Below are 228,709 nucleotides of genomic sequence, written 5' to 3'. Positions count from 1 at the left end.
AGGACACCCGTGCCGCTCCAGGCACCCGTGGCGAGGAGTTCGAGGGCGACGACCGGGTTCACGGCCGTCTGCCACACCACGGCCTGGCAGCCGTACTCCGCCATGGACCACTGGTTGTCGACCACGTGGTAGAGGTACACCTCGCGCGGCGCCCCGTCCCTGACGCCCTTCACCCAGGTGCCCGCACAGGTCTTGCCGTGCATCCGGTCGCCGAGCGTCGCCGGGTCGGGCAGACACGCCGCCACGACGTCCCGCGGCGAGACCGCGACCGGGCCCGCGGGACTGGGCACGGTCACCGGCTCGGTGCGGTCCAGGCCCAGCAGGTGCAGTGTCCTCAGCGTCTCGACGAACTCGCGGCCCAGGCCGTACTTGAAGGTGACCCGGCGGGCACCGACCCAGCGCGGGACGAGCAGCACCTCCTCGTGCTCCACGTTCACGCACTCCACCGGTCCGATGCCCTCGGGGAAGTCGAAGACCTCCGGCTCGCTGAAGGGCTCCGTCGTGAACCAGCCGCGGTCGGCCTCGTAGACGACCGGCGGGTTGAGGCACTCCTCGATGGTGGTCCAGATGCTGAAGGAGGGGGCGAAGTCGTAGCCGTCGACGGTGAGGTTCGCACCGTCGCGGACGCCGATCTCCTCGATCTCGTCGAAGAGCTCGTCGGCCGCGTACCGGGCGAACACGTCCGACAGACCAGGCTCGACGCCCATGCCGACCAGGGCCAGCGCGCCCGCCTTCTCCCACTCCTCGGCCTGCGCGAACTGCTCGTCGCCCAGCTTGACCCCGCACTCCTCGTAGGGCCTCTCGGGGTGCGGACGGGACAGGGACATCGCCATGTCGACATAGGCGGCCCCGGCGGAGCGCGCCGCCCGGAACAGGGGCATCACGAAGCGCGGGTCGGTGGCGTTGAGCAGGACGTCGCACGCGTGCCGCTCCAGCAGGGCGGTCACGGCCGACTCGTCGCTCGCGTCCACCCGCTCGGCGCGGAACCGGTCGCCCCGGTCGCCGAGCGCGGCCACCGCGGCCTCGGCGCGGGCCGGGTCGTAGTCGGCGACGACCATGGCGTCGAAGAACGGCCGCCGGGCGGCGATCCGGGTGATGGCGGTGCCGACGCCTCCGGCGCCCACGAGCAGGACACGCATGACAAACACTCCCCTTACGGGTCGAAGGTCGCAGATGTGTGGGGCCCTGGCGGAGATACAACGCCCTGCGCTCGTTTAAGGTCAATGGCGTTGGCATAAGGAGGGAGGGCCGCATGCCCAAGCCCGTGGTCCCCGAGGAGAAACGCCGTCGGCGCAGGCCCACCAGGAGCGGGACCGTGCTGTCCGAGGAGCTGATCGTCGAGACGGCTCTGCGCATGCTCCGGGAACACGGCAGCACCGGGCTCACCGCGCGCCGCCTGGGCCTGGCTCTGGACGCCGACCCGAGCACGCTCTACCGCTACTTCCGCGGCATGGACGACCTGACACTGGCCATCGGCGACGCCCTGATCGGGCAGGCGCTGCAGGGCTGGAAGCCGTCCGGGCAGTGGCGGCGGGACCTGCGCGAGACGGGCCGCCGCATCCACGCGGCGTACGTCGCCCATCCCCAGGCCGCCCTGCTGACGACCAGCAGGGTCACCGGCCGGGCGAACGAACTGGCGGCGGACGAGGCGGTCCTCGACGTCCTGCGCACCGCGGGTTTCCCGCTCCCCGAGACGGTCAGGATCTACCACGCCTTCATCGACCAGACGCTGGCCTTCGCGGCGCTGGACGCGGCGTCCCTGGCGCTGCCGAGAGCGGCCCTGCACGCGGACGAGGACCAGTGGCGCTCGACGTACGCCCACCTGCCCGACGACAGCTATCCCCGTATCGCGGAGGCGGCCCCCCTGCTGGCGGCGCGCATGGTCACCAGCGCCTACCCGACGGCCCTGGAGATGCTGTTGGACAGCGCGGAGCGACAGCTCGCCGGCACCGGCGGGTCGGCGCGGGGCTGCACCGGCGGCTCAGCGCAGGGTCGCTGACGCCGCCGCGGCCACCGCCTCCGCGACCGCGGCCAGCGCGGGCGAGTCCAGCTTCCACTGCTGCCAGTACAGCGGTACGTCGACCGGCCGGCCCGGCGCCAGCGCGATCAGCCGCCCCTCACGCAGCAGTTCGCCGGCCTGCACTTCCGGGACCATGCCCCACCCCAGCCCCAGCGCGACCGACTCCACGAACCCCTCCGAGGTCGGCACCGCGTGCCGCACCCGGCTCGCCCCACCGCATCCCAGGAGGCGCAGAAACCCGTCCTGGATGTCGTCGCTGCGGTCGAACGTCACCACCGGCGCCTCGGCGAGCGCGTTCCGCAACGATCCCTCGAGATACCGCGCGGTGAACTCCGGACTCGCTGCCGCGAGATACCGCATCCGCCCCAACTGCCGTACGGAGCAGCCCGTCACGGCCTCCGCCGAGGACGTCACCGCCGCCATCACCACCCCCTCGCGCAACAGCTCCGCGGTCCGCGTCTCGTCCTCGCGCCGCAGCTCGAAGCAGAGGCGGTCCCGCTCGGGCACCCGTGTCAGCGCCCCGAGGAACCAGGTCGCCAGAGAGTCCGCGTTCACCGCGATCGAGACCCGGGTCACCTCCCCCTCGCCCGGCATCCCCAGCTCGGCGAGCGCGTCCCGTTCCAGCCGGGCCAGCTGGCGGGCGAACCGCACCACCACCTCGCCCGACTCGGTCGGGCGCACCGGCTTGGTGCGCACCAGCAGGACCCGTCCCGTGCGCTGCTCCAGGGCCTTCACCCGCTGGCTCACCGCCGACGGCGTCACGTGCAGCGCCGCCGCGGCGGCGTCGAACGTGCCCTCGTCCACCACCGCGAGCAGAGTCCGCACCTGATCCAGCGGAAGTTCGGTCATCATCACGACAACTAATGATACGTAAGAATCTTTAGCTGTACGGGCAGTGATCGTCTCCGTACCGTCGAAGCCATGTCCGCTTCTCTGTCCGCCGCCGCCGCGGGTTTCGGCACCGGCCTCTCGCTCATCGTCGCCATCGGCGCCCAGAACGCCTTCGTCCTGCGTCAGGGGATCCGCCGTGACGCGGTCCTGGCCGTCGTCGGCATCTGCGCCCTGTCCGACGCCCTGCTCATCGCCCTCGGCGTCGGTGGTGTGGGCGCCGTCGTGGTCGCCTGGCCGGGCGCGCTGACCCTGGTCGGCTGGATCGGCGGCGGATTCCTGCTCTGCTACGGCGTCCTCGCCGCCCGCCGGGTCCTGCGGCCGGGGGAGTCGGGTCTGCGGGCGGAGGGAGAGGCGGCGGGCTCCCGCAGGCGCGCGGTGCTGACCTGTCTGGCGATGACCTGGCTCAACCCGCACGTCTACCTCGACACCGTGTTCCTGCTCGGCTCCGTCGCGGCCGACCGGGGCCCGCTGCGCTGGACCTTCGGGCTCGGCGCCGTGTGCGCCAGCCTGTGCTGGTTCGCCGCGCTCGGCTTCGGTGCCCGGCTGCTCAGCCGCTTCCTCGCCAGGCCGAGCGCCTGGCGGGTGCTCGACGCACTGGTCGCCGCGACGATGATCGCCCTCGGCGGTGTGCTCGTGGCCGGAGCGTGAAGTCTGCGCCCCTGCGTTCCACAAGCCGAGACACCTCGTCCCGAACTCCTGGACGGTGCTGCCATAGTGATCCCTGGCCCCGTTAGATGTAACGAGCAACCAGGAATGGCGTGGACACCGGCGAGAGCAGCACCGAACCCCAGACACCCGCCGCCGAGAAGGCACCGCCGCCCCGACGCGGCTGGCGCCGCTGGGCGATGGACACCCGCCCGCTGCGCATACCGGCCTACCGCCGGCTGTGGAGCTCGACCATCGTCACGGCCGTCGGCAGCCAGCTCACCGCCGTCGCGGTGCCCAAGCAGATCTACGACATCACCGGCTCCTCCGCCTGGGTCGGCGCCGCCAGCATGGCCGGCCTGCTGCCGCTGATCGTGTTCGCGCTGTGGGGCGGCGCGATCGCCGACACCATGGACCGCCGCAAGCTGCTCCTGATCACCAACACAGGCATCGCCGTCACCTCGGTGCTGTTCTGGCTCCAGGCGGTCAGCGGGCTCGACTCGGTGGCGTTGCTGATGGTCCTGCTCGCGGTGCAGCAGGCGTTCTGGGGTCTCAACTCCCCGGCCCGCAACGCGTCCATCGCCCGCCTGGTGCCAGGGGACCAGCTGCCCGCGGCCAACGCCCTCGGCTCGACCGTCATGCAGACGGGCCAGGTGATGGGCCCGCTGCTCGCGGGTGTCCTGATCCCGGTGATCGGCCTGCCGGAGCTGTATCTCATCGACGCCCTGGCGCTGTGCGTCACGGTGTGGGCCGTCCACCGGCTGCCCTCCCTGCCGCCGCTCGCCGGCTCGGCGGCGCGCCGGGCGGGCGTGCGCGAGATCGCCGAGGGCTTCCGGTACATCTCCGCGCACAAGGTGCTGCTGCTGTCCTTCCTCGCGGACATCATCGCCATGGTCCTCGGCATGCCCCGGGCCCTGTTCCCGCAGCTCGCCTCCGAGACCTACGCCCCGTACGGCGAAGGATTCGCGCTCGGCCTGCTGTTCGCCGCGATCCCGATCGGGGCGGTGGTCGGCGGGTTGTTCTCCGGCACGTTCTCGCGGGTCCGCCGGCACGGCTGGATGGTCATCGGGGCGGTCGTCGCCTGGGGCGCGGCCATCACCGGGTTCGGGCTGAGCGGGAGTCTGTGGCTCGCCGTGGTGTTCCTGGCCGCGGCCGGGGTCGCCGACATGGTCTCCATGGTCTTCCGCGGCGCGATCCTGCTCTCCGCAGCCACCGACGAGATGCGCGGCCGGATGCAGGGCGTCTTCACGGTCGTCGTCGCGGGCGGCCCCCGCCTCGCGGACGTCCTGCACGGCACCGCCGGCTCCGCGTTCGGGGCCCGCACCGCGGTCGCCGGCGGCGGTCTCCTGGTCGTCGCCGTGATGCTGGCCCTGGCCCTCGCCGTGCCTGCACTGCGCCGCTACCGCGTCTGAGGCCCGCGGACCCTAGACGACACCGCCCCGGCGCGAGCCGTACTGCTCCATGAGCTTGCCCCGGGTCGTCTCCAGACGGTGGGCGAGGATCTCGGCGACGGTGCGGACCAGGATCATGCCCAGTTGCCGGTCCTCCTCGCACAGCCGCAGCACCGCCGCCGCGTCGAACTCGTAGGCCCGCACCGGGCTGAAGGCCTCCGCTCCGAAGTCCCACCGGTACGGCGGGAACAGCCAGGACCAGCCGAGCAGATCGCCCGAGCCGAGTCCGGCGACGGTGACCCGGTGATGAGTGGTGACCTGCTGGGTCAGCGAGACCGCTCCGGAGCGGATGACCCAGAAGCGGTCGGCCGTGCCGCCCGCCTCGAAGATGTGGAAGTCCTCGGGGAAGGAGACCTCCTTGGCGAGCGTCATCAGGCTCTGGCGCTGCGGCTGAGGCAGAGCGGTCAGCAGTTTGGTCGCTTTGGTCATGACGCGGGGCTCCTCGCCGGCGATGGATTCCGGTGTTGTGCCTACGCCCATTTCAGCGGCTGCCGCTCTCGGGGGCACCTCGGCGGAGGCGAGGATCTGCTCGGGACATGAAAAAGCCCTGGCTGGACGGGGGAGGCCAGCCAGGGCAGTCAGAGGTGGTGTCGGAGGACGGTGTGTCGACCCCGTCACCACGTATGGATGAACCGTAAACCATCCATGGCGATTTCGCGCAACCCGCGACGAGGTCCGTGACCGGTTTCACTTGCCGGACGCGTTTGCGACCCTGATCGTCTCCCACTCCGCGTCGATGGGATCTCCCACGGCGTCGGTCAATCGGTCCGGTCCGCGGGGCCCGAGGAGCGGCTGCCGGGCCTGACCACCTCGTCCAGCACCCGGGTCACCGCCTCGTAGGCCAGGGTGCGTACGGCGGCCTCCCGGGCGGCCTGGGGATCGGAGGACTGCAACTCGTCGCTCCGCGCCCGCCAGGACTGTTCCTCCTCCGCCGCACAGGCCCGGGCGCGCTGGATCCGGCGCAGCAGTTCATCTGAGTCCACGACATCCGTCATGTCGATCGCGTACCCCGTGAATGCGATCGAAAGACAGGGCACCCGCCCGAGACAGGGAGGTTTGACCGGGCACGGAGAGGTGAGCCGATGAAGAGAGGCCCACGGAGAGCGCGCGCCGCACAGCGGTCACCGTGTCCGTGGGCCGGGCCGGGCCCGGCTTCCGCAGCACCGACATGAGAGCCATTCGATCAATCGATCAGGAGCTACGTCATGTGCGACGAGCACAAGACCGAGGCCACCCCCCAATTCTCCGTCGCGCGCCGCCGCGTAGGACCCCGGCCGTGCAGGCCGGCCGAGGCACGCCGGGCGGTCGAACGGGCCGTGTCCGAACGGGCCGGCGCCACCCACACCCCCTGCGACCCGCAGGCCCTCTCGGACGCGCTGCTCGTCGCCTCGGAACTCACCACCAACGCCATCCTGCACGGTGGCGGCATCACCGACTTCCGCGTCACCGTCGAGGGCCGGGGCGTGTGCGTCTCGGTCAGCGACCGCAGTGCCGCGCCGCCGGTCGCCAAGGAGCCCGTCGACCCGCAAGGCAGGTGGCGGCCCGGCGGTCACGGCTGGCCGATCGTCTGCCGGCTGGCCCGCGACGTCCGTGTGACCGACCTGCCCACGGGCGGGAAGTGCATCACCGCCGTGGTGCCGCTGAGCTGAACCGGCACTCCTGGGGAAGCCGCCGGAAACGGAGTTTCGACAGCGGGGTTTGTGCCCCATGCAGCAGGGCAGACGCAGTTTCGTGCTTCGGACCGGAGGCGCGCCAGCGGGAGCGTTATGGCTGCTGCGGGCCCCCTTCGGCGGTCCGGGCGACCTTTCCTCCCGCGGTCTGTCCCTGAACCCGTTCTTCAGGAGCGAATCCGCATGCTCACCGACACGTCGACCAACCGTCCCACCGCGCAGGACCGTCCCACGACCTCCGGCAGGCGGCGGCACGACGACGCCCCCGACACCATGGCTGTCTTCGCCCGGCTGGCCGGGCTGGAGGAAGGCCCCGAGCGCGACGCCCTGCGCGACGAACTCGTCAACGCCTGGCTCCCCATGGCCCACCGCATCGCGGGCCGGTTCCGCGACCGCGGCGAGTCGCTGGAGGATCTGCGCCAGGTCGCCGCCCTCGGGCTCGTGAAGGCCATCGACCGGTTCGAACCGGAACGCGGAGCCTTCGAGAGCTATGCCGTGCCCACCATCACCGGCGAGGTCAAGCGCCACTTCCGCGACCGCATGTGGGCCCTGCGGGTGCCCCGCCGCGTGCAGGAACTGCGCAACAAGGTGCGGGTGGCCCGCCGCGAGCTCACCCAGAACCCTGGTGCCGCCGAACCGACACCCGCCGAACTCGCCGCCCACACCGGCCTGACCGAGGAAGAGGTCACCACCGGCCTGGAGGCCCTCGAAAGCTTCAGCACACTGTCCCTGGACGCCGAACTCTCGAGCGGCGACGACGGCTACAGCCTCGCCGACACCCTGGGCGGCCCGGACACGGCGTACGACGTCGTGGTCGACCGCGAGTCCGCCAAGGAGGGACTGCGCAGGCTGCCCGAACGCGAGCGCGCCATTCTCTACATGCGCTTCTTCGAGGACATGACACAAAGCCGCATCGCCGACCAGCTCGGCATCTCGCAGATGCACGTCTCGCGCCTCATCAGCCGCAGCTGCGCACGCGTGCGTGACGAGGCGCTGGCCGACCGCGCGAGGCGGCAGGCCGACGGACCGGACGAGGCCTGAGAGCACGAGGAGGGGGAACCAGATGCTGATACCGAACCGCACCTTCCTGAGGCGGCTCGTCGAGGAGTACGAGGCGCTGCGGGCCGAGGAGACCGCGAACGCGGCCGAACCGGGCCCACGGGCCCGCGACCTCGCCTACACGCTCTGTGTATCCACCGGCACGCGGGACGTGCGGCTGGCCCTGGAGACGGCTCACCGCCTGCTCGCGGCCATGCCCGAACGCGCGCGACTGGCCGACTAACCGTATTCCGCGTGACCGCCCGTCAGGACGGTCCCGATCTCCCAGGGGGACCGACATGACCACGAGCTCCACGGCAGGAAAAGCCCGGATCGGAGCCGGACGAGCGGCACGCGGCTCCATGACGGAGTACGCGGCCCGCGCGGGCTTCACCGCCCGCGGAGTGATCTACCTGCTGGTCGGTGTACTGGCGCTCCAGATCGCCTTCGGCGACGGCGGGCGCCAGGCCGACCGCGGCGGCGCCCTCGCCGCCCTCGCCGACAAACCGTTCGGCTCCGTCGTCCTGTGGGCGCTGGGCATCGGGCTCGTCGGCATGGCCCTGTGGCGGCTGTCCGAGGTGGTGTTCGGCGCGGTCGGTCCCGACGGCCGCAAGGCGACGAAACGGCTGCTGTCCGCGGTCCGCTGCGTCTTCTACGCGTTCGTCGCCTATTCCGTGCTGTCCTTCGCCGCCGGGTCCGGCAGCGGCGGATCCAGCGACAAGCAGTCCAAGGACGTCACCGCCCGGGTCCTGGACTGGCCCGGCGGGCAGTGGCTCGTGGGCGCGGCGGGCATCGGTGTCGCGGTGGCCGGCGTGTGGATCGCCGTTCAGGCGCTGCGCAGGTCCTTCCACGACAAGCTCAAGCTGGCCGAGATGAGTGCGCGGATCAGGAAGCTGGTCGACGTGACCGGGGTCGGCGGCGGTCTCGCTCGTGGAGTGGTGTTCACCGCGGCGGGCGCCTTCGCCGTCCGCGCCGCGGTCGACTACGAGCCCAAGAAGGCCAAGGGCCTGGACGACACGCTCCGCTCCTTCGCCGACACCCCGCTCGGGCCCTGGCTGCTCGTCCTGATCGCCGTCGGGCTGGTGCTGTTCGGGGTGTTCTCCTTCGCGATGGCCCGCTGGCGGCGGGTCTGAGCGGCGTGACACGGGGAACCCGGTCCTCATGAACGAACCCGAGCTTCCGCCCGACGGTAGGCCCGTGGACGTCTACCTGGACCTGTTGCGCATCCGCATGGACTCGAACGACTACGAACAACTGCTCGACGTGGTCCGTCCGGTCCTGCGGGCGATCGAGGAACAACAACTGCCCGCGCTGGACTTCGCGCTCGAGGACAGTCAGCAGGACGGTCTGCCCCAGGAGGTCCGCGACGAGGCCGCCCTGGTCATCGCCACCGCGGTGACCGGCCGCCTGGACAACAAGGTGATCGAACTGCATGTCGACGACAGCCCCAGCCCGATCCGGGTGGTCACCGACGCGGAAACGGCCTCCGACCCGGTCCGCCTCGGTGAGATCGCCGACTACATCCGCGAACGCCGGCGGCTCGACGACGAGCTGCGTGGCATCGCCGAGGTGAGCGGTCTGCCCACGGACCTGTGACCACAGCGCCCTACCTTCCGGGCGCCGCGACCGGCACGTCCAGCGGCCGGGCCAGACCCACCAGGGTCTCGTCCAGCCGCTGGACGTGCCGCAGCACGCGGTCGGTGACCCGGCCGAAGCGCGGAGTGCCGGGCGTCTCGGTCTCCAGGAGCGACGCGATGCTCGGCCCGGTCTCGACCCGGGCAGTGGAGCGCTCGTCGGCGACATGCGCCGCGATCGCCGCGATGTTGGCCCCGATGCGCCGGCCGGCCCGGCGCAGTCGCGGATCCGCCGCGATCGAGGGGTGCGTGGGCAGCAGTTCGGCCGTGGCCGCCAGCGAACGCGCGTGGTACGCGCACGTCTCCAGCAGCGCCACCACGTAGCGGGCCGTGTCGCGCCGGGCCCGCAGCGGTGTGATCGGATGCGTGAGCGGCTGCGTGGCCGCCCTGAGGTCGGCCAGCGCCTGGTCCAGGTCGCGCGCCTGATCGAGCAGTTCGACCGGCGAGCCGCCGCTGAGCTGATCGACGGCGGCCTCGGTGACCTCGTCGAGGCGCTCCAGGACGGTGACGAGCAGGTCGTTCGTACGGCGGTCCGTGCGCACCGGGAGGACGAAGGCCGCCGCGATGACCCCGCAGGCCGCCCCGAGGGCCGTCTCCTCCACGCGCAGCACCAGCACCGAGAGGCTGTAGGTGTGCAGCAGCGTGTAGAGCAGGCCCAGCGCGGCGGTGACGAAGAACGACATCAGGGTGTAGGAGAGGGGCGCGGTGTAGAACATCGCGAACACCAGCACCAGCACCAGGGCGAACGCCGTCCAGGTGTGCTGCCCCACCGCCCCCGCCAGCACGATGCCGGCCAGCACGCCGAGGACGGTGCCCAGCAGCCGTCGGTAGCCCTTGACCAGGATCTCGCCGGTGGACGCGGTGTTGATGAAGACGATCCAGCAGGTGAGCACGGCCCAGTACCAGCGCTGGCTGGAGAGGAACTCGCCGCCGACGATGGCGAGCGAGGACCCCACGGCGACCTGCACCGCGGCCCGGGTCGTGGGTCGCCTGAGCCCCGTGAGCTCCTCCTGCTCGCCGTCCTCCTCGCTGGCGTCGAGGACGGCGTCCTCGGCGTCCAGCTCCTCGCGCGAGCGGGCCGTCGCGGGGGAGTCGTCCGACTCGTCCTGCGGGCCATCCAGGGCGATCCTGAGGCCCAGCACCGCACGGGCGGCCTCGCCGATGCCCCGGAAGACGTCCTGGACGGCGGGCGGCGCGGGCGGAAGGTTCTCCTCCTCGCGGTAGCCGAGAAGCCGGTTGCGGATCTGGGACAGGGCGGTGCCGGACCGGGCGGCGGCCGGACGCAGCACCAGTTGTCGCAGCGCCTCCAGATCGCGGCGCACCCTGGCCATCGCCTCGTCGCGGCCGGGCATCCGGCCCGCCCGCGGGGCCGGCGCGCCCGGCAGATGCAGGGTGAGGGTGTCGGCACGCTCGGCGCTGCGGGCCGTCAGCAGCAACAGGCCGAGGCGCTCGGCGGCGATCTCCGCGTCCGCGACACGCCGCTGCACGAGCCGCGCCGCGGCCTCGCTGGAAGTGCCCTCCTCCAGCCGCCCCTGGATCATCAGCGCCGTCTCGTGCAGCCGCGCGGTCCCCTCGCGGACGGACTCCAAGGCGTCGTCGATCTCCTCCGGCCCGGCGTCCAGCAGCTGGAGCTGCGTGGACACCAACTGGGCCAGCCTGGCCCGAAACGCCTCCCGCAGGCGTTCGAGGAGGCCCGCGGGAGTCTCCGGCACCAGCAGGAAGCGGGCCACCGCGCTGGACAGGAAGGCGACGCCGAGGACGCCGTACAGCTCGGGCAGGCCGGAGACGGTGGCGCCGACGAACAGCGACACGAAGTAGACCTGGAAGCCGATCAGACCGAGCGAGGTGCCCCGGTCGCCGAAGCGGCGGCCGTAGACGGCGCAGAAGATCAGCACGACGAAGAAGAGGTCACCGGCCAGCACCCGGGAGCTCAGGAGCGCGCCCAGCGACATCGAGGCAGCGGCCACCGGGAGACCCAGGGCGAGGGTCACGGCCTGCTGGCTACGCTGCTTCTCCCGGATGGCGAAGGTCGCGACCATCGCCGCGATGGCACCGGCCACCAGGTGCGCCACGCTGGACCCCAGCACACCGAGCACGGCCAGCGTGAGCGCGATCGCGCCCACCGTGCGCAGTCCGGCGGCCAGCCGGAGCAGCCCCGGGTCCGACGCCGCGACCCGATCCCGCAGCCTCGCTGTGTCCACTCCGCCGCTCTCACTCCCGTGTCACGTCATGATCCGTTCCAGCATGGCACGACGGGGTGGCTGACCTGCCGCCGGCCTCCGCGGGGGTGTGGGCGACCAGCTCCATGTGCCGGGTCAGGGGTGAGGAGCGGACGAGTTCCTGCCACTCGGCGACGGGGCGGCCGTGCTTCGTCTCACGACCGCCGACCGGCCGGAAACCGATCGGCGGCCCGGAGCGACGCCCGCCGCACCTACTCGCCCAGCTGCGGCGTCCCCTCGACCTGCGCCCTGACCTGTTCCGGCGTCAGATACGCGTCGGTGTACTCGAAGTCCCTCAGCTTGGCGGGCTTGCGGGCCTGGAAGCCGGTGCGGACGAAATCGTCGCCCGCGATCGCGTTGAGCGTCCAGTTCGTGGCCACGCGCACCTTGGCGACGTTGGTGCGCAGCGCCGCCCAGTGGTAGCCGCGGGCGGCGAACTGGGCGGGCAGACCGCGCAGTTCGATGCCGAGCGGCTTGGAGACGGCGTCCGTGCCGCCGAGGTCGACGACCAGTCCCAGGTCCTTGTGGACGTACGGCTTCAGCGCCTGGCCCCGCAGCGTCGCGATGACGTTGTCGGCGACCGTCTTGCCCTGGCGCATGGCGTGCTGCGCGGTGGGCGGGCAGATCGCGCTCTCGTCGTCCTTGGCCTTGTCGGGCACGGCGGCGGAGTCGCCGAGCGCGAAGACGCCGTCCTGACCCGGCAGGGTCATCTCGGCGGTGACCGCGAGCCGTCCGCGAACCGTTTCGGCGCCGAGGGTGGCGATCAGTGGGCTCGCGACGACACCGGCCGTCCAGATCAGGGTCCGGGTGGGGATCACCCGGCCGTCGGTGAAGGTGACCTCCTCGGGACCCGCCTTCTCGATGGAGACACCCAGCGACACGTCGATGCCGCGCCTGCGCAGGATCTCCTGCGCGCTGCGGCCGAGTTTGTCGCCCAGCTCCGGCATCAACTTCGGGGCGATGTCGATGAGATGCCACTTGATCAGCGACGGGTCGATGCGCGGGTAGCGCTTGACCGCCGCGTGGGTGAGCTTCTGCAGACAGGCCGCCGTCTCGGTACCGGCGTATCCGCCGCCGACGACCACGAACTGGAGCCGGGCCGCCCGCTCGGCCGGGTCATGGCTGGCGTCCGCGAGGTCCAGCTGGGAGATGACGTGGTCGCGGATGTAGGCGGCCTCGGCGAGAGTCTTCATGCCGAAGGCGTGCTCGGTGAGGCCGGGGATGTCGAAGGTGCGGGTGATGCTGCCGGGAGCCAGCACGATGTAGTCGTACGGCTCGTTGACGATCTCGTCGGTGATGGTGCGGATCACGCACACCTTGGACTTGAGGTCCACGCCGATCGCGCCGCCCGGGATGATCCGGGTGCGGTACCTCTTGCTGCGGCGCAGGGAGACGGCGATCGACTGGGGCGTCAGGACGCCGGAGGCGACCTGGGGGAGCAGAGGGAGATAGAGCTGGTAGGCGAACGGCGTCACCAGGGTGACGTCCGCTTCGTCCGGGGAGAGTTTGCGCTCCAGCCGGCGCACGCACTCGACACCGGCGAAGCCGGCGCCGACCACCAGGATCCTGGGTCGTGTCACGGTGTTCATCCCTTTCTGCGGCTCCAGGCGGTCTGCCTCGAACGCACTTCGTGTGCCCGAGCGGGCGCGACGAATGCGTCGAGGACCACCTTGCCCGTCCCGGCCTGAAAGTGCACCAAGAGAAAGGTGAAGGAGGTGGGCGGACCGGACGCCGGGAAACCGCTTGTGAGGGTGCCGGTCGCCGAATGTGTGTGCGGCAGAAGGGTATGGGGTGCTGTGGGCCCGCCCGCAGCAGCGAGCCGGGGCCCGTGCAGCGCTCGGGAGGGAAGGAGCAGTGTGACCACCGACAGAATCTGGTCGTACGCGCCGGACAGCGGCTACGTCGAGGGACAGGACCTGACAGGTTTCGGCGTCGTCGCGAGCGACGGCACGATCGGACACGTGGACCGGCAGGCCGACCCCCAGGGCCTGCACCACCTCGTCGTCGACACGGGCGTGTGGATCTTCGGCAGGAGTGTTCTGGTCCCGGTGGGCGTCGTCACCCACGTCGACACCGAAGGCCGGCGGGTCACGCTGGCCTGCACCGGATCGCAGGTGAAGGCGGCCCCCCGTTTCCGCACCGACAGCGAGACCAGGGACCGGGAGTACCTCGCGGCGGTCGGCGCCTACTATCTGCGGCTCACGGCCACCGCCTGAGCGGATCCGGGGAAAGGCGACCGGGGGACGTCACCACGGCAGGAAGACGTGCACGTCCTTGCCGCGTTCGTCCGTCACCACGCTGACCTGGTCGCACAGTGCGTGGACGAGATGCCAGCCGATGCCGCCGCCGCCCGTGCGCGGGTCGAAGGAGCGGGGGGCGGGCGGCGTCGAGTTGGTGTCCCGCAGCGTCACGTGGACCCCGTCGAAGGTGCGGCGCATCCGCAGCACGAAGGGGCCGGGAGCGTACTGGACGGCGTTGGCGGCGAGTTCCGTGACCACCAGCAGGATGTCGTCCCAGTGCTCGGGGGTCGCGGGCGGCACGCTCTCGCCGAGGTCGCTCAGGAATTCCTCAGCGGCCAGCCGCGCACCCGTCACGCATTGGGGTTCGCCCGCGAAACGGGTGGTGCGGCTCGGAATCGCCTCGGAAGTCAGTGTCTCGTCCCAGTGCGGCTCGGTGCCGTGCCGCTCGCGCGGCCCGGCGTCAGCGGGTTGTCGTACTCTCTCATGTCACCACTGAGCCGTGTTCCCGAGGGGACGCGGCCCAATCGTCCTCACCTCCCGGAACGCGGGCCGCGTGCGGTGTTTCACCGGAACATTTTCACCGGAACATGTCGTCCGAGTCGTCCCAGCTCAGCAGGTCCTCCGCCGGGGTGCGCCGGGCTCCTGCCGAGCGGGCCTGGTACATCGCGTCGATCTCCAGCGCGTACCGGCGCACTATCTCGTCCCGGCGCAGCTTCATCGACGGCGTCAGCAGGCCGTTGGCCAGGTCGAACGGCTCCGACAGCACCCGGAACACCCGGATCGACTCCGCACGCGAGACCGTGCTGTTGGCGGCGGCCACGGCTCGCGCGATCTCCTCCCGCAGTGCGTTCTCCTCCCGGGCCTCCCGCGCCGAGGGATCCTGCTGGGCCGCCATGACTCCGCGCCAGTGGGCCAGGAACACCGGGTCCAGGGTGAGCAGGGCGCCCACGCAGGGCCGGTTGTCCCCCACCACCACGGCCTGGTGGATGAGCGGATGCATCCGCAGCCGGTGTTCGAGGGCGGCCGGGGCGACGCTCTTGCCGCTGGTGGTGACGATGATGTCCTTCTTGCGGCCGGTGATCGTCAGATAGCCGTCGGCGTCCAGCCGCCCGAGGTCCCCGGTGGCCAGCCAACCGCCGTACAGCGCGGCCCGGGTCGAGGCCTCGTCGTTGACGTAGCCCTGGAAGACGGACGGCCCGCGCACGAGGATCTCCCCGTCGTCCGCCACCCGCAGGTCCACGCCGGGCAGGGGGCGGCCCACGGTCCCGGACTTCTCCCGGCCCAGCGGCTGCATGGTGATCCCGCCGCTGGTCTCGGTGAGGCCGTATCCGTCGTGCACGTAGATGCCGATACCCTCGTAGAACAGGGAGAGTTCACGGTTGAGGGTGGAGCCGCCCGAGGTGGCACGCCGGGCCCGGCCGCCCAGCGCGGCCCGCAGCCTGCGGTACACCGTCCGCTCGTACAGGGCGTGCTGGAGCCGCAGGTCGAACCCGGGACCGGGGCCCTCGCCCAGCCGCTGCCGCTCGCAGGCCAGGGCGAAGTCCCGTGCCGTGTCGGCGGCCCGCTCGAACAGGACGCCGCGGCCCGACTGCTGGGAGGCCCGCAGGAAGTTCTTGTAGATCTTCTCGAAGACCGAGGGGACGGCGTAGAAGTAGGTGGGGCGGAAGGACTGCAGGGCCGCCGCCAGTGCCTCCTCGCCCAGGTCGGGCTCGTGGGCCATGAGCAGACCGCCGCGGATGCACAAGCCCTGGATCATGAGGCCGTACACGTGCGAGAAGGGCAGGAAGGCGAGGACGGACGGCTGCTGTCCCTGGGGTGCCGTGATGTGGCGCCAGCCCTCCAGCAGGGTGTCGACCGGACTCGCGAGGCCGCGGTGGCTGAGCGCGCAGCCCAGCGGATGGCCGGTGGTGCCGGAGGTGTAGGCGACGACCGCGGTGGAGTCCGGCAGCACGATGCGGCGCAGTGACTCGACCGTGGCGAGCGGGATCATGCCGCCCCGCTCCGCCAGTTCCTCCAGCGCGTCCGCGTCCAGCTGCCAGACGTGGCGCAGTCGGGGCAGCGAGGCGCACACCGAGCCGACCGTCATCACCGCCTGCTCGTCCTCCACCACCACGGCCACACAGCCCGCGTCGCGCAGGATCCAAGCGACCTGTTCGCGCGAGGACGTCGGATAGATCGGCACGACCTCGGCGCCGACCGTCCACAGCGCATAGCTGAGGACCGTCCACTCGTAACGGGTGCGCGCCATGATCGCCACGCGGTGGCCGGGCGAGATCCCGGACGCCACCAGTCCCTTGGCGAGGTCCACGACCTCGTCCCGCAGCTCCACGGCCGTGACCTCCTGCCAGCCGCCCGAGGAGCCCTCGGGACGGCGGGCGAGGACCGGCAGGGTGGGGTCGAGTTCCGCCCTCTCGAAGACGCTGTCGGCCAGGCCACCGCTGGAGCGCGAGATGGTCCGGGGAGCGAGGGCGAAGTCGCGCATGCGCTGCTCCTGACGTGTACGGGCTGTGACTGCGCCGACGGGCTCGGTCATCGGCGGTGCTCGAATCTAGCCCAGGTGTGAGCGGGCGGTCCCTGGAATACGGAAGTAAGCGGTCACCCGTGATCTGGTCGAGATCGGGGCCCTCCGACCGCATGAGTCACACGCCGCGTTCGCCCTGGTGTACGCGCTCGTCCCGGCCCTGTGAGACCTATGTCTGGGTCAGCCGCACGCACTCGGTGACCACGTCGCGCAGGCTCCCCGTGCGTTCCAGCAGCTCGCGCTGGACCCGGGCGCCGTTGCCGTGCCGCAGCAGTTCGGCGCAGGACTCGCGGGCCCGGTCCAGGTCACCGCTGTCGGCCAGCGCGTCCTCGACGTGCTCCAGCAGGGCCCGCACCACCGTCTCGGCGGGCATGCGGTGCATGGTCGCCGGGTGGAGCAGCTCCTCCGACAGGCCGGAGCGCGCAGCCCGCCAGGCCGCCAGCCGCAGCAGGCTCACGCTGTGCGTCTCCGCCTCCGTGCCGGCCCGCCACTCGCGTGCGGCCGTCTCCACCAGCCCGCGGGCGAGGGTGGCCAGGAGCGCGGCGGTGTCCGCGTGCAGACAGACGTCCGCGACCCGGATCTCCACCGTGGGGAAGTTCCGGGACAACCGGGCGTCGAAGTAGATCATCCCCTCGTCCAGGATGACGCCGGTCGCCACCATGCCCGCGACCCGCCGGTGATAGCGCTCCGCGGAGCGGAACGGCTCGGTCGGACCGGCCGAGGGCCAGCGCTGCCACACCCGGCTGCGGTAACTGCTGTAACCGGTGTCCTTGCCCTGCCAGAACGGCGAGTTGGCACTGATCGCGGCCAGCACGGTCAACCAGGGCTGGATCCGGTCGACGACGGCGACGCCCTCCTCGTCGGACTCCACGGACACATGGACATGGCAGCCCATGACGAGCTGCTCCTGGGTGGCGATGCCGTACTGCTCCGCCATCCACTGATAGCGGCGGCCGACACCCACGGACGGGCTGACCGGCAGGGGTGAGGTCGCCAGGGAGACCACGGCGCAACCACTGTCGCCGGCGAGCCGGGCGGCCTCCTTGCGGCAGCGCACGATCTCCGCGCGCAGCTCGTCCATGCCCGACTGAGGGTGGGTGGCGAACTCCACCATCTGGTTGTGCAGTTCCTTCTCGAAGACCTCCTGGCCCGGCTCGTCCTGCGCGGCCCGCGCGAGCACGGCCGCGGACAGCGCCTGCGGCTCGCCGGTCTCGGGGTCGACCAGGAGGAGTTCCTCCTCCACTCCGACGGTGCGCACGTGATGCTGCCCCTTCTGTGGCCCCCTGCGACGACGAGGATGCTCGTTCTCGTACGACCCCGACTGCCCCTTCGAGACGGTCGGACACCTCCGTGTCGCCCCCGGACCTCAGTCGGGCACCGGGACCAGCCACACCGTCGCGAGCGGCGGCAGGGTGAGCCGCAGCGCCCCGTCCTCGGCCTTGACCGGGTCCCGCCGCACGATGTCGCCGCCGCCGTACCGGGCGGCGTCGGTGTTGAGGGACTCCTGCCACAGGGGGAGGCCCTCGGGGACGGTGAGGCGATAGTCCTCGCGCACGACGGGGGAGAGGTTCGAGACCGCGAGCAACGGGCCGCCCGCCGCGTCGAAGCGGAGGAAGGCGAAGACGTTGTCCTCGGCCGCGTCCCCGACCACCCACCGGAAACCGCCGGGGTCGGTGTCGCGCTCCCACAGGGCGGGGGTGGCGCGGTAGACGGTGTTCAGATCGCGCACGAGATCGCGGACGCCCCGGTGGTCGGCCTCGGCCCCGTACTGCGGGTCCAGCAGCCACCAGTCGGGCCCATGGGCCTCGGACCACTCGGCGCCCTGGGCGAACTCCTGCCCCATGAAGAGGAGTTGCTTGCCCGGGTGGGCCCACATGAAGCCGAGGTAGGCGCGATGGTTGGCGCGCTGCTGCCACCAGTCGCCCGGCATCTTCGACACCAGGGCCTGCTTGCCGTGGACGACCTCGTCGTGGGAGATCGGCAGGACGTAGTTCTCGCTGTAGGCGTACACCATCGAGAAGGTCATCTCGTTGTGGTGGTACTTGCGGTGCACCGGCTCATGGCTGATGTAGCCGAGCGAGTCGTGCATCCAGCCCATGTTCCACTTCAGGCCGAAGCCCAGGCCCCCGCTGTCCGTGGGCCGGGTCACGCCGTCCCAGGCCGTGGACTCCTCGGCGATCGTGACGACACCGGGTGCCCGGCGGTACACGGTCGCGTTCATCTCCTGGAGGAAGGCGACCGCCGCGAGATCCTCCCGGCCCCCGAACACATTGGGGCTCCACTGGCCGGAGTCGCGCGAGTAGTCCAGGTACAGCATCGAGGCGACCGCGTCCACGCGCAGGCCGTCGATGTGGAACTCCTCGCACCAGTACACGGCGTTGGCGACCAGGAAGTTGCGCACCTCGACGCGCCCGAGGTCGAACTCGTACGTCCCCCAGTCCGGGTGCTCGGCCCGCCGGGAGTCTCCGGGTTCGTACAGCGGTTCCCCGTCGAAACGGGCCAGCGCCCAGTCGTCCTTGGGGAAGTGGGCAGGCACCCAGTCCATGATCACGCCGATGCCCGCCCGGTGGAGGGCGTCCACGAGATGCCGGAAGTCGTCGGGGGTGCCGAGCCGGGAGGTCGGCGCGTAGAACCCGGTGACCTGGTAGCCCCAGGAGCCGCCGAAGGGGTGCTCGGCGACCGGCATCAGCTCGACATGGGTGAAGCCGAGGTCCTTCACATAGGAAGGAAGCTCCTCGGCCAGCTGACGGTACGTCGATCCCTTGCGCCAGGACGGAAGATGGACCTCGTACACCGAGAACGGCGCCTGGTGCACCGGCACCTCGCCCCGTCGGGCCATCCACTCCTGGTCGTTCCACTCGAAGTGCGAGGAGGTCACCACGGACGCGGTCGCGGGCGGCACCTCGGTGCTGCGCGCCATCGGGTCGGACTTGAGGAACCGGTCGCCGCGACGCGAGGTGATCTCGAACTTGTAGCGGGCGCCCTCGCCGATCCCCGGCAGGAACAGCTCCCACACCCCGGACGAGCCGAGCGAGCGCATCGGGAAGGCCTGCCCGTCCCAGAAGGTGAACTCCCCGGCCACCCGGACCCCCTGGGCGTTCGGAGCCCAGACGGCGAAACGGGTGCCGGTCACCCCCTCGTGGGTCATCGGCTCGGCGCCGAGCGCCTTCCACAGCTGTTCGTGGCGGCCCTCGCGGATGAGATGGAGGTCGGTCTCGCCGAGCGCGGGCAGGAAGCGGTAGGGGTCGTGCACCTCCTGCTCGCCGTCCGCGTACGACACCAGCAGGGTGTAGTCGGGGATCGCGGCGAGGGGCAGCAGACCGGAGAACAGGCCGTCGCCCTCCGAGGCCAGCGGTCTGCGCTCGCCGTCGATCACGACGCTCACCGCGCGGGCGAAGGGGCGCAGGGCGCGGAAGACGATCCCGCCCGCGGCCGGGTGGGCGCCGAGCAGGGCGTGCGGATCGTGGTGGGCACCGGCCAGCAGCCGGCCCCGGTCCGCGGGGTCGAGCGCCGGGGCCGGGGCACAGTGCGCCGGTCCGGACGGCTCGGGCAGTGTGGTGTCGCGCAGGGCCACGGCTCAGTCTCCTCTCACGGCGAGGCGTTCGATCGCCGCCATCGGCACGGGCAGCCAGTCGGGGCGGTGCCGTGCCTCGTACAGGACCTCGTAGACGGCCCGGTCGGTCTCGTAGGCGCGCAGCAGGCCGTGCTTCTTGCGCGGGTCCCACCCGGCGAGGGCGGCATAGCCCCCGCAGAAGGCCTCCCGGCAGCGGCGCGCCCACTCCGGCCGCCAGGGCCGGCGCTGCCGGGCCGCGTAGTCGAAGGAGCGCAGCATGCCCGCGATGTCCCGCACCGGGGACTGCGCGGTGCACCGTTCGGCGAGCGGGCGGGACGGTTCGCCCTCGAAGTCGATGACGAACCACTCACGGCCCGCCCGCAGCACCTGCCCCAGATGCAGATCACCGTGGACGCGCTGCGCGGGGGGCCCGGAGTCGCAGGTGGCGAGCGCGCCGAAGGCACCGCGCAGCCCGGGGACGAACGGCCGCAGCGCCGGCACGCTGTGCGCGGCGGAGTCCAGCCGTTCGGTCATCGCGGCCGCCGTGGCGCCGTTGTCGTCGTGGCCGCTGCCGGGGAAGGCGGCGGCCAGCGCGAGGTGCACCTCGGCCATGGCCCGCCCGAGCTCGTGCGCCTGCACGGTGAAGTCGTCACCCGAGGCCAGCGCCTGCAGGGCCAGTGCCCAGCCGTCGGACGCGTCGCGCAGATAGGGCTGGAGCACGCCGAGGGTCGCCTCCTGCGGCTGCGTGGTCCTGAACCAGGCGACCGGGGTCGGCACCCGACGGCAGCCCTGTGCGGCCAGCGCCGCGGGCACCTCCAGGTCCGGATTGATCCCGGGCTGGATGCGCCGGAAGACCTTCAGGATGAGCTCGTCTCCGTACACCAGCGAGGAGTTCGACTGCTCCGCCTCCAGCAGCCGCGGCGGGAGGCCCGCGGGCACCCGGGCCGACGGGGTGCGCTCGAAGCGCAGGGGGCCGGCGGTGCCCGGATGCCGCAGCCGCTCCAGCAGCAGCTGGGCCGAGCGCGGATCGTGCAGGGCATCGAAGACGGTGAGGCCGGCCAGCGGGCCCTGCTCCACCCGGCCGATGAGGGCGCGGCCGAGACGCGGCGAGAGGTGCTTGCGCACGCCGAGCAGCAACTGGTAGCAGTCTCCCGTCGGGGCGCCGCCGGGTGCGGGCATCCCGCCGTGACCGGTGTGGACCAGCAGATGCAGACAGCCCGGGAACAGCTCGGTCGTCGACAGCAGTTCGAGCTCGCTCACCGGGCGGTCCTTGCCCGCGAACCAGCGCTGCCGCGGCAGCCATTGGCGCAGCAGCCCGTCGAGCGAGGCCATGAGATCGGTCGCGAGCACGGGTCTCGAGCTGATCGATGCGGTCTTCGGCATGGTGACGCGTCCTTTCGTCGGCACGCTCACAGGCGTCGGCCGATGCGGGATGCGACTCGGGAGAGCCGGAACCAGTAGAAGCCGTGCCCGCCGAGGGTCAGCAGGTACGGCAGTTCACCGATGGCCGGAAAGCGCACCCCGCCGAACAACTCGACCGGGTGCCGTCCATTGAACTCACGGAGATCCAGCTCGGTGGGCTGGGCGAACCGCGAGAAGTTGTTCACGCACAGGACCAGGTCGTCCTCGTACTCCCTGAGGAAGGCCAGCACCGCCGGGTTCGAGGACTGGAGCTCGGTGAAGGTGCCGAGGCCGAACGCCGGGTTCTGCTTGCGGATCTCGATCATGCGGCGGGTCCAGTGCAGCAGGGAGGACGGCGAGGCCATCGAGGCCTCGACGTTGGTGACCTGGTGCCCGTAGACCGGATCCATGATGATCGGCAGGTTGAGCCGTCCCGGATCGGCGGTGGAGAAGCCCGCGTTGCGGTCGGGGGTCCACTGCATGGGGGTGCGTACGGCGTCCCGGTCGCCGAGCCAGATGTTGTCGCCCATGCCGATCTCGTCGCCGTAGTAGAGGATCGGCGAGCCGGGGAGCGACAGGAGCAGGGCGGTGAACAGCTCGATGGTGTCCCGGTCGTTGTCGAGCAGGGGGGCGAGCCGCCTGCGGATGCCGATGTTGGCGCGCATCCGTGGGTCCTTCGCGTACTCGGCCCACATGTAGTCGCGTTCCTCGTCGGTGACCATTTCGAGGGTGAGCTCGTCGTGGTTCCTGAGGAAGATGCCCCACTGGCAGCTGGAGGGGATGGCGGGGGTCTTGGCGAGGATCTCCGAGATGGGGTAGCGGGACTCGCGGCGGACGGCCATGAAGATGCGGGGCATGACGGGGAAGTGGAAGGCCATGTGGCACTCGTCGCCGCCGGCCTGGTAGTCGCCGAAGTAGTCGACGACGTCCTCCGGCCACTGGTTCGCCTCCGCCAGCAGCACCGTGTCCGGGTACATCGCGTCGATCTCGCGGCGCACCCGCTTCAGGAACTGGTGAGTGGCGGGCAGGTTCTCGCAGTTGGTGCCCTCCGCCGCGTACAGATAGGGGACGGCGTCGAGGCGGAAGCCGTCGATGCCGAGGTCCAGCCAGAAGCGCAGGGCGGCCAGGATCTCCTCCTGGACCGCCGGGTTCTCGTAGTTGAGGTCCGGCTGGTGGGAGAAGAAGCGGTGGAAGTAGTACTGGCCGCGCACCGGGTCGTGGCTCCAGTTGGAGGCCTCGGTGTCGACGAAGATGATCCGCGCTTCCTCGTACTGCTTGTCGTCGTCGGCCCACATGTAATAGTCGCCGTACGGCCCGTCCGGGTTCTTGCGGGACTCCTGGAACCACGGGTGCTGGTCGCTGGTGTGGTTCATGACGAAGTCGATGATCACGCGCATGCCGCGCTGGTGGGCGGCGTCGACGAACTCCACGAAGTCGGCGAGGTCACCGAACTCCGGAAGGACGGCGGTGTAGTCGGAGACGTCGTACCCGCCGTCCCGGAGCGGCGACTTGAAGAAGGGCGGCAGCCACAGGCAGTCGACACCGAGCCACTGGAGGTAGTCCAGTTTGGCGGTCAGGCCCTTGAGGTCGCCGACACCGTCGCCGTTGCTGTCCTGGAAGGAGCGGACCAGCACCTCGTAGAAGACCGCGCGCTTGAACCAGTCGGGGTCCCGGTCCTTGGCGGGGGTGTCCTCGAAGGTGTCGTGGACGGGCTCGTTGACAGTCACGCTGTGGATCCTCCGATCTGAGGCGCCGACCTACGGACCTGGAACACGTGCGCGGGCGCCCGGCCGGGATCCAGGCGCACATAGTTGTCTCTGCCCCAGTGATAGGTCTCATCCGTCAGTTCGTCGTGGACGGACAGGGACTCGTGCCGTTGCAGGCCGAGTTGCGGCATGTCCAACGAGACCGTGGCCTCCTGGGTGTGGTGCGGATCGAGGTTCACGACCACCAGAACCGTGTCGTCGCCCGCGCGCTTGCTGTAGGCGATGACGGCGTCGTTGTCGGTGTGGTGGAAGCGGATGTTCCGCAGACGTTGGAGGGCGGGATGGCGGCGCCTGATGGTGTTGAGCTGGGTGATCAGGGGGGCGAGGGAGTCGGGGGTGTCCCAGTCGCGGGCCTTGAGCTGGTATTTCTCCGAGTCGAGGTATTCCTCGCTGCCCTCGCGCAGGGGGGTGTTCTCGGCGAGTTCGTAGCCGGAGTAGATGCCCCAGGTCGGTGAGAGGGTCGCCGCCAGGACCGCGCGCAGCGCGAACGCGGGCCGGCCGCCGTGCTGGAGGAAGGCGTGCAGGATGTCGGGGGTGTTGGCGAAGAAGTTCGGCCGCATGTAGGAGGCCGCCTCACCGGAGAGCTCGGTCAGGTACTCGGTGAGCTCCTGCTTGGTGGTGCGCCAGGTGAAGTACGTGTACGACTGCTGGAAGCCGATCTGGGCCAGGGTGTGCATCATCGCCGGGCGGGTGAACGCCTCCGCCAGGAAGATCACGTCCGGGTCGGTGGCGTTGATCCCGGCGATCACCCGTTCCCAGAACACGACCGGCTTGGTGTGCGGGTTGTCCACCCGGAAGATCCGCACCCCGTGGTCCATCCAGTGCCGCAGCACCCGGCTCGTCTCCGCGATCAGACCCTCCAGATCCGCGTCGAAGGCGATCGGGTAGATGTCCTGGTACTTCTTCGGCGGGTTCTCCGCGTACGCGATCGTGCCGTCCGGACGGTGATGGAACCACTCCGGGTGCTTGTGCACCCAGGGATGATCAGGGGAGCACTGCAGCGCGAAGTCCAGCGCGATCTCCAGCCCCTGCGCCGCGGCCTGTCCGACGAACCAGTCGAAGTCCTCGATCGTGCCCAGATCCGGGTGCACGGCGTCATGGCCGCCCTCCGGCGAGCCGATCGCCCACGGCACCCCCACATCGTCCGGCCCGGCCGACAGCGTGTTGTTGCGGCCCTTGCGGAAGGTGCCGCCGATCGGATGGATAGGCGGCAGATACACCACGTCGAAGCCCATCGCCGCGATCGCCGGCAACCGCCGGGCCGCGGTACGGAACGTCCCGTGCGGCTGCTCCGGCGTGCCTTCCGAGCGCGGGAAGAACTCGTACCACGACCCGAACAGCGCCCGCTCCCGCTCCACCAGCAGCGGCAGCGTCTCCGACGCCGTGATCAACTCCCGCAACGGATGGCGGGCCAGCACCGCGTCCACCTCCGGTGTCAGCGCGGCGGCCAGACGGGTGGCGACCGGCAGCGAGTCGTCGGCGAGGGTCTTCGCCGCGGCCAGCAGCACCGCGTGCTGTGCGCCCTCCGGGACGCCCGCCGCCGCCCGGGTGTGGAGCTCGGCGCCCTCCTCCAGGACCAGACCGGTGTCGATACCGGCAGGAACCTTTATGCGGGCGACCCGGCGCCAGGTCTCCACCGGATCGCTCCAGGCCTCGACGCGATACGTCCAGCGGCCCTCGACGTCCGGGGTGACCTCCGCGCCCCAGCGATCGCTGCCGGGGGCCAGCTCCCGCATCGGCGTCCACGGACCGTGCCGGCCCTCCGGGTCGGTCAGGACGACATTCGCGGCGACCGCGTCATGGCCCTCGCGGAACACCGTCGCGGTGACCTCGAAGGTCTCTCCCACGACCGCCTTCGCAGGGCGCCTGCCGGACTCGACGGCAGGGCGGACGTCCCGTACCGGGATGCGGCCGATGACCGGGGTGGAACTCATGCTCTCGCCTCCGCCGTGCTCGAGGCCGGGCGCTGACTGCGCCCGGCCGGGGATCCAAGCTGCGCCGGAAGGGTGTTACCTCCCCGCGGGGGAACGTTCCGCGGATCTCGGCGGACCACGTCTGGCGACGGCACCCGCGCGGGGGAGGTCGCTCTGCTCCTGCAGATAGGCCACCACGCTGGAGCGCAGATAGCGCTCGGCGGCCTCGGCCGCCTCGCGCGCGCAGCGCTTGCCCATCAGCACGCACAGCGTGTAGCCGGAGTCCTCGAAGGTGGCCCGGACGGTGCGGTCGGCGGGGGAGGCCAGCATGACGCGCTCCCAGGCGCGATACCGCCGCAGTTGCCTGGCGACTTCGGCTTTGGCCGGTAGCAGCATGGCGCCGTTCACCTTTCGAGGGCTGGAGCAGATCCGGGACTCGCGAGATCTTCACTCATGGTGCACGTGTAACGACTCAGCGTCTTGTTGGGCCTTCAATCACCTCCTCCATCTCAGTGACCGCTCGTGTTGCACGAATGGCGTATCACTCCCACCCTGGAGTGACTCTGAAGCGATCAGCACTCACGCTCCGTGTTTTCGGGGCCCGGTCCCGCGGGGACCGGGAGGAGCGGGAGCTTCGCCGGTGAGGAGCGAGCGACGATGAAGACCGCAGTGCCCTGCTACTACCACCTCGACGTGGAGGTCAGCCCGGAACGGGTCGGGCAGGTCAGGCGCATCCTGGCCGCCCATCTACGGCTCTGGGACCTGGAGACCCTGGTCGAGCCCGTCTGCCGTGGTGCCGAACTGCTGCTCAAGGCCATCGACGAGCACGCGACGGACAAGAACACCTCCATCGAGCTGTGGTGGAACGGCCAGCACCTCATCACCGCCGTCGCCGAGAACGACTGCGATCTGCGCCCGGACCTGGATCTGCGCGGCTGCCTGGAACGGATCGCCGCGATGAGCGACGGCTGGGGCTGCTGTGCCACCGACACCGGCAGCAAGGTCATCTGGTTCTCGCAGCGGGCCCGCGCCGGCGGGCGCGTCCCGCTCGTGCCGACGGCCCCCGAGCCCAGCCTGCGGGAGGTGCTCCAGGTGCCGCGCGAGACGCCGGTCGCGGTCCTGGCCGCCGCCACTGCCGACGGCGGGTGCTGAGCGTGCCGTCGTCCAGGAAGAAGCCGTACAAGAACGGGAAGCGGGTGCCGGCCTGGAGCGGGCACCCCTACCCGCTGGGGGCCTCGTTCGACGGCGAGGGAACCAACTTCGCGCTGTTCAGCGAGGTCGCCGAGCGGGTCGAACTCGTCCTGGTCGACGAGCGGGGCGCCCACACCGGCGTCCCGCTGACCGAGGTCGACGGCTTCGTCTGGCACGGCTTCGTGCCGGGCGTCGGGCCGGGGCAGCGTTACGGCTACCGGGTGCACGGACCCTGGCAGCCCTCGCTGGGCCACCGGTGCGATCCGGCGAAGCTGCTCCTCGACCCGTACGCCAAGGCGGTGGACGGGCAGATGGACAACCACCCCTCGCTGTACACCCCCGAGGCCGACAGCGCCGGGCACACCATGCTCGGCGTGGTCACCGACCCGGCCTTCGACTGGGGCGACGACCGGCCGCCCAGGCGCTTCTACGCCGACAGCGTGATCTACGAGGCCCATGTCCGCGGACTCACCCGCACCCACCCCGACGTCCCGCCGGAACTGCGCGGCACCTACGCCGGGCTCGCCCACCCCGCGGTGATCGAGCACCTGACCTCGCTCGGCGTGACCGCCGTCGAGCTGATGCCGGTGCACCAGTTCGTGCACGACGGGGTGCTCCAGGACCGCGGCCTCGCCAACTACTGGGGCTACAACACGATCGGATTCTTCGCGCCCCACAACGCCTACGCCGCCCACGGCACGCGCGGCCAGCAGGTCACCGAGTTCAAGGCGATGGTCAAGGCGCTGCACGCGGCCGGCCTCGAAGTGATCCTCGACGTCGTCTACAACCACACCGCCGAGGGCAACGAGAAGGGGCCCACGCTGTCCTTCCGGGGCATCGACAACGCCTCGTACTACCGTCTGGTGGACGGTGACTGGGGGCACTACTACGACACCACCGGCACCGGCAACAGCCTGCTGATGCGGCATCCCTACGTGCTCCAGCTGATCATGGACTCGCTGCGGTACTGGGTGACCGAGATGCATGTCGACGGCTTCCGCTTCGACCTCGCGGCCACCCTGGCCCGGCAGTTCCACGAGGTGGACCGGCTCTCCGCGTTCTTCGACCTCATCCAGCAGGACCCGGTGATCAGCCGCGTCAAGCTGATCGCCGAGCCGTGGGACGTGGGGGAGGGCGGCTACCAGGTCGGCAACTTCCCGCAGCTGTGGTCGGAGTGGAACGGCAAGTACCGGGACGCCGTACGGGACTTCTGGCGCGCCGAGCCGCACACGCTCGGTGAGTTCGCCTCCCGGCTGACCGGCTCCTCCGACCTGTACCAGCACAGCAGGCGGCGGCCGCGCGCCAGCGTCAACTTCGTGACCGCGCACGACGGCTTCACCCTGCGCGACCTCGTCTCGTACAACGACAAGCACAACGAGGCCAACGGGGAGGGCGGTCAGGACGGGGAGAGCACCAACCGGTCCTGGAACTGCGGGGCCGAGGGCGCCAGCGACGACCCCGGCGTCCTGGAGCTGCGGGCCCGGCAGCAGCGCAACTTCCTGGCCACCCTGTTGCTCTCGCAGGGCATCCCGATGCTCTGCCACGGCGACGAGCTCGGCCGCACCCAGCAGGGCAACAACAACGCCTACTGCCAGGACAACGAAGTCTCCTGGATCGACTGGGAGCTGAGCGAGGAGCAGCGCGAACTGGCCGACTTCACGCGGCAGGTGATCGGCCTGCGCGCGGCGCACCCCGTTCTGCGCCGACGCCGGTTCTTCCGGGGCGAGACCGTGACCCACGCGGGGCAGCCGTTGCCGGACCTGGTCTGGCTGCTGCCGGACGCCCGCGAGATGGCCGAGGAGGACTGGCAGCGCTCCGACGCGCACGCGGTCGGGGTCTTCCTCAACGGCGACGCCATCGCCGAACCCGACCCGCGGGGGAACCGGGTGGTCGACGACTCGTTCCTGCTGCTGCTGAACGGCCACTGGGAACCCGTCGACTTCCGGCTGCCGGACCCCGCGTACGGCGAACGCTGGACGACCGTGCTCGACACGGCCGAGCCCCAGGGCGCCGACGAGGCGGAACACAAGGCCGGCACGGAGATGACGGTCGAGGCCCGCAGCCTGGTCCTGCTGTCGAGACCGTCCCGCGCGGGGGAGTGAGGCAAGGCCCGCCCAGCCCCGAGGAGGCGTGCGGCCGGATGTCGGACGAGCTGGTGCGCGGGACCGGGTTCGGCGTGGGCCGTCGGGGCCTCGCGCTCAGTGGGTGCGGCGTGAGGTCACCGTGAACTGGGCGCCGTCGGGGTCGCGCAGGACGGCCTCGGTGGTGTCGTGCGAGAGCACGCTGCCGCCGTGGACCTCCGCCGCCTTGGCGCAGGCGGTCACGTCCGCGACCGCGAAGTGGACCTGCCAGTGCGGCCGGATACCGGGATCGGGGGCGGAGCCCAGCGCCCCCGACTCGATGCGCGCCACCACGGCGCCCCCGCTGCGCAGCACCACCTCGCCGCCCTCGTAGCGCACCTCGCAGCAGCCGGGCCGTTCCGAGGCCCAGTCGAAGACCTCGCCGTAGAAGATCGCGGCGTCGAACGCGTCGCGGGTGTGCAGCCGCACGAAGGCGGGCTGGGCCCGTCGCCAGACCTCCCAGTTGGCGACGAGCTCGCCCTCCCAGATGCCGAAGGTCGCTCCGTCGCGGTCGGAGAGCAGTGCCGCGCGGCCGGGCGGGAAGGACAGCGGACCGACCGCCAGGGTGCCGCCGCGCTCCTGCACACGGGCCACCGCCTCGTCCGCGCTGGGCACCGCGAAGTACGGCGTCCAGGCCACCGCCATCTGCCACATCGAGGCCACCGCGGCGATCCCCGCGACCGGCGTGCCGTTCGCCAGCGCGACCCGGAAGCGCTCGCCGAGCTTCGCGGGCCTCCACTCCCACCCGAGGACGGCACCGTAGAACTCCTCCGTGGTCTGCTCGTCGCGGCTGGTCAGGCTCACCCAGCAGGGGGCACCGAAGACATGGTGGGTGGAGACGACGTCCGCGGTCGCGGCGGGATGTCTCGGATCGTGGTTCATGGCAGTCGCGTCCTGCTCTCGTCGGCCGGCGGCCACCGGGCGGTCTTGTACCAGTCTCTGTCCGGAACCGCCTCGGGCGCCTGCCGAGTACCCCCGGGGAGGCGCCGAAACGATGGCCGGCCCGGCCGCGCCGGCCCCGGAGGCGGGGACCCGTTCGAGTGCCAGGAGGGAGGCCGAGTGCCAGGATGGAGGAGTGCCCGTCGTACCGAACGAACCCGCCGACGAGTCGGACCGGATCTTCGCGCTGCAGGAGGAGGTCGACCAGCTCAAGGAAGCGGTCGCCTCCCACGCCGTCGTGGACCAGGCCATCGGCATGGTCGTCGCGCTCGCCAGGATCGGCCCGGACGAGGGCTGGGAAGTACTGAAGGACGTCTCCCAGCACACGAACATCAAGCTGCGCAACGTCGCGGACCTGATCCTCATCTGGGGACGGTCCGGAGACCTGCCGCCGGAGATCCGCGTGGCGCTCGAAGAGGCTCTCGACCGCTACGGCCCCCGACAGATTCCGGGCGCGCCGCCCGGGTGACGCGGGGTCCGGGGGCTCAGCCGGAGTCGGCCAGGACCTCTTCGCGCAGGTGGGCGAAGCACGTGCTGAGCAGCCGCGAGACATGCATCTGCGAGATGCCGAGTTCCTCAGCGATGCCGCTCTGTGTCATGCCCCGGAAGAAGCGCAGGTACAGGATGGTCCGCTCGCGCTCGGGCAGGGCCCTGAGGCACGGCTCGACGGCCACCCGGTCGACGACCACGTCGTAGCCCGGGTCGGGGCCACCGAGGGCGTCGCTCAGGGCGTAGCCGTCGGTGCCGGGCATCTCCGCCTCCAGCGACAGCGCCGAGAAGCACTCCAGCGCCTCGGCGCCGGCGCGCACCTCGTCCTCGGTCAGGTGCGCCAGTTCGGCGATCTCGGCGACGTTGGGCGCCCGCCCGGGCGTCTGGGAGAGCTCCTTCGAGGCCTGCCGGACCCGGTTGCGCAGGTCCTGCACCCGCCGGGGCACGTGCAGCGTCCACATGTGGTCACGGAAGTGCCGCTTGATCTCGCCGGTCACGGTCGGCACCGCGTACGCCTCGAAGGCGCTGCCGCGTGCCGGGTCGTAATGGTCGACGGCCTTGACGAGCCCGAGTGCGGCCACCTGGTAGAGGTCTTCGAGGGACTCCCCGCGGCCCCGGAAGCGGACGGCGATCCGCTCGGCCATGGGCAGCCAGAGCTCCACGAGCTCGTCCCGCAGGGCCTTGCGCTGCGGACCGTCGGGAAGCTGTGCCAGGCGCTCGAACGCCGCGTTGGTATCGGGGGCGTCGTCGTGCGGATGAGGCTTCGTTCTGGTGGCGACGGACATGTCGCGCACCTCCCTGAGCGGGTGCTGGATGGACAGACACCGTGGGACGCGCGCAGTCGGACCCTGAGAAGCCGTCGAGGGACATCCGGGGCCCGCTCGGCGGGCTCCCACGGACGTGCCTCCTGTCCGAAGCACTGATTGGAATGTTCCCGCTTCCGGGTGAATCAAAACAAAAACGGCAGATCGTCATATATGTGTTTGACCAGGCCTTGGGAGAGATACCTCTGATACAGAGGTAATGTCGATGCCGTGGACGAAGAGACGTTCCCCGAAGAGCTGGCCGATGCCCTCGTCGGCGTCCAGCGGCTGCTCAGGCGCAGGCTGCGCGCCGGACTGACCGTGCCACGGCTGCGTGGCGCCGAGGTCGAACTGCTGCGCCTGGTCGAGTCGCGCCCCGGCATCGGTGTCTCCGACGCCGCCAAGGAGCTCCATCTGGCCGGGAACTCCGTCTCGACCCTGGTCAACCAGCTGGTCAAGGACGGCCACCTGGTCCGCGGGACCGATCCCGCCGACCGGCGCGCCGCCCGGCTGCTGCTCACCGAGAAGGCCGAGGCACGGCTCAGGGACTGGAAGGAGCGGCGCGTCGCGCTCGTGAGCCGCCACGTCACCCGGCTGGACGCGGCCGATCAGGAGGCCCTGCGCGCCGCGCTTCCCGCCCTGCGCGCGCTCGCCGTCACTCTGCACGAGGAGGCCGAGGACACATGACCCCCGACGCTGTTTCCTGCACCGGGCTGACCTACGCCTTCGGCGACACGAAGGCCGTGGACGGACTGGACCTGACCGTGGGGGAGGGCGAGGTCTTCGGGCTGCTCGGCCCCAACGGTGCCGGCAAGACCACCGCCATCCGCTGCATCACCACCCTGCTCCCGGTCCCGGCCGGGATGATCCGCGTCTTCGGCCGCGACACCGCCGCCGACCCGATGGCCGTACGCCGTCTGCTCGGCTACGTCCCGCAGCAGCTGTCCGCCGACGCCAACCTGACCGGCCGGGAGAACGTCACCCTGTTCGCCCGCGTCTTCGACGTCGCCCGCAGGGAACGTGCCGAGCGTGTCGCCCAGGCGCTGGCGGCGGTCGACCTCACCGACGCCGCCGACCGGCTCGCCGGCACCTACTCCGGCGGCATGGTCCGCCGTCTGGAGCTGGCCCAGGCCCTGGTCAGCGCGCCCCGGCTGCTGATCCTCGACGAGCCGACCATCGGCCTCGACCCGATCGCCCGCACCGGCGTGTGGGAGCACATCAACGCCGTACGCGAGGCGACCGGCATGACCGTCCTCGTGACCACCCACTACATGGACGAGGCCGACCAGTACTGCGACCGGGTCGGCCTCATGCACCGCGGGCGCGTCCGTGCCCTCGGCACCCCCGTCGAGCTCCGGCGGGGACTGGCCGAAAAGCGGGGCACCGACACCGTGCCGAGCCTGGAGGACGTCTTCCGTGACGTCGCCGGCAGCGGACTCGAAGACGAGGGAGGGGATTTCCGCGATGTCCGAAGCACCCGCCGCACCGCGAACCGTGTCGGCTGACATAGGCCTGTTGCTGAGGCCGCCGGAGCCCCGCGCGGGCTGGCGCCTGCTGCCCGCCAGGGTCGTGGCGATGTGCGCCGTGGAACTCCAGAAGCTCAGCCACGACCGCACGGAGCTCTACACCCGCGCGGTCCAGCCCGCCCTGTGGCTGCTGATCTTCGGTCAGACCTTCACCCGCATCAAGGCGATCCCCACCGAGGGCATCCCGTACATCGACTACCTGGCGCCCGGCATCATCGCCCAGTCGGCGATGTTCATAGCGATCTTCTACGGCATCCAGATCATCTGGGAGCGGGACGCGGGCATCCTCAACAAGCTCCTGGTCACCCCCACCCCGCGCTCGGCGCTCACCACCGGCAAGGCCTTCGCGGCCGGAGTGAAGTCGCTGATCCAGGCCGTCGTCGTCATCGTCATCGCCGCCCTGCTCGGGGTGTCGCTGACCTGGAACCCGCTCAAGCTCCTCGGCGTCGGCGCGATCGTGATCCTCGGCTCGGCGTTCTTCTCCTGTCTGTCCATGACCATCGCCGGGATCGTGCTCAGCAGGGACCGCCTGATGGGCATCGGACAGGCCATCACGATGCCGCTCTTCTTCGGCTCCAACGCCCTGTACCCGCTGTCCGTCATGCCGGGCTGGCTCCAGGCCGTCAGCAAGGTCAACCCCCTCAGCTACGAGGTCGACGCCCTGCGCGGACTTCTCCTGGGCACCCGCGCCCATCTGGCGCTCGACTTCGGGGTGCTGGCCGTGGCCGCCGTCCTGGGCATCACCGCGGCCTCCTCGCTCCTCGGCCGGCTGGCCCGTTGATCATGCGGGCGGAACGTGATGTGCGGCACGCCGGTGGAAGGGTTTTTCCGGCCACCGGGCGGATTCTTCCTGCGCACGGCTTGATCAGCGATCAAAGGGGGTGAATTCCCTGGCCACAGCGCATTCTGCTCATTTGACAGTGCATTGAGCACACAGATAGGAAGCAGCTCTCTGAGGTCGAAGAGGTGCACTGTGTACGAGCCCAACGTGGTCGGGGACTGGCAGGAGTACGACGAGCATGCCGGTCTGCGTGTCCGCGTCCACCGTCTGGAGGCGGCCGAGCCGCCGCGCGGACGCGACGACGCCGCCGAAGGGCTCACCTATTTCAGTGTCCGTGTGACCGTCGAGAACCGCGGCGATCAGCATCCGACCGTCCACCTCGAGGACGGCCAGATCGATGTCCGGCTCGGCCCCGACGGCGAGAGCGCCTTCATCGACTGGCGCAACTCGCAGTTCATCGAGGGGTTCGACGTCTACCCGCTGCGCCGCGCCACCGCCGTGCTCTTCGCGGCGGGACCGGAGGCGAGCCTCGGCCAGATCGACGTGCAGATCCAGCTGCGGGTCGACGACGAGTGGGCCGACCGCCGGCTGTGGGCGGGCGGCATCGGACTCGACGAGGGGACGGCCTACTCGGGCGCGGGCCGTGAGGGTCTGGCGTGCCAGGTCAGCAACTTCCTGAGGGACCAGGCCGAAGAGGGCACGGCCTGAGCCGCCGCCCTCCTCGGTCCCCGTGCAGTCGAACTAGTGCGGAATGCCGTCGATGATCTCGCGGGCACCCTGACGCAGCAGCGCCACCGCCACCGAGGTGCCCAGCGTGGCCGGATCGAGCCGGCCCGCCCACTCGTGGGCGTTCAGCCGCGTCTTGCCGTCCGGGGTGAACACACAGGCTCGCAGGGACAGTTCCCCGCTGTGGTCCACGCGCGCGTACCCCGCGATCGGGCTGTTGCAGTGGCCCTGCAGGACGTGCAGGAACATCCGCTCGGCGGTCGCCTCCCGGAAGGTGTCCGGATCGCCCAGCGCGCTGACCGCTTCGATCAGCTCGGTGTCGCCCTCCCGGCACTGGAGCGCGAGGATGCCCGCGCCGATCGGCGGCATCATCGTCTCGGGGGAGAGGATCTCGCTGATCACGTCCTCGCGACCGATGCGTTCGAGACCGGCCACCGCGAGCAGCAGCGCGTCCGCCTCGCGGGCCTCCAGCTTGGCCAGCCGCCGGTTGGCGTTGCCGCGGAACGGCACGCACTCCAGGTGCGGGTGAGTGGCGGCCAGCTGGGCCACCCGGCGCACCGAGGAGGTCCCGATCCGGGTCCCCTCCGGAAGCTCGTCCAGAGTGAGGCCGTCCGGGTGGATCAGGGCGTCACGGATGTCGTCCCGCTTCAGGAACGCCGCGAACGTGGTGCCCGCCGGAAGCGGCCGGTCGGCGGGCACGTCCTTCACGCAGTGCACCGCGAGATCGGCCTCGCCGGCCAGCAGCGCCGCGTCGACCTCCTTGGTGAACGCACCCTTGCCCTCGACCTTGGACAGGTCGCCCATCCACTTGTCACCGGTCGTCCTCACCGGCACGACCTCGGTGCGCACACCGGGATACAGGGCGGTCAACTCGCTTCTGACACGCTCCACTTGGGCCAGCGCCATGGGCGAGTCACGGGAGACGATGCGGATCAGTTCCGGGAGGGACATGCGGGACACGATAGACCCTGCGGAGGTTCGGTGTTTGACGCTCAGGGAGCAACGGGTAGGGAGTAGCGCACCTTTTGCACGGCGCGGGCGCCCAGCCGGTCGTAGAAGCGGATCGCCCCGTCGTTCCACGTCGGTGTCTGCCACTGCACCGCCTCGAGCCCCAGTGTGCGAGCCTCGGCGGCCACGGCGTCCATGAGCAGCACGCCGAGCCCGAGACCGCGGTGCCCGGGCAGCAGGAACAGGCAGTCCATGTGCAGGTATTCGCGGCCCTCCCAGGTGGAGAGTTCGGGCGAGCAGGTGGCGTAACCGGCGAGTCGTCCGTCCGGGAGTTCGGCCACCAGGCAGCGCAGACGGGGCGCGGGGGTGTCGAAGAGGAGCGCGGCCAGCCGCGTGGCCAGGTCGGCCGGGGGCGGCGCGGCCTGCTCGTACTCGGCGTGACGGGCGGCGAGTTCGGCGACGACGGGGAGATCGGCGCGCTCGGCGTGCCGGACGAAGGGGGCCTCGCTCATCGCACGTCCCCCGCGAGCGTGTCCGCGCTCCAGGCGGTGAGACGCTCGGCGAGCGAACCGGTGCCGTCCAGGACGTGCCGGGAGTACGCGCCGCGCTCGTGCGCGAGCACGGCGGCCTCCCACACGCAGGGCGAGAGTCCCGTCCGGCCGGGTCGCAACGCGTCGGGCTCGGCCACCGGGCCCGTGAAGATCGCCAGGTCCGCCATGTCGCCCTCGATCCAGGTGTGGACCAGGACGTAGTCGCCGTCGCCGCCCGCGTGCACGATCAGGACGGCGAGCCCCAGGGAGCCCCGCAGCGGGCCCAGTTCGAGATGGCGCGCGGCGATCCGCAGCCCGCCCTCGGTGTCCTGGCCGGACACGGTGCGGCCGGGTGCCTCCAGCGCGTAGACCTTCACCAGGTGGCCGGCGGCCTCCCGGGTGCCCAACGGCCGGACGGGACGGGCGTGGTGGGTGTCGGCGAGCGCGAGCAGAGCCTCGCTGCCGACGGCGGCGGGCAGTTCCTCGTGAAGATCCATCCGGCCATCATCGGACGCCGGGCTCGGGAGCGTCCACCGCCGCCCGCGAGACGACCGACTCCGGCCAGGACAGCACCACCAGAGCCACCGCCGTCAGCAGCCCGCCCGCAAGGAACGTGCCGCGGACCCCGGTCAGGGGCAGCAGCGCGCCACCGAACAGGGCGCCGACGGCCACGCCCACGTTGAAGGCCGCCGAGTTGGCCGCGAGCGCCGTCTCGGTACGCCCCGGGGCGACATGCAGCACCTGGCTCTGCGTCGCCATGAACGCCGGCGCCACCGAGGCCCCCAGCAGCATGAGCAGGACGACGGTCGCGGCCTGGCTGCTCCCGCCCGCGTACAGCCCGAGCAGGGCGATGGCCTGCCCCGCCACCGGCACGGTCAGCGTGGCCCGCGGATACCGGTCGAGCAGCGGTCCCACCACCGTGACCCCGGCCAGCGCCGCCGCACCGAACGCGGTGAGCACCGCGCTCACCGCGTCCCGCCCGAACCCGCTCACCTCGTCCAGGAAGGCCACGAGGTACGTGAACCCGGTGAACGCCCCCGTCACCGACAGCGCGGTGGTGGTCAGCACGACCGCGAACCGGCGCCGGTCGGGGGCGGCCCCGTACGCCGCATGGCCCGCCTGCGGACGCGAGGTCGGCAGCAGCACGGCCACGGCGACCAGCGACACGGCGGCGAGGGCTCCGAGCACCGCGAACGGCACCCGCCAGCCCGCTTGGCCGCCCAGCCAGGTGCCCGCCGGCACCCCGGCCACGGTGGCCAGCGAACCGCCGACCGACAGCAGCCCGATGATCCGGCCCCGCCGCTCCGGCGCGAACAGCCCCACCGCGACCGGCCCCATCACCGCCCAGAACAGCGCCTGAGCCAGCGCGGTCGCCACCCGGGCGGCCAGCAGCAGGCCGTACGACACGGCGGCGAGCGCGCAGATCCAGCTGGCCAGCGCGAGCACCGCGAGCAGACCCGTCATCAGGTACCGGCGCGGCACGGAGCGGGTGACGTGGGCCAGCGGCAGCGAACCAACGGCCACCGCCAGACCGTAGCCGGTGACCAGCGCGCCAACCGCCGTGAGCGAGACCCGCAGATCGTCCGCCATCAGGGACAGCAGACCCACCGGGAGGTTCTCGGTGGTGTTGAAGGTGAACGCCGCCAGCATCAGTGCCGCGACCACGGCGGCCCTGCGCCAGGGGGCCGGATGTACGCCGCCCATCCAACTGCCTTTCGAGGGTGGGGAAGAGGGACGGCCAGCGTGCGGCGCCGACGGGCACGGCTCTACTCTTTCGTTCCAGGACGAATCGCCGACCGCCATCGGGGAGGGGGACCGCCGTGCCGCTGACCCTGCGTCTGGGGAACGACGACCTCCGACGGTGCCGGTTCGCGGTCTCCCCGCTCTGCCAGACCCACGAGGCGCTGCGCATGCTGCGCCGGTCCGCCCGGCACGGCTACCACCGGGCGTGGCTGCGCCGGTCCGCGCCGCGCGTGGCCGGGCTCGACCTGTCCCCGCTGTGGCTGTTCATCCCGCCGGTCGGCGGTTACACCCCTGACTTCCTGGGGCCGCCGCCCGAGGAGCCGTACCCCCGCTTCGAGGACGAACTGGCCCGCGTCCGCACCACCGACCCCGCCCTGGCCCACGCCGAGATGGCCCGCTCCCTCGCCTGCACACCCGGACTCGCCGAGTCGCCGCAGGGCCGGGCCGCCCTCGACGACCCGGCTGCCGCCGTGCGGCGCCTCGCCGACCTCACCGAGCAGGCATGGCGGGCGCTGGTCGCCCCGGACTGGGCACGCCACCGCGCCGTGCTGGAGGCCGACATCGCGCACCGGTCCCGGCTGGCGGCGGACGCCGGGCTCGACGCGTTGTTCACCGGTCTGCACCCGGACGTCGACTGGACCGACGGAAGCCTCACCCTCCCCGTGCGGGGCGACATGACGGACGCCCAGCCGGCCGACGGGCGGGGCGTGCTGCTCATGCCGAGCGTGTTCGTCTGGCCCGACGTGGTCAGCGGTTTCGCCCGGCCCTGGCAGCCGACGGTCATCTACCCCGCGCGCGGCATGGCCGGGCTGCACGGCGAGGAGGTGCCGCGCCCGTCGGAGGCTCTCGCGCGGCTGCTGGGGCGGCAACGAGCCGCGGTCCTGGCCGGGCTGGCGGACCCGGCCTCGACGACCGACCTGGCGCGACGGCACGGCCTCGCCCCCTCCACCGTCTCCGCCCATCTGTCGGTCCTGCGCGAGGCGGGCCTGCTCCGCTCGCGACGGCAGGGCCACCGGGTGCTGTACGCCCGGACCCCGCTGGGCGACGCGATGGTCGCCGGTGCCTGACCTTCGGCCGGTGCAGGCCGGCCGTCGGGGCCTCAGACGAGCGGCTCGCTCAGTTCGACCGAACGCAGGGCTGCCGCGAGGGCCTGCTGGTCGCCGACGTCCAGAGCCGTGTCGGTGAGCTTGATGACGTGCTCGTCGCCGTGGGCGAGGGCCCGTTCCACGACCTCCTCGGGCGCCAGGCGCACGGCGGGGACGTGGGCGACCGGTGCCACGGGCGCGTACATGGCCGTGACCGCAGCGGACGCCGTCCAGGCCGCGTGCAGACTGGGTGCCCACTGGTCGCGGGGAAGGCAGTCCAGGGTGCGCAGCACGGCGTTGGGGGCGGTGGCCGCGTGCACCAGCATGGTCGGCTCGCCGTGGCCGTGGGTGGCGTAGCGGTGGGTCGCGGCCCGGACGAGCTCGGTGAGCCGCTCCTTCGCGGTGTCCGGGTCGGTGACGTCGTGCGCCCACAGGGGCAGTCGGCGTACGGCCGCCAGGCGGTTCCGGAAGCCCATGTGCCCCGGCTCGATGGCGGGTACGGCTTCCAGGGCGTCCGCGGCGGTCGCCGCACCCGGCAGTTCCACCGGACCCGTGACGGGCTGGTGCCGTGCCGCCCAGTAGCCGAGCGCGTGCGCGAGTTCGGTGATCCGCGGCGCGTTCTCCTCCGCCTCCAGGGCACGCACGGCGTGGCCGACCCGGATGACCGTGTGGGTGGCACCGCCGTACAGGCCGGGCAGCAGTCGCGGCCACCATTCGGCGAGGACGTCCTTCCACGGGCGCTCGCCGAGCGTGCGGGAGAAGTGGTCGGTCCAGTCCGCGATCCGGCGCGGATCGCCCAGTGCCGAGAGCCAGTTGTCGTCCGTGACGGGGGCCGCGCGGTCGGGGAAGTCCTCCAGCTTGTCCCGGTAGAGGTCCAGCCACCGGTGCACCGAGCCGGCCTGTCCGTGCGCGGCGAGCGCCTCGACCACCATGGGGGCGTGGTTGGTCAGCCAGCCCTCCCGCTCCGGGCCGGAGGCGTGGACGCGCTCCAGGGCCTCTTCGAGGTGCCCGCTCGTGCTGCTCGTATCGGTCGTGTCCATGAACAGGACGCTATGCCGGGGGAGTTCGGCGGGGATCGGGCGCGGGACGGAACCCGGCGGTGCCGGGAGTCCTAGGTCCCGCGCCCGAAAGGGCCTTCGCATGCTCGGGAGCTGCGAGCGCCCGGGCGCGGTCGCCGGATCAGGCGTTGGGGTCGAAGGAGATGCCCGACGGCTTCGCCGACGTCAGATGGGCGGCGAAGTTGGCGTCCTTGAGGCCGAAGTTGGCGCTGCCGAAGTCGTAGGCGCTCAGCTTGTCGCGCAGCCCCGAGGGGTAGCCGTTCCAGCCGACCAGCGGCGGGTACTGCCAGGTGCCCTTGGCGTTCTCCGGGGGCTCGTCATTGGAGTTGGCCAGCCGGAAGCAGTGCGTGCTGATGCCGTCCTTGTGGTAGACGATCTTCGCGTGCGTGCCGTCGAAGCGGACGCCGGAAGCCGCGGTCACCGTGAACGAGCCGTGGTTGGACGTCGACACGTACTGGACGGTGCCGTTCTGCACCCAGATCACGACGTGCTCCCAGTCGTGCCGGTGCCCGCCGATGCTGCTGTTCGCCAGCGCCTGGTCCTTCTCGAAGTACAGGCCGTACATGTACGCGCACCAGCCGTTGTTGCACTTGTAGCGCGAGTACGTGTTGGTGTTGTCCAGGTCCGAGGCGTCATGGCAGTCGCCGCTGAGCGAACCGGTCGGGTTCAGGCCGCCGTTGATCGTCCCGTCGGGGCCGATGGCGGGTGTCGGGTAGCAGCCGTCGGTGTCGTAGTCGAAGGCCGGCTGGTAGGTGAACTCGGCGCTCTCGGCGTTGGCGGGCAGCGCCTTCGGCGGGGCGGCGAACGCGACGGAGGGAAAGGCGACGACGAGCGCGGCGGCGCCGACGAGACCGGTGAGCCATCTCGTGCGGTGCTTCTTGAACGACGGTGACGACACTGCGTCCTCCTCGTGTCCGGGCGCAGCCCAACGGCTGGGGGGTTACTGGGGAGTTGAGTTTCTCGACTTTTCATGTCCGCGCCAAGAGGTCGAAGGCGTCACTCCGGTTACGACCCGCCCAACTCTCGGATCATGAAGGTGCGTCGGGGAGGTCGGCCGAGGAGTCCTCCGGCGCTAGATCCGGACGCAGCCGGAGCCAGGACGGCTGACGCAGCAACCCCGCCCGGGTGCGGGTGCTGTAGCGGACCTCGCCGACCAGCCGGGGCAGCACCCAGCGCGCACCCGGGACCCGCGGCACGGGGTCGAAGGGGCACACGTCGGTCGCCGCGGCGGCCAACAGCGCGGCGAGCTCGGTCCGTTCCGCTTCGCTCCAGCCGGTACCGACATTGCCGACGTACCGCAGCCGCCCCCCGCCCCGCTGGCCGACCAGTACGGCGCCCGGCAGTCCGGTGAGCCGACCCCTGCCGGGCAGCCATCCGCCCACGACGACGTCCTCGCTGCGCATGTTGCGGATCTTGATCCAGGCGCGGGAGCGCACCCCGGGTTCGTACACCGAGTCGAGGCGCTTGCAGACCAGTCCTTCCAGGCGGTGCTCACGGGTGGCGCGCAGGGCCTGCTCGCCGTGCCCGACGAGGGCGGCGGGGGTCGACCAGTGCGTCCCGGTGAGCTCCAGCTCGTCCAGTCGCGCCCGCCGCTCGGCGTAGGGGAGCGCGAGGAGCGGGTGCCGCCCCAGGTGCATCAGGTCGAACAGCACCAGATGAACGGGCGCTTCGGCCGCCCGGCGCGCGGCTCTGGTGGGGGCGTGGGCCAGCTGCATGCGCGGCTGCAGCAACTGGAAGTCCGCGCGGCCCTGTTCGTCCAGCGCGAGGATCTCCCCGTCGAGCACCGCGGGTGTGGCGCCGAGCGCGCTGCCCAGCGACCGCAGTTCGGGATAGGCGCCGGTGATCTCCTCCCCGGACCGGGCGCGCAGCACCACCTCGCCGCTCCCGGAGAGGTAGACGACCGCCCGCTGGCCGTCCTGCTTGGTCTCGTAGGCCCAGCGGCCGTCCTGTGCGGCGGGCGGCAGGGCGCCGGGGGTGGCGAGCATGGGCGGGATCAGGGGGAGGGTCACGGGTCAGTTGTCGACGCGGGCCCGGGCCGCCACGCGCCCTGTGCCCCGGTTTCCCCTGAACGGGCGGCAGTCGGGGGTCTTCTCGGGCCTCCTGTCGCAGGTTCACGATGCTGCGGTCCGGGTTCCGCGGGCACACCGGCCGCCGGGCCTGCGGCTGGGTGGTCGGCGGCTCGAGGAGAGGGCCAGGCCGACGCCGGGAACCGTCACCCGGGCGAACGGCACCTCGCTCGCCGGCCTCCGGTCATCGCAGGCGGCGGGTCGGACAACGCAGGTGTCGGATCGGACAACACAGGCGGCGGGTCGACGGCGCGGGCGGGCAGGTGGGGTGAGAGTGGGTCAGATGATGCCGCCGTTGGCCCGCAGCACCTGGCCGTTGACCCAGTGACCGGCGGGGCTCACCAGGAACGACACGACGTGGGCGATGTCCTCGGGTGTCCCCAGCCGCTCCAGCGGGGGCTGTGCCGCCAGGCGGGCGACGGTCTCCTCGTCCTTGCCGTCGAGGAAGAGGTCGGTCGCCGTCGGGCCGGGGGCCACGGCGTTGACGGTGACGTCACGGCCGCGGAGCTCACGGGCGAGGATCAGGGTGACGGCCTCGACCGCGCCCTTGCTGGCCGCGTAGGCCCCGTATCCGGGGAAGGCGAGCCCGACGACCGAGCTGGAGAGGTTGACGAGCGCGCCGCCCGGGCGCAGCCGGCGCGCGGCCTGCTGGTCGACGACGAAGGTGCCGCGGATGTTGGTGCGGTACAGGGAGTCGAGTTCGGCGAGGTCGAGGTCCGCGATCGGGGCCAGGGGCATCCGGCCCGCGGAGTGGACGACCGCGTCGACACCGCCGTACGTGGCCTCCGCCAGGTCGAACAGGGCGGCCACCTCGCTCTCGTCGGCGACGTCCGCGCGGGCGGCGAAAGCGGTGCCGCCGGTCTCCTGGATGGTGCGCACGGCCTCGTCCGCGGCGTCCTTGTTGCCCGCGTATCCGACGACGACCGAGAACCCGTCGGCGGCGAGCCGCTGGGCGATCTGCCGTCCGATGCCGCGCGATCCGCCGGTCACGATGGCGACGCGCTGTTCCGTCCGGGGTCGAGTGGTCATGACTGCCTCCGCTGTTAGCGATGCTACGACTTGCTCGTAACGACGATAACACGGATCCGTAGCGTTGTTAACCTCTGACTCGTATCGACGCTACGAATGTCGTACGGTGGGCCCATGGATGCGAGGGAAAAGATTCTGGAAGCGGCCGCCGAGCTGCTGGCCGGTGCGTCGGCCGCCGATGTCTCCACGCGTGCTGTGTGCGAGAAGGCCGGGGTGGGCGCGCCGATGCTCTACCGGCTCTTCGGTGACAAGGCGGGGCTGCTGGCCGCCGTGGTCGACCGGGGATTCGAGCAGTACCTCGCGTCCAAGCGGGCGGCGCGGCCGAGCGCGGATCCGGTCGAGGACCTGAGGAGCGGCTGGGACAACCACATGCGCTTCGCGCTGGAGCACCCCAGCCACTACCGGCTGATGTACTCGCCCGAGCTGACCGTGCCCCCGGCCGCCGCCCAGGAGGCGCACGACCTGCTGCACGGCATCCTCGAACGCTGCGCGGCCGAGGGGCGGCTGACGGTGCCGCCCGCCCTGGCCACGCAGATGATCATGTCTGCGAATGTCGGGGCGGCCCTGTCGATGCTGACCAGGCCGGAGCAGTACACCGACGTGAAGTTCTCGCAGCGGCTGCGCGACGCGGTGCTGGACTCGGTGACCCGGCCCGCCGACACCGACGCGCCCCGCGAGGGCGGCTCGGTTCCCGTGGCGGCCGCCACGCTCGCGGCCCGTCTGCGTGCCGACCTCCCACCGGTGCTCACGACGGCGGAGTCGGCCCTGCTCCAGCAGTGGCTGGAGAAGCTCTCCGAGAGGTGAGGGCTCAGCGCTCCTCGGGCGGCAGCGCCTGCACCAGCCCCGACTGGTAGGCCATCACGACGAGCTGGGCGCGGTCCCGGGCACCCAGCTTGGTCATGGCGCGATGGACGTGGGTGCGCACGGTCAAGGGGCTGACGAACAGCTTCGCCGCGATCTCCTCGTTGGAGTGCCCCTCGGCGACCCACGCCATGACCTCGCGTTCCCGGGTGGTGAGGCCGGTCAGGTCGTCGGCGCCCGCGAGCCGGGTGCCCAGGCCCGGCGCTGAGAGGAAGCGGGTGATCAGGGTGCGGGTGGCGCCGGGGGAGAGCAGGGAGTCGCCGGCCGCGACGGTCCGGATGCCGTCGAGCAGGGCGTCGGCGGTGACGTCCTTGCCGAGGAAACCGCTGGCCCCGGACCGCAGCGCCTGAGCGACGTACTCGTCGATCTCGAACGTGGTCAGGATCAGCACCCGGATCTCCGACAGCTCCGGGTCCGCGCAGATCGCGGACGTGGCGGCCAGGCCGTCGGTACCCGGCATGCGGATGTCCATGAGGATCACGTCGGGGCGGTGCACGCGCGCGAGGTCGACCGCGGCGGCGCCGTCGGTGGCCTCCGCGACCACCTCCATGTCGTCGCACGAGTCGATGAGGATCCGGAAGGTGGCCCGCAGCAGGGCCTGGTCGTCGGCGAGCAGTACGCGGATGGTCATGGGGTCCGTTCCTGGCGTTCCGGGTCGGCGGGGTTCAGCGGGAGCCGGGGGTGCCCCACCGCGTCCGGCCGGTCGGTGCCGGGGCGGTCCTCGGTGCCGTACGGGAGCGCGGGCAACCGCATCGCGGCCGTCAGGGCGACGACCGTACGGACATGATCGTCGGCGTAGTGACGCAAGGGGGTGCTCATCGCTCTCCGGTCGTGTCCTTGAACCATGGTGGCCGAGCCCGCCGGGTGCGGCCGCCGCGACCCGGCAGGGTGGGACATGCGTCCCGACTACCGTGCTGCGGGTCGCCAGTCTTTCGGGTGCCGGGTCCGCCCGTCGTCGTACCACCGCCGACAACGCGCCTACTGAGAACGCAGTACACGCCCGGAGCGGGTCCACCCTGGGCAGGACCTGACGGCCGCCTGCCGGCGGCCGTCAGGCGGTGGGCGGCCGTGTCAGGAGGAGGTCCCGGCCGAGCTCTGCGCCGAGGCCGGTGCGGCAGCCGCCGCCGGGGCCGCGGTGCGCGGGCGCGGGATGAAGGAGGCGATGGCGAAGGCCAGCAGTGCGGCACCCGCGCCGATCGCCGCGACGGTCTTGAAGCCGGTGCCTCGCGGTGACGGAGACCCGCCGCAGATTACTTGAGTTACGCAACAAGAGGGTAACCTGGCGGGCATGCCCTCACAGCCGCTCCCCGACGTCCCCGCGTCCCCGGAAGTCATCGAGATCGAGCGGGCGCTCACCCGCATCACCTACCTGAGCACCCGCGCCCGCCGGCACGACCGGCTGATGGCCCTGGCCGAGGTGCCGCTGGACCGGGCCGCCGTCGCCCTGCTGCGGCAGATCGCCGACACCGAGCCGATGCGCCCGGGGGAGCTGGCCAACCGGCTCGGCGTGGAGGCTTCCCACGTCACCCGTACCGTCCAGCAGCTGCAGAAGTCCGGGTACGTCACCCGCGTACCCGACCCCGTCGACCGGCGTGCCCAGCGCATCCAGCTCACCGGGACCGGCCGGGAGGCCATCGACCGCATCCGCGACGCCGGAGCCCGCGGTATGCAGCTGGCCCTGGCCGAGTGGTCGCCCGAGGAGCTGCGGCAGCTCGCCGGCCTGTTCCACCGCATGGTCGACGACTTCCTATCCCACGCCGTCGACGACGAGACCGAGGAGGCGGCGCGCGCCGGGACCTGCTGACGCTCACCCCGCCCGGACGAGCCCGGCGGGACCGGGTCCGCGCAGCCCGCGCAGCAGCAGACCGCCCGGCGCGGGCAGCACGACCAACGGAATCGGCGGGTCCGCAGTGACGCGGTGTCGGCCGGCGCCCCCGGTGCACGGCGAGCCGGCCCGCCGACGCTCACCGTCAGGCCCGGCGTGACGCCGCTCGCCGTGCCCACGCGTCGGGGCAGGTGGTCCTGGCCGCGTGTGAAGTGCACGGAACGCACGCTCAGCCGTCGTTCCGGCACTCGTTCGGCATGACCTTCCCGCAGTGGCGCACCCAGTCGCGCCTCCACCACGCCCTGCGCATGCCGGCCGACGACGCCCCCGTCGCGACCGTCGCCCACCGCTGCGACTGGTCCTCCGCGAGCGCCTTCATCGACTTCCGCCGTTCCTTCGGCTGTGCCCCGGACACCCACAACCGCCGTGCCCCGTAGGGACGGAGGCCGCCGTACGAGGTGTTTGTACCGTCCAGTAATGTGCGCGGCAGCCCCCCGAAGGAGGAACCGTGCCACGGTCCCCACGTTCGCCCCTGCTGCTCGCCGGCTTGCTGGCCACAGCGGGTGTCGCCCATTTCGCGTCACCGCGTTCGTTCGACGCCACCATCCCGCAGGCCCTTCCCGGCACGCCCCGGACCTGGACCTACGCCAGCGGCGCCGTGGAGCTCGCGCTCGCCGCCGGTCTGGCGCTGCCGAAGACCCGGCGGACCGCCGCGCTCGCCTCGGCCGCCTTCTTCGTCGGGGTGTTCCCCGCCAACGTCAAGATGGCCGTCGACTGGCGCCACCGCCCCGCCCCGCAGAAGGCGGCCGCCATCGGACGGCTGCCGCTCCAGGTGCCGCTCGTGCTGTGGGCACGCGGCATCGCCAGAAACGCCGCGAACGGGGAGGGCCGGGCATGAGCAAGGCGTTGGAGACCGGCGACACCGTCGAGGACTTCGAGCTCCCGGACGAGACCGGCACCAGCCGCAAGCTGTCCGAGCTGCTCGCCGACGGCCCGGTCGTCCTCTTCTTCTACCCCGCCGCCCTGACGGCCGGCTGCACCGCGGAGGCCTGCCACTTCCGCGACCTGGCCGCCGAGTTCGCCGCCGCCGGCGCCCAGCCGGTCGGCATCAGCGGCGACACCGTCGAACGCCAGCAGGAGTTCGCCGGACGCCACACCCTCGGCATGCCCCTCCTGTCCGACGTCGACGGCCGTATACGCGAGCTGTTCGGCGTCAAGCGCGGCTTCTCCCTGGCCCCCACCAAGCGCGTCACCTTCGTGATCGCCGAGGACCGCACCGTCCTGGAAGTCGTCCGCAGCGAACTGCGCATGAACACCCACGCCGACCGCGCCCTCGAAGCCCTGCGCGCACACCGCGCGTGACGGACGGGGCACGGTTGCCCCGTTTCGGTTGATGCGGTCTGACAAAGGGACCATCCTGGACGATATGGAGCATGTCTCCGCTACGGCGGTCACCGATGCCGCAGGTGTCGTCACGGGGTGGAGCGAGGGTGCCCGGCGGCTGACGGGACACACGGCCGAGGAGGTCGTGGGACGGGCCGCCCGGGAACTCCTCGCCGACCAGCCGCCGGGACCGGTCGTGGCGGCGCTGAAGGGAACCGTCGTACTGCGGCACCGCGACGGTTCCCCCCTCACGCTCGTCCTGGACGCGTGCCCCGTGCTGGGCGGCGACGGCACACCGACCGGATACGTGATCACGGGCCGGCCCCCCGGCAGCGCCGAGCAGACCCTGGCCGGGCAGGCCTTCCAGCAAGCCTCGATGTCCATGTCGGTCTTCGACACCCGACAGCGCTACCTGCGCCTCAACGGGGTGGCCTGCAGGGTCATGGGAGTGCCGGAGGAAGCCCTGCTCGGCCGCTTCTTCGCGGACACCGTCGAGGACGCCGAGCACAGCCGCGGTTTCCTGGCCAACCTGCGCCAGGTGGCCGAGACCGGCAGACCGGCCCGCTACGAGAGCTTCGCCGGCGCGCCCGCCCTCAACCACGAACACGCCTGGACCTGCGAGATGTGGCCCCTCCACGACGAGGGCTCGACGGAGCCGACCGGCGTCGCCCTGGCCGCCTTCGACAGCAGCGACCAGTACTGGGCCCGGCAGCGACTGGCTCTGCTCAATGAGGCGGCGGCCACCATCGGCACCACCCTCGACGTGGTGCGCACCACCGAGGAACTCGTCGGACTCCTCGTGCCCCGCTACGCCGACTTCGCCAGCGTCGACCTCCTCGAATGGGTCCTGGGCGCGGACGAACCGCCCACCGTCCTCGAAGGCGACATCGCCCTGCGCCGCGTCGCCCACGGCTCCGCCCACGAGGGCACCCCCGAGGCCGCCGTCCGTCTCGGCGCGACGGACGTCTACCCCGCCCCCTCGCCGCCCGCGCGGGCCCTGCGGGACGGGCGGGCGGTCCTCAGCCAGGCCGGCGAGCCCGACTTCGTGCGCTGGGTCGCCGAGCGCAACGCCCGCGCCCCGGCCGGCCGCTCCTACCGCAAGGGCGTCCACTCCCTGCTCGCCGTGCCTCTCAAGGCCCGCGGCACCACCCTGGGCGTCGTGGTCGCCGTCCGGATCGCCCACCCCGACGATTTCGCCGAGGACGACGCCGTCCTTGGCGAGGAACTCGCCAGCCGGGCCGCCGTCTGCATCGACAACGCCCGCCGCTTCGCCCGTGAGCGCACCACCGCACTGGCCCTGCAGAACAGCCTTCTGCCCCGCGGCCTGCCCGGGCAGGCCGCGGTCGAGGTCGCCCACCGCTACCTGCCCTCCGGCTCCCTGGCCGGCATCGGCGGCGACTGGTTCGACGTCATCCCGCTCTCCGGCAGCCGCGTCGCCCTCGTCGTCGGCGACGTCGTCGGTCACGGCATCGCCTCCTCGGCCACCATGGGGCGCCTGTGCACGGCGGTGCGCACCCTCGCCGACGTCGACCTGCCACCCGACGAGCTCCTCACCCACCTCGACGACCTCGTCACCCACCTCGCCTCGGACGACCGTGAGGACGACGCCGCGGAGCTGGGCGCCACCTGCCTCTACGCCGTCTACGACCCGGTCTCGCGCCGCCTCACCGCGGCCGCCGCCGGCCATCCGCCGCCGGCCCTGGTCCTGCCCGACGGCACCACGCAGCTCGTCCCGCTGAGCGCGGGGCCCCCGCTCGGGGTCGGCGGACTGCCCTTCGAGGCCACGGAGATCGAACTGCCCGAGGGGGCCGTCGTCGCCCTCTACACCGACGGGCTCATCGAGGACCGGGACCGCGACGTCGACCACGCCACCGACGAACTGTGCCGCGCGCTCACCGCGAAAACGGACACCCTCGACGATCTGTGCGACATGGTCCTGAAGGCCGTACTGCCCGAAGAACCCGGCGACGACGTGGCCCTGCTGCTGGCCCGCACCCGGGTGCTCGGCGCGGACCAAGTCGCCACCTGGGACGTCGAGCCCGACCCCGCCCAGGTGGCCGCGACCCGGCAGGCCGCCACCCAGCAACTGGCCGCCTGGGGACTGGAGGAGGCCTCCTTCGTCACCGAACTCGTCGTCAGCGAACTGGTCACCAATGCCATCCGGTACGGCGAACCGCCCATCCAGCTCCGGCTGATCCGGGACCGCACCCTCATCTGCGAGGTCTCCGACGGCAGTTCCACCTCACCGCACCTGCGGCGCGCCCACGCCTTCGACGAGGGCGGCCGCGGGCTGCTGCTGGTCGCCCAGCTCACCCAGCGCTGGGGGAGCAGACAGACCGGCAGCGGCAAGACGATCTGGGCCGAGCAGTCCCTGGAACCGCCCGGCCTGTGATCGCCGCGTTGATCGGGATCACTGGAAGGAGCAGCCGGGGTTCGGCACGTCCTCGGAGTACGGCGAGCCGTGCGGGAGCACGTACAGCACCTCCAGGACGAGCGGGGTGCTTCCCTCGTTGCGGCCGAAGTGGACGTCGCCGGGGCCGCCCGGCTCGCGCACCACGGTGCCCTGCGGGTAGACGCCGTCACTGGCGCAGTCGGCGTGGTAGTGACTGAGGGTGCCCTGCTTGACGTACCCGTAGACGGGACCGTCGTGGTAGTGCCAGCCGGTCGCCTGGCCCGGCGGGACGGTGATCTCTCTGAGGACGTAGTCGGTGTCGCCCACGGTCTTCTGGGCGATCAGTGTGCCGGTCACTCCGGGGCCGGGCGGGGTCGCCTGTGCGGCACCGCCGGTGAAGACGGTGGCGGTGACGACCGCGCCGGATATGGCGGTACGGAGCGCGATGCGCATGCGGAAGGCCTCCTGGCTCATGAGCGTGAGCGACGACGTGTCGCGGTGGACGTCGTTGTGAACATAGAGGCCCGCACGGGTGGCCGGGGCGGTGTTCGGCGGATCTTCCCGCTCAGTTCTCCTCGGCGGCGACCTGCGCCAGGGCCCGGCCGGTCCGGACCGAGCGTGCTCGGCGCGGATCCGGTGTGCCGTGTCCGCGCGCCCGTCCCTCGGCGGTCTTCACCAGCAGCCAGTTGTCCTCACGGAAGCGGGTGAGCGCGTACCGGCCGCGCAGCTTTGTCCCGTGCAGCCGGAACGTGGCGTGCCCGCGCTCCAGCGACTCGGCGAAGTCGACGGGACGCCCCTGGCGGTCGTGGCTCAGGGGTTCGTAGGTGCCGCGGTCCCAGACGATCACCGTGCCGCCGCCGTACTCGCCCTCGGGGATCACGCCCTCGAAGTCCTCGTACTCCAGCGGATGGTCCTCCGTCGGCACGGCGAGGCGTTTGTCCTTGGGCACGTCGGAGGGGCCCTTCGGGATCGACCAGGACTTCAGCACGTCGCCGACCTGGAGCCGGAAGTCGAAGTGCATCGTGCTCGCGTCGTGGATCTGCACGACGAACCGGGGCGCGGCATCCGTGGGGGCCTGCCGCCCTTCCGGCTCACGGGTCCGTCCGAAGTCCCGCTTGCCGTGGTAGTCCCTCAGTCGCTCACTCACCTGAGGCTCCTTTCGGAGCCTCCCGGGTACCCCTGCGGTTGTTCAGAACTCCTCGTGCACCTCCGGGTCACCGCCCAGGCGTCGGTGTTCGCGGTCGCCGATCGCCGCCATCTCGGGCTCGCTCAGCTCGAAGCCGAACACGTCGAGGTTGGTGCGCTGCCGCTCGGGGTCACCGGACTTCGGGATGGGCAGGGCGCCGAGCTGGACGTGCCAGCGCAGGATCACCTGGCCGGGCGTGACACCGTGCGCTTCGGCCACGCCGGTCACGGCCGGGTCGTCCAGGAGGTCCGAACCCCGGCCCAGCGGGCTCCAGCTCTCGGTCACGATGCCCTTGTCGGCGTGGAAGGCGCGCAGCGCGTCCTGCGGGAACAGGGGGTGCAGCTCGATCTGGTTGACGGACGGCAGGACCCCGGTCTCCCTCTCCAGCCGCTCGATGTGCGCCGCCGTGAAGTTGGAGACCCCGATCGACCGTACGAGGCCGTCCTCGCGAAGCTTGATCATGGCCTTCCACGAGTCGATGTACTTGTCGACCCGGGGGAGCGGCCAGTGGATCAGGTACAGGTCCACGTACTCCAGGCCGAGACGGGCGCGGGACTCCTCGAAGGAGGCCAGGGTCTCCTCGTACCCGTGATGCCGGCCGGGCAGCTTCGTCGTCACGAGGACCTCCTCGCGCGGGACGCCCCCGGCGGCCACGCCTCGACCGACACCGGTCTCGTTCCGGTAGTTCGTCGCCGTGTCGAGGAGCCGGTAGCCGCTCTCCAGAGCGGTGGCGACCGCCCGCTCCGCCTCGGCGTCGTCCATCGGCCAGGTGCCCAGACCGAGGGCGGGGATCTTCGTTCCGTCGTTGAGCACGTGCGTCGGGATGCTGATCACGTCCGGACCTTCCCTTGACTGTGTCGTCCTCCCAGCCTCACGGATAGGGTGAGCAATGATCAACCGGACGGGCGGGGACGAGGGCAGCGGACGGCATGGACGGCACCGAGGACAAGCGGTCGGCGGGACCGGGGCGTCCCACGTCACGGGACGTCGCCCGGCTCGCCGGCGTGTCGCACACCGCCGTCTCCTTCGTGTTCAACGGCCGCGCCGAAGGCAACCTCTCGCCCGCCACCCAGGAGCGCATCCGCCGCGCCGCCACCCAGCTCGGCTATCGCCCCGACCCCGTCGCCCGCGGCCTGCGCAGCCGCCGCACGGCCGTGATCGGCCTGGTCACCGACGAGATCGCCTCCTCGCCCTTCGCTGGCCGGCTGCTGCGCGGCGCCATGGAGACGGCCTGGGACAGTGACCACCTCGTCCTCACCGTCGACTCCGGCGGCGACCGCGCCAAGGAGGACGCGGCCGTCGCCGAACTCCTCGACCGACGCGTCGACGGCATCATCTACGCGGCCATGTCCCTGCGCCGCGTCCGCGTCCCCGAGGGCCTGCACCGCACCCACTCGGTCCTGGCCAACTGCCTGCCCGACGACGACTCCCTGCCGTGCGTCGTCCCCGCCGAGCGGGCCGGCGGCCGTACGGCGGCCCGGTTGCTCCTCGACCAGGGCCACCGCAGGATCGCGCTGGTCGGGGGGCAGCAGGACATCGCGTCCGTCGAACGGCTCCGCGGCTTCCGGGACGCCCTGCGCGCGGAGGGCGTCGACCTGCCCAAGGACTGGATCGTGCGCACCGGCGGCGAGATCTCCAGCGGCTACGAGGGCGCGGCCCGCGTTCTCGACGGCGTCCCCGCCGAACTGCGCCCGACGGGGATCTTCTGCTACAACGACCGGGTCGCGGCGGGCACCCTGCACTGTGCGGCACGGCTCGGCATCACCGTGCCCGGCGAACTGTCGGTGGTGGGCTACGACGACCAGGAGCACATGGCCGCCCACCTGTCCCCGCCCCTGACCACCGTCGCGCTGCCGCACCGGGAGATGGGAGAGGCCGCCGCCCGTCTCCTCCTCGACGCCATCGACACCGGCCGCACACCGCCCGCCACGGTCCGGCGCGTCGCCTGCCCGTTGATCGGCCGGGGCTCGGTGGGCCCGGCGCCGACAGCGTGAGCGCGGACGAGGCGCGCTCCTGACGGCAGGACGGGCCGCGACCACGGGGACGTTGTCCGGCGCGGTACCGGTCAGGTCGCACGGACCGTGGCCCAGGCGCCACCCGGCTGGAGTCGCTGCGCGGCGGTCTCCTGGCGCGTCGCGCGTGGCCGCGGGGCATCCGTCCGTGGGCCAGGCGGGCCGGCAGGCGTCTTTGCGCGGCGGTCCTCTGGCGCTCTGGCGCGCCGCGCCGCCCGGCCGCGCGACGGTCCTCTGGCGCTCCGCGCCGCCCGGCCGCGGGGCATCTGTCGACGGTCGTGGACAGGGGGCGGTTCGTCGGCGTGCCCACACCGGGCGGCGACGCGGCCCCGCCAGGAGATCCGCGGCGGGAGCACGCCCGGACCAGCCCGAACCCGAGCTCACCGGTTGCAGTGACGCACTCCCGCCGGGGCGCTCACCGTTTCGCCACGAGAGCCCGGCACTCGACGTCGATCCCGTCCCCCGACACCGTCAGCTCGGCGGTGTCCCCGGGCCGTCGGTAGACCCGCTCCGTGACCATCGCCCGTTCCCCGGCGAAGAGTTCGAGCAGGGAGCCGTCCACCAGGACGCGCACAGTCAGCCGTCCTTCGGGGATCCGCACGACCAACGGAGCGGAGCCGTCGGACCGAGACCGGGGCCATCCCGAGCGGTCCAGCGTCACCGTGCCCGCAGCGGGGTCCAGCCGCACCGTGAGCTCGGCCCCCGAGGCGGCCCGCAGCAGACCCACGATGGCGGGAGAGTCCGCGGTCACCGTCAGGTCGTACGCGTCCGGGAGCGGCCCCGGGCCCAACAGGTCGGTGGAGCGCAGGAGTTCGAGCTCCGGGGCCGGTGCCACCCGCAGTGAGCCATCCTCGTGCACGTCCACGACCCGGGGTGCTGTGAGAACCCCGGCCCAGCCCGCCCCGTCGACCTCCTGCTGCGGACGGGCCTCCCAGGACCAGCCCCACAGCAGCGCCCGGTCGAGCTCGGTGTCCTGCAGGACGCAGGGAGCGTAGAAGTCACGTCCCAGATCGAGGCGTCCGCCGAGGCGGGGCACGAACCTCGGTCCGCCGCCGGGCGGTCGGGTCAGCCGGCCCGTCACATACGCCGTCCCCAGCGGGTCGCCGTCCCACAGCGCCACCGCGAGCACCCACTCGCCCCCGGGTGTGCGCGCCAACTGCGGGCACTCCCACCCGGTCGCCCCCGGGCCGAGGGCCTTGGCCGCCACCGGGTCCCGGCCGTCCAGCAACACCCCGGCGAACCGCCAGTCGTGGAGGTCCTCGCAGTCGTACACCAGCACCGACGGCGTGCCGTCCGCGTGCCCGGCGCCGACCAACGCCCAGCGCCGGCCCTCGAAGCGGAAGACGAACGGGTCGCGGAACATCGTCACGTCCAGGTCCGCCGGCGGACCGGACACCACCGGTACCGGAACGGGCTTCCACGCCTCGAGATCGTCGTCCTCGGCCACCGCGAGGCAGATCGATCCCAGCCCCGTGTGGGTGCGGTCGACACCGGTGTACACGGCCGTCGGCACACCGTCGTCGTCCACCACGCACCCCGACCAGCACCCGGCCTCGTCCGGACCGCCGGGCGTCGGGGTGAGCGCGACCGGATGGTGCTCCCAGTGGGCGAGGTCGGGGCTGGAGGCATGCCCCCAGTGGACGTTCGCGTGGACCGGGGCCTGCGGGTTGTGCTGGTAGAAGAGGTGGTGGCGGCCGCGCCAACGGAAGGGCCCGTTCGGGTCGTTGATCCAGTTGGCGGGCGGACGGACCCGGAAACGCGGGGCGTTGGGGTCAGGGCTCAACGGTTGACTCCTGCGGAGGTGATGCCCTCACGAAGAGGGCGCTGGCCGACGAGGAACACGGCGACGGCGGGGATCATGGAGAGCACGACACCGGCGAGGACCACCGAGATGGAGCCGGTGCCGAGGTTGCCCTGGAGCGAGACCAGGCCCAGCGGCAGCGTGTAGTTCTGGCCGGAGGTCTCCAGGATCAGCGGCCGGAAGAACTCGTTCCAGTGGTAGTTGAAGGCGAGGACGCCGACGATCGCGAGCCCCGGGGTGGCCAGCGGCGCGTACACGGACCGGAAGGTCCGCCACGGTCCGGCGCCGTCGAGCATGGCCGCCTCGCCCAGGTCCTTCGGCATGCCCAGGAAGTACTGGCGCATGAGGAAGGTGCCGAAGGCGGTCGGGAACGCCGGAATGATCAGGCCGAGCAGGGTGTCGGTCAGGCTCATCGACTTGAGCACGAGGAACACCGGCACGATCGTGACCTGCAGCGGGACCATCATGGTCGCGAGCACGAGCCCGAACAGCGGCTTCTTGAAACGGAAGTCGAGACGGGCGAAGGCGTAACCTGCCAGCCCCGCCGTGATCATCTGGCCCACTGCGATCAGAGCGGTCACCAGCGTGGAGTTGAGGGCGAGCAGCCACACGTCGATCTGGTCGAAGACCCCCCGGTACGACTCCACCGTCGGGTGCGTCGGGATGATCTTCGGCGGCAGGTCGAAGGACTCGGCCGGGGTGCGCAGGGACGTGGAGACCGTCCAGATGACCGGCCCGAGGGTCAGCAGCGCGCAGGCCGCGAGGCCCGCGATCCGCGCCCAGGGCGCGAGCGAGTACCGCGCACGGCTCATGGACAGGGGTGCGGGGCTGGTCTTCAGGGTCGCTTGGCTCAAAGGACTCACCCGGCTCACTGGTAGTGGACGAAACGCCGGCTGAGCCGGAACTGGAGGGCGGTGACCACCATGATCAGCACGAACAGCAGCACGCCCACCGCGGACGCCTCACCGAAGCGCAGCTGCTCGAACGCCGACTCGTAGATGACCATCACGACGGTGCGGGTGGAGTCGCCGGGGCCGCCGTCGGTCAGGACGTACGGCTGCTCGAAGACCTGGAGCGCGTTGATGACCCCGACCACGGTCGCCACCAGCAGGGTCGGCGACAGCAGCGGCAGCGTCACGTGCAGGTGCTTGCGCAGCCCGGTCGCCCCGTCGAGGGAGGCGGCCTCGTGGATCTCCTTGGGGATGTTGTTCAGACCGCCCACGAACAGCAGGAACGAGAAGCCGAACTGCTGCCAGACATAGACCAGGATCACCGCCGCCATCGCGGAGTTCTCGGACGTCAGCCATGGCACCGGGGCGATCCCGATCAGCCCGAGCGCCCAGTTCACGACGCCGAAGTCCTGGTTGAACAGGTACTTCATCACCACCGAGATCGAGGCCGCCGACAGCACCAGCGGGAAGAAGAACGCGGAGCGGAAGACCGAGCGCAGCCACACGGGCATCCGGCCGTTCACCGCCAGCGCCAGCGTGAGGGCGATCAGCAGTTGGAGCGCTACCGCGAGCACCATGAAGACGAGCGTGTTGCGGAAGGACACCAGGACGGTCGAGTCGGTGAAGACCTCACGGTAGTTGGCGGCCCCGGCCCAACGCGGGGAGTCGATCACGTTCCAGTGGAAGAAGCTCAGCACGACCGAGCCGACGATCGGCACCACCGTGAAGACGACGATGCCGACGATGGTGGGCGTCAGGAACAGCGCGGCGAGCAATCGGGTGCCGCGATCACGGGCCGAGGGCCGGTCGCCGCCGACGGCGGGCGCGGTCGCGGCCACGGTGCGTGGCGGTCGTACGTCGGGAACTCGGGTGTTCGTCATGCGTCACGCTCCATGGCCTTCTCCAGATCGCTCTGCATCCGGCGCAGCGCGGGGCCCACCGAGCGCCGGGAGGCCAGGGCGGTCCCGGTGTGCTTGAGCAGCACCTGCTCGACCTCGGCGACCTGCGGCGGCGCGGGGATCGGCCCGGTGTCGGGGAACTTGTCGAGGGTGTCGTAGAAGACCTGCCAGTGCCTGGGCCCGATCTCCCGGTAGCGGTCCGCGGTCAGCATCGAGCGGCGGGCCGGGGTCGTCTGGTTGGTCTCGAACAGCCGCATCAGGGTGTCCCTGCGGGCCGCGAACTTGATGAACTCCCACGCCTCGTCCTGCTTCTTCGAGGTGCGCAGCAGCGCGTAGCCCGCGGCCCCGAACTGCATGCGCTGGGTGCGCCAGCGGGGGAAGAACTGCACGTCGAAGCTGCCGGGCCGCATGCCGGCCAGGTGCAGACCGCCCGCCCAGAAGCCGCCGGCGGGGGTGACGCCGACCCGGCCGGTGGAGAACACCCCGATGAGGTTCTGGCCGTTGCCGCCCTCCGGGCGGGTGCACAGGTCCTCCTGGATCAGGGAGGCGAGATAGTCGTACGACTCCTCGACGCGCGCGTCGGTGGCCTGCGGGGTGGTCCACCGGTAGCCGCCCCCGCGGCCCTGGCGCTCGGCGCCCGGGTAGAAGCCGTCCCACAGCCATGCGCCGCCCGGCGCCTTGGACTCGGCGAGCAGGTTGGTGCCGTTGGCGAACAGCCAGGGGACGACTCCGCCCCACAGGCGGTTGGTCCAGAAGTACGGGGTGAACTGCGAGCCGCTGGACTTCTTCATGTCCCGCAGGAGTGCGGTGAAGTCGTCGCGGGTCCAGTCGGGCGCCGGGAAGCCAGCGCCCGCCCGCTCCAGCACCTGGCTGTTCAGGTACATGTCGGCCGCGTTGAACTCGACCGGCAGCTGGTAGAGGCTGCCCTCGTACATCATCGACTCCACCAGCGAGGGGTGGACGTCGGCGAAGTACTCGCGCAGTTCGGCCGCGTCCCGCTTCACCCACTTGTCGAGGGCGACGCCGAGGCGCTGCGCGAAGAGCTGGACGCCCTCGGTCGCGACATAGACGAGGTCGGGGGCGGTGCCCGCCGCGATCTGGGTGAGGATCTTCGCGAAGAAGTCCGACCAGTCGGTGGCCTGCACCGCGTTGATCCGCAGCTTGATGTCGGGGTGGACCTTCTTGAAGCCCTCGGTGAGACTGCGGATCGCCTCGGGACCGTAGGCGGGGCCGAGGGTGGCGACGACGAGGGAGCCGTCGTCGCGGCCGGGGATGTCGGCTCCGGTGAGCCGGTCCCAGCTCGCGGCGGTGCCGGCGAGCGCGGCGGCGCCCGCGCCGTAGGCGCCGTACCGCAACAGGGTGCGACGAGTGACGTGCGAGTCGGTCATCCAACAGGGCCTAACTCGTGTTAGTCGGAGTCTGATGCCCCAGATGATGGGAAGCGGGTCACAGCGGTGTCAAGGCCCGCGAAGACTTGACCTTTAACGAGTTAGGTCCCACAGTCCTGATCCACATGAGCCGCCGTTTCCGACGAGAGGAACGATGTGTGATGGACGGGGTCTCCAGAAGAGCGCTGTTGACGGGCACGGCAGCGGGAGCCGCGGTCGCGGTCCTGCCCGCGGGACCGGCCGCGGCGAAGCCCCAGCAGGCCGCCGGATGCGCGCGCTACCGCGCCGAGTACCACTTCACGGTCCCCGACCAGTGGAAGAACGACCCGCAGCGGCCGGTGTGGATCGACGGCGAGTACCACTACTACTACCTCTACAACGCCGACTACACGACCGGGGTCGTGGGGACGGCCTGGCGTCTCGCCACCAGCTCCGACCTGGTCTCCTTCCGGGACCGGGGGGTGGCCGTCCCGAAGAACACGACGGCGAACGGGGACGTCTGGTCCGGATCCGCCGTGGTCGACACCGACAACACGGCGGGCTTCGGCGCGGGCGCGGTCGTCGTCCTCGCCACCATGTCCCCGCACGACGGGGACGCGGACCAGGCGCAGTACCTGTACTACTCCACCGACGGCGGCCGCACCTTCACCGACCACGGGACCGATCCCGTGCTGCCCAACCCGGGTGTGCGCGACTTCCGGGACCCCAAGGTGATCCGGGACGAGGAGCGCGGCCGGTGGGTGATGACACTCGCCGAGAACGACAAGGTGGGTTTCTACCACTCGGCGGACCTGAAGTCCTGGACGTACGTGGGTGGCTTCGTCAAGGGCGGCATCGGGGTCCTGGAGTGCCCCGACCTGTTCCGGCTGACGGCCGCCGACGGCACGGTGAAGTGGGTGCTGGGCGTGAGCGCCAACGGGAAGGCGGCGGGGCTGCCGAACACGTACGCGTACTGGACGGGTTCCTTCGACGGTACGGCCTTCACGGCCGACGCCGCCGATCCGCAGTGGCTCGACCACGGCTGGGACTGGTACGGGGCCGTCACCTTCGAGAAGCGGGACACCGCCGGCGGGCTCGACGAGCGGGCGCGCTACGCGATCGGATGGCTGAACAACTGGGACTACGCGAACGTCACGCCGACGATCGACTGCGACGGCTTCAACGGCACCGACTCGATCGTGCGCGAGATCGCGCTGAAGCGGGACTCCTCCGGGGTGTACTACCTGGCGTCGCGACCGGTGGCCGCACTGGACGACCACGTCTCCCGCACCGTGGACCTCGGTGATCTGGAGGTCACCGGTACGCAGATCCTCGACTACCGGGGCGTCGCCTACGAACTGAGCTGTGAGATCAGCTGGGACCGGCTGCGCGGTGCGGGCTTGCAACTGCGCCGTTCACCGGACGGGGTCCGGCACGTCGACGCCGGCGTCTACGGCGACTACGCGTTTCTCAATCGGCGCGGCACCGTGAATCCGGACGCGAGCGGCCGGTGGCAGGAGAGCCACAGTCCCTTCTCGGGGAACAGGGTGAAGCTGCGGATCCTCGTGGACCGCACGTCCGTGGAGATGTTCGTCGACGACGGCCGGTACGTGCACTCCTCGGAGGTGTTCCCGTATCTGATCGACACCGGGCTCGCGCTGTTCTCGATCGACGGCACGGCGGTGTTCGAGAACGTGGTGATACGGGAGTTCAGCGTCTGAGTGCGGGGGCGGCGCCGACGAGGCCGTGTTCCTCTGGAGTTGCGGGAGTGGTCTCCTCGGGCAGTCATTCCGGGTGACGTGCCCCCCTGGGGGGGCACGGACCTCGGACAACGACCGGCGATCGACGGAGCACGCATGACGACGGACAAGGGCACGGCGGAGCGGGACCCGGGCATCGGGGTGAACCCGGTGGCGGGGCACATCGGGGCCGAGATCACCGGTGTCGATCTGGCCGGGGACCTCGACGACTCGGCGGTCCGCGCGATCCGGGACGCCGTGCTGCGCTGGAAGGTGGTGTTCTTCCGGAGACAGGAGCTCGACCACGCCGGGCACATCGCCCTCGCCCGCCGCTTCGGTGAGCCCGTCGTCCTGCGCAAGCGCGGCAGCGCCTCGCCCGCGGACCACCCCGAGGTCGAGACGACCGCCGACCGGCTGGAGCTGGGCGGGAAGTTCGGCATGGAGCACGAGGAGTGGCTGCAGCGTCGGCGGCACACCCTGCTGCGGGGCTGGCACTGCGACCACGGTGCCCGTGTCGACCCGCCCGCGGCGACGATCCTGCGCGCCGAGACCGTACCGCCTTACGGCGGCGACACCACCTGGTCCAACCTCGCGGCCGCCTACGCCGGACTGTCCGGCCCGGTGCGGGAGTTCGTCGACGGCCTGCGCGCGGAGCACCGGCTCGGCGTCGGCTACCAGCCCCGTCCCGGGGACGACGCGTATCTCCGGCACCTCCTGGACCACCAGGTCGCCTCGCTGCACCCGCTCGTGCGGGTCCACCCCGAGACGGGGGAGCGGATCCTGTACGTCAACGGCTACTACGTCGAGCAGATCGCCGGCCTCTCCCGTGCCGAGAGCCGGGCGATCCTCGACATGCTCCTCGAACAGGCCGTCCGTCCCGAGTACACGGTCCGCTTCCGCTGGGAGCCGGGCAGCGTGGCGTTCTGGGACAACCGCGCCACCATCCACCTGGCCCCCAGCGACAACGCCCACCTCCGTTCTCCCCGCACCATGCACCGCGTGATGCTGGCGGGGGACGTGCCGGTGGGGGTGGACGGCAAGCCGTCGGAGCCGATCACGGGGACGGAGGTGGGGCGCTGGTGACGTGAGCTCCGGGCCGGGGACGGGCTGCGGGGACTCCGTCGGGTGAGTCGGCTCGGGGGGTGTCGGCGGGGCGTCCTGGACGATCGTCGTCGCCTGCGGTTCAGGCCGGGCATCGGCTTTCCGTGTCGCTGGGGAGGCGCCGTCTCGTGAGGCCGCGTCGCAGGGGGAGGCGCCGTCTCGTGAGGGCGGCGATCCGTCCCGGGTGGTCGTCGGCTGTTCGGCACCGGGCTTGCCCCGATCGGTGGTTTCCGAGAGGGGGGGCGGGGGCGCCGGCTGATCGGCTCGCTCGGGGCATCGGCATTGCGGCCCGCTCGATTGCGATCTGTGCGGTCTGTGCGGCCCCGCGCGGCCCGCGGGCTGTCCGAGGCGTCGGCTGCGAGCCGGGTCGCGAGGCCGACCCGAGACGGTGGTGGCCGCCGCCCCGGTCGACGTCGGCCCCCACCCATCCATGCCGTTGGCCCTCACCCATCCGTGCCGTCGGCCTGCCCCACCCCTGCCGTCGGCCTCGCGTCCCGCCCGCAGGCCTACGCTCCCGGTCGCCACCCCAGCGCGGGGCCCAGCTTGGTCGCCATGTCCGTGAGGATCTGTACGTAGTCCTCGTGCTCGAAGGTGAAGGGCAGCGCGAACGCCACCTCGTCCACCTCGCGGAACGCGGCGTGCGCGTGGAGCCGTTCGGTGATCTCCTGCGACGTGCCGACGATGTCCGGCGCGAACATCAACCGTGCCGGACCCTGCGGTGACGCGGTGCGCGGAGTGCGCCGGGCCGCGTACTGCTCGTACTTCGCGCGCTGCTCGGGGGAGGCCGAGTCGGTCGGGATCACGACGAGACCCTGGGACACCCGGGCGTCCTCGCCGTCGGGATGGGCGGCGCGGAAGGCACGGATCTGCGCGAGCTGGATCTGCGCGAAATCGTAAGGGCCCGACGGATCCTCCGCCTTGACGACACTGCTGGTCAGGAAGTTCATGCCGTGCTCACCGGCCCAGCGCGCCGAGCTCAGGCTGCCGCCGCCGTACCAGAGGCGCCTGCCGAGTCCGGGGGAGTGCGGCTGCACCCGGTCGCTGAACACCTCGAAGCCCTGCACCCCGCTGAAGTCGCTGGCCGGTTTGCCGCGTACGAGGTCCAGCAGTCGCCGCACCCGCTCGTAGGAGAAGTCCTCGGCGTCGGCCGTGTCCGGGTACAGCGCCCCCTTGACCTCGTCGAAGTGCATCGGCGGGCCCACGCTCACGCCCGGGTTGACCCGACCGCCGGACAGGATGTCCACGGTCGCCAGGTCCTCGGCCAGCCGCAGCGGGTTCTCCCAGCCGAGCGGGATGACCGCCGTGCCGAGCTCGATGCGGCGGGTGCGCTGCGAGGCCGCCGCCATGACGGCGACGGGTGACGAGATGCCGTACTGGAGATGCCGGTGGCGCAGCCACGCGCTGTCGAAGCCGAGTTGCTCGCCCAGTTCGATGATCTCCAGCGTGGACTCGTGACCGCGTCGCGGATCCGCCTCGTCGAACAGGCCGATGGTGAGGAAGCCCAGCTTGCGCAGGGGGCGGGGGGTCGGCGGCACGGGCTCCTCCGGGTTGTTTGAGCTATCAAGCAGTACGGCAGTGCCAACCGGGCCCTCTCGCGTGATGTTCCCGAACTCCTCGCTCTCCGCGTCAGGAATGGGTCAAGGGAATGGTCACCTCGTCCTCGACGGGCGGGTCGATCTCCTGGGCGCGGTTGCCGGTGGCGGCGAAGCAGCGCAGCCGCACCGCTTCCGGGGTGACGTCCAGCCGCAGGAAGCACTTGAAGAACGGCGGGCTGTACGTCGCCGAGCTCGGCGAGAACAGCTGTGTGTAGATCTTGCGCACCGGGAGACGGAACCGCGAGGTGCGGTCGGGGCGACCGCCCGCGCCCAGGAGACTGGCGACAAGACGGGTGCGCAGGGTGACGCGCGCCGGCTCGCCCGGCAGACGGGTGGGCGGGATGCCGAGCCGCTCGGCGATCACCGCGGTGGCCTCCGCCTCGGTGAGGGTGAAGAAGCGGCGCAGGCGCAGCCGACGACCGTAGAGCCTGCTGTAGAAGGCGAGGGAGTCGCCGCGCAGGGGATAGCAGCGGAAGTCCTTCTCGGTGACGTTGGCGACCGAGACGTGCGGAATGGTGTGGGTGGCGTGCATGAACGCGCCGCCGCCGCCCGAGACGACGTACTGGATGGTGCGGCCGTCCACGTCGACGGGATAGCGCTGGTAGTTGTGGATGTCGCCGCCTATCGCCGCGACGTAGTGGTGCTCCGGGTCGCGCACGATGTCGTCGACCGTGCCACCGCCCTCGATGGCGCAGGGGTGGTGCTCGCCGTCCACGTACAGGGGCGAGCCCGTGATGAGGATCTTCGGGCGCGGGTCCCGGGACACCTCGCGCAGCCAGGCGCCCTGTTCGGCGTCCAGCGTCCCGAGCAGTCCGGTGTCTATGCCGATGATGCGCAGGGGACCCGCGTCGACGGCCCAGTACGGGCCCGGCTGGACGGCCCGCTGCGCCGGAGCCGCGCGCAACCGGCGTACCTCGTCCAGGCGTTGGCCGTCGTGCGCGCGCGGCCGGTGCCACAGGAGGGAGCGCAGCCATGCGCGGGTCAGGGGGCGGGGCGCGGGGCCGGGCTCCAGGGGCGGGGCGTCGTCGCAGAAGACCCGCATGAAGGCGCCGAGATCCTCGTACCAGTCGTGGTTGCCGGGTATCGCGTAGATCGGCGCCGGATAGTCCTGGTAGGGCCGGAAGAACTTCGGGCCGTAGTCGTCCGCGCTGCCCACCGGGTAGATCACATCACTGGCGACCACGGCGAACCGGGTGTCCTGACTGATCTTCAGAAAGCCCGGCACGACGGCGTACTGGGGGTCGTCGCCCTCGCCCGTGTCACCGATCACCATGAACGAGAACGCCTGGGGGTCCTCGCGGCGGATCACCTTGTCCGGTGGCGCTCCCGCCGCCGCGCGCTGTTCCACCCAGCGGCTTCGGGTACGGCCCGTGGGGTCCCCGAACCAGGAGGCGACCACGCCGTTGCGGGCGGCCCACAGCGTCCTCGGGTTCAGCCACGAGATCTTCTCGACCTTGGGCGGCATCAGCCGCCTGTACTCGCCGAGTTGGGCAGAGCCCCAGCCGGCGCCTTCGGCGGTATCGCGTGAGGAGTCAGACACCGGTGCACCGTAACAACGATCTAGAACCGGCCGACAAGGGGGAGTGCCCTGGCGCACCACCCCTCCCGGAAGTCACCGGGTCCGCGGAGCATGGAGGGGACGGTGCTCACCTCTGCGGGCTGCGGGGCGCGGCCCATTGCGGATCCGGCGCCTGGGGCGCGCGGGCGTGGACCACCCGGTTCTCCTGCTCCTCGAAGAGCGAGTCGGACTGCGGTGCGCTGTGCGCGGTCGAGGCGGAGGCGCGGTTCCAGTCGCCGTCGCCGAGCACCAGGAGCGGGTCGAACATGACGACCACGCCTGCCAGCAGCAGAAAGATCGCCGGTCCCAGCAGCATGGGCAGCAGCAGCGAGGTGGGCGAGTCGCCCGCCCACGAGCCGCCGGTCCTGCCGTGCACATGGACGCTGACCGCGGACATGCCCGTGTAGTGCATGCCCGTCACGGCGATGCCCATGATCAGGCTGGCCCCGAGGCTCGTCAGGAAACCCCGGATCGTGACGGCCGCCCACAGGGCCGCCGTCGCCGCGACGATCGCGATGACCACCGAGAGCCCGACGACGGCGGGGTCGTAGCGGATCGTCCCGTTGAGGTGCAGCGCCGCCATGCCGAGGTAGTGCATGGCCGCCACGCCGAGCCCGGTGACCACGCCCGCGAAGGCCAGGTTCAGGGTGCTGGCGCCTCGATAGCCGACGATGAACACGCCGATGCCCACGACGACGATGGCCACGGCGAGACTGAGGACCGTGAGCCCGGCGTCGTAGCGGATCCGGGTCTCCTCGACCTGGAAGCCGATCATCGCGATGAAGTGCATCGTCCAGATGCCGCAGCCGATGGAGGCGGCGCCGAGTGCGAGCCAGCCCGCCTTCCACGACTGGTCGCTGAGGAGGGTGCGCACAATGCAGCGCAGCCCCAGAGCCCCTCCCAGGCACGCCATGAGATAGGCGGCGACAGGGGTCACCACCCCATAGCGGAACCCGTCCACTGTGCCTTCCATAAGCCAACTCCCCCCAGAGCTTTGGCTGGTTGTTGAGGAAGAGTTACGGCTGTGGTTCGCGTAAAGCAAGGCATTACCGGGGGTAATCAGCAGACTCCCGAGCGGCGCGGTTGAACTTTAGTCACATGGAGGCGATTTTCGGCCAAGCGGGTTCGAAGGCCTCGCGGATGTGCCAGAGTTGAACGATTTTCAGCATCCCAGCGGAATGGATGATCCCATTCCGTTCACGAAATCCGGTGGTCGGTTCGCCGTCGCTCGTGAACGATCATTTCCGTGAGCACGCGCACGGAACACTCCCCCTCCACCACCCGCCCCCTCGCCCTGATCACCGGTGTCGGCCGAACCGTCGGTATCGGCGCCGGCATCGCCCAGCGGCTGGCGGCCTCGGGGTGGGACATCGCCTTCACCTACTGGAACCCGTACGACGCCCGCATGGACTGGGGCACCGAGCCCGGGGCGACCGAGGCGATCGTCAGGAACCTGGCCGAGCGGGGCGCGGCCACCGCCGCCATCGAGGCGGACCTCGGCGACCCCGAGGCGCCTGCCCGGGTCTTCGACGAGACCGAGCGACGGCTCGGCCCTGTGACCGCACTGGTGTTGAGCCACTGCGAGTCGGTCGACTCCGGCCTGTTCGACACCACCGTCGAGAGCTTCGACCGTCACTTCGCCGTCAACACCCGCGCGACGTGGCTGCTCATCCGGGAGTTCGGTCGCCGCTTCACCGCGGAACGGGGCACCGGGCGGATCGTCAGCCTCACCAGCGACCACACCGTCGGCAACCTGCCCTACGGGGCGAGCAAGGGTGCCATGGACCGCATCACCCTGGCCGCCGCCCACGAACTGGCCCACCTCGGGGTGACCGCCAACGCCGTCAACCCCGGTCCCGTCGACACCGGTTGGATGACCGAGGAGGTCCGCGCCCACTGTCTCGGCGCCACCCCGCTCGGCCGCCTCGGCACCCCGCAGGACACGGCCCACCTGGTGGACTTCCTGTGCTCACGGGAGGGTCAGTGGGTCAACGGGCAGCTGCTGAAGAGCAACGGGGGCTTGGGATAGGCGTCTTGCGCCGTCCGCTCACCCCGAGCGGGCTCCCGCCCCGGGGCGCGTCACGTGAAGAACTCGCCCAGCAGCGGCAGCATCAGGGACGTCCGGTGCATGAGGGCCATGTGCGTGGTGTCCGGCAGCACGGCCAACTGCGCGTCGGGGAGCAGTCGTTGCATGTCCGCCGCGTGCTCCACGCGGACGAAGTCGCTGTCGCCGACCAGCAGCAGCGTGCGCGCCCGCACCGCGCGCAGGTCGTCGGCGGTCCAGGGCAGCGGGGCGTTCGCGGCCGCCGAGACCTTGGCGAGGAAGTCCTGGAAGTGCTCGGGGTCGGGCGCGACCGCCGCGTAGGCGTCGGCCATCTCCTGGAAGTCGTCCTGGCTGGGCAGCCGGGGCGAGCTGTAGTCCGGCACACGGACCTCGTCGTGGACCCCGTCCTGCGAGTACACGGTGGCGGCGAGCGCGAGCTGCCCCACGCGCTCCGGGTGCCGGACCGCGATCTCCAGCGCGGTCAGCCCACCGAGGCTGAACCCCAGGAAGTCGGCCTGCTGGATGCCGAGTTCGTCGAGCAGCGACACCACGTCCGACGCCAGGTCCGACACCGTCATCTCACGGTCGCCGTCGGCGGTGTGACCGTGCCCCTGCAGTTCGGGAGCCACGACCCGCCGGTGGGCGGACAGGGCGGGCAGCACGGACGAGAAGGTCAGACCCACGGTGAGGGCGCCGCCGTGCAGCAGCACCAGCGGGCGGCTTCCCCCGGGCCCGGCGCCGTGGATCTCGTAGTACATCTCCAGGCCGTTGACCTTGGCGTATGCGGAGCTGCTGGGCACGGTCGTCACATCCGTTCTGCGTAGGTCGTACGCGGTCGCATGGATGGAAGACCTTGTGCGCGGCCGGAAGTCATCGGCGCGCCGTCACCTTGACGGAACGGGCACCGGCCGCAGCACCAGCAGGGCGCCCTCGCGACCCGCGACCATGGCGAACGCGAAGCGGTCGGCCTCCAGGCACAGGCCGACGTCGTCCGGGTGAACCCCCGGGTAGCCGCGCCGCGCATCCTGCGCGAGCGAGGCCGCCCAGCGTGACTCCCGCGCCCGCCGCAGATACGGGTCCGCGTCCACCTCGTCGGACTCCACCCGGCGCCCGATGTACTCGGCACACGCGCGATCCTCCGCGGCCCGGCCGTCCTCGCCGGTGACGACGAACGTCACCTCCTCCGCGCCCCTCTCCCGCAGGCACCGCGCGGTCGCGCCGGCCACGACGAAGCTCGCGCACAGCACCAGCCCGGCGTCGGCCACCGCCAGGGCACCCACCGTCCCCGCGGTCGTCTTCTGCACGATCGTGCGGCCCGAGAGGTCGTGTGCCGCCAGCATGGCCGGGGAGTTGAACGCGTCGAAGCCGGGCGCGGGCGGGCCGTCCTTGAGGGCCAGCCAACCTCCATGACGGGCCTTGAGCTCCAGGGCCTCGTCCTCCGAGGACGCCAGGACGATCCTCTCGGCGCCGCCGGCGAAGGCCCACGCGGCCACCGTGAACGCGCGCAGGACATCGACGACGACGGCGACGGCGGGAGTCCGCGTCAACTCCGGGATTCCGAGCAGATGAGAACGCATCCGGCCCATCCTGCCCCGGGCTGCCCGTGCTCGGCCGGGAATTTCTCGGCGCGGGAGAGCTGCGCGCCCCGCAGGGCCCGAGCGGTCAACTCCCCGCCGTGCGCCGGAGTTCGGCGAGCGTCAGTACGTTGCCGCCGATCCCCCAGCCGCCGTCGGGCACCTCCTCGACGAGGACGAGGGTGGCGGCGCGGGCGCGTTCGCCGTAGAGGTCGACGTAGAGCTCGGTGGTGCGGGTGATGATCTGCTCCTTCTGCTCCTCGGTGAGGGTGCCTGCGGGGACCTTGAAGTTCGCGAACGGCATGTGAGTGCTGCTCCCTGTGTCTGTCCGTCTGGGTGGTGTCAGGTGTGTTGCCGCACCCCACCGTCGTCCGCAGCCGGGCGCACAGCCAGGGCTGCGTCCACCCTGGGGTCGGCGTCCCCTGGTTGGGCGCCGCGTCGCGCGTGATGATGGCGGGATGAACCTCGCCGAGCTCGCCGCGTTCCTGAGATCCCGGCGCGACCGCGTACGGCCCTCCGACGTCGGCCTGCCCACCGGACCGCGGCGCCGGGTGCCCGGCCTGCGACGCGAGGAGGTCGCCCAGCTGGCCGGTCTGTCCGCGGACTACTACACGGAGCTGGAGCGCGGCGGCGACGTCCAGCCCTCCGCGCAGGTGCTGGCCGCGCTCGCACGGGCGCTGCGCCTCGGCGGCGACGAGCGCGACCATCTGTTCCACCTCGCCGACCGGCCCGTCCCCACGGTGGCCCGCGGCTCGAACGCCCACGCCCAGCCGGCCCTGCTCGGCCTGCTCGACCGGCTCACCACGACACCCGCGCAGATCATCACCGACCTGCACGAGACCCTTGTCCAGAACGAACTCGCCGTCGCGCTCATCGGCCGCGCCGGGACCCACCGCGGAGCGGCCGGCAGCTTCGTCCACCGCTGGTTCACCGACCCCGGCGCCCGCGCCGTCTATCCCGTGGAGGACCACCCCCAGCACTCCAGGGCCTTCGTCGCCGATCTCCGCGCTGTCGCCGCCCGGCGCGGCCGCGACACGGAAGTCGCCGGGATGGTGGCCGACCTGCGGCGCCGCAGCGAGGAGTTCGCCGCGCTGTGGGACACCCACGACGTCGCCCTGCGGCGGACCGACCACAAACGGATCGTCCACCCCACGCTGGGCGTCGTCGAGGTCGACTGCCACACCCTGTTCAGCGAGGACGGACGCCAGCGCCTGCTGTGGTTCAGCGCCCCACCCGGCACCGAGGCCGCCGCCCAGCTGGAACTGCTCTCCGTCATCGGCACCCAGGACATGTCCGCGGAGGGTGGGAGCAGGTCGCGGTAGGCGCTTCGAACGGCCGGACCGAAGGCTGGCGCGGGTGGAGCGTCCGTGCGCACACCCGGCGAGCCCGGCCTGCGTCACGCGCGGCAGCCGGCCGCCCCGAACGCACGCAGGCGTCCGGTGCGCCCGTCTCTCAAGGCTTCCGGGCCAGCCCGCCGTGCTCGGCGACGACCGGAGTGGGCGAGTCGGGGTCCGGACGCCACTGCGTGACCGGGACGACACCGGGTTCGACGAGTTCCAGGCCGTCGAAGAAGCGGGTGATCTCGTCGACCGAGCGCAGGACGTACGGGACGGCACCGCTCTTGTTGTAGGCGTCCTGGGCCTGTTCGAAGACCGCGTCGATGCCGAGGGAGCCGTCGTTGACGCAGAGGTGACTGCCGGAGGGCAGGGCGTCCATCAGCCGGGTGACGATCGAGCGGGCCTGGTCGTGGTCGGCGACGTGGCCGAGGATGTTGCTGAGGATGAGCCCTACCGGTCGACCGAGGTCCAGGGTCTCGGCGGCGGCCGTGAGGATACGGTCCGGGTCCCGCGCGTCGGCCTCGACGTAGGCGGTGGCGCCCTCCCGCGTGGAGGTGAGCAGGGCGCGGGCGTGGGCCAGGACCATCGGGTCGCTGTCCACGTGGACGATCCGGGCCTCGGGCGCGATCCGCTGCGCGACCTCGTGGGTGTTCTGCGCGGTCGGCAGACCGCTCCCGACGTCGAGGAACTGCCGGATGCCGGCCTCCGAGACGAGATGGGTGATGCTGCGGCGCAGGAAGGCGCGGCTGCCGCGGGCGATGGTGACGATGCCGGGGAAGACGGCGGTGTAGGCGTCGCCGGCCGCCCTGTCGACGGGGAAGTTGTCCGTGCCGCCGAGCCAGTAGTTCCAGATGCGCGCGGAATGCGGCACCGAGGTGTCGATCTCCGGATGTTCCGCTGGTTGGGGCGCCGTCACCGGGTCGCTCATGAGTGGGGTCCGTCCTTCAGCCGGGGCGCGTCGATCGTTCGCGCCCCAACCTATGTCCGAACACCCGCCGCCCGTCTGCCCGTTCGGGGATTCCGAGCGGTCAGGAGAGTGCGGGGCGTGCGGCACCCGCAAGCGTTCTCAGCGGCCGCGGCGCACCTGGGCCGCCCGCCGGGCCTCGGCGAGTTTGCGGGCCTCGCCGGCCTTGCGGGACCTGCCGCCGGTGCCGCGGGAGGAGTCCTTGCTGGTGCCCAGCCCGCGGAAGGGCGCGTTGGTGTTCTTGGGCCGGGGCCCGCCGTCCAGCGGGGTGCCGGAGGGAGCCTTGGCGCCGGTGATCCGGCTCAGTGCCGCCTCGCCCGAGCGCACCTTGGTGACGGTCGGCCGGATGCCGGCCTCGTCCAGCACGCGGCTCGTCTCGCGCCGCTGGCCCGACAGCACCAGGGTGACGACCCTTCCGGACTCGCCCGCCCGGGCGGTACGGCCCGCGCGGTGCAGGTAGTCCTTGGCGTCGGTGGGCGGGTCGACGTTGACGACCAGGTCCAGGTCGTCGACGTGCAGGCCGCGGGCCGCGACGTTGGTGGCGACCAGGACGGTGACCTGACCGTCCTTGAACTGCGCGAGGGTGCGGGTGCGCTGCGGCTGGGACTTGCCGCTGTGCAGGGCCGCGGCGGGCACCCCACTGGTCCGCAGATGGCGGGTGAGCTGGTCGACGCCGTGCTTGGTGTCCAGGAACAGCAGCACGCGGCCGTCGCGGGCGGCGATCTCCGTGGTGACGGCGTACCGGTCGGGGCCGTGGACGACCAGGACATGGTGATCCATCGTCGTGACGGCGCCCGCGGAAGGGTCGACGGAGTGGACGACGGGGTCCTTGAGGTAGGTGCTGACCAGTTCGTCGACATCGCGGTCGAGGGTGGCCGAGAACAGCATTCGCTGCCCCTCGGGACGCACCTGGTCGAGCACCGCCGTGACCTGCGGCAGGAAGCCCATGTCGCACATCTGGTCGGCCTCGTCGAGGACGGTGATCCGCACCCGTCCCAGACGGCAGGCCTTGCGCTCGACGAGGTCGTGGAGCCGGCCGGGGGTGGCGACGACCACCTCGGCCCCGTCCCGCAGCGCGGCGATCTGCCGGCCGATCGACATGCCGCCGACGACCGCGGCCATCCGCAGCCGCAGGGCGTCCGCGTACGGCGCCAGAGCCTCGGTCACCTGCTGGGCGAGCTCCCGGGTCGGCACCAGGACCAGCGCGAGGGGCTGCTTCGACTCCGCGCGCTGCCCGGCCGTCCGGACGAGCAGCGGCAGGCCGAACGCGAGCGTCTTGCCCGATCCGGTGCGCCCGCGCCCCAGGACGTCGCGTCCCGCGAGGGCGTCGGGCAGCGTGGCCGCCTGGATCGGGAACGGCTCGCGCACACCGTTCTCGGTGAGGGTGTGCAGCACCTGGGTCGGGAGTGCCAGGTCGGCGAAGGAACCGCCGTGGTCGGGGTGGTCCATGAAGTGCCTTCCGCAGAGGGGACGTACCGAGGAAGGCCCGGCAGGAAGTCATGAGCGCGCAAACGTTAGACGGTAACACAACGTGATGACCGAGCTCGGGCCCCGCCTCCTTTACTCGAACAGGAGTTTCATTTAGCAGGGCGGTGGAAGCACTTCCGCATGGCGCCCACCACCCTCCCCGAACAGCTCGTCCGCACCTGCCGCTTCACCCGAGGCGTCCCCGAGCGGTTCACCGTCTCGCCCGACGGATCGACCGTCCTGTTCCTGCGCGGGCGTACGGGCGACGATCCGGCCACCTGTCTGTGGGCGCTGGACGTCGGCTCGGGCAGGGAAAGACTGCTGGCCGACCCGGTCCGGCTGGTCGCGACGGGGCCTTCACCGCGATCGGCCGCCATCGAGGCGTACGGCACCGACGCGGCGACCCGGGTCGTCGCCTTCGCCCTGGCCGGCGGGCTCTGGAGGCTGGACACGGGCAAGGGGGAACCCCGACGCCTGCCCGCGCTCGGCCCGGTCGCGGATCCCCGCCCCGATCCGACCGGGCGCCGCATCGCCTACGTGTCGCACGGCGCCCTGCGCGTCACGGAGGCGGACGGGTCCGGGGACCGCGCGGTGGCCGAACCGGACGCCCCCGACGTGGAGTTCGGCACCGCCGTGCACACGGGCACCACGTCCCTCGACGGCGCCCGCGGCCACTGGTGGTCCCCTGACGGCGGTCGGCTGCTGGCGGCCCGGACGGACTTCACCGACGTCCGGCCCTGGCCGACGACCGATCAGGCCGGGCCACCGGAGACCCGCACCGCCCTCGCCGGCACCCCCAACCCGGACGTCACCCTGTGGCTCACCGGACTCGACGGCCCGCGGACGCCGGTGGACTGGGACCGAACGGCCTTCGAGTACGTCGTCGGCGCCGGCTGGGACGCACACGGACCCTGGGCTCTCGTGCAGTCCCGCGACCAGCGGACCGTCCGGTTCCTCGGTATCCACCCGGCCGACGGGCGCACGACCGTCCTGGACGAGCAGCGCGACGCCGCCTGGGTGCAGCTCGTACCGGGCCTGCCCGTCCGCACGGGCTCCGGGGCGCTGCTCGCCCACCGCGACCTGCGCGGCACGAGACACCTCACGCTGGACGGAACGCCCGTGACGCCGAAGGGACTTCAGCTGCGGACCGTGCTCGGCACCGACGGCGACGAGGTCCTGTTCACGGCCTGCGACGACCCCACCGAGACCCACCTGTGGAGCCACAGCCCCAAGTCCGGCCTCCGGAAGCTGAGTTCCGGTCCCGGCGTCCACTCCGGCGCCGCCCGCGGCGGCACCCTGGTCCGGGTCACCCGTGACGCCGAGCGGCCCGGTGGCCGTACCGAGGCGCTGCGCGCGGGCGCAAGGACGGTCGCCGTCCTGTCGTACGCCGAACACCCGGTGGTGGACGTCCACGCGCGGCGGCTCGTCCTCGGACCCCGGGCGCTGCACGCCCGGCTTCACTTCCCGTCCTGGCACCGTCCGGGCGACGGCCCGCTGCCGGTGCTCGTGGACTCGTACGGCGGAGCCGGCCTCCAGCGGGTCACCGCCGAACTGGACTCGCGGGTCCTGCTGTCGCAGTGGTTCGCCGAGCAGGGCTTCGCGGTGCTCACGACCGACGGCCGCGGCACCCCGGGCCGGGGACCCGACTGGGAGCGCGAGGTGCACGGCGACCTGTTCGGGCCCGTCCTGGACGACCAGGTCATCGCCCTGCACGAGGCCGCGGGCCGGCACCCCGACCTCGATCTCGGCCGGGTCGCTTTCCGGGGCTGGTCCTTCGGCGGTGCGCTCGCCGCCCTGGCCGTGCTGCGCCGGCCCGACGTGTTCCACGCGGCCGTGGCCGGCGCGGGCGTCGCCGACCAGCGGCTGTACGCGGCGCACTGGCGCGAGCGGTTCCTCGGCCATCCCGACGCGTTCCCCGGCCGGTACGACGCCTGCGACCTGCTCCTCGACGCGCCTCGCCTGGCCCGCCCGCTGCTCCTGATCCACGGCCTGACCGACACCAACGTCCCGCCGGTCAACACCCTTCGCCTGTCCGAGGTGTTGCGGGCCGCCGGGCGCCCGCACGAACTCCTGCTGCTGCCCGGCATCGGCCACCAGCCGATCGGCTCGGCGCTCACGGGCGAGCTGCTGGACCGTCAGGTGCGGTTCCTGCGACGCCACCTGGACGTCGGTCCGACGCCGACCGGCGAGCGCACGGGGTGCTCGTCCTAGAAGGTGCGCTTGAGCAGGTCGAGCAGGGCCGCCCAGTGCCGCTCGTCGCCCTCGCGGTGGTACGAGGCGGTGTCGGCCTGGGTGTATCCGTGCGGAGCGCCGTCGTAGACCTCGCAGTGGTGGCGGACCCCGGCCTCGGTCAGCGCGGCGGCGAGGCGCTCGATCTGCTCGGGAGGCAGCGACGGGTCGTCGTCGGCGTGGCCGAAGTACAGCTCGGCGGTGATGTTCCCGGCCACCAGGTGCGGGCTGTCCGGGGTGTCGGTCGCCAGGCGTCCGCCGTGGAACCCGGCCGCCGCGGCCACCCGGTCCGGATAGGTGCCGGCCGTGAGCAGGGACAGCCGCGCGCCCATGCAGTAGCCGGTGAGGGCGACCGGGCCCTCGGCGACCTCGGGGCGCTCGGCCAGCCAGCGCAGATACGCCCCGGCGTCCCGCATCGCGAGCTCGGGCGTCAGGGACTGCATCACCGGCATGATCTTCTCGAAGATCTCCGGCCGCGCGGACGGGTCGATGAACTCGGGCAGCTCGAAGACGGGGGCGCGCCCGTGCCGGTAGAACACGTTGGGCACGAGGGCCGTGTAGCCGGCCTCGGCGAGCCGGTCGGCCATCGACCGCAGCTGGGGGCGCAGTCCGAAGGCGTCCTGGAAGAGGAGGACGGCCGGCCGGGGCGCACCGTCGCCCGGGTGGGCCAGATAGGCGTCCGCGACGCCGTCCTCGGTGGGGATGTCGACGGCGGTTCCCTGTACGGAGGTCATGGGGGGATTGCCTCTCTGCGCGTGCGACGGCGAGCGGGTCGCCGGCCCGGCGGAACCGGGCCGGGCACATGGTTGCACGCACCACCCAACGGGCCGTCGCAGCCCCCTGCCACTTGAGAGCGGCTTTACCCGAAGCGGCTGGTGCCACCCGCTCTTATCCGAAGCCGCTCATGCCACCCGCTCTACTCGAAGCGGCTGGTGTCACCCGCGCCGTATCGGACGATCTCCGCCTCGCCGCTCGAGAAGTCGATCACCGTGGTCGGTTCGGTGCCGCAGTCCCCGGAGTCGACGACTGCGTCCAGCACATGGTCGAGGCGGTCCTTGATCTCCCAGCCCTGGGTCATCGGCTCCTCCTCGTCGGGCAGGAGCAGGGTGCTCGACAGCAGCGGCTCCCCGAGTTCGGTGAGCAGTGCCTGGGTGACGACGTGGTCGGGGATGCGGACGCCGACCGTCTTCTTCTTCGGATGCTGGAGCATGCGCGGCACCTCCTTCGTCGCCGGGAGGATGAAGGTGTAGCTGCCGGGCGTGGACGCCTTGATCGCTCGGAACACGTCCTTGTCGACCCGTACGAACTGGCCGAGCTGCGCGAAGTCCTGGCAGACCAGGGTGAAGTGATGACGGTCGTCCAGATGCCGGATGGTCCGGATCCGGTCGATGCCGTCACGGCTGCCCAGCCGGCACCCGAGCGCGTAGCAGGAGTCCGTCGGATACGCGATCAGCGCGTCCGACCGGATGCTCTCGGCGATCTGGGAGATGGTGCGGGGTTGCGGGTTGTCGGGGTGCACGTCGAAGTACTTCGCCATCCGTCGAGCTTATGCCCCGGGCTGCGATGACCGTCGCAAGGCCGTGCTCGACGACATCGGCGACATCGGCAACAGCAGCGACATCGGCGCCCGGCGGCGGCGCGGGCCGGGTGCGACACCCGCTCGCCGCGCTCCTGTTCGCCGCTCCACCGCAATGTCCGCCCGACGCACCTCCTCCTGCACACCCTCTCCCCATGCAGACCGCGTCCGTCCGGGTGTCCGTCCGCCGCACGTGAGGTAGCGTACCGAGCGGTATGTCGGGATGCGAGGGGCGAGGAGAAGGGTGACGTGGCAGGTCGGGAGGGCGGCTCCGACGGGGCTCGGGCGGCGGACGCCGGAACCCCCACGTGGGCGCAGGAACTCCTCGACCATCTGCGGCCGACGGGACGTGACGTCCGCCGGGTCGTCGCCTGGCTCGCGGAGACGGTGAACGGCACGGCCTCGCTCCGCGACGACACCGCGATCCTCGCCGGAACACCCCTGCCGCTCGACGAGGGCCTGGTCGCCGACATCCTCGCCGGACGCATCGCCTCCGCGGCCACCGCGGACGAGGCAGGCCATCTGCGCCTGGTCAGGATCGAGCACCCGAATCCGGCATCCGCGGGAGTGCTCGCCGTGGCCCGCCCGGAGCCCTTCGACCGGCGCGCCTCCGACATCCTCACCCACACCGCCCAGGTTCTCGAACTCCTGCTGCGCGCCCGCGAGACGACCGAAGCCGGGCGGCGCCTGAAGCGCGCCACGTCCGATCTGCGCCTGGCCATCCTCCAGTTGCTGATGGTCGAGGACACCGTCTCGGCGCGCCGTGTCGCCGCGGGTCTGTGGCCCGGCCTGCTCGACACCGACACGGCGTGCGTCTACGTCCTCGAAGGGAGCGCCTCCGAACGCGAACGGCTCGCCGAGGAGTGCCTCGGCGTGACCGGCGACCGCGCACTCGTGGTGCGCTGCCCCGCCATGGACAAGCACGTGATCATCGTGACCACGGGGGAGGCAGCGGGCCAGGCCCTGCGCTCGCTCGTGGACCGCAGTCCCGGCACCCTGCTCGGCGGCAGCTCCCGGCAGAGCCTCGCCCGGACCGCCACCGCGTACGGGCAGGCGGTCAGCGCCCTCGCCGTGGCGCGGGTGCGGCCGGACAAGGCCGCGCTGTACGCCGAGCGCAACCATCCGGAACGGCTGATGGACCCGGGGGCGCTGCGGGCCTGGACCGCCCGGCTGCTGCGCCCGCTCGACACCCTGCCCCTCCACACCCGCGCCGAACTGCTCGCCACCACCCGCCTCGGCCTCGAGTTCACCGCCGTCAGCGCCGCCAAGGTCCTCGGCGTCAGCCGCAACACCGTCCGCGCCCGGATGGAACGCGTCGAGTCCCTGCTGCGCACCGACTTCACCGACCTGACCGTCCGTGCGACCGTCCACCTGGCGCTCAGCACCCAGGTCAGCCTTGCCGACGGACAGGGCGAGCACGGCGGTGCCCGGCAGGATTGCGTCCGGCTGGGGGAGCTGCTGGCCGGCCCGGCGCTGGGAGCCTGGGCGCGAGAGCTGCTGGGCCGCCTGGACAACGACGGCCGCGACCTGCGCCGCACCCTGCGCAGCTGGATCGCCGCCGGCGGCAACGCCGAACGGGCCGCACAGGCGCTGGCCGTCCACGCGCAGACCGTGCGCGAACACGTCCGCAGTGCCGAGCCGGTCCTCGAACGCCAACTGATCGCCTCCGGGAGCGACCTCTACGAGGTCGTCCTGGCCCATCTGGCGACCGGCGAACTCGAACACCCCGTCCTGTTGCGGGACGATCCGGGCCATCCGGACGCACCTGTGCACGGGTGAGTCCTGTGCCGCGCACAGCGGGCATCGACGCGATTCACAGGAGTGCGCAGGTCACGTAAGTTCGACGCACCGCAGGGGGAACGACCGGAACGGGGGACCGGTCGCGCCCCCTGCGACGTTTCTCGGCGGAAGGCGCTCCGAGGCGGTCCCGAGGCGCCGATGTCCTGTTCGCATGTCCCGCCCGGTACGACTGAGCCGCGCGCGGCGGGTACTCGTCCGGCTGGGAACAGGAACTCCTGCGCACCCGCCTCGACGGCGGCTGACCGGAGAGCCGCGGAAGGGCCGGACAGACGGGTGTCCGGCCCTTCCGTCGTGCTCGGCGCGCCGCCGGTCCCGATCACGGCCGTCGCGACTGAACGGCCGTAACCGATCTTCCGTACCCCAGGGCGAAGGCGTACGCCGACTGGATACGGAGAGGCTCGTGCCGCGACGAGGACGCAACCATCGAAGCACCGTGTCACGACTGGGCACCCTCGTGGGGAGCCTCGCCCTGGTCACGGCCTGCGGCGGGGGCGAGGACGACACCGCCGAGACCCCGCGGCCGTCGAAGACCTCCGCCGCGCCCGCCGCCGGTGTCGTGGCCCCGGCCAGGATCGAGGTGATCGCCGGGCTGGCCGGCTGCAAGGCCGAGATCCGGATCGAGGCGGACGAACTGCGCGAGGGGGTGTGCCACTCGAAGCAGGCCGACTACCGCATCACCACCTTCCCCGCGGAGAAGTACAAGGAGGCATGGCTCGACGCGGCCGCCGTCTACGGCGGCAAGTACCTCGTGGGCCCGGGCTGGGTGGTCAGCGCCAAGGCGGAACATCTGGAAGAGGCCAGGAACAGACTCGGCGGGACCATACGGCAGCTGCAGGGCACCTCGTAGGTTCCGCCGGGCGCGCCCCCGGCGGAACCCACCCGGTCAGGCCACGAGCGCGGAGACCTCGCTGCGGGCCGTCCTCGGTTCGAGGACCCGCTCGGCCAGGTAGCCGAAGAGCAGCCCGAACGCCGCCCACAGGACGGCCTGGACGCCGAGGGAGGCCAGGCGGAACTCCCACAGGTCCGTGGCCGGGAAGCCCTTCGGGGTGTTGTCCCCGGCGGGCAGGACGACCATCGCCACCGCCACCGCGGCGACGAAGGCGATGCCGGCCGCGGTGGAGGCGTTCCAGTTGCCCCAGGCCGGGGCCAGTCTGCGGCCCAGCAGGACCGCGCCGATCCCGAGGAGCACACTGAGCGCGATCATCAGGACGAACAGTGCGGTGCGCTGGTCGATCGAGTCCGGGTCGCCCACCGCGGGCGGGTTCGCCGGGTACTTGAGGATCGGCACCAGGTAGACGGTGAGGAACCCGCCGAGCGCCGCCAGCGCCGCCGTCGCCCGTGCGCCGAACCGGCCGATCCGGCCCAGCGCGAAGCAGAACGCCAGCGCCATGATGCCGCCGATGGCGACCCCGAAGACGAGGACACCGGTGGCGAGTCCGGCGGTCGACTGCACGGAACGGCTGACGAGTTCCTCGCCGTGCTCGTGGGAGCCCGACTCCTCGAACGCGATGGCCGCGTCCACCGGGCCCTCACCGACCAGGTAGGCGAAGACGAAGGCCAGGACACCGGCGCCGAGCCCGGCGAGCATGCCGCGCGCCAACAGGGCGCGTACGACTGTGGAGTTCATGATGGTCCGCCCCGCCTCAGTGGCAGGGGAAACCGAGCAGGTGGCGTGCGTCGTGCACCCACTCGTGGACGCCCTCGCCGGAGACGAGTGCGGTGGCGCCCTGTTCGGCGCCGACGAAGTACAGCAGGACCAGCATCAGGACGCCGAAGAAGACGGCCCAGGGGACGAGGGCCCGCACCGGCAACGGGGTGATCGCAGGGGTGGTGGGCGTGGGGGCGGCAGTGGACTGCGCCATGGCGAGACCTCCTCGGGAACAACGCGTCCCGCATCGTGTGGAGCACTCGACGACGGCGTGGGGTCTGACTCACCACCACCTCGTCGGCCGAGGGGTGGCACACAGTGGCGCGACCGTGCCGGGCTTGCACCGGACTTCCGTGGCGCCGTCGTCCTTGTCGCCCCAGATGGTAGGGGCAATACGGGCTTCGGCCAACATGGCGTACGCCACCTACGATGAACCGCTCCCGGAGACTCGACGAAAGGGCCCGCATGACCGTCCGGCTCACCCTGCTGTGCGCGGCCGCCCGTACGGGACGCGCCGTCCGCTTCGCCGATGACGCCCTCGACGAACGGGCACTGCACCGGGTGCGGGCCGTCGCCGGAACCCTCCCGCGGGCCGCCACCCACTGCACGGCACCCTCCCGGCGCTGCACCGAGACGGCCCGGACCCTCGGCTGGGAGTCCGTCACACCGCAACCGGCGCTGCGGGACCTCGACATGGGGTCCTGGTACGGCCGCACCCTCGACGAGGTCGCGGCAACCGACGCGTCGGGACTGGCCGCTTGGCTCAGCGATCCGCAGGCGGCGCCGCACGGCGGGGAGAGCGTGGCGCAGCTCTGCGACCGCGTGGCGGGATGGCTGGACGCGCTGCCGTCCGACGTGGGGCGCGTAGTGGCGGTGGTCGAACAGGCCGCGGCGCGGGCCGCCGTGGTGCACGCGCTCGCGGCACCTCATCAGGCGTTCTGGCGCATCGACGTCCCGCCGCTGTCCACCGTGGAGCTCACCGGCCGCAGCGGCCGCTGGAACCTGCGGATGGCCGAACTGCCGGTCAGCCCTCGCCCATCACGCTGAGACCAACCAGGCCCTACAGCCGCCGCGTTCACGGCGCACGCATCTTGACCTTGTCCGAATCGGAGGCTTAGCGTTCGGGCGCTTCCGAACGCCTCCGGCGCAGTCTGACGCTCGACACGCTGAAGCCCTGGTCGCAGATTCCCGAGCCGGCGGACTCCGCGGGCATCGGCCGGTACCGCACCACGGTCACCCTGCCGGCCGACTGGACGGCCCTCCACGGCGCCGAGTTGGAGCTGGGGCAGGTCAGTGACACGTTCCGGGTGAGCGTCAACGGCCGGCGACTGCCCGCGGCCGACCGGCTCCACCCCGTCGTCGACCTCGGCCCCTTTCTGCGCCCCGGTGACAACACGATCGAGATCGAGGTGGCGACCCCGCTCATCCACCGGCTCAGGGTCGAGCAGCCCGCGGTGTTCGGCGGGGTGGCCCGCCAGGACCACGGTCTGGTGGGGCCGGTCAGGCTGGTGCCGTACGCGCAGACGACCGTGCGCTGACGGACCACCGCGGTGGAAGGCGGACGCCCTTCACACTCGTGCCTTCACGGCGCGATGCCCACGCCGTCGACGCGGCTCCACGCCTTCTCCTGGGCGGCGGTCATCGCGGGCCAGGACAGGCCGCCCGGCCGGGGTGCGACCCGCGAGGCGTAGGGGGCGGGGCGGAATCCCGGGTCGTAGAAGCAGCCCGTGCCGTGGACGCGGTCGTGGGCGGCGCAGGAGGCGGCGATCTGCCTCGGGGTCGGCTTCTCACCCGTGCGCACCCAGGTGTCGAGCGCGGCCAGGGAGGTGGCGTACTCGGAGGTGCTGAGCCCGCTGTGCTCGCTCTCCCTGGTGAAGGTCTGCACGAGCCGACCGTCGCGGCCGGCCCCGCGCAGGGTGGCCCGGTAGGCCCACTCGTGCTCCACGAACGCCGTCGGGTCGTCGATCGCGTGCAGGGTGAGCACGGGGAGCGACACCTTGCCGGTCAGATCGCTGTCGTACGACAGGTCACGCCGTGCGGTCGGATCGGGGGAGAACCGTTCGACCCCCGCGTTCAGGGCCTCGTCGTCGTGCGAACCCGTGTACCGCACGCCCTCGTTGCCGAACGGGTTGCGGCCACCGAGGCGCTCGCTGACGAGGTCGCGGAACGTGAACGTGGCGAACCGCAGGTGCGACTCCAGGGTGCGCTCCGGGACGCGGGTGACGGCCAGGATGTCGTCGAGGTTGCGCTGCTGGAGCGGTGTGCGGTCCTCCGGCGCCGACGCGAGGCCCGTGCACTCCTGGAGGCGGGCGCGCAGACCGGCGGCGGTCATCGTGGAGTCGGCACGCAGGCCCTGCCAGAGCGGGTACTGCGGTTCGGTGGGACGCGGATGGTTGCGGCAGTAGTACTGGTAGACCGCGCGCAGGTCGACACGGTAGTCGTAGCCGCGCGAGCCGCCGCCGAGGACACCGTTGGTCAGCAGCACCCCGTCGTACGCGCCGCGCTTCGTGCCGTAGACCTCGGCGACCTTGGCCGCGACGTTCCCGCCCCACGACTGGCCGTGCACATAGGTGCGCTTCGGCCGGCCGAACGACGAGACGAACAGGCGGCGCACGCTCTCGGTGTCGGCGGCGGCCATCCGGGTTCCGTAGCCGCCCCGGCGATAGGACGAACCGGCCCACGCGTACCCTTCGTCGACCATCACCGCCCATCGCGCCAGGTCGTCGGCGCTGCGCGCGGGGTCGGAGGCGGCGCCGAGGTCGGGTCCGCCGTGGGCGTGCACGACGAGTGAGCCGTTCCAGCGCCGGGGCACGGCGATGGTGTAGGCCGCGCCGTTGCCGTCCCGGCCCGAGTAGCAGGTGGCCTTCTCGGCGAGAACGGGCGGACAGTCGCCGGGAGTCGGTCCGGCCGCGTGGGCGGGGGAGACGGCGGCGGCCAGGCTCGCGGCCACGGCCGCCGGGAGAAGGAGACGGACCAGACGTCTGTTCAAGGCGTGGCTCCTCGGCCTCGGTGGGCGCATCGTTGCGCCGTGGCCCGAGATGCTAGGGAGCGACGCGGGGCGCAGCCACCGCCTTGATCATTGTGTTCATAGAGTTCACATCGGCAGGCGGCCGTACAGGAACAGATGCGGTTCGGTGGCGCCTTCGGGGTGGTCCGGGGTGAACTCCACGACCTGCTCGTGCTCCACCGTCAGGCCCGTGGCGCGCACCACGTCCGCGACGGCCTCGGCGGCGAAACTCGTGGCCCGGACCGGCCGGCCCATGAACTCGATCGCCAGGTCCTCCACATCGGCGGGCACGGTGGCCAGCACCAGACTCCCGCCCGGCCGCAGGGCCCGGGCCAGCCGCTCCAGCACCTCGCACTGCTCGGCGCGGGACATCTGGAGCAGCGAGAAGTACACGCAGACCGCGTCGAACGAGCCCTCCTCCAGCGGTAGTTCACGGATGTCGGCGTGCCGGAACGTGGCCTGCGGCACCTGCCGGGTCGCGAGGTCGACCATGACGGGGGAGACGTCGACCCCCAGAACCTCGTGGCCCGCCGTCGCCAGTGTCGACGCGGTGGGGCGGCCCGTGCCACTGCCGACGTCCAGGACACGGCTCCCGGGTGCGAGCCCGGCGAGCAGCCACTCCAGCGACGCCAGATGCGCCTCGGAACGGGCGAACGCCTTCTCGTACGTCAGTCCCAGCGCGTCGAAGACCGCCGCTGCCTGCTGCCCTTTTTCGCCCACGACCTGCTCCCCCTTCGCGGTGTCCGGGCATCGTAGCCCGGCAGCGGTACGACTTGCCCGCGCATGCCGACGCACGGCAGGGTTCGACCGTGGCCACCTTGCTGATCGTGCATCACACGCCCTCGCCCAACTGCCAGGCGATGTTCGAAGCCGTGGTCTCCGGGGCCACGGCGCCGGAGATCGAGGACGTCAGTGTCGTACGGCGCGCGGCCCTGTCCGCCACCGCTTCGGACGTGCTGGAGGCGGACGGCTACCTGCTCGGCACCCCGGCCAACCTCGGCTACATGTCCGGTGCCCTCAAGCACTTCTTCGACCAGGTCTACTACCCCTGTCTCGACGAGACGCGCGGCCGTCCCTTCGGGTTCTACGTCCACGGCGGCAACGACGTCACCGGCGCCCTGCGCGGCATCGAGTCGATCACGACAGGACTCGGCTGGCGTCGGGTCGCCGAACCGGTGACCGTCACCGGCGAACCGGCCAAGGCCGACATCGAGGCGTGCTGGGAACTGGGGGCGACGGTCGCGGCCGGCCTGATGTCCTAGGTGTCCCGTGGAGCGTCGTCCGCGGTGCCGCCGGGTGTGATCAGCCCGCTCTCGTAGGCGAGGACGACCGCCTGGACGCGGTCGCGCAGGTCCAGCTTCGACAGGATCCGACCGATGTGCGTCTTCACCGTCGTCGGACTGAGGAACAGCCGCTCCGCGAGTTCGGCGTTGCTGAGCCCCGTCGCCAGCAGCCGCAGCACCTCCAGCTCCCGTGGCGTCAGCCCGGACAGGTCGCGGTGCGGGTCGGCCGGGGGCACGGCCTCCTCGCGACGGGCGAAGCGCTCGATCAGGCGGCGGGTGATCGTGGGTGCCAACAGGGCGTCCCCGGACCGCACCAGCCGTACGGCGGCCACCAGGTGCTCGGGCGTGACGTCCTTGAGGAGGAAGCCGCTGGCCCCCGCGGTGAGCGCGGCGTAGACGTAGTGGTCGAGGTCGTACGTGGTCAGGATGATCACGCGGATCTCGCCCGCGGTGTCCTCGGCGAGGATCCGCCGTGTGGCCTCGATGCCGTCCATGCCGGGCATCCGGATGTCCATGAGGACGACATCGGGACGGGTGCGCCGGACCGCGGCGACCGCCTCGGCCCCGTCCGCCGCCTCCGCGGTCACCTCGATGCCGTCCGCGCTGAGGATCATCCCGAATCCGGTGCGCACGAGGGCCTGGTCGTCGGCGATGACGGCCCGCAGCCTGTCGCCGTTGGAGCCGTTGGAGCCGTTGGAGCCGTTGGAGCCGTTGGGGCCGTTGGGGCCGTTGGGGCCGTTGGGGCCGTTGGGGCCGTTGGAGCCGTTGGGGCCGTTCACGCTGTCCGCCACGGCACCTCCGCCCTGATGCGGAAGCCGCCGGCGAGGGTCGGGCCTGCCGTCAGCTCGCCGCCGTAGACCGCGAGGCGCTCGCGCAGGCCGATCAGCCCGCGGCCGTTCCCGTCCGCGGGCACCCCGTCGCGGACCGCTCCGCTGTCCCTGACCTCGATCTCCAGCCGGTCACCGGACCAGCCGACGGTGACGACGGCCTCGGCGCCGGGTGCGTGCTTGAGGGTGTTGGTGAGCGCCTCCTGGACCACGCGGTAGGCCGTGAGGTCCACGCCGGGCGGCAGCGGCTCCGCGGGCAGCGAGACCGCGACCCCGACCGGCGTCCCGGCCGCGCGCACCCGGTCGATCAGGGCGTCCAACTGCCCCAGACCCGGCTGGGGTTCGAGCCCGTCGGCGGGGGAGTCCGGACGGCCCGTGTCGGACGCTGCCAACAGGCCCATCACGTGCCGGAGTTCGGCCATCGCGGCCCGGCCCCCGGCCTCGACCGCGAGCAGCGCCTCCTTGGACCGCTCCGGCGCCACGTCCATGACCTTGCGCGCGGCGCCCGCCTGGATGACCATCACGCTCACATTGTGGGTCACGACGTCGTGCAACTCGGCGGCGATCCGGGCCCGTTCCTCCTCCACGGCCCGGCGTGTGGCCTCCTCGTGCGCCCGTTCCAGCGCGGCGAACCGGTCCCGGCCGGCCGCGAGGCGCCGCCGCCCGAACCGGACCACGCCGGCCAGCACCCCGGCCACCAGCAGCACCACCCCGGGACTCGACCAGCCGGGCAGCACCGGCTGCGTCGACCGGAAGGCCACCCCGGCGAGGACGGCCGCGACCACGAGCCCGGTCATCGCCCCGGCCCGGTACCTGCTGTGTATGACGGCGCTGTACGTGCCGATCACGCAGGTCAGGACATTGATCCAGGAGGCGTCGTCGCCGATGCCGAGAGCCGCGCCGACCACCACGGCGAACACGGTCAGCGGAAACCGCCGCCGCGCGGCCAGCGGCAGCGCCGACAGCACCACCAGCACCCAGGGCTGCGAGGCCGGCTCCTCCACACCGGGGGCGGGCGGCCGGGGCGGGGCGGGCGGCACCGGCGGCATCGGCACCCCGTACCCGCCCCTCGACACCTGCACCGGCCCGTCGCCGGGATAGCGCGACGCGACCACCAGCGCGACCACCGTCAGCAGCACGGCCAGCAGCACGTCGAACCACATCGACCGCCGTGACAGCGCCGCGCCCTTCGCCTCCGGCCGCAGCGCGAAACGCACCTGTCGTAGCCATCGGCGCAGGTCTTCCGTCCCCATGAGCACATTGTGCGGGCCCGCGCCCGGCCGCGCGTCCGCCTGCGCGACCAACACACCGTCCTGCGGGCGTACTTCGCAGGGATGACCCCCGGCCGCGTCCTCCCCGCGGAGGGCCGTATGTCGGTGCCCCGGCCGACGCGCCCGCCGGCCGCGCGCCCGTACCTTCGCCAGGCCGGCAAGGACACGATGCGACGACCGACAGGACGGGCACCTCCCATGACCGCAGTGATCGAACTGAAGGGCGTGGCCAAGCGCTACGACGACGCCGGCGCACCCGCGCTCGGACCGCTCGACCTCTCCGTGGCCCAGGGTGAGGCCCTCGCCGTGACCGGTCCTTCCGGCAGCGGCAAATCCACGCTGCTGAACCTGGTCGCGGGCCTCGACAAGCCGACCGAGGGCACCGTGACCGTCGCCGGGCAGCGGGTCGACCGGCTCGGCGAGCACGCCCTGGCCAGGTTCCGCCGGGAACGGATCGGCATGGTCTTCCAGTTCTTCAACCTCCTGGACGACCTGACCGTGCTCGACAACATCCAGCTCCCCGCCCAACTCACCGGGGGCACGCGGCGCAGGACCGAGGCGCGGGCCCAGGAGCTCATGGAGGTGCTGGGCATCCAGAAGCACGCCCGCGCCTACCCCGGCCGCCTCTCGGGCGGGGAGCGCCAACGCGTCGCCGTCGCCCGGGCACTGGTGAACCGGCCCGCCCTGCTCCTCGCCGACGAACCGACCGGTGCCCTCGACAGCGCCTCGGGCCAGGACGTCCGGGAGCTCCTCGTCGACCTGCACCGCGGCGGACAGACCATCGTGCTCGTCACCCACGACCCGGCCCTCGCCGAGGCCTGCGCGAGCCGCACGGTCCACCTCGTCGACGGCCATGTCGCCCTCGACTCCCGCGCGGAGGCCGTGCGATGACCGGACCGCTCGTGCGCGTCGTGCGCTCCGGGGTGGGCCGGCGCCGGGTGCAGACCGTCGTCATCGCCATCGCCACGATGATGGCCGTGGCGGCGGCCGTGGTCGCCGGTTCCCTCATGGTCGTCTCGAACGCGCCCTTCGACCACGCCTTCGCCGAGCAGAACGGCGCCCACATCACCGCCGAGTTCGACCCGGCCGCGGTCACCGCCGCACAGCTCGCCGCCACCGGGACCTCCGACGGCGTCACGGCGAGCGCGGGGCCGTATCCCACCACGATCATCCGGGCCACCGACTCCTCCGGCCGCAGGCCCCCGGCCATGACCCTGGTCGGACGGACCGGCCCGCGGGCCGCCGTGGACGACCTGGACCTCACCGCAGGGCGGTGGGCGAGGAAACCGGGCGAGATCGTGCTGAGCTCCGGGTACCAGGGGCCCGGTTTCCCGCTGGGGGACACCCTGACGGTCTCCGGCACGACCCTCACGATCGTCGGCTTCGCCACGTCGGCCGGCAGGAGCGCGGACGCATGGGCGACTCCCGCACAGGTCAGGGCCCTCGCGGCGAAGGACACCCCGGTCACCAGTCAGATGCTGTACCGCTTCGACGCGGCGGGCTCGAAGGGCGAGATCGCCGCCGACCGCAGGGAACTCGCCGCCGCCGTGCCCTCCGGTGCACTCCTCGGCACCCGGTCGTACCTCGACACCAAACGCGCCGCCGACCAGGGAGCGGCCCCGACCATCCCGTTCCTCGTCGCCTTCGGGGTCCTCGGCATCGTCATGTCCGTGATCATCGTCGGCAGCGTCATCAGCGGCGCGGTCGGCACCGGCCTGCGCAGGATCGGCATCCTCAAGGCCATCGGCTTCACCCCGCGCGAAGTCGTGCGCGCCTACGTGGCCCAGGCGCTCATCCCGGCAGGCGTGGGCATCGCGCTCGGAGTGGTCCTCGGCAACCTGCTGGCCGTACCCCTCCTGGACGACACCCAGCAGGCGTACGGCACCGCCACCCTGTCCGTCGCCTGGTGGGTGGACGTCGTGGTCCCGGCCGGCGCGCTGCTGGTCGTCGCGATCGCGGCCTTCGTTCCCGCGCTGCGGGCCGGGCGGCTGCGCACGGTCGAGGCCATCGCCGTCGGCCGGGCCCCGCGCACCGGACGCGGTTGGGGGCACCTCCTCTGGGGGAGGGCGCACCGCGCGGTCGGCCGGCTGCCGCTGCCCCGAGCGGTGACCTACGGCCTCGCCGGCCCCTTCGCCCATCCGGTCCGCACACTCGCGATGCTGCTCGCCGTGGCGTTCGGCACGATCGCGGCGACCTTCGCCGTCGGGCTCACCTCCTCACTGGACGCGGTCAACGCGGTGCAGGACCCGGAGAACCGTTCCGCGGTCACCGTCTTCACCGGCGGTCCGAGCATCGCGGGCGGCGAGCACATCCCGGCACCGGGCACCAAGGAGCCCGAACCCGCCGACCCGGCGAAGGCGAGCGCCGCCATCAAGGCGCAGGAGGGCACCGCCTCGTACTACGGCGTGGGCCAGCAGGACGCCACCGTCTCGGGCGTCTCCGGAACCGTCCGCACGACCCTCTACCAGGGCGACTCCACCCGGGGCGCCCACGCCATGATCTCCGGGCACTGGCTCACCGGCGCGGGCCAGGTCGTCGTACCCGGCCAGTTCCTGGAGACCACCGGCACCGAGGTCGGCGACACCGTCCGCGTGACCGTCGGGAAGGAGACGGCCACCCTGCGGATCGTCGGCCAGGGCTTCGACACCTCGGACGACGTGCTGGAGATCCAGGCCGACCTCGCCGACTTCCCCGCGACCAGGCCCCAGGAGTTCCTCGTCGACGTGAAACCGGGCGTCTCCGCCGTGACGTACGCCGAGAAGCTCGCCGCGGCGGTCGAGCCCCTCGGCGCCGACGCCCGGGCCAACTCCCCTTCCGAGCGGGACAACTTCATCCTCGTCCTGAACACGATGGCGGCCCTCCTGACCTTGATGCTCGTCTCCGTCGCGGGCCTCGGTGTCCTCAACTCCGTCGTCCTGGACACCCGGGAGCGCGTCCACGACCTCGGCGTGTGCAAGGCGCTCGGCATGTCGCCGCGGCAGACCGTGAGCCTCGTGCTCGCCTCGGTGGCAGGTATCGGCGTGCTCGGCGGCCTGGTCGGCGTCCCCGCCGGATATGCGCTGCACGGCTTCGTGCTTCCGGTGATGGGACACGCGGCCGGCACCGAGCTGCCGAAATCCGTCCTCGACGTGTACGACACCCCGCAACTGCTCCTCCTGGGCCTGGCCGGTCTCGCCATCGCCCTGCTGGGCGCGCTGCTCCCGGCGGGCTGGGCGGCCGGGGCCCGCACGGCGACGGCACTGCGCACGGAGTAGCCGTCACCCCTCCCGGCGCAGGCCGAGAACCAGGTCGCGGGGCAGACCGTGGGTGTCGTGGAGGTAGTCGTAGTCCTCCTCGCTCAGCGGCCCCCGGTACCGCGGCCCGGACAGCAGCCGGCGACCGCGCTCCAGCAGCCGGTCGAACCGGCCCTCCTCCTCCAGCAGCACGTTCCGGACGAGATCCGTCCCGCAGGACTGCCGGAAGTGGTCCAGCGTGTGCTGGAGGAGCTCGACCGGCAGGTCGCGCAGCGTGCGGGAGGGGTCGTCGCGCCGCAGGGTGGTCAGCAGTCGGCGTACGACGCGGCGCAGGACGTAACCGCGGCCGGTGTTGGAGGGCCGTACCCCGTCGCCGATCATGACGACACCGGAGCGCAGATGGTCGCGGACCAGACGCAGCGACGGTTCGTCGAGCTCCCACAGGGACGGCAGCCGGCGCGTCCAGGGCTCGAACAGGTCGGTGTCGTACACCGAGTCGCGGCCCTGGAGGAAGGTGACGAGGCGCTCCAGCCCCATGCCGGTGTCGATGCCGGGACGTTCCAGGGGCTGGAGCGAGCCGTCCTCGAGCCGGCGGTAGCGCATGACGACGTGGTTCCAGATCTCCATCCAACGCGGGTCGGTGGTGGGGGTGCCCCGGGGCGGGGTGTCGCCGGTCCACACGAAGATCTCCGAGTCGGGGCCGCACGGTCCGACCGGGCCGTTGGACCACCAGTTGTCGTCCCGGGTGAGCTCCACGGGGACCTCCAGTTCCTCCCAGGTGCGCAGGGACTCGAGGTCGGGGCCCACCTGCTCGTCACCGCCGAAGACCGTGACGTGGAGTTGCTCGCGGGGGATGCCGAAACCGTCCCGGAGCAGCTCGTACCCCCAGCGCAGGCTCTGCGAGTGGCCGTAGTCGCCGAGCGACCACGAGCCGAGCATCTCGAAGACCGTCAGGTGGGTGGAGTCACCGATCTCGTCGAGGTCGGTCGTGCGCAGACACCGCTGCACATTGACGAGGCGGCGGCCCCGCGGATGCGGGCGGCCCTCCAGGTAGGGGGTCAGCGGATGCATGCCCGAGGTGGTGAACAGCACCGGATCCCCGGGCGGCGGCAGCAGGGAGCTGCCCGTGATCAGGTGGTGTCCGCGCTCGCGGTAGAAGTCGGTGAAGACGCGTACGGTGCGTTCCGTGTCCATGACGGGGTCCTTCGGTCTCGAGGGACCGGAAACGACCACGGGGAACGGACGGCGACCAGAGGTCCCGCACCGGCGGTCCGTTTCCGGCCGCCGGGGGAAGAGGGGGAGGTCAGGCGTCGGCAGCCGGTGAGCTGGTCGCTCGCGCGGCTGCGGTGCGGGGACGGCTGACGATCTCCATGCGATCAACGGTACGCACAGGCTCCCTGCCCGTCACTCCGTTTTCCCGGACAGGGCGCCGCCGTAGCCCCTGCACCACTGTTCCTGGCGCAGCAGCGTCCGGCGGCTCCCGTGCATCGCGCGTGCCTCGGCCAGCGCGATGCGCAGCGCCGGGCGCAGCTCCGCGGGGAGACTGCCGAGTTCGGGCCAGCGCACGACGTGCTGGGCGACATCGCGAAGCTTGGTGTTGGTGCGCTGGGACACGTTCTTGAGGACCTCCCACCCCTGCTCGGGACGGAGACCGCTCAGCGCGAGGACGACACCGATCGCCTGATCCACGACGGCGTGCGAGACAAGGGCCTGCCGGAGCTGTGCGACCTCCTCCTCGAGTTCCTCGATCTTCTCAACCCGCTCTTCGCGTTGTGTCATGCACAGCCCTAACGCCCTCTCCCCCGTGTGACACGGCGACTCCCACGGTCTCCGCCCGTCCAGCCTGGACGCCGCTCACCGCCCGCGGCGAGCCACTGGACGCACACCTTGTGACCTGGCAGGACAGAAAACGCACGATGGCCCCGCTGCATCGCGGCAATCGCGGGTATGTGCGAATACGGAGCCGAGACTGGGAGGATTCTGCAGCGATGGAGACGCTGACGTTCGACAGCGACGACCTGGACCGTACCGAGGAGTTCTTCAGTCAGGCGTACGCGAGGATGCGGATCGGCAACGGCACCCCGGACAGCAGCCGTGCGCGGATCCACCGCAGCGCCATCGACTCGGTCAGTGTCGACGAACTCGAACTCGACTTCGACATGAGCTACGCCGTCACCCCGCTCGGCCGGATCTGCCTGTGCATGGTCCACGAGGGCACCATCGAGGACCACGTCTACCAGGGGGTCTCGGACTCCTTCGGCCCTGGCGACGTGGTGTCCTTCGCCCCGCCGGAGCTGTCCTACGCAGGCCGGGTCCACGCGGCCCGCTACAACATCACCATGCTGGACCCCAGCCTCCTCGACCAGGTCGCGGCGACCGCCGGCACCAGGCGCCCGGAACCGGTCCGGCTGACCGGGCATCGGCCCATCAGCGCCGCCGCGGGCGACCGGCTGCGGACGACCATCCGCTACCTGCAGGACCACGTCCTCGCGGACGCGGCCGTCGCCGACCATCCGCTGGTCGCCTCCACCGCGGCCCAGCACCTGGCCGCGGCCGTCCTGGCCACCTTCCCCAACACGGCGTCCACCGACCCCACGGGTCCGGACCGCCAGGACGCCCATCCCACCGCCCTGCGCCGCGCCCTCGCCTTCATCGACGACCACGCCGACCGGCCCCTGACCGTCGCCCAGATCGCGGAGGCGGCCCACATCAGCGTCCGCGCCCTCCAGTACGCCTTCCGTCGGCACCTGGACAGCACCCCGCTCGCGTACGTGCGTCGGGTCCGTCTGGCCCACGCCCACGACGAACTGGCGGCGGCGGACCCCGAGGACGGAAGCACGGTCACGGACATCGCCGCCCGCTGGGGCTTCTACCACCCCGGCCGCTTCGCCACCCTGTACCGGGACTCCTACGAGCGCGCGCCCAGCCGTACCCTGCACGAGGGCTGACGTCGGCTCTGCGGCTGGTGACAAAGCGTCCGCGAGGCCCTGCGTTCTTGTGAGCAACCGCCGAGAGGCGCGGCTTCGCAGCCCTACGGTCCCAGCATGAACACGAGTCGCAGCACAGGAAGAACTCCGAGGACGCTCCGCGCCGCCGCGCTCGCGGTGCTGCTGACCACCGGGGGGTTCACCGCGCCGGCGTCCGCGCAGAGCACGAGAACCGAGACATCCGTCGGGTCGAGCGGGGGTGTGACCGAGACCGTCGTACAGGTGAAGGCACCCCTGCCCGCGTCCTTCGGCGCCCGGCCCGCGGCGTGCGACTGGCTGTCCTACCTGCGCTACCGGTCCTCGTCCGGCCCCGCTTCATCGGCCGACGCCGACCGGGTGCTGATGGCCCAGCCGGGCATCCTGGAGGGCGCCGGAGCCTTCGACAGCGTCGCCCGCAACACCGTGGCCCGGGCCGCCCAGCAGGGCAGGCACATCGAGTTCTGGGCTCTGGACCGACGCTCCAACTGCCTGGAGGACCGCACCGGGATCGCCTCCGGCGACCAGCACACCGCGGTCGACTACTACTACCGCGGCAAGCAGGTCCAGGGGCGCGCCTTCGCCGGGTTCGTCGGCAACGACAAGCTGGGGTGGATGGCGAAGCTCGGCATCGAACAGACCGTGCGCGACGAGTACGACCTGCTCGCAGCCGAGCTGCCCGACCAGAGCGTCCGCAAGAACAAGGTGCTGTGCGGCGGCCACTCGCTCGGCGGTGTCATCACCGGCTACTTCGCCGCGGCCGACTTCGACGGCGACCCCGCCACCACCGCCGACGCCGGACACAATCAGTGCGCCGGCTGGTTCGCCCTCGACACCACCGTCTCCACCTCGCTCGCCGACCTGAGCGGCAGCATCCCGGACGACACCAACCTGCCGGACGTGGGCCTCGGTTACGGGGTCGTCCAGGCCGGACTCGACAGCGGACTGCTCCCGCGCTCGCTGTCCGCGCCCGTCCTGCTCAACCCCGAGACCATGACCCTGCTCGCCATCGCGGGCGTGGGCGCCCTGCAGGATCCTGGCGGCGAGGCCGACCTGCCGGCCTATCTGCCCGCCACCACCAACATCGAGGCCACCAACCGCTTCCTGTTCTCCAAGGACACCGCCACCTTCCTCACCGGCTCACCCGCGGTGAAGGACTTCCGGCTCAGCAACGAGGCGGTGCTCGGCGCGCTGATGGACGACCAGTCCGTGCCGCTGGCCTTCCTCCAGACCAGCGTCGGGTTCTTCGACGGCGGCCCCGTCACCGACAAGAACTTCCCCGTCACCAACGGGAGTTCGTCCCAGCCGGGCCTCTTCGGCACCGAGTACAAGGCCGTCCCGGCCACGCCCCACGGCCCGCTGTACACCTGGCGGAACTATGACCGCGTGGGCGATCCGGACGATCCCGGGTACCGGTCGTCGGACGGGACGCCCTTCACCGCGGCGGGCAAGGAGGTCACCGACATCCAGGAGCTGGCGCGCAGCATGGCCGCCCAGCCGCTGGACTTCACCGAGCAGTACTTCCCGACCAAACTCGTCACCGACCTCGAACTGGCCACCTCGCCCCAGGTGAAGCGGCTCGTGGTGCACCCGGACGGCCTCACCGCCAACCCGACGCTCACGGTCCTCGCCGGCGACGGACTGCTCGCCGGCCGGGTCCCCGCCGACCTGCACCCCGTGGTCGCGGACGGCTATCAGCACCTCGACGTCCTGACCGCCGCGCCGGTGCAGAACAACGGCCGGCCCGAGCCGGTGTCGACCGCGCTCACGGACTTCGCCCGCACCCCTCGATAGCACCGACGGCACGGGAAGGGCCCGGGAGGAACTCCTCCCGGGCCCTTCCCGTGCCGTGACTCAGACCTTGCCCGCGGCGAAGGTCGCCGCCGCGTCGGCGTTCGCCGTGTACCCGAGATGCGCCAGCGTGTCGTTCCCGCCCGCCTCGCAGACGGGGTCGCCCTTCGCGCAGAAGTCGATGGTGCGGCTCTGGTACGTGCCGGTGACGCTCTTGCCGATCGCGCGGATCGGATTGCCGAACAGCAGGACCGCGGCGACCCGCGACTCCAGCGCGGCGGGAATCGTGGCGACAATGGGACTGCCCACCACCGCACCGGCGCTGCTGATGCCGATGGAGTTGTCGACGACGTTCGCGCCCTGCGAATAGCCGACCAGAATGAAACGCTGGTTCGGACAGGCGGCCGCCTGGCTGTTCACGTGATTCACCAGATCCGCGTTGCCCTGCGCGGCCGAGGTCAGGGAGAGGTCCGCGGGATAGTTCACCTTGTAGCTGGTCAGGCTGCGGCCCGTGAGTTTCCTCTGCAGGGCGGAGTACACCGGGTCGCCGACGATCAGACCGAGCGTGCCCGGCTCGAACGTGCCGCGAGCAGCGACGACGTCGATGTCCGAGCAGGGCGCCGCGGACGCCGACGGTGCCGCGAGGGTGGCCACCGAAGCCCCGCCGATCAGCGAGAGCGCGGCGAGGCACAAACGAATACGCATGGGGGGATCCTTTGAGGGTGGGGCGTGTGAAACGCCTGTGGAAAGGATGTCCCGAACGTATTCGCTTGACGGTGACGGGTGTTATGGACGGGAATTCAGGAATTCCTCGTTCTTTTGTGCCGTGGTGAGTGCCAGAATCAGATCCAGACGGGCGCCGGGATCGTGCAGGGCGTCACCGAATACTTTCTCCAGCTGGCGCAGCCGATAACGCACTGTCTGCGGATGGACATGGAGACGGGCGGCGACGTCGGGCACGTTGCTGCCGCTGAGCAGCCACGCCAGCAGCGTCTCGGCGAGCCGCTCCCGCTGCCCCTCCGACACCGTGTCGAGCGGTGCGAGGGCACGGGCCCGCAGGTGGTCGAGCATCGGCTCGTCGCTGTGCAGCAGCAGCGTCGACAAGTGGTCCGCGCAGCGCACCACCCCCTGCCGGGGGAGGATCCCGCGGCCCATCAACCCCAGCGCCCGGGTGGCCCACCGCAGCGACTGGGCGGCCTCCGCGAGCGGCACCGTCGGCCCCACCGCGGCAGGCCGGCCGCGCAGGGCGAGGCTGAACGCCCGCCCGCCGAAACGCCCCGAACCGTCCGGGTCCGGGATCAGCATCCGCGGCGGCCGCGACTCCATGTCCACCAGTGCGCCGGCGGCGGCCAGCGGCCGGTCCTCGTCCCGCTGGTCCGGGGTGGCCGCGAGCGCGACGACCGCGACCTGCCCCGGCACCGACCAGCGGGCGCCGTGCGCCAGGTCCTGCACCGCCGCCGGTGCCACCGGCCCCTCACCGAGCAGCAGGTCCAGCAGGCGTCTGCGCCGCCGCTCCAGCTCTTCCGTGTTGTGGGAGCGGGCCTCCGAGTACCCGGCCGCGGCCGCCTCCGCGACCTCGTGCACCGTGCGGAAGGCGAGTTCGCCGAGCGTCGTGACCACCGCGGAGTCGAGGCCGAGCTCCTCGGCCGTACGGCCCATCAGGCGCCACGCGTGCAGCCCTCCGACCCGCAGCGCGGACTGCAACGCGTCCAGACTGCGCCCCTCCAGGGCCTCGCCGCGCCCGAGTTCGTAGTACGTCGCGGCGATCGCGTCCCCGCGGCCGCGCGGGTCGGCGATGTGGTCGACGAACAGGGTCAGGGCCTGGACGACACCGGCTCTGAGGTGTTGGCGGTAGGTGCCGTCGGCCGGGCGCGCGTACTCGGGCACCTGTCGGCAGACCTCCTCCTCCACCTCGTCGGCGACTTCCTCCAGCTGGGAACGGAGCAGTTCGGCGAGGTCGGGCGGCACCGGGGCGGTGCCGAGGTTGTCCGGACCGCCGTGCGGGAAGGGGGTGGCCAACGGGGGCCCTCCTTTCACCCGGAAGCGGCTCACCCGCGGGCCGCTGCCCGTGGGACGAGGGGTAAGTCCTGTGTTGGACGGACGACCCCTGCGTTGCGTTCCGTGCCCCGACGGTACCGACTTCACTGCGGCACCCCCAGCCCCCGGGCGAGCATCGGCCACGACGCGGTGAACTCCCGCTTCCAGTAGGCCCAGCTGTGCCCTCCTCCCGCGTAGAAGTGGGTGGTGACCGGGACGCGCAGCAGCGCGAGGGTGTCGGTGAAGCCGTGGGCGGAGGGCCACAGGGCGCTCTCCAGCGCCTCGGGCAGCCAGTCGCCCGTGCCGCCCGCCAGCCCGCTGCCGCTGGAGACGTACAGGGCGGTGCCGCGCAGTCCCGCCGCGCGGTCCCGCGGGTTGAAGTCCCGCCAGGTGAGCAGGTTCAGGAAGGGATTGCCCCACAGCGAGGCGGGCGCCAGGTTCTCGCGGGCCACGATGGCGTCCACCAGGGTGGGGACACCGGGCGCCATGGTGTCGAGGATCCCGCTGTAGGAGGCCGCCGCGGTGAACATGCCCGGGTGCCGCGCCGCGTGCGCCATGGCGCCGTAGCCGCCGGTGGACACCCCCGCGACGACCCGCACACCGGAGGCCCGGTAGTCGCGGGCGAGCAGTGCCGGGACCTCCTTGAGCTGGAAGGTCTCGTAGTCGGGTCCGCCGCGCCAGGCGGAGGGGATGCCCGTGGGACCCGCGTCGGGCATCGCCACGATCAGGTCCCGGCCCGCGGTGAAGGCCTCGATGTCCGTCTCCCGCGTCCAGGACGTGTAGTCGTCGTGGGCGCCGTGCAGGAGATACAGCACGGGGTAGGTGCGGGTGGGCTGCGCGTCGAACCCCGAGGGCAGGATCAGCCGGACCGGGGCGCTGCGGCCGAGCGCGGCGGACGGCACGGACACGTCGATCGTGCGTGACCCCAGCGCGGCGGCGGTCCGGGCGCCGAACAGGACGGCCAGCCCGGCCCCGGCCGCTGCTCTGGTGACGGTGCGTCGGGACACTGCGGTGGTGCGACGGTGCATGGCGGCTCTCCTCGGATCACGAACGGCGGGTCCCGCCGGCGAGCTCGCGGCCCAGGTGGGCGGCGATCTCGTCGACGTGCGGCGGGTCGAGCAGTGACAGGTGGTGTCCCGCGACCGGTACGACCGTCAGGCCCGGGCACACCTCGTCCCAGCCCAGCGCCCGGTCGTCGCGTTCGTAGGCGGGGTCACGCACGGTGTGCGGGGCGGGCTCCGTGGCCCGGTACAGGACCACCCGCCCGTCGTGACGGCCCGGCCGGTGGGCCTCGCCGATCCTCAGGTCCAGGTAGGAGGAGCGCTGGTGGGCCAGTGCGGCGGACGGCACCTCGGCGGACGCGCGCAGGATCTCCAGCACGGTGTCGATGCGCTTGGCGTCGTCGTCCATCGCCACCAGGCCGTCGTACGGCAGCTCCAGCCGGACTCCGTAGGTGTCGAGGACGTGGCGGGCGAACCCCTCGAAGTGGGCGCGGAGCCGGTCGTCCGGTGTGCGGTCCGGCTGGGGGAGGGGGCGGACGGAGTCGATGAGGACCACGAGCTCCACGTCCCGTCCCGCGGCGGTCAGTTGCCGCGCGGTCTCCTGGGCGACGAAGCCGCCGAAGGACCAACCGCCCAGCAGACAGGGGCCGTCGGGGTGGACGGCGGTGACGGCCTCGGCGTAGCGGCGCGCCTTCTCGGTCACCGTCGGGGCGTCTTCGAGGCGTTCGAGGCCGTACACGGGCCGCTCGTCGCCCAGGCGTTCGGCGAGCGCCCGGTAGACGTCGGTGGTGCCGCCGGCGGCGTGCACGAGGAAGAGCGGCGGCCGGTCGCCGGTGACGCGCAGCGGGCGCACCGGGCCGGCCCCCACACGGTCGGCCAGCTCCTGGACGGTGCCGGCGCCTAGCAGGTCGCGCAGCGGCAGCTCGACGGCGAACTCGCGCTCCAGGGCGGTGCGGACACGGACCGCCATCAGCGAGTCGAGCCCGAGGTCGGCCGGCGCGGTGGCGGGGGTGACACGGCCGGCGGGGTGACCGGTGACGGCCGCGATGTGGTGGCACACGCGGGCGACCACGGAGGTGTCCTGAGTGGCCTCGGGTGCCTCCACCCGTACGTCCGCCCCTCCCTGGGTCCGCACCTTCGCGGGGGCCGTCCCCCGCCCGTCCGTCCACCAGTGCCGCACATGCCTCCAGCGCGGCGCGGGCACGTCGACGACCCGCCCCGACGGCAGCGGCAGCCGCCCGCCCGCGCAGTACAGGGCGCCCACCTGGGTGAGGAAGTCGGCGCATCCGTCGGCGCCCCGCCGGAGCGTGCCGATCGCGAGGGCACCGGGCACGTTGTCGGTGACGGCCCGCCCCAGGACCGGGTGCGGGGAGATCTCGACGAAGGCGGTGCGGCCGTCGGCGGCGGCCGCCGCGAGGGCCCGGTCCAGGCGTACCGGCCGCCGCAGGTTCGCGGCCCAGTGGGCGGCGTCGAAGACACAGTCACCCCGCGGATCGTCCAGGACGGTGGAGTAGACGGGCACGCGCGGCGCTCGGCCCCTGACCTCGGCCAAGGACGCGGACAGCTCCGCCAGCAGCGGCTCGACCTGGGGCGAGTGCCCGGCACCGACGACCCGCATGGACCGCGCCGCCCGCCCCTGCCCCTCCAGCCACCGCACGAGCCGCGCCACCGCGGGTTCCTCGCCGGTGACGACCTTCTGCCCGGGCGAGGAATGGACGGCGACGTGCACACCGGGGAAGTCCCGGTCCAGGACGTCGAGTTCGCGGTCGTCTAGGTCGACGACCGCCATGGCCCCGCCCCGCAGCCTGCTGAGCAGCCGGGCCCGTACGGCGACGATCCGGGCGCCCTCCGACACGTCCAGCGCGCCCGCGCACACCGCGGCGGCCACCTCGCCGAGCGAGTGGCCGATGACGGCGGCGGGCTCCACGCCGTGGGAGCGCCACAGTTCGGCGAGCGCCACCTGGAGCCCGAACAGAACGGGCTGGGCCACCTCCAGCCGGTCGAGTTCGCTCCCCGAGGCGAGACGGTCGTACAGGGCCAGTCCGCACTCCGCGTCGAGCTTCTGCACGGCGGCGGCGAACGCGGGCTCCTCGGCCAGCAGCCGGCGCCCCATCCCGGCCCACTGGCTCCCGTACCCGGAGAAGACCCACACCGGGCCCGCCCCCACGAGATCACGCTCACCGGTCACGACCCGCCCGTGCGACCCGCCGCGCGCCAACGCGTCCAGCCCGTCGGCGAGTTCGGCCCGATCCCGGGCGATCACGGCCGCGCGCACACCGCCGCGGCCCGCCCGACCGGCCAGCGTGCGGGCCACGTCGGCGGGATGGGCGGCCGCCGTCCGCAGCCAGTCGGCGAGCCGGGCCGCGGTGTCCCGCAGCCGCTCCTCGTCCACGTCCGACAGGAGATGGAGCCGGGCACCCGGCTCCTCGGCCGGGCGCGGGGGCAGGACACCGGGCCGCCATTCCTCCAGCACGGCATGGGCGTTGGTGCCGCCGAACCCGAAACCGGAGACCCCGGCCACGGCCGTACCGCCGTAGCGCGGCCACGGTTCGCCCTCGGTCACCACCCGCAGGTGTGCGCCGTCCAGGGCGCTGCCCTCGGAGCAGTGCAGGGACGGCGGGATGACGTCGTGGTGCAGGGCGAGCACGGTCTTCACCAGTCCGGCGATGCCCGCGGCGGACTCCAGGTGCCCGAGGTTCGACTTCACGGACCCGAGAAGCAGCGGCTGGTCGGGGTCGCGCCCCGCGCCGAGCACGGCGCCCAGCGCGCCCGCCTCGATCGGGTCGCCGAGCGGGGTGCCGGTGCCGTGCGCCTCGACGTAGTCGACCTGGGCCGGGGTGAGCCCGGCCCGTGCGTAGGCATCGGCCAACAGGGCCTGCTGGGCGGCGGGGTTGGGCGCCAGCAGGCCGTTGGATCTGCCGTCCGAGTTGACGGCCGTGGCGCGGATGACGGCGAGCACCCGGTCGCCGTCCCGCTCGGCGTCGGACAGCCGCTTCAGGAGCACGGCCGCGCAGCCCTCGCCGCGCCCGATGCCGTCGGCGTGCGGCGAGAACGGCTTGCACCGGCCGTCCGGCGCCAGGGCGCCCGCCCGCCGGAACGCCATGGTGACGGTGGGGGAGAGGAGCACGTTGACGCCCGCGGCGATCGCCGTGTCGCTCTCGCCCGTACGCAGGCTCACACAGGCGTGGTGCACCGCGACCAGTGAGGAGGAGCAGGCGGTGTCCACGGCCATGCTGGGCCCACGGGTGTCCAGCACGTACGCCAGCCGGCCCGCGGTCACGCTCAGCGCTGCGCCGGCCGGCGCCCAGGGATCGACGGCCGCCGGGTCGGCGCCGGTCAGGGCGCCGTACTCCGGGGCGGAGACCCCGACGAAGACACCGGTGGCGGTGCCCGCGAGGGAGGCGGCCGGGACGGCGGCGTGGGCCAGGGCCTCGTGGACGACCTCCAGGAGGATCCGCTGCTGGGGGTCCATCAGGGCGGCCTCGCGCGGGGTGATCCGGAAGAAGTCCGCGTCGAACCCGGCGATGTCGTCGAGGAAGCCGCCGTACGGGGGCACGTCATCGGGCGGGAAGGGCGTGAAGTCGCGCCAGCGGTCCTCGGGGATCCGTCCGATCGCGTCGACGCCGTCGGTCAGCAGCCGCCAGTAGTCCGCCGGGCCGTGGACCCCGCCGGGGAGGCGGCAGCCGATACCGATCACGGCCACGGGCTCCGAGGCGGTGGCCCGCGTGGCGGGTGCGGTCGGCGCGGTCGGCACCGCCGTACGGCACAGGTGCGCCACCAGGGCTTCCCCGGTGGGCGCCTCCCACAGCAGTGTCGGCGGCAGCTCGCGCCCCGCCAGCCGGGACAGGTCCCCGGCCAGCACGACCGCGTCCCGCGAGGACATGCCGAGATCGGCCAGCGGCCGGTCCATGGGAACCTCCGCGGCGGCGGTACCGGTCCACCCGGCGACCCGCTCCGCGACCAGCCGGCGCACCGCGGCCGCGTCGACGGCGCTCACGCGGTGCCGCCCACCGGGTAGGCACCCGCCAGGTACCGCTGCCGGGTCAGCGCCCGCGACACCTTGCCGCTGGACGTCCGCGGCACCGTGCCCGGCGGCACCAGCAGGACATCGGCGAGCCGCACCCCGTGCCGCCCGGACACGGCCGCGCGCACCGACCGCACCAGAGCCGGTACGTCGATCTCGGCGAGGCTCGTGGTCCGCGCGTGCTCGGCCACCACGACCACCCGCTCACCGGAGCCGTCCGCCACCCCGAACGCGGCGAGCCGGTCGCGCCGTACGGCCGGGTGCGCGTCCTGGACGGTGGCCTCCAGGTCCTGCGGATAGTGGTTGCGTCCGTCGACGACGATGAGGTCCTTGAGCCGTCCGGTGACGATCAACTGCCCTTCCAGGACGGTCCCCAGGTCGCCGGTGCGCAGCCGGCCGTCCGTGCCGAAGACGCGCCGGGTCTGCTCGTCCCGGTTCCAGTAGCCGCGGCCCACGTTGGGGCCCCGCACCTGGATCTCACCGACCTCGCCCTCGGACAGGCGGGCGCCCGAGACCGGATCGACGACATGAACCTCCTGTCCCACCGGGGTGCCGCAGCCCGCCAGCAACACGGCCCGGGGATCGTCGGGCCGGGCGGGCAGCGCCTTCCCCTCGGCGAGCGCGTCCCGGTCGAGGGAGAACCGGCGCACCGGCTCCCCGGGACGGGCGGCGCTGACGAAGACGGTCGCCTCGGCGAGCCCGTAAGACGGGCAGTGGGTGCCGGCGACGAGCCCCTGACCGGCGAAGGCGGCCTGGAACCTGTCGGCCGTGGTGGGGCGGACCGGTTCGCTGCCGTTGATCAGTGCGACGACCCCGTCCAGCCGCAGATCCGCCTTCTGCGCCTCGGTCACCGCCGAGGCGCAGTAGTCGTAGGCGAAGTTGGGCGCCGCGCTCAGTGCCCGCGGATGCGCGGACAGCAGCCGCAGCCAGCGCGCTGGTTCGTGCAGGAAGGCGACCGGGTCCATGAGCACCGACAGCAGTCCGCGCACCACCGGGGCGGCCACACTGAGGACGAGCCCCATGTCGTGGTAGAGCGGCAGCCAGCCCACACAGGTCACCTGAGTCACATCGGCGCCGTAGGCACCCAGCGCCTGCCGGGCGTTGGCGACGACGTTGGTGTGCCCGATCTCCACTCCCGTCGGGGTGCGTGTCGACCCGGAGGTGTACTGGAGATAGGCGATCTCACCGTCCGGCGGCGGCAGTTCCCGCGCGGCGGCGTCGGGCACCTGGTCCACAGCGACGATTCGTGTGGCGGTGTCCGTGCACAAGTGCCGCACCTCGCTGCTCACCTGACTGGCCGTCACCACCACCGCCGGGCGGGCGTCGGCCAGGACGGCGGCCAGCCGGTCGCCGTGTCCGGGCAGACCGGGCGGATACATCGGTACGGCGACCATGCCGGCCGCGAGCGCCCCGAGGAACCCGGTCACGTACTCCAGTCCCTGGGGGCACAGCACGGCGACCCGTGCTCCCGGCTCGGCCTCCTCGGCGAGCCGGGCGGCCACCGCCCTTACCCGCAGGTCGAGCCGGCGCCAGGTCAGGGTGCGATGGACCCCCCGCGAGTGCGGGGCGGGATGGTCGACGAAGGTGAACGCCCGGCGTTCCGGGGTCGTCAGGGCCCAGTGACGCACGTACTCCGGCAGACTCCGGAACGCGGGGGCGAGCGGGGGACGGCGGATGTCCATCGGGCAGGTCTCCTCGCGGGGCGGGTCAGAGCGGGATGTTGCCGTGCCGGCGCTCCGGCATGGGGGCACGCTTGCCGCGCAGCGCACGCAGGGCACGGCAGAGGTGGGCACGGGTGTCGCGCGGGGCGATGACGGCGTCGACGTACCCGCGCTCGGCGGCGAGATAGGGGGTGCCGTGCGTGCTCTCGTACGCGTCCACGAGAGAGGCCCGCAGTGCCTCGGGGTCCTCGGCGGCGGCCAGTTCACGCCGGTGCAGAATTCCCACCGCTCCCTCGGCGCCCATCACCGCGATCCGCGCGGTGGGCCAGGCGAGGTTGATGTCGGCGCCCAGGTGCTTGGAACCCATCACCGCGTACCCGCCGCCGTACGCCTTGCGCACCACCACCGTCACCTTCGGCACGGTCGCCTCGGCGTACGCGTACAGCAGCTTCGCGCCCCGCCGGATGATCCCGGCCTGCTCCTGCCGGACGCCGGAGAGATAGCCCGGCACATCGGCGAAGGTCAGCAGCGGAATGCCGAACGCGTCACAGAACCGTACGAAGCGGGCGGCCTTCTCGGAGGCGTCGATGTCCAGGACCCCGGCCGCGTGCAGCGGCTGGTTGGCGACGACACCGACGGAAGCGCCCTCGACGAGCGCCAGCGCGCAGATGATGTTCGGCGCGAACAGCTCCTGCACCTCCAGGAGTTCACCGTCGTCGACGACCGCCCGCAGGATGTCCCGCATGTCGTACGCCTGCCCGAGGCGGTCCGGCACGATCTCGTCGAGCGGCACGCCGTCGGGCGGCGGCAGCGGGGCGTACTGCGGTGGCCGCTCCAGGTTGTTGGCGGGCAGGTACGACAGCAGTTCCCGTACGGTGTCCAGGGCCTCCGTCTCGTCGGCGGCGAGGAAGTGGGCGTTGCCGTTGAGGGAGTTGCTGGTGCGGGCGCCGCCCAGCTCCTCGGCGCTGGTGCGCTCCCCGGTGACCGCCTCGATGACGTCGGGCCCGGTGACGAACATGTGCGAGGCGCCGTCCACCATCACGGTGAAGTCGGTGATGGCGGGGGAATAGGCGGCCCCGCCGGCGCACGGGCCGAGGACGACGGAGATCTGCGGGATCACCCCGGACGCCTGGACGTTGCGGCGCACCAGCTCGGCGTAGAGGGCGAGCGAGACGACGCCCTCCTGGATGCGGGCGCCGCCGCCGTCGTTGAGTCCGATGACCGGGCAGCCCGTTCTGAGGGCGAGGTCCATGAGGGCCACGGTCTTCTCGCCGAAGGCCTCGCCCATGCTGCCGCCGAAGACCGTGGAGTCCTGCGCGAAGACGCAGACGGGACGCCCGTCGACCGTGCCGTACCCCGTGATCACCCCGTCCCCGTACGGACGGTGGGCGCCGTCCCCGGCCGGTCGGGCCCGTACGAACAGACCGGTCTCGGTGAACGAGCCGGCATCCAGCAGCAGGTCGATCCGCTCCCGGGCGCCGAACGTGCCGCGTCTTCTCGGCCTGTTCCCCGTCACGGCCTGCGCCCGGCGGGCTTCGAGCGCGAGGACACGGTCGGCGGTGCGGTCCGGCAGACGCGTCGTGGTCACCTCTAGTGTCACAGCCACCTCCGAAGTGGCCTTCGAATATGGCAGCGCCTCCGGCGCGGGCCGAGCCCCTCGCGGTTCTGTTTGCGCGAGGTGAGTCCCGAGAGCCCGCCCTTGCTCCGTGGGTGACAAGGGCCCGCACATGACATGGGCATCCCCTGTGCACTGCATTTGAGACAACCTGGCCGGAGAGAAGGTGCAGACCTGTTCCGGAGGTCGGTCTTTTCGCAGGCCGCCGGATGACGAGCACGCGTATCGAAGCGCGTGAATGAGTCAGTTCCCGGATTCGGTTCGACCGGCCGGTTGATAGTTCATTGTGGGCGCTGCAACAATCCCGGTCCTGGCCCCGTCGCCCTACCGGACCTCCCGGCCGACCACCCCACAAGGTTTGTCGTCAAGCGCGAAATTCCCCGCACGCGAATTCCAGATTTCACGAACCCCCCACAAGTCCGCGCAGCGCATGACTTCGGCATGCCTTTGCTGCGCCGACCGCTGCGGCAGTAAAGAAGGTGCATGTGTCACGGCACTCCATGGGGCTCGGCGGGTCGCCGTTCCCCCACGAAGCAGGCCCCGATCCGGCTGACCGGCAGTCGGTCTCCCGCGAGCCCTCCTACCAGGCACTGCGCAGCAGTCACCGGCGCTTCGGTGTCCGCGCCACGGCCGTCGCCGTGGGCGGCTTCCTGCTGTACGTCCTGCTGTCCAGCTTTCTGCCCGCCCTGATGAACACCCCCGTCAGCGGTCATCTCACGATCGGACTGGCCCTGGGGCTCGGGCAGTTCGTGCTGATGGGCGTGATCGTGTGGCGCTATCTCGTGCACATGCGCACTCGGGTCACCCCGGTCGTTCGCGGTCTGCGCGGCCTGGTCCGCCACCACGAGAGCGCAGGACGCGAACGCGCGGCCTTCGAGGTGCGCAGGGCGCCACGCGAGGAGGAGTACCGCCCATGGTGACGCTCGGCGCCTCCGTCGTGGACCGCATCAGCCTCCAGCTGACGCTCGTGCTCTTCCTGTCCGTGGTCGTCGTGACCCTGTTCACCGCGCTGCTCACCGCACCCCAGCGCGACGAGATCGGCGAGTTCTACCTCGGCAACCGGGCCATGTCCCCGCTGCGCAACGGGCTGGCGATGTGCGGCGACTACCTGTCCGCCGCGACCCTCCTGGGCAGCACCGGACTGGTCGCCCTGACCGGGTACGACGGACTGCTCTATCTGTGCGGCACCGCGGTCGCCTGGATGATGGTCCTGCTGCTGATCGCCGAACCCCTGCGCAACACAGGGAAGTTCACCCTCGGTGACACCCTGGCGAGCCGCCTCACCCGTATGAGGCGGCCGGTCCGCCTCGCCCTGGCGCTGTGCACGCTGGCCATCACCACCCTCTACCTGGTCGCCCAGCTGGTCGGCAGCGTCGCCCTGCTGACCCAGTTCACCGGCGAACCCAGCACCGCCACCCGCACCCTGTGCGTCGTCGTCATCGGCACCGTCGTCATCGTCTACGCCGCCATCGGAGGCATGCCCGGTGCCACCTTCATCCAGGTCGTCAAGGCGGTCATGCTGATCTGCGGTGTCACCGTGGCCGCCGTGATGGTGCTGCACCGCTTCGACTGGAACTTCGAGAACCTGCTCGCCGCCGCCGCGGACAACAGCGGGCAGGGCAGCCGGTTCCTGGAACCCGGACTGCGCTACGGAGCCAGCGCCACCAGCAAACTCGACTTCCTCAGCCTCCAGTTGGCCATCGTGCTCGGCCTCGCCGCGCTTCCGCACGTGATGATGCGCCTGCTCGCCCCCAAATCGGTCGACGTCCTGCGCACCTCGGTGGTGTGGGCGATGGGCATGGTCAGCCTCGTCTGCCTGGCGGCCGGCATCCTCGGCCTCGGCGCCGCCGCCGTCCTGGGCAGCGGCACCATCGCGGAGACCGACCGCACCGGCAACGCGGCCGTCCTGCTCCTCGCGCACGAACTGGGCGGCGCGGTCCTGACCGCCCTGCTGTCCTGTCTCGCCTTCGTCACCCTGCTCGCGGTCGCCGCGGGCCTCGTCCTGGCCGCCGCCTCCTCGCTCGCCCACGACCTCTACGGCGAGGTGATCCGCAAGGGCCGGGCGACGGAGACGGAGGAGCTGGCCGTGGCCCGGCTGGCGGCGGCCGTCATCGGCATCCTCGGCATGCTGCTGGCCCTGGTCTCCTGGGGCGCCAACTCCGCGACCCTCGCCTTCCTCGCCTTCGCCATCGCCGCGTCCGCGATCCTGCCGACCCTCGTCTACAGCCTCTTCTGGCGGCGCTTCACCGCGCAGGGCGCCCTCCTCAGCCTCTGCGGGGGTCTGCTCACCTCGGTCCTTCTCGTCGTCTTCTCCCCGGTCGTCTCCTCCGCTCCCGCCTCGTTCTACCCGGACGCCGATTTCGCCTGGTTTCCCTTGCAGAATCCCGGAATCGTCTCCATCCCGGCCGGCTTCCTCCTCGGTTGGCTCGGTTCGGCGCTCAGCAGTCCCGAAGCAAAGGAGACATACGAGGACTTCGAAGTGCGCACCCTGGTCGGCGTCGACTAGCCGATTTCCCCCCACTTTTTCCGGAAGGCATGTGGTGAACACGTGGAAATTCAGTCGACAGCGGATCACGGCTTGCGGCGAGAACTCCCGTGCAGTAATTAGGTGATGCATGAACTTGTTCAACCGTGGCACCATGTTCCGTCGCACGGACCGCACGGAGCCCGCCGGCGTTCCCCAGCCCCCCACCGGGTCGTCGGCCACTGCCACAGCCGTCCTTCCTGATCCAGGACTGGCGGCCCTGACCGGGGAATGGGCCATCGACCCCGCGCACAGCAGGATCGGCTTCTCCGTGCGCCACGCCATGGTGACCACCGTGCGCGGGGCGTTCCTGGAGTACCAGAGCCGCCTCTACTTCGACGGCCGCGACCCGTCCCGCTCGAAGGCGGAGATCATCATCTCCACCGGCAGCGTCGACACCGGAGTGGAACAGCGCGACGGCCACCTGGTGGGGCGCGACTTCCTGGACTCGGCGACCTATCCGCGCATGCGGTTCGTCAGCACCGGCGTCGAGGTCGTCGGCCCCGACGTGTACCGGATGACCGGCGACCTCACCATCAAGGCGACGACCCGTCCCGTGGTCCTTGATCTCACCTACATAGGCCATGTCACCGACCCGTTCGGCTATCAGCGCGCCGGCTTCGACGGCACCACCACCATCAACCGCTCCGAGTGGGGCCTGACCTACAGCACCAGGCTCGCCGAGGGCGGCGCCATGGTCAGCGAGAAGGTACGCCTGCAGTTCGACATCGCCGCGATCCGTACACCGCCGGCGGGCTGACCGGGCGCCTGCCGTGCCGCGCGGGCCACGAACCCGTCCTGGTTCGTGGCCCGTTGCGCTGTCCGAGCGCCGTCAGCGCCCGCGCACCAGCCCCGCCAGATAACGCCACAGCGACGAACGCGGCCGTACGGCGGACTCGTCGGCCGGAGCGGAGCCGGCCCCGGCAGGGAGCGGCGGGACGGAGGGCACCGGCAGGGCCGGCGTGCCCGAGACCGTGTAACGCACCGGGAGCGACCGCAGACCGCGCATGAACGGGGAGGAACGCCACGGCAGTTGGTCGACCGGCAGCGACAGCTCAAGCCCGGACAGCCGCTCGAAGAGCCTGCTGACGCCGATCGCCGCCGCGCCCCCGGCCAGCTCCCGGGCCGGGCACTGCCGGGGGCCGGCACCCCAGGACAGATGGGCCCGGGTGCTGATGGTCGACTCGGGGCAGACCTTCCCCGCGAAGGCCGGATCCGCGTGCGCGGCACCGACCGACACCCACACCGGATCGCCCGCCGCGATGGTGTAGTCGCCGAGCCGCATGTCCTTCAGCGGGAACCGCGGCACGAAGTTGATCAGCGGCGGCTTCTGCATCACCACCCGGTTCATGGTCTCCCTGATCAGCCCCGCCGACAGGCTGGCGCTCGCGGGGAGGTTCCCGGTGATGACCTCGACGACCGTGTTGGAGATCAGGATGCCGACATGGTCCGAGGTCATCCCGAGCAGCATCATCAGCTCGCGCGACAACTCCTCGACGCTCAGGCCGGGATGGGAGGCGAGCAGATAGGAGGGGAAGTCGTCGCCGGGCTCCTTCATCTTCGACGCGCCGAGCTCCGACAGCGTGGCGAGGAGCCGCTCCAGCGCGGGCCCCGCGTCCGGACCGGCGTCCAGCACCCGCCACATGTCCATCAGCGCGTCGTCGTGCTGCGATCCCGGGAAGCCGAGGAGATGACTGGCGACCATGAGCGGCAGCGGGCGCGAGAACTGCGCGGACAGATCCGCCCATCCGGTGCGCCCGCCCTGGGTGAACAGGCTGATCAGCTCGTCGGCGTCACGGGTGATCTTCGCCTTGAGCTGCTTGGCGACCGGGTGCCGGGGGTCCTGGAAGGGCCGTAGCGCGGTGTCCCAGGCCACCTTCAGTCCTCGGTAGCCCTCGCCGCCCTGGATCAGCACGTGGTTGACGTCGAGCGAGGGCGCGAGCGGCCAGTCCTCGGGCAGCCGCCCTTCCCTGCGCGCCCGCCAGTTCTCCAGCCCCTTGGGCCAGGCGTGATCGTCCCGGAGGACCTCGTACGCCTCCTCGTAACCCAGCACGAGCCAGACGGGCACCCCCAGCAGGTCGACCGGCGCGACCGGGCCGTGCGCCCGGCGCAGACGCTCGTACACGATCGCCGGATCCCGTTCGTAGTCACGGGTCATGAGCGGCTCGAGGCTCATCGACTCCAGCGACTCGTGACCGGCTGCCGATCCGCTGTTCAGTTGGACCCCCATGGCTTCCTTCCCTCGGTCGGGCGGTACGCCAGAGTAATGTGACCCCCTGCGCTGCCTCCATGGCGGGGGGTGATTACCGACCCGGCGTCGCGGAGAGCCAGGGGAACGCCGATCGGCACCGCCCGCGGACGGTGCCGATCCTGGTCGAAGTCGCCCGCTACGGGGTCCACTTGATGTTGGGGTTCACATTGCCGGTCCAGTTGAAGACGGCCATGTTGTCCCAGCCGTTGCCGCTGCCGGAGATGTCGGCCGGGTCCCACCCGTTGCCGGTCACGGCGTACCAGGTGGGTTCCCAGTAGAAGACGCCGATCGCGCCGTTGCTGCGGGCCGCGTTCTGCACGGCGGTGAAGTTGTCCGCCTGGCCCTGCCAGCTGAGCGGGTAGCCCGAGCAGCCGCTGGTGATGGAGTTGGCGGTGCCGTCCGCGTTGGCCGAGGTGAACGGATAGGCCGTCTCGGCGATGACGACGTCCTTGCCGTACCGGGACTTCATGTCGGCCACGACACTTCCCATGTTGGCGATCGTGCCGTGCCACGGGCAGTAGTACGACAGCCCGGTGATGTCCCAGTTGACGCCCTTGGCCTTGATGCCGTCGTAGAACCAGCGCGCGTTGGCGTCGCTGTCGGCGTCGGCGGTGTGGATGATCACCTGGGTGCCGCTGTTGCACGCCTTGGTCGCGTTGTAGCCCGATTTGAGCAGCAGACCGAGGTTGGTGAAGTCGTTGTTGACGACCTTGCCCTCGTTCCACAGCATGCCGACGTTGATCTCGTTGCCGATCTGCACGCTGTCCGGCGTGGTGCCCTGCGACTTGAGGCTGTTGCAGACGTCGTACGTGTAGTTGTAGACGTCGGTCTGCAACTGACCGATGGTGTGACCGGCCCACGCGGCGGGTTTGTTCTGGTTGCCCGGGTCCGCCCAGGTGTCCGAGTAGTGGAAGTCGACCAGCAGCTTGAGCCCCTTGGCCTTCACCTGCTTCGCGTACGACAGCACCTTGGCCTTGTTGTTGTAGCCGCTCGCGGGGTTGTTCCAGACCCGCAGGCGGACGTAGTTGACGCCGAGGCCCTTGAGGATGTCCAGCGGGTCCTTGGCGGTGCCGCTCGCGTCGTAGTACTTGGCGCCCAGGTCGAGGGCGCGCTGCGCGGTCGACACATCGGCACCGCGCATGGTGAGAGAACCGGCGGCGGAGGCGCTGGTGGACGTGGTGAGCAGGGATGCGGGCAGGGCGAGGGCCGCCAGGAGCGTGGCGGCCCTCACGAGGCGGCGCGGACCTATCACGGTCATCCCGACCTCCTTGTCTGACATGACCATGTGGATGTTCTGGGAACGCTCACAGTAGGAGGCGGTTTCCGCGTTGTAAATACGTGTGTCAGAGGCATTACTGCTTGGTGAGAGGGTTGTTGGCTGCACCCTCTCCTTGTGTACGTACACAGATCAATTGAGGTCGCCGCCTGTCCTCTATGCGTGTCGCGCATAGGCGGTGCGTACGGAGTGGTAGGTTCCACGCCATGCGGATGACGCTCGACGAGCGGGTGCGGTCGGCGGTGGCCGCCCTCCTGTACGCGACCGGTGAATCACAGACGGAACTGGCCTGCGCGCTCGGCGTGAGTCAGGCCCAGGTGAGCCGCCGTCAGTCCGGGACCGCCGTCTGGAGCCTGGCCGACTGCGACGCGGTCGCCGCCCACTACGGCATCGACCCCCTGGACCTCCTGGCCGGCCCCACCCGGGCGACCGAGACCCTGCCCGCGCGGCGGCGCCGCGCCCCGGGCCGTGTCGTACGCCCTGCGGCCGCCCCGGACAAGGGAGTCCGATGACCGACTTCGACGCGATCGACGCGCTGCTGGCCGAGGCGAGGCAGGAGGTCCCGCTGCCGCCCGTCGAGGAGCGGCGCGCCCTCCGTGAGGAACTGAACGTCTCGCGCGCCCAGCTCGCGAAGGTCCTGAACGTCAGCGCCTCGACGGTGGGCGGCTGGGAGTCGGGACGGGAGCCCGGCGGGGAAGTGCGCGAGAAGTACGCGTACTTCCTCGACGGGGCACGGACGAAGCTGGCGGCCGCGGTCGGGGACACTGCGGACGACGTGACGGACCCCGAGGTCGATCACGGGGTTGAGGACATGACGGGCCGCGAGGAGGAGGCGGGGCCGGCGGACGAGGCGGGGCTGGACGAGGTCGACGTGCTGGCCGAGCCGCGGCCCTGCGTCCTGTGCGGGCACCCGGCCCGACACCAGGTCGAGGGCTTCCCCCAGCACCTGGACCCCGCGGACTGCGAACCCGCGAAGGGGCCGACGCCCGCTCCTGAAGAAGCGCCCCGCGGGCCCGCCACCGGCGGCTCCGCGGCACGCGACGGCGTGAAGGTCGTCCCCGTGGGACGCCGGGTGCGCCCCGCCGACACCCCGGACCTGATCGGCTCCGCCGTCGCGGCCGCGCTCGAGCAGCACTCCGGCGACGTGGAGGCGGCGACCGCCGCACTGGTCAAGCGGGCGATCCCGGACGCGATGGCACTCCTCGACGACACCCGCAAGGGCGGCCGGTACGACGTCGTCGCCCACCCCTGGCTGCCCGACATCCTGCGCAAGCAGAGCGCGCGCGGCGCGGACCAGATCTGGGAGGCCCGCCCCAAGTGGACCAGGCCCGAACTCCCGCCCGGAGAGCACGAGGTCACCGCCCTCGACGTCAACGGCGCCTACCTCTCCGCGCTCAAGACACATCTGCCGATCGGCCAACTGGAGCACTCCGACGGCGGCGACCACGACCGCCGGCGCGCCGGCGTCCACCTGATCACCCCGCCCGACTGGGACCACGACGCCTACCTGCCCAACCCGCTGGGCAGCCGGGACGAGGCGGGCCCGCTGTGGGTGACCGAGCCGACCCTCCGCCTCCTGCTGCGTCTGGCTGGACCCAGGTACGGCCTGTGCGACCCCCCGGAGATCCACGAGTCCTGGACCTCCGGGGCCACGGAGAACCTCCTGGAGAAGTTCCGGATCGCCCTCAAGGACGCCCGGGACCGGGCCATCGCCGAGGACGACATGGTCACGCTCGAATACGTGAAGGCCATGTACAGCAAGTTCGTCTCCACAATGGGGGAGTCGAACTACAACCGGGAGCTGTACCGCACCGACTGGATGCACCTCATCCGCTCCCAGGCCTTCGTGAACCTGTGGTGGAAGGCGCACCGCGCCTACGACGAGGGCCTGACGGTCGTCCGCGCGATGGGCACCGACGAACTGCACGTGGCCGGCGACTGGCGCGCGGTGTTCGCCGAGGGGCGCGGTGTCACCGAGGTGAAGGTGAAGGACACCTACCGCGTCGGCACCGACGCGGCGAACGGATGAGCCCGAACGACGGTAGCCTCGGGATGATCCGCGCCGCAGGTCGGCGAGCATCCTTCCATCAGCGGCGGGCGTAAGGAGACGGGGTGCCGGAGAGAAACATCGAGTTCGGGAAGTACGGGGCTCGGGGCATCAGGGGACACGAGGCGGTGGCCCGGCAGCTCGACGCGCTCGCCACCTTCATCGCCACCCCGATCACCACCCGGCGTGGCCTGCTGGCCCGGCTGCACTACCTCACCCGCACCGAGCACGCCCGCGCGAGCGCCCGTGAGGCCGGCCTCACGGTCACCGACCGCACCCTGAGGGCCTGGCTGGAGGAGCGCCGCAGCCCCTCGAAGCGCAACCTGGAGAAGATCGAGAGCGCGTACCGCACGGTGCGCCGCCAGAACGTCGCGCGGTATCTGCTCGTACGCCTGACCCGCGAAGGCCGCGGCACCCGGGTCGAGTTCCACCCGCTCAACCAGAGCCAGGTGCCCCGCCCCCGCCAACGGGCCGTCGAGTACCGCACTCTGAACGTCCGTCACTGGGACCGCATCGTGCGGGCCTGGGCCGCGGGCGACGACGCCGCGCTCGACGAGGCGTGGGTCAACGACGTCGTGGTGGATCTCGGCAGTCAGTGGGGCGAGTACGAGTTCGTGACCGCAATTGGGTTCGCGGCCTGAGGCCTCACCTCGGCACAATGACCACCATGGTCAACGACCCGCGTACCCTCCACCAGCGCCTCGTCGAACAACCGCGTTGCACCGGTCTGGCCCTCGCGCCCGACGGCACACGTCTGATCCTGTCCGTGCAGGCCCTCGACGACGAGGGAGTCCGGTACGTGCCGGAGCTGTGGGAGGTGGATCCGACGGGCGAACGGGATCCTCGCAGAGTGCCCGGCTCCCGACAGGGCGACTTCGCCCCCGCGTTCGCCGCCGACGGCACCCTGCTGTTCCTCTCCGACCGTGAGACCGGCGAGGCCGACGAAGGTCCGGGACCGTCCCTGTGGTCGCTCCCCGACAGCGGCGAGGCCGCGTGGACAGCCCATCACCCGGGCGGGACAACGGCGTTCACCGCCGCCGCCCGCTCCGACACACTCGCCTGCACGGCCGCACTTCTGCCCGGCGCCGCGGACGCCCGGGCCCACGCCGGCCTTCTCGGACGGCGTCGCCGCGCCGGTGTCAACGCCGTCCTGTACGAGGTGACCGTCGACAGCGGTGCGGAGCTCGGTCCCGCCGAACCCCACACCTTCGTCCTCGGCCGGGACGCCTCGCCGGTCGACGCGGGCGGCCAAGGCCCCGAAGGCGCCGGGGACATGGCGCTCGCGCCGGACGGATCCCTCGTCGCCTACACCCGGGCCCCGACCGGCGCCGCCCCGGACACGAACACCGTGGTGATCGCCGACGCGACCACGGGCGCGCAGCGCGTCACGCTCTCCCGCCCGGGCCACCTGTACTACAGCCCGGTGTTCACCGCCGACGGCACTCGCCTGATCTGCGAACGTCAGCAGGAGGAGACGTACGACTCCGAGTGGCAGGTCACCCTCGTCGCCATCGACCCCCTGTCCGGCGAGGAGACCGACCTCCTGCCCGACTTCGACAACTGGCCCTGGCCGGGGCGGGCGATCTGCTCGCCGGTGCCCGGGGACACCACGCTGTGGTTCACCGGCGACGAACAGGGCCACCGCCCGGTCTTCCGCCGGGACCCGGACGGCACGGTCACCCGACTGACCGCCTCCGGTGCCTACAGCTCCCTGTGCGTGACGCCCGACGGCTCGACCCTCTACGCGCTGCGCAGCACCCTCGACAGCGCCCCCCAGGCGGTCCGGCTGGACGCGGCCAAGGCCGACCAGGACCCCACCCCCCTCAGGACGCCGGGCGACCTCGGCCCCCTGCCCGGCACACTGACCGAGGTGCACACCACCGGGGACGACGGCTTCGCACTGCGCGGCTGGCTCGTCCTGCCCGAGGGGGCCGCCGCCGAGCACCCGGCACCGCTCCTCGTCCTGGCCCACGGCGGACCCCAGGGATCCTGGAGCGACTGGCCCTGGCTGTGGAACCCGTGGCCGTTCGCCGCCCGGGGCTACGCCGTACTGCTGCCCGACCCGGCCCTGTCCTCCGGATACGGGCAGCGCATGCAGGAACGCGGACGCGGCGAGTACGGCGGCCGGCCCTACGACGACGTCCTCGCGCTCACCGACGCTGCCCTGGCCCGCGCCGACCTCGACCCGACCCGCACGGCCCTCGCCGGCTGGTCCTACGGCGGCTACCTCGCCAACCGGACGGCGACGCGCACCGACCGGTTCAGGGCGCTCGTCTCCCACGCCGGGCTGTGGAACCTGGAGTCCTTCCAGGGCGCCACCGACATGCACGCGTACTTCCGGAAGATCTTCGGTGACCCCCGCATCCACCGCGAGCGCTACGACGCCGACTCACCCCACCTCGACGCGACGCGGCTGAACACCCCGATGCTGATCGTGCACGGCGGCGCGGACTCCCGGGTTCCCGAGGCCCAGTCCCGGGAACTCCAGCACGACCTGCGACGCCAACACGTGCCCGCCGGATTCCTGTACTTCCCCGACGAGTCCCACGGCATCGAAGCCCCGAACCACCTGTGCCTCCTCTACGAGACGGTCCTCAACTTCCTGGACCACCACGTGCTGGGCGAACAGTGGAGGCGTCCGGAGCTCCTGTGACGGGGGCCCGCCTCAGCGGGTGGGGATGCCCAGGTCCGCGGCGACCGAGTCCGCGCGGACGAAGACGGACACCGGGTACTGCTCGTCGCAGTACTTGTTGCCCGACGACACGATTCCCACGACCTTGCCGCCGCTGATCAGCGGCCCGCCGGAGTCCCCGGGACAGATGCTGTCGGTGGTACCGGGGCGGGGCTTACCGCACAGCATGGCGGCGGGGTCGGTCTCGGGGTCGGTGTACGGCTGACAGGCGGCGACGGGGGAGAGGACCAGCTTGGCCTGCTTGAGCCTGGTGGCCTGCTCGCCGGGGCCGGTGCGCCCCCAGCCGACCACGGTGGCCGTCCGGCCGTCGGCCACCAGCTTGCCGTCCTTCGGGCCGGCCACCGGGATCGTCCGGTACGGCATCGGCCGGTCGAGGGTGAGGACCGCCGCGTCGTGGGCGGAGCCGGGCCCGCCGTAGCGCGAGTCCAGCCGAGCCGAGGTGACGGCCCGCTCCGTGCCGTCGGTGCCGTCCACCCGGGTGCGGCCGCCGACCACCGTCAGCGTGGCCACATCACCGGCGCTCTCCACGCAGTGGGCGGCCGTGAGCACCTTCGTGGGCGCGACGAGTGTGCTACCGCAGAACTGCCTGCCCTCGAACTCGATCAGCATGGCGTACGGCCGGGCCTTCGTGGTGGCCGGACCGCCACCCTTGATCGCGGATGCGGGAGCGGCGGTGGACCAGAGCGCGGCAGCGGCGAGCACGGCGGTGGTCACGACGGCGGCCGTACGTGTGGTGGGACGGGTGGTTCTGGCAGCACGGATCGGCATGGCGGTCTCCCCCTGGACTGCTTGGCAGGTGGTGCGGTCGGTGAGGAGGACGAGCAGGAGGGGAGCATTGGTTTCGACGGTAGAGCCGGTCAACCACCCAAGGAGGACTCCGCGATGACGGCAGGACGCGTCCGGCACATCGCCGCGCTGGGCAGCTCGTACGCGGCGGGACCCGGAATCGAGCCGGTCGCCGACCGAAGGGCGCACCGCTCCGCCCGGAACTATCCGCATCTCCTCGCCGAACGACTCGGTGCCACGCTCACGGATCTCACCGCCGGCGGAGCCACCACCGAGACGATCACCTCGACGCCCCAACGCCTCATGTTCCGCACGTTCCCGCCCCAGGTGGACGGGCTGCCGGCGGACGCCGACCTGGTGACGGTCACCGCCGGCGGCAACGACCTCCAGTACATCGGCAGCATGATCCGGCTGGGCCTGGCAGGCCGTCTCGCTTCGCGCCGCCTCACCCGCCCGCTGGGCACGATGCTGAGCCGGGGCGGTGTGCCGCGGGCGTCGGAGGAGGACGTCGAATGGGCGGCGTCCGGCCTCGCCGGGGTCGTGGACGAGGTCCGGGGCAGGGCGACGGGTGCGCGGGTGATCCTGGTCGACTACCTCACGGTGGTCGGTACCCGCACCGCCCACGGCCGCGCGACTCCCTTCGACGAGCCGACCCTGGAGGAGTTCCGCCGCCTCGGCGCCCAGGTCGCCGACGTCTTCACCCGCGCGGCAGCCCGCACGGGTGCCGAACTCGTCGCCATGGGGCCACGCAGCCGCGACCACGCCCTCGGATCGCCCCAGCCCTGGGTCACCGGCCTCCCCGAACGCCTGAGCGGTTCCGGCCTCGGCGGCGCGTTCCACCCCAACGCCGCCGGTATGCGGGCGGTGGCGGACGCGATCGTCGATCATCTGCGTACGTCGATGCCATGCGCGGATTCCGACTGATCCGCCCGTCCTTTCACCCCGGAGGAGTCGAACCCATGCTTCCGACAGACGCGTTGCTCCGCGAGTACGACCGTGCCCGTGCCTACACCGACGACCTGTGGAAGGACCTCACCCCGGACGAGGTGACCTGGCGTCCGCACGAGAACTCCAGCGCCATCGGCTGGCACCTGGGTCACCAGGCCCACGTCGCCCACTTCATGGTCCGCAACCTCACGGCCGCCGAGCCCAGCCCGGACCCGGAGCTGGACGGACTCATGGACTCGGCCAACCCGGAGAAGTTCCGCGGAGCCCTGCCCACGATCCGGCGGCTCACCGACTACCGTGCCGCCGTCGCCGAGCGCGTGCACGCCCGCATCGGCGACATCGGGGCCGGCCGGGTCGGAGCTCCTTCGCAACTCGCCGTCGTGGCGACCCACTTGCTCATCACGCTCATCAACCACGAGTACCAGCACGACCAGTGGATCGGCGAGGTCCGCGCCGACGACCTCGGGCACGCGCTTCCGCCCGACCCCGACAGCGAGCACCTTCGCCGGATCGACGGCTATCTCGTCGTCGACGTGCTGCAATCCTGGGGGGAGACTCACCTGTGACCACCATTGCCCCGGACGCCACCGCCGCGACCGCGAGCCCCGGCAGCGGGTCAGGCACGGCGCAGCCGCAGCGTGAGGATCTGGAACGGCCGTAGCGTCAACCGGACGCCCTCCTCGACCTGCCGGTGACTCGACGGATCGTCCACGGGGCGCTCCAGCAGGTCCGTCACCACGGCGGACGCCAGCGGGAAGCCGGTGGTGAGGGTGGCCGCGGCACGGGTCCCCCGGGACTCGTAGAGCCGTACGACGACGTCCCCGCTGAGATCGTCGGCGAGCTTGACCGCCTCCACGATCACGCCCTCGTGGTCCACCGACACCAGCGGGGCGACCGTCGCACTGCCCGGCACCACCCGTTCGGGCAGGTTGAAGCGGTACCCCTCGCGTCGCGCGTCCAGGACGTCGGCGCCGATCACCAGCGCGTAGGCGAGCCGGTGGGTGCCCTGGTCCTGATCGGGGTCGGGGAATCGGGCGGCGCGCAGCAGGGAGAGGCGGACCGTGGTGGTCGTACCACCGTCGGGGCGGACGTCACGGGTGACGTCGTGGCCGTAGGAGGAGTCGTTGACCAGGGCGGCGCCCCAGTCCGGTTCGCCGACGTGGACGAAGCGGTGGGCGCAGGTCTCGAACTTGGCCGCGTCCCAGCTGGTGTTGGTGTGCGTGGGCCGCTCGACGTGTCCGAAGGGGATCTCGGCGGTCGAGTGGGCGGCCCGCACGTCCAGGGGGAAGGCCGCCTTGAGGAACTTCTCCCGCTCGTGCCAGTCGACGACCGTGTCGATCACCAGCCCGCGTGACCCCGCCGGCAGCGTCAGGGTCTGCTCGATCCTCGACGCGCCGAAGACCCGGACCACCCTGACGCCGTCGCCGGTCGCCGTGACGGACTCGGCATCGGTGAGGTCGCGCACGCTGTTGCGGTAGAAGACGTCGACATCCCAGGCGTCCCACTGGTTGGGGAAGTCCTGGTGCAACTGGAGCAGGTTGCCGACCGCTCCGGGTGCCAGGGCCTCCCGGCCGGCCGTGTGGTCGAGGGCGGACGTGATCAGGCCGCGGGCGTTCACCGCGAACCGGACCAGACCGTTGTCGAGGACGAACCCGTCCCCGTCCGGGACCGGCGGCACCGGCCCGTCGACGGTCCCGGCGCGTGGCCCCGCGCCCAACGCGGCGACTCCGCCCCGGGTGTGCGGCGCGGAGTTGAAGACGACCAGGCCCTCAGGGGTACCGGCCAGCGCCTTCTGGGCCGCGCCGATCAGCTCCTCCAGCTCCCGGGCCACGGCCGTGTACGTCTCCTCCGCCTCCCGGTGCACCCAAGCGATCGACGTCCCGGGCAGGATGTCGTGGAACTGGTGCAGCAGCACCGTCTTCCACAGCCGGTCCAGTGCCTCGTACGGATACGGCCGTCCCAGCCGCACGGCCGCGGTCGCCGCCCACAACTCCGCCTCGCGCAGCAGGTGTTCGCTGCGACGGTTGCCCTGCTTGGTGGCGAGCTGACTGGTCAGCGTGCCGCGGTGGAACTCCAGATACAGCTCCCCGGCCCACACCGGCGCGCCGCCGTTCGCCTCGTACTCGTCGTGCGCGCGCCGGAAGAAGTCCGCGGGCCCCTCCATCTCGACGCGCGCCGAACCCTCCAGGTCCCTGAGCCGCCGGGCCCGCGCCAGCATCTCGCGGGTGGGGCCGCCACCGCCGTCGCCGTAGCCGAAGGGGATCAGCGAGTGGTTGGCACCCGCCTTGTCCTGGAAGTTCCGTACGCTGTGCGCGACTTCGGCACCGGACAGCTCGCCGTTGTAGCTGTCGACCGGAGGGAAGTGGCTGAAGATCCGGGTGCCGTCGATGCCCTCCCACCAGAACGTGTGGTGCGGAAACTTGTTGGTGGTGTTCCAGGAGATCTTCTGCGTGAGGAACCACTTCACCCCGGCCAGTTTCATCAGTTGCGGCAGGGCCGCGTTGTAGCCGAAGGTGTCCGGCAGCCACATCTCCTCGGTCTCGACGCCGAACTCCTCGAGGAAGAACCGCTTTCCGTGGACGAACTGGCGCACCAGTGCCTCGCCGCCGCTGATGTTGGTGTCCGGCTCCACCCACAGGCTGCCCGTGGGCAGGAACTGCCCGGTCTTCGCCTTCTCCTGTGCCCGCGCGTACACCTCGGGCCGGTGCTCCTTCAGCCAGGCGAGCTGCTGCGCCTGGGACATCACGAACCTGAACTCCGGGTGTTCGTCCATGAGCTGGGTGACGTTGGAGACCGTGCGGGCCACCTTGCGGACGGTCTCGCGCAGCGGCCACAGCCAGGCGGTGTCGATGTGCGCGTGGCCGACCGCCGAGACGCGGTGCGCGCTCGCGTGCGCGGGTGCTGCGAGGGCGGGGGCGAGGGCGGCCCGTGCGGCGGCCGAGCTGCCGCTGATGTCCTGCAGGTCGACCGCGTCCAGCGCGAGTTCGACCGCCCGGAGGATCTGCCACCGGCGCGGGGAGTCGGGGGACAGCTCGTCCATGAGCTGGTGCAGCACCTCCAGATCCTGGACGAGTTCATGGACCTGCCGGTCGAACACGGCCAGATCGAGGCGCCGCAGCCGGTAGAGGGGCTCACCGGGGTCCGCGGCCGGGTCGCCCAGCCAGGGTGCCCTGCCGCCCACCGAGGTGGGGCCGAAGCTGAGCTCGCCGGGCGCGGTGTGCATGACGACCGGATTGGCGGCGGCCTCGACGAAGGCGACGAACTCCTCACCGCCCGCGGCTCGTTCGGTCACCGGCAGCCAGGTGTTGCGCGGGTTGAGCGCCTTCACCGCGGTGCCGTCCGGCCGGTAGACCAGTCCCTCGGCCGAAAAGCCCGCGGAGTGGGTGGCGAACCCGAGGTCGAGCACGGCCTCGACGGTCTCACCGGTCCAGTCCGCCGGGATCGTGCCGCTGACCTTGAACCAGCTCGTCGACCAGGCGGGACCCCACCACGCGCCGACCCGGGTCGGCCGGTAGGGGGCCGCGAGGCCCTCACCCACCGGCACCGGCTCACCGGCGACACTCCAGACCTCCACCTCCAGAGGGACGGAGCGGGCGTGGACGGCGGGCCGGATCCGCTCGTTCAGCACGCGGGCGAGCCGCTGTTCGGTGAGGTCACGGTCGTTGTGCATCAAGTCTCCGTACAGGTGGGGGTGTCAGCCCTTGAGTGCGCCGCCGAGCGCGAAGCCGCCGCCGAGCTTGCGGGCCAGCAGCAGGTAGAGCATCACGACCGGCAGCGAGTAGAGCAGCGAGAACGCCGACAACTGCCCGTACTGGGTCTGGTCGTGGGCGCTGAGGAAGGTGAACACGCTGACGGACGCGGGCAGTTTCTCCGGGGACAGCAGCAGGATGAAGGGGACGAAGAAGTTCCCCCACATGCCGATGAACGTGAAGATGGTGACCACGACGACACCCGGCCGCATCAGCGGCAGCACCACCCGCCACAGCACCTGCATGGTGTTCGCGCCGTCGATGCGGGCGGCCTCCTCCAGGACGATCGGGACGCCGTCCATGAAGTTCTTCATCAGCCAGATCCCGAACGGCAGCGCGGACGCGGCCAGGAACAGGGTCGTGCCCGGCATCGAGTCGATCAGGTTCACCTGCACGAACATGCTGTACACGGGGATCATGACGGCGGTGATGGGCAGCCCGGTGGAGAACAGGATCGTGTAGAGGAACGGCCGCCGTACCCGGGACCGGTAGCGCGAGAGCGGGTAGGCGCACAGGACCGATGCCACCACGGTGATCGCGGTGCCGAAGCCGCACAGCAGCAGGCTGTTGAGCATCGGCCGGTAGGTGGTGTCGACGTTCAGGACCGCGTCGAAGTTGTCGAGCGTCAGCGACGAGGGCCACTGCAGCCGGAAGGAGTTGATGTCGCTCACCGAGGCGAGGAGCATCCACAGCAGAGGCAGGACGTACAGCACCGACACGGCGAGCAGGACGAGGTTGACGGTGACCCGGCCCGCACGGATCCGGCGCCCTCTCGGACGGCCCTGTGCCGCAGGGGCCTTGGTGACCGTCTCGGGGGGAGTCGTGGCGACGGCGGCCATCAGTCGTCCTCCAGTTTCAGCAGCCGGATGTACACGACGGAGAACAGGGCGCCGACCACCAGCAGGACGAGCGCGATGGCGGTGCCGTAGCCGATCAGGCTGTTCTGGAAGGCTTGTTGGTACATGAAGATCGGCAGGGTCTCGCTCTTGTTGCCCGGTCCGCCGCGGGTCATGGTGTAGATGAGACCGAACACGGAGAGCGTCTGGAGCGTGATCAGCATCAGGTTCGTCAGGATCGACGGCCTGATGACCGGCAGGACCACCCGCCACAGGCGTTGCCAGGGGCCGGCTCCGTCCATCTCGGCCGCCTCCACCAGCTCCTGGGGCACGTCGTTGATGGCCGCGGTGAAGACCATCAGGGAGAAGGCGGTGCCGCGCCACACGTTGGCCAGGCACACGGCGAGGATCGGCATCGTGTACAGCCAGTTCTGGTCGGGCAGATGCAGCGCGTCCAGCAGGGAGTTGAGCGATCCCTGGTTGTAGAAGAAGGCGTACATCAGATAGCCGGCGACCACCTCGGGCAGCACCCACGCGGCGATCACCACGCCGTTGACCAGGGCCCGTACCGGCGCGGTGGCCTTCTGGACCAGGACGGCCAGCGCGAGCCCGAGGGTGTTCTGGCCGACCACCGCGGAGCCGACCACGAACACCAGGGTCAGCCACATCGCGTTGAGGAAGTCGGTGTCCTCGAAGGCGCGCGTGAAGTTGTCGAAACCGACGAAGCGGGTGCCGGAGGCGCCGGTGAGCTGCATGTCGGTGAACGCGTAATACACGCAGTACGCGATCGGACCGGCCAGGAACACCGCCAGCAGGACCACGGCCGGGACCGTCGGCAGCCCGCGCAGCAGTGCGCGGACGGCCGGGGCGGACGCCCCGCGGGACCGGAGGCGACCGCCGGTCCCGTGAGGCGCCGGAGCGAGGGCGGTCACGAAGTGCCCTCCACGGTCTTGTCGTCGCCCACCGCCGCCTTGACATCGTTATCGAACTCCGAGGCGGCCTTGTCGACGGAGGCCTGACCGGTCGTCACGGACTCCATCGCCTTCTGGATCGCGGTCGAGACCTGGTTGTAGGCGGGCAGCCCGGGACGGTAGTGCGTGTCGGCGACCAGTTCGGTGAAGAACTTGTTGGTCGGCACCGAGTTCAGGTACGTCGGGTCCGAGGCGACGTCGGTGCGCACCGCGATGTTCGCGTTGGTCGCGTTCCACTTCGCGGCGTTGGTCTTCGTCTGGAGCGTGGTCGACAGGAACTTCCAGGCCAGGTCGGGGTTCTTGGCCTTGGCCGGGATCGACCAGGCCCAGCCGCCCGACATGCTGGTGCGGCCCGGCGCCTGCCCGTTCTGGGTCGGCATCGCCGCGGTGCCCATCACCGACTGCCACTCGGTCCACGGCTTGGCCGCCGCCGAACTCCAGTTGTTGGGCATCCACGAGCCGTCGATGTCGATCGCCAGCTTGCCCTCGGGAATGAGCTCGGTGCCCACCGTGGTGCCGAAGTTGGCGCCCAGTGCCTGCTCCTTGGCGGGGCCGAGCCCCTGGCCGTACACGGTGTGGACGAAGTCGAGCGCGTCCTTGAAGCCCTGGCCGCCCACGACCCACTTCTTCTGGGAGGCGTCGTAGAGCGACTTGTCGCCGGCCGGGGTGCCGTACAGGAGCATCTCGAAGCCCTGCATGGAGGACGCCTCGCCGCCCGCTTGCCCGGTGTAGAGGTTCAGCGGGGTCACGCCGGGCAGCTTCGCCTTGATCTTCTTGGCGGCGGCGATGACGTCGGCCCATGTCCTCGGCTGCCAGGGCACCGGGATCCCGGCCTTCTGGAGGAGCTGCTTGTTGTACCAGATCCCGCGGGTGTCGGTGTCGTCCGGTACGGCGTAGACCTTGCCGTCGGATGCGCCGGTCACCGCGCCCTTGGCCGCCTTGGCGTACTGCGACCAGTCGGCCCACTTGGCGGTGTAGGCGTCCAGCGGCTTGAGGTAGCCGCCCGCGATGTCGGAGTTGATGAGCGCGGTGTCCTCGTAGACCAGGTCGGGCGCGGTCGCGGGGGAGCGCATCATGAGCTGGAGCTTGGTGTAGTAGTCGTTCTCGGACGCGACGACCGGGACGAGGGTCACCTTGGTGCCCGGGTTGGCCTTGGTGAACTCCTTCACCATCGAGGCGAGGAAGGTGGCCTGGAGCTTGTTGGTGCTGTCCAGGTTCTGCCAGTAGACGACCTTGACGGACTTGGCCGAGCTGCCTGACGAGCCCGAACCACAGCCGGTGACGGCCAGGGCGGTGGCGGCGGTGAAGGCCGCGGCGGTGACGATTCTCGAGCGCACAGTGGGTTCCTCCGGAACACGAAACCTGAGGGAAAGCCGCGAGTTTTCTTGGGCCGGTAGGCCGGCCCCGACGGCGCCCACGCTCTGCGCCACCCTGCGCCGGCCGGCCTTGATTGGCCGGATTTTGTGGGCGTCAGCTAAATCCATTTGATGGATGAAGTCAATGCTTCGAGTATGTAAAATCCGCCCTGGAAGCGCCTGGGGGTGGTGAAGGTGAGGGGATCAGGTGACCGACAGGTGACGATGCTCAGCGGGACCAACCTGCCGCGGGTCGGCGGCTACAACCAGGCCGTCGTCCTGGACGCCATCCGCACCACGGGACAGGTGAGCCGGGTGGAGCTGGCCGCCCTCACCGGCCTGACCAACCAGACCGTCTCCAACGTCGTCCGCAAGCTCCTCGACGCCGGACTCGTCGCCGAGTCCGGCCAGGCCCCCTCCAGCGGTGGCAAGCGCCGCACCCTGCTGACCCTGCGCGCCGACGGGGCCTGCGCGGTCGGCGTCCACCTCGACCCCGACGCCGCGGTGATCGTGGTGGTCGACCTGGCCGGCGAGGTCGTCGGCAGCCGCCGCCTCAGGCTCACCGACCCGGGCGACCCGGCCGACGTGGTGGACCGCGTCGCACGCATCACCGGCCGCCTCCTCGACCGCAGCGCCGTGGACCGCACCCGCCTGCTCGGCCTCGGAATCGCCGCGCCCGGCCCTCTCGACGGCACCACCGGCGCCGTGGTCTCGCCGCCCAACTTCCCCGGCTGGGGCCGCGTCCCGCTCGCCGACATGTTCGCCGAGGCCACCGGACTGCCCGTCGCCCTCGACAACGACGCCACCGCCGCCGCCATCGGCGAGCGCTGGATCGGCGGCGCGGACCGGGCCGGCAGCTTCCTGTTCCTCTACCTCGGCACCGGCGTGGGCGCCGGCATCGTCCTCAACAACACGGTCCTGCACGGCGATTCGGGCAACGCCGGCGAATTCGGCCACATGGCCGTGGAACCGGGCGACCGAGTCTGCCACTGCGGCGCGATGGACTGCCTCGGCCCGTATGTCAGCCCGGCCGCGATCATCGACGACCTGCTGCGCCTGCACGGTCCGGACGCCGCCGAGCGCATCGGCCTCACCGGCACGCCCGACACCGTGCACCACGACTGGAAGGCCCTGCGGCGAGCGGCCCGCGCGGGCGACCCCGACGCCTGTGACGTCGTACGGCGTGCCGCGCGGCGCATCGGCGAGGCCGCGCGCGGCGCCGCCAGCCTCCTCGACGTCAGCCGGGTCGTCCTCGGCGGCGAGGCGCTGCGCGGCATCGAGCCGATCATCCGCGAGGAGGTCGAGGCCGCCGTCAACCGCACGTCCGTCGCCCGTACGATCCGGGCGGTCGCCGTGGAGCAGAGCGTGATCGGCGAGACGGTGGGCGCGGTGGGGGCGGCCTCGCTGGTGCTGCACGGCAACTATGCGCCCGGGTGGCGGATGCTGACGGACATGACGGGCTGAGTGCAGGGCCGACCTGCGGGGTTCGGCCGCTGCTGATCGCACCGACGCGGTGGTGCCGGACCACGAGCTGGTGCGCAGGCACTAGGACAGGTGCCCGGCCGGTCCCGGTGCACCAGGTGAGGACGGCAGCGCAGGACGATGCCCGGCGGTGCGCCGGACGGAAGGGTTGGGGACGTGCGGATCCCGCGCATTTCCCTTGCCTAGCGCGTCTGGAGTGATCGACAGGTGGCTACTTTTCTGTACCGGATCGGACGGTGGGCCTTCCGGCGACGCCGGCTCGTCGGCGGTCTGTGGCTGGGCGTGCTGATGCTGGCCGTCGCGGCGGCCGCCCTCGCGCCGTCCGGCGAGGAGCAGGACCTCGCCATGCCCGGCACCGAGTCGCAGCGGGCGTTCGACCTGCTGGACGAGCGGTTCCCGCAGAGCAACTCCCAGGGTGCCGAGGCCCGTCTGGTGTTCCGGGCCCCGGACGGCCGGCGGGTCACCGCCGGGGAGAACAGGGCGACCGTCGCGGACGTGCTCGGCTCGCTGGAGGGGAGCGACCAGGTCGCCTCGGCGACCGATCCCTATACGACCGGTGCCGTCAGCGAGGACGGCACCATCGCCTACTCCACGATCACCTACACCGCGGACGCCGTGGACCTGAGGGAGTCGGCGAAGGCAGCCCTCCAGGACGCCGCGAGCCGGGCTCGCAGCGCCGGGCTGACCGTGGAGATCGGCGGCTCGGCCCTGGACGCGGAGGAGGAACTGGGCGGCACGACGGAGATCATCGGCGTGGCGGTGGCGGCCGTGGTGCTGATCCTCGCCCTCGGTTCGCTGGTCGCGGCCGGACTGTCGCTGCTGACCGCCTTCGTGGGCGTGGCCATCGCCTTCGGCCTGGTCTCCGCGCTCGCCGTGCCGCTGGGTCTGACGTCCACCGTCGCCATCCTGGCGCTGATGCTGGGCCTCGCGGTCGGCATCGACTACGCGCTCTTCATCACCTCCCGCTACCGGGACGAACGCGCCCGCGGCAGCGGGCCTGAGGAGGCCGCCGGCCGGGCGGTGGGCACGGCCGGATCCGCCGTCGTCTTCGCCGGCGCGACCGTCGTCATCGCCCTGGTCGGTCTCGGCGTCGTCGGAATCCCCGAACTCACCAAGATGGGCATGGGCGGCGCGGGCGCCGTCGCCCTCGCCGTACTGGTCGCCCTGACCCTGGTCCCCGCCCTGTTCGGCTTCTTCGGCAGGCGCGTACTCTCCCGCACGGCCCGCAAGGGCATGCGGCCCGGGGGAGCGGCCAGGTCGCGGGGGCGCGAGGCCGAGCTGCCGGGGCGTGACGCCGGCCGGGCCGGGCTCGGGGCCCGCTGGGCGCGGTTCGTGCTGCGTCGGCCGGTGGCCGTGCTGATGGTGGCCGGACTGGGGCTCGGTGCCGTCGCCCTGCCGGCCCTGGCGCTCGAACTCGGGTTGCCCGGAGACGAGTCCAAGTCGGTGGAGACCACCCAGCGCCGTGCCTACGACCTGCTGTCGCAGGGCTTCGGGCCCGGCTTCAACGGCCCGTTGACCGTGGTCGTGGACACGTCGGAGTCCGGGAACACCCGGGCCACCACGGACCTGGTCGTCAAGACCGTGAAGGGAGTCGACGGGATCGCGTCGGTCGGAGAGCCGGTCCTCAACCGGACCGAGGACACGGCCGTCCTCACCGCCGTCCCGCGGACCGCGCCGAACAGCGGCGAGACCAAGGACCTGGTGCACGCCATGCGGAGCGCGCTCTCGGGCGTCTCGTCCGGCACCGGCGCCGGCATCCTGGTGACCGGCACCACCGCGCTGAACATCGACATCTCCGAGGCCATGTCGGATGCCCTCATCCCCTATCTGAGCGTGGTCATCGGCCTGGCCGTGCTCCTGCTGACGGTCGTCTTCCGCTCGGTCCTGGTACCGGTCAAGGCGGCGCTCGGCTTCCTGCTGTCGGTGGGTGCCGCCTTCGGCGTCCTCGTCGCCGTCTTCCAGTGGGGCTGGGCGGCGGACCTGATCGGCATCGAACAGACCGGACCGGTCATGTCGCTGATGCCGATTCTCATCATCGGCATCGTGTTCGGCCTCGCCATGGACTACGAGGTCTTCCTGCTCACCAGGATGCGGGAGGCCTACGTCCACGGTGCGTCCCCCGGCGAGGCGATCGTCAGCGGATTCCGGCACAGCGGACGGGTGGTGGCCGCCGCGGCGATCATCATGGTCAGTGTGTTCGCCGGATTCATCGGGATGAACAGTCCGACCATCCAGACGATGGGCGTCGGACTGGCCGCCGCCGTCGCCTTCGACGCCTTCCTGGTCCGGATGGCGATCGCACCCGCGGTCCTCGCCCTGCTCGGCCACCGCGCCTGGTGGCTGCCCCGTATCCTGAACCGCGTGCTGCCTGACGTGGACATCGAGGGAGAGTCACTGAGCAGGCACGTCCCGGCCTCCTCGGCACCGTCGCAGACCTCCGCGGCCGAGCCGGCTCCGGTACGGCAACTCCCCGTCGGCCGGGACTGAGCCGGGCATGACGCACACAGGAGTCGGTGGCGCCCGATCACGCGGCCCATGGTGGCGGGAAACGGCGATCGCGGCCACGGCGTTCGCGCTCTGTCTGCTCGGCGGCATGGTCCAGGACGACGCCAGGGCACTGTCGCCGCCGTCCGCCACCGCCTACCTGATCGCCGTGGTGTCCTGTGCCGTGCTTCCCGTGCGGCACCGGGCACCGCTGGGCGCCATGGCGGTCACGACCACGAGCGCTGTGCTGGCACCGTTCCTGGGCCTCCTGCTGAGCCCGCTCATCGCCGCACCCGCCGTGATCGCCGCCTACTCCTACTCGCTCACCGCGCGCACCGAACGGCGTGCGGCGAGCGCGGTGGTGCTCATCTCCTTGGCGCTGCTGGTCGCCTCGACCCCGCTGTTCGGGGCCCTGTCGTGGCAGGACGCGAGCAGGGTGGGGGCGGTGGCGGCGTTCCCGCTGGCGGCCGGCGTGCTGGGGCACTCGGCGCAGACCCGACGGGCCTACCTGGCGGCGGTGGAGGAGCGGGCCCTGCGGGCGGAGCAGAGCAGGGAGAGCGAGGCGCGTCGGAGAGTGGCCGAGGAACGGGTGCGCATCGCCCGGGAGTTGCACGACCTGGTGGCCCACCAGATCACGCTGGCCAACGCACAGGCCACGGTCGCCGCGCACCTCTTCGACACCCGTCCGGAGCAGACCCGCAAGAGTCTGAAGGAGCTCGTGGAGACGACCAGCGACGCCCTCGACGACCTGCGGGCCACGGTCGGTCTGCTGCGCCAGTCCGGGGACGCGGCCGCGCCCGCCGAACCGGCGCCCGGTCTGTCCCGGCTTCCCACGCTGCTCGAGTCCTTCCGCCGAGCCGGTCTGGAGGTGTCGGTGCGTCAGGAGGGCACGGCCAGGCCGTTGCCGCCGGGGGTGGACCTGACCGCCTACCGCATCGTCCAGGAGGCGTTGACCAACGTGACCAAGCACGCCGGTACGGGCAGCGCCCGGGTGAGCCTCGTCTGGAACCGGGACCTCGTGCACATCACGGTCGCCGACGACGGAGGGGGCGCCCGCACGGCGCCGGCCGCGGCCCTCGACCCGGCCGGCGGTGTCGGTGACTCCACGGCGGCGGAACGATCGCCCGGCTACGGTCTGATCGGGATGCGGGAGCGCGCCACCGCGATCGGAGGACACCTCTCCGCGGGCAGGCGCCCGGACGGCGGCTTCCTCGTCTCCGCCCAACTTCCGTTTCCGCCCGCCAGGGACACCGTCCTCAGGGACTCGACCCGGGAGTCGGACGTGGCAGTCGCACAGGGCCGGACAGAGCACCGGGGCGCAGCCGCGGGGGACACTCCGTGACACTCCGGGTGCTGCTCGCCGACGACCAGGCACTGCTGCGTAGTGCCTTCCGACTGCTGCTGGACTCCGCCGACGACATCACCGTGGTCGGCGAGGCCGCCGACGGCAAGGAGGCGGTGAGGCTCACCCGGGAGCTGCGCCCGGACGTGGTGGTCATGGACATCCGGATGCCCGAGGTGGACGGTCTCACCGCCACGTCACAGATCTGCGCGGACCCCGAACTGCGTGCCAGCCGCATCCTGATCCTCACCACGTACGAGACCGACGAGTACGTCGCCAAGGCGCTGCGCGCGGGGGCCGGCGGCTTCATCGGCAAGGGCATCGGCGCCGAGGACCTGCTGGACGCCGTGAGGACGATCGCCGCCGGTGACACTCTTCTGTCCCCCGCCGCGACCCGCTCCCTGGTCGCCCGCTTCCTGGCCACACCGGAGGACGCCCCGGCCCACGACCCCGAACAGCTCGCCGTGCTCACCCCGCGCGAGCGCGAGATGGTGGCGCTGGTCGCGACCGGCCTGTCCAACCAGGAGATCGCCGAGCGGATGTTCCTCAGCCCCTTCACCGTCCGCGCCCATGTGCAGCGCGCCATGACGAAACTGGACGCCCGCGACCGGGCGCAACTCGTCGTCATCGCCTACCGCACGGGCCTGGCCCGGGCCAACGGGGACGGCGGAACCGACCGCAGGTCGTAGTACCGGCCAGGTTCTTTCACTCCACGGCACGGGCCCCGGAGCGACACGATGCCATGCCCTGCTGCCCGGCCGGGTCCCTCAGGTCAGGTTCAGGCCCCCGTCGAGCACGATGACCTCCCCGGTCAGATAGCCGCTGCCGAGCACCGACGCCACCAGGTCGGCCACATCGGCGGGCCGGGCCGGCCGGTGCATCGGTGCGCGGTCCCGCCACAGTTCGTGGGCCTGTGCCCAGTCCTTCGTCATCGGCGTGTCCACGAGGCCCGGCGCGACCGCGTTCACCCGCACGTCTGGTCCGAGCGCGGCCGCCAGCAACCGCGTCACGTGGTTGAGCGCGGCCTTGCTCGCCGCGTACGGCACCGAGGAACCCTTGGGCCGTACGCCGGCATGGCTGGTGATGTTGACGATGCTGCCGCCGCCGGGGGAGCGCCGTAGCGCCGGAAGGGCCGCGGTGCACAGCACCCAGGGGGCGATGAGGTTGACCTCCAGCAGCTCACGCCACTCCGCCGGGGTCGCCGCGGCGAGGTCCGCGTGCGGGATGGGCCGGCTGATGCCCGCGTTGTTCACCAGCACGTCCAGCCGCCCGAACTGCTCAACCGCCGTCTCGACCAGTCCCCTCGCCTCTTCCTCGACGGCGAGATCGGCCTGGACGTAGGCGCCGCCGAGTTCCTCGGCCAGCGCCCGCCCGGCCGCCGCGCTGCGCCGCGAGTGCACGACGACCCGCGTCCCGTCCGCCGCGAGCCGCCGTGCGACGGCCTCGCCGATCCCCGACGTGGACCCGGTGACCAGGGCGACGGGGCGGTCTCCCGTTTCGATGCTCATGGCAGTGGATCTTGTCACGGGGCGTGCCCGAGAAGGGCACGAGGCCATGACGGCACCCGCTCTCGACGACGGGGGCGCATCGGCCGTGCGGGGGCCCGCACGGCCGACCAGGTGTCACGGCTTGATGCCCACCCCGGCCCAGGCACTGACCTCGGCGTCCGTGAGCTCCGGGCCCGTGCCCTGCGGGTCGTCGGGGCGCCAGCGGTGGGTCAGCGAGACGCCGGGGTCGAGCAGGTCGAGGCCCTTGAAGAAGCGGGCCACCTCAGCCTGGCTGCGGACCTGGGCCCGGGTCCCGGCGGCGGCGTAGATGCCGACGAGCTTCTCCCACAGCTCGGGGGCGAAGTCGCCCGTGCAGTGGCTCACCGCCAGCGCGCTGCCGGACGGCAGGGCGTCCAGGAGCCGGGAGACGATGCCGTACGGGTCCCAGTCGTCCGGCACGAAGTGCAGGATGGCGTTGAGGGACAGGGCCACCGGGCGGTTCAGGTCGAGGGTCCTGGCCAGCTCGGGGGAGCCCAGGATCGCCTCGGGGTCGGTGAAGTCGCCCTGGACGTACGCCGTGCGGCCCTCGGGGGTGTTGCGCATCAGGCGCTCGGCGTACTTGAGGACCAGCGGGTCGTTGTCGGCGTACACCACCCGTGCCTCGGGGGCCACGGACTGCGCCACCTGGTGCAGGTTGGGCTCGGTGGGGATGCCCGTGCCGATGTCCAGCCACTGGCGGACGCCGTACTCCTGCGCGAGGACCCGGGTCGCACGGTGCATGAAGGAGCGGATCTCACGGGCGCAGGTGAAGATGCCGGGGTAGGTGGCCGCGACGGTCTCGGCCGCCTTCTTGTCGACGTCGAAATGGTCCTTGCCGCCGAGGTAGTAGTCGTACATCCGGGCGGAGTGGGGCCGGCTGGTGTCGATCTCCCGGGCGGCGGGGGAGTTGGTCATCCTGTCCCTTTCAGGTGGTGTGCGTGGGGGTGTCGGGCAGGTCGCTGCCGGGGCAGGTCCGGCTCGGGTCGTGGGTCAGCCGGCCGTCAGATGGTCGGCGAGGCCCCGCTTGACGCCCGCGACGAACGCGGCGATCTCCTGCGGGGTGTAGATCAGCGCGGGTCCGGCCGGATCGGTCGACTGCCGCATCGCCACCCGGCCGTCGGCCAGGAGCTTGGTCTGCACGCACTGGCCGCCGTTGGGACCGCTCCACGGGGACTCCCAGCCCTGCTCGCCGAGGTCGGTGGCCGGCATGCCGTTGTAGACGTGACAGTCGGTGCTGGTCATGAGTACTCCTTGCGCATGCGGTTCAGGAGTGCCTTGCTGTCCGCGTCCGAGGTCAGCAGGGACATGCGGCTGTGCGCCTCCAGATGCGCCGACACGTCCGAGCGCTGGTCCAGGTACATCGCGCCGGAGAGGACCTCGGTGTAGACGATGTCCGGCAGCTCCGGTTCCTCGAAGCGGAAGTAGGTGAACGGGGCGCACGCGCCCACATGGGCACCGGCGCTGAACGGCACGACGTCGACGCTGACGTGCTCCAGCTCCGAGACCTCCAGGAGCCGTTCGATCTGCTCCCGCATGACCTCGGGGCCGCCGACCACCCGGTGCAGTACGGCCTCTTCCATCACCACCCACAGCGTGGGCGCGTCGGGCCGCGTCAGCAGGCTCTGGCGGCGCAGCCGCAGGTCCACGCGCCGCTTGAGGTCCTCCTCGGCCTCGCCGGGGAAGCCGCCGCGCAGGACCCCGCGCGCGTACGCGTGGGTCTGGAGCAGGCCCGTGACGTAGTGGGGCTCGTAGGTGCGCAGGGTCCGCGCCCCGGCCTCCAGGCTGACGTAGGCGCTGAACCAGTTCGGCAGCACGTCCCGGTAGGTGTGCCACCAGCCGGGTTCGTTGGCCCGCTCGGCGAGCACCACGAACTCGTCGATCTCCTGCCGGTCCGCCCCGTACGTCTCCAGCAGCTTTTCCACGTAGAGCGGCTTGAGGGCGACCTCGGCCTTCTCCAGGCGGCGGATGGTCAGGGACGTCACCCTGAGTGCCTTCGCCGCGTCCTCCAACGAGGCCCCCGCGCCCTGCCGTCGTTCCTGCAGACGGCGGCCCAGGATCATGCGCAGCACGGTGGGAGCACTGGCGCCACCGGTGCCCGTACGTCCTTCGCTCACGTCCTGACCTCCTGAGGGGCTGTCACCGGCCCGAGTCTGACAGCGACTTGCTGATGCCACCAGGCGGATACCGGCTTTCTGAAATTATCAGGGAGCTGGTTGCAGGTTGAACTTGGGTGCGAGCATAGTTACTTGTGTGAACCGTGCCGCCGAACGCGCACACGGTGCGTCAACCGCCGCTACCCTCAGGCGCGTTGGCATTCCCCCGCCCCCGATGCGTCTCGCCCGGCCGCGCCGCCGCCCCCACGGAAGGCCAACACCGTGTCCCCCCACACGACCTCGTACCCTCAGCTGTTAGACGCCGTGGACCAGGAACGAACCCACTGGATCGAACTTCCCGCGCACCGCTCCAGCGTCGGCGTCGCCCGGCGCTCCGTCGGCGCCCGGCTCAAGGCCTGGAGCCTGCCGGGCGAACTGTGTTCCGACGCGGTGCTGCTCCTGTCCGAGCTGGCCACCAACGCCGTGTGCCACACGCTCAGCGCGCGCATCCTGTGCGGCATCGGGCTCGTCACCGACGGAGTCCTGCGGCTGGAGGTGCACGACCACGACCACTCGGGCCCCACTCTCCGGCGCTGCCGTGCGGGCCTCGACGACGAGGGCGGGCGCGGACTGTTCCTGGTGGAGGAACTCGCGGACACCTGGGGGGTGGACCGCTCCAGACTCACCGGCGGCAACGCGGTGTGGGCGAATCTGACGGCCTGAAACAGCCCTAGGTGGGGGTGAGTTCGGCGAGCAGCAGGGTGCGGTCGTCCGCGCCGGCCGGATCGGAGGGGGCGTGCAGCAGCCGCCGGCACAGCGAGGGAAGCGGGTCGCGGTCGACGGCCGCCGTGTCGAGCGCCCGGGCAAGGCGGGCGATCTCGTGGTCTATGTCGGCGTCCCGGGACTCGACCATGCCGTCGCTGTAGAGCACGAGCAGCGCCGGCTCGTCGATGCGCAGCACGGTCGGCTCGTAGGTGCCCGCACCGAGGCCGAGCGGCAGACCCGCGCCGGCCAGTGTGACCGGTACGGTCCGGCCGTCCGGGCCACGCAGCAGCGGGGGCGGATGACCGGCGCCCACGAGGGTGCAGGTGCGGCGCCTGGCGTCCCACTCGGCGTAGATGCAGGTCGCGAAGGAGGCGCCCGGGGTGTCGCTGGCGAGTGCGTCGAGCCGTCGTACGAGATCGGCCGCGGGGATGTCGAGACCTGCCAGTGTGCGGACGGCGGTGCGCAGTTGGATCATCGCCACGGCGGACTCCGGGCCGTGCCCCATCGCGTCCCCGACGATCAGGCTGACCCGGTCGTCGGGCCGTCTCAGCACGTCGAACCAGTCACCGCCGATGATCGAGCCCTGTCCGGCGGGCAGCGAACCGTGGGCGATACGGCAGCCCTCGACCTCCTGGATGGCACCGGGCAGCAGGCTGTTGCGGATGGCCAGGGCGGTGCGGCGCTCGTGCTCGTAGCGGCGCGCGTTGTCCAGGGCGACCGCGGCCCGCGCGGCCAGTGACTCCACGGCGGCGACCTCCGCGGTCAGGAACGGACCGCGTTCCGGTCCGCGGGTGCAGGCGACGAAGCCGATCGCCCCGCCCCGCAACCGCACCGGCACCACCAGGAAGGAACGTGCCTTGAGGAACTCCCCGATGCGCGCGTCCTCACCGACGGAGGCCGCGAGCCGTTCGGCCGTGTGGTCGTCGACCGCGTCGAGCAGTTGCGCGTGTCCGTCCACCAGGGCCCGGGCGTACGGGGTGTGCCGCGGAAAGACGAGCACCTCGCCGACCGGCAGGGTGCGTTCCCAGGACTCCGGTGCGTCCGTGCCCACCCGCAGGGCCAGTCTGCGGGCCTCGATCTGGGCGGGATCGGCGCCGCTGTACGTGGTCTCCTCGCGTCGCCACCGCTCCAGCAGGTACAGGGACGCCGCGTCGCAGAAGCCGGGCGTCAGTGCGTGCACGACATGGCTGCCGGTCAGCCCCAGGTCCAGTTCCGAGCCGATGACATCGGCCGCGGGGGAGAAGGCCGAACGGCGGGGTGGGGGCATCGCGGTGGGGGTGTCGTCGGAGCGGCTGTGCGGTTCGTTCCGCAGGGTCGTGGGGCCTTTCCGGGTGGGGGGCCGGGCGCCCGGTGGGGACAACTGATCGCCAGGCGTCGACGGCAACTATATGATGAGGCGTCAAGTACCTTGTGGGGAAAGGACGTTCTGGTGACCGACGCGGATGCTCTGCCGCCAGGGACCGATCCGGACAAGGCGAGCGTAGCCCGGATGTACGACGCGATGCTCGGGGGAGAGCACAACTTCGCCATCGACCGGGAGGCGGTGGCGGCCGTCACGGGCATCGACCCCCAGGTGCGTCTGCTGGCCCGCGCCAACCGTGCCTTCCTCGGCCGGGCCGTGCGCTTCCTGGCCGGGACCGGTGTCCGGCAGTTCATCGACCTCGGCTCGGGGATCCCGACCCAGGGCAATGTCCACGAGGTGGCCCAGGCGGCGGCTCCCGAGGCCCGGGTGGTCTACGTCGACAAGGACCCGGTGGCCGTCGCCCACAGCACCACCCTGCTCGCCGACAACCCGAACGCGGACATCGTCGACGCCGACATCCGGCGGCCGGCCGACGTCCTGTCCTCGCCGCAGGTGCGCAAACTGATCGACTTCGACCAGCCGGTCGCCGTGCTCATGGTCGCGATCCTGCACTTCGTCACGCCCGAGGAGAACCCGGCGGGCATCGTCGCCGCCTTCCGGGACGCCCTGCCCGAGGGCAGCTGGCTGGCCCTGTCCCACGCCACCAACCAGGACCGCCCCGACACGGCCGCCGCGGTCACCCAGCTGTACCGCTCCCGGGCCACCTCTCCCGTCACCGCCCGCTCCCACGACGAGATCCAGAACCTGTTCACCGGCTTCGATCTGACGGAACCGGGCCTGGTCCACGTCCCGTTGTGGCGCCCGGACGAGGGCGAGGCCATCCCGGAGAACCCGTCGGAGTACTGGGTGTACGCGGGGGTCGGCCGCAAGAGCGGGTGACATCGGCAGCGCGGGTGACATCGGAGCGCGGATGACCAGGTTCACGGCGCCGCCGATCGGGGTCCGGTCAGGTCTGCTGCGTTCATACTCTTGAACATTGCTCACGTGGGTGTACAGCCGTGCCCTCGCTGTGCCACGCTCGATCAACTCCTGTGCCCCTCGATCGAGTTGGAGGCGTGAGCATGAGTGTTTCCCGTCGTTCCTTACTGGCCACGGCGACCGGAGTCGCGGTGGCCGGAGCTTCCCCGACGCCGGCTGTCGCCGCACCGGACGCCCGCACCCTGCGCGCGGCCGCCGACTACGCGGTCGAGAAGCTCCGTGCGGTCGCACCCACCGTGACCGCCTTCCCCGTCGGCACGAAGTTCGAGAAGTGGACCTACTCGCAGGGCGGCGACTGGGTCGGTGGCTTCTGGCCAGGCACCCTGTGGATGGCGTGGCTGCACAGCAAGGACGACGACTTCCGGACCCGGGCCCTGGACTCGGCACGGAAGCTGGCCCCCCGCCGCTTCGACACCGGCACCCACGACCTCGGCTTCCTCTTCTACCCGTCATGGGTCACCGCCTGGCGGCTGACCGGCGACGACACCTGGCGGACGGGGGCGGTCGAGGCGGCCGACTCCCTGATCCGGCGTTACAACCCGCGCGGGCGCTTCATCCGCGCCTGGGGTGCACTGGACGACCCGAGGAACGCGGGCCGCGTCATCATCGACACGATGATGAATCTCGACCTGCTGGCCTTCGCGAGCCGACAGACCGGCGACGCCACCTATCTGGACATCGCCGTGGAGCACGCGAGGACCGCCCAGCGGGTCTTCCCGCGCCCCGACGGCTCGACCCCGCACGTCTACGACTTCGACCCGGACAGCGGTGCCCCCGTCGGCCCGAACACCGTGCAGGGCTACAGCCCCACCTCCTGCTGGTCACGCGGCCAGGCCTGGGGCATCTACGGCTTCACCACCATGTACCGGCGCACCGGCGAACGGGAGTTCCTGACCACCGCCCGCAGACTCGCCGACTACGCGGTCCGAGCGCTCGGCCCCGACCACGTCCCGGTGTGGGACTACCGGGCGCCGCAGCAGCCGTACGACATCAAGGACGCGTCGGCCGGTGCGATCACGGCCTGCGGTCTGCTCGACCTGGCCGCGGCCACCGGCCGGACCGCGTACCGGGACGTGGCGCTACGGCTGCTCACCGCGCTGGCGGAGACCTGTCTGACGAGGAGGTCGGCTCGCGCGGACGCGGTCGTCGCCCGCTGCACCCGCAACCGGCCCGCCGAGGACGGCATCGAGATCTCGCTGCCGTACGCCGACTACTACCTGCTCGAAGGCATCCTGCGGGTGCTGCGCCCGCAGGACCTCGACCGGGCGATCGACCTGTCCACCACGCCCTGACAGCAGCCCTCACCCCGCGATGGAGTCCAGCTGTTCCGCCGCCGGACGCAGCGCCCACAGGTCGCCGCCCGGCGGCGCCTCCAGCGCGGCCACGGCCCGCAGGGCCCGCGCATCACCCGCGTCCGCGGCCGCGTGCACGACGTCGGTCGCCGCGTACCGGAGGAACTCCAGTTCCGGATGGGGCCAGGCGGCGGCTCCGGTCGCGGCGGGCAGCAGATAGCCCACCGCCTTGAACAGGCTCTGTCCGTCCGGGCCCCGGTACGCCCACAGGTCGACGCCGACGTGGCGGCCGATGGCCGCGAGCCGGGTGTAGGCGACCAGGTCGAAGGTCGAGTAGTGCCAGCTGCGGGTGCGGGTCAGCTCCTGGGGCTGACTGCCGTCGGCCGCGATCTGCGGCGCGATGCGCCTGCTCCGGGCGTCCAGGACCGTACGGCGGGCCAGCGCCTTGTCGCCGGTCGCGTAGGCGAGGCCGGCCAGGAGCAGGTCGTAGAAGGTGCCGTGGTTGTTGGTGGCGGCCGCCTCCTGTCTGCCGAAGTCGCTGTCCTTGAGCCAGCCGAGGAAGTCGGTGTTCCAACGGGCCATCCCGGCACGGTCCTTGGCGCTCCAGCCGGGTGCGCCGGTGTCCAGGAGGGCGATGGCGTCGACGACGCTGGTGTACGACTGCGAGAAGTCGATGATGCCGATGGCCCGACCGTCGTACTTGCAGGGGATGAACTGCGCGTGGTCCAGGTCGGGGTTCATCCTCGTGGCCGGGTCCAGGAACCAGGTGCGCAGGACCTGGCCGGCCTTTCGCGCGTACCGCTTCTCGCCGGTGTAGTACCAGGCGAGGGAGAGGTCGTAGGCGGAGTCGAAGGTCTTCTCGACGTCCTGGCGGTCGGTGCCGGAGTCGACCTCGGGATTGCGTTCGCCGTCGCGCTGGACGTACGGGCAGCCCCAGGGGTTGTCGGTGGTGGGGGTCCGGGAGGGCCACCAGTACGGGGCCTGGCTGAGGTAGTCGTGCACGTCGCCGCCTGGGGCGGGCCTGGGCTTGTCGACGACGGTCCAGGGGCCCTGGTCCAGCCACTTGTCGGCGCGGACCGTCAACGCCCGCACCGCCGGGCGCAGTCGGGGGTCGCCGTGCTCCAGGCGGGTCTTCGTGTGCTGGAGACGGGCGCCGTCCAGGACAGCGGTGTGCGGGGCGGCGGTGTGGGCCGTGACGGGCGCGCAGAGCCCTGTGGTGAACGCCGCCAGGGCGGTCAGGAGGACGCACAGGCGGAATCGCGCGCTCATCGGAGGTCTCCGTTCCAGCGGCGCTGCGCTTCGTGGAGGTTGCGTGGTCTGAGCGCCGACGCCCGGCCGTACAGCTCGAGGCGTGTGTGCAGGTCCCCGGCGAAGTCCGGTACGTCGATCTGGTCGAACTCCCTGACCTCGTCGATGCCGACCGTCGCGGAGTAGGGAGCCAGGCCGTCGATCCTGACCAGGCCCGCCCGGCCGTTGGTGACGCGGATGTTCCAGTGGGTGAACCGGGCACCGAAGAGGGGGCCCGCGCTCGCGTCACCGCCGTGGCGGCCGTTGTTGTTCACGGTGATGTCGGTGCGGACATTGGCGAAGGGCAGGCCGCGGTGGCTGTCGAAGGTGCCCATCCGCATGTCGCCGCGCGACCAGACGTTGTACGACGACAGCCCCTCGACGTTGATGCCGTGCAGCTGGGTGTTCGCGGCCGCGGGGCTGGTGCGCTCCTCGATCGTGAAGTCCTCGACGAGGTTGTCGTGCGAGCCCTCGCGGCAGAAGTAGGGGTGGTGGGAGCCTCGTCCCGCCACCCGCGTCCGGCGCAGGGTGCACGCGGAGGCGGCCACCAGGCCGAAGCCGTTGTCGACATGACGGACCGTCACGTCGTCCACCCAGCAGTCGTACGCGCACTGCAGCACCACCCCGTTGTGCCCCTTGTCCAGCAGATGCGGCTGCTGGGGGACGTCGGGCGCCTCCAGGGTCAGACCCTCGACCCCCGAGCCGGTCAACTCGGGCACATGCGTGGTCAGTTGCGGGGACCACTCGGGGCGCAGGTCGAGCGGGAGCGGGCGTTCGAGGGTGACCCTCCGGCCGTGGACGCGGGTGATGCGGACCGGCCACTCGTAGGGCACGTACGAGGTCAGCTTCGTCTTGTCGTCCCAGAAGTAGGCCTCGGTTCCGGGCCCGCCGCCGCACATGTGCTCCAGGAGGCTGTGCTCCGGGTCGTCGGCCAGCCGGAGCAGGACCAGGGCGCCGGGACGCAGCGCCGACGCGTCGGCGACCGTCACCGTCCAGGAACCCCGGCGGGCCGGGGCGATCGCGGTGAGCGTCCGCCATTCGTCGCGCCGGTTGCCCGTCCAGCCCTCGAAGGGCCACGCCCTGGCCCTGATCGCGGCGACCAGCGATTCCCAGCGGGCCCGGGGCGCGAGCCAGATCAGGCCGCCCGCCCAGGACCAGGAGGACTTGTCGCCTCCGTAGCGCGAGCCGTACGTCCCGATCAGCTCAGTGAGGTTCTTCGTCGCGTACAACGTCGTACGACCGCTGCCGGCGCCCCTGAGGACCACGTTCGAGCGGTCCACGCGGATCACGTCGTCGATGCGGAAGGTGCCCGGCGGGACGGTGACCGTGCCGCCGCCGGCCCTTCCGGCGGCGGCGACGGCACGGTTGATCGCGGGGGCGGAGTCGACCGTGCGGTCCGCCACGGCGCCGAAGTCGCGCACGTCGACGACGACTCGGTGGCGCGGAAGACGTGTCGCACCGCCGCGGCAGCCGGCGCGGCCGATGTACGGGATCTGTGGGTGGGTGAAGGGAGTGCGGCGGAACTCCTCCCACAGCGAGGGGACTTCGGCCGCGTGGGCGGTCGTCGTGGTGACGGCACCGGCCGCCACGGCGATGGCGCTCCCCAGCACGGTGCGCCTAGTCATGCCCATGACATTCGAGTGACCCGTGGGGTCCGTGTGCGCATTGCTCATGTCCGTGCGCCCTTTCCATGTGCCTTTTCATGGATGTGAACGACGTTCATAATTGCGTTGGGCGGTGAGCATGCCACGAGGTTCCGGCGTGCGATAGAGGTTGCGCAGAGGTTAATGGTCCACGTCCGTGAACAGATGCCAAAAGCCGGGCCTCGCCGACCTGGTGTCTGTCGGCGGGGCCCGGCCCTCAGTGGGGTGTGTTCCTACCGTCGGCTGCGACCGACGGAGACGAACCCGGTGATCTTCGACCCGGTGGCGTTGTCGTAGACGACCGCACCGCCGGACTCGGCCCAGATCCTGAGGCGGAAGCTGTCCGGGTCATCGGTGGCGGTGACCCGGAAGGCGTACCCACGCTTGCCGTTGACCGTGCCGGACCCCTGGTAGACGGCCTGCGAGCCGTCGACCACGAGCCAGTCGGAGCCGGTCGAACGGAACGTCAGCCCGGCCCGGCCGAAGTCGAAGGAGACCTCACCGAGGGGTGTCGAGCCTCCCGGCAGATAGGTCGCGGCGAAGGAGAAGGCGGCCTTGCCCGTCACGCTCGGCTTGGCGGGGTAGGCCCCTGCCGGAGAGGTGAGGACTCCGGCGCCGAGCACGGGACCGGCCCAGCGGTCGTACACGATCAGCTCGGGAAGTGTCCTGTTGTCCGAGGCGCCGTCGTCGTCCCTCACGGTGACCACCGGCCGGCGGATCCCGGCCTTGGCGTAGGTGTGCTCGGCCCGGCAGAGCGAGGCGGTCACCGTGCCGGACTGCGGTGCGCTCCCGTCCTTCCAGTCGACCACGCAGGTGTGGGTGTCCTTCGTGCCCGGATCGGTGAACCTGGCCGTGACCACCGTGCTCCGGCCGGCCGGGACCGGGGACTGCGGGCCCGAGGCGGAGACGACGACCGGCGCCGCGTTGGACACCTCGACCGTCGCCGTGTCCTTGCTGCGGCCGCCCGTGAGGGTGACCGCGTACGTGCCGTTGTCGGTGCACGTGATGGTCGTCGCGGCCGAGCCGGGGTCGGCGAAGGAACAGGGCGCTCCCGCCTGGACGGTCCACTTCGGGCCGCCCGCACCGGAGACCGTCCCGTGCAGCGCGATCGCGGAGCCTTCCGCACCGCGGCCGTCCGCACCGGCGTGCACGACGGTCACCGGGTCGATGCCCGTCAGCGTGGGCACAACCTTCTTGATCAGGCCGTCCGAGTCGAACTCCAGCTTGTCGACGGTCGTTTCGCGATGCGTGCCGTCCCCTCCGGGGATGGCGAACCGGTGATAGGCGATGTACCAGTCGTCGGTGTTCGGCACGTGGACGACCGAGTGGTGGCCGGGCCCCTTGATGCCGAGCGAGAGGTCCTTCTCCAGGATCACGCCCCGCTTGGTCCAGGGACCGGTCGGGGAGGAGCCGGTGGCGTAGGCGACGCGGTAGTTCTCGTCGCGGGTGTCGTTCTCCGACCACATGAAGTAGTAGGTGCCGCCCCGCTTGATGACGAAGGTGCCCTCGTTGTAGCCGCTGGGCGTGATGTCCTTCATCTTCGACAGGTCTAGGGAGGTCATGTCGGCGTTCAGCGGGGCCACGTAGGCGTGTCCGTTGCCCCAGTACAGGTACGACTGGCCGTCGTCGTCGGTGAACACGGCCGGGTCGATCATCTGGCCGCTGAACTGGCCCGCTTTGAGCAGCGGTTGACCCAGTGCGTCCTTGAACGGACCGGTCGGCGAGTCGGACACCGCGACACCGATGTTGGCGTCGGCGCAGAAGTAGAAGTAGTACTTGCCGTCCTTCTCGGCGATCGTCGGCGCCCAGGCCCGGCTGTCCGCCCAGGAGATGTCCGGACCGAGGTCGAGGATGACCCCGTGGTCCTTCCAGTGGACCAGGTCGGTGGAGGAGTACGCCTTGAACTGCGTGCCGCTCCAGCCCTCGAAGCCGTCGGTCGTCGGGTAGATGTAGAAGGTGTCGCCGAAGCGCACGATGTTCGGGTCGGCGTTGAGGCCCGGCAGGACCGGGCTCTTCATGACGAGTGCCGAGACCATCCAGGTGCGCTTCTTGCCGTCGGACCCGGTCACCTCGTACGTCACCGGCTTGCTGAAGTCCTGCACGCTGCCGGAGGCGGGGCTGATCGCCGCTCCGTGGGCGAGGGTGAACTCAGGTGCCAGTGCGGTGAGGTCGGTGCCCTCCTTCATCGGCAGGGTCACCTTGCCGCCGGCGTTGTCGACGATGGCGTCGACCTTCAGACCGGGTGCGGCGGCCTTGGCGATCCCGGCCGTGTTGCCGCTGAGCTCCATGACCTCCGCGGCGGACAGGGCACGGTCGTAGATGCGGAAGTCGTCGACCTCGCCGCCGAAGGCCGGGTCGGCCGAGTAGAGCGACTTGCCGATGTAGCCGCTGTAGTCCTTGTTCGCGTCGTACAGCTCGGACGGCTTGACGGTGGTCGTGGTCCGGGCCGCCTCGACGCCGTCGACGTAGAGGACCAGCGCGCCGGTCGAGCCGTCGAGGGTGACGGTGACGTGCCGCCACTCGCCGGGCGTGAGCTGCGAGCCGGCCGTCAGCTTGGACTCCGCCGACCAACTCGCCTTGGTGATCGCGGAGTAGAGGCTGTTGCCACCGTTGGAGGGGGTGGCGAACAGGTACTTGTCGCTGTCGGGGCCGAGCCCGAACAGCCACTGGAAGCTGCTGCCGCCCTTCCACTTGGCGTAGGTGGACACGGTCACGCTGCCGGCGTTCCTCAGCACACCGTTGGGGATCTTCACGTACGGCGAGTTCGCGTCGCCGGACATCTTGAACGAGCCGCCGCCGACGCCGGTGCCGAATGAGGGCGTACCGGCGTAGGTGCCGTGGTAGCCGTGGCCGCTGGAGTCGACCGTGATGTTGCCGCCGGTCTCGTCGAAGCCGTAGTGCAGCAGCAGGTCGGCCGGGACGTCGGGTCCTTCCGACGAGACGGTGACCTCGGCCTGGACCGGGATCGCGGCGCCGTCGGGCAGGCTGCCGGTGACCGTGAAGGTGCCCGCCTGGGCGTACTTCGAGGCCGGGACGTCCTCCCAGGTGACGGCGACGGGGCGCTTGACGCCGTCGGCGTACGTGGCGATCACGGTGGCCGGCAGGACCGGTGCCTCACCGGTCCGCGTCTTCACCTCGATGCCCTCGACGCTTTCGACGAGCTGGTCCGGCTGATAGGCGCGCAGGAGACGGTCGTACTCGGCCTGGGTGACCGGCAGGACCGTGCCGTGGCGCGGTCTGGCGGGGAGGTCGTAGTCGGCGACCGGTGTCCAGGTGCCGGAGTCGAGGTCGGTCGTCTCGAAGGGGATGTAGCCGCGGCCCCCGAACTCGTCGAGGAAGGCGTACCACTTCTCCTCGGTGTTCGACTTGAAGACCAGCGGCCCCTCCGCCGCGTTCATCGCCCCCTTGCCGATGCCCTCCGCGACCGCGGTCCAGTTCAGGTTGAGGATCGAGTCGCTCTTCTCCTCGAAGATGAACTTGCTGTTGGGCGTCGAGGAGGTGTTGTTGCGCTCGTCCTTCGAGAGGCGGTAGTAGGTGCCGTTGTTCTGGATCATCGTGGAGTCGATGACCGAGTAGCCGCGGTCGACCCAGACCTTGGGCTCGCTGAAGGTGTAGAAGTCGCGGGTGGTCGCGTACATCATGCGGTTGTACGTGTCGCCGGAGTGGGCCTCATTGTCGTACAGCTTCGACGCCCAGAAGACCACGTACTCGCCGAGCTTGCTGTCGTAGTACGCCTCCGGCGCCCACGTGTTGCCCGCGCTGTCGGGGGAGACCTTGACCAGGCGGTGGTTGGTCCAGTGGACCAGGTCGGTGGACTCCCACACCATGACGGACTTGCTGCCGGTGCGCTGGGACGCGTCCCAGTCGCCGTTGCCGTAGATCCTGAGGTCGGTGGCGATCTGGTAGAACTTGTCGCCCTCGGGGGAGCGGATGATGAACGGGTCGCGCAGGCCCTTCTCGCCGAGCGTGGAGGTGAGGACCGGCTTGCCGTCGTTCAGCTCACGCCACTTCATGGGGTCGTCGCCCTTGCTGAGCGCCGCGTAGAGCTGCTCGCCGTCCGAGGTGCCCTCGCCGGTGAAGTAGCTGAACATGTAGCCCTTGAGGGCCTGTCGCGCGGGGAGTTCGGGGACCTTCGCGGTGAAGGTGCGGGTGGCCTTCGCCTCGCCCTTGGTGACGGTGGCGGTGAGTTCCGCGGTGGTGGCGCCGTCACCGTGCGCGGGGCGGTGGACGACACCCTCCGCCGAGACGACGGCCGGGTTCGCGGAGGACCAGGAGACGGTCGTGCCGTAGTCGCCCGTCGCCGGCAGCGTCAGATTGCCGCGCGCGTCGTCGACGTTGTGGACGGTGAGGTTCTCGGTGGCCCGCTCGGCGGCCGTCCGGTCGTCGAAGTCCGGCAGGACCGTGATGTCGAAGCTCTTGGTGTCGGTCGCGGAACCCTTCTTCAGGGTTGCCGTGAGCGTGGCACGGCCGTTCGGTTCACCGGCGGCCGGGCGGGTCACCTTGCCGGAGTCGGACACCACGCCGGGGTTGTCGCTGGCCCAGGTGATCGTCGACCCGCCGGCGGTGCCGGACCTCGGCAGGACCACGTCGGCCGTGACCGCGCTCGTGTCGCCCAGGCTCAGCGCGGCCTTGTCGGCGGCGACGCCCTGCGCTGCGATGGGCAAGGTCAGCTCGTCGACCTCGGCGGGGTCCAGGGCGCGGTCGTAGACCCGGAAGTCACGGATGCGGCCCTTGAAGAGCTTGTCGCCCGAGTAGAGCGACTTGCCGATGTAGTTGGCGGTGGTGGTGCCGGATCCGATGGAGCCGGGCGTGATGGTGACCGAGGTGTTGCGGCCGACCTCGACACCGTCCTCGTAGAGGATGCCGGTGTTGCCGGTCTGGGTGTAGGTGAGCTGCTTCCACACGCCGCGGGTCAGGTTGTGCGAGTCGGCGGGCCTGGTGTTCTGCTCGGTCGACCAGTTGCCGGTGGCGATGGAGGTGCGCAGTGAGTTGCCGGTGGCGAACAGGTAGCCGTTGCCGTTGCTCCCGCTGGAGTTGCCGAAGCCGTAGATGAAGTACGGGGCGGCCTGGGCGGGGTCGATCAGCACGTCGGTGGAGACGGTGATCGAGTCCATGCCCTTCATGATGTCGTCCGGCACCTTGATGGAGGTGTCGGTGCCGTTGAAGGCGAGCCCCTGTGCGGGGTCCGACCAGTCGGCGGTCCCGTTCACCGTGCCGTCGCGGCCGTTGCCGGAGGCGTCGGTGACGGTGTTGCCGGAGGCCGCGTCGAGCTTGTACCAGAGGGCCAGTCCCTCGGTGACGTCCGCGGTGGCCGCGGCCTGGGCCGGGACCATGGGGGCGGCGAGGCCCAGGAGGAGTGACGCGGCGGTCAGACCGGCGAGGCGGCCCGCCCGGCGTCTCGCGCGGGTGCGCGGACGTGCGAGGTACGTCATGTGGGGTTCCCTGCTGAGGCGTGGCGGGGCCTAGGCCTTGGGCACCCTGCCGTTTCGGCTGTGTGACGTCGTGTTGCGAGAGTGTCAATCGGGTTGTACGGCAACGTCAAGAGGTTTCGAACGATGTCCGGCTGGTCGAACGTGCTGCTCTCCGGTCCGCAACGGTCGGCATGCTCCGACAAGTTGGGGGAATTCGAACGGCACGGGGAGTCAATGACCACAGTCGTCCGAAAGGGATGGACACCCATGCTGGCCATCATCTCCGCGGTTCTGTTCTTCATCTCCTTCCTGATCAACGCCGCGGACATCTCCACCAACGACACGTTCACTTCTACGAACATCATGTTGCTCGGCCTGATGGTGCTCGCTCTTCACCTGGCCGGCATCGGCAGCGGCTGGAACGTGCGCGGCCGCAGGTCGTGACCCTCGTCAGATCCGGGGCAGCCCCCAGCGAGGGGCGTCCCCGTTCGGGCGCACGGGCGCGACGGTCAGGTCGGGGCGGTCACCCCTCGGGGTGACGATCGCCGCCTCGCCCTTGCGCAGCAGGATACGGACGGTGCCGTCTCCGGCGTCCTCGTGACGCAGGGGGCGGCCTCGCTCGTCCCGGACCTCGATCGGCCCCGCGATCCCATGGCGTACGACGCAGGGGGCGCCCGCCTCGCTGGCCAGCCGCACCCAGCGCGTGGTGCCGCCCTGACGGACCGCGCTCAGCAGGAAGGCGCCCTGGGTGCGGAAGTCGTGCACAGCGAGGTCCTTCCAGGCGGCGGGCAGCGCGGGAAACACCCTGATGACCCCGCCCCACGACTGGCACACCATGTCGTGCAGCGACTGGACCGCCGACAGGGGCGTCTCGATGACCGGCCCGGACTCCTGGTACATGGTGTTCGGCTGGATGAACCGGGTCATCAGCTCGCCGAGATACCCCAGCGCGTCCTCGCCCTTGCCGAGCAGCGCCGACATGGAGGCGGCGCCGGTGAAGGTGTAGCCCTGCAGGGCACCTTCGAAGCCCACCCAGTGCGCCAGCGAGCGCTCGATCAGGGCACGCTCGTCGGGCGTGCGGCCGGTGACCTCGTACAGCGGGTAGACGGCGAGCAGATGCGAGTAGTGACGGTGCGACTTCGCGAAGGGGATGTCCGCGCCGATCATGAAGCCGTTGGCGTCCGTCGGATACGGCACCCGCTTCGCCAGTACCTCGCGCCACCGGGGCGCCAACGGGTCCTTGACGCCGAGGAGTTCGGCGCATTCGAGAAGGGTCCGGCAGGCCCAGGTCAGCAGCATCAGGTCGTAGTTGCAGTCGCGTGAGTCGCCGCCGTACTCCGGGGAGAAGGTGGCGGGCAGATGCAGCCTGGCGTCCGGGCCCGGTTCGAGGAAGTGCAGGTAGTAGTTGACCGCCTTGCGCAGGAGGGGGAACAGCACGTCCCGCACGATCGACCGGTCCATCGTGTGGCGGTAACTCAGCCAGACGTTGTGCAACGCCCAGGTCAGGTTGCCCACTTCGGGGGTGGGCGGGTCCTGGCCGGGAATGCCGACGCCGTAGCCCATGAGGGTGCTGGATGCGCCGTTCACCAGGTGGGGGTCGGTGGTGCGCGGGATGCCCAGCGAGTCGGCGCGGTACGGCGCCGGGGTCTCCTGGGTGAGGTTGTCCCGGAACTCGCTCAACGCCCGGGTGACGGCGTCGAGTTCGAGATGGTTGGAGCCGTGGATGAGCCAGTACTCCAGTTGGACGTTGAGGTTCCACCAGGTGTTGGGCCAGGGCGTGGGCTCCAGCCAGGGGCCGCTCGTCGCCATCACGGGGGCGTCGCGGCGGGCGGCGGAGGCGGTCTTGTACAGCTGGATCCAGTAGAAGCGCTGGATGCGGGCGTCGGGGAGCGACAGGAAACTCTTGCGGTAGTAGGTGTGCCACCAGGCGCGGTGGTCCACCGCCAGGGCGGAGCAGGGGAGTTGCGCCGCTCGGCGGACCGCTGTCAGGGCCCGGCCGAGGGCGGTGGTCCCGGGGTACGAGTGCGCCACGTGCGCGTACAGCGTCCGCGTGCGGCCCCTGGTCCGCTCCCGCCACGCGGTGACGTGCTGCCCGCCCGCGAGCAGCGGCTGCACGGCCGCGGTGATCCCGTCATGGTCGGCGACCTGGGCGGGCGGATTGCCCCGGTAGCCGTCGGGCAGCGGCTTGAAGGCGGCCCGTGGGCTGATGGCGTCCGCGGGATGGAACACCCACCGGAAGCCGCGCTCGCCCTCGCTCGCGGTCACCTCCACCGCGAGGACCGAGCGGTCGTTGTGAACGAGGGCGCGCAGCTCCAGGGTGCCCCTGTCGGTGGTGAGGGTGCCGGTCAACTCGGCGTGGCGCAGGGACAGCCGCCAGTCGAGGCCGGTGATGGCGCCCACCGGCTCCAGCGTGAACCACCCGATCGGCAGCCGGGCCAGACCGAAGAGGGACCCGAACTCGGGGCGGTGGTCCTGCACTTCGGAGTGCTGGATGTTGAAACGCACCGCCGTGGAGGAGGCCCCTGGTTCGGCGTAGATCCCGGAGCCGAGGAAGCCGTTCCCGAGGAAGGGGCCCTCGTACCAGGCCGTCGGCATCCGCTGCCAGACGAGGTCGGCGTCGTCGAGCACGGTGCGCCAGGGGTCGCGGGCAGGTGGGGCCTGGGTGCGATCTGCCGCCGTCGCCTGTGCGGCCGGGCCGGAAGCCAGAAGTCCGCCGGTGAGGGCGGTTCCGGTGGCGAGCACGGCACGTCTGGACGGCTCGGGCGCGGCGGGAGAGGGCATGGTGCCTCCAGGCAGGCTTTCGGCTCGGTGCGACTCGGCTTGATGAGTCATCGGATCTATCCCGCGATGCAACATAGAGTTGGGGTTACCGCGCGTCAATGGAACGGGATAGATCCGATGTGTGTCATGTCATTGGCTGTTCTGCATCCAAGCCCGAGTGCCGAACGAGGTGCACGCCCGCGAAGCCACCTCGGCCGCGCCGCGCAGGGCCTCGGCGAACCCGTGCGAGGTCAACTGCCCCTGAGCGGCGAGGTGGTGGGTGAGCGCACCGTGGAGGACGTCACCGGCGCCCAGGGTGTCCGCCACCCGAACGGCAGGTACGTCCACCGTGCCACGGTCGTCGGGACCCGCCCACAGCAGGGGGCGCCCGCCGCGACTGACCGCCGACCAGAGGACGCCGTGCTCCCGCAGGAACCGCAGGGTGTCCGTGGGGTTGTCCGCGGGGTCGTCCGTGCCGGGCGGCCGGAAGTCCTGCGAGCACACGGCCACGTCGATCGAAGGGAGCAGCCGCTCCGTGCCGGGCTTCCAACTGCCGGCGTCGAGAACGGTGCGACGGCCGACGGCCCGGGCGGCCCTGGCGGCGGCCACCGCCAGTTCCATGTGATGGCCGTCGAACTCGACGATGTCGCAGGCGGCCACCAGTGCGTCGAGACCGTCGGGCGGTGAGAGCCTTCCGCCGCTCGCGTTGGTCGACGCGACGGCCCGGTCCCCGCTCGACGCGGTGACCAGGACGGACGACACGGCGGGCGGCTCGACCGAACCGGCCGCGAGATCCGACACCCGCACGCCCAGCCGGTCAAGATCCGCCGCGACCGCCACTCCCAGCGGATGGGAGCCGATCCCGGTGAGCAGCCGGGCCGTACCGCCCAGATGGCTGAAGGCCACAGCCGCGTTCGCCGCCGGTCCTCCCGCGGCCACGACCTGCTCACGAGCCGTGAGCTTCTCGTTGGACCCCGGCACCCGGTCCACGAGCTGAATGACGTCCAACGTGCACAGGCCGACGAACAGCCCCTCGGGACGTCGGCTGTTCGTCGGCCTGCGCATCTTTCGGCACCTCTTCCGCTCGCGGCCCTCAGCCCGCCGCCCTCTTCACGAGCTCACCGATCCGCGCCTCGTCGGCGGCGGTCAGCTGTGTGAGCGCGAAGGCGGTCGGCCACATCGTGCCCTCGTCGAGGGCCGCCTTGTCGTTGAAGCCGAAGGTCGCGTACCGCGCGTTGAACTTCTGCGCGCTCTGGAAGAAGCAGACGACCTTGCCGTCCTGGGCGTACGCGGGCATCCCGTACCAGAGCTTCGGCGCCAGGCCGGGCGCGCTCGCCCTGACGACGGCGTGGATCCGCTCGGCCATGACCCGGTCCGAGTCCTGCATCTCGGCGATCTTCGCGAGCACGGCGGCCTCGTCCTCCGCCGCCTTGTCGGCACGCGAGCTGCGGCGCGCCGACGCCTTGACCTCCTGGGCGCGCTCCTTCATCGCGGCGCGCTCCTCGGCGGTGAACGTCTCGGTCCTGCTGGTCGTCTTCCGGGTGCCGGTCATGACGGTTCCTCCTGGTCTGCGGGTGGTCGGGGACATCTTCACGTCAGAACTGCCGTACCGCTCATCCCCACGCGCCGGCGATCTGCCGGGTCGTGGCGTTGAGCCGGTTGAACAGGTTCGTCACACCGATCATCAGGACGATCGCGGCGAGCTGCTTCTCGTCGAAGTACGTGGCTGCCGTGTCCCAGACCTCGTCGCTCACCGCGTCGGGGCGGTCGGCGAGTCGGGTCGCCGCCTCGGCCAGTGCGAGCGCCGCCCGCTCCTCCTCGGTGAAGTAGGGAGCCTCCCGCCATGCGGCGACCGTGGCCAGCCGCTCGTCGCTGACGCCTGCCTTGCGGGCCGTCCTGGCGCCGCCGTCGACACAGGCACTGCAGCCGTTGATCTGACTGACCCGCAGATGCACCAGCTCCAGCGTCTGCCCGTCCACCCCACCGGAGTGCACGGCCTTGAAGAGCTGCTGGACGGGCTGCATCGCGTCGGACAGGACGACGGCGGGGTTCTGCATACGGGACTGCATCCGGAATCTCTCCTCTGTCGGGCTGTGCCCCGTTCCTGCGGGGTGTGGTTCCATCTCAGCCGAGAGGGCTTGTCAGGACGACGGTCGTGGGACACCGTGGGACAGCCGAAACGGCCGTGAGCAGGCACGATCCGGCCCGGACGAATACCGCCGGGGCGGGACAGGGGGGCGGGGGACAGTGGTGGAGCACGACAGCGCAGGGGGCGGCGACCCGCAGGAGCAGCTGGCCGCGCGGCTACGGCTGCTCCAGGAGCTGTCGAAGCGAGGGGTACGGGCCCTCGCCCGGGACGCCGGTCTCAGCTCGTCGTCCCTGTCCCGGTACCTCAGCGGGCAGACGGTGCCGCCCTGGCCCGCGGTGATCGCCCTGTGTCGCCTCGTGCAGCGCGACCCCCGCCCGCTGCGCCCGCTGTGGGAGCGGGCGTCCAGCCCTCTGCCGGCACCCCCGAGGACGACCCGCCAGGTCCATCCCCCGTCGCCGCCCGCCGGCGCCCCGCGCCCGCCCCGCAACGACCTCCCGCGCGACCTGCCCGACTTCACCGGGCGCGAGGCCCAGCTCACGGCCCTGCTCGACGGGGTGGCCGACAGCCGTGTGATCGCCGTCGACGGCATGGCGGGCGTAGGCAAGACCTGCCTGGCCGTCCACGCGGCGCACCGGCTCGCCGCCGACTACCCGGACGCCCAGCTCTACCTGGACCTGCACGGCTTCACCGAGGGACGCAGGCCGCTCGATCCCGACCGCGCCCTGCGCACCCTGCTCGCCGCCCTCGACGTGCCCTCCGAGAAGGTCCCGCAGGACGGCGGTGTCGAGGAACTGGCCGCCTGCTGGCGCTCCGAGCTGGCTCACCGGCGGGCCGTCGTGGTCCTGGACAACGCCGCCGACGCCGACCAGGTCCGACCGCTGCTGCCCGGCGCCGGACCCTCCGTCGCCCTCGTCACCAGCCGCAACCGGCTGCTCGGCCTGGACGAGGTCCCGCCGGTCTCGCTGGACGTGCTGACCGAGCAGGAGAGCGCCGAGCTGCTGGCCCGCGCCAGCGGCGAGACCGACAGGCGCGAGGGGCGCCTGGCCCGTGACCCCGAGTCCACCGCCGAGGTGCTGCGCCTGTGCGGACGGCTGCCGCTGGCCCTGCGGCTGGCCGCGGCCCGGCTGCGGCACCGGCCGGGCTGGACCGTGGGCATCCTCGTCGAGCGGATGGCGGAGGGGGCGAGCGAGTTCGACACCGCGTTCGCCATGTCCGTACGGCAGTTGGACCGCCCCAAGGCCAGGCTGTTCCGCCTGCTGGGCCTGCTGCCCGGGTCGTCGTTCGACGAGCACGTGGCGGCCGCCCTGGCGGAGGTGCCGCTGCGCAGCGCCCGCGCGATGCTGGAGGACCTGCTGGACGCGCACCTGGTGCAGCAGCCGGCGGCGGGCCGCTACCGCCTCCACGACCTGGTCCACCAGCACGCCCGCCGCGCCACCACCGAACAGGACGCGCCGGCGGAACGGGACCGGGCCCTGACCCGGGTGCTCGACTACTACGTGCACGCGGCGGCCGCCGCCGACGCGGCGATGCCGTTCCTGTCGCTGAGCCGCGAAGCGTCCGTGGACCGCCCACCGGCCGAACTGCCGCACTTCACCGACAAGTTGACGGCCCTGATCTGGTTCGGCACCGAGTACCTCAACCTGCTGGCCGCCTTCGAGGCGGCCGAGGACGCGGGGGCCGACCGGCACCTGTGCGAACTGCCGCGCTTCATGCGGGCGTACTTCGCCCGCCGCTGCGGCACCACGATGCTCAACGGCCTCTTCGAACGGTCCCTGGCCGCCGCCCGGCGCCTGGGCGATCCCCTGCAACTGGCCGAGGCCCACAGTGACTTGGGCTTCGCCCGCTACAACGCGGGCCGGATGGCCGAGGCCGGTGCCGCCTACGAGGCGGCTGCCCCGCTGGTGCTGCAGGCGGGGGACATCCGCGCCGAGGCCGAACTGACCATGCGGCGCGGCTACTTGCGATGGGACGAGGGATACGTCGAGGAACCGCTGGGCCTGTTCAGGCTGGCGGGAAAGCTGTACGCGGACGCCGACTGCCCCATGGGCACGGCCCACGCGACGGCGTACGAGGCCTGGGCGCTGCTGCAACTGGGCGACCGTGACGAAGCGGCCCGGCTCGCCCGTACGGCGCTGGAGATCCCGCACGCCGAGGGAGCGTGGCCGCACACGCTGACGGCCCTGATCACCCTCGGTGTCGCCATCGCCGACGAGGACCCCGACGCGTCCGCCGATCACCTCCACCGGGCGCTGGCACTGGCCCGCGAGGACGGTCACCAGCACAACGAGGCCTGGTGCCTGAACTGCCTCGGCGTCGCCCTGCGCCGGATGGGCCGCCACGAGGAGGCCCTGGCGAGCCACGAACGGGCGTTCGCGCTGCTGGACGAGTTGTTCGAGGACCACTGGAAGATCCACTTCCTGAGCGCCTACGGGGAGACCTGCCGCCTCGCGGGCCTGCCGGACCAGGCCCTGCGGCTCCACCGCCAGGCGCTGGAACTGGCCCCGAGGCTCGGCTACCGGCACGCGGAGGCCCAGGCCCACGAGGGCATCGCGGCTGTCCTCGACGAGACGGACCCCGTGGCGGCGGCGGAGCACCGGGCGGCGGGGCGGGGCGTGCTGCCGGAGGCCGGACCAGAGGCCTGAGACCGCCCCGCGGCTTTCAGGGCGGAGGCGCGAGCGGGGCCAGCGCGGTGGGCCGCACGGCGTCCGCGGCCACCGAGCCCCGCAGCAGCGCGGACAGATCGTGCGACCCGGCCGGCTCGGCGGTGGGCGTCGCCCCCGTGATCCGATCCAGCCGGAAGCCCCTGCCGGCTCCTCGGGTGCGGCACCAGGCGATGAGGTACCAGCGGCCGTCGGCGGTGAGCAGCCCGGCCGGCTCCACCGCGCGGTCGCTGCGGCGGCCCGCCGCGTCGACGTAGGTCAGCCGGAGCACCGTGCCGGCGGTGAGGGCCCGTTCCACCGCGGTACGGACGGCGCAGTCGGCGGGCGACGGCAGCGACACGATCCGCTGGGCCAGTTCCTGTGCCGCGGCCGAGGCGCGGCCGGTCATCGAGGCCGCGATCTTCAGGGCCGCCGAGCGGGCCGCGCCGGCGTAGGGGGTGGCGGCGTCGGCCGCGGCGAGGGCGACGGCCAGTGCCGAGGCCTCCTCGGCGGTGAAGCGGATCGGGGGCAGGGTCATGGCCGGGTCGACCGCCCAGCCACCGCCCCGACCGGCCGTGGCGCGTACCGGGACACCCGACTCCAGCAGCGCCTGGAGGTCGCGCTGCACGGTGCGCGGGCTCACCTCGAAGCGCGCGGCGAGCGCGCCGACCGTCAGCGGCCGCGGGGACGCCGCCCTCAACTCCTCCACCAGCGCATAGAGCCGTGCGGTGCGATTCACCTCGGTGACGTTACCGTCCCCGCCGTGCACAGGAAGTCCCGCTCGCGCAGCAGCTCCCGCTCGGTGACGCGCAGCGGGAACAGCGTGAAGCCGTGCATGGCCCCCGCCACGACACCCAGCTGTACCGGCGCGCCCGCCGCCTGCCACCGCCGAGCCAGGAACAACGAGTCGTCCAGCAGTGGATCCTCGGTGCCGACGACGATCCGCGCCGGCGGCAGACCCGCGAGGTCGGCGTACAGCGGCGACACCTCGGGATCGCGGCGCTGCTCGACCCCCATGCCCGGGGTGAACAGCTCGTACGTCCGCCGCAGTGTCTCGGTGTTGCTCAGCAGCCGTCTGGAGCCGAACGAGCGCTGACTCGGTGTCATCGACAGGTCGTAGGGGCCGAAGAGCAGGTGAGCGGCCCGGAAGGCCCCGGTGACACCGTGCCGGTCCCGAAGCCGCAGGAGTGTGACGACGCTGAGGTGGGCCCCGGCCGACTCGCCGCCGATCAGGAGCCGTTCGGTGCCGAACTCGGCCCTGGCGTGTCGTACCAGCCACCTGGCGGCCGACTCGCAGTCGTCGGGCCCGGCGGGGAAGGGGTGCTCCGGTGCGAGCCTGTAGTCCACGCTCACCACCGCCAGCCGGGTCCGCCGGGCGAGCAGCCACAGGCGTTCGTCCTGCCCGTCCGCGGAGCCGAACGCCCAGCCGCCCCCGTGGAAGTGCAGATACACGCCGTCGACCCGCTCCGGCACGAAGATCCGCACCCGCACCCCGCCGTCGACGACGCGGTCCCGGCCGTACGGCAGTCGCGTCGGCGGTGTGTCGCCACCGAGCCGGTTGCGGCGCAGGGCGGCCAGCAGGTCGGGGCCCGGCGTGTCCTCACGCGCCGGGCGGCGCGCGGCGGTTGCCTCGAAGTGTGTGTTGAAGGCCAGGGTCTCGGCCAGGCAGTCCTCATCGGTGATCATCACGCGCCCACGGTCGCACCCGTCCGCGACAACCCCCTGTCACGGTTTCCGGGTGAGCCGGGTCACACTTCCGGACTGCCCGTGATGGACGCGGGACCGGCGTGGGGCTGGCCTTGCGGAAACGGAACGTCGTTCCGTATCGTTTGCGGAACGAGGTTCCGTTTTTGGCTCTGCCGGAGCGGAACCCGGTCACCCGGCCATGCCTCGAGAGCACGGCCCCACCCGTCCATGGAGGAACCGCTCATGCAGTACCGCACGCTGGGCCGCACCGGTGTCCAGGTCAGCTCCCTCGCGCTCGGCGCGATGAACTTCGGCAGGATCGGCCGCACCACCCAGGACGAGGCCACCGCGATCGTCGACGCCGCTCTGGAGGCCGGCGTCAACGTGATCGACACCGCCGACATGTACGGCGACGGCGAGTCGGAGGAGATGGTCGGCAAGGCCATCGCCGGCCGCCGGGACGACATCGTGCTGGCCACCAAGGCCGGCATGCCCATCGGCGGCGAACGCAACCATCAGGGCAGTTCGCGCCGTTGGCTGGTGACCGAGCTGGAGGCCAGTCTGCGCCGCCTCGGCGTCGACCACGTCGACCTCTACCAGATCCACCGCTGGGACCCGAACACCGCCGACGACGAGACGCTGTCGGCCCTGACCGACCTGCAACGCGCCGGAAAGATCCGCTACTTCGGCTCCTCCACCTTCCCCGCCCACCGCATCGTCCAGGCGCAGTGGGCCGCCCGCGAGCACCGCCTGAGCCGCTACGTCACCGAACAGCCCAGCTACTCCGTCCTCCAGCGCGGCATCGAGGCCCATGTCCTGCCCGTCACGCAGGAGTACGGCCTCGGCGTACTGGTGTGGAGCCCGCTCGCCTCGGGCTGGCTCTCGGGCGCGATCCGCGCGGGCCGGGACATCACCACCCACCGCTCGGCGTTCCTGCCCGAGCGCTTCGACACCACCCTCCCCGCCAACCGGGCCAGGCTCGACGCCGTGGAGCGGCTGAGCACGGTCGCCGAGGACGCGGGCCTCACCCTGATCCAGCTCGCGCTCGGTTTCGTGACCGCGCATCCCGGCGTGACCAGTGCCCTCATGGGTCCCCGCACCGTCGACCACCTGCGCGCACAGCTCGCCGCCGCGGACACCGTCCTGAGCGCCGACGTGCTCGACGCGATCGACGAGATCGTCGCCCCCGGCACCGACCTGGCCGCACACGAGAAGTTCGACACCCCGCCCGCGCTCCTCGACCCGTCACTGCGCCGCCGCTGACCGCCGTCGCCGCTGACCGTCAGGGGAGACCCCACACGAAAGGGACTCACCGTCCATGCCGCAGCACGCCCCGCCCAGTTTCGGGATCATGACCGCGCCCATGCAGGTCGACTACCACGACATCCTGCGGGTCTGGCACGAGGCGGACACCGTCCCCGCCATCGAGCACGCCTGGCTCTTCGACCACCTCATGCCCATCGGCGGCGATCCCGACGGACCCGCTCACGAAGGCTGGACCCTCCTTGCGGCGCTGGCCGCCCGGACCCGTCGCCTGCGACTCGGCGTCATGGTGACCAGCAACCGCTTCCGGCCGCCCGCCGTGCTGGCCAAGATCGCCACGACCGTCGACATCGTTTCCGGCGGCCGTCTCGACTTCGGCATCGGCGTCGGCTCCCGCCCCGACCACCCCCTGGCCAGACGCGAGTACGAGGCCCACGGCCTGCCCTTCCACGACCCGGCGCACGCGGTGGGCAGCCTCGCCGAGGCCTGCACGCTGATCAAGCGCCTGTGGACCGAGGAGAAGCCCTTCGACCACCACGGCACCCACCACCACCTCACCGGCGCCTTCGGCAACCCCAAGCCGGTCCAGCGACCCCACCCGCCGATCCTCATCGGCGGCCGTTCGTCGGCGACCCTGCGCATAGCCGCCGAACACGCCGACCTGTGGAACATCCACGGCGGCGACATCGACGACGTCACCCGTCGCAGCGCCCTGCTGGACCGCTACTGCGCGGAGATCGGCCGCGACCCGGCCGAGATCACCCGCTCGATCCACCTGCCGGTCTCCTACGACCGCCCGGGCCACACCCGCGACGCGATCGGCGAGGCGCTCGACGCGGGCTTCACCCACGTGGTCCTCGGCCTGCCGTCGCCCTACCCCGCCCATGTCGTCCAGTGGGTCGCCGACGAACTCGTCGCCCCCTCGGCCCGACCGGTCACTTCCAGTCGTACGCGTACGCCGCCACCCAGGTGATGTCGAGCTGTGCGCTGCTTCCCGGTGCCGCTCCCGGGCCTTCCAGAGCGCTCTCGTTCTGGAGCACCCAGGACAGCGGGCGGTTCGGCACGGCACGGGTGTCATGGCCCGTCTGCCGGCCGTCGACGAAGAACCGGACATGGCCCGGGGTCCACTCGGTGGACACCGTGTGCCACTGCGTCCAGTCGTCGCTCCCCGGGAAATAGCCCTGCTCACCGCCGCCGCAGGGATGGTGGAAGGAGCTGAGGGAGCCGGTCCACTCCCCTTCGGGGTGGTCCATCTCGCAGCCGCCGCCGTAGTGCAGCCACGCGGACTTGTAGCCGGGAGCCAGTTTCGTGACCTTGATGCGGGCGCTGTACTTGCCGTACTTCATCTCCATCACCGCACGCGGCACCACCGCCGCGGCGTGCACCGGGCCACCGTCGGCGGGCCGCCACATACGGATCGACATCCGCCCGTCGCCGTTGGCCGCGGGACCGACGCTCACGGTGTCCTCCGGGTGGTAGACACCCACCACGTCCCGTCCCCGGTCGGCGGCGGTGTCGGGCCAACCCGTGGGATACGCCCACCAGTTGTCGCGGTACTTCCCCTTCAGGCCCCCGCAGTGCGCCGCGGAGGTGTCGACCTGGTGCTCGCAGTCACTGAACGAACCCAGCGGCACCCGGTCGCCGTTGAAGTCCTCCGCGAGGACCTGCCAGAAGGGGCCGCAGTCACCACGGGGCAGGTGTGCGGCGGTGGTCCGGCAGGCGTCGGCCGGGGCGGGTGCCCCGTCGGCCCGTGGGAGGCCCAGGAGACCGCCTCCCAGGAGCAGGAGGCTCGCGGCCGTCACCAGGACGCGCTTGTGGTGGTGCGGCGCTGCGTGTGAACCCATGCTGAGGCTCCTTCAGGCGGCCGACGCCGTCCGCCCCTGCCACGCGGGACATCGCGGAGACCGAAGACCGCGGGGGCGGACCGCACGTGCGCGAAGGAACATCCTCGCCCGCCCGGCTCCACGGCGCCATCCCCCGTACCGGCCACGAACCGGAGGCCTACGTCGCAGGCCGCTTCCGCAGCGACGGGGACGGGCCCGCTCCGGTTGCGACGGGCCCGCCTCGGCGACGACCGTGACGGCCCGCTTCGCAAGCAGCCTCAGCAGCGGCCGCGACGGGCTCTCCGGTTGCGACGGGCCCGCCTCGGCGATGACCGTGACGGCCCGCTCGGCAGGCCGCCTCCGCAGCGACGGGGACGGCCCGCTCCGCAGCGAACGCGACGGCCCGCTCCGCAGGCCGTCTCAGAACTCGCTGTCGATGCCGGTCACGACCGCGGCACCCAACGGGGCCTCCTCCTCCGCCAGGCCGCTGTCACGCAGAGCGCGGGAGACCAGCCGTACCGCCTCGGCCTCGGCCTGCGACCGGTCCGCGGCCTCGACCTCGACCCGCGCGGCGAACATGCCGTCCTCCTCCACGGTCAGCAGACTCAGCTCCTCGCTCTCCCCGAGATCGGTGTTCCTGGGGTCCTGAGGCCGCAGCCGTCGCCCGATGTCCGAGCGGACGCTGTTGGGCACTCCTCGCAGGAACGTGCCGGGGACGGTGATGACATAGGTGGTCACGGGGACTCCTTTCTGACGTCCTACCCGGTTCCCCGTGAGGCCGATCGGAACCGAAGGCGCAGGGAAGGCTCCGGATGAGGAGAGAAGGTGTGCCCCTGGCGACGGTTTCCTGGAATCTTCCCCGCATGGTCACGCCAGTCGCGGGTAAACGCGGCCAGAACACCGGAATCTCGGGATGGGCGGACGATGACGACGTCAGGGACGGCTGACACAGGTACGGCAGTGCCGGAGGCGCAGCACCCGGACGCGCCGTCCGTGACGGTGGGCGCCCGGTGAGGATCGGACCGTCGATCCGACCGTGCCCCCGTCGCTGTCCTGGGCGGCGTCCGACGTCGGACGACATGTATGGAGTGGGGAGGCCGGGTCGAGAGTGATCTCGGGGACTGAGGCTGCCGAGTTGGTGTCGAGGACGGCAGTCGGTGCCGAGACGGCGTGGGAGCACTGGGAACCGTCGGTTCTCCTCGTGGAGGACGACCCCGGCGACGCGGTGCTCGTGGAGGAACTGGTCGTCGACGGCGCCGTGAAGATGCGGCTGCGCTGGGTGCGGTCGATGGCCGAGGCCGCCGAGGTGCTCGCCACCGAGACACCGGACTGTGTCCTGCTCGACCTGCACCTGCCGGACGCCCACGGCCTCGAGGCGGTCTCCCTCGTCCAGAGCCTGGCCGAACAGGTGGCGATCGTGGTCCTCACCGGGCTCGCCGAGGAACAGACCGGCCTCGCCGCGGTCGCGGCCGGCGCACAGGACTACCTGGTCAAGGGCCGGGTGGAGCCCGAACTCTTCGGGCGGGCGGTGCGCTACGCGATCCAGCGCAAGCAGACCGAGCAGGCGGCGGTCGCCCTGCAGGCGGGCGCGCTCCAGGCTCAGGAGAACGCCCGCCTCGAGCGTGGGCTCCTGCCCCGCCCCCTCCTGCGCGCCGAGGGCGTCCAGGTCGTGGCCCGCTACCGGCCCGGACGCGCGCAGACCCTGCTGGGCGGCGACTTCTACGACATCGTCCAGAGCGCAGACGGCACCCTCCACGCCCTCATCGGGGACGTCTCCGGGCACGGCCCGGACGAAGCGGCCCTGGGCGTCGCCCTGCGGATCGCCTGGCGCACCCTCGTCCTCAGCGGCATCACCGGCGCACAGCAGATGGCCCGCCTCGAGGAACTGCTGATGGCCGAACGGGCCCGGGACGAGGTCTTCGCGACCCTCGTGACCCTGGCCGCCGTCCCGGGGGAGCAGCAGGCCCACGTCGTACGAGCCGGTCATCACGGCCTGCTCCGGCGCACCGGGACGGAGGTGGACTGGGTGGAGGTGCCCGGGGGACCGGCCCTGGGCATGGTCCCCGGCGGTGCGAGATGGCCGACCGCACAACTGCCGGTTCCGGCCGGAACGTCGGTGGTGCTCTTCACCGACGGGCTCTTCGAGGGGCACATAAGCCGTCGTGGCACCGAACGCCTCGGCGAGGAAGGACTGCTGGCCCTCGCCCGCGAGGGAGCCGCCCTGGAGCCTGAGGCCTTCGTGGACCGGCTCATCGAGAAGGCCGAGAGCCTCGCCGAGGCGCGGGGCGGTCTGGCCGACGACGTGGCCGTCGTCCATCTGAACTGGAACTGAGTGAGTGGGAACGTGGTGTCGGAGCACACGGTGAGACGAGGCACGGGCGGGGCCCGGAGCGGACGCCGACTGACGGTGCAGGGGTGGTTCTACCTGCTCCTGGCCGTCATGACCCTGCTGGTGGTGATCGGCAGTGCGGTCGGTGCCCATCTGCTCGGCCGGACGGCGGAGGCCAGCGACCGGCTGCTGCGCGGCATCCAGCCCGCCCAGACCGAGGCGTACCGGCTGCAGGCGGCGCTGGTCAACCAGGAGACGGGAATCCGCGGCTATGCGATCACCGCCGACCGGCAGTTCCTCGCCCCGTACACCCAGGGCAAACGGGACCAGGCCAACTCTGCGGCGCGGCTGCGCGAGTTGATCGGGGACCGCCCCGAACTGGCAGCCGACCTCAAGGCGATCGAGAGCCAGGCCGCCGACTGGCGCCGCTCCTACGCCGAGCCGCTGGCGGCCTCGGTCACCCCCGGACGTCCGAAGCCGCTGGACCAGCAGAAGGCCGATCAGGGCAAGAAGGAGTTCGACCGGCTGCGCACGCTGTGGGACAGGCAGACCACCGACCTGGCGAAGGCCGTGGAGCAGGGCCGCTCCCACCTCGCCCACGAGCGTGCGGTGCGCAACTCGGTCCTGGGCGGCATGCTGGCGGTCTTCCTGCTGGCCGGAATCGCCTGTGCGGTCCTGGTCCGGATCCTGGTGACCCGGCCACTGGAGGCGCTGCGCACGGCGTCGATGCGGGTGTCGGGAGGTGACTTCGACTACGTCATCACCGGCGGCGGTCCGGCCGATCTGACCGCGGTGGCCAACGCCGTGGAGGGCATGCGCTGGCACATCGTGGCCGAACTCGAAGCCTCCCGCGACCATCAGCGCGAACTGAGTCGGCAGGCCGCCGACCTGGACGAACAGGCCGTGGAACTGCGCCGCTCCAACGCCGAACTGGAGCAGTTCGCCTATGTCGCCTCCCACGATCTGCAGGAGCCGCTGCGCAAGATCGCCTCCTTCTGCCAGCTGTTGGAGAAGCGGTACGGCGACAAGCTCGACGACCGCGGCCGGCAGTACATCGACTTCGCGGTCGACGGGGCCCGGCGCATGCAGGTCCTCATCAACGACCTGCTGACCTTCTCCCGGGTCGGGCGCGTCAACGACGCCCGGGTGCCGGTCGGTCTCGACCAGGCGCTGGACAAGGCCCTGGCCAACCTCGGAACGGCCGTCGAGGAGTCGGACGCCCGCGTCGACCGCCCGGAACACCTGCCCGAGGTCGTCGGGGACCCCACTCTGCTGGCCATGCTCTGGCAGAACCTGGTCGGCAACGCCCTCAAGTTCCGCCACCCCGACCGGACTCCGCACGTGTCCATCACCTGTGGAACGGACCCCGCCGAGCCCGGCAGTCTGTTGATCTGCGTCACGGACAACGGCATCGGCATTCCCGAGCAGTTCAAGGAGAAGGTGTTCATCATCTTCCAGCGGCTGCACGGCCGGGACGCCTACGGTGGTACGGGTATCGGTCTGGCACTGTGCAAGAAGATCGTGGAGCAACACGGTGGCAGGATCTGGATCGACACCGCTCATACGGACGGCACGCGCTTCTGCTTCACCCTTCCGTCCATCGCCGAGAGCCCGGAGGCGTCCGGTATCGGCACCGAGGAGAAGGTTCTGACATGACCACCCCAGCCGCCAGCCCGATCGACGTGCTCCTCGTCGAGGACGACCCCGGCGACGAGCTGATGACCCGTGAGGCGTTCGAGGACAACAAGATCGGCAACACGCTCCATGTGGTCCGGGACGGCGAGGAGGCCCTGGACTTCCTCTACCGGCGCGGCGACCACACGGACGCGCCGGAGCCGGACCTCATCCTGCTCGACCTCAACCTGCCCAAGTACGACGGTCGTCAGGTCCTGGAGAAGATCAAGTCAGATCCGGAGCTGTCCCACATCCCCGTGGTCGTCCTCACCACCTCCGCGGCCGAGGAGGACATCCTGCGCAGTTACAAGCTCCACGCCAACGCGTATGTCACCAAGCCGGTCGACCTGGACCAGTTCATCGCCGCGGTCCGTCAGATCGACGACTTCTTCGTCCAGGTCGTGCGTCTGCCACGCCACTTCTGAAGTCGCCGCGCGACCGGCATGCCGGGGCCCGGCCGATGGCCCCGGCTGTCGACGCCCACCGGGCCGTTCGGGCGTCGGCCCCAGGAGGTCGCGACGGCTCGGCCACGGCGTGCCCGTCACCTCGCGCCCCGGGCGGGGGAGGAAGAGCAGCGCCGGCGGTTGTGGGAAGGCGCAACTTGCCGACAAGGGCACCCGGCCTCGGACCGCGCCTACACCGGCGCGGGTGAACCGGAAGGGGAGCCGTGCGCCTCGGGCCAGGCCGGGGAGCCGTCCTGCCCCTCGGGCCGGCGGCCCTGGTCTCGACCGAGCTCGCGGAGGTACGCGTCCAGCTCCGCGGCCCCGGCCAGCATCGCCCGGCCGCGGGCGGCGAGTCGGCCGTGCCAGTCGCGCAGCGCGTCCGCCAGTGGCTCCAGCCCGCCGGCCTGCCGTACCCGGGCGATCAGCGGGGCGATCTGCTCCAGCGGATAGCCGCCCCGCCTGAGCTGACGGGTCAGCCGGGCGTCCCGTACGTCGGCCTCGTCGTAGACGCGATATCCGGTCACCGCGTCGCGGCGCGGGCACACCAGCCCCGCGGCCTCCCATTTGCGCAGCGTCGCGGGACGGATCCCGAGCTCGCCCGCCAGCGGCCCGATGAACCTGCCCCCGGACCCGGACCCGGACCCGGACCCGGACCCGGTCACGGACCCGGTCACGGACCCGGACCTCGACGCCGTGGCCGGCTCCAGGTCACGCAGAGCCCGCTCGACGGTCTGGAGCGTCCGCCGGTCGTCGAGGAGCTGGACATGGCTCTCGTCGATGAGACGGAACGCCTCCTCGACGGCCCCCTCGTTCACCGCCCGCATGATCGACGACGCCGTCCGGTGGCCGTGGCCGGGCACCAGGGCGAGGAAGGCGCGCAGAGCGCCCGCGTGCAGCGGGGTGTAGGTGCGGTAGCCGTGAGGCGTGCGCCCGGCGGCCGGAAGGATGCCGGCCTCCTCGTAATTGCGCACCGCCTGGGTCGACAGCCCGTGCCCGCGCGCCAGGTCGACCGGCCTGAGACGCCCCGTGCTTTGAAGCTTTTCGCCCACGTCAGCGCCCTTCTCGCGGAAAAGTTTCAACCGAAGGTTCAACGATAGCGTTGAAGGCATGGCGACTGACATCAAGGAAACCGCCCATGCCGTCGACGCCGCCGCGGTCATGGGGCTGCTGCCGACCCGGCCCCGGCTGCTCGCCCTGGGCGAGCCCACCCACGGCGAGGACACTCTCCTCGAACTGCGCAACGACCTCTTCCGCCGACTCGTCGAGGAAGAGGGTTACCGGACGATCGCGATCGAGAGCGACTGCGTGCGGGGGCTGCTGGTGGACGCCTACGTCACCTCGGGCACCGGCACCCTCGACGAGGTGATGGAGCACGGTTTCAGCCACGGCTGGGGCGCCTTCGCGGGCAACCGCGAACTCGTGCGCTGGATGCGCGCCCACAACGACGGTCGGCCCGCGCATGAGCGGCTCCGCTTCGCCGGCTTCGACGGGCCGCTGGAGATCACCGGCGCCGCGAGCCCGCGGGAGGCCCTCACCGCACTCCACGACCACCTCGCGGCCCGGGTCGACGCGCACCTGCTCCCGTGCACCACGGAGACGCTCGACCACCTGCTCGGCGCCGACGACCGGTGGACCGATCCCACCGCGATGACCGACCCGGCACGGTCGGTGGGGCGGTCGGCCGAGGCGGACCGGCTGCGGCTGCTCACCGACGATCTGGTGGCACTGCTCGAGATCCGGACACCCCACTTGATCGAGGCGAGTTCGCGGGAGTACTGGGAACGGGCCTGTCTGTACGGGCGGACCGCGAACGGCCTGCTGCGCTACCACCACGCGATGGCGGACCCCTCGCCGGCCCGCATGACGCGCCTGGTCGCGCTGCGGGATTCGATGATGGCCCACAACCTCCTCGCCGTCGCCGCCCGCGGCCCGGCACTCGTCCACGCCCACAACTCCCATCTCCAGCGGGAGAAGAGCGCGATGCCGACGTGGGAGGGGCCGGTGGAGTGGTGGAGCGCCGGCGCGCTGGTGAGCGCACGGCTCGGCGCCGAGTACGCCTTCGTGCCCACGGCCCTCGGCACGCTCCGCCACCGGGGAGTGGACACACCGCCGCAGGACACCCTCGAGGGACTCCTGTACGCCCTTCCGGAGGACCCCTGCCTGATCGACGCCCGGCGTCTGGCCGCCGCACTGGGCGACACACCGCCCGCGCCCCGTGTGTCCCCGTGGTTCGGCTACGCCCCGTTCGACCCTGCCCACTTGGCGGACAGCGACGGCCTCGTGTTCGTCAAGGACGTCCCGCGGGGTTAGCCCTGCCGACGGTCGGCCGCTGCGAGCAGCCGGTCGAACTCCCGTCGCACTGAACGTTATTCGTTCGAACCTACGAAGTTTCAGCGTAGTGGGTTACTGATCTCGCCCGGCACTGGTAGGAAACATTCCTAACAATCAGGTCTGGACCAACTCTCCACCCCCCACCTCCACTTGGAGTCTCCGTGGAACCTGACACAGTGCCCCCGGCCGCCCACACGTCCCGCCGCACCCTCCTGGCTTTCCTGGGAGCGGCGACCTGCGTCGGCATCCTCAGTCCCCAGAGCGCCGTGGCGGCCGCCACGGCCGCTCCGGGTCTGGACGACCCGGCGAAGAAGGAGATCGCCATGAAGCTGGTGTCGAGCGCGGAGAACTCCTCGCTCGACTGGAAGGCGCAGTACAAGTACATCGAGGACATAGGCGACGGCCGCGGCTACACCGCCGGCATCATCGGCTTCTGCTCCGGCACCGGCGACATGCTCGACCTCGTCGAGCTGTACGCCGACCGCAAGCCCGGCAACGTCCTCGCCGGGTATCTGCCGGCCCTGCGCCGCGTCGACGGCACCGACTCCCACAGCGGCCTGGACCCGAACTTCCCCGACGACTGGCGCAAGGCCGCCCGGGACTCGGTGTTCCAGCAGGCGCAGAACGACGAACGCGACCGCGTCTACTTCAACCCCGCCGTCAGGCAGGGCAAGACGGACGGGCTGCGTGCGCTCGGCCAGTTCGCCTACTACGACGCCATCGTCATGCACGGCGACGGCGGCGACGCGACCAGCTTCAGCAGCATCCGCCGCCGGGCCCTGCGCTCGGCCAAACCCCCGGCCCAGGGCGGCAACGAGACGACGTATCTGGACGCCTTCCTCGACGCCCGGGTGTGGGCGATGAAGCAGGAGGAGGCGCACAGCGACACCAGCCGGGTCGACACCGCCCAACGCGTCTTCCTGCGCCGGGGCAACCTCGACCTGAACCCGCCGCTGGACTGGAAGGTCTACGGCGACAGTTACCACATCGGCTGACAGGGGAGGGGTGACGGCCCGGTGCGACATGCACCGGGCCGTCACCGTTCCGCGCCAGGGTGCGCCGCGCCGACGACGCCATGCAGTGAAAAGGCTCTCGCCGGAGCGTGTTTGCCGTCGAAGTCAGCGGTAACGCGGTGTCCATGAGTGAATCGAACGAGCAGACGAACCAAGATTCCGCGACCGCCCAGGCTTCGGCGGCGAAGGCCCGGCGTGCCACCGCCAATGCCACGGCCCCGGCGAGCAAGGCGGCGAACAAGGCCGCCGCGAAGGCGGATGACGCCGCGTCAGCGGGCAAGGAGAAGGCGGAACGGACGGCCGGTGCCGCGAGCGGGGCCGCGCAGACCGCGGCCAAGAGTGTCGAGGCCGGCCGCCAGACCGTCATCGCCGCCTCGGGGCAGGCCGCCGCCGTCGCCAAGACCGCCTGGACGGTGATCGCCCAGCGCAAGCTCATCGCCGCGGGCGTGGGGGCGGGACTGACCGCGCTCACCGCCACGTCGTACGCGGCAGGCCGGCGCTCCGGACGGCACACGCACGGTCCGATCACCCGCCTGACCGGCGGGCGGATCTGACGGGGCAGGGGCGGGCCCGGAGGCATTCCTTCGCGGCGGGGGCGTACCGATCGCCGATCAGCGTTCCTGGGAGAGCAGGTCGTTGAGACGGGCGCCCGCCGCCCACCGCCGCAGTGCGGAACCGTCGAGCAGACGGATCGTCCGCTCCCGCTGTGCCCACCTGAGGTCGCGGGCGGTGAAGACACCGCGATGCACGACCAGGCGCAGCGGCGACGCCTGTTCCCCGCCGTGCGGGTGGGGATGGGGCTGGTCCTCGTCGGGGAGGGGCTCGGCCACCGGACGGAAGGCCACGTCGATGCGTCGGCCGGCCGCGTCCCGGGCGCACAGGCGCGGCCGGTCCGGCGCGGGCATCAGCCGCACCCGCCATCCGTCCCGGCGCAGCATCCGCGCCACCGCCAGCGCCAGCTGCTGGGTGTCGAGTTCCAGCAGTTCGTCCGGGGTGTAGTAGCCCAGCCGACGGCGCGCGCCGGGACGCGAGTGCCGTATCGCGGCCGTGAGGACCAGGGCCAGGAACGCGACACCGGCGACAGGGACGACGATGCCGGCGGCGCGGTACCCCGCGGCGAGCACGGCCGCCACCACGCACACCGCCGCCATGACCCCGACGAAGGCGGGCAGCACATCACGGAACCTGGGCCCGTAGAGCCCCTGGGCGCGCAGCGCGCGCACCACGTGCCGCTTCCGGGGTCGGCCCGACGGGACGCGGCCGGACATCCACGATAGGCGTGCCACAGCCCCAGCCCTCCCCATGCCGCCGGTCCGCACCCGTCACTTCACGGATACCCAGCTCGCGGCCAAGTTCCTTGAAAGCAGGGGGAATTCAGCCAAGTGCGCCCCGCGCACGGAAGCGTCGGGGGCGCGTCGGAGAGCGCCCTGGCGCCCTCTCCCGACTCGTGCCGCGACCACGCACGGATCCACCTCCCTCCCGGGTAGGGGCTGTCCACGCCGCCCGCTCGGACCACGCCCCGGGGCAGGCGCTGTGCACACCGTCCCTGCCAGGGCGTCCTCTCCTGCCCCAGGCCGCTTCCCGCCGAACCGGTTGCGAGAACTCGCTCACGGGCGAGGCTGGATACATGCCTGCCGGGGCACACGGGAAGGACAGGACGGCGGAGTGATCCGTCACCGACCGCCACTGAACGGCACGGAGCGGCGGCCCACCAGCGAGGAGAGGACGCCATGGCAGCGGCGGAGGACACCGGGGCCCTCGGGAGCCGACCCCCGGCAGCAGCCGACGCGGGGCTCACCAGGGCGATCGAGGTCATCGGGACCGCGGCGTACGTCGTGGACGAGGAGGGCCACGTCATCGCCGTGAACACCCGCGCCGAACGGCTGCTGGCCCGCCCCGCCGCGGAGTTCCTCGGCCGCGACGCCCACGACCTGCTGCACCGGGACGCCCACGGCCACCTCTTGCCGCGGAGCCGGTGCAGCATGCGGCAGGCGTTCCACGCCGGGCGCACCGCCCAGGCCGCGGGGGATCACTTCGAGTGCGGCGACGGCTCCCTGCTGCCCATCTCATGGCTGATAACGCCCTACGACGTGGACGGCCATGCCGTCGGCACGCTCGTGCTCGTGCACGCCCAGCGCCCACCGGAGACCGACAGCCGAGAGGAGACGGCGGCCGAATCGATGCCGGAACTGGAACGGCTCGCCCTGCTGGCCGAGACCACCACCCGGCTGACATCCACGCTCGACGTCGAGGAGGCGCTGCGCCGCCTGGTCACGCTGGTGGTGCCCCGGCTGGCCGACTGGGCCGTCGTCGACCTGATCACCGAGCGCGACGAGGTGTGGCGTGCCGTCGTCGTCCACGCCGAGGGCGACGCCCTGGTGCGCCACGACGACCTGCAAGGACCGATGCCGCCGGTCCCGGAGGAATCCCCGATGCCGCTGTCCCGAGCCCTGCGCGGGGTCGCCTCCACCCTGGCCGGTCCCGAGACCTACCGGCGGGAACCGGATTCGGGCATCGCGGTGGAACAGCACCACCTGTTCGAAACCACCGGTATCCGCTCGGCGGCCATCGCCCCCATCCGCACCACCCGCGCCGTCCTGGGCGCCCTGACGCTGGGCCGGGCCAAGGACCCGGTGGACTTCAGCACGGCCGATCTCCCGCTGATCGAGGACATCGCCCGCCGAGCCGGCCTGGCCCTGGACAACGCGCGTCTCTACCAGCGTCAGCGCAAGGTCGCCGAGACCATGCAGAACCACCTGCTGCCCCAGATGCCACGGGTGCCCGGGCTGCAGATGACCGCCCGCTACCTGCCCGCTCCCGACGCCTCGCAGGTCGGCGGCGACTGGTACGACGCCTTCACCCTCTCCGACGGCGCCACCGCGCTGGCGGTCGGCGACGTCGTCGGACACGACCTGGAGGCCGCGGCCGGCATGGCACAGCTGCGGAACATGCTCCGCGCCTACGCCTGGGCCCTTCAGGAACCGCCGAGCGGGATCGTCGCCCGGCTCGACGAGGCGGTCATGCACATCACCGACGTCACCATGGCCACCATGATCTTCGCGCGGATAGAGGAGCGGGAGGACGGCAACTGGGAACTGACCTGGACCAACGCCGGCCATCCGCCACCCCTTCTGATCAGCCACGACGGCCTGGCCGAATACCTCACCGACGGCCACGGCATTCTCCTCGGCACCGGAGTCCACGGCCCGCGCACCGACGCGACCGCCCTGCTGCCGCCCGGCTCCACCCTGCTGCTGTACACCGACGGCCTGATCGAGGCGGTCGGCCGTCCCCTCGACGAGGGTCTGCAGCACCTGCGCCGACATGCCGCCGCCCTCGCCCACCGCCCGCTGGCCTCGTTCACCGACCAGGTGCTGCGCCGGGTGCGACACGCCCACAACGACGACGACGTCGCCCTGCTTGCCGTACGGGCACCCACCAGACCGTGATCCGGCCGGGCCGACCCGGCCCGGCACCCGGACGGGGTGCCCGTGCCGCACCCCGCGACACCCCGGCGACGCACGGTCGTGATAGACAACGCGCGTGAGCCCACGGGCCGTTTGCGCCCGCCCCGGGCGACCGCCCGACAACAGGACTTGGTGCCAGTGATTCTGAAGACCTTTCGCTGGGCGTTCGCGGTCACCGCGCTCGGCCTGGCCGCAGGAGTGCTCTACGACGGCTGGGCCGCGTTCGGCATCGTGGCGATCCTGGCCGTGCTGGAGATCTCCCTGTCGTTCGACAACGCTGTGGTCAACGCCGGAATCCTGAAGAAGATGAACGCCTTCTGGCAGAAGATCTTCCTCACGATCGGCGTCCTGATCGCCGTCTTCGGCATGCGGCTGGTCTTCCCGGTCGTCATCGTCGCGATCACCGCGAAACTCAATCCGTACGACGCGGTGCAGCTGGCCGTGACGGACAAGGACCGCTACCAGCAGCTGGTGACCGACGCGCACCCGGCGATCGCCGCGTTCGGTGGCATGTTCCTGCTGATGATCTTCCTGGACTTCATCTTCGAGGACCGGGACATCAAGTGGCTGGGCTGGCTGGAGCGGCCGCTGGCCAAGCTCGGCAAGGTCGACATGCTGTCGGTCTGCATCGCGCTGATCGTCCTGTTGATCACCGCCTTCACCTTCGCCACCCATGCCCACCAGCACGGCGGCGCGCACGCCGACAAGGCGCAGACCGTCCTGATCTCCGGCATCGCGGGCCTGATCACCTACATGGTCGTCGGCGGTCTCTCCGGCTACTTCGAGGACAAGCTCGAAGAGGAGGAGGAACGCGAGGCGGAAGCGGAACGCTCCGGCGGAACCGGTTCACCGGTCAAACTGGCGGGCCAGGCCGCGTTCTTCATGTTCCTCTACCTCGAGGTCCTCGACGCCTCCTTCTCCTTCGACGGCGTGATCGGCGCGTTCGCCATCACCAACGACATCGTCCTGATGGCGCTGGGCCTCGGCATCGGCGCGATGTACGTCCGTTCGCTGACCGTGTACCTGGTCCGCCAGGGCACCCTCGACGACTACGTCTACCTGGAGCACGGCGCCCACTACGCGATCGGCGCCCTCGCCGTGATCCTCATGATCACCATCCAGTACCAGATCAACGAGATCATCACCGGCCTCGTCGGGGTGATCCTGATCGGCTGGTCCTTCTGGTCCTCCGTGCGCCGCAACAAGGCGCTCGCGGCGACCGAGGGCGCCAAGGAGACGGACTCGGTCCCGGTACCGTAGGTCCTGCCCGTCCGTGCCCTGTCGTTCGCCGCTGCCATGGCCACGGCGAACCAGGGCATCCGACGGGGTATGAAGGCGATGCCGACAAGGCGCCTTACGCGCCTGATGATGGTGCTGGCCCTGCTGCCCCTCGCCGGTGCGTGCGGCGGCGGTCACGACGAGGGAACCGACGGCCCGCGGACGGGAACACTCCGCCCGACGGACCCCGGTGACCCGGGTGACCACGTGGTGATCGCCACCGACAACGGCCTGCGTCTGCGCCCGGCCGACGGTGACCACGTCACCGTGGACGACCGCGTCGACGAGCACTGGTCCCGCCACGGCAAGGTGTGGACGCTCGACGTGTCGTGCGCCGAACGGACCGACGGCGGCGGGAACTGTCCCCGTATGCCGTACGTGGAGATCCCCGACGGCGTGAGCGTCACGGTGACCGCCCGCAACGCGGGCGTCGACGCGGCGGGCGTCGCCGCCGCCCTGGACCTGACGACCGTCAACGGGGACGTGACGGTGACCCGTTCCGGACGCGACGACGCCGACCTGCGGCTGGCCACCCGCAACGGCTCGGTGCGCGCGACGGGCGTGACGGCGGGCCGGGTGCACGCGCAGACCACCAACGGCGACGTGGTCGTCCGATGTGCCGCGGTGCCGTCGGGCGTCGGCGCCGCGACCGTCAACGGCTCCGTGGACGTCACCGTGCCCCACGACAGCCCGGCGTACCGGGTCACCGCGTCCACGGACAACGGCCGCACCACGGTGGCCGTCCCCGCGCGCGACGCGGACAAGGACCACACGATGACCCTGACCACGGTCAACGGTGACGTCGACGCCCGCCGGGACTGACACGGGCGGCAGCGCGCCGGGAGAACCCGGAACGCCGGCGACCCTCCTCGCCGGTCAGAGGCATCGGCGCCTTCGTGCGGCTCCGGGTTTGGTCCGGTGCGGCCAGGGCAGACGGGCGGCAGGTGCTTGGGATCACAGGCCCACCGCGGAAGCGGCCGAATGCGGCTCTCCTTGGTGCGTGCCGCCGAGGCCTCTCCCGCGACAGTCCGAGTGACGCGGCGGACGCGACCGCCCGCACTCCCACTGCGCAGACGGAGGAGCGAACAATCATGCTCATGGCCCACCCCGCACTTCTCACCGACCTGATCGAGCGCTACGAGGCGCTGCACGTGCTGCACGCGGAGGAGGGCAGCGTCGGAGCACGTCAGCGTCTCGAGGACGTGTCGTACACCCTGTGCATCGCCACGGGCACCCGGGACATCGAGTCCGCGCTGGCCGCGGCACGCCGTCAGCTGTCCGGCACTCGCCCCGAGGACGACGCACTGGTGGCGGGCGCGTGAGTGGCACGAGCCGATCGGGTACCCGGGTGGTCCGCCGAACACCGGCCGGAGGCCGCCCGCCGTACCAGGAGCTGCCACCCGCCGGGAACCCGAGAACCTGAGGAGCCCCTGATCATGACGGACGTGTCCGGTACCGGTCCCGCTCCGGCGGACGACCGGAAGGTGCTCACCAACCGCCAGGGCCACCCGGTCCACGACAACCAGAACCAGCGCACGGTCGGCGCCCGCGGGCCCGCCACGCTGGAGAACTACCAGTTCCTGGAGAAGATCAGCCACTTCGACCGGGAACGCATCCCCGAGCGTGTCGTGCACGCTCGCGGGGTGACCGCCTACGGGTACTTCGAGTCCTACGGCACCTGGGGCGACGAACCGATCAGCCGGTACACCCGGGCGAAGCTGTTCCAGGAGCGCGGCAAGCGCACCGACCTGGCCGTCCGCTTCTCCACCGTCATCGGCGGGCGCGACTCCTCCGAGGCCGCCCGCGACCCCCGCGGCTTCGCCGTGAAGTTCTACACCGAGGACGGCAACTGGGACCTGGTCGGGAACAACCTGGGCGTCTTCTTCATCCGGGACGCGATCAAGTTCCCGGACGTCATCCACGCCCTCAAACCCGACCCGGTCACCTTCGAGCAGCAGCCCCGCCGCATCTTCGACTTCATGTCGCAGACACCGGAGTCGATGCACATGCTGGTCAACCTGTTCAGCCCGCGTGGGATCCCCGCGGACTACCGCCACATGCAGGGCTTCGGCGTCAACACCTACAAGTGGGTCGACGCCGACGGCGGGACCAAGCTCGTCAAGTACCACTGGATGCCCAAGGCGGGCGTCCGCTCGATGACCGAGGAGGACGCCGCCAACGTGCAGGCCGACTCGCTCGGCCACGCCACCAAGGACCTGTACGAGGCGGTCGCCCGCGGGGACCACCCCGAGTGGGAACTCCTGGTCCAGATGATGGACGACCACGACCACCCCGAGCTGGACTTCGACCCGCTGGACGACACCAAGACCTGGCCGGAGCAGGAGTTCCCGCCGAAGCCGGTGGGCCGGATGGTGCTGGACCGGATGCCGCAGAACTTCTTCGCCGAGAACGAGCAGATCTCCTTCGGCACCGGTGTCCTCGTCGACGGACTGGACTTCTCCGACGACAAGATGCTGGTGGGCCGGACCTTCTCCTACAGCGACACCCAGCGCCACCGGGTCGGCCCGAACTACCTCCAACTCCCCGTCAACCAGGCCAAGAACGCCGAGGTGCGGACCAACCAGCGCGACGGCCAGATGGCTTACCACGTGGACGGCGGGGGCGAGAACCCGATCGTCAACTACGAGCCGTCCATCACCGGCGGTCTGCGCGAGGCGCAGCACCCGACGCACGACGAGCAGGGCCCGGAGATCCACGGCCGGCTCACGCGCAAGCGCATCCCCCGCACCAACGACTACCTGCAGGCGGGGCAGCGGTATCTGCTGCTGGAGGAGTGGGAGCGCGACGACCTGGTGAAGAACCTCACCGGTCTGCTCGCCCAGTGCGACCGCCCCGTGCAGGAACGCATGGTGTGGCACTTCCTGCTGGTCGAGAACGACCTCGGCCTGCGGGTCGGCGAAGGTCTCGGCATCGGCCCGGAGGACGTGGCCGCACTGGAGCCGCTGGTCGGCCAGGACCTCACCGAAGAGGACCGTCGACGGTTGTCGGACCTCGGCAAGAACCCGCCGCGCGACGTCGAGGGACTGACCATGACCCACTGCGTGCCGGACCAGCGGCACGTCGTGACCCGTTGAACCACGGCGGGCCGGAGTGGCACCGGCAGCGGGAGCGGCTGCATGAGATCGTGGGGCCACCGATCGGTGAGAGGCGACCCCGACGATGAACGACGTGGAGCCGAACGGCTTCGGCACCGCGGCGCGGACGCCGGCCCGGCTGGCGCTGCTCTGCCTGGCGGGCGTGGTCGCGGCGGTCGTGGCCGCGGGCCAGTGGCTGCCGCCGCTGCTAGGGCTGGTGGGTCTCGGCCTGGCCGGCGCGGGCATGTGGTGGGCGCTGGCCCACCGGGGTGTGGCGCGGCTGTGCGGTGCCCTCCTGGCCGTGGCCGCGCCCGTCGGCGTCCTGGTCCTGTACGTGGTGTCGGGTGTGTGGCCGTTCGCGGTGGCGGCGCTGGGCCTGTGGGTGGCGGCACTGGCCTGCGCCAGAAGCGCGCTGCGTCGGCTGCGCACCCCGCGAGGCGTGCGCTCGCGTCCGGTCCCGCCGCCCCGCCGACCGGTGCTGATCATGAACCCGCTGTCGGGTGGCGGCAAGGTCGGCGAGTACGCACTGGTGGAGCGGGCCGAGGCGCTGGGCGCCCGGGTCGTCCTGCTCGACGTGGACAGCAGCCCTGATCCCGCCGTCCTGGCCCGCAAGGCCGTCGCCGAGGGCGCGGACCTGCTCGGCGTGGCGGGCGGTGACGGCACGCAGGCCCTGGTGGCGGGGGTGGCCGCGGAACACGATGTGCCGTTCATGGTCCTCGCCGCCGGGACCCGCAACCACTTCGCGATGGATCTGGGCCTGGACCGCGACGATCCGGCGAGCGGTCTCGACGCGCTGACGCACGGTGTGGAGATCCGTGTCGATCTGGGAGACGTGGCGGGCCGGCCCTTCGTCAACACGGTCTCGTTCGGGACGTACGCGGAGATCGTGCAGAGCCCTGAATACCGTGAGGCGAAGGCGTCCACCACCCTGGACCTGCTGCCGGACCTGCTGGTCGGAAGCGCCGGAGCACAGCTGACCGCCACGGCGGACGGCGAGCGGCTCGAGGCCCCGCACGCGCTGCTGGTGAGCAACAACCCCTACGCACAGGCCGGCCCCATCGGCGTCGGACGCAGACCACGCCTCGACGGGGGCCGGCTCGGTGTGATCGGGCTGCGGATCGAGGGCGCGGCACAGGCCGCCGAACTCGCGCTGCGGGGCGAACGCGCCGGCGGGGTCACCACGTACGCCTCTCGCCGGGTGACCGTCGAGGCCGACGTGGACCAGATCCCGGTGGCCGTGGACGGCGAGGCGCTGCTGTTGCCCCAGCCGGTCGTGTGCACCGTACGACCCGGAGCCCTGCGGGTGCGGGTACCGAGAAACCGTCCCGGTGCGCCGTACACTGCCCCGTCCGTCGACTGGCGCCGCGTCGTGCGCCTCGCCCTCGAACGGACACCCCATCCGGCCGTCAAGAACCAGGAGCAGAGCGATGCTTGACCGACCGCAGCGCGAACAGGGAACCGCCCGAGAGCTGTTGAGGGATCTCGCCGCCCTCGACCAGGCGCTGTACGAGGCCGTCACGGTCACGAAGACACCGGCCCTGGACCACGCCCTGCGGCGGCTGTCGGCCGCGGCGGACCACTCCAAGATCTCGTTCACGATCGCCGGACTGCTCGCCCTGTGCCCCGGGCGGCCCCGGCGCGCCGCCGCCCTCGGAGTCGCGGCCATCGGGGTCGCCTCGGCGAGCGCGAACATGCTCGGCAAGCGCCTGGTACGCCGGCCGCGTCCGCATCGGGCCGAGGACTCGCCGTTTCCGGGGCGGCACGTGCCGATGCCGGAGTCCGCGTCCTTCCCCTCCGGGCACACCGCGTCCGCGGTCGCCTTCGCGGCGGCGGTCGGGCCCGCGCTTCCCGTCGCCACGGTGCCGCTGGGCCTGCTGGCCTGCGCGGTGGGCTACTCACGGATCCACACCGGGGTCCACTACCCGGGCGACGTGGTCGCCGGTGCCGTCCTGGGCACCGGCGCGGCGGCCGCGGTCCTCGCGGCCGCCGGATGGCACGGAGGCGGACTGCGTCCCTCGCGGCGGGCCGGCTGACCGGGCCGCGAGGGGGAGTTCGTCAATCCGACTGCTGCGGGCCGTCCTCGGGGCGCGCGGCGGGTTCGCCGGCGTCGGGTGAGGTGTAGAACACCGAATTCCCCTGCTTGACCCGCTGGGCCTGGTTCCTGGCCACGAGTCCCTCGAGTGTGGTGCGGACGACCGTGGTCTTGATCGTGCGGTCGGGGTGCTGCCGGCCGAGCACGGTGGAGATCTCGGCCGCCGAGCGGGGCTCCTTCTGCTCGCCCAGATGCTCTCGGACGAGCTCGACGAGGGTGGGTCCCGACCGAGTGGGCGACTCCTTGGCGGCCGCTTTGGAAGTCGCCTTGGAAGTCGCCTTGGAGGCCGTCTTGGAGGCCGTCTTCCTCGCGGTCTGCTTTCCGGCCGGTGCGGCGGATTTCCGGCCGCCCGGCCGCCCGTCCGGAGCGGCCGCCCGCTTACGGGGTGCGGGCACCGCGGTGTCGGCCGGTGCGGCGGGGGAGACGGCCGTCGACGGGGTGCCCAGCACCTGCTGAATGCCCTGCAGGACGGTGTGATCGTGCCGCAGGGCGGCCAACTGGTCCTGGAGTGCCTCGATTTCCCCGCTGAGGCGCTCTTGTTCCTTGAGGTTGCGCTCGAGGTCACCGGCCACCTGGGTGCTGTACTGCGAGGTCAACTCGGTGGCGCCGGGAGCGGATTCGGACATGGGCTCGCACCTCTTCCTGGGGCATGGGCGTGCTGTGTCGCCTGCTTCCGGATGTGCGGGGACAGCTTCTGCCGCACGCCTATGTCGTAGTGATACTACGCAGTGCACCTGTCTTGTTCTGCCCTTGTGCCGGACCCGAGCGGGGCATCCGATGGTGGGCCGTCGCCCGGTGTCGGTCCGCGCTGCCCGAACTCGATCCTGAACGGGCCCGTCACCGCGTGCCGTTCGGCCCGGTGGACCGCCTTGATCGGGGTACACGGCTCGGCATGACTCACACTGACGACCCCACGGCGGCGCGGGCCGCGAGGCAACTGCGCCGCATACGGTCCTTCTACGCGGCCGGAGTCGCCCTGTGGACGGCGACGTCGGTCTGGACGATGTGGGATGCCCCCGGCAGTCGGCCCATGTGGATCTCCGTGCTCCTCCTGGCCGTCTTCACGGGCCTGCTGGCCATGACCTGCCGGTGGCTGCGGCGCGTCGAGCCCACCGGTTCGGCCCGGCCCGCACGCCATGTCGCGCTGTCCCACCGGGCCGGGCGCCACGCGCTGTCCAAGCCCTGACCACCTTTGCCGTAGGACGTCCTGCCGGCCTCGGTGGCCACGGTCCGACTCAGTCGGCCGAGCGGCGCTCATATGAGTTGCTTCTATTCCAAACGTGCACATAGCCACGCTTATTTGTCGATCTCCTGGGCACTTGGGGGACACCCTTGAGTCAGGCAGGGCTTTCGGCGACACATCGAGGAGCGGACGTGGCCATGCGCATCGGTGTCGAGGAGGAGTTCCACATCCTGGAAGTGGAGAGCGGGCTGCTCATGCCGCGAGCCGACGCGGTCCTGCGCCGGCTTCCCCGGCGCACTTTCACCACGGAGCTGCACCAGTCCACCGTGGAGTCCAACAGCGGGGTGCACGCCGGCCTGGGCGGTCTGTACGCCGACCTCTCGAGAACCAGACGGCGGCTCGACGCGGCCGCCTCCTCGCTGGGCCTCGCGGTGGTGGCCGCGGGCACGGCACCCCTCGCCCCGGCCGCCTCCGGACACCCCACCGCGGGCGCCCGCTATCGGCACATGGTCGAGGAGTACCGCCAGGTGGCCGACGAGCAGCTCATCTGCGGGGCCCAGGTCCACGTGGACGTACCGGACCGCGACACGGCCGTGGGGGTCATGTGCGCGGTCTCTCCCTGGCTGCCCGCGCTGCTGGCCCTGTCCGCCAGCTCGCCGTTCTGGCAGGGTGCCGACACCGGCTATGCCAGCTGGCGCACGCTGCTCTGGCAGCGCTGGCCGACCGCGGGGCCCGTCGGCTGCTTCGGGAGCGCGGCCGAGTACGACGCCGCGGTGGACGACCTCGTCCGGGCCGGGGTCATCAGCGACACGGGGATGATCTATTACGACGTGCGTCCCTCGGCACATCTGCGGACACTGGAACTGCGTATCTGCGACGCCTGCCCGCGAGTGGAGACCGTCGTGCTCGTCGCCGGCCTGTTCCGGGCCCTGGTGACCGAGGCCCTCGAACTCCGCGCTGCCGGTGCCGCGAGCTGCGACGGCCGTCACGAATGGCTGCGCGGCGCCTCCTGGCGGGCCGCCCGGTCCGGCCTGGAGGGTTCGCTGGTGGATCCCCGGACCCATCGGGAGGCGCCCGCAGCAGACGTCGTACGCGGACTGCTCGCCCGGCTGCGTCCCGCGCTGGAGACCCACGGTGACTGGCAGACGGTCGCGGATCTCACCGAGGCGGCCCTGGCGGCGGGCAGCGCCGCCGAGCGCATGCGCCGCAGGGCGCGGGAGGAGGACCTGCTGGCCTGCACCGACCTGCTGATCGCGGAGACCCGCGGGGAGCGGCGACAGCGCAGGTCGGCCCGCGCCGCCCGCACACGAGTCCGGCGCTCCGTCACGGGGCGGGCGGAGTCCGGTGCTCCGGAGGTCCTCGGCAGCTGACCCCGCTCCGCGCGGCTCATCCGGCCGCCCCTGTCAGCCTTTCACCCGACCGGTCCAGAGGAGAGGTTTCGTCCATGTCCACCAATTCCGCCCGGGTCGCGACCGGCAGGCGCGAGCCGGGGCCACCGTCCCCGCTCGTGACAGACGGCTTCTGGGAAGGAGGCGGCGTGGCATGTGCGGCCTGAGCGGCGAGATCCGCTTCGACGGCGGGCGACCCGACCTCGCGGCCGTGGAGCGCATGACCGACCGGCTCACCGCTCGTGGACCCGACGGCCAGGGCATCTGGACACGGGGCGCGGTGGCGCTGGGGCACCGGCGACTGAAGATCATCGACCTGTCCGACCTCGGCGCCCAGCCGATGACGGACGCCGACGGCGAGATCACCGGCGTCTTCAACGGCTGCGTCTACAACTACAAGGAGCTGCGCGAGGAGCTCAGGCGTCTCGGACACCGCTTCAGGTCGAACTCCGACACGGAGGTCGTGCTCCACGCCTACCGCCAGTGGGGGACCGCCTGTGTGGAGCGCTTCTACGGCATGTTCGCCTTCGCGCTCGTCGAGCACCGCACCGGGCGTCTCGTGCTCGGCCGCGACCGGCTGGGGATCAAGCCGCTGTATCTCGCGCCCGCGCCGGACCGGTTGCGGTTCGCCTCCTCCCTGCCCGCCCTTCTGGCCGCCGGAGACGTGGACACCTCCGTCGACCCGGTGGCCGTCCACCAGTACCTGAGCTGGCACGCCACGGTCGCCGCCCCGCACACCGTCCTCAACGGCGTGCGCAAACTCCCGCCGGCCACCGTACGGGTGGTCGACCCCGACGGCAGCCAGCGTGACCACCACTACTGGCAGCCGTCCTACACCCGGCGCGCCGAGTACGCGGAGATGGAGCCCGACGAGTGGCGTGACGCGGTGCTGGAGGCGCTGCGCACGGCCGTACGCCGCCGGATGGTCTCCGACGTGCCGGTCGGCGTCCTGCTCTCCGGCGGCCTGGACTCCAGCCTGATCGTCGCCCTCCTCGCCGACGAAGGTCAGCGTGACCTGAAGACGTTCAGCGTGGGTTTCGAGGCCGAGGGCGGGGAGGAGGGCGACGAGTTCCGCTACTCGGACCTGGTCGCCCGCGAGTTCGGCACGGACCACCGTCGGATGATGGTGCCCTCGGACCGGGTCTCGACCGCCCTGGACGACGCCGTCGCCGCAATGAGCGAGCCCATGATCAGCCACGACGTGGTCGCCTTCCACCTGCTGTCCGAGCAGGTCTCCAAAGAGGTGAAGGTCGTGCAGAGCGGGCAGGGCGCCGACGAGGTGTTCGCCGGGTACCACTGGTATCCGGAGCTGGCCGCCGTCGCCCGCGAGGACGAGCCGCAGCGGTACGCCGAGACGTACTTCGACCGTCCCCACGCCGACCTCGCCCGCATCCTCCAGCCGCACCTGCTGCCCCGGGACGACGTGTCGGGACGCTTCGTGAGGGAGCACATGGCGCTTCCCGGCGCGCAGACCGCCCTGGACGCGGCGCTGCGGCTGGACACGCACGTCATGCTCGTCGACGACCCGGTGAAGCGCGTCGACAACATGACCATGGCCTGGGGACTGGAGGCCCGCGTGCCCTTCCTCGACCACGAACTGGTGGAGCTGGCCGCGGCCTGTCCGCCGGAGCTCAAGCTCGCAGACGGCGGCAAGGGCGTCCTGAAGGAGGCCGGCCGCAAGCTCCTGCCGCGGGAGATCGTCGACCGGCCCAAGGGCTACTTCCCCGTGCCGGCCGTCCGCCACATGGCCGGACCCGTACTGGACCGGGTGCGCGAGGCGCTCGCGGCGCCCGAGGCGAAGAAGCGGGGCATCTTCCAGGAGTCGTACGTGGCCGAACTCCTGGCGGCGCCCGACGAGCACCGGACCAAGCGCGGCGCCAACGCCCTGTGGCAGGTGGCACTGCTGGAGATATGGCTGCAGACGCACGGAATCACGTGACCGGCGAGCACGGCACCGGGACCCCGCCCGCCGCGACGGCCGCACCCGCGCCGGGGTCCGCCCGCACCGCGGCCCCCGCCCCGATGCCCCTGCCCGAGGCGGAGGGCCCGCGCGACGCGGTGACCCGGCTCCAGGCGCACGGCTGCTGGTACCCCTCCGCCGATCCCGACGGCACCGCGACGGCCTTCATCTGCGACCGCGGTGGCGTGCCCCAGCTGTGGGCCGGGCCCGCGGACGGGGACGCGATCCGGCTGCTCGACTCCTCCCCGGACCCCGTGAAGGAGGTGTCCTGGTCACCCGACGGCCGCTGGATCGCCTACACCACCGCACCGGGCGGCGGTGAGCACACTCGTGTGCTGTGCGTACGGCCCGACGGCACCGGCCGCCGGCTGCTGGCCGGTGCCGACCCGGACACGTCCGCCTACCTCGGCTGCTGGGCCCACGACGGCTCGGCCGTCGCCGTCACCCTGGCCGCACCGGCCGCCTCCCGCGCCCCGCAGGACGGCCTGTGGCAGCCGCCGGACGCCGTGCCTGTCCACTGGACGGCCCGGGACGGCCGGGCGACCCTCCTCGGCACCACCGCCTACGCCGTGGGTCCGCGCGGAACACCGGCGACCCGGCCGGGCGGGGGCCTGTCCGCCTACCTGATCGATCCCGACGGCCTCGCCTCGCCCGTGCTCGTCGCCACGGAACCGGACGCCCCCACGCTGCGGGTGTGCGACCTCAGCCACGACGGACGGCTCGCGCTGCTGCGCCGGGGCCCGCGCGGGCGGCGGGAGGCGGTGGTACGACGCATACCCGACGCGGTGACGACCTTCACCCTGCCGGTCGCTGACGGCGACCAGTGGATCGGCCGGTTCTCTCCCGACGGGCGGACCCTGTGGCTGCGCAGCGACGCCGAACGGGAGTACGCGGCGCTGTTCGCCGTCGCTCTCGACGCCGACGGCACGCCGCTCGGCAGGACCGTCGCCGCCGAACGCGAGGACTGCGATCTCGAACTGCTGGCGATGGCGCACGACGGCCGCACGGCCGTGCTGGCGTGGAACGTGCGGGGTGCCTGCGAACTCCACGTCGTCGAGACCTTCCCGTGGCACGGGGCCGCGGACGCCGTCGGACCGGCGCGGCCGGTGCCGCTGCCCCACGAGGTCGTCACGCGGGTCGCGCCGGCCGGGACGGGACGGCTGCTGCTCGCGCTGTCCGGGTCGCAACGCCGTCCGGGCGTGTGGTGGGCCCACGAAGGGGTCTCCCTGCTGCGCACCCCGTGGTCCTCCCGGGACGAGGACGCCGTCCCGCCGGGCCGCCCGCCCGTACGCCCCGTGCTCACGGGACTCACCGCCCGGGACGGCTTGCCCCTCAGCGGCTGGTACTACCGTGCTCCGGGACGTGCCCCGAGCGAGCCGGCGCCGTGTGTGATCCACCTGCACGGCGGCCCCGAGGACCAGGAACGCCCCGTGCTCGACCCGCTCTACCACGAGCTGCTCGGGCGCGGACTGGACGTCTTCGCACCCGACGTGCGCGGCTCCGCCGGGCACGGCCGCACCTTCGTCGACGCCGACCTGGGCACCGGCCGCTTCGCCGCGCTCGACGACGTCGCCGACTGCGCGGCGCACGCGGTCACGGCGGGCCCCGCGGACCCCACCCGGCTGGCGGTGATGGGCCGCTCGTACGGCGGCTACCTGACCTTCGCCTCCCTCGTGCGGCACCCGGACCTGTTCCGCACCGGCGTCGCCGTCTGCGGCATGTCCGACCTGCTGACCTTCTTCGCCGGCACCGAGCCCTGGATCGCGGAATCCGCCGCGCACAAGTACGGCCATCCCGAACGCGACCGCGAACTGCTGCACGCCCTGTCACCCATGAGCCGTATCGACGCGCTGAGGGCCCCGTTGCTCGCCGTCCACGGCGAGCACGACACCAACGTGCCGCCGGAGGAGTCGCGGCAGTTCGTGCGGGCCGCGCGGGAACACGGCGTCCACGCCGAACTGCTCGTGCTGCGCGACGAGGGCCACGACTTCCTGCGCGCGGACAACCGCCGCCTGTTCCGCCGGACCGCCGCGGACTGGATGGAGCGGCACCTGCGCCCCTCCTGAGCCGCTGGGGGAGGGGACGGCCGGTGCAGGGCGTTTCGGCAGGCGTCCGCGGTCAACACGGTGTGCAGACCGGGTGAGCCGACCGTACGGCGTCGACACCCGAACGGGGCGGGACGGACTTGGGAGGAACCATGGATCACTCGCGGGCGCCCGTGCTGGAGGCGCTTGAGGAGTTCCGCAGGCGGGGTGACACGGTCTTCGGTCCGCCCGGCCACAGGCAGGGCCGCGGCGTGGACCCGAGGGTGGCGGAGGTCGTCGGACTCGACGTGTTCCGCTCGGACGTGCTCTCCCTCAACGGCCTGGACGACCGCCGTCAGTCCCAGGGTGTGCTCAGGCAGGCACAGGAGCTGATGGCGGACGCGGTAGGCGCCGAGCAGGCGTTCTTCTCCACGTGCGGCAGCTCCCTGTCCGTCAAGACGGCGATGCTCGCTGTCGCCGGTCCGGGGGAGAAGCTGTTGCTGTCGCGCAACGCGCACAAGTCCGTGATCTCGGGCGTCGTCGTCAATGGCGTGGAACCGATCTGGGTCCATCCCCGGTTCGACGCCGACCGGCACCTCGCCCATCCGCCGGAGCCCGACGACGTACGCCGCCGGCTCCAGGAGCACCCCGACGCCAAGGGCATGCTGCTGATCACCCCCACCGACTGGGGCACCTGCGCCGACGTCCGGGGCGTGGCCCGGGTGTGCCACGAGTTCGGCGTCCCCCTCATCCTCGACGAGGCCTGGGGCGCCCACCTGCCGTTCCATCCCGATCTGCCCGCCTGGGGCATGGACGCAGAGGCGGACCTGGTGGTCACGAGCGTCCACAAGATGGGCGGGGCGATCGAGCAGAGCTCCGTCTTCCACCTCCAGTACGACCGGGTCTCGCCGGAGGCTCTCAAGCAGCGGGAGGACCTGCTAGGCACCACCAGCGCCTCGTCCCTGGTGTACCTGACCCTGGACGGCTGGCGCCGCCAGATGGTCGAGCAGGGCCACGACCTCCTGGACGCCGCGCTGCACCGCGCGGAACGGATCAGGCTGGCGGCCGCGGATCTGCCGGGACTGCGGCCCATGGGGCAGGAGATCGTGGAGGAAGGGCTCGCCGCGGAATTCGACCCTTTGAAGATCGTGATCGATGTACGCGAGCTCGGGATCAGCGGCATGCAGGCCGCCGAATGGCTGCGGACCGAACGCCATGTGGACCTCGGCGGCTCGGACACCTGCCGGATCAGCGCGTCGATCACCCACGGCGACGACGACGAGACGGAGAAGACGCTCCTGGACGCCCTGCGCGCCCTCACCGAGGGCGCCGAGTCCATCGAGCGCAGGCCGCCGGTACGCCTGCCCGAGCCCTCCGCCCTGGAACTGGAGCAGGCCATGCTGCCACGCGAGGCGTTCTTCGCCGAGGTCGACCACGTCCCCGCCGAGCGTGCCGCGGGCCGTATCGCCGCGGAGATGATCAGCCCGTATCCGCCGGGAGTGCCGGTGATCGCTCCCGGTGAGGTCATCACCGACGAGATCCTCGACTATCTGCGCAGCGGCGTCGAGCACGGCGTCCTGATCCCGGACGCGGCCGATCCCTCGGTGAGGACGCTGCGGGTGGTGGCGCGGCGCTGAGGCCGGGCCAGGTCAGCCGGCCTCGTGCGGTTGTGCCACGAGGAGCGCCCTTGTCGGCGAGCGCGGTCAGGGACAGTGTCCGATACCCCATGGACTCGAACAGCACGGTGATGCGGTCGCCCTCCTCGCGCATCACCCGGGGCCTCAGGCCACGCGGATCCCCACGATGCAGGTGTCGTCGTCCGTGTCGGACCTGCTGTGCGTGAGCAGCCGGTCCAACTGCTGGTCCAGCGTGGGCGGGACCGCCCGCGCGACCGTCAGGAACTGCGCCAGGGACTCCTCCACGGAGCGGTCCCGGCGTTCGATCAGACCGTCGGTGTACATCAGCAGCGTGTCCTCGACGGCCAGCTGGACCTCGTGCTCCTCGTACACGGCCTCCGGTACGGCGCCCAGCAGCAGCCCCTTGACCAGGGGCAGCGGCGCCGCATCCGAGCCGCGCACCAGGACCGGGGGCAGATGCCCGGCCCGCGCCCAGCGCAGCGTGTGGCTCTCCGGGTCGTACAGACCGCACACGGCCGTGGCGGTGACGGCGCCGGTCAGATGGTGGGCCACCATGTTGAGCCAGGACAGCAGCTGGCCGGGCCCCGCGCCGGTCACGGCGAGCCCGCGCAGCGCGTTGCGCAGGACGACCATGCTGGTGGCCGCCTCGATGCCGTGCCCGGCGACGTCGCCCACGCACAGCAGCACCAGCCGGGACGGCAGTACAACCGCGTCGTACCAGTCACCGCCGACCAGGTGCTGGGTCTCCGCGGGCCGGTAGCGCACCGCCACGTCCAGTCCCGGAACCGTCAGCGGCGCCCGTGTCGGGGGCATGATGGCGTGCTGCAACTGCAGGGTCAGCCGGTTGCGTTCGCTGGACTGCTGCTCGGTGTGGGCGAGCTGGTCGCGGGTGGCGGCGAGCGCGACCTCGGTCCAGTGGTGCGCCGAGATGTCCTGGTAGGCGCCGCGCAGGACGTACAGCTGGCCGGCGGAGTCCAGGACCGGCTCCGCCACGACCCGGATGTGGCGGGTGACCCCGTCGGGGCGCAGGAGCCGGAACGCGGTGGACGCGGGACGACGCTGATGGAGCAGGGTGCGCAGGAACCGTCCGATGGCGATGCCGTCGTCGGGGTGCGCGTGGGCGGGCAGGTCCTCCAGCGGCACGGGGGCGTCGGTGGCGGGCCTGCCGTAGAGGTGGAAGAGCTGCCCGTTCCAGGTGATCTCGCCCGTCAGCAGGTTCTCCTCGAAGCCACCGATGCGGCCCAGGCGCTGGGCGTGCTGGAGCAGGCTCGCCAGCCGGGCCGTCTCGTCCTCGATCCGCCAGATCAGCAGGACACTGCCGCCGTGCCGACTGATGTTGATGTCGGCGACCGCCGCGAGCGGCACGTCGTCCACCAAGGCGGTGAGCCGCATGCGGTGGGCGCGGAACGGCTCGCCGGTGGCGTAGACCCGCTCCGTCCGTTCGAACAGCTCGCTGTGGCCGGCGGCCATCGGATACGCCTCCAGCAGCAGCGCCCCGTTCACGGCGCCCCGCGGACGGCCGGCCGGGTCGAGGAAGCGGCTGTTGACGTGGTGGATGCGGAAGTCGACGAGGTGCCCGTCGGAACCCAGGTGCGGCACTAGCACCAGAGCGGGATCGTGGAGCCCGTCGGCCAGGTCCATCAGTTCGGAGACGTCGGGCAGGACGCGCGGACCCGGGGCGCCGTCGGGGTGCTGGAACGCGTGCGTCTGCAGGGTGTGCGCGCACAGCTCCGCCAGGGCCTCGACCTGGCGGACGATCGCCGGGAGAGGGTCCTCCAGGGGAGTGGGCCAGACGATCTCCAGCACGCCGTGGATGCGCCCGCCGGTCTCGGCCGGCAGGGCCACGCGGCCGCCGTCGACGTAATGGTGCTGGCCGATGGAGGGCAGGCCGGTCTCGGAAAGACTGCGGATCCACTGTCCCGAGCGCTCGGTGAGGCCGCGGCGCGCCACGGTCGTCACGCCCGGCGGCACATGGCGCCAGCGTCCGGCCTCGGCCGTGGAGAACCCGGCACTGCCCGCCAGGGTGAGGGAGCCGTCGGCCCCCAGGGCCCAGATGGCCACCGCCTCGGCGCCCAGGGGGGTCAGCGCGTGCTCCAGCAGGGAGTCGGCGACCGCCTGGGTGTCCTCGGCGGCGGCCAGCGCCCCGCTCTCGGCAGCCCGCAGCCGTACGGCGGAGGAGTGTCCGTCGGGCGGGTCGGCTGTGGCCGTGGCGGCGAGAAAGGCGCTGGTCACCTCCGACAGCCGGTCGCGCGAGGCCTGGTTGATCACCTCGACGGCGAACTCCAGAGGCGTCACACCCGCCTGCTCGGTCAGCTCGGCGAGCTGACGCGAGGCCTGCGCGGGACCGCAGCCCAGCCGTTCGACCAGGATGCCCTTGGCCAGTTCGATCAGGGCCCGCCCGTCCGCCTCGGCCTGCGCCGCCCGCACCTCCTGGCGCAGCCGCTCCACGGTCGCCGCCAGCCTGCCGACGGGAGAGGACTGCCCGTCGGGGTCGTCGCGGTCGACGGCGGGCCGTTCCTGTGCGCGGGCGGTCTGGGGCTCGGGCGGCTGACGGAGATCACTCACAGTGGGGCCTGTTCCTCGGCTGGGGCGTCACGCGGTCGGCTGGCGGGCACGGCGTCCGCTCACCCGGGCAGCCACTGGCGGACACGGGCGATGAGGTCGCCGGTGTCGACGGGCTTGGTGACGTAGTCGTTGGCCCCTGACGCGAGGCTCTTCTCCTGGTCCCCGGGCATGGCCTTCGCGGTGACCGCGATGATCGGCAGCTCGGCGTACTGCGGCATGGAGCGGATCTCCGCGGTGGCGGCGTACCCGTCCATCTCCGGCATCATCACGTCCATCAGGACCAGCGAGATGTCCGGGTGCGCGAGGAGCATCTCGATGCCCTTGCGGCCGTTGTCCGCGTGCAGGACCTGGAAGCCGTGCAGCTCCAGCACCCCGCTGAGCGCGAAGAGGTTGCGGGCGTCGTCGTCGACCACGAGGACCGTCCGGCCGACGAAGGAGTCGTCCACCACCTGCGCCGCGGATCGCTGGGGCTCCTCGGGGCGCACCAGCGACAGCACGTCACCGGGCTGCTCGGCGGACAGGTGCAGCGTGATCCGCTCGCGCAGATCGTCCAGGCTGCTCAGGAAGTCCAGCGGCCGGTCGCCCGCCAGGGCCCGCAGACCCTGCTCCTGGCCGAGGGACATGCGGTGCCCGGTGTGCACGAGGACCGGCACGCTTGCCAGCGCCGAGTCGCCGCCCATGGCCTCCAGGAAGTTCGCGCCCTCGTCGTGCGGAATGCCGAGTTCGAGGACGACGCAGTGGCAGGGGTCGGCGGCCAGGGTGCTCGCCGCCTCCTGCGCCCCCACGGCCGTGATGATGTCGATCGCCCCGTGCGGGCCGTCGGCGTCCTGGGAGAGGTCCGCGACGGCCCGCTCGGCGACGAGCGTGAGCAGTCCGCGCGGACGCTCCTCGATGACCAGCAGCCGGCGCCTGCGCTGCTCGGGGGAGGGAGCGGCGGCCGCCAGGGCTCGCGGCGCCGTGTCGTCGTCGGGGCCGGCACTGTCGTACGACTGCTCCACGGGCCGTCCGCCGTTGTCCTGCAACTCCTCGAAGTCGGCGCGCGCGACCGGGAGATAGAGCGTGAAGGTGCTGCCCTGGCCGGGAGTGCTGTCGACCGTGACCGCACCGCCCAGCAGATGGGCGATCTCCCGGGTGATGGACAGACCGAGCCCGGTGCCGCCGTACTTGCGGCTCGTCGTGCCGTCGGCCTGCTGGAACGCCCCGAAGATCGTCTCCAGTTGCTGCTGCGGGATGCCGATGCCGGTGTCCTTGACCCGGAACGCCACGACGGGTCCGCCCCGGTGCACGCCGGCCGGCACCTCCTGGTCGGCGGGCGGTTCGATCCGCAGCTCCACACCGCCCTGCTCGGTGAACTTCACCGCGTTCGACAGCAGGTTGCGCAGGATCTGGCGCAGCCGGGAGTCGTCGGTCAGCAGGTCCGCCGGGGTGCCGGGGGCGGTGGCCACCGTGAACTCCAGGCTCTTCTGGCTCGTCATGGGCCGGAACGTCGCCTCGACGTACTCCAGGAGCTTGCGCAGCGGGACCCGCTCGGGGGCGACGTCCATCTTGCCCGCCTCGACCTTGGACAGGTCGAGGATGTCGTTGATCAGCTGGAGCAGGTCCGAGCCCGCCGAGTGGATGATGCCCGCGTACTCGACCTGCTTCGGCGTGAGGTTGCGCGAGGGGTTCTGCGCCAGCAACTGGGCCAGGATCAGCAGGCTGTTGAGCGGGGTGCGCAGCTCGTGGCTCATGTTGGCCAGGAACTCCGACTTGTACTTGGACGCCAGCGACAACTGCTGCGCCCGGGTCTCCAGTTCCTGCCGGGCCTGCTCGATCTGGAGGTTCTTGGCCTCGATGTCGCGGTTCTGCGAGGCCAGCAGCGAGGCCTTCTCCTCCAGCTCCGCGTTGGAGCGCTGGAGTTCGTCCTGCTGGACCTGCAACTCCTCGGAACGGGCCTGGAGTTCGGCCGTCAGCCGCTGGGACTCGTCAAGCAGCTCGTCGGTGCGGACGTTGGCGACGATGGTGTTGAGGTTGACGCCGATGGTCGGCATCAGCTGCGCCAGGAAGTCCTGGTGGATCTTCCTGAAGCGGCTGACGGAGGCCAGCTCGATCACACCGAGGACCTGCTCCTCGACCACGATCGGCAGCACCACCAGAGCGGTGGGCGCGGCGTGCCCGAGACCCGAGGAGATGGTGACGTACCCCTCGGGCAGCTCCTCCACGGTGACGCTGCGGCGGTTGCGCGCGGCCTGCCCGACCAGCGAGCGCCCGACCGGGATGCGGGTGGGCCGCTCTTCGTCGTCGGGATAGCCGTACGAGCCCACCAGCCGCAGTTCGTGCCCGCGCTGGGTGTCCTCCGCCAGGTAGAAGGCGCCGTACTGGGCCGCGACCAGCGGGGTGAGCTCGTCCATGATCAGCTCGGCGACCACGGGCAGGTCACGGTGGCCCTGCATCAGGCTGGAGATCCGGGCCAGGTTGGTCTTGAGCCAGTCCTGCTCCTGGTTGGCCCGGGTGGTCTCGCGCAGGGACTCCACCATGGAGTTGATGTTGTCCTTGAGCTCGGCGACCTCACCGGAGGCCTCCACGTTGATCGACCGGGTCAGGTCGCCCTCGGCGACGGCGCTGGCGACCTCGGCGATCGCGCGGACCTGCCGAGTGAGGTTCCCGGCCAGCTCGTTGACGTTCTCGGTGAGCCGCTTCCAGGTGCCCTCGACACCCTCCACCTCGGCCTGCCCGCCGAGCCGTCCCTCGCTGCCCACCTCGCGGGCCACGCGGGTGACCTCCGCAGCGAACGACGAGAGCTGGTCCACCATCGTGTTGATGGTGGTCTTCAGCTCCAGGATCTCGCCCCGGGCGTCGACGTCGATCTTCTTCGACAGGTCACCGTTGGCCACCGCGGTCGTCACCAGGGCGATGTTGCGCACCTGACCGGTGAGGTTGTTGGCCATCGAGTTGACGTTGTCGGTGAGGTCCTTCCAGGTGCCGGCCACGTTCGGCACATGCGCCTGACCGCCGAGGCGCCCCTCGGTGCCGACCTCGCGGGCCACCCGGGTGACCTCGTCGGCGAACGCGGACAGCGTGTCGACCATGGTGTTGATGACGTCCGCCAGGGCTGCGACCTCGCCCTTGGCCTCCACGGTGATCTTCTGGGAGAGGTCGCCGCGGGCCACGGCGGTGGCGACCTGGGCGATCGAACGGACCTGCCCGGTCAGGTTCGACGCCATCACGTTGACGTTGTCGGTGAGGTCCTTCCAGGTCCCCGACACGCCCCGCACGATCGCCTGCCCGCCCAGGTTGCCCTCGGTGCCGACCTCGCGGGCGACGCGGGTGACCTCGTCGGCGAAGGCGGAGAGCTGGTCGACCATCGTGTTGATGGTGTTCTTGAGTTCGAGGATCTCGCCGCGGGCGTCGACGGTGATCTTCTGGGAGAGGTCGCCCTGCGCCACCGCGGTCGCCACCTGGGCGACGTTGCGGACCTGCGCGGTGAGGTTGCCGCCCATGAAGTTCACGGAGTCGGTGAGGTCGCGCCAGGTGCCCTTGACGCCCTTGACGTCGGCCTGTCCGCCGAGGCGTCCCTCGGTGCCGACTTCTCGGGCGACGCGGGTGACTTCGTCGGCGAAGGCGGAGAGCTGGTCGACCATCGTGTTGATGGTGTTCTTGAGTTCGAGGATCTCGCCGCGGGCGTCGACGGTGATCTTCTGGGAGAGGTCGCCCTGCGCCACCGCCGTCGTCACCTGGGCGACGTTGCGGACCTGGGAGGTGAGGTTCCCGGCCATGAAGTTGACCGAATCGGTCAGGTCGCGCCAGACGCCGCCCACCCCGGGCACCTGCGCCTGTCCGCCGAGACGGCCCTCGCTGCCGACCTCGCGCGCGACGCGGGTGACCTCGTCGGCGAACGCGGACAGCTGGTCGACCATCGTGTTGACGGTCTCCTTCAGCTGAAGGATCTCCCCGCGCGCGGGCACGTCGATCTTCTGGGACAGGTCGCCCTTGGCCACCGCCGTCGCCACCTGGGCGATGTCACGCACCTGGGTGGTCAGATTGCCGGCCATCGCGTTGACCGAGTCGGTCAGGTCCGCCCAGGTGCCGGAGACGCCCGGAACCTCCGCCTGGCCGCCCAGCGTGCCCTCGGTGCCGACCTCGCGGGCCACCCGTGTGACCTCCGAGGTGAACACGGACAGCTGGTCGACCATGCCGTTGAAGACGGTGGCGATGTCGCCCAGCAGGCCCTGTCCGTCGGACGGCAGCCGCGTGCCGAAGTCGCCGTCGCGCACGGCGGTCAGCCCGGCCAGCAACTGCCGTAGCTCCTGCTCGCCCGGGGCCTTCTCCCGAGCCGGTGTCGACGTGCTGGTCATGCGCACCCTCGTTCCGCTCCCCAAGAGTCCCCGCACCGAGGACTCGGAACCGTGCCGGGCTCGTCACGGGCCCGCTCACCAGCGACAATTCCGCACCCCACGGAGCTGCCCGATGAGAAATCCGTCGAAGATTAACCCAGGTGCCGAGTGGCGACAAAAGGCTGTCGGGAGGGTTGTGACCCACCGAAAAAAGAGTGGGTGAAGCCGGCATGAGAGGGAGGAGCCCGGGTACTCGTCCGAGTTTTCACGCGTCCGGCCGCGTCGACGCGAGGGCGTCCTCCAGGGTCGGGTGAAAGGGGACGACGGTGTCGAGTCCCACGAGCTCCAGAGTGCGCAGCACCGCGCCCCGCACCACCACCAGCCGCAGCCATCCCCCTGCGGCCCGGGCGTCCTGGAAGGCGGCGATCAGGGAGTTGACGCCGCTGGAGTCCATGAACGTGACCTTGCTCAGGTCGACCACGACCCGGTGAGCCGCGGCGGTGTCCCCTGCGGCCAGGGCCCGCGTCAGGCCGCCCACGCTCTGGTGGTCGATCTCTCCGTCGAGGCCGAGGACGGTGATGCCGTCGGCGTCGGTCCGGACCACGGCCAGTCCGCCGCGGTCCTCTGCTTCCCGGTTGTCTGCCACTTGCGTCCTCTGCGCACTCGATGGGGCTGTCACGTCCTTGGTGCCACCGTTGCCCAGGAAGCCGGGGTGCGATGCATGAGACCGTTCCCGAGTTCGTCGGCAGCAGAAGAAAAGCGCGGCACAGGCGTAAGGGGCGAACCACGGGGTAGCCGCGCGCTCATGAACGGGGTACTGGAGATGGTCGGCGGGGTGCGGGTCCTGCCTGAGGAGTGTTCGCGGATGCCGGAAGCCGCACCTGCCGAGGTGACCGTGGCCCTGGACGGAGCGGACGGCTGTATCGCCGACGCGCGGGCCCAGACGTCGAAGTTCCTGACGCGGGTGCAGGGGGAGTACGGGCTGCCGGTGGCGGCCCGCACCGTGGACCTGGGGCAGCTGGTGGTCAGCGAGCTGGTCACCAACGCGCTGAAATACGCGCCTGGCCCGGTGCTGCTGCAGCTGCGCATCACCGACGGCATGCTGGAGATCGAGGTGTGGGACACCGATCCGACACTTCCCATGGCGCGCGCCGCCGACGTAGGCCGGGTGGGCCAGCACGGTCTGGAGATCGTCATGGCGGTCGTACAGGGAATCGAGGTGCGCCGAGAACCCGTCGGCAAACGCGTCACGGCCCGGCTCACGCTCTTCGACGATCCGTTGTAGTCACCGGGCGCCGACGGCGCCGACGGCTGCGGGCGGGCACACGCGAGCCGGACGGATGGGTGCTGGGTCGCTGAGGCGATGCCGCTGGGTGCGGCGCCCGTGAGACCGAGTCACCCGGGCGCCGGCAGCTCCGGGGACTTCGCGTGCGGTGCGGATGGGCGCCGGGGCGCTGAGGCGATGCCGCTGGGTGCGGCGGCCGCGGGACCGAGCCACCCCCAGGAGCCAGGAGCGCGGTTACGGCGCCGAGGGTGCCGTCTGTGACCTCGTCGCGGGCGGCCTGGCGGTACGCGCAGTTCCGCCAGGCCCGCATCGCGGGCGCCGCCGGACGCGGTCGGGCCGACGCCGGCCCCGCCCGCCGGCCGGGGACGCGCGAACTGGACCCGCCGCTTCCGCACGCGGGCCCCGGTCGCCGTCGGGGTGCCCGCAGGGCAGCCCGCGCACCGCGCCTCCGTCACGCCGACGGACGGCTCCGGAGTCCGTACCGACGGGACCCGGGCCGACCCCGGAAACGTCAGCCGGCAGCGAGCGCCTTCTCGGCGGCCGTCTTGATGCGGTTGCCGAAGTCGGGAGCGTCCTTGCGGGCCGCGGCCAGCGCCAGACCGACCAGCAGTTTGCCCAGCCCGTGGCCCTCCAGCACGTTGAAGATACGGACCCGGGTCCTGCCGTCGGGCAGGGACTCCAGGTCATAGCCGCCCTCGCGCACGCTCACGCTGTTCTTGGACACCTCGACCCAGCGGATCCTGACCGGGGCTTCGAGTTCGGTGATGCGGAACTCCCGCGCCGTCTTCATGCCGGCGTCCTTGACGGTGCTCCGGAAGACCGTGCCCACAGCGGTCGGCGTCTCCGGAATCCTCTCGATCCTGAGCACCCGGGGACTGAACTGGGGATCGTTGCGCCCATCGGCGAGGTAGGCGAACACCTCCTGCACCGGACGGTCGACCTCCACCACCGCTTTGAACTCTCCGGACATGGGAACTCCTCATCGGTCGGGCCGTATCGGATCCGCGCCTCTCCTCGCCGGACGGGGCACGGACCCTGCGGTGACTCGCATACGGCCGCGGCCCGGTCGGGACACGACCAGGGCCCGGGAACCCCTGTGCCATGGCGGCACCGTGACCCTACGGGAGGACCGGACATCACGCGAGACGAACGGTGACCGTGCCGACGTCCCGACCGGCAGGGCCGGGCCGGACCACTGCATCCGGCCGGGGGATCACAACGGAATCCGCAGTACACGCGGTACACACAGGGAGGTATCCCGTGGCTCGTCGCCATCGCCTGATCCGAGTAGACCCGAGTGCTGTGTGGGACGTCCTCGCCGACGGTCACCGCTATGCGGAGTGGGTCGTGGGGACCTCCCGCTCCGAGCCGGTCCGCGGACAATGGCCGCACAAGGACGCGGCGCTCCGCTTCCAGGTCCCGATCGGACCGCTGAAACTGGTCAACGAAACGGTCGTACGCCACTGCGAGGAAGGCGTCAGCCTGGAGCTGGAGGCCCATGCCGGCGTGCTCGGCACCGCCCGCATCGCGATCGAGCTGCGGCCGTGGGGCGAGGAGTGCCTGGTCATCGTCGACGAGCACCCGCTGCGGGGAGCCGGTGGCCGACTGCACAACGTCGGATTCGACGCGCTGATCCAGCTGCGCCACCGGACCATGCTCGCCCGCCTGGCCAAGCTGTGCGAAGGCCTGGAGAGAGACGCCCGCGACACCCCGCGACCGGTACCGGGCGTCGCGGGAGCCGGCCGTGCCTGACGCCGTCGTGATCGGCGCGGGCCCCAACGGCCTGGTCGCCGCGAACGTGCTGGCGGACGCCGGATGGAGCGTCGAGGTGCTGGAGGAACAGCCGGAGCCGGGCGGCGCCGTGCGCCACGACCGCGGGGTCGATCCCGCCTTCGTCAGCGACCTCTTCAGCTCCTTCTACCCGCTCGCGGCCGCCTCCCCGGTCCTGGCCGCACTGCGGCTGGAGGACCACGGGCTGCGCTGGAGCAACGCACCGAGCGTGCTCGCACACCCCCTCACCGACGGCAGCTGCGCCCTCCTGGACCGCGACCTCGACACCACGGCCCAGTCCCTCGACACCTTCGCCCCCGGCGACGGCGACGCCTGGCGGCGGCTCGACGAGGTGTGGCAGAGCCTGCGCCACGACATCCTGGACGCCTTGTTCACCCCCTTCCCGCCGGTCCGCGCGACAGCCCGCCTGGCGTGGCGGCTGCGCGCCGCGGGCGGTCTGCGCATGGCCCGGACCCTGGTCCTTCCGGTACGGCGGCTGGGGGAGGAGGAGTTCCGTGGACAGGGCGGGCGGCTCCTGCTGGCGGGAAACGCCCTGCACGCCGACCTCACCCCCGAATCGGCGGGCAGCGGCGGCTTCGGCTGGCTGATGTCCATGCTGGGCCAGACCTACGGCTTCCCCGTGCCCGTCGGCGGCTCCGGCGCCCTGACCCAGGCCCTGGCCCGCCGCCTCGAGGCCAGGGGCGGGCGGGTCCGCTGCGGACAGCGCGTCGAGGAGGTCGTGGTCCGCGGCGGCCGGGCCGTCGGCGTGCGGACGGCCGGCGGCGACGCGGTACCGGCCCGCCGGGCGGTGCTGGCGAACGTGTCGGTGCCCACGCTGTACGGCCGCCTCCTCGACCCCGAGCACCTGCCCGCGCAGCTCCTGGACGACCTGCGCCGCTTCCAGTGGGACTTCGCCACCTTCAAGGTCGACTGGGCGCTCGACGGCCCGGTGCCCTGGCAGGCCGAGCAGGCGTCCCGGGCCGGCACCGTCCACCTCGCCGACGGTGTCGACGAACTCACCCGCTTCGCCGCGCAGCTCGCCATGAGGCAGGTCCCGGACCGGCCCTTCCTGCTGTTCGGGCAGATGACCACGGCCGACGCCACCCGCTCCCCGCGGGGCACGGAATCGGCGTGGGCCTACACCCACGTCCCCCACGAGATCGGCGCCGACGCGGCCGACGAGGGCATCACCGGCCAGTGGGACACCAAGGACCAGGAACTCATGGCCGACCGGGTCGAGGCCCAGGTGGAGCGGTTCGCGCCGGGTTTCCGCGACCTGATCCGCGCCCGCCGCATCCTGGCACCGCCGACCCTGCAGGCCATGGACGCCAATCTGAGCGGCGGCGCCATCAACGGCGGTACGACCGCCCTGCACCAGCAGCTCGTCTTTCGCCCCGTGCCCGGCACCGGACGCCCGGAGACCCCGGTCCCGGGGCTCTTCCTGGCCTCCTCCGGCGCCCACCCGGGCGGCGGAGTGCACGGTGCACCGGGCGCCAACGCGGCCCGGGCCGCCCTGCACCGCCACCGGCCCCCCGGCCTCACCCGCGCCCAACGACTCCTGACCCGCCGCGACCGCACCGGAAGCAGGCGCTGACCCCTGGCGCCGCCCGCCGGGGCGGCCGTACCCGTCGAGGAGGAGCAGTGAACGAACACCGGCAGGATCCCGGCGGCCCCGACCGTGACCATCGACGCCCCGCAGGCCTCGACGACACGACCGTCGAGGCCCTCGGGGCGCTCTCCAAGGCCCTGGAGACGACCGAGCGGGCCCGGGGCCGGCTCTACGACTTCCATCAGCTGACCGGCACGGCGGACCTGCAACTGGACGACGCCGTACGGCTGTTGGAGGAGGCGGGGCATCCGGAGTGGGCCGCGAAGGTCCGCTCGGAGATCCTCGGACGCAATGTGATCCCCGGACACTGGACCTTCCAGATCGTGGAGGCCTACAACGCCACCTACTACCGGCCCTTCCAGCAGCTGGAGGCGAGCGCGGTCGAGGAACTCGCGCAGGGCCGGGACCACTTGTACGAGGCCGAGCTGAAGGAGGACCGCCGTACTCCCGGCCACCCCGACCACACTCCGCGTCCGCCGGCCCCCGGGAGCTGAGCCCCGGGCGACCGCGCGGACGCGGACACGGCCGGCAGGGCGTCCGTCCGACGAAAGGAGGGCCGATCCGTGCGCAGCAACCCGCTTGACGGCCGTACGGTGGCCGTCACCGGAGCAGCCCGTGGTGTGGGCGCAGCCCTGGCCCGGGAGATCTCGCGGCGCGGGGCCCGGCTCGCCCTGCTGGGCCACGAGAAGCCGCTCCTGGACACGGTGGCCGCGTCCCTCCCGGGGCCGGCCCTGGCCGTCGAGGTCGATGTCACCGATCCGGAGGCGCTGGCCGTCGCGGCCGGTGACGTGCGGGCCCGTCTCGGACCCGCCTCGGCCGTGGTGGCCAACGCGGGCATAGCGGAAGGCGGTCCGTTCCAGGACTCGCCGCCGGCCGCCTGGAGCCGCGTCGTGGACGTCAATCTCACCGGCAGCGCCAACACGGCCCGGGCGTTCCTGCCGGACCTTCTCGACACGGGGGGCTACTTCCTGCAGATCGCCTCGCTCGCGTCGCTCGGCGCGGCCCCGATGATGAGCGCCTACTGCGCCTCCAAGGCGGGCGCCGAGGCCTTCGCGCACTCCCTGCGGGCGGAGGTGGCACACCGGGGGGTCGGCGTGGGCATCGCCTACCTCAACTGGACGGACACCGACATGATCCGCGACGCCGACCTGCATGCCGTGCTGCGGGAACTGCGCGTCCGCATGCCCGGGCCTGCCCGCCGAGTGCACCCCGCCGAAACGGTGGCCGCCCAGGTGGTCAGGGGGCTGGAGCGGCGCCGTACGGCCGTCTACGCACCGGCCTGGCTGCGTCTGGTCCAACCGGTGCGGGCGGCCCTGCCACCCGTCGTCCTGCGCGTGTCGCGTCGCGCGCTCTCCCGCCTGGAGGCCGAGCAGCCCGTCGAGTACACCGGTCCTCTGGGCGCCGGCGGCCTCGCCGACCGCGGGACGCGTAGCGAGCGCTGAACCGGCAGGCTGCCGCGACCCGTACATGGTGCGGCCCGTCAGCCGGTTCGGACCGGCCCGGTCCGCCGCGACGGCAGTTTCGCCCCGGGGCGAACTCCCGGCGGACCGGGAGTCCGCGGTGCCCGAGGCGAAACTGCCCGTGGCCTCACCGCGTGGCGGTGTCGGCCGCGGTGCCGGTCAGGAGCGGCGGGTGCGGCGGGTGGCGTAGAGGGCTGCGGCCCCCAGGGCGATCACCGCGGCTGCTCCGCCGGCTATCGGGGCGACCGGTGCGCTGGATCCGGTCTCGGCCAGCGGCGGGGTGCTGTCGCTGGGCGAGGGCGCCGGGCCGGTGGGGGGCGTCGACTCCATCGGAGGCACGTCCGGGGTGGTGGGCGGGGTGCTGGAGGAGGGGGGCGGGGTCGTGGGCGTGGCCGGCGGAGTCGTCTCGTCCGCGGGCGGCTGGCTGGCCGGCGGGCTGCTCGGGCTGTCCGGCACGGACGGGGAGGCCGGGGGCGTGGGGGAGTTCGGCTGCTCCGGGGTGCACGACTTGTCGCCGCCGTTCCAGGCCGCGATCAGGTGGTAGGGCGTGACGACGTTGTCGGGCTGGTAGGGCGCGGGCCCGTGGCCCTCGCCCGAACGGCCGTCGTAGATGACGTCGTCGCCGTACAGGTCGATCTGCCCGTAGCAGTCCGGCGTCTTCACCGTGAGCTTCTGCCAGGTCCGCTTGGCGTCGTCGCGGCCGGCGAGGTCCTCGGCGCCGAGGTAGACCGTGGCGTGGTCGACGAGCGTCTGGAGACCGGAGGTGTACCAGTTGGGCCCCTCGGTGGTGTATTCGGCCAGTGAGACCGGGTACTTGCAGCCGTCGCCGACCGTCTGGCCCGGAGCCAGCCGCACCTCGACGGTGCCGGGGGCGCTGGACCACTGGCGGAAGCCGCCCTGCGAGGTCCAGTCGGCGTCGACCGGCTTTCCGTCGGAGTCGACGAGGCGGTACTGGACCGTGGCCGACTGGCAGCCGCCCCCGGGCGTGGCGTTGGCGGTGGTGGCCCCGAGCAGGGGGGTGGCGATGGCGATGAAGGCGGTTGCGGCGACAGCGGCCGACGTTCTGGAGCGTGAAAGGCGCGTCAAGATATGCCCTAGCGGATTCGAGAGTGTGGGAGGTGGCAGGACGCGAGCAGCCGCGGTGGGCGAGGAAGGAGAATGCAAGCCGTGGCCCGAGCCACTCGTGTCACTTCGCTCGCTTCAGTTACGGCGAGCGAGCCGCATTCTTGTCGCTCTTCACAACTCCCGTCAATCTTTCACGAGTTCGGCACGCCATGCCGTCCTGGCTTGCGTGTTCTGCCCCGGTATTCGCAGGTCGGACACCGGGGCGGCCGGGGCCTGCCGGGGTAGGACGCCGGTGGGACGAGCAGCCTCGCAGGACCTTCGGAGGAGATGAACGCGTGAGAGTCGTCGTGACGGGTGCGTCCGGGTTCCTCGGGCGACTGCTGGCCGGGACGTTGTCGCGGGCGGGGACGTTCGCTGGCCGGGAGATCGGCACTCTGGTGCTGGTCGACCGTGTGGCGTGGACCGAGCACCCGCAGGAGCCCGGGGTGCCGGTCCAGGTGGTGCACGGAGAGCTGGTCGAGCACCTGGACACGGTCTTCGCCGAGCCGGTGGACGTGCTGTTCCATCTCGCCGCCGCGGTGTCCGCCGAGTGCGAGGCCGACTTCGATCTCGGGATGCGCACCAACGTGGACGTCACCCGCGCCCTGCTGGAGGCGGCGCGGGCGCAGTCCGGTGCGGGCGGGCCGGTGGTACGGATGCTGTTCGCCGGCAGCATCGCCGTCTACGGCTCCCATCCGGCCCTGTCCCTGCCACCGGCGGTCAGCGAGACGACGGTGCCCGTGCCGCGGTCGAGCTACGGCACCCAGAAGCTGATGTGCGAGCACCTGATCGCGGACTGCACCCGCCGTGGCTTCGTCGACGGGCGTGTGGCGCGGCTGATGACGGTGGCGGTCCGTCCGGGCCGGCCCAACGCGGCCGCGTCCGGCTTCCTGTCCGGCATCGTCCGTGAACCGCTCGCCGGTCTGCCCGCCGTCTGTCCGGTGGATCCGGGACTGACGGTGGCCCTGTCCTCACCCCGGCGCACCGTCGAGGGAATCCTCCGCGTCGCCGAGGCCGAACGCGGCACCGGGCCCGGATACCTGGAGGGCCCGCTGCCGGTCAACCTTCCCGCCCTGACCGTCTCCGTCGCCGACATGCTCGCGACTCTGCGGCAGGTGGCCGGTGACACCGTCGCCGACCGGGTCACCCTCGCCCGCGATCCGGCGGTCGAAGCGATCGTCGGGTCGTGGCCCGCCGTCTTCGACCACCGGCGCGCCGCCGCACTGGGCCTGCGTCCCGACGCGAGCTTCCGGTCCGTGCTCGACGACTACCTCACCGATCACCCCGAGGCGGTCGCGGCCCCGCCGGGCTGAACCGCGGGCACTCCCGAACACGCCGGAGCCCCCGCGGCCCGGTCAGCCGGGGAAACGTCCGGTGGAGCGCAGCAACCAGCGGCGTTCGGCGTACGCCAGGTCGTCGCGCCACAGCCGTGCGGCCCCGGCCGCCATCAACCGGCGCAGCACGGGGGCCGCCGTGCGGGCCGCGGCGAAGCCGGGACGCTCGGAGGAGGCCACGACCGCTTCCACGACGGCGGTGCGGGGCCGGCCCCGTTCATCGGCGCCGAGCGGGGTCACATGCGTCTCGACCACGGAGCCCGAGCCCTCGCCCTCGGTGATGCGCATGACGACCGTGCGCGGTTCGGGCGTGGTGAACAGGGCCCGCACCGGTACGACGAGCCGCCCCGCGACCTTGAAGGAGACGTCCACCGTGAACCCGTCCTCGTCGGCCCCCTCGGAGTCGGGCGTGCCGACCACGGTCAGGTCGACGAAGGAGTACGGGTGGAACCAGGCCCCGTGCCAGGGGTCCAGCCGGTTGGCCACGACGTCTTCCGGCTCGCAGATCCCCGCCCCGGTCCAGACGGCGGCGACGGAGCGGGACAGGCCCGGGCGCGGCGGGACGACCGGTGCCCGCGTCGGAGCCTCACCGCCCACCTGGTCCAGGCGCACCCAGACCAGCACACCGTCGTCGTGCACGGGCAGCGGCTCCCAGCCGGCGAACGGCCCGCCGTCCAGGGCGAGACCGTGCCAGTGGCAGACGAGGGTCCCGCAGCGCACCGGGCTGTCGGCGAGCGGCGCTCCCAGATGCGGGCAGCTGCCGGGACCCGCCGCGAGCCGGCCGTCGGCGGTACGCCACACCACCACTTCCTGCCCGGCCACCGTCGTGGCCAACGGCCGGTCGTCCCGCAGGTCCCGGGTGGCACCGACCACGTACCAGTTGCCGGACGGGCGGGCCTGGGCCCGCTTCAGCGCCTCGGCGATCAGAGCGGGCCGGGCCTCGCGCCAGGTCGGTCGCTGCTTCTCCCACCGCACCGGACGGCGGCGCAGGGAGAGGGGGTAGCGGGTACGTCCCGCTGGGCGCCGCGGTTTCATGCGATCCTCCGCGATGGTGGTGAGGTGTCCACGGCGCTGGGCAAGGGCGCCACCCGGGGCCCGGCCATTCTGTGCCGCAGCCGCGCCGAGCCCACCCTGACCAGCCCGTCGAGGGCCACAAGGGCACGGCGGTGCGTCGGGACCACGGCTCGGCGCTGCACGCAGCGGTGACCGTCCGCGGCGACCGCGTCCAGGATCCCGCCGTACAGGACGAAGGCGGTGCGGATGCACGGGCGCGAGACCGGGTCGAGCATGGCGAGCCCCGGGGCCGCCTCCCGGTAGACGCCGCGCGTCAGCGCTTCGAACTCCCGCAGTGCCGCGGTGATCCTGCGGTCCGGCAGTCCGGTGTCCCGGCTCCAGCGCAGCAGCTGCCGGTCGACGCCGTGGGCGGCCAGCAGGTCGGCGGGCAGATAGACGCGGCCGCGGTCGAGGTCCTCGCCCACGTCGCGCAGGAAGTTGGTCAGCTGGAACGCCACCCCCAGGGCCGCCGCGTGCGGCGCGGCCTCCTCACGCGGGACGACCGTGCCGAGCACCGGAAGCATCTGCAGCCCGATCACCTCCGCCGATCCGTAGGTGTACGTACGCAGGTCGGCATAGGTGGCATAGCCGGTGACGTCGAGGTCGGCGCGCATCGCGGTCATGAAGTCGCTGAAGTGGCGGTGGTCGATGTCGTAGCGCCGCGCGGTGTCGGCCAGGGCGCGGACGACGGGCTCGGTGCTCACGCCCGTGCGCAGGCCGGTCTCCAACTGGTGCTGAAGACGGGTCAGCCGCTGCGCGCGCTCGGCGGTGGTGGTCGTACCGTCGAGCGTGTCGACGATGTCGTCGGCCCAGCGGGCGAACCCGTACAGCGCGTGCACGGCCGGCCGGCGCGACACCGGCAGCAGGCGGGTGGCGAGGAAGTACGTCTTGCCGTGCCGGGCGTTGAGCTGCCTGCACCGGGTGTACGCCTGGCGCAGTCCTGATTCGGTGACGCCGGCCGCGTCGAGTTCACGGTCGGTCATACCGGCCTCCGTTCCCGGGGTTCGCTTACGGCGGGGCGCGAGCGCCCCGGTCGGGTGCCGCCGGTGATGCGTGCCGCGGCCAGCTTGCCCGACAGCAGGACGGTCGGCACGCCGACGCCTGGGGTGGTGCCGCAGCCGGCGAGGACCGCGTTGGCCGTGCCGCGCACCAGGTTGCGCGGCCGGAACGGCCCGGTCTGCGCGAAGGTGTGGGCGGCGGAGAAGGGCGTGCCGGCCGCGTGCCCCTGGGCCTGCCAGTCGGCAGGAGTGACCAGGCACTCCTCCTCGACGGCGGCCGCGATGCCGTCGAGGCCGCGTCGGTCCAGCTCGGTGAGCAGGCTGTCGCGGTAGCGCGGTCCCAGGTCGGCCCAGTCGGCCGCGCCGGGCCCGATGGCGGTGTTCGGGCAGGGAGCGAGGATGTAGTGCAGGTGCCGGCCGGGCGGGGCCAGGCTCGGGTCGGTGGCTGTCGGGCGGGTGATGAGCAGGGACGGGTCGCTCATCAGGCTGCCGGTCTCGGTGAGTTCGGAGAACGTCCGCCGCCAGGCCGCGCCGAAGGAGATCGTGTGATGGGCCAGCCCGGGCCAGGTGCGGTCCGTGCCGACGTGCAGGATCACCGCGGAGGGCGAGAACCGCAGACCCACCGGGCGCCTGGGGACCCGGCCCAGCAGCCGGTACACGACGGGCAGGTCGGGGGTGAGGACGACGGCGTCGCAGGCGATGCGGCCGCGGTCGGTGACGACGGCCGTGATCCGTTCCCCGGACCGCTCCAGACGGGTGACCGTCTCCCCGAGGCGCAGCTCGGCCCCCGCGTCCTCCGCGGCGTCGGCCATCGCCCGGGGCAGGGCGTGCATGCCGCCGCGCGGGAAGTACACGCCCGCGACCGTGTCCATGTACGCGATGACGGCATACGCGGCCAGGGCCCGTTCCGGTGCCACACCCGCGTACAGGGACTGGAAGGAGAAGACGCGCTTGAGCCGCTCGTCGTGCAGGAACCGTCCGATGCGTGCGTCCAGGCGCCCGAACCCGCCGAGCGCGGCCAACCGCGCGAGGTCGGGGTGGAGGAGGCGCAGGGGCGAGTCGAAGTCGGCGTCGATGAAACGGCGCATCTGCACCCGGTACAGCTGCTCCAGCCAGCTCCGCAGCCGCCGGTACCCGGCGGCCTCACGGGGCCCGGCGAAGCGCTCGACCTCCGCCTCCATGGCCTCGGCACCGGTGTGGACGTCCAGGGAGCTGCCGTCGGCGAACCGGGCCCGGTACGCCGGGTGCAGCGGCACGAGATCGACGCGTGCGCGCAGGTTGTCCCCCACGGCGGCGAACGCCTCGTCCGCCAGATGCGGCATCGTCAGCACGGTGGGACCGGTGTCGACGCGGTAGCCGCCGCGGACCATGCGCCCGGCGCGACCACCGGGTGAGGTGTCCCGCTCCACCAACGTCACTCGGCGTCCGGCACCCAGCAGGTGCAGGGCGGCCGACAGCCCCGACAGACCGGCGCCGACGACCACGACATGGTCGGTGCGCCCGGGAACGGTACGGGTCATCGGCCGGCCCCCTCGTCCTCGGCCGTCAGGATCACGGAGAGAGGGACCACCTCGCGGGCCGCGGTGTCGGGCACTCCGCTCGCGGAGCGCATCAGCACCTGCAGCTGCCTGGTCGCCTCGGGTTCGAGCACCGCGGTGTCCAGGTGGCGCAGCCCCTGCGCCACCAGCCTGCCGATCTTCTCCTCGACGGTGTCGCGCGCACCGGTGGCCACGAACACCTCGCGCACCGAGGCGAGTTCGGCATCCGAGGCGTCCCCGCGGCCGAATGCGCCGCGCAGCACGTCGACGGCCCAGCGGTCACCCGATGCCTCGGCCCGCGCCCGTGCGACGGCGGCGAGATAGGTGGGTTTGCCGCTGCGGATGTCTCCGCCCGCGGGCTTGCCGGTGTCCCGGGCGTCCCCGAAGGCGTCGAGGAGATCGTCGCGCAGCTGGAAGGCCAGGCCCACGCAGCGGCCCGCCGAGCACAGGGCCCGGGTGGCGGCCGGTCCGGCGTCCGCCAGTGCCGCCCCGAGCGCGAGCGGGCGTTCCACGGAGTACAGGGCGCTCTTGAGACAGGCGGCCCGGATCGCCCGGGCCAGGGAACGCGCCGAGGTGACCTCACCCTGCACGTCCAGGTACTGCCCGGCCACCATCTCCGTGCGCATGGCGCTCCACAGGTCGCGGACCCGCCGCGCGGTGCGGCGCGGCATCTCGGTGTCCGCGACCACGTCGTCCGCCCAGGCCAGCGCCAGGTCACCGGCGAGGATCGCCGCGGCCTGCCCGAACCGCTGCGCGCGCCCGCCGTCTCCCGCACCGGCGTACTGGGCCGCCATCTCCACGTGCAGCGCCGGCCGTCCGCGGCGCAGCCGCGCGTCGTCCATCACGTCGTCGTGGACCAGGGCGCAGGTCTGGATGAGCTCCAGGGCGGCTCCGATCCGCAGCGCGGCCCGGGCCTGCGGGGGCTCGGTGCCGCCGCAGGCCCGCAGCGCCCACCACACGAAGCGGGAGCGGGCGAACTTGCCGCCGCCGCGTGTGAAACCCGCGACCCGCGCGGCCAGGTCCTCGCCGAAGAGAGGATCGGTGGCCCGGGCAGCCGCCACCTGCCGGTCGAGCAGGTCGCCCAGCACCGCGCGCACGGTGCCGGTCACGTCCGTGTCCACGGCACGCGGGTCGTCACCGTGCGCCGCCGCAGGAGTCGCAGGAGTCGCAGGAGTCGCAGGAGTCGCGGGGGTCGCGGGTGACGAGGCGCGCGGAGGGTCGCCCCGGCCGTGGTCCGTGTCCCCGGCCGTGCGCGGGGCCGGCTCGGGGGAGGCCTGTCCGGCGGGGGGCGGGTGCTCGGCGGTCGGGTGTTCGCGCGGGCTCCGGTTCGCGCGGTGACCCTTTGCCACGGTGGAGCTCATGCCGGTTTCCCCTCATCGAGATTCTCGTGATCACAGCTGGCGTCGTCATGACCGGTTCGCCTCGGGTGGCGAAGACGGATGCGGGGCGGCACGGTAAGGACTGGGTGTCCCGCTCCAGGCGTGTCTCACCTCCCCTGTTCAATTCGATGCGAAGTCGATGCAAGTTGTCCACTCCGCGTCGAATTCGCAGGGTGGAAGGGCCGCGGTCGCTCTCAGCGACCACCAGGCCCAGCGGAGGAGTGACCATGACGACCGCACAGCCAGCCGACGCGGACATCGACGACAGTGCCCTCGTGGCCGGGTTTCTCCGCGGCGACGAGTCATGCCTCACGGTCGTGCACCAGCGGTGGGGTCCGCTCGTGCACGCCCTCGCCAGGCGTTCCCTGGGAGACGCCAAGGAGGCGGAGGACATCACCCAGATGGTGTTCCTCGCCGCGTGGCGGGGCCGCGCCGGATTCGCCCCGGACCGCGGCACGCTGCCCGGCTGGCTCACGGGCATCGCCCGCCGGAAGATCGCCGACGCGCTCGCCGCCCGCACCAGGCGCAACGAACTCGTCGCCGCCGCGGGCGCCCAGCTGCTGCTGCGGGCCGCCGAGGAGACCGTGCTGCCGGAGGCCGCCCTCGACCGTGTCCTGCTCGCCGACGAGATGTCCCAGCTCCCGGCGCCGCAGCGCCGGGTCCTCAACCTCGCCTTCTACGACGACCTCACCCAGACCCAGATCGCCGAACTCACCGGATGGCCCCTCGGCACCGTCAAGAGCCACGCGCGCCGAGGCCTGCGCCGGCTCGCCGGCCGGCTCCGCGGGGACGAGCTCGTCGAGTACGCGGCGTGACAACGACGCAGAATCGATGCGCAACGCCACCAATGAACGGTCAGACCCGGGGCGTACGGCAGGTGAGATCCGCATCCGGACGGGTACTGCGACCGGAACACCGCCGCAGGACACGGCGAACGCGCGGAGGGAGTGAACCGGTCATGCAGGAGGCGGACGTCGCCATCATCGGAGCGGGGGCCGCGGGGCTCTCCCTGGCCCACCGGCTCTCCCGCCCCGCCCCCGGCGCCCGGCGCCTGTCCGTCGTCCTCGTGGACGCCCCGCCCGGACCACTGCGCCCGCCCCGGCGCACCTGGTGCTTCTGGGAGACCGGTCCAGGACCCTACGACGCCGCGGTCACCAGGTCGTGGCGTCGCCTGCGCGTGCACCGGCCCACAGGGGAGCCGATCGAGCACGACATCTCACCCCTGATCTACAAGATGATCCGCTCGGACGACTTCGAGTCCCTGATCGACCACGAGCTCGCCCGCGGCGGACAGGTTCGACGCGTCGAGGCGGCGGTCGAGAGCGTCGAGGGACTCCCGCAGGGCGCACGGATCCACGCCCGCACGGCGGACGGGCGACCCGACGCCCTGGACGCCCGCTGGGTGTTCGACTCGCGACCGCTGGGCAGCCTCCCCGCCGCCCGCACGACCCTGCTCCAGCACTTCCACGGCTGGTTCGTGCGCACCGGCCGCCCGGTCTTCGACCCGGCCCGCGCGGAGTTCATGGACCTGCGCACACCCCAGCCCGCCAAAGGCCTCTCCTTCGGCTATGTCCTGCCCACCGGCCCCGATCAGGCCCTCGTGGAGTACACCGAGTTCTCCCCGGCCGTCCTGTCCCGGGACGCGTACGACAAGGCGCTGGACCACTACACGGGCGCCGTGCTCGGGCTGGGGGACTTCGAGGTGATCGGCACCGAGACCGGCGTCATCCCGATGACCGACGCCGGATTCGCCCGCCGGACGGGCGCCAGTGTCTTCCGCATCGGTGCCGCCGGGGGAGCCACCCGGCCCTCGACCGGCTACACCTTCGCCGGAGTGCAGCGCCAGACCGCGGCCGTCGCGGCCGCCCTGCGCCAGGGCCGGCGGCCCGTGCCCCCGCTGCCCCACTCGGCCCGCGCCCGCGCCATGGACGCGGTCCTGCTGCACGCCCTCGACAGCGGCCTGGTGGACGGCGCGGAGTTCTTCTCCCACCTGTTCACCAGGATCCCCATGACCCGGCTCCTGCGTTTCCTCGACGGCGGAACGCGGCTGCACGAAGAACTCGCCATCGGACTGCGCACCCCCGTCCTGCCCATGCTGCGGGCCGCCGCGGAAGTGCCCCGGCTGCCCCGGCGCCCCTTTCTCTGACCCTGACCCGCCCACGAAGCCCTGTGCCGGGACCGCTCCCTCGTGCCGCCCGCAGGCCCCCGACTCCCCGACGACCGCACCAGGAGGCAGCGTGACCGTGTTGCGCGACGCGGATCTGGCCGCCGCATTCGACCATGCGGCGCACAGTTACGACACACTCGTGGCCGCCAACCCCGGCTACCACGCCCATCTGCGCCGCTCGGCGCGCCGGCTCGGGCTGCCCCACCCGGGCACCGGGCTGCCCCACCCGGGCACCGGGCTGCGCGTCCTCGACCTCGGCTGCGGGACCGGAGCCTCCACCGCCGCGCTCGCCCGCGTGCTGCCCGACGCCGACATCACGGCCGTGGACGCCTCGGCCGGGATGCTGGACCGTGCCAGGGCCAAACCGTGGCACGGCAGGGTCAGGTTCGTGTGCGCGCCGGCCGAGGCCCTCGCCGAGGCGGGCGTGCAAGGGCCCTTCGACGCGGTGTTCGCCGCCTACCTCTTCCGCAACGTCGCGGACCCCGACGCCGTGCTGGACGCCGTCCACGACCTGCTGGCCCCGCACGGGCGCCTCGCCGTGCACGAGTACACCCTCAGCGGCCGCCCGCTCGACCGGGCCGTCTGGACGGCCGTGTGCCGCGGTCTGGTGCTGCCGGTCGCCAGCGCCCTCGGCGACGGCGAGCTGTACCGCCATCTCTGGCGCAGCGTCGTCGAGTTCGACACGGTCGACCGGTTCACGGACCGCGTCCGCGCCCGCGGATTCGACACCGTACGGGCCCTGCCCCTGCCGGGGTGGCAGACCGGCATCACCCACACCGTCGTCGCCCGCCGCGCCGACCCGGCCGCCCGGAGCGGACAGTGACCGCCACGACGGCGGGCCCCGCCCGCCCCGGCCGGGACCGTCACGCAGTACTGCTGCCCCCGCGGCCCGGAGCCACCCGGGTCGGCGGGCCGCGCAGCACCGCCGTCGTGGGCGGCGGCATCGCCGGCCTCGCGGCCGCGACGGCGCTCGCCGAACGCGGCGTCCACGTCACGCTCTACGAACGCGAGGCCTACCTGGGCGGCCGCGTCGGCGGCTGGAGCACCGAGCTGCACGACGGCTCCACGGCGACCATGAGCCGCGGCTTCCACGCCTTCTTCCGCCAGTACTACAACCTGCGCAGCCTGCTGGGCCGTGCCGGTTCCCGTCCGGGGCGCCTCACCGCCCTGCCCGACTATCCGCTGCGGCACCGCGACGGACTGCACGACAGCTTCCGCAGAGTGCCGCGCACCCCGCCGCTGAGCGCCCTGGGCTTCGTGGCGCTCAGCCCGTCCTTCCGCTGGCGCGACCTGGCCCGTATGAACCCCGCCGCGGCCCTTCCCCTCCTGGACGTCCGCGTCCCGCACGTGTACGCGGAACTGGACTCCGTCAGCGCGCACGACTTCCTCGAGTCCCTGCGCTTCCCGCCGGCCGCTCGCCACCTGGCATTCGAGGTCTTCTCCCGCAGCTTCTTCGCCGACCCCCAGGACCTGTCGGCCGCCGAGATGGTCCTGATGTTCCACATCTACTTCCTCGGCAGCTCCGAAGGGCTCCTCTTCGACGTCCCCGACGACCCCTTCCCGACGGCGCTGTGGGACCCCCTCGCCCAGCACCTGTGCCGCCACGGCGTCGACCTGCGCACCTCGACCTCCGTCGAGAACGTCTCGCCCACCGCCGACGGCGCGTTCACCGTCTCCACGGCCCGCGAGGAGGGCCGGTACGACACCGTCGTCCTGGCCCTCGACACCGCCGGCCTGCGCACGGTGGTCGGCCGCTCACCCCGGCTCGGCGACGAGGCCTGGCGCGAACGCGTTGCCCGGCTGCGCACCGCCCCGCCCTTCCTCGTCTCCCGGCTCTGGCTCGACCGCCCCGTCCACGCCGGCCGGCCCGGCTTCCTCGGCACCGCCGGATACGGCTCGCTGGACAACGTCAGCGTCCTGGAGCGCTGGGAAGGGGAGGCCGCACGCCGGTTCGCCCGCACCGGCGGATCCGTGGTCGAACTCCACGGCTACGCGCTGCCGGAGAACGCCGATCCCGACGCCGAGGCCCAGGATCTGATCGCACAACTCCGCGCCGTCTACCCCGAGACCCGCGAGGCGCGGATCCTCGACGCACGGCACGAATGGCGCCAGGACTGCCCCCTGTTCCCCGTCGGCGGATACGGCGACCGCCCCGGCGTACGCACCCCGCAGCCGGGCCTCGTGCTCGCGGGAGACCTCGTGCGCACCGACCTCCCCGCGGCCCTGATGGAACGCGCCGCCACCACCGGCTTCCTCGCCGCCAACGCCCTCCTGGAGTCGTGGGCGGTACGGGGCCACCCCCTGTGGACCGTCCCCAACGGCAGCCGCACCCGACTGCTGCGAGCCCTGTCCGCCGGCCGCTCTCCATCGGGTCGAGGGGGTGTCAGGGCTGGATCGGCGACTTGAGAGACTGTTCGGTATGGACATCGTGAGCAGAAACCACGTCACCGTCACGGGCAACCCGCAGGGGCCCACGGTGGTGCTGGCCCACGGCTTCGGCTGCGACCAGAACATGTGGCGGCTGACGGTGCCCGCTCTGGCCGAGGACCACCGCGTCGTGCTGTTCGACTACGTGGGTTCGGGCCGTGCCGACGCCTCCGCGTTCTCGCAGGACCGGTACGCGACCCTCGACGGGTACGCCCGGGACGTCGTCGAGGTGTGCGAGGCGCTCGACCTGCGGGACGCGGTGTTCGTGGGGCACTCGGTCAGCGCCATGATCGGCGTACTGGCGGCGGACATGGCCCCGGAGCGGATCGGCGCACTGGTGATGGTCGCTCCGTCCCCGCGCTACATCGACGACGAGGGCTACCGAGGCGGGTTCAGCGCCGAGGACATCGACGAACTGCTGGCGTCCCTGGAGGCGAACTACCTCGGCTGGTCGACGGCCATGGCCCCGGTGATCATGGGCAACGCCGACCGGCCCGAGCTCGGCGACGAGCTGAAGAACAGCTTCTGCGCCACCGACCCGGACATGGCACGCGTCTTCGCCCGGACCACGTTCCTCTCGGACTCCAGGGACGACCTGAAGAGCGTGCGCGTGCCGACGCTGGTCCTGGAGTGCACCCAGGACGTGATCGCCCCTCGCGAGGTAGGAGCCTTCGTCCACCGGGCGATCCCCGGCTCGACCCTGGTCACGCTCGACGCCACCGGGCACTGCCCGCACCTGTCCGCGCCCGAGGCCACCAACCAGGCGATCCTCGACTTCCTCGCGAGCCTGTGATGATGTGCCGCGCCGACCAGCACCCCGACCCGCAGGACGCCGACGGCGCGCAGGTCGCGGACGCCGCCTTCGCCGCGCTGCTGGAGGACGGAACCGAGGACCTGTACGAGAACGCCCCCTGCGGATACCTCTCCACGCTGATGGACGGCACCATCGCGAAGATCAACGGCACACTGCTCGACTGGCTCGGCCTGGAGCGGGAGGCGGTGGTGGGCCGGATGCGGTTCACCGACCTGCTGACCATCGGCGGCAAGCTGTACCACGAGACGCACTTCGCGCCCCTGCTGCGGATGCAGAGCGAGATCAGCGGCATCGCCCTGGACATGAAACAGACCGGCGGTGGCCGAATCCCCGTGCTGGTCTCGTCCGTCGTCAAGCACGGCACCACCGGGCAGCCCCTGCTGATCCGCACCACGGTCTTCGACGCCCGGGACCGCCGCGCCTACGAAGAGGAACTCCTGAGCCGCCGTGAAGCGGCCGAGGAAGCACGCAGGCAGGCGGAGGCCGACCGCGCCCGCCTGCAGGAGGCTCTCGCCGTACTCCAGCAGTCACTGCTCCCCGACAGCCTGGCGCCGGTACCGGGCGTGCAGACGGCCGCGCACTACCACACCGCCTCACCCGACCGTCTGGGCGGAGACTTCTACGACGTCTTCGCCCTCGACGGCAAACGCTTCGGCTTCTTCCTCGGTGACGTGTGCGGCAAGGGCCCCCAGGCGGCCGTGCTCACCTCGCTGACCCGGTACACCCTGCGCGCCGCCGCTCTCCACGACCCCGACCCGGTCTCCGCGCTGACGACCCTCAACACGGTGCTCCACGAGCGCTACGCGGGCAGCGGCGACCCCCGCTACTGCACCGCGATCCTCGGCACGCTCGAACCCGATCCCGCGACCGGACGCCTGGCCGTCCACCTCGCCTCGGGCGGCCACCCTCCGGCCATCGTGCTGCGCGCCGACGGCACAGCCGACTTCCTGCCCACGCCCGGAGGCCTGCTCGTCGGCATCCTGCCCGCCGCGCGCTTCGCCACCGCCGAAACGGTGCTCGGCCCGGGCGACACGCTGCTGCTCTACACGGACGGCCTCACCGAAGCCCGCACCGGCCACGACCGCACCGGTCTCTACGGCGACGAGGCACTGCTCGCCTTCGCCGCCGCTCACGCGGGCGAGTCACCGCATGCCGTCATCCAGGCACTGACGGGCCTTCTGGACAGCTTCGGTGACGGCCTCGACGACGACACCGCCCTGCTCGCCATCGGCGTCCCGGCCGCCGACCGACAGACGAGAAACGAACGATGAGCCCGCTGAAGATCACCACCCGCGACGCCGCGACCGGCCCCGTTCTGGAGATGTTCGGGGAACTCGACTACGCCAACGTCACCGAACTGCACGAGGCGCTGCGCGGCCTCGCCCTCCGGCCGGGCCAGTGCCTGGTCCTGGACCTGAGCGGACTGGAGTTCTGCGACTCCAGCGGCATCACGGCTCTGATCGCCGCACGCAGCAACGCCCAGGCCGAGCAGGCGGACGTCGCCCTGGCGGCCGTACCGCCGAACATGCTTCGGGTCCTGCGCATCGTAGGTCTCGACCAGATCTTCACCATCCACCCCGACATCGAGACCGCCACACGCCCCTGAGCCGCTCCCGGCTCCGCCCCGGACGACCGGGGCCCGCTGCCGCGGACCCCGGTGGCGTGCCGTCAGGACAGGATCTCGACGTATCCGTCGGTTCCGTGCACCCGGATCCGCTGCCCGTCACGGATGCGACGGGTGGCCTGCTCCACGCCGACGACGGCGGGCAGGCCGTACTCCCGGGCGATCACCGCGCCGTGGGTCATCAGACCGCCCACCTCCGTCACCAGCCCGGCGACGGCCACGAACAGCGGCGACCAGCTGGGGTCCGTGAAGGGGGTGACCAGGATGTCGCCCGCCTCGAGATCGGCGTCCGCCACGTCGAGGATGACGCGGGCCCGTCCCTCGACGGTCCCGGTGGAGACCGCCAGGCCGATCAGGGCGCCGTCCGGCACGTCGTCGCGGCGGTACGACCCGCTGAGGGCCTCGCCGTCCGAGGTGAGGACCCGGGGCGTGCTGAGCGCCTGGTACGACCGGAACTCCTCCTTGCGCCGCTGGACGAGACGCCCGTCGACCCGCTTCGAGCGCACGACGTCGTGGAACTCCTCGAAGGTGAGGTAGAAGACGTCCTCCCTGTCGGCGAGCACGCCGTCCCGCACGAGGCGGTCGGCCTCCGCCATCAGGGCCTGCTTGTACTCGAAGTAGCGGCTGATGATGCCGTACTTCGGATACTCCCGGTACCCGATGAAGGTGCGGACCCGGTCGATCATGGCCTTGGTCTCGTCGGCCTTCCGCTCCCCGTCCGGCAGGGCCCGCAGGCGTGACAGCACGTCCTGTTCCTTCTTGAGCGCCTCCTCGCGCCCCTGCTCGAAGCGCCGCGCGGCCGCGCCCGGTTCGAAGTTCCTGACGTTGTCGAGGATCACGGGCACGAGCGAGCTGGGGCGCTCGCTCCAACGCGGCCTCGTGATGTCGATCTCGGCGACGCAGCGCATGCCGTACCGGTCGAGGTATCCCTCGACGGCCTCGCGTGCCTCGGCCCCGCCCGGGACCTTCGCCAGTTCGTCGAGGAAGCCGTCGTCCTCGACACCCTCCAGGAACCGGACCACCTCCGGGTACGGGCGGATCACGTCCGCGACGTCGAGCAGTTCCAGCCCCATCTCCGAGGTGATGTTGCCGGGGGCGGACAGCGTCAGCGTGTCAGCCGCGTTCTTCTCGCCGAGCCAATCCTCGAGTTTGTCGTTGAGCCACCACGTGGCCTCCATGCCCGCCATGATCGCCTGGAAGCTCAGCGGATCACCGACGACTCGTTTGTGCTCCTCGAAGGCCTCGGGCAGGAAGTCGAAGAGCGCCGGTCCGCTCTTCGTCCGGATCTCGCGCCGAAGGGCGGCGAGGGACGCCCGGCTGCGTTCGACGAGCTCGGTGACGACGGCCGGATCGGTCGCGATCGGGGCGGGCGGGCCACCGGCCGGCGGCCCGGCGGGCGGCGGGTCCGGGAGCGTGGGGACGAAGTCCTCGCGGTCGAGGACGGTCTCCAGCGCATCCCTGACCAGTGGATCGCCCCTGCCCATGAGGTCCAGCAGGGCGGCGCGGCCGGTGGGGGAGGCAAGGCGCCGGGTGACGTCGACGAACAGCCTGCCGCCCGCCTCGGGCATCGGCACCATGGCCGTGTGCTGCCACATGGAGAGCCCCAGGGGCTTCATGGGGTCGGTCATCATCTGCTGATGGCCGACGGAGACGTAGACGTGAGGCTCCTCGTCACCGCTCTCGGGGACGGGGAACAGAGTCGTGATGGGCCGACTCTGCACGATGTGGAACTCGTCGTCGACCAGGCACCATTCGATGTCCTGCGGGCTCCCGAAGTGCGCCTCGATCCGCCGCCCGAGCCGCGCGAGACGGACGGCCTGCGCATCCGTGAGCGCGGGCTCCTCCTGGCGTCGCGAGTCGATCTCCACGTGCTGGATGCCTCCGTCCGGCAGAGGCTGAACGGCCCGCTGCTTGGCGGAGATCGTCCTGGCGACGATCTCGTCGTCCCGCACCTTGAAGACGTCCGGGTTGACCAGACCGGAGACCAGGGCCTCGCCGAGGCCGAAGCCGGCGTCCACGGTGGTGACCTTCCGGTTGCCCGTGACGGGGTCGGCGGTGAACAGGATGCCGGACGACTGCGGGAAGACCATCCGCTGCACGACCACGGCCATGTGGACCGTGCGGTGGTCGATTCCGGTGCGCCGACGGTAGGTCACGGCCCGTTCGGTGAACAGGGAGGCCCAGCATCGGCTGATGTGCCGGAGGATCTCCGCCGTCCCCACGACGTTCAGGTACGTGTCCTGCTGACCGGCGAAGGAGGCCGTCGGCAGGTCCTCGGCCGTCGCGCTGGACCGGACGGCGCAGGGGGTCCGCTCGCCGAGGCGGGCGAGGGCGTGGGTGATCGCGTCCGCGATGTCGTCCGGGACCGCGATCCCTTCGACGGTCCGCCGGATCTCCGCGCTGAGCGTGCGGATCGCCTCCTGGTCGTCCGGGTTCACGCGCGCGAGCCGGTCGAGCTGTTCGTGGACCGACGGCGTGTGCGCCACGACCCGCCGGAAGGCGTCCGTCGTCACGCAGAAGCCCGCCGGTACACGGATGCCGTCGATGCGCGACAGGCTGCCCAGATGCGCCCCCTTGCCGCCGACGACGGCGGTCCGGTCCTCGTCGATCTCCTGAAGATCCAGCACATATCGCTCGGTCATCGCGACACCCCCGTGGTGACCGCACCGCTTGTCGAGGGGCGCTGCGCACCGTACGTCGACAACAACAAGTCGTTTCCCCATTTCCGCAGGTTGTGGCCTCGGCCGACGATTCTGCGCCGTGCCCCGGGGCTTGCCGCAAGCCCCCCTTCGCGCTATAACTTGAGTAGCGGCAAGGAGATTTCTCTCCTTGCCTTTTCCTTTTGCGTCCTCGGAGACGGGCCATGTGCTTGCCCGACGCCTCATCGGGTACCGCCTTTGCATGAGGGTGGCAATTGCATGGCGAAGGGATCACTGAAAGCGATGGGTGTGTGACTCGTCTCAGCGGCTCGGGGGGCGACCAGTCGAGCGGACCGGGTGACGACCCACATTCCGTCGCACTGGAGATCGCCGATGCCGTGGACGGTCTGGCGACCGTGTGGTCGGTGGCCGCCCAGGGGGCGAGTCTGAGGCTGTCACCGCACCAGTTGAGAGCTCTGCGGATCCTGGAGTCGCGACCGGGGCTCAATCTGACCACCCTGGCGGAGCACATGGAGATAGGGCCTCCGACCGCCAGCCGGCTGTGCGACCGGCTGGAGGCGGCCGGCCTGCTGGAGCGGCTGCTGCATCCGCACCGGCGGCGTGAGGTGCAGCTCGTCCTCACCGGCCGCGGACTGCAGGTGCTGGACGAAGTGGCCGCCCGCAGGTCGCAGGCGCTCGCCGCGGTCCTCGCGGCCATGGAACCCGGTGATCGGGCGGCGCTGAGCGGGGGCCTGCGGGCCTTCCTGACCGCACACGGCGACAGCGGCGAGGGCACCGGTGAGGACACCGGCCTCCCCGGTCGTTGACCGCCGGGTCAGCCCCGGCGGCCGTGCCAGTCGAGGCAGACCACGGCGGCGTCGGACATCAGGTCCTTGCTGCCGTGGTGCTCGATCAGCCCGGCCACGACCGCGCGTGCCGTCTCGTGCGGAGACGCGGAGCGAGTGGCACCGAGGATCTGACGCAGGACCCGCTCGCCGAAGAGGTCGCCCGTCGCGGAGCGGGTGCCGTGGACCCCGCTGCTGACCGCGATGAGTCGGTCACCCGGCTCGACCTGGAACGTCTGTTCCGTGTAGAGGGTCTCCTCGAACATGCCGAGCGGCAACTGGGCCTCCAGCTCGATCCGTTCGGTGGTGCCCCCGCGCTGCCGGAACAGCTGCGGGGAGCCAGCGTCGACGGCGTGCACGACGCCGGTGGCCAGGTCGAAGCGCAGCAGCAGGGTGGAGGCGTACGACTTGCCGCCGTACTGCGCGTACACGGCCTGGTCGGCCAGGCACGCCTGGTCTGCGAGGCCGATGCCGGCGCGGCGGGCGTTGCGCAGGGCACCGACCGTGAGCCCGGCGAGCAGGGAGGCGTCTATGCCGTGCCCCATGCCGTCGGTGACGGTGAGGACGAGATGGTCGGCGCCGGTGGACCAGTCGAAGGTGTCGCCGCCGATGGCGTAGGCGGGTTCGAGGTGGGCGCCGATGGCGTACTCCTCGCGGGCGCAGCCACGGCCGGGCAGGAGCTGCCACTGCATCTCGGCGGCCAGGGTCAGCCGACGGGTGCGGCGGGCCTGGAGGTAGAGGTCGGTGTCGCGGCCGGCGGTGGCGACCTCGTGGCCGAGTGCCGTGGCGAACTCGCCTAGCTGGAGCACGGTGTGCGGGTCGACGGTGCCGGCGGGCAGACGGACGGAGAGCACGCCCAGGCGGTCGCCGCGCACGGTGATGGGCAGATGCGCCAGGTGCCCGGCCGGGTCGTCGAGGACCTCGAGCACCGGGTTCTGGGTGCGGAAGGCGCTGCCGGCGGGCCCGTCCTGGGCGGACACCGGGGGACCGGTGTGCGGCAGGTGGGTCACCGGTTGCAGCACGGCCAGGGCGTAGTCGGCGAGCAGGAGGGTCACCTCCTGAGCGCTCACTCTTTCGGCGAGCAGGCTGCGGGCGACGGCGACCAGTGCGTGCGGCGCGGCCGCACGCAGTCGGGCTTCCGTGGACGGCTGCGGTTCAGGGACCTTCACGAAATCCACCCTCTCGCCTGGTGTCCTTCACGCTACCGCGAGCGGACCGGCTGCCAGGTGGTTCGGAGCCGGCGGGGGACCGGCAGGTCTTTCCGGGGCGATCCCGCGGTGCGGATGCCATGGTGTGGCACAACAGGAGGCAGACGTCGTCGTCCCGTTCGGAGTCGTGCAGCAGGGGCTTGAGCAGGGCGTCCGCGGCGGCGTCGAGGTCCTGTTCCAGCTCCGGGGTGCTCAACGCCGCCAGGGCGCGGCCCAGACGCCCGATCCCGGGGTCGATGCCCTGCCCCCGGCGCTCGACCAGGCCGTCGGTGTACAGCAGCAGCGACGAACCTGCGGGCAGGTCGGCCCGGTGATCGGTGTACACGTAGGGCAGCGGGATGCCCAGCATCACGCCGGGCTTGGCGTCCAGGACCCGTACGGCGCCCTCGCCGGTGCGCACGACGGCGGGCGGATGCCCGGCCGAGGACCAGAGCACCTCCGGTTCGCCCGGGCGGAAGCGGGCGATCAGGGCGGTGGCGTACAGCTCCGGCTGGAGGTGGCCGAGCATGCGGTGCAGGCGCGTGAGGATCTCGCCGGGAGTGGCGTTCTCGACGGCGTAGGCGCGCAGGGCCGTGCGCAACTGGCCCATGACGACGGCGGCGTGCAGTCCGTGGCCGGTGACGTCCCCTATGACGGCCAGCAGGCTGCCGTCGGGCTGGAGGAAGGCGTCGTACCAGTCGCCGCCGATGTTCATGCCCCAGGTGGCGGGAAGGTAGCGGGCGGCGAGCAACAGGCCGGGTGTGGTGGGCAGTTCGGTGAGCTGGGCGCGCTGCAGGGCTTCGGCGGTGTTGCGGGACTGCCGGTAGCGGTGGGCGTGGTCCAGCGCGACGCCGACGCGGCGCGCGAGTTCGACGAGCATCACGGAGGTGTCCTCGTCGAAGCGGGGGCCGGGGGCGGTGAGGGTGAGGACGCCCAACAGGCGCTGGGCGACGAGCGGGACGGCCAGCAGCGGTCGCCCCGGGGACAGGGCGGAGGGCGGCAGGTCGTCGACGCCGGGGAGGCGGCCGGGGTGGGCCGCGGCGTGCTGGGGACGACCCGTGCGGGCGGCGGTCACGGCGGCGGCCGAGTGCTGCCGGACGCGGTGCTCGCGCTCGTCGTCGTGCCACTCGTGTTCCTCGTACTCCTCCTCGTCGAAGAGCCAGACGTCGAGCTGCTCCGCGTAGTCGGGCACCAGCATGTCGGAGAGGCGGCGCAGGATGGCCGTATGGCTGAGGGAGGAGGTGATGGCGGCGCTGGCGTCGCCGAGGAAGGTCAGCAGGCGCCTGGCGCGTTCCGCCTCGGCGCGCGCGGTCCGCTCGGCGTCGAGGAGTTCGCGCTGAGCGTGCGCCGCGGCCTCCAGGTCGGCATGCAGCGCCAGAACGCCCTGGTTCGTCTGATGCAGTTCCTCCCGGTGCAGCCGGACCAGGCCCTCCTGGTCGTCCAGGTGGCTCAGCAGCGCTGCGGTGGTCTCGTCGGCCCGCAGCAGGGCCTCGGGCAGTGAGCCGGCGGCGCGGCGGGTGGTGCGGGTGGGCCGGTGTGCCAAGGGGCAGGCCGGCAACGGCGTTTCGTCCTGCGGGCCCGGCTCGTCCTCGCCGGCCGGGCTCAACGCGGCCTCGAGCCGGCCGCCTTGCCCGGTGGCGAACGGCCGGACGTGGAGCCGGAGTTCGAACGCCGCGCCGAGGCTGAGGCGATGGCGCAGCCGTGCTGTCAGCGCCGTCAGGAAGCGGGCCCGCTCCAGGGCCGGTGCGCCGCCGTCCGCGGCGATGCGGTCGGCGGCGGCGCGGGCCCGGGCGGCGTCGGCGGCCGACGCGATCTTCCAGACGTCAGGGCGTGCGGTCATACGGGTCCGTCCGGTGGTCAGGGGCCAGTACGGCCACACTGGCGTCGTCGCGCAGGGGCCGGGCGGCGCTGCCGGCGTCCCTGAGGACGACCGCGGCCACCACGGCCGGATCGTGGGCGCCGAGCCGGTCATCGGTGGGGGGCACCCAGCGACTGGGCAGGCCGTCGCTGTGCAGGACGAGCAGACTGTCCCGCGTCCATGCGGTCTCGCTCAGGGGCACGGTGGCGGGGAAGTGGGCTCCGACGATGCCCGGGTGGGAGATCAGGGGCCGCCACGCGCCGTCGGTGCGCAGCCGGGCGCCGATGTTGCCGACCCCGGCGAACGAGAGCCGGTCGGTGTCCTCGTCCAGCTGCGCGACGCCGACGGCCGCACCGCGCGTGGTCCGCAGCGCGGCGTGCAGGTGCTTCAGGATCTCGGCAGGCGGCAGATCGGCGCACCGGCGCAGCTCCGCCACGGCGGCCGTGGACGCATCGGCGGCCTTCTCCCCGTGGCCCAGCCCGTCCACGAGCATCAGTGTCACGCGTGGACCGCAGCGGACCCGGCTGAAGGCGTCTCCGGAGTGCTCGGCATGGGCGAGGGCGGTGGTGATGCCTCCGGCCCGGGCGCCTGTGCGCGAGCGTTGGGCTCGCGGGTGCGGGCCGCCGGGCGCCCGTGTCGGGAGGATGCGCGCCACCGCGACGGTGCCGCTGCCCGGACGGCTGTGCAGGTCGAACTCGCCCGACACGCGCCGACAGGTGCCAAGACCCGCGCCCAGGGAGGAGGCGGCGGTCGTGTGGCCGTCCCGCATCGCCACCGGGACGTTGTCGATGCCCGGACCGTGGTCGAGTGCGACGATCTGCACACAGGGCACGTCCTCGGCGCACGTGTCGGCGGGGGCGGCCAGGTTGACGACCACACGGCCGCCGCCGGCGTGCTTGACGAGGTTGGTGCCCAACTCGGTGGCCACCAGCGCCGCGACCGCCGTGGAGTGCGCGTCCAACTGCGCGTGGGCGCAGGCGGCCTCGGCTGCGACGCGTACGTCCCGGACCCGGGTGCTGTCCTGCACCGGGATGTCCCACACCCTGCTCAAGACGCACCCGTGCGGGGCGCGGGCAGGCCGGAGACCCAGTCGGTGACGGTGACGGTGGTGCCCTGGCCGGGTCGGCTGTCGAGGGTGAACTCCTTGACGAGCCGCTTGGACCCGCTCAGCCCCATGCCCAGGCCGCCGCCGGTGGTGTACCCGTCGGTCATGGCGAGCTCGACGTCCCGGATGCCGGGACCCGTGTCGACGAAGGTCAGCCGCAGTCCCCGGTGGGGGCCTTCGGCCAGCACCGTCAACTCCATGTGGCCGCCGCCACCGTGCACGAGGGCGTTGCGGGCCAGTTCGCTGGCCGCGGTCACCAGTTTCGTCTGCTGGACCAGGTTGAAGCCGAGGTCGGCCGCGCTCTGGCGCACTTGTTGTCGTACCCGGGCCAGATCGGCGTCCGAGCCGATGGGCAGGCGGGTGGTCGAGATGATGGGGGCATGCATCATGCACCCTCTTCCGGGTGAGCGGTCGGAGCGGGCGAGGGTGCGCGGCCCAGCAGGGACAGGGCCTTCTCGACGTTCAGAGCCGTCTCCAGGCCGGGCAGGGTGAGCCCCAGCTCGACCAGGGTGATGGCCACGGCCGGACGCATGCCGGCCAGGGCGGTCCGTGCGGCGAGCAGGCGGGCGCTCGCGGCGATCTCGGCCAGGATGCGGCCGAGGAAGGAGTCGACGATCTCCACCCCGGAGATGTCGATCACGACACCGCCCACCGGCACCGGACTGGACGCGATCCGCTGGGGGATGTCGTGCTGGAGCTGTTCGGCCGCCTCGTCGTGGAGCTCTCCCTGCAGGGTGACCAGCAGGACGTCGCCCAGCGCCAAGACCGGCACCGGACCCGGGCCGGAGGGCGAGGTGACGAGGCCGGTCACCGCGGGCTCGCCGCCGCGACCGCGCGTGGGGAGACGACGATGCCCTGCTGGGTGAGCGCGTAGGCCAGCGCGTCGGCGAGGCCGGCCCGCGTGATGATCGACCCGAGGTCGATGCCGAGGTGGACGATGGTCTGCGCGATGGCGGGACGGATCCCGGAGACGATGCACTCCGCGCCCATCAGCCGGGCCGCGGCCACCGTCTTCATCAGGTGCTGGGCCACGAGCGAGTCCACGGTCGGCACGCCGGTGATGTCGAGGATCGCGTACGCGGCCCGCTGGTCCACGATGGCTTCGAGGAGGCTCTCCATCACGACCTGGCTGCGGGCGCTGTCCAGGGTGCCGATCAACGGTACGGCGACCACGCCGTCCCAGAGCTTGATGACCGGGGTGGCCACCTCCAGCAGTTGCTGGCGCTGCCGGGCGATGAGCTCCTCGCCGGCGCTCACGGTCGTCTCCATGATCACCAGACGCAGCGTGGCCGTCAGGACCGCCAGCGCCTGTTCGCACGCGTCGGCGCGCACGTCGTCGCCGGCGTCCCGCAACTCGGCCCGCAGCAGTGCGGTCACCGGCTCGCGCAGGCCCGCCACCTCGCCGGCGATCTGCACCGGTGTGAACCCGGCCCGGGCCCGGGCCGCGGCCATCCGCCCGAGCTGGTCCCTGACGGTGCCGAAGCCCGGCGCCTCGACATCCTCCAGCCGTCCGGAGCGGGCCACGTCGGCCAGGGCGTCCACCACCGCCTTGCACGCCTCGACGGCCTCGTCCCGGGAGACGGTGAAGACCGTACGGAACAGGGCGGCGTCCGCCCAGCGCTGGGCGATCTGCTCACGGCGCCGCTCCAGGAAGGCGGCCAGTTCCTTCGCCGTCCCGGGGGCCGTGTCGTGCTCCGCCACCTGCATCGTCTCCCTGCCTGCCAGGCCGTACGGCCTGGCGGGGCGGCCAGGCCATGTGGCAATTATTGCCGCATGGCAAACGTTAACGCGAGCCTGTACGGCGAACAACATGCCCCCGCCGCCGGTCAGTCGAACTGCGGCCTGCCGTGCCAGTCCAGGCACACGATCAGCGCGTCGTCGGCAGGCAGGGTTTCGCCGCGGTGGCCCGTCAGTTCCCGCAGGATGGCGCGCGGCACCTCGGCGGCGGGCAGCAGGCGAGTGGCGTGGATGGCCCGGGCGAGAGCCGCTTCCCCGTACGCCTCACCCCGGGGAGAGGCCACGGCATGGACTCCGTCGCTGACGAACACGAGCCGGTCGCCGGGCTCGGCGTGGAAGTCCTGCGCGATGTAGTCGGTCTCCTCGAACATGCCCAACGGGAGCTGGGCGTCGAAGTCGACGCGCTCCACGGACCCGTCGCGCAACCGCAGCAGCTGCGGGGACCCGGCGTCCACGACGCTCGCCCGGCCGGTGGCCAGGTCGAAGTCGAACATCAGGACCGACAGGTAGCAGCGCCCCCGGTAGTGGGCGTAGACGGCCTGGTCGGCCAGGGCCGCCTGATCGGCGATGGACAGTCCGGCGCGCCGGGCGTTGCGCAGTGCGTTGATGGCCAGGTTCGTCAGCAGGGAGGCCTCTATGCCCTCGCCCATGCCGTTGGTGACGTACAGCATCAGGTGGTCGGCGGTGGCGGACCAGTCGAAGTTGTCGCCGAAGATCGCGTAGGCCGGCTCCAGTTGGGCCCCCAGCTCATACTCGGGGCGGGAGCAGGCGCGGCCGGGCAGCAGCTGCCACTGCATCTCGGCGGCCAGGGTCAGCCGGTCCTTGCGCCGCGCCTGGAGGTACACGTCGGTGTCGCGCTCGGCCACGATCACCTCGTGCCCCAGGACGTCGGCGATGGCGGCGAGTTCGGGCTCCCAGCGCTGCGCCGCGTCACCGTCGGACAGGGTGATCGACAGCACGCCGAGCCGGTCGCCCCGCACACTGACCGGCAGGTGCAGACGCGTCCGTCCGTTCCGGCCCTCCTCGCGGTACGGCTTCTGCGAACCGAAGGCCCGTCCCGCGGGACTGTTGTGCACCGACACCGGATCGAGGGTGTGCGGCAGCACCGACACCGGCTGGAGCACGCTCAGGCCGTAGTCGGCCATGAACAGCTCCACGTCCGTTGCGCCGTACTGCTCGATCAGCACGGCGCGGGCGGCGTCGAGCAACTCGTGGGGGGCCGCTGTGCGCAGAGCGCGTTCAGCGGCCAAAAATCTCTTCATGATGGAAAAACACCTGTCCTTCGCCGTACGGCTGACGGGTCTCACTCATGCGGCCGGCTCGTCGGCAGGCCGCTTCGACCATTCCGGTCCTGTGTGTCAGTGCGCGCGCCTAGTACGCTGACAGGCACCCAAGTGCCTGCGAGAGTGTGATCGTGACTGCCTTCCGTCGCCGCTCAGAGCCCGATGAGGTCGCGCGCGTGACCACCACGGCCGTCGAGCTGCTGGAGGTCGTGTGGGGCCGGGCCTCGACCGCGCCCACCTCCGCGTCGCAGCTTCGGGTGCTGCACATCCTCGAACACCACGACGGCATCAACCTGCGCACCCTCGCCGAGTCCCTCGCCTCGACCCCGCCCTCCACCAGCCGGCTGTGCGACCGGCTGGTCGCGGCCGGCTTCGTCGAGCGGGGCGTCAGCGATGAGAACAGACGCGAGGTGCGGCTGCATCTCAGTGGCCCGGGCCGTGCCTTCCTCGTCGACCTGCGCGCTCGCAGGGAGAGGGAGTTGCGGACCGTGCTGGCGGACATGCCCGCCGCCAAGCGGGTCGCGCTGCTGGAGGGACTGGAGGCGTTCTGCGCCGCCGCGGCCACGCAGATACACGACGACGCCGCGGATTCCCGCAGCCGGACCGCCTGAACCGCCGATCGCGCGGTCGGCGTTCTCGTCACCTCACGACATGGGTGACCAGCACACGGAGTGGTCTCCGTCCACCGGAGCATTCCAGGTCCTTCCCCGTACGTCCGACGCGGTTACTCTGTTGCGTGCGGGTTTTGTTGTCAAACGGCAACAGTGCGTCTGACACCCTTACCCGGACTCGGTTACCCCGTGTCGGCGCGTTCTTCGGTGGGTGTGCGGTATGTCTCTCGAACGAGGGAAACCGCGCATGGGCGGAGCGATCCGGGGAAAAAGGGCACGCCTTTCTGTGTCCCTGCTGCTGGCTGCCCCTTCAGCCGAAGTGCAGCGTGCGTGGGGCGAAGGTGCCTTCGGGGCCGTCGGCGCGGCCGACCGACCACACCTCCTGCGTGCCGGGTACGGGTGCCAGCCGCAGGGTCCGGGAGTCCCCCTCGCCTGCCACTGCCGGTTCGCTGTACTCGGTGAAGGACTGTCCGCTCCAGGCGAGGAAGTCGGGCCCTGGGACGAGTGGGGGAGTGCCGCCGGGCGGGCCCCACTTCTGCGAGCGGGCCAGCGAGACCCAGGCCAGTTCGCCCGAACCGGTGGGTGCGAGCGAGTCCACCGAACCGAAGTCGGCCGGCACGGTCACCCGGCTCCACGTCTGTCCGTCGTAGCGGAGCAGCAGCGGCGGTATCGGCCGGCCGGGGGGACCGCCGACGAACCCGGCCGTGCCGCCCGCCCAGACCTCGGTCGGTGAGACCGCCAGCACACTGCCCACGGCCGACCGCGGGAAGCCGTCCACGATCGTCTGCTGCCACGCCTGCCCGTTCCAATGGGACACGGCCGCACCGGAGCCTGTGGCGCCCGCGGCCCAGACGTCGTCGGCCGCCCTGATGTGCAGCCCGTACACGGAGCCCGGCGGCACGGGCACGTCCTGCCAGCCGCTTCCGTCCCGGCGCAGCAGTGACTGTGCGCCGTCCCGCGAGCCGATGAGCCAGGTCTCACCGCCACCGGCGACGACCTTGGTCAGCACGACCCCGCGTGGCGGCCGGCTCTCGGACCAGGCGAGGCCGTCGAAGCGCAGCAGTCGGGCCCCGCCGGCCGCGTCGCGGCCCACCGCCCAGACCGCGGTCGGTGACGTGGCGGCGATGGACAGCAGCTCGCCCTGCCAGCCGATCCCGGACAGGCTCTGACGCTGCCACGCCGTGCCGTCCCAGCGCAGCACCAGCGGGAAGCCCGGCGCCTCACGGCCGACGGCGTCGGCACCCACCGCCCAGGCCCGGTCCGGGCCGAACGCCACGGCCTCGTTCAGCGCGGCCTGCGGGCGTGTCCTGTCCGGGACCGGAACGTGCTGCCAGGTCAGGGGTTCCGCCGCGGCCGAGCTCATGACGGTGACGAGGGTGATGACGACGGCGAGGGCCGCGACGAGAAGTCTCCGTGCCATGGTCAGCCTCCCAGCCGCTCACTCATCAGGTTCGGCTTCGATCCGTAGATCTCGGCGGTGCCGAAGGACAGCAGCGCGGACCCGGCCCTGGCCAGCGCACGCGGCTTGACGTCGATCGCGTTCGTGCGCTCCGGGCCGTAGGAGAAGGTGGTGCGAGGGCCGTCCACCCGCGCGTACTTCGACTGGAACGCGCGGTCGCTCCGTACCGGCAGCCACAGTGCCCCGTCCGGGCCGCGCACCATGGCCTCGGTGGAGGTGTCGCCCGCCAGCGGTGGGTGGGTGGTGCGCCAGGTGCGTCCGTCGAAGGCCAGTAGGTAGGTGCGGGCCACGCCGTCGGTGTACTGGCTGCCGCCGATGGTCACCCGGCCGGACGGTTCGGGCAGGAGTGTGTGCACATTGCTGTCCGGCGGCAGGGGCACCTTCGCGTCCCGCCACGCCGTGCCGTCCCAGCGCAGGACGGCGGCCCCGGTGTTCGTGTCCGCCCAGGCCCAGGCGTCCGTGGCGGTGCGTGCGGTGACACCCATCAGGTACAGCACACCGTCCGGGGCGGCCTGTTCGGTCCAGCCGGAACCGTCGTGGCGCAGCACCTTCAGGCCGGTGTCGTCCTCGCCGACCACCCAGGCCGCGCCCGGTACGGCGGTGAAGTCCTGGTAGGTCCACAGGGTCCGCGGCAGCGGGACGGCGCTCCACCCGCCCGCCGATCGGCGCAGGATCTCGCCCTCGCCCGCCCGGTTGTGGAAGATCCACACCTCGGTGCCGACGAACTGCACCTTGCCGAGCCAGCCGGGCTCACCGGCGCCGGGGAAGGTGGTGTCCCGGCTCCACGCCGTGCCGTTCCACCGGTACAGCATCGGCCGCAGTCCGTCGGTGGCCTGCTCGTAGCCGGTCGCCCACGCCTCCTTCGGCCCGCTGGCGGCGAGGTCGGACACGGTCACGGGCGGGGCGGCCGCCAGTACCGCGAGGGCCGACCAACCCGGAGCCACGGCCTCATGCGGCGCCCCGGCCACGTGCGGCGTCACGGCAGCGGCCGGTGGCACCACCGCGGCCGGCGACACCACCGAGGCGCACGCGATGACCAGGCAGACGACGACCGCACGGAGACCGTTCACGAGACCCCCCAGAACGCGACGGTCGCACAGGCTATTGGCCTTCACGGACCCGTGGACAGGCGGCATCCGGCCGATCGTGGCCCCTGGGAGCACAGTTCATCCGCCGGACCGGAGGGTTGTGGGTTCCGCCCGGGGCAGGAGATCGTTCGAGGCGATACTGCCGGTGCCGTCCCTCGGAGGACCCCGTGACCGAGCCCGCGCCCGCGTCGCTGCCCGACCCGCCCTATTACGCGGTGGTGTTCACCGCCGTGCGGACCGCCGGCGACAACGGCTACGGGGAGATGGACGAGCGGTTGTTCCGACTCGCCGCCGACCAGCCCGGATTCCTCGGCGTCGACGCCGCTCGCCGTGCCGACGGCCTGGGGATCACGGTGTCGTACTGGCGGGACGAGGAGTCGATCGCCGCGTGGCGCAATCACGCGGAGCACGCCCTGGCCCGTGCCCACGGACGCGAGCACTGGTACGCGTCGTTCTCGCTCCACGTGGCCAAGGTGGAGCGCGCCTACTGCTTCACCCGCGCGGACGACGCCTGACCGCCCGCGACGGGTACGGGCCCGCGGCCGCCCGCGCGAGCCCGTTGCGCCCGGTCAGGCGGGAGTCGGCTCCAGGCGGACGACGATGCCCTTCGACGTCGGCTGGTTGCTGATGTCGGCGACGCTGTCCAGCGGCACCAGGACGTTGGTCTCCGGATAGTAGGCGGCGGCGGAACCCGGCGCGGTCGGGTAGGGGACCACCTCGAAGTTCGCGGCGCGGCGCTCGGTGCCGTCCGACCAGACACTCACGAGGTCGACCCGGTCGCCCCGGGCGAGGCCGAGTCCGGAGAGATCGGCCGGATTGACCAGTACGACGTGACGGCTGCCGTGGATGCCGCGGTAGCGGTCGTTGAGCGTGTAGGGGATGGTGTTCCACTGGTCGTGCGAGCGCAGGGTCTGCAGCAGCAGATGGCCCTCGGGGGCCTTCGGGACCACCGGCTCGTTGCGGGTGAACATGGCTTTGCCCGTCGCGGTGTTGAAGACACCCTCGTTGACGGGGTTGGGCAGCTGGAAGCCGCCGGGGCGTGACACCCGCGCGTTGAAGTCGTGGAATCCCGGCACGATGCGGGAGATGCGGTCACGGATCGTGCCGTAGTCCCCTTCGAACGTGTCCCAGGGGATGTCGGGTTTGCCGTCGAGGGTGCGCCGGGCCAGCCGGCACAGGATCGCGACCTCGCTGAGCAGCAGGGAGGATGCCGGTTCGAGGCGGCCTGTGGAGGTGTGCACCTCGCTCATGGAGTTCTCCACCGTGACGAACTGCTCGCCGTCCGCCTGGACATCGCGTTCGGTACGGCCGAGCGTCGGCAGGATCAGTGCCGTGTCACCGCAGACGGTGTGCGAGCGGTTCAGCTTGGTGGAGATGTGGGCGGTCAGCCGGCACGAGCGCATCGCCTCCTCGGTGACCTCGCTGTCGGGAGCGGCGCGTACGAAGTTGCCGGCCAGGGCGAGGAACACCTTGACGCGGCCCTCGCGCATCGCCCGGATCGCGTTCACCGAGTCGAGTCCGTGCGGGCGGGGTGGATCGAAGCCGAACTCCTTCTGGAGCGCGTCGAGAAACGAGTCGGGCATCTGCTCCCAGATGCCCATGGTGCGGTCGCCCTGCACATTGCTGTGCCCGCGCACCGGGCAGGCGCCGGCGCCCGCGCGACCGAGGTTGCCGCGCAGCATCAGGAAGTTGACGATCTCCCGGACGGTGGGCACGCCGTGCTTGTGCTGGGTGATGCCCATCGCCCAGCACACGATGACGCGTTCGCTGCGCAGGACCTCGTCGCGGACCTTCTCGATCTCCTCGCGGGTCAGTCCCGTCGCCGCGCGCACGTCGTCCCAGTCGGCGGTGCGGGCGTGCCGGGCGAACTCCTCGAAGCCGCTCGTGTGGGCGTCGATGAAGTCGTGGTCCAGGACGGTGCCGGGCCGGGCGTCCTCGGCCTCCAGCAGCAGGAGGTTGAGGGCCTGGAAGAGCGCGAGGTCGCCGCCGGGCTTGATGTGCAGGAAGCGGTCTGCGATCTGGGTGCCGCGGCCGATGATCCCGCGCGGATTCTGCGGGTTCTTGAACCGGCGCAGGCCGGCCTCGGGCAGCGGGTTGACCGCCACGATGCGGGCGCCGTTGCGTTTGGCCTCCTCCAGGGCGGAGAGCTGGCGCGGATGGTTGGTGCCGGGGTTCTGCCCGACCAGGAAGATCAGGTCGGCGTGGTGGAGGTCGTCGAGGCTGACGGTGCCCTTGCCGGTGCCGAGCGTCTCGCTCAGGGCGAAGCCGCTGGACTCGTGGCACATGTTGCTGCAGTCGGGCAGGTTGTTCGTGCCGAAGGCGCGGGCGAAGAGCTGGAGGACGAAGGCGGCCTCGTTGCTCGCCCGGCCTGAGGTGTAGAAGACGGCCTCGTCGGGGGAGGCGAGCGAGGTGAGTTCCTGTGCCAGTACGCCCAGGGCGTCGTTCCAGCCGATGGGCTCGTAGTGGTCGGAGCCCGGTCGCTTGATCATGGGTTCGGTGAGTCGGCCCTGCTGGTTCAGCCACATGTCGGAGCGCCCGGCGAGCTCGGAGACGCTGTGCTCACGGAAGAAGTCGGCGGTGATGCGCCGTTTCGTGGCCTCGTCGTTGATGTGTTTGGCACCGTTCTCGCAGTACTCGTTGCGATGGCGTTTTCCCGGGGCCGGATCCGCCCAGGCGCAGCCGGGACAGTCGATCCCGCCCACCTGGTTCATGGTCAGCAGGTCCACCCCGGTCGTGCGCACGGACGTCTGCTCCAGGGAGTACTCCAGCGCGTGCACGACCGCGGGGACCCCGGCCGCCCACTTCTTCGGTGGTGTCACCGAGAGGGTGGTCTCCGGCTCCTCGCCGGGCGGGTTCTGCATCGCATCGCCTTTCTCTTGCCGAGCCTCGTGCCGAGCCTTTGCCTGGCCTCGTGCCGCGACCTGCGGCGCGCCGGTTCGCCGCCGCGTGCGGTACGCGGGTCAGCCGACGGGCCACTGGGCCACACGGCTCCTCGGCGGTTCCGGGTGGTCGTGCTGGACTCGGCCGTTGCGGATGGTGCCGCGCCAGGCCCCGCCCTCCTGCCCCATCCCCTCGATGAACCGCTTGAAGTTCTCGAGCTCGCGGCGCACCATCCGGGCCGTCACCTGCGCGACCCGGGAGGAGCCGGTGAGCCGTCTCGTGGCTCCGCGCGGCTCCAGCAGCATCCGCACGGTGAGGGCCGTGCCGCCCGACTCCGTCGGCCTGAACTCCACCTCGCCCTGGTGCGAGGGGCGCTGCTCCAGACCGCGCCAGGCCAGGTAGGCGTCGGGGTCCTGCTCCACGATCTCCACCGCGAAGCGGCGGCGCAGGGGTCCGTAGCCGATGGTCCAGTCGGTGACGGTGGGTCTGACCTGTTCGACGCCGTGCACCACACTCGAGAACCGGGGGAAGGTCTTGAACTGGGTCCACTGGTTGTACGCCGTCCGCACCGGCACCGCGATCTCGACCGTCTCCTCGATGTGCTGCCCGCGCAGCGGCCTGCGGCGCGTGACGCCGTCGCCGTCGGGGCGCATCCCCGGCGTGTTCGGCACGGCCTGCTGCGAGTCGTGTTCGCGCGCCATCGTCGCCTCTCCTCCGGTGAGCGAGCCGGGCCCTCGTGCTCCCGGGGCCCTCTCTCGTGTGTCGGGACCTGCCTTCCCGGTTCCCACATCACGGTCTTCGAGTCGCCCGAATGCGCCGGGGTGCTGTCCGGGAGGGGGCCCGGCGTGCGGGGCTCACGTGGCTCGGGGCCGAGCCTCTGGCCGCGCGGCCGTGTCGGCGTTCGGAGCGGCCGTGTCGGCGTTCGGCGCGGTCGGTGAGTGCGGTCCGCTCACGACGCGCGGCCTCGACCGCACGGGACCCGGCACCGGCGAGGGCCGCCCCCGTGGTCGGCGTCCCGCCTAGGGCGCACATCCGTACGTCCGGCTCTCCAGGGCGTGCAGCACGGCCACCATGTCCTCGTCGCCGTGGCCCTGCTCGACGGCCTCGCCGTACAGGGCGTGGCAGGCGTCGAGGAGCGGGGAGGCCAGGTCGGCCTTGCGGGCGGCCTCGGCGATCAGACGGTTGTTCTCCAGGACGTTGGTGGCGGTCGCCTGCACGGTGAAGTCTCGGGCCAGCAGCTTGGCTCCCTTCACCCTTGAGACGGCACTGGCCATCGGGCCCGCGTCCAGGACCTCCCGGAGCAGGCGTCGGTCGAGTCCGTACCGGTCGGCGAAATGGAACGCCTCGGTGAGCCCGGTGACGAGGGTGATCAGGAAGAGGTTCACCGAGAACTTCATCAGCAGCGCGCCGGGGACCGCCCCGCAGTCGAACGTCTCCCGGCACATGGGGGCCAGCAGGGGCCGTAACGCCGCGACGGCCTCTGGGTCACCGGCGGTCATCCCCACCAGTTCGCCCTGCTCGGCGGGGATGCGGGAACCGGAGACGGGAGCCTCGACGTACCGACCGCCGGCCGCCCGGACGGCATCCTGCAGACCGGCCGAGTACTCGGCCGAGGTCGTGCCCATGTGGACGACGGTCCGTCCGGCGACGAGGCCGGTGAAGCGCGGGGTGCCGCGTTCCAGCACGGCGTCCACGGCGGCCTCGTCGACGAGCATGAGGAACACGGTCCCGGCCCGCTCGAAGACCTCGGCCGGGCTCGCGGCGACCTCGGCTCCGGCGGCGCGCAGGGGTTCGCACCGGTCAGGGGTGCGGTTCCACACGGCGAGAGGTGTGCCGGCCCGGGCGAGGCGGAGGGCCATGGGCTGCCCCATGGTTCCCAGTCCGATAAATCCCACGTACACAAGGCACCGCCGTTTCCGGCTCATGCCGAGGCCGAGCCGTTGCCGCCCACTATGACAGCGGTCATAGTAAACGCGACTATGACGGCGGTCATAGAGTGTGCCCCGCATACACCTGACGTGGAGGTCGGCGATGGCGGTGTCCGAGAGGGGAGCGCGGGAGCGGATGGTCTTCAGCGCCGCTCAGCTGATCCGGCGCGACGGGGTCGCCGCCACCGGCATGCGCGAGGTCGCCGCCCATGCCGGGGCGCCGCGCGGTTCGCTCCAGCACTACTTTCCCGGCGGCAAGGAGCAACTGGTCAACGAGGCGGTGGCGTGGGCGGGCCGCTACGCGGGAAACCGGGTCGCCCGTTTCCTGGCCGCCCTGCCCGAACCGACGCCGAGCGGGTTGTTCGCCCAGATGGTGCGCCAGTGGACCGACGAGTACGAGCAGGCCGGGTTCGCCGGTGGCTGTCCCGTCGCGGCCGCCACGGTGGACTGGGCGGAGTCGACGGCGTCCACGCGCGTGGCCGCGGCGGAGGCCTTCGCCGGCTGGACGGGTCCGGTGGCCGGGGCGCTGGCGGACATGGGCGTGCCCGCGGAACGAGCCGGTGCGCTGGCCACCCTCATGGTCAGCGCGCTGGAAGGGGCGATCCTCATGGCCCGCGCGGAGCGCGACACCCGCCCGCTGTCGACCGTGGCCCGCGAACTCGGCCCCCTCCTGGACGCGGCGGTGGTGAAGGAGGGCTGAGCGGTCGCCTCCCCGCGCGTTCGTCCGAGTTCACTAACGCGGTGCGACCGGCGACCACTCACCCATCCACTGCTCGGCATCCCACTGCTCGAACCGGCACACCTCGGTGAACCCCAGCTTTGCCGCGAGGCGCATCGACGGGGCGTTGGCCGTCTGTGTGCACAGCACCACGGGCACTCCGGGAAGGGCGTCGGCGAACCATTCGAGCGCTGCCGCGCACGCCTCGGCGGCGTATCCGCGTCCCCACGCCTGCGGCAGGAACAGGTAGCCGAGTTCGGCCTCACCGGCATCCGGACGCACATGACCGCGACGCTCGGCGTCACGCCCCTTGAGCTCGACGATGCCGATCATCGCCCCGTCGAGCTCGACCACGAAGAAGCCGGGGCGCCGCCCTGGTGTCTCCGGCACCGCCCTCTCGAGCTCGGCACGCGGTCGAGGTCCGCCCAGGTAGGTGTGCACCTCCGGTGAGGCGAACAACTCGATGAACGCGTCACGGTCGCCGGCCTCGGACTCGCGCAGCACGAGCCGCTCCGTCCTGATCGGGGCAAGTGGCCAGGCGAAGCTCCCCAGTTCGGTCATGGCGGCAAACTACCGTGCGCCGCTGACCTCACCCTTGATGGTCGACGAAGGCGTCCAGGCGGCTGACTTTCCGACGGA

199 protein-coding genes and 3 pseudogenes (2 of these 202 only partly in view) are annotated in these 228,709 nt (G+C 71.8%); 93 read left to right on the top strand and 109 right to left on the bottom strand.

Annotation, left to right across the window (positions count from 1 at the left end; all coding sequences use genetic code 11):
* Window positions 1–1,139: the 5' portion of a saccharopine dehydrogenase C-terminal domain-containing protein gene (locus IOD14_RS24765; RefSeq protein ID WP_123987007.1), read on the bottom strand. It extends 82 nt beyond the left edge of the window; the window shows 1,139 of its 1,221 coding nt (coding positions 1–1,139); it begins with the start codon at window positions 1,137–1,139; its stop codon lies off the left edge, out of view.
* A 113-nt stretch (window positions 1,140–1,252) separates the two neighbouring features.
* Between IOD14_RS24765 and IOD14_RS24760 the strand changes: the two genes are divergently transcribed.
* Window positions 1,253–1,999 (top strand): TetR/AcrR family transcriptional regulator, encoded by a 747-nt coding sequence (locus IOD14_RS24760; protein WP_123987006.1) that lies wholly within the window; start codon window positions 1,253–1,255, stop codon window positions 1,997–1,999.
* On the opposite strand, the gene IOD14_RS24755 is transcribed toward IOD14_RS24760, so the two are convergent.
* Entirely contained in the window at window positions 1,982–2,872 is an 891-nt protein-coding gene (locus IOD14_RS24755; protein ID WP_212673388.1) for a LysR family transcriptional regulator ArgP, read from the bottom strand. The genes IOD14_RS24760 and IOD14_RS24755 overlap by 18 nt on opposite strands.
* Window positions 2,873–2,941: 69 nt before the next feature.
* On the opposite strand from IOD14_RS24755, the gene IOD14_RS24750 reads away from it, so the two are divergent.
* Both IOD14_RS24750 and IOD14_RS24745 read left to right on the top strand, forming a co-directional pair.
* On the top strand, window positions 2,942–3,559 hold the full coding sequence (locus tag IOD14_RS24750; RefSeq protein ID WP_123987005.1) for a LysE/ArgO family amino acid transporter: 618 nt from the start codon (window positions 2,942–2,944) through the stop codon (window positions 3,557–3,559).
* Window positions 3,560–3,669: 110 nt separating this feature from the next.
* Window positions 3,670–4,968, top strand: coding sequence for an MFS transporter (locus IOD14_RS24745; RefSeq protein WP_212671556.1), 1,299 nt, complete (start codon window positions 3,670–3,672; stop codon window positions 4,966–4,968).
* A gap of 12 nt (window positions 4,969–4,980) precedes the next feature.
* Here IOD14_RS24745 and IOD14_RS24740 read toward each other — a convergent pair whose 3' ends face one another.
* Together IOD14_RS24740 and IOD14_RS24735 are read right to left on the bottom strand one after the other, a co-directional pair.
* Window positions 4,981–5,436 (bottom strand): cyclic nucleotide-binding domain-containing protein, encoded by a 456-nt coding sequence (locus tag IOD14_RS24740; RefSeq protein ID WP_123987003.1) that lies wholly within the window; start codon window positions 5,434–5,436, stop codon window positions 4,981–4,983.
* A 329-nt stretch (window positions 5,437–5,765) separates the two neighbouring features.
* Window positions 5,766–6,002 (bottom strand): hypothetical protein, encoded by a 237-nt coding sequence (locus IOD14_RS24735; protein WP_123987002.1) that lies wholly within the window; start codon window positions 6,000–6,002, stop codon window positions 5,766–5,768.
* 210 nt (window positions 6,003–6,212) lie between these two features.
* On the opposite strand from IOD14_RS24735, the gene IOD14_RS24730 reads away from it, so the two are divergent.
* The 5 genes from IOD14_RS24730 to IOD14_RS24710 all read left to right on the top strand — a co-directional run bounded on the left by IOD14_RS24730 (window position 6,213) and on the right by IOD14_RS24710 (window position 9,311).
* On the top strand, window positions 6,213–6,656 hold the full coding sequence (locus tag IOD14_RS24730) for an ATP-binding protein (protein WP_123987001.1): 444 nt from the start codon (window positions 6,213–6,215) through the stop codon (window positions 6,654–6,656).
* A gap of 204 nt (window positions 6,657–6,860) precedes the next feature.
* Window positions 6,861–7,718: a SigB/SigF/SigG family RNA polymerase sigma factor gene (locus IOD14_RS24725; protein WP_123987000.1), complete on the top strand. Its 858-nt coding sequence runs from the start codon at window positions 6,861–6,863 to the stop codon at window positions 7,716–7,718.
* Between the two features lie 22 nt (window positions 7,719–7,740).
* On the top strand, window positions 7,741–7,959 hold the full coding sequence (locus tag IOD14_RS24720; protein ID WP_123986999.1) for a DUF5133 domain-containing protein: 219 nt from the start codon (window positions 7,741–7,743) through the stop codon (window positions 7,957–7,959).
* A 55-nt stretch (window positions 7,960–8,014) separates the two neighbouring features.
* On the top strand, window positions 8,015–8,848 hold the full coding sequence (locus IOD14_RS24715; RefSeq protein WP_123986998.1) for a DUF1206 domain-containing protein: 834 nt from the start codon (window positions 8,015–8,017) through the stop codon (window positions 8,846–8,848).
* A 28-nt stretch (window positions 8,849–8,876) separates the two neighbouring features.
* Window positions 8,877–9,311, top strand: coding sequence for a hypothetical protein (locus IOD14_RS24710; protein WP_212671555.1), 435 nt, complete (start codon window positions 8,877–8,879; stop codon window positions 9,309–9,311).
* Between the two features lie 10 nt (window positions 9,312–9,321).
* Here the strand turns inward: IOD14_RS24710 and IOD14_RS24705 are convergent, their stop codons facing one another.
* From IOD14_RS24705 to IOD14_RS24700, 3 genes and pseudogenes are all read right to left on the bottom strand, one after another.
* Window positions 9,322–11,550: an FUSC family protein gene (locus IOD14_RS24705; RefSeq protein ID WP_212671554.1), complete on the bottom strand. Its 2,229-nt coding sequence runs from the start codon at window positions 11,548–11,550 to the stop codon at window positions 9,322–9,324.
* Between the two features lie 91 nt (window positions 11,551–11,641).
* Window positions 11,642–11,752: pseudogene (locus tag IOD14_RS44515) on the bottom strand (DUF4287 domain-containing protein); the annotation flags it as partial.
* Between the two features lie 28 nt (window positions 11,753–11,780).
* A complete protein-coding gene (locus tag IOD14_RS24700; protein ID WP_123986995.1) occupies window positions 11,781–13,157 on the bottom strand; it encodes an NAD(P)/FAD-dependent oxidoreductase in 1,377 nt (458 codons plus the stop codon).
* Window positions 13,158–13,424: 267 nt separating this feature from the next.
* Here IOD14_RS24700 and IOD14_RS24695 point away from each other — a divergent pair, with 267 nt between their 5' ends.
* On the top strand, window positions 13,425–13,784 hold the full coding sequence (locus IOD14_RS24695; RefSeq protein WP_123986994.1) for a PRC-barrel domain containing protein: 360 nt from the start codon (window positions 13,425–13,427) through the stop codon (window positions 13,782–13,784).
* A 30-nt stretch (window positions 13,785–13,814) separates the two neighbouring features.
* Here the strand turns inward: IOD14_RS24695 and IOD14_RS24690 are convergent, their stop codons facing one another.
* From IOD14_RS24690 to IOD14_RS24655, 8 genes are all read right to left on the bottom strand, one after another.
* Window positions 13,815–14,219, bottom strand: a complete 405-nt coding sequence (locus IOD14_RS24690) for an ATP-binding protein (protein ID WP_123986993.1) — start codon at window positions 14,217–14,219, stop codon at window positions 13,815–13,817.
* 166 nt (window positions 14,220–14,385) lie between these two features.
* On the bottom strand, window positions 14,386–16,290 hold the full coding sequence (locus tag IOD14_RS24685; protein ID WP_123986992.1) for an AMP-dependent synthetase/ligase: 1,905 nt from the start codon (window positions 16,288–16,290) through the stop codon (window positions 14,386–14,388).
* Window positions 16,291–16,498: 208 nt separating this feature from the next.
* A complete protein-coding gene (locus IOD14_RS24680; protein ID WP_123986991.1) occupies window positions 16,499–17,587 on the bottom strand; it encodes a glutamate--cysteine ligase in 1,089 nt (362 codons plus the stop codon).
* 108 nt (window positions 17,588–17,695) lie between these two features.
* Window positions 17,696–19,903: a 1,4-alpha-glucan branching enzyme gene (glgB, locus tag IOD14_RS24675; RefSeq protein WP_212671553.1), complete on the bottom strand. Its 2,208-nt coding sequence runs from the start codon at window positions 19,901–19,903 to the stop codon at window positions 17,696–17,698.
* Window positions 19,904–19,906: 3 nt separating this feature from the next.
* Window positions 19,907–21,265, bottom strand: coding sequence for a maltokinase (locus tag IOD14_RS24670; protein ID WP_123986989.1), 1,359 nt, complete (start codon window positions 21,263–21,265; stop codon window positions 19,907–19,909).
* Between the two features lie 26 nt (window positions 21,266–21,291).
* Window positions 21,292–23,010, bottom strand: a complete 1,719-nt coding sequence (gene treS / locus IOD14_RS24665; protein ID WP_212671552.1) for a maltose alpha-D-glucosyltransferase — start codon at window positions 23,008–23,010, stop codon at window positions 21,292–21,294.
* Window positions 23,007–24,983 (bottom strand): alpha-1,4-glucan--maltose-1-phosphate maltosyltransferase, encoded by a 1,977-nt coding sequence (locus tag IOD14_RS24660; RefSeq protein WP_212671551.1) that lies wholly within the window; start codon window positions 24,981–24,983, stop codon window positions 23,007–23,009. The genes treS and IOD14_RS24660 overlap by 4 nt, the downstream gene beginning before the upstream one ends.
* A gap of 75 nt (window positions 24,984–25,058) precedes the next feature.
* The gene (locus tag IOD14_RS24655) at window positions 25,059–25,358 is read right to left on the bottom strand and encodes a DUF5133 domain-containing protein (RefSeq protein ID WP_123986986.1); all 300 of its coding nucleotides are present in this window, start codon (window positions 25,356–25,358) and stop codon (window positions 25,059–25,061) included.
* Between the two features lie 261 nt (window positions 25,359–25,619).
* Here IOD14_RS24655 and IOD14_RS24650 point away from each other — a divergent pair, with 261 nt between their 5' ends.
* Both IOD14_RS24650 and glgX read left to right on the top strand, forming a co-directional pair.
* Window positions 25,620–26,114: a pep a2 gene (locus IOD14_RS24650; RefSeq protein ID WP_123986985.1), complete on the top strand. Its 495-nt coding sequence runs from the start codon at window positions 25,620–25,622 to the stop codon at window positions 26,112–26,114.
* A 44-nt stretch (window positions 26,115–26,158) separates the two neighbouring features.
* Window positions 26,159–28,255, top strand: coding sequence for a glycogen debranching protein GlgX (gene glgX, locus IOD14_RS24645; RefSeq protein WP_212673387.1), 2,097 nt, complete (start codon window positions 26,159–26,161; stop codon window positions 28,253–28,255).
* Between the two features lie 96 nt (window positions 28,256–28,351).
* Here glgX and IOD14_RS24640 read toward each other — a convergent pair whose 3' ends face one another.
* On the bottom strand, window positions 28,352–29,155 hold the full coding sequence (locus tag IOD14_RS24640) for a VOC family protein (protein WP_123986983.1): 804 nt from the start codon (window positions 29,153–29,155) through the stop codon (window positions 28,352–28,354).
* 193 nt (window positions 29,156–29,348) lie between these two features.
* Between IOD14_RS24640 and IOD14_RS24635 the strand changes: the two genes are divergently transcribed.
* On the top strand, window positions 29,349–29,681 hold the full coding sequence (locus tag IOD14_RS24635) for an ANTAR domain-containing protein (protein WP_249126055.1): 333 nt from the start codon (window positions 29,349–29,351) through the stop codon (window positions 29,679–29,681).
* 16 nt (window positions 29,682–29,697) lie between these two features.
* On the opposite strand, the gene IOD14_RS24630 is transcribed toward IOD14_RS24635, so the two are convergent.
* Entirely contained in the window at window positions 29,698–30,486 is a 789-nt protein-coding gene (locus IOD14_RS24630) for an RNA polymerase sigma factor SigF (protein WP_123986981.1), read from the bottom strand.
* Window positions 30,487–30,735: 249 nt separating this feature from the next.
* Between IOD14_RS24630 and IOD14_RS24625 the strand changes: the two genes are divergently transcribed.
* The 4 genes from IOD14_RS24625 (at window position 30,736) to IOD14_RS24610 (ending at window position 33,519) form a co-directional block, all read left to right on the top strand.
* Window positions 30,736–31,191 (top strand): MarR family transcriptional regulator, encoded by a 456-nt coding sequence (locus IOD14_RS24625; RefSeq protein ID WP_123986980.1) that lies wholly within the window; start codon window positions 30,736–30,738, stop codon window positions 31,189–31,191.
* Window positions 31,188–32,009 carry an ATP-binding cassette domain-containing protein gene (locus IOD14_RS24620; protein ID WP_212671550.1) on the top strand — a complete coding sequence of 274 codons (822 nt, stop codon included), beginning with the start codon at window positions 31,188–31,190 and terminating at the stop codon, window positions 32,007–32,009. The genes IOD14_RS24625 and IOD14_RS24620 overlap by 4 nt, the downstream gene beginning before the upstream one ends.
* Window positions 31,969–32,811: an ABC transporter permease gene (locus tag IOD14_RS24615; protein WP_123986978.1), complete on the top strand. Its 843-nt coding sequence runs from the start codon at window positions 31,969–31,971 to the stop codon at window positions 32,809–32,811. The genes IOD14_RS24620 and IOD14_RS24615 overlap by 41 nt, the downstream gene beginning before the upstream one ends.
* 192 nt (window positions 32,812–33,003) lie before the next feature.
* Window positions 33,004–33,519: a hypothetical protein gene (locus IOD14_RS24610; protein ID WP_123986977.1), complete on the top strand. Its 516-nt coding sequence runs from the start codon at window positions 33,004–33,006 to the stop codon at window positions 33,517–33,519.
* 33 nt (window positions 33,520–33,552) lie between these two features.
* On the opposite strand, the gene hemC is transcribed toward IOD14_RS24610, so the two are convergent.
* Genes hemC through IOD14_RS24590 form a run of 4 tightly spaced genes read right to left on the bottom strand, consistent with a single transcriptional unit; the run spans window position 33,553 to window position 36,719 of the window.
* Window positions 33,553–34,488, bottom strand: a complete 936-nt coding sequence (hemC, locus tag IOD14_RS24605; RefSeq protein WP_212671549.1) for a hydroxymethylbilane synthase — start codon at window positions 34,486–34,488, stop codon at window positions 33,553–33,555.
* Window positions 34,489–34,529: 41 nt separating this feature from the next.
* Window positions 34,530–34,997: a GNAT family N-acetyltransferase gene (locus IOD14_RS24600; RefSeq protein ID WP_212671548.1), complete on the bottom strand. Its 468-nt coding sequence runs from the start codon at window positions 34,995–34,997 to the stop codon at window positions 34,530–34,532.
* Window positions 34,994–35,512: a hypothetical protein gene (locus tag IOD14_RS24595; RefSeq protein ID WP_212671547.1), complete on the bottom strand. Its 519-nt coding sequence runs from the start codon at window positions 35,510–35,512 to the stop codon at window positions 34,994–34,996. The genes IOD14_RS24600 and IOD14_RS24595 overlap by 4 nt, the downstream gene beginning before the upstream one ends.
* A gap of 7 nt (window positions 35,513–35,519) precedes the next feature.
* Window positions 35,520–36,719, bottom strand: a complete 1,200-nt coding sequence (locus IOD14_RS24590) for an MFS transporter (RefSeq protein WP_212671546.1) — start codon at window positions 36,717–36,719, stop codon at window positions 35,520–35,522.
* Window positions 36,720–36,835: 116 nt separating this feature from the next.
* On the opposite strand from IOD14_RS24590, the gene IOD14_RS24585 reads away from it, so the two are divergent.
* On the top strand, window positions 36,836–37,825 hold the full coding sequence (locus IOD14_RS24585) for a DUF5937 family protein (RefSeq protein WP_212671545.1): 990 nt from the start codon (window positions 36,836–36,838) through the stop codon (window positions 37,823–37,825).
* A gap of 32 nt (window positions 37,826–37,857) precedes the next feature.
* Here the strand turns inward: IOD14_RS24585 and IOD14_RS24580 are convergent, their stop codons facing one another.
* The 4 genes from IOD14_RS24580 to IOD14_RS24565 all read right to left on the bottom strand — a co-directional run bounded on the left by IOD14_RS24580 (window position 37,858) and on the right by IOD14_RS24565 (window position 41,996).
* Window positions 37,858–38,883 carry a questin oxidase family protein gene (locus IOD14_RS24580; protein WP_212671544.1) on the bottom strand — a complete coding sequence of 342 codons (1,026 nt, stop codon included), beginning with the start codon at window positions 38,881–38,883 and terminating at the stop codon, window positions 37,858–37,860.
* A 139-nt stretch (window positions 38,884–39,022) separates the two neighbouring features.
* On the bottom strand, window positions 39,023–39,799 hold the full coding sequence (locus tag IOD14_RS24575; RefSeq protein WP_123986970.1) for an NPP1 family protein: 777 nt from the start codon (window positions 39,797–39,799) through the stop codon (window positions 39,023–39,025).
* 130 nt (window positions 39,800–39,929) lie between these two features.
* Window positions 39,930–40,910 (bottom strand): ATP-dependent DNA ligase, encoded by a 981-nt coding sequence (locus IOD14_RS24570; RefSeq protein WP_212671543.1) that lies wholly within the window; start codon window positions 40,908–40,910, stop codon window positions 39,930–39,932.
* A gap of 336 nt (window positions 40,911–41,246) precedes the next feature.
* Window positions 41,247–41,996, bottom strand: a complete 750-nt coding sequence (locus IOD14_RS24565) for an SDR family oxidoreductase (protein WP_123986969.1) — start codon at window positions 41,994–41,996, stop codon at window positions 41,247–41,249.
* Between the two features lie 114 nt (window positions 41,997–42,110).
* Here IOD14_RS24565 and IOD14_RS24560 point away from each other — a divergent pair, with 114 nt between their 5' ends.
* A complete protein-coding gene (locus IOD14_RS24560) occupies window positions 42,111–42,800 on the top strand; it encodes a TetR/AcrR family transcriptional regulator (protein ID WP_123986968.1) in 690 nt (229 codons plus the stop codon).
* A gap of 4 nt (window positions 42,801–42,804) precedes the next feature.
* Here IOD14_RS24560 and IOD14_RS24555 read toward each other — a convergent pair whose 3' ends face one another.
* Window positions 42,805–43,488, bottom strand: a complete 684-nt coding sequence (locus IOD14_RS24555; RefSeq protein WP_123986967.1) for a response regulator transcription factor — start codon at window positions 43,486–43,488, stop codon at window positions 42,805–42,807.
* Window positions 43,485–43,676: a hypothetical protein gene (locus IOD14_RS24550; RefSeq protein WP_123986966.1), complete on the bottom strand. Its 192-nt coding sequence runs from the start codon at window positions 43,674–43,676 to the stop codon at window positions 43,485–43,487. Before IOD14_RS24550 ends, IOD14_RS24555 begins: the two co-directional genes overlap by 4 nt.
* Before the next feature lie 469 nt (window positions 43,677–44,145).
* Here IOD14_RS24550 and IOD14_RS24545 point away from each other — a divergent pair, with 469 nt between their 5' ends.
* Entirely contained in the window at window positions 44,146–44,661 is a 516-nt protein-coding gene (locus IOD14_RS24545) for a MarR family transcriptional regulator (RefSeq protein WP_123986964.1), read from the top strand.
* 3 nt (window positions 44,662–44,664) lie between these two features.
* On the opposite strand, the pseudogene IOD14_RS44510 reads toward IOD14_RS24545, so the two are convergent.
* A pseudogene (locus IOD14_RS44510) lies at window positions 44,665–44,903 on the bottom strand (MFS transporter); the annotation flags it as partial.
* Between the two features lie 33 nt (window positions 44,904–44,936).
* Between IOD14_RS44510 and IOD14_RS24540 the strand changes: the two are divergent.
* The 4 genes and pseudogenes from IOD14_RS24540 to IOD14_RS24525 all read left to right on the top strand — a co-directional run.
* Window positions 44,937–45,119: pseudogene (locus IOD14_RS24540) on the top strand (helix-turn-helix domain-containing protein); the annotation flags it as partial.
* Between the two features lie 71 nt (window positions 45,120–45,190).
* Window positions 45,191–45,580, top strand: a complete 390-nt coding sequence (locus IOD14_RS24535; protein ID WP_212671542.1) for a MauE/DoxX family redox-associated membrane protein — start codon at window positions 45,191–45,193, stop codon at window positions 45,578–45,580.
* Window positions 45,577–46,044, top strand: coding sequence for a peroxiredoxin (locus IOD14_RS24530; protein ID WP_280846653.1), 468 nt, complete (start codon window positions 45,577–45,579; stop codon window positions 46,042–46,044). The genes IOD14_RS24535 and IOD14_RS24530 overlap by 4 nt, the downstream gene beginning before the upstream one ends.
* 64 nt (window positions 46,045–46,108) lie before the next feature.
* On the top strand, window positions 46,109–48,457 hold the full coding sequence (locus tag IOD14_RS24525; RefSeq protein ID WP_212671541.1) for a SpoIIE family protein phosphatase: 2,349 nt from the start codon (window positions 46,109–46,111) through the stop codon (window positions 48,455–48,457).
* 18 nt (window positions 48,458–48,475) lie between these two features.
* Here the strand turns inward: IOD14_RS24525 and IOD14_RS24520 are convergent, their stop codons facing one another.
* The 3 genes from IOD14_RS24520 to IOD14_RS24510 form a co-directional block, all read right to left on the bottom strand.
* Window positions 48,476–48,910 (bottom strand): cupin domain-containing protein, encoded by a 435-nt coding sequence (locus IOD14_RS24520; RefSeq protein ID WP_212671540.1) that lies wholly within the window; start codon window positions 48,908–48,910, stop codon window positions 48,476–48,478.
* A gap of 112 nt (window positions 48,911–49,022) precedes the next feature.
* Entirely contained in the window at window positions 49,023–49,604 is a 582-nt protein-coding gene (locus IOD14_RS24515) for a DNA polymerase ligase N-terminal domain-containing protein (RefSeq protein ID WP_212671539.1), read from the bottom strand.
* Window positions 49,605–49,646: 42 nt separating this feature from the next.
* On the bottom strand, window positions 49,647–50,477 hold the full coding sequence (locus IOD14_RS24510) for an aldo/keto reductase (protein ID WP_212671538.1): 831 nt from the start codon (window positions 50,475–50,477) through the stop codon (window positions 49,647–49,649).
* A gap of 95 nt (window positions 50,478–50,572) precedes the next feature.
* On the opposite strand from IOD14_RS24510, the gene IOD14_RS24505 reads away from it, so the two are divergent.
* Window positions 50,573–51,637 carry a LacI family DNA-binding transcriptional regulator gene (locus tag IOD14_RS24505; protein WP_123986959.1) on the top strand — a complete coding sequence of 355 codons (1,065 nt, stop codon included), beginning with the start codon at window positions 50,573–50,575 and terminating at the stop codon, window positions 51,635–51,637.
* 433 nt (window positions 51,638–52,070) lie between these two features.
* Here IOD14_RS24505 and IOD14_RS24500 read toward each other — a convergent pair whose 3' ends face one another.
* Genes IOD14_RS24500 through IOD14_RS24485 form a run of 4 tightly spaced genes read right to left on the bottom strand, consistent with a single transcriptional unit; the run spans window position 52,071 to window position 56,693 of the window.
* Window positions 52,071–53,438, bottom strand: coding sequence for a glycoside hydrolase family 32 protein (locus IOD14_RS24500; RefSeq protein WP_212671537.1), 1,368 nt, complete (start codon window positions 53,436–53,438; stop codon window positions 52,071–52,073).
* A complete protein-coding gene (locus tag IOD14_RS24495; protein WP_123992470.1) occupies window positions 53,435–54,268 on the bottom strand; it encodes a carbohydrate ABC transporter permease in 834 nt (277 codons plus the stop codon). The genes IOD14_RS24500 and IOD14_RS24495 overlap by 4 nt, the downstream gene beginning before the upstream one ends.
* Window positions 54,269–54,324: 56 nt before the next feature.
* Window positions 54,325–55,287: a sugar ABC transporter permease gene (locus IOD14_RS24490; protein WP_123986957.1), complete on the bottom strand. Its 963-nt coding sequence runs from the start codon at window positions 55,285–55,287 to the stop codon at window positions 54,325–54,327.
* A complete protein-coding gene (locus IOD14_RS24485; protein WP_212671536.1) occupies window positions 55,284–56,693 on the bottom strand; it encodes an extracellular solute-binding protein in 1,410 nt (469 codons plus the stop codon). Before IOD14_RS24485 ends, IOD14_RS24490 begins: the two co-directional genes overlap by 4 nt.
* Before the next feature lie 161 nt (window positions 56,694–56,854).
* Here IOD14_RS24485 and IOD14_RS24480 point away from each other — a divergent pair, with 161 nt between their 5' ends.
* Both IOD14_RS24480 and IOD14_RS24475 read left to right on the top strand, forming a co-directional pair.
* Window positions 56,855–58,393 (top strand): glycoside hydrolase family 32 protein, encoded by a 1,539-nt coding sequence (locus IOD14_RS24480; RefSeq protein WP_212671535.1) that lies wholly within the window; start codon window positions 56,855–56,857, stop codon window positions 58,391–58,393.
* A gap of 135 nt (window positions 58,394–58,528) precedes the next feature.
* Entirely contained in the window at window positions 58,529–59,494 is a 966-nt protein-coding gene (locus IOD14_RS24475) for a TauD/TfdA family dioxygenase (RefSeq protein ID WP_212671534.1), read from the top strand.
* A 524-nt stretch (window positions 59,495–60,018) separates the two neighbouring features.
* On the opposite strand, the gene IOD14_RS24470 is transcribed toward IOD14_RS24475, so the two are convergent.
* The 3 genes from IOD14_RS24470 to IOD14_RS24460 all read right to left on the bottom strand — a co-directional run bounded on the left by IOD14_RS24470 (window position 60,019) and on the right by IOD14_RS24460 (window position 63,638).
* Window positions 60,019–61,047, bottom strand: a complete 1,029-nt coding sequence (locus IOD14_RS24470; RefSeq protein WP_212671533.1) for an LLM class flavin-dependent oxidoreductase — start codon at window positions 61,045–61,047, stop codon at window positions 60,019–60,021.
* Between the two features lie 91 nt (window positions 61,048–61,138).
* On the bottom strand, window positions 61,139–62,647 hold the full coding sequence (locus tag IOD14_RS24465; RefSeq protein ID WP_212671532.1) for a metallophosphoesterase: 1,509 nt from the start codon (window positions 62,645–62,647) through the stop codon (window positions 61,139–61,141).
* A gap of 106 nt (window positions 62,648–62,753) precedes the next feature.
* A complete protein-coding gene (locus IOD14_RS24460) occupies window positions 62,754–63,638 on the bottom strand; it encodes an MHYT domain-containing protein (RefSeq protein ID WP_123986951.1) in 885 nt (294 codons plus the stop codon).
* A gap of 273 nt (window positions 63,639–63,911) precedes the next feature.
* Here IOD14_RS24460 and IOD14_RS24455 point away from each other — a divergent pair, with 273 nt between their 5' ends.
* Window positions 63,912–64,694 carry an SDR family oxidoreductase gene (locus IOD14_RS24455; protein WP_212671531.1) on the top strand — a complete coding sequence of 261 codons (783 nt, stop codon included), beginning with the start codon at window positions 63,912–63,914 and terminating at the stop codon, window positions 64,692–64,694.
* A 50-nt stretch (window positions 64,695–64,744) separates the two neighbouring features.
* Here IOD14_RS24455 and IOD14_RS24450 read toward each other — a convergent pair whose 3' ends face one another.
* The 3 genes from IOD14_RS24450 to IOD14_RS24440 form a co-directional block, all read right to left on the bottom strand.
* Entirely contained in the window at window positions 64,745–65,509 is a 765-nt protein-coding gene (locus IOD14_RS24450; protein ID WP_249126054.1) for an alpha/beta fold hydrolase, read from the bottom strand.
* 84 nt (window positions 65,510–65,593) lie between these two features.
* Window positions 65,594–66,286, bottom strand: a complete 693-nt coding sequence (locus IOD14_RS24445; protein ID WP_212671530.1) for a 2-phosphosulfolactate phosphatase — start codon at window positions 66,284–66,286, stop codon at window positions 65,594–65,596.
* Between the two features lie 85 nt (window positions 66,287–66,371).
* Window positions 66,372–66,587 carry a 4-oxalocrotonate tautomerase family protein gene (locus IOD14_RS24440; protein WP_212671529.1) on the bottom strand — a complete coding sequence of 72 codons (216 nt, stop codon included), beginning with the start codon at window positions 66,585–66,587 and terminating at the stop codon, window positions 66,372–66,374.
* Window positions 66,588–66,741: 154 nt separating this feature from the next.
* On the opposite strand from IOD14_RS24440, the gene IOD14_RS24435 reads away from it, so the two are divergent.
* Window positions 66,742–67,605 (top strand): helix-turn-helix transcriptional regulator, encoded by an 864-nt coding sequence (locus IOD14_RS24435; protein ID WP_123986947.1) that lies wholly within the window; start codon window positions 66,742–66,744, stop codon window positions 67,603–67,605.
* A gap of 130 nt (window positions 67,606–67,735) precedes the next feature.
* On the opposite strand, the gene IOD14_RS24430 is transcribed toward IOD14_RS24435, so the two are convergent.
* Both IOD14_RS24430 and IOD14_RS24425 read right to left on the bottom strand, forming a co-directional pair.
* Window positions 67,736–68,548, bottom strand: a complete 813-nt coding sequence (locus tag IOD14_RS24430; protein WP_212671528.1) for an SAM-dependent methyltransferase — start codon at window positions 68,546–68,548, stop codon at window positions 67,736–67,738.
* A 138-nt stretch (window positions 68,549–68,686) separates the two neighbouring features.
* The gene (locus tag IOD14_RS24425) at window positions 68,687–70,033 is read right to left on the bottom strand and encodes a DEAD/DEAH box helicase (protein ID WP_212671527.1); all 1,347 of its coding nucleotides are present in this window, start codon (window positions 70,031–70,033) and stop codon (window positions 68,687–68,689) included.
* Between the two features lie 159 nt (window positions 70,034–70,192).
* Here IOD14_RS24425 and IOD14_RS24420 point away from each other — a divergent pair, with 159 nt between their 5' ends.
* Window positions 70,193–72,262 carry a prolyl oligopeptidase family serine peptidase gene (locus IOD14_RS24420; RefSeq protein ID WP_212671526.1) on the top strand — a complete coding sequence of 690 codons (2,070 nt, stop codon included), beginning with the start codon at window positions 70,193–70,195 and terminating at the stop codon, window positions 72,260–72,262.
* On the opposite strand, the gene IOD14_RS24415 is transcribed toward IOD14_RS24420, so the two are convergent.
* Entirely contained in the window at window positions 72,259–73,014 is a 756-nt protein-coding gene (locus tag IOD14_RS24415) for a dienelactone hydrolase family protein (RefSeq protein ID WP_212671525.1), read from the bottom strand. The two genes, IOD14_RS24420 and IOD14_RS24415, sit on opposite strands and share 4 nt — an antisense overlap.
* Window positions 73,015–73,196: 182 nt before the next feature.
* A complete protein-coding gene (locus IOD14_RS24410) occupies window positions 73,197–73,817 on the bottom strand; it encodes an L-threonylcarbamoyladenylate synthase (protein WP_174269040.1) in 621 nt (206 codons plus the stop codon).
* Window positions 73,818–74,105: 288 nt separating this feature from the next.
* Between IOD14_RS24410 and IOD14_RS24405 the strand changes: the two genes are divergently transcribed.
* Both IOD14_RS24405 and IOD14_RS24400 read left to right on the top strand, forming a co-directional pair.
* Window positions 74,106–75,635: a helix-turn-helix domain-containing protein gene (locus tag IOD14_RS24405; RefSeq protein ID WP_212671524.1), complete on the top strand. Its 1,530-nt coding sequence runs from the start codon at window positions 74,106–74,108 to the stop codon at window positions 75,633–75,635.
* Window positions 75,636–76,089: 454 nt separating this feature from the next.
* Window positions 76,090–76,503, top strand: a complete 414-nt coding sequence (locus tag IOD14_RS24400) for a hypothetical protein (RefSeq protein ID WP_212671523.1) — start codon at window positions 76,090–76,092, stop codon at window positions 76,501–76,503.
* A 36-nt stretch (window positions 76,504–76,539) separates the two neighbouring features.
* Here the strand turns inward: IOD14_RS24400 and IOD14_RS24395 are convergent, their stop codons facing one another.
* A complete protein-coding gene (locus tag IOD14_RS24395) occupies window positions 76,540–77,283 on the bottom strand; it encodes a CbtA family protein (protein ID WP_212671522.1) in 744 nt (247 codons plus the stop codon).
* A 16-nt stretch (window positions 77,284–77,299) separates the two neighbouring features.
* Window positions 77,300–77,518 carry a CbtB-domain containing protein gene (locus tag IOD14_RS24390; RefSeq protein WP_037712826.1) on the bottom strand — a complete coding sequence of 73 codons (219 nt, stop codon included), beginning with the start codon at window positions 77,516–77,518 and terminating at the stop codon, window positions 77,300–77,302.
* A gap of 215 nt (window positions 77,519–77,733) precedes the next feature.
* Here IOD14_RS24390 and IOD14_RS24385 point away from each other — a divergent pair, with 215 nt between their 5' ends.
* Both IOD14_RS24385 and IOD14_RS44505 read left to right on the top strand, forming a co-directional pair.
* On the top strand, window positions 77,734–78,351 hold the full coding sequence (locus IOD14_RS24385; protein WP_249126053.1) for a histidine phosphatase family protein: 618 nt from the start codon (window positions 77,734–77,736) through the stop codon (window positions 78,349–78,351).
* A gap of 260 nt (window positions 78,352–78,611) precedes the next feature.
* Window positions 78,612–78,842 (top strand): hypothetical protein, encoded by a 231-nt coding sequence (locus tag IOD14_RS44505; protein ID WP_249126052.1) that lies wholly within the window; start codon window positions 78,612–78,614, stop codon window positions 78,840–78,842.
* Window positions 78,843–78,886: 44 nt separating this feature from the next.
* Here the strand turns inward: IOD14_RS44505 and IOD14_RS24375 are convergent, their stop codons facing one another.
* Both IOD14_RS24375 and IOD14_RS24370 read right to left on the bottom strand, forming a co-directional pair.
* Window positions 78,887–80,242 (bottom strand): hypothetical protein, encoded by a 1,356-nt coding sequence (locus IOD14_RS24375; protein ID WP_212673383.1) that lies wholly within the window; start codon window positions 80,240–80,242, stop codon window positions 78,887–78,889.
* 156 nt (window positions 80,243–80,398) lie between these two features.
* On the bottom strand, window positions 80,399–81,031 hold the full coding sequence (locus tag IOD14_RS24370) for a class I SAM-dependent methyltransferase (protein WP_212671521.1): 633 nt from the start codon (window positions 81,029–81,031) through the stop codon (window positions 80,399–80,401).
* Between the two features lie 89 nt (window positions 81,032–81,120).
* Between IOD14_RS24370 and IOD14_RS24365 the strand changes: the two genes are divergently transcribed.
* Complete coding sequence (locus IOD14_RS24365) at window positions 81,121–81,573, top strand: NAD(P)H-dependent oxidoreductase (protein ID WP_212671520.1); 453 nt, start codon at window positions 81,121–81,123, stop codon at window positions 81,571–81,573.
* On the opposite strand, the gene IOD14_RS24360 is transcribed toward IOD14_RS24365, so the two are convergent.
* Window positions 81,570–82,259, bottom strand: a complete 690-nt coding sequence (locus IOD14_RS24360) for a response regulator transcription factor (RefSeq protein WP_212673382.1) — start codon at window positions 82,257–82,259, stop codon at window positions 81,570–81,572. The genes IOD14_RS24365 and IOD14_RS24360 overlap by 4 nt on opposite strands.
* A 110-nt stretch (window positions 82,260–82,369) precedes the next feature.
* Window positions 82,370–83,674: a histidine kinase gene (locus tag IOD14_RS24355; protein ID WP_212671519.1), complete on the bottom strand. Its 1,305-nt coding sequence runs from the start codon at window positions 83,672–83,674 to the stop codon at window positions 82,370–82,372.
* Window positions 83,675–83,890: 216 nt separating this feature from the next.
* On the opposite strand from IOD14_RS24355, the gene IOD14_RS24350 reads away from it, so the two are divergent.
* Both IOD14_RS24350 and IOD14_RS24345 read left to right on the top strand, forming a co-directional pair.
* Window positions 83,891–84,583: an ABC transporter ATP-binding protein gene (locus IOD14_RS24350; protein ID WP_123986937.1), complete on the top strand. Its 693-nt coding sequence runs from the start codon at window positions 83,891–83,893 to the stop codon at window positions 84,581–84,583.
* A complete protein-coding gene (locus IOD14_RS24345; protein ID WP_212671518.1) occupies window positions 84,580–86,946 on the top strand; it encodes an FtsX-like permease family protein in 2,367 nt (788 codons plus the stop codon). The genes IOD14_RS24350 and IOD14_RS24345 overlap by 4 nt, the downstream gene beginning before the upstream one ends.
* A 3-nt stretch (window positions 86,947–86,949) precedes the next feature.
* Here IOD14_RS24345 and IOD14_RS24340 read toward each other — a convergent pair whose 3' ends face one another.
* Window positions 86,950–88,119 carry an alanine--tRNA ligase-related protein gene (locus IOD14_RS24340; RefSeq protein ID WP_212671517.1) on the bottom strand — a complete coding sequence of 390 codons (1,170 nt, stop codon included), beginning with the start codon at window positions 88,117–88,119 and terminating at the stop codon, window positions 86,950–86,952.
* 210 nt (window positions 88,120–88,329) lie between these two features.
* Window positions 88,330–88,704, bottom strand: coding sequence for an ANTAR domain-containing protein (locus IOD14_RS24335; RefSeq protein WP_123986934.1), 375 nt, complete (start codon window positions 88,702–88,704; stop codon window positions 88,330–88,332).
* A 209-nt stretch (window positions 88,705–88,913) separates the two neighbouring features.
* On the opposite strand from IOD14_RS24335, the gene IOD14_RS24330 reads away from it, so the two are divergent.
* Window positions 88,914–89,873, top strand: coding sequence for a helix-turn-helix transcriptional regulator (locus tag IOD14_RS24330; RefSeq protein ID WP_212671516.1), 960 nt, complete (start codon window positions 88,914–88,916; stop codon window positions 89,871–89,873).
* A gap of 96 nt (window positions 89,874–89,969) precedes the next feature.
* Window positions 89,970–91,682 (top strand): hypothetical protein, encoded by a 1,713-nt coding sequence (locus tag IOD14_RS24325; RefSeq protein WP_249126051.1) that lies wholly within the window; start codon window positions 89,970–89,972, stop codon window positions 91,680–91,682.
* Between the two features lie 60 nt (window positions 91,683–91,742).
* Here IOD14_RS24325 and IOD14_RS24320 read toward each other — a convergent pair whose 3' ends face one another.
* The 6 genes from IOD14_RS24320 to IOD14_RS24295 form a co-directional block, all read right to left on the bottom strand.
* Window positions 91,743–92,384 (bottom strand): cutinase family protein, encoded by a 642-nt coding sequence (locus tag IOD14_RS24320; protein WP_123986931.1) that lies wholly within the window; start codon window positions 92,382–92,384, stop codon window positions 91,743–91,745.
* 81 nt (window positions 92,385–92,465) lie between these two features.
* Window positions 92,466–93,698, bottom strand: coding sequence for a PucR family transcriptional regulator (locus IOD14_RS24315; RefSeq protein ID WP_123986930.1), 1,233 nt, complete (start codon window positions 93,696–93,698; stop codon window positions 92,466–92,468).
* A gap of 122 nt (window positions 93,699–93,820) precedes the next feature.
* Window positions 93,821–94,744, bottom strand: coding sequence for an alpha/beta hydrolase family protein (locus tag IOD14_RS24310; RefSeq protein WP_212671515.1), 924 nt, complete (start codon window positions 94,742–94,744; stop codon window positions 93,821–93,823).
* Window positions 94,745–94,760: 16 nt separating this feature from the next.
* Window positions 94,761–98,714, bottom strand: coding sequence for a type I polyketide synthase (locus IOD14_RS24305; protein WP_212671514.1), 3,954 nt, complete (start codon window positions 98,712–98,714; stop codon window positions 94,761–94,763).
* The gene (locus IOD14_RS24300; RefSeq protein ID WP_123986927.1) at window positions 98,711–100,423 is read right to left on the bottom strand and encodes a fatty acyl-AMP ligase; all 1,713 of its coding nucleotides are present in this window, start codon (window positions 100,421–100,423) and stop codon (window positions 98,711–98,713) included. Before IOD14_RS24300 ends, IOD14_RS24305 begins: the two co-directional genes overlap by 4 nt.
* A 25-nt stretch (window positions 100,424–100,448) precedes the next feature.
* Complete coding sequence (locus IOD14_RS24295; RefSeq protein WP_212671513.1) at window positions 100,449–101,990, bottom strand: acyl-CoA carboxylase subunit beta; 1,542 nt, start codon at window positions 101,988–101,990, stop codon at window positions 100,449–100,451.
* A gap of 512 nt (window positions 101,991–102,502) precedes the next feature.
* Here IOD14_RS24295 and IOD14_RS24290 point away from each other — a divergent pair.
* The 3 genes from IOD14_RS24290 (at window position 102,503) to IOD14_RS24280 (ending at window position 105,301) form a co-directional block, all read left to right on the top strand.
* Window positions 102,503–102,937, top strand: a complete 435-nt coding sequence (locus IOD14_RS24290) for a DUF485 domain-containing protein (protein WP_249126050.1) — start codon at window positions 102,503–102,505, stop codon at window positions 102,935–102,937.
* Window positions 102,931–104,523 carry a cation acetate symporter gene (locus tag IOD14_RS24285; RefSeq protein WP_212671512.1) on the top strand — a complete coding sequence of 531 codons (1,593 nt, stop codon included), beginning with the start codon at window positions 102,931–102,933 and terminating at the stop codon, window positions 104,521–104,523. The genes IOD14_RS24290 and IOD14_RS24285 overlap by 7 nt, the downstream gene beginning before the upstream one ends.
* Window positions 104,524–104,632: 109 nt before the next feature.
* Window positions 104,633–105,301: a YceI family protein gene (locus IOD14_RS24280; RefSeq protein ID WP_212671511.1), complete on the top strand. Its 669-nt coding sequence runs from the start codon at window positions 104,633–104,635 to the stop codon at window positions 105,299–105,301.
* 72 nt (window positions 105,302–105,373) lie between these two features.
* Here IOD14_RS24280 and IOD14_RS24275 read toward each other — a convergent pair whose 3' ends face one another.
* Entirely contained in the window at window positions 105,374–106,771 is a 1,398-nt protein-coding gene (locus IOD14_RS24275; protein ID WP_123986923.1) for a cytochrome P450, read from the bottom strand.
* Between the two features lie 157 nt (window positions 106,772–106,928).
* Window positions 106,929–108,050: a glycosyl hydrolase 53 family protein gene (locus IOD14_RS24270; protein WP_123986922.1), complete on the bottom strand. Its 1,122-nt coding sequence runs from the start codon at window positions 108,048–108,050 to the stop codon at window positions 106,929–106,931.
* A gap of 224 nt (window positions 108,051–108,274) precedes the next feature.
* Between IOD14_RS24270 and IOD14_RS24265 the strand changes: the two genes are divergently transcribed.
* The 4 genes from IOD14_RS24265 to IOD14_RS24250 all read left to right on the top strand — a co-directional run bounded on the left by IOD14_RS24265 (window position 108,275) and on the right by IOD14_RS24250 (window position 112,768).
* Window positions 108,275–108,580 carry a helix-turn-helix transcriptional regulator gene (locus IOD14_RS24265; RefSeq protein ID WP_123986921.1) on the top strand — a complete coding sequence of 102 codons (306 nt, stop codon included), beginning with the start codon at window positions 108,275–108,277 and terminating at the stop codon, window positions 108,578–108,580.
* Window positions 108,577–110,097 (top strand): helix-turn-helix domain-containing protein, encoded by a 1,521-nt coding sequence (locus tag IOD14_RS24260; RefSeq protein ID WP_212671510.1) that lies wholly within the window; start codon window positions 108,577–108,579, stop codon window positions 110,095–110,097. Before IOD14_RS24265 ends, IOD14_RS24260 begins: the two co-directional genes overlap by 4 nt.
* Before the next feature lie 83 nt (window positions 110,098–110,180).
* Entirely contained in the window at window positions 110,181–110,756 is a 576-nt protein-coding gene (locus tag IOD14_RS24255; RefSeq protein WP_123986920.1) for a transcriptional regulator, read from the top strand.
* Between the two features lie 26 nt (window positions 110,757–110,782).
* On the top strand, window positions 110,783–112,768 hold the full coding sequence (locus tag IOD14_RS24250; protein WP_212671509.1) for a S9 family peptidase: 1,986 nt from the start codon (window positions 110,783–110,785) through the stop codon (window positions 112,766–112,768).
* A gap of 12 nt (window positions 112,769–112,780) precedes the next feature.
* On the opposite strand, the gene IOD14_RS24245 is transcribed toward IOD14_RS24250, so the two are convergent.
* Entirely contained in the window at window positions 112,781–113,575 is a 795-nt protein-coding gene (locus IOD14_RS24245) for a serine protease (RefSeq protein WP_212671508.1), read from the bottom strand.
* 114 nt (window positions 113,576–113,689) lie between these two features.
* Here IOD14_RS24245 and IOD14_RS24240 point away from each other — a divergent pair, with 114 nt between their 5' ends.
* Both IOD14_RS24240 and IOD14_RS24235 read left to right on the top strand, forming a co-directional pair.
* Window positions 113,690–114,517, top strand: coding sequence for an SGNH/GDSL hydrolase family protein (locus IOD14_RS24240; RefSeq protein ID WP_212671507.1), 828 nt, complete (start codon window positions 113,690–113,692; stop codon window positions 114,515–114,517).
* 35 nt (window positions 114,518–114,552) lie between these two features.
* Window positions 114,553–115,107, top strand: coding sequence for a DinB family protein (locus IOD14_RS24235; protein ID WP_212671506.1), 555 nt, complete (start codon window positions 114,553–114,555; stop codon window positions 115,105–115,107).
* A gap of 50 nt (window positions 115,108–115,157) precedes the next feature.
* Here the strand turns inward: IOD14_RS24235 and IOD14_RS24230 are convergent, their stop codons facing one another.
* The 4 genes from IOD14_RS24230 to IOD14_RS24215 all read right to left on the bottom strand — a co-directional run bounded on the left by IOD14_RS24230 (window position 115,158) and on the right by IOD14_RS24215 (window position 121,434).
* Window positions 115,158–118,211, bottom strand: a complete 3,054-nt coding sequence (locus IOD14_RS24230) for a glycoside hydrolase family 38 C-terminal domain-containing protein (protein WP_212671505.1) — start codon at window positions 118,209–118,211, stop codon at window positions 115,158–115,160.
* 24 nt (window positions 118,212–118,235) lie between these two features.
* The gene (locus tag IOD14_RS24225; RefSeq protein WP_174269039.1) at window positions 118,236–119,129 is read right to left on the bottom strand and encodes a carbohydrate ABC transporter permease; all 894 of its coding nucleotides are present in this window, start codon (window positions 119,127–119,129) and stop codon (window positions 118,236–118,238) included.
* Window positions 119,129–119,977: a sugar ABC transporter permease gene (locus IOD14_RS24220; RefSeq protein WP_249126299.1), complete on the bottom strand. Its 849-nt coding sequence runs from the start codon at window positions 119,975–119,977 to the stop codon at window positions 119,129–119,131. Before IOD14_RS24220 ends, IOD14_RS24225 begins: the two co-directional genes overlap by 1 nt.
* Window positions 119,978–120,054: 77 nt before the next feature.
* Window positions 120,055–121,434, bottom strand: coding sequence for an extracellular solute-binding protein (locus tag IOD14_RS24215; RefSeq protein WP_212671504.1), 1,380 nt, complete (start codon window positions 121,432–121,434; stop codon window positions 120,055–120,057).
* Window positions 121,435–121,677: 243 nt separating this feature from the next.
* On the opposite strand from IOD14_RS24215, the gene IOD14_RS24210 reads away from it, so the two are divergent.
* The 4 genes from IOD14_RS24210 to IOD14_RS24195 all read left to right on the top strand — a co-directional run bounded on the left by IOD14_RS24210 (window position 121,678) and on the right by IOD14_RS24195 (window position 127,449).
* Window positions 121,678–122,916, top strand: a complete 1,239-nt coding sequence (locus tag IOD14_RS24210) for an ROK family transcriptional regulator (RefSeq protein WP_212673379.1) — start codon at window positions 121,678–121,680, stop codon at window positions 122,914–122,916.
* A 225-nt stretch (window positions 122,917–123,141) separates the two neighbouring features.
* Complete coding sequence (locus tag IOD14_RS24205; protein ID WP_212671503.1) at window positions 123,142–125,421, top strand: MMPL family transporter; 2,280 nt, start codon at window positions 123,142–123,144, stop codon at window positions 125,419–125,421.
* A gap of 7 nt (window positions 125,422–125,428) precedes the next feature.
* The gene (locus IOD14_RS24200; protein WP_212671502.1) at window positions 125,429–126,760 is read left to right on the top strand and encodes a histidine kinase; all 1,332 of its coding nucleotides are present in this window, start codon (window positions 125,429–125,431) and stop codon (window positions 126,758–126,760) included.
* Entirely contained in the window at window positions 126,757–127,449 is a 693-nt protein-coding gene (locus IOD14_RS24195; RefSeq protein ID WP_123986911.1) for a response regulator transcription factor, read from the top strand. The genes IOD14_RS24200 and IOD14_RS24195 overlap by 4 nt, the downstream gene beginning before the upstream one ends.
* 78 nt (window positions 127,450–127,527) lie before the next feature.
* On the opposite strand, the gene IOD14_RS24190 is transcribed toward IOD14_RS24195, so the two are convergent.
* The 4 genes from IOD14_RS24190 to IOD14_RS24175 form a co-directional block, all read right to left on the bottom strand.
* Window positions 127,528–128,268: an SDR family oxidoreductase gene (locus IOD14_RS24190; RefSeq protein ID WP_123986910.1), complete on the bottom strand. Its 741-nt coding sequence runs from the start codon at window positions 128,266–128,268 to the stop codon at window positions 127,528–127,530.
* Window positions 128,269–128,382: 114 nt separating this feature from the next.
* Window positions 128,383–129,201, bottom strand: coding sequence for an SAM-dependent methyltransferase (locus tag IOD14_RS24185; protein WP_123986909.1), 819 nt, complete (start codon window positions 129,199–129,201; stop codon window positions 128,383–128,385).
* A gap of 75 nt (window positions 129,202–129,276) precedes the next feature.
* Window positions 129,277–129,528 carry a DUF397 domain-containing protein gene (locus IOD14_RS24180; protein ID WP_123986908.1) on the bottom strand — a complete coding sequence of 84 codons (252 nt, stop codon included), beginning with the start codon at window positions 129,526–129,528 and terminating at the stop codon, window positions 129,277–129,279.
* Entirely contained in the window at window positions 129,525–130,400 is an 876-nt protein-coding gene (locus tag IOD14_RS24175; protein ID WP_123986907.1) for a helix-turn-helix transcriptional regulator, read from the bottom strand. Before IOD14_RS24175 ends, IOD14_RS24180 begins: the two co-directional genes overlap by 4 nt.
* A 303-nt stretch (window positions 130,401–130,703) precedes the next feature.
* Here IOD14_RS24175 and IOD14_RS24170 point away from each other — a divergent pair, with 303 nt between their 5' ends.
* Window positions 130,704–131,102 (top strand): ATP-binding protein, encoded by a 399-nt coding sequence (locus IOD14_RS24170; protein ID WP_123986906.1) that lies wholly within the window; start codon window positions 130,704–130,706, stop codon window positions 131,100–131,102.
* Window positions 131,103–131,109: 7 nt separating this feature from the next.
* On the opposite strand, the gene IOD14_RS24165 is transcribed toward IOD14_RS24170, so the two are convergent.
* Window positions 131,110–132,411, bottom strand: coding sequence for a GAF domain-containing SpoIIE family protein phosphatase (locus IOD14_RS24165; protein WP_249126049.1), 1,302 nt, complete (start codon window positions 132,409–132,411; stop codon window positions 131,110–131,112).
* A gap of 162 nt (window positions 132,412–132,573) precedes the next feature.
* Between IOD14_RS24165 and IOD14_RS24160 the strand changes: the two genes are divergently transcribed.
* Complete coding sequence (locus tag IOD14_RS24160; protein ID WP_123986905.1) at window positions 132,574–133,386, top strand: SAM-dependent methyltransferase; 813 nt, start codon at window positions 132,574–132,576, stop codon at window positions 133,384–133,386.
* Between the two features lie 182 nt (window positions 133,387–133,568).
* Entirely contained in the window at window positions 133,569–134,777 is a 1,209-nt protein-coding gene (locus IOD14_RS24155) for a glycoside hydrolase family 88 protein (protein ID WP_212671501.1), read from the top strand.
* 9 nt (window positions 134,778–134,786) lie between these two features.
* On the opposite strand, the gene IOD14_RS24150 is transcribed toward IOD14_RS24155, so the two are convergent.
* The 3 genes from IOD14_RS24150 to IOD14_RS24140 all read right to left on the bottom strand — a co-directional run bounded on the left by IOD14_RS24150 (window position 134,787) and on the right by IOD14_RS24140 (window position 143,139).
* On the bottom strand, window positions 134,787–136,046 hold the full coding sequence (locus tag IOD14_RS24150; RefSeq protein WP_212671500.1) for an alginate lyase family protein: 1,260 nt from the start codon (window positions 136,044–136,046) through the stop codon (window positions 134,787–134,789).
* Window positions 136,043–137,695 (bottom strand): glycosyl hydrolase family 28-related protein, encoded by a 1,653-nt coding sequence (locus tag IOD14_RS24145; protein ID WP_212673378.1) that lies wholly within the window; start codon window positions 137,693–137,695, stop codon window positions 136,043–136,045. The genes IOD14_RS24150 and IOD14_RS24145 overlap by 4 nt, the downstream gene beginning before the upstream one ends.
* A 245-nt stretch (window positions 137,696–137,940) precedes the next feature.
* Window positions 137,941–143,139 (bottom strand): family 43 glycosylhydrolase, encoded by a 5,199-nt coding sequence (locus IOD14_RS24140; protein WP_212671499.1) that lies wholly within the window; start codon window positions 143,137–143,139, stop codon window positions 137,941–137,943.
* Between the two features lie 246 nt (window positions 143,140–143,385).
* Between IOD14_RS24140 and IOD14_RS24135 the strand changes: the two genes are divergently transcribed.
* Window positions 143,386–143,562, top strand: coding sequence for a hypothetical protein (locus tag IOD14_RS24135; RefSeq protein ID WP_086723861.1), 177 nt, complete (start codon window positions 143,386–143,388; stop codon window positions 143,560–143,562).
* Between the two features lie 6 nt (window positions 143,563–143,568).
* On the opposite strand, the gene IOD14_RS24130 is transcribed toward IOD14_RS24135, so the two are convergent.
* From IOD14_RS24130 to IOD14_RS24115, 4 genes are all read right to left on the bottom strand, one after another.
* The gene (locus IOD14_RS24130) at window positions 143,569–145,899 is read right to left on the bottom strand and encodes a glycoside hydrolase family 95-like protein (RefSeq protein WP_212671498.1); all 2,331 of its coding nucleotides are present in this window, start codon (window positions 145,897–145,899) and stop codon (window positions 143,569–143,571) included.
* A gap of 129 nt (window positions 145,900–146,028) precedes the next feature.
* A complete protein-coding gene (locus IOD14_RS24125; protein WP_212671497.1) occupies window positions 146,029–146,943 on the bottom strand; it encodes a PfkB family carbohydrate kinase in 915 nt (304 codons plus the stop codon).
* Between the two features lie 28 nt (window positions 146,944–146,971).
* Window positions 146,972–147,430, bottom strand: a complete 459-nt coding sequence (locus tag IOD14_RS24120; RefSeq protein ID WP_212671496.1) for a DUF1801 domain-containing protein — start codon at window positions 147,428–147,430, stop codon at window positions 146,972–146,974.
* A gap of 61 nt (window positions 147,431–147,491) precedes the next feature.
* Window positions 147,492–147,947: a carboxymuconolactone decarboxylase family protein gene (locus IOD14_RS24115; protein ID WP_212671495.1), complete on the bottom strand. Its 456-nt coding sequence runs from the start codon at window positions 147,945–147,947 to the stop codon at window positions 147,492–147,494.
* Window positions 147,948–148,128: 181 nt separating this feature from the next.
* Here IOD14_RS24115 and IOD14_RS24110 point away from each other — a divergent pair, with 181 nt between their 5' ends.
* Complete coding sequence (locus tag IOD14_RS24110) at window positions 148,129–150,609, top strand: tetratricopeptide repeat protein (protein ID WP_249126048.1); 2,481 nt, start codon at window positions 148,129–148,131, stop codon at window positions 150,607–150,609.
* A 16-nt stretch (window positions 150,610–150,625) separates the two neighbouring features.
* Here IOD14_RS24110 and IOD14_RS24105 read toward each other — a convergent pair whose 3' ends face one another.
* Together IOD14_RS24105 and IOD14_RS24100 are read right to left on the bottom strand one after the other, a co-directional pair.
* The gene (locus tag IOD14_RS24105) at window positions 150,626–151,345 is read right to left on the bottom strand and encodes a YafY family protein (RefSeq protein WP_212671493.1); all 720 of its coding nucleotides are present in this window, start codon (window positions 151,343–151,345) and stop codon (window positions 150,626–150,628) included.
* Window positions 151,342–152,292, bottom strand: a complete 951-nt coding sequence (locus tag IOD14_RS24100) for an alpha/beta hydrolase (RefSeq protein ID WP_249126297.1) — start codon at window positions 152,290–152,292, stop codon at window positions 151,342–151,344. The genes IOD14_RS24105 and IOD14_RS24100 overlap by 4 nt, the downstream gene beginning before the upstream one ends.
* 243 nt (window positions 152,293–152,535) lie before the next feature.
* On the opposite strand from IOD14_RS24100, the gene IOD14_RS24095 reads away from it, so the two are divergent.
* Window positions 152,536–153,555: an aldo/keto reductase gene (locus IOD14_RS24095; protein ID WP_212671491.1), complete on the top strand. Its 1,020-nt coding sequence runs from the start codon at window positions 152,536–152,538 to the stop codon at window positions 153,553–153,555.
* 55 nt (window positions 153,556–153,610) lie between these two features.
* Window positions 153,611–154,528, top strand: a complete 918-nt coding sequence (locus IOD14_RS24090) for an LLM class flavin-dependent oxidoreductase (protein ID WP_212671490.1) — start codon at window positions 153,611–153,613, stop codon at window positions 154,526–154,528.
* Here IOD14_RS24090 and IOD14_RS24085 read toward each other — a convergent pair.
* Together IOD14_RS24085 and IOD14_RS24080 are read right to left on the bottom strand one after the other, a co-directional pair.
* Complete coding sequence (locus IOD14_RS24085) at window positions 154,491–155,399, bottom strand: glycoside hydrolase family 16 protein (RefSeq protein ID WP_212671489.1); 909 nt, start codon at window positions 155,397–155,399, stop codon at window positions 154,491–154,493. The genes IOD14_RS24090 and IOD14_RS24085 overlap by 38 nt on opposite strands.
* A gap of 399 nt (window positions 155,400–155,798) precedes the next feature.
* A complete protein-coding gene (locus IOD14_RS24080) occupies window positions 155,799–156,116 on the bottom strand; it encodes a hypothetical protein (protein ID WP_123986891.1) in 318 nt (105 codons plus the stop codon).
* A gap of 370 nt (window positions 156,117–156,486) precedes the next feature.
* On the opposite strand from IOD14_RS24080, the gene IOD14_RS24075 reads away from it, so the two are divergent.
* The 3 genes from IOD14_RS24075 to IOD14_RS24065 all read left to right on the top strand — a co-directional run bounded on the left by IOD14_RS24075 (window position 156,487) and on the right by IOD14_RS24065 (window position 159,806).
* Window positions 156,487–157,710: a fused response regulator/phosphatase gene (locus IOD14_RS24075; RefSeq protein WP_123986890.1), complete on the top strand. Its 1,224-nt coding sequence runs from the start codon at window positions 156,487–156,489 to the stop codon at window positions 157,708–157,710.
* A gap of 108 nt (window positions 157,711–157,818) precedes the next feature.
* Complete coding sequence (locus IOD14_RS24070; protein WP_249126296.1) at window positions 157,819–159,363, top strand: sensor histidine kinase; 1,545 nt, start codon at window positions 157,819–157,821, stop codon at window positions 159,361–159,363.
* A complete protein-coding gene (locus IOD14_RS24065; RefSeq protein ID WP_123986888.1) occupies window positions 159,360–159,806 on the top strand; it encodes a response regulator in 447 nt (148 codons plus the stop codon). The genes IOD14_RS24070 and IOD14_RS24065 overlap by 4 nt, the downstream gene beginning before the upstream one ends.
* 209 nt (window positions 159,807–160,015) lie before the next feature.
* On the opposite strand, the gene IOD14_RS24060 is transcribed toward IOD14_RS24065, so the two are convergent.
* Complete coding sequence (locus IOD14_RS24060) at window positions 160,016–160,873, bottom strand: TioE family transcriptional regulator (RefSeq protein ID WP_212671488.1); 858 nt, start codon at window positions 160,871–160,873, stop codon at window positions 160,016–160,018.
* Between the two features lie 58 nt (window positions 160,874–160,931).
* On the opposite strand from IOD14_RS24060, the gene IOD14_RS24055 reads away from it, so the two are divergent.
* The 3 genes from IOD14_RS24055 to IOD14_RS24045 all read left to right on the top strand — a co-directional run bounded on the left by IOD14_RS24055 (window position 160,932) and on the right by IOD14_RS24045 (window position 163,722).
* Window positions 160,932–162,134, top strand: a complete 1,203-nt coding sequence (locus tag IOD14_RS24055) for an erythromycin esterase family protein (protein ID WP_212671487.1) — start codon at window positions 160,932–160,934, stop codon at window positions 162,132–162,134.
* Between the two features lie 197 nt (window positions 162,135–162,331).
* Window positions 162,332–163,150, top strand: coding sequence for a chitosanase (locus IOD14_RS24050; RefSeq protein ID WP_123992458.1), 819 nt, complete (start codon window positions 162,332–162,334; stop codon window positions 163,148–163,150).
* 143 nt (window positions 163,151–163,293) lie between these two features.
* Window positions 163,294–163,722 (top strand): hypothetical protein, encoded by a 429-nt coding sequence (locus IOD14_RS24045; protein ID WP_174269038.1) that lies wholly within the window; start codon window positions 163,294–163,296, stop codon window positions 163,720–163,722.
* Window positions 163,723–163,779: 57 nt separating this feature from the next.
* On the opposite strand, the gene IOD14_RS24040 is transcribed toward IOD14_RS24045, so the two are convergent.
* Complete coding sequence (locus tag IOD14_RS24040; protein ID WP_349252438.1) at window positions 163,780–164,394, bottom strand: hypothetical protein; 615 nt, start codon at window positions 164,392–164,394, stop codon at window positions 163,780–163,782.
* A gap of 504 nt (window positions 164,395–164,898) precedes the next feature.
* Between IOD14_RS24040 and IOD14_RS24035 the strand changes: the two genes are divergently transcribed.
* The 7 genes from IOD14_RS24035 (at window position 164,899) to IOD14_RS24005 (ending at window position 173,041) form a co-directional block, all read left to right on the top strand.
* Entirely contained in the window at window positions 164,899–166,617 is a 1,719-nt protein-coding gene (locus IOD14_RS24035) for a SpoIIE family protein phosphatase (protein WP_212671486.1), read from the top strand.
* 156 nt (window positions 166,618–166,773) lie between these two features.
* A complete protein-coding gene (locus IOD14_RS24030) occupies window positions 166,774–167,895 on the top strand; it encodes a DUF475 domain-containing protein (protein WP_212671485.1) in 1,122 nt (373 codons plus the stop codon).
* Between the two features lie 78 nt (window positions 167,896–167,973).
* Window positions 167,974–168,735, top strand: a complete 762-nt coding sequence (locus IOD14_RS24025; protein ID WP_349252437.1) for a DUF4097 family beta strand repeat-containing protein — start codon at window positions 167,974–167,976, stop codon at window positions 168,733–168,735.
* Between the two features lie 269 nt (window positions 168,736–169,004).
* Window positions 169,005–169,235, top strand: a complete 231-nt coding sequence (locus IOD14_RS24020; protein WP_123986882.1) for a DUF5133 domain-containing protein — start codon at window positions 169,005–169,007, stop codon at window positions 169,233–169,235.
* Between the two features lie 114 nt (window positions 169,236–169,349).
* A complete protein-coding gene (locus IOD14_RS24015) occupies window positions 169,350–171,008 on the top strand; it encodes a catalase (protein WP_123986881.1) in 1,659 nt (552 codons plus the stop codon).
* An 85-nt stretch (window positions 171,009–171,093) separates the two neighbouring features.
* On the top strand, window positions 171,094–172,443 hold the full coding sequence (locus IOD14_RS24010; RefSeq protein WP_212671484.1) for a diacylglycerol kinase family protein: 1,350 nt from the start codon (window positions 171,094–171,096) through the stop codon (window positions 172,441–172,443).
* Window positions 172,436–173,041 carry a phosphatase PAP2 family protein gene (locus IOD14_RS24005; RefSeq protein ID WP_123986879.1) on the top strand — a complete coding sequence of 202 codons (606 nt, stop codon included), beginning with the start codon at window positions 172,436–172,438 and terminating at the stop codon, window positions 173,039–173,041. The genes IOD14_RS24010 and IOD14_RS24005 overlap by 8 nt, the downstream gene beginning before the upstream one ends.
* Window positions 173,042–173,063: 22 nt before the next feature.
* On the opposite strand, the gene IOD14_RS24000 is transcribed toward IOD14_RS24005, so the two are convergent.
* Window positions 173,064–173,726: a hypothetical protein gene (locus IOD14_RS24000; RefSeq protein WP_123986878.1), complete on the bottom strand. Its 663-nt coding sequence runs from the start codon at window positions 173,724–173,726 to the stop codon at window positions 173,064–173,066.
* A gap of 266 nt (window positions 173,727–173,992) precedes the next feature.
* Here IOD14_RS24000 and IOD14_RS23995 point away from each other — a divergent pair, with 266 nt between their 5' ends.
* The 5 genes from IOD14_RS23995 to IOD14_RS23975 all read left to right on the top strand — a co-directional run bounded on the left by IOD14_RS23995 (window position 173,993) and on the right by IOD14_RS23975 (window position 181,292).
* Window positions 173,993–174,286, top strand: a complete 294-nt coding sequence (locus IOD14_RS23995; RefSeq protein ID WP_123986877.1) for a hypothetical protein — start codon at window positions 173,993–173,995, stop codon at window positions 174,284–174,286.
* A 194-nt stretch (window positions 174,287–174,480) separates the two neighbouring features.
* Complete coding sequence (locus IOD14_RS23990) at window positions 174,481–175,653, top strand: glutamate--cysteine ligase (RefSeq protein WP_123992455.1); 1,173 nt, start codon at window positions 174,481–174,483, stop codon at window positions 175,651–175,653.
* Window positions 175,654–175,825: 172 nt separating this feature from the next.
* On the top strand, window positions 175,826–177,610 hold the full coding sequence (locus IOD14_RS23985; RefSeq protein ID WP_123986876.1) for an N-acetylglutaminylglutamine amidotransferase: 1,785 nt from the start codon (window positions 175,826–175,828) through the stop codon (window positions 177,608–177,610).
* Window positions 177,583–179,697, top strand: a complete 2,115-nt coding sequence (locus IOD14_RS23980; protein ID WP_212671483.1) for a prolyl oligopeptidase family serine peptidase — start codon at window positions 177,583–177,585, stop codon at window positions 179,695–179,697. The genes IOD14_RS23985 and IOD14_RS23980 overlap by 28 nt, the downstream gene beginning before the upstream one ends.
* Window positions 179,698–179,828: 131 nt before the next feature.
* Window positions 179,829–181,292, top strand: a complete 1,464-nt coding sequence (locus IOD14_RS23975; protein WP_212671482.1) for an ornithine decarboxylase — start codon at window positions 179,829–179,831, stop codon at window positions 181,290–181,292.
* A gap of 144 nt (window positions 181,293–181,436) precedes the next feature.
* Here IOD14_RS23975 and IOD14_RS23970 read toward each other — a convergent pair whose 3' ends face one another.
* The 3 genes from IOD14_RS23970 to IOD14_RS23960 all read right to left on the bottom strand — a co-directional run bounded on the left by IOD14_RS23970 (window position 181,437) and on the right by IOD14_RS23960 (window position 188,816).
* Window positions 181,437–183,857 (bottom strand): SpoIIE family protein phosphatase, encoded by a 2,421-nt coding sequence (locus tag IOD14_RS23970; RefSeq protein ID WP_123986873.1) that lies wholly within the window; start codon window positions 183,855–183,857, stop codon window positions 181,437–181,439.
* Between the two features lie 59 nt (window positions 183,858–183,916).
* The gene (locus IOD14_RS23965) at window positions 183,917–188,191 is read right to left on the bottom strand and encodes a HAMP domain-containing protein (protein WP_123986872.1); all 4,275 of its coding nucleotides are present in this window, start codon (window positions 188,189–188,191) and stop codon (window positions 183,917–183,919) included.
* A 244-nt stretch (window positions 188,192–188,435) separates the two neighbouring features.
* Window positions 188,436–188,816, bottom strand: a complete 381-nt coding sequence (locus IOD14_RS23960; RefSeq protein ID WP_123986871.1) for an STAS domain-containing protein — start codon at window positions 188,814–188,816, stop codon at window positions 188,436–188,438.
* A gap of 159 nt (window positions 188,817–188,975) precedes the next feature.
* Here IOD14_RS23960 and IOD14_RS23955 point away from each other — a divergent pair, with 159 nt between their 5' ends.
* Entirely contained in the window at window positions 188,976–189,455 is a 480-nt protein-coding gene (locus IOD14_RS23955; protein WP_123986870.1) for an ATP-binding protein, read from the top strand.
* A gap of 511 nt (window positions 189,456–189,966) precedes the next feature.
* On the opposite strand, the gene IOD14_RS23950 is transcribed toward IOD14_RS23955, so the two are convergent.
* Window positions 189,967–190,425 (bottom strand): SRPBCC family protein, encoded by a 459-nt coding sequence (locus IOD14_RS23950; protein WP_123986869.1) that lies wholly within the window; start codon window positions 190,423–190,425, stop codon window positions 189,967–189,969.
* 290 nt (window positions 190,426–190,715) lie between these two features.
* Between IOD14_RS23950 and IOD14_RS23945 the strand changes: the two genes are divergently transcribed.
* The 4 genes from IOD14_RS23945 (at window position 190,716) to IOD14_RS23930 (ending at window position 194,276) form a co-directional block, all read left to right on the top strand.
* The gene (locus tag IOD14_RS23945) at window positions 190,716–191,207 is read left to right on the top strand and encodes an SRPBCC family protein (RefSeq protein WP_123986868.1); all 492 of its coding nucleotides are present in this window, start codon (window positions 190,716–190,718) and stop codon (window positions 191,205–191,207) included.
* On the top strand, window positions 191,200–192,819 hold the full coding sequence (locus IOD14_RS23940; protein ID WP_123986867.1) for an NAD(P)/FAD-dependent oxidoreductase: 1,620 nt from the start codon (window positions 191,200–191,202) through the stop codon (window positions 192,817–192,819). The genes IOD14_RS23945 and IOD14_RS23940 overlap by 8 nt, the downstream gene beginning before the upstream one ends.
* Window positions 192,820–192,866: 47 nt before the next feature.
* Entirely contained in the window at window positions 192,867–193,328 is a 462-nt protein-coding gene (locus IOD14_RS23935) for a hypothetical protein (protein ID WP_123986866.1), read from the top strand.
* 69 nt (window positions 193,329–193,397) lie between these two features.
* Window positions 193,398–194,276 carry an SDR family oxidoreductase gene (locus IOD14_RS23930; protein WP_123986865.1) on the top strand — a complete coding sequence of 293 codons (879 nt, stop codon included), beginning with the start codon at window positions 193,398–193,400 and terminating at the stop codon, window positions 194,274–194,276.
* A gap of 177 nt (window positions 194,277–194,453) precedes the next feature.
* Here the strand turns inward: IOD14_RS23930 and IOD14_RS23925 are convergent, their stop codons facing one another.
* Entirely contained in the window at window positions 194,454–195,380 is a 927-nt protein-coding gene (locus tag IOD14_RS23925) for a hypothetical protein (protein WP_123986864.1), read from the bottom strand.
* Window positions 195,381–195,694: 314 nt separating this feature from the next.
* Between IOD14_RS23925 and denD the strand changes: the two genes are divergently transcribed.
* The gene (gene denD, locus IOD14_RS23920) at window positions 195,695–196,711 is read left to right on the top strand and encodes a D-erythronate dehydrogenase (protein WP_212671481.1); all 1,017 of its coding nucleotides are present in this window, start codon (window positions 195,695–195,697) and stop codon (window positions 196,709–196,711) included.
* Window positions 196,712–196,753: 42 nt separating this feature from the next.
* Here the strand turns inward: denD and IOD14_RS23915 are convergent, their stop codons facing one another.
* The 4 genes from IOD14_RS23915 to IOD14_RS23900 are packed head-to-tail and all read right to left on the bottom strand — an operon-like array spanning window position 196,754 to window position 201,442.
* On the bottom strand, window positions 196,754–197,767 hold the full coding sequence (locus tag IOD14_RS23915) for a DUF5914 domain-containing protein (RefSeq protein WP_212671480.1): 1,014 nt from the start codon (window positions 197,765–197,767) through the stop codon (window positions 196,754–196,756).
* The gene (locus IOD14_RS23910; protein ID WP_123986861.1) at window positions 197,764–198,768 is read right to left on the bottom strand and encodes a phytoene/squalene synthase family protein; all 1,005 of its coding nucleotides are present in this window, start codon (window positions 198,766–198,768) and stop codon (window positions 197,764–197,766) included. The genes IOD14_RS23915 and IOD14_RS23910 overlap by 4 nt, the downstream gene beginning before the upstream one ends.
* Window positions 198,765–200,303 (bottom strand): phytoene desaturase, encoded by a 1,539-nt coding sequence (locus IOD14_RS23905; protein WP_212671479.1) that lies wholly within the window; start codon window positions 200,301–200,303, stop codon window positions 198,765–198,767. Before IOD14_RS23905 ends, IOD14_RS23910 begins: the two co-directional genes overlap by 4 nt.
* A complete protein-coding gene (locus tag IOD14_RS23900; protein WP_212671478.1) occupies window positions 200,300–201,442 on the bottom strand; it encodes a polyprenyl synthetase family protein in 1,143 nt (380 codons plus the stop codon). Before IOD14_RS23900 ends, IOD14_RS23905 begins: the two co-directional genes overlap by 4 nt.
* A 485-nt stretch (window positions 201,443–201,927) precedes the next feature.
* On the opposite strand from IOD14_RS23900, the gene IOD14_RS23895 reads away from it, so the two are divergent.
* The 7 genes from IOD14_RS23895 to IOD14_RS23865 all read left to right on the top strand — a co-directional run bounded on the left by IOD14_RS23895 (window position 201,928) and on the right by IOD14_RS23865 (window position 208,714).
* Window positions 201,928–202,515, top strand: coding sequence for a sigma-70 family RNA polymerase sigma factor (locus tag IOD14_RS23895; protein ID WP_123986858.1), 588 nt, complete (start codon window positions 201,928–201,930; stop codon window positions 202,513–202,515).
* A gap of 143 nt (window positions 202,516–202,658) precedes the next feature.
* Window positions 202,659–203,846: a lycopene cyclase family protein gene (locus IOD14_RS23890; protein ID WP_212671477.1), complete on the top strand. Its 1,188-nt coding sequence runs from the start codon at window positions 202,659–202,661 to the stop codon at window positions 203,844–203,846.
* A 91-nt stretch (window positions 203,847–203,937) separates the two neighbouring features.
* Window positions 203,938–204,690 (top strand): methyltransferase domain-containing protein, encoded by a 753-nt coding sequence (locus tag IOD14_RS23885; protein ID WP_212671476.1) that lies wholly within the window; start codon window positions 203,938–203,940, stop codon window positions 204,688–204,690.
* On the top strand, window positions 204,687–206,273 hold the full coding sequence (locus tag IOD14_RS23880) for an FAD-dependent oxidoreductase (RefSeq protein WP_212671475.1): 1,587 nt from the start codon (window positions 204,687–204,689) through the stop codon (window positions 206,271–206,273). Before IOD14_RS23885 ends, IOD14_RS23880 begins: the two co-directional genes overlap by 4 nt.
* 13 nt (window positions 206,274–206,286) lie before the next feature.
* Window positions 206,287–207,087, top strand: a complete 801-nt coding sequence (locus IOD14_RS23875; RefSeq protein WP_123986854.1) for an alpha/beta hydrolase — start codon at window positions 206,287–206,289, stop codon at window positions 207,085–207,087.
* A 2-nt stretch (window positions 207,088–207,089) separates the two neighbouring features.
* Window positions 207,090–208,379, top strand: coding sequence for a SpoIIE family protein phosphatase (locus IOD14_RS23870; protein ID WP_123992454.1), 1,290 nt, complete (start codon window positions 207,090–207,092; stop codon window positions 208,377–208,379).
* Window positions 208,376–208,714, top strand: a complete 339-nt coding sequence (locus IOD14_RS23865) for an STAS domain-containing protein (RefSeq protein ID WP_123986853.1) — start codon at window positions 208,376–208,378, stop codon at window positions 208,712–208,714. Before IOD14_RS23870 ends, IOD14_RS23865 begins: the two co-directional genes overlap by 4 nt.
* Window positions 208,715–208,776: 62 nt before the next feature.
* On the opposite strand, the gene rph is transcribed toward IOD14_RS23865, so the two are convergent.
* Window positions 208,777–211,374 (bottom strand): rifamycin-inactivating phosphotransferase, encoded by a 2,598-nt coding sequence (gene rph / locus IOD14_RS23860; protein WP_212671474.1) that lies wholly within the window; start codon window positions 211,372–211,374, stop codon window positions 208,777–208,779.
* Between the two features lie 308 nt (window positions 211,375–211,682).
* Here rph and IOD14_RS23855 point away from each other — a divergent pair, with 308 nt between their 5' ends.
* Window positions 211,683–212,198 carry a MarR family transcriptional regulator gene (locus tag IOD14_RS23855; protein WP_123986851.1) on the top strand — a complete coding sequence of 172 codons (516 nt, stop codon included), beginning with the start codon at window positions 211,683–211,685 and terminating at the stop codon, window positions 212,196–212,198.
* 8 nt (window positions 212,199–212,206) lie between these two features.
* Here the strand turns inward: IOD14_RS23855 and IOD14_RS23850 are convergent, their stop codons facing one another.
* The 7 genes from IOD14_RS23850 to IOD14_RS23820 form a co-directional block, all read right to left on the bottom strand.
* A complete protein-coding gene (locus IOD14_RS23850; protein ID WP_249126046.1) occupies window positions 212,207–213,385 on the bottom strand; it encodes a PP2C family protein-serine/threonine phosphatase in 1,179 nt (392 codons plus the stop codon).
* Window positions 213,372–215,243, bottom strand: coding sequence for a GAF domain-containing SpoIIE family protein phosphatase (locus tag IOD14_RS23845; protein WP_212671472.1), 1,872 nt, complete (start codon window positions 215,241–215,243; stop codon window positions 213,372–213,374). The genes IOD14_RS23850 and IOD14_RS23845 overlap by 14 nt, the downstream gene beginning before the upstream one ends.
* The gene (locus tag IOD14_RS23840) at window positions 215,227–216,312 is read right to left on the bottom strand and encodes a SpoIIE family protein phosphatase (RefSeq protein ID WP_212671471.1); all 1,086 of its coding nucleotides are present in this window, start codon (window positions 216,310–216,312) and stop codon (window positions 215,227–215,229) included. The genes IOD14_RS23845 and IOD14_RS23840 overlap by 17 nt, the downstream gene beginning before the upstream one ends.
* The gene (locus IOD14_RS23835) at window positions 216,309–216,752 is read right to left on the bottom strand and encodes an ATP-binding protein (RefSeq protein ID WP_123992453.1); all 444 of its coding nucleotides are present in this window, start codon (window positions 216,750–216,752) and stop codon (window positions 216,309–216,311) included. Before IOD14_RS23835 ends, IOD14_RS23840 begins: the two co-directional genes overlap by 4 nt.
* Window positions 216,752–217,177: an STAS domain-containing protein gene (locus IOD14_RS23830; RefSeq protein ID WP_123986847.1), complete on the bottom strand. Its 426-nt coding sequence runs from the start codon at window positions 217,175–217,177 to the stop codon at window positions 216,752–216,754. Before IOD14_RS23830 ends, IOD14_RS23835 begins: the two co-directional genes overlap by 1 nt.
* Entirely contained in the window at window positions 217,174–218,073 is a 900-nt protein-coding gene (locus IOD14_RS23825; protein ID WP_123986846.1) for an STAS domain-containing protein, read from the bottom strand. The genes IOD14_RS23830 and IOD14_RS23825 overlap by 4 nt, the downstream gene beginning before the upstream one ends.
* Window positions 218,074–218,192: 119 nt before the next feature.
* Window positions 218,193–219,365 carry a PP2C family protein-serine/threonine phosphatase gene (locus IOD14_RS23820; RefSeq protein ID WP_123986845.1) on the bottom strand — a complete coding sequence of 391 codons (1,173 nt, stop codon included), beginning with the start codon at window positions 219,363–219,365 and terminating at the stop codon, window positions 218,193–218,195.
* Window positions 219,366–219,562: 197 nt separating this feature from the next.
* Between IOD14_RS23820 and IOD14_RS23815 the strand changes: the two genes are divergently transcribed.
* Entirely contained in the window at window positions 219,563–219,997 is a 435-nt protein-coding gene (locus IOD14_RS23815; protein ID WP_123986844.1) for a MarR family transcriptional regulator, read from the top strand.
* A gap of 310 nt (window positions 219,998–220,307) precedes the next feature.
* On the opposite strand, the gene IOD14_RS23810 is transcribed toward IOD14_RS23815, so the two are convergent.
* Together IOD14_RS23810 and IOD14_RS23805 are read right to left on the bottom strand one after the other, a co-directional pair.
* Window positions 220,308–221,417, bottom strand: coding sequence for a hypothetical protein (locus tag IOD14_RS23810; RefSeq protein ID WP_212671470.1), 1,110 nt, complete (start codon window positions 221,415–221,417; stop codon window positions 220,308–220,310).
* Between the two features lie 2 nt (window positions 221,418–221,419).
* On the bottom strand, window positions 221,420–222,526 hold the full coding sequence (locus IOD14_RS23805; protein ID WP_212671469.1) for a hypothetical protein: 1,107 nt from the start codon (window positions 222,524–222,526) through the stop codon (window positions 221,420–221,422).
* A 185-nt stretch (window positions 222,527–222,711) separates the two neighbouring features.
* Here IOD14_RS23805 and IOD14_RS23800 point away from each other — a divergent pair, with 185 nt between their 5' ends.
* On the top strand, window positions 222,712–223,059 hold the full coding sequence (locus IOD14_RS23800; RefSeq protein ID WP_123986841.1) for an antibiotic biosynthesis monooxygenase: 348 nt from the start codon (window positions 222,712–222,714) through the stop codon (window positions 223,057–223,059).
* Window positions 223,060–223,113: 54 nt separating this feature from the next.
* Here the strand turns inward: IOD14_RS23800 and IOD14_RS23795 are convergent, their stop codons facing one another.
* From IOD14_RS23795 to IOD14_RS23785, 3 genes are all read right to left on the bottom strand, one after another.
* On the bottom strand, window positions 223,114–225,405 hold the full coding sequence (locus tag IOD14_RS23795; protein ID WP_212671468.1) for an FdhF/YdeP family oxidoreductase: 2,292 nt from the start codon (window positions 225,403–225,405) through the stop codon (window positions 223,114–223,116).
* A gap of 99 nt (window positions 225,406–225,504) precedes the next feature.
* Entirely contained in the window at window positions 225,505–226,125 is a 621-nt protein-coding gene (locus tag IOD14_RS23790) for an SRPBCC family protein (RefSeq protein WP_123986839.1), read from the bottom strand.
* Between the two features lie 318 nt (window positions 226,126–226,443).
* The gene (locus tag IOD14_RS23785; protein WP_212671467.1) at window positions 226,444–227,325 is read right to left on the bottom strand and encodes an NAD(P)-dependent oxidoreductase; all 882 of its coding nucleotides are present in this window, start codon (window positions 227,323–227,325) and stop codon (window positions 226,444–226,446) included.
* 130 nt (window positions 227,326–227,455) lie between these two features.
* On the opposite strand from IOD14_RS23785, the gene IOD14_RS23780 reads away from it, so the two are divergent.
* Window positions 227,456–228,052 (top strand): TetR/AcrR family transcriptional regulator, encoded by a 597-nt coding sequence (locus IOD14_RS23780; protein WP_212671466.1) that lies wholly within the window; start codon window positions 227,456–227,458, stop codon window positions 228,050–228,052.
* 33 nt (window positions 228,053–228,085) lie between these two features.
* Here IOD14_RS23780 and IOD14_RS23775 read toward each other — a convergent pair whose 3' ends face one another.
* Both IOD14_RS23775 and IOD14_RS23770 read right to left on the bottom strand, forming a co-directional pair.
* Complete coding sequence (locus tag IOD14_RS23775) at window positions 228,086–228,631, bottom strand: GNAT family N-acetyltransferase (protein WP_212671465.1); 546 nt, start codon at window positions 228,629–228,631, stop codon at window positions 228,086–228,088.
* A 28-nt stretch (window positions 228,632–228,659) separates the two neighbouring features.
* Window positions 228,660–228,709: the final stretch of a hypothetical protein gene (locus IOD14_RS23770; protein WP_249126044.1), read on the bottom strand. It continues 241 nt past the right edge of the window; the window shows 50 of its 291 coding nt (coding positions 242–291); the start codon falls outside the window, past its right edge; its stop codon occupies window positions 228,660–228,662.

The sequence above is a fragment of the Streptomyces sp. A2-16 genome (genome assembly GCF_018128905.1).
Classification (GTDB): Bacteria; Actinomycetota; Actinomycetes; order Streptomycetales; family Streptomycetaceae; genus Streptomyces.
This window is presented reverse-complemented; position numbering and strand designations above follow the sequence as displayed.

Excerpts from the sequence above, each read along its gene's own strand:
- IOD14_RS24120 (WP_212671496.1), bottom strand. The coding sequence starts at position 147,430 with ATGACCGGCACCCGGAAGACGACCAGCAGGACCGAGACGTTCACCGCC.
- IOD14_RS24670 (WP_123986989.1), bottom strand. The coding sequence starts at position 21,265 with ATGCCGAAGACCGCATCGATCAGCTCGAGACCCGTGCTCGCGACCGAT.
- IOD14_RS24565 (WP_123986969.1), bottom strand. The coding sequence starts at position 41,996 with ATGACCACTCGACCCCGGACGGAACAGCGCGTCGCCATCGTGACCGGC.
- IOD14_RS23845 (WP_212671472.1), bottom strand. The coding sequence starts at position 215,243 with ATGACCGCACGCCCTGACGTCTGGAAGATCGCGTCGGCCGCCGACGCC.
- IOD14_RS24395 (WP_212671522.1), bottom strand. The coding sequence starts at position 77,283 with ATGAACTCCACAGTCGTACGCGCCCTGTTGGCGCGCGGCATGCTCGCC.
- IOD14_RS24345 (WP_212671518.1), top strand. The coding sequence starts at position 84,580 with ATGACCGGACCGCTCGTGCGCGTCGTGCGCTCCGGGGTGGGCCGGCGC.
- IOD14_RS24155 (WP_212671501.1), top strand. The coding sequence starts at position 133,569 with ATGAGTGTTTCCCGTCGTTCCTTACTGGCCACGGCGACCGGAGTCGCG.
- IOD14_RS24700 (WP_123986995.1), bottom strand. The coding sequence starts at position 13,157 with ATGAACACCGTGACACGACCCAGGATCCTGGTGGTCGGCGCCGGCTTC.
- IOD14_RS24250 (WP_212671509.1), top strand. The coding sequence starts at position 110,783 with ATGGTCAACGACCCGCGTACCCTCCACCAGCGCCTCGTCGAACAACCG.
- IOD14_RS24230 (WP_212671505.1), bottom strand. The coding sequence starts at position 118,211 with ATGCACAACGACCGTGACCTCACCGAACAGCGGCTCGCCCGCGTGCTG.
- IOD14_RS24200 (WP_212671502.1), top strand. The coding sequence starts at position 125,429 with ATGACGCACACAGGAGTCGGTGGCGCCCGATCACGCGGCCCATGGTGG.
- IOD14_RS24480 (WP_212671535.1), top strand. The coding sequence starts at position 56,855 with ATGGACGGGGTCTCCAGAAGAGCGCTGTTGACGGGCACGGCAGCGGGA.
- IOD14_RS24615 (WP_123986978.1), top strand. The coding sequence starts at position 31,969 with ATGTCCGAAGCACCCGCCGCACCGCGAACCGTGTCGGCTGACATAGGC.
- IOD14_RS23890 (WP_212671477.1), top strand. The coding sequence starts at position 202,659 with ATGCAGGAGGCGGACGTCGCCATCATCGGAGCGGGGGCCGCGGGGCTC.
- IOD14_RS24025 (WP_349252437.1), top strand. The coding sequence starts at position 167,974 with ATGCCGACAAGGCGCCTTACGCGCCTGATGATGGTGCTGGCCCTGCTG.
- IOD14_RS24545 (WP_123986964.1), top strand. The coding sequence starts at position 44,146 with ATGCCCTCACAGCCGCTCCCCGACGTCCCCGCGTCCCCGGAAGTCATC.
- IOD14_RS24650 (WP_123986985.1), top strand. The coding sequence starts at position 25,620 with ATGAAGACCGCAGTGCCCTGCTACTACCACCTCGACGTGGAGGTCAGC.
- IOD14_RS24495 (WP_123992470.1), bottom strand. The coding sequence starts at position 54,268 with ATGAGCCGTGCGCGGTACTCGCTCGCGCCCTGGGCGCGGATCGCGGGC.
- IOD14_RS24130 (WP_212671498.1), bottom strand. The coding sequence starts at position 145,899 with ATGCCCTCTCCCGCCGCGCCCGAGCCGTCCAGACGTGCCGTGCTCGCC.
- IOD14_RS24285 (WP_212671512.1), top strand. The coding sequence starts at position 102,931 with ATGGTGACGCTCGGCGCCTCCGTCGTGGACCGCATCAGCCTCCAGCTG.
- IOD14_RS24580 (WP_212671544.1), bottom strand. The coding sequence starts at position 38,883 with ATGGACACGACCGATACGAGCAGCACGAGCGGGCACCTCGAAGAGGCC.
- IOD14_RS24190 (WP_123986910.1), bottom strand. The coding sequence starts at position 128,268 with ATGAGCATCGAAACGGGAGACCGCCCCGTCGCCCTGGTCACCGGGTCC.
- IOD14_RS24095 (WP_212671491.1), top strand. The coding sequence starts at position 152,536 with ATGCAGTACCGCACGCTGGGCCGCACCGGTGTCCAGGTCAGCTCCCTC.
- IOD14_RS24640 (WP_123986983.1), bottom strand. The coding sequence starts at position 29,155 with ATGAACCACGATCCGAGACATCCCGCCGCGACCGCGGACGTCGTCTCC.
- IOD14_RS23990 (WP_123992455.1), top strand. The coding sequence starts at position 174,481 with ATGCGCATCGGTGTCGAGGAGGAGTTCCACATCCTGGAAGTGGAGAGC.
- IOD14_RS24715 (WP_123986998.1), top strand. The coding sequence starts at position 8,015 with ATGACCACGAGCTCCACGGCAGGAAAAGCCCGGATCGGAGCCGGACGA.
- IOD14_RS23795 (WP_212671468.1), bottom strand. The coding sequence starts at position 225,405 with ATGCAGAACCCGCCCGGCGAGGAGCCGGAGACCACCCTCTCGGTGACA.
- IOD14_RS24045 (WP_174269038.1), top strand. The coding sequence starts at position 163,294 with ATGAGTGAATCGAACGAGCAGACGAACCAAGATTCCGCGACCGCCCAG.
- IOD14_RS24085 (WP_212671489.1), bottom strand. The coding sequence starts at position 155,399 with ATGGGTTCACACGCAGCGCCGCACCACCACAAGCGCGTCCTGGTGACG.
- IOD14_RS24350 (WP_123986937.1), top strand. The coding sequence starts at position 83,891 with ATGACCGCAGTGATCGAACTGAAGGGCGTGGCCAAGCGCTACGACGAC.
- IOD14_RS24210 (WP_212673379.1), top strand. The coding sequence starts at position 121,678 with ATGCTCAGCGGGACCAACCTGCCGCGGGTCGGCGGCTACAACCAGGCC.
- IOD14_RS24410 (WP_174269040.1), bottom strand. The coding sequence starts at position 73,817 with ATGGCGAAGTACTTCGACGTGCACCCCGACAACCCGCAACCCCGCACC.
- IOD14_RS23775 (WP_212671465.1), bottom strand. The coding sequence starts at position 228,631 with ATGACCGAACTGGGGAGCTTCGCCTGGCCACTTGCCCCGATCAGGACG.
- IOD14_RS24735 (WP_123987002.1), bottom strand. The coding sequence starts at position 6,002 with ATGACGGATGTCGTGGACTCAGATGAACTGCTGCGCCGGATCCAGCGC.
- IOD14_RS24415 (WP_212671525.1), bottom strand. The coding sequence starts at position 73,014 with ATGACCTCCGTACAGGGAACCGCCGTCGACATCCCCACCGAGGACGGC.
- IOD14_RS23975 (WP_212671482.1), top strand. The coding sequence starts at position 179,829 with ATGGATCACTCGCGGGCGCCCGTGCTGGAGGCGCTTGAGGAGTTCCGC.
- IOD14_RS24260 (WP_212671510.1), top strand. The coding sequence starts at position 108,577 with ATGACCGACTTCGACGCGATCGACGCGCTGCTGGCCGAGGCGAGGCAG.
- IOD14_RS24430 (WP_212671528.1), bottom strand. The coding sequence starts at position 68,548 with ATGAGCGACCCGGTGACGGCGCCCCAACCAGCGGAACATCCGGAGATC.
- IOD14_RS24225 (WP_174269039.1), bottom strand. The coding sequence starts at position 119,129 with ATGGCCGCCGTCGCCACGACTCCCCCCGAGACGGTCACCAAGGCCCCT.
- IOD14_RS23865 (WP_123986853.1), top strand. The coding sequence starts at position 208,376 with ATGAGCCCGCTGAAGATCACCACCCGCGACGCCGCGACCGGCCCCGTT.
- IOD14_RS24445 (WP_212671530.1), bottom strand. The coding sequence starts at position 66,286 with ATGCGTTCTCATCTGCTCGGAATCCCGGAGTTGACGCGGACTCCCGCC.
- IOD14_RS24015 (WP_123986881.1), top strand. The coding sequence starts at position 169,350 with ATGACGGACGTGTCCGGTACCGGTCCCGCTCCGGCGGACGACCGGAAG.
- IOD14_RS23915 (WP_212671480.1), bottom strand. The coding sequence starts at position 197,767 with ATGAAACCGCGGCGCCCAGCGGGACGTACCCGCTACCCCCTCTCCCTG.
- IOD14_RS24065 (WP_123986888.1), top strand. The coding sequence starts at position 159,360 with ATGACCACCCCAGCCGCCAGCCCGATCGACGTGCTCCTCGTCGAGGAC.
- IOD14_RS24420 (WP_212671526.1), top strand. The coding sequence starts at position 70,193 with ATGGCGCCCACCACCCTCCCCGAACAGCTCGTCCGCACCTGCCGCTTC.
- IOD14_RS24490 (WP_123986957.1), bottom strand. The coding sequence starts at position 55,287 with ATGACGAACACCCGAGTTCCCGACGTACGACCGCCACGCACCGTGGCC.
- IOD14_RS24710 (WP_212671555.1), top strand. The coding sequence starts at position 8,877 with ATGAACGAACCCGAGCTTCCGCCCGACGGTAGGCCCGTGGACGTCTAC.
- IOD14_RS24760 (WP_123987006.1), top strand. The coding sequence starts at position 1,253 with ATGCCCAAGCCCGTGGTCCCCGAGGAGAAACGCCGTCGGCGCAGGCCC.
- IOD14_RS24355 (WP_212671519.1), bottom strand. The coding sequence starts at position 83,674 with ATGGGGACGGAAGACCTGCGCCGATGGCTACGACAGGTGCGTTTCGCG.
- IOD14_RS24660 (WP_212671551.1), bottom strand. The coding sequence starts at position 24,983 with ATGAGTTCCACCCCGGTCATCGGCCGCATCCCGGTACGGGACGTCCGC.
- IOD14_RS24010 (WP_212671484.1), top strand. The coding sequence starts at position 171,094 with ATGAACGACGTGGAGCCGAACGGCTTCGGCACCGCGGCGCGGACGCCG.
- IOD14_RS24750 (WP_123987005.1), top strand. The coding sequence starts at position 2,942 with ATGTCCGCTTCTCTGTCCGCCGCCGCCGCGGGTTTCGGCACCGGCCTC.
- IOD14_RS24685 (WP_123986992.1), bottom strand. The coding sequence starts at position 16,290 with ATGCGCGACTTCGCCCTCGCTCCCCGGACCATCTCGCGCTCCAGCGGT.
- IOD14_RS23875 (WP_123986854.1), top strand. The coding sequence starts at position 206,287 with ATGGACATCGTGAGCAGAAACCACGTCACCGTCACGGGCAACCCGCAG.
- IOD14_RS24310 (WP_212671515.1), bottom strand. The coding sequence starts at position 94,744 with ATGCACCGTCGCACCACCGCAGTGTCCCGACGCACCGTCACCAGAGCA.
- IOD14_RS24280 (WP_212671511.1), top strand. The coding sequence starts at position 104,633 with ATGAACTTGTTCAACCGTGGCACCATGTTCCGTCGCACGGACCGCACG.
- IOD14_RS23895 (WP_123986858.1), top strand. The coding sequence starts at position 201,928 with ATGACGACCGCACAGCCAGCCGACGCGGACATCGACGACAGTGCCCTC.
- IOD14_RS24440 (WP_212671529.1), bottom strand. The coding sequence starts at position 66,587 with ATGCCGTTCGCGAACTTCAAGGTCCCCGCAGGCACCCTCACCGAGGAG.
- IOD14_RS24265 (WP_123986921.1), top strand. The coding sequence starts at position 108,275 with ATGCGGATGACGCTCGACGAGCGGGTGCGGTCGGCGGTGGCCGCCCTC.
- IOD14_RS23955 (WP_123986870.1), top strand. The coding sequence starts at position 188,976 with ATGAACGGGGTACTGGAGATGGTCGGCGGGGTGCGGGTCCTGCCTGAG.
- IOD14_RS24125 (WP_212671497.1), bottom strand. The coding sequence starts at position 146,943 with ATGCGCAGGCCGACGAACAGCCGACGTCCCGAGGGGCTGTTCGTCGGC.
- IOD14_RS24720 (WP_123986999.1), top strand. The coding sequence starts at position 7,741 with ATGCTGATACCGAACCGCACCTTCCTGAGGCGGCTCGTCGAGGAGTAC.
- IOD14_RS24165 (WP_249126049.1), bottom strand. The coding sequence starts at position 132,411 with ATGCCCCCACCCCGCCGTTCGGCCTTCTCCCCCGCGGCCGATGTCATC.
- IOD14_RS24150 (WP_212671500.1), bottom strand. The coding sequence starts at position 136,046 with ATGAGCGCGCGATTCCGCCTGTGCGTCCTCCTGACCGCCCTGGCGGCG.
- IOD14_RS24240 (WP_212671507.1), top strand. The coding sequence starts at position 113,690 with ATGACGGCAGGACGCGTCCGGCACATCGCCGCGCTGGGCAGCTCGTAC.
- IOD14_RS24620 (WP_212671550.1), top strand. The coding sequence starts at position 31,188 with ATGACCCCCGACGCTGTTTCCTGCACCGGGCTGACCTACGCCTTCGGC.
- IOD14_RS24335 (WP_123986934.1), bottom strand. The coding sequence starts at position 88,704 with ATGACACAACGCGAAGAGCGGGTTGAGAAGATCGAGGAACTCGAGGAG.
- IOD14_RS24485 (WP_212671536.1), bottom strand. The coding sequence starts at position 56,693 with ATGACCGACTCGCACGTCACTCGTCGCACCCTGTTGCGGTACGGCGCC.
- IOD14_RS24630 (WP_123986981.1), bottom strand. The coding sequence starts at position 30,486 with ATGTCCGTCGCCACCAGAACGAAGCCTCATCCGCACGACGACGCCCCC.
- IOD14_RS23980 (WP_212671483.1), top strand. The coding sequence starts at position 177,583 with ATGGCTGCAGACGCACGGAATCACGTGACCGGCGAGCACGGCACCGGG.
- IOD14_RS23995 (WP_123986877.1), top strand. The coding sequence starts at position 173,993 with ATGACTCACACTGACGACCCCACGGCGGCGCGGGCCGCGAGGCAACTG.
- IOD14_RS24730 (WP_123987001.1), top strand. The coding sequence starts at position 6,213 with ATGTGCGACGAGCACAAGACCGAGGCCACCCCCCAATTCTCCGTCGCG.
- IOD14_RS24525 (WP_212671541.1), top strand. The coding sequence starts at position 46,109 with ATGGAGCATGTCTCCGCTACGGCGGTCACCGATGCCGCAGGTGTCGTC.
- IOD14_RS24390 (WP_037712826.1), bottom strand. The coding sequence starts at position 77,518 with ATGGCGCAGTCCACTGCCGCCCCCACGCCCACCACCCCTGCGATCACC.
- IOD14_RS24115 (WP_212671495.1), bottom strand. The coding sequence starts at position 147,947 with ATGCAGTCCCGTATGCAGAACCCCGCCGTCGTCCTGTCCGACGCGATG.
- IOD14_RS24135 (WP_086723861.1), top strand. The coding sequence starts at position 143,386 with ATGCTGGCCATCATCTCCGCGGTTCTGTTCTTCATCTCCTTCCTGATC.
- IOD14_RS24180 (WP_123986908.1), bottom strand. The coding sequence starts at position 129,528 with ATGACCAGCACCGACTGTCACGTCTACAACGGCATGCCGGCCACCGAC.
- IOD14_RS23965 (WP_123986872.1), bottom strand. The coding sequence starts at position 188,191 with ATGACCAGCACGTCGACACCGGCTCGGGAGAAGGCCCCGGGCGAGCAG.
- IOD14_RS24530 (WP_280846653.1), top strand. The coding sequence starts at position 45,577 with ATGAGCAAGGCGTTGGAGACCGGCGACACCGTCGAGGACTTCGAGCTC.
- IOD14_RS24655 (WP_123986986.1), bottom strand. The coding sequence starts at position 25,358 with ATGCTGCTACCGGCCAAAGCCGAAGTCGCCAGGCAACTGCGGCGGTAT.
- IOD14_RS23910 (WP_123986861.1), bottom strand. The coding sequence starts at position 198,768 with ATGACCGACCGTGAACTCGACGCGGCCGGCGTCACCGAATCAGGACTG.
- IOD14_RS24755 (WP_212673388.1), bottom strand. The coding sequence starts at position 2,872 with ATGATGACCGAACTTCCGCTGGATCAGGTGCGGACTCTGCTCGCGGTG.
- IOD14_RS24325 (WP_249126051.1), top strand. The coding sequence starts at position 89,970 with ATGAACACGAGTCGCAGCACAGGAAGAACTCCGAGGACGCTCCGCGCC.
- IOD14_RS24520 (WP_212671540.1), bottom strand. The coding sequence starts at position 48,910 with ATGCGCATCGCGCTCCGTACCGCCATATCCGGCGCGGTCGTCACCGCC.
- IOD14_RS23870 (WP_123992454.1), top strand. The coding sequence starts at position 207,090 with ATGTGCCGCGCCGACCAGCACCCCGACCCGCAGGACGCCGACGGCGCG.
- IOD14_RS24555 (WP_123986967.1), bottom strand. The coding sequence starts at position 43,488 with ATGACCATCCGCGTACTGCTCGCCGACGACCAGGCCCTGCTGCGGGCC.
- IOD14_RS24275 (WP_123986923.1), bottom strand. The coding sequence starts at position 106,771 with ATGGGGGTCCAACTGAACAGCGGATCGGCAGCCGGTCACGAGTCGCTG.
- IOD14_RS24245 (WP_212671508.1), bottom strand. The coding sequence starts at position 113,575 with ATGCCGATCCGTGCTGCCAGAACCACCCGTCCCACCACACGTACGGCC.
- IOD14_RS24725 (WP_123987000.1), top strand. The coding sequence starts at position 6,861 with ATGCTCACCGACACGTCGACCAACCGTCCCACCGCGCAGGACCGTCCC.
- IOD14_RS24320 (WP_123986931.1), bottom strand. The coding sequence starts at position 92,384 with ATGCGTATTCGTTTGTGCCTCGCCGCGCTCTCGCTGATCGGCGGGGCT.
- IOD14_RS24145 (WP_212673378.1), bottom strand. The coding sequence starts at position 137,695 with ATGGGCATGACTAGGCGCACCGTGCTGGGGAGCGCCATCGCCGTGGCG.
- IOD14_RS23820 (WP_123986845.1), bottom strand. The coding sequence starts at position 219,365 with ATGAAGAGATTTTTGGCCGCTGAACGCGCTCTGCGCACAGCGGCCCCC.
- IOD14_RS24475 (WP_212671534.1), top strand. The coding sequence starts at position 58,529 with ATGACGACGGACAAGGGCACGGCGGAGCGGGACCCGGGCATCGGGGTG.
- IOD14_RS23790 (WP_123986839.1), bottom strand. The coding sequence starts at position 226,125 with ATGGCGCGCGAACACGACTCGCAGCAGGCCGTGCCGAACACGCCGGGG.
- IOD14_RS24460 (WP_123986951.1), bottom strand. The coding sequence starts at position 63,638 with ATGGAAGGCACAGTGGACGGGTTCCGCTATGGGGTGGTGACCCCTGTC.
- IOD14_RS24550 (WP_123986966.1), bottom strand. The coding sequence starts at position 43,676 with ATGAGCACCCCCTTGCGTCACTACGCCGACGATCATGTCCGTACGGTC.
- IOD14_RS24020 (WP_123986882.1), top strand. The coding sequence starts at position 169,005 with ATGCTCATGGCCCACCCCGCACTTCTCACCGACCTGATCGAGCGCTAC.
- IOD14_RS23780 (WP_212671466.1), top strand. The coding sequence starts at position 227,456 with ATGGCGGTGTCCGAGAGGGGAGCGCGGGAGCGGATGGTCTTCAGCGCC.
- IOD14_RS24185 (WP_123986909.1), bottom strand. The coding sequence starts at position 129,201 with ATGACCAACTCCCCCGCCGCCCGGGAGATCGACACCAGCCGGCCCCAC.
- IOD14_RS23825 (WP_123986846.1), bottom strand. The coding sequence starts at position 218,073 with ATGCAGGTGGCGGAGCACGACACGGCCCCCGGGACGGCGAAGGAACTG.
- IOD14_RS24385 (WP_249126053.1), top strand. The coding sequence starts at position 77,734 with ATGAACCGCTCCCGGAGACTCGACGAAAGGGCCCGCATGACCGTCCGG.
- IOD14_RS24090 (WP_212671490.1), top strand. The coding sequence starts at position 153,611 with ATGCCGCAGCACGCCCCGCCCAGTTTCGGGATCATGACCGCGCCCATG.
- IOD14_RS24055 (WP_212671487.1), top strand. The coding sequence starts at position 160,932 with ATGGCGACTGACATCAAGGAAACCGCCCATGCCGTCGACGCCGCCGCG.
- IOD14_RS23835 (WP_123992453.1), bottom strand. The coding sequence starts at position 216,752 with ATGCATGCCCCCATCATCTCGACCACCCGCCTGCCCATCGGCTCGGAC.
- IOD14_RS24000 (WP_123986878.1), bottom strand. The coding sequence starts at position 173,726 with ATGTCCGAATCCGCTCCCGGCGCCACCGAGTTGACCTCGCAGTACAGC.
- IOD14_RS23950 (WP_123986869.1), bottom strand. The coding sequence starts at position 190,425 with ATGTCCGGAGAGTTCAAAGCGGTGGTGGAGGTCGACCGTCCGGTGCAG.
- IOD14_RS24100 (WP_249126297.1), bottom strand. The coding sequence starts at position 152,292 with ATGATCACCGATGAGGACTGCCTGGCCGAGACCCTGGCCTTCAACACA.
- IOD14_RS24330 (WP_212671516.1), top strand. The coding sequence starts at position 88,914 with ATGGAGACGCTGACGTTCGACAGCGACGACCTGGACCGTACCGAGGAG.
- IOD14_RS24035 (WP_212671486.1), top strand. The coding sequence starts at position 164,899 with ATGGCAGCGGCGGAGGACACCGGGGCCCTCGGGAGCCGACCCCCGGCA.
- IOD14_RS24235 (WP_212671506.1), top strand. The coding sequence starts at position 114,553 with ATGCTTCCGACAGACGCGTTGCTCCGCGAGTACGACCGTGCCCGTGCC.
- IOD14_RS24435 (WP_123986947.1), top strand. The coding sequence starts at position 66,742 with ATGAACCTCGCCGAGCTCGCCGCGTTCCTGAGATCCCGGCGCGACCGC.
- hemC (WP_212671549.1), bottom strand. The coding sequence starts at position 34,488 with ATGTCCCTCCCGGAACTGATCCGCATCGTCTCCCGTGACTCGCCCATG.
- IOD14_RS24590 (WP_212671546.1), bottom strand. The coding sequence starts at position 36,719 with ATGGGCGGCGTACATCCGGCCCCCTGGCGCAGGGCCGCCGTGGTCGCG.
- IOD14_RS24600 (WP_212671548.1), bottom strand. The coding sequence starts at position 34,997 with ATGAGCGAGGCCCCCTTCGTCCGGCACGCCGAGCGCGCCGATCTCCCC.
- IOD14_RS23905 (WP_212671479.1), bottom strand. The coding sequence starts at position 200,303 with ATGACCCGTACCGTTCCCGGGCGCACCGACCATGTCGTGGTCGTCGGC.
- IOD14_RS24505 (WP_123986959.1), top strand. The coding sequence starts at position 50,573 with ATGGACGGCACCGAGGACAAGCGGTCGGCGGGACCGGGGCGTCCCACG.
- IOD14_RS24595 (WP_212671547.1), bottom strand. The coding sequence starts at position 35,512 with ATGGATCTTCACGAGGAACTGCCCGCCGCCGTCGGCAGCGAGGCTCTG.
- IOD14_RS24070 (WP_249126296.1), top strand. The coding sequence starts at position 157,819 with ATGACCCTGCTGGTGGTGATCGGCAGTGCGGTCGGTGCCCATCTGCTC.
- IOD14_RS24270 (WP_123986922.1), bottom strand. The coding sequence starts at position 108,050 with ATGACCGTGATAGGTCCGCGCCGCCTCGTGAGGGCCGCCACGCTCCTG.
- IOD14_RS24425 (WP_212671527.1), bottom strand. The coding sequence starts at position 70,033 with ATGGACCACCCCGACCACGGCGGTTCCTTCGCCGACCTGGCACTCCCG.
- IOD14_RS24740 (WP_123987003.1), bottom strand. The coding sequence starts at position 5,436 with ATGACCAAAGCGACCAAACTGCTGACCGCTCTGCCTCAGCCGCAGCGC.
- IOD14_RS24140 (WP_212671499.1), bottom strand. The coding sequence starts at position 143,139 with ATGACGTACCTCGCACGTCCGCGCACCCGCGCGAGACGCCGGGCGGGC.
- IOD14_RS23985 (WP_123986876.1), top strand. The coding sequence starts at position 175,826 with ATGTGCGGCCTGAGCGGCGAGATCCGCTTCGACGGCGGGCGACCCGAC.
- IOD14_RS24340 (WP_212671517.1), bottom strand. The coding sequence starts at position 88,119 with ATGGACACGGAACGCACCGTACGCGTCTTCACCGACTTCTACCGCGAG.
- rph (WP_212671474.1), bottom strand. The coding sequence starts at position 211,374 with ATGACCGAGCGATATGTGCTGGATCTTCAGGAGATCGACGAGGACCGG.
- IOD14_RS24300 (WP_123986927.1), bottom strand. The coding sequence starts at position 100,423 with ATGGACATCCGCCGTCCCCCGCTCGCCCCCGCGTTCCGGAGTCTGCCG.
- IOD14_RS24005 (WP_123986879.1), top strand. The coding sequence starts at position 172,436 with ATGCTTGACCGACCGCAGCGCGAACAGGGAACCGCCCGAGAGCTGTTG.
- IOD14_RS23810 (WP_212671470.1), bottom strand. The coding sequence starts at position 221,417 with ATGGCACGGAGACTTCTCGTCGCGGCCCTCGCCGTCGTCATCACCCTC.
- IOD14_RS24560 (WP_123986968.1), top strand. The coding sequence starts at position 42,111 with ATGGATGCGAGGGAAAAGATTCTGGAAGCGGCCGCCGAGCTGCTGGCC.